The sequence below is a fragment of the Hyphomonas sp. L-53-1-40 genome, assembly GCF_000682775.1.
Classification (GTDB): Bacteria; Pseudomonadota; Alphaproteobacteria; order Caulobacterales; family Hyphomonadaceae; genus Hyphomonas.
This window is the reverse complement of the sequence record NZ_AWFI01000001.1, coordinates 455,120-685,805: the sequence shown is the minus strand read 5'-3', so window position 1 is coordinate 685,805 and position 230,686 is coordinate 455,120. Positions and strand designations below refer to the sequence as shown.

Annotated in this window: 198 protein-coding genes, 4 tRNA genes and 1 pseudogene (1 of these 203 only partly in view); 78 read left to right on the top strand and 125 right to left on the bottom strand. The window is 58.0% G+C overall.

Translation table 11 applies throughout. The features are described from left to right. Positions 1 to 30: 30 nt before the first annotated feature. Positions 31 to 870, bottom strand: coding sequence for a hypothetical protein (locus tag L53_RS03220; RefSeq protein WP_051607509.1), 840 nt, complete (start codon positions 868 to 870; stop codon positions 31 to 33). 48 nt (positions 871 to 918) lie between these two features. On the opposite strand from L53_RS03220, the gene L53_RS03215 reads away from it, so the two are divergent. After that, positions 919 to 1,836: a fatty acid desaturase family protein gene (locus L53_RS03215; protein ID WP_034811451.1), complete on the top strand. Its 918-nt coding sequence runs from the start codon at positions 919 to 921 to the stop codon at positions 1,834 to 1,836. 7 nt (positions 1,837 to 1,843) lie between these two features. On the opposite strand, the gene L53_RS03210 is transcribed toward L53_RS03215, so the two are convergent. After that, positions 1,844 to 3,787, bottom strand: a complete 1,944-nt coding sequence (locus tag L53_RS03210; protein WP_051607508.1) for a sialate O-acetylesterase — start codon at positions 3,785 to 3,787, stop codon at positions 1,844 to 1,846. A gap of 79 nt (positions 3,788 to 3,866) precedes the next feature. Further along, a complete protein-coding gene (gene mutY / locus L53_RS03205) occupies positions 3,867 to 4,916 on the bottom strand; it encodes an A/G-specific adenine glycosylase (RefSeq protein WP_034811449.1) in 1,050 nt (349 codons plus the stop codon). Between the two features lie 38 nt (positions 4,917 to 4,954). Between mutY and L53_RS16170 the strand changes: the two genes are divergently transcribed. The 10 genes from L53_RS16170 to L53_RS03155 all read left to right on the top strand — a co-directional run bounded on the left by L53_RS16170 (position 4,955) and on the right by L53_RS03155 (position 13,789). Next, positions 4,955 to 5,536: a DUF721 domain-containing protein gene (locus L53_RS16170; RefSeq protein ID WP_051607507.1), complete on the top strand. Its 582-nt coding sequence runs from the start codon at positions 4,955 to 4,957 to the stop codon at positions 5,534 to 5,536. A 28-nt stretch (positions 5,537 to 5,564) separates the two neighbouring features. After that, the gene (locus tag L53_RS03195) at positions 5,565 to 6,200 is read left to right on the top strand and encodes a thioredoxin domain-containing protein (RefSeq protein WP_034811447.1); all 636 of its coding nucleotides are present in this window, start codon (positions 5,565 to 5,567) and stop codon (positions 6,198 to 6,200) included. A 74-nt stretch (positions 6,201 to 6,274) separates the two neighbouring features. Beyond that, positions 6,275 to 6,946, top strand: a complete 672-nt coding sequence (locus L53_RS03190) for a thioredoxin domain-containing protein (RefSeq protein ID WP_198019722.1) — start codon at positions 6,275 to 6,277, stop codon at positions 6,944 to 6,946. Between the two features lie 18 nt (positions 6,947 to 6,964). Beyond that, positions 6,965 to 10,426, top strand: a complete 3,462-nt coding sequence (gene smc / locus L53_RS03185; RefSeq protein ID WP_034811445.1) for a chromosome segregation protein SMC — start codon at positions 6,965 to 6,967, stop codon at positions 10,424 to 10,426. Positions 10,427 to 10,575: 149 nt separating this feature from the next. Next, positions 10,576 to 10,932, top strand: coding sequence for an AtpZ/AtpI family protein (locus tag L53_RS03180; RefSeq protein ID WP_051607505.1), 357 nt, complete (start codon positions 10,576 to 10,578; stop codon positions 10,930 to 10,932). Further along, positions 10,929 to 11,711, top strand: a complete 783-nt coding sequence (locus L53_RS03175; RefSeq protein WP_034811443.1) for a F0F1 ATP synthase subunit A — start codon at positions 10,929 to 10,931, stop codon at positions 11,709 to 11,711. Before L53_RS03180 ends, L53_RS03175 begins: the two co-directional genes overlap by 4 nt. Before the next feature lie 116 nt (positions 11,712 to 11,827). Beyond that, positions 11,828 to 12,064, top strand: a complete 237-nt coding sequence (locus L53_RS03170; RefSeq protein ID WP_027838455.1) for a F0F1 ATP synthase subunit C — start codon at positions 11,828 to 11,830, stop codon at positions 12,062 to 12,064. 83 nt (positions 12,065 to 12,147) lie between these two features. After that, positions 12,148 to 12,687: an ATP synthase F0 subunit B gene (locus tag L53_RS03165; RefSeq protein ID WP_034811441.1), complete on the top strand. Its 540-nt coding sequence runs from the start codon at positions 12,148 to 12,150 to the stop codon at positions 12,685 to 12,687. Positions 12,688 to 12,700: 13 nt separating this feature from the next. Continuing rightward, complete coding sequence (locus L53_RS03160; protein ID WP_198019721.1) at positions 12,701 to 13,288, top strand: hypothetical protein; 588 nt, start codon at positions 12,701 to 12,703, stop codon at positions 13,286 to 13,288. Between the two features lie 123 nt (positions 13,289 to 13,411). After that, positions 13,412 to 13,789, top strand: a complete 378-nt coding sequence (locus L53_RS03155; RefSeq protein ID WP_034811439.1) for a hypothetical protein — start codon at positions 13,412 to 13,414, stop codon at positions 13,787 to 13,789. 74 nt (positions 13,790 to 13,863) lie between these two features. Here the strand turns inward: L53_RS03155 and L53_RS03150 are convergent, their stop codons facing one another. The 7 genes from L53_RS03150 to L53_RS03120 form a co-directional block, all read right to left on the bottom strand. After that, positions 13,864 to 15,636, bottom strand: a complete 1,773-nt coding sequence (locus L53_RS03150; RefSeq protein ID WP_034812073.1) for an ABC transporter ATP-binding protein — start codon at positions 15,634 to 15,636, stop codon at positions 13,864 to 13,866. Positions 15,637 to 15,640: 4 nt separating this feature from the next. After that, positions 15,641 to 16,765 carry an inositol monophosphatase family protein gene (locus L53_RS03145; protein ID WP_233347514.1) on the bottom strand — a complete coding sequence of 375 codons (1,125 nt, stop codon included), beginning with the start codon at positions 16,763 to 16,765 and terminating at the stop codon, positions 15,641 to 15,643. Then, a complete protein-coding gene (locus L53_RS03140) occupies positions 16,752 to 18,098 on the bottom strand; it encodes a TldD/PmbA family protein (RefSeq protein WP_034811437.1) in 1,347 nt (448 codons plus the stop codon). Before L53_RS03140 ends, L53_RS03145 begins: the two co-directional genes overlap by 14 nt. 44 nt (positions 18,099 to 18,142) lie before the next feature. Further along, positions 18,143 to 18,529, bottom strand: coding sequence for an MAPEG family protein (locus L53_RS03135; protein ID WP_034811435.1), 387 nt, complete (start codon positions 18,527 to 18,529; stop codon positions 18,143 to 18,145). An 83-nt stretch (positions 18,530 to 18,612) separates the two neighbouring features. Then, a complete protein-coding gene (locus L53_RS03130; RefSeq protein ID WP_034811433.1) occupies positions 18,613 to 18,888 on the bottom strand; it encodes a hypothetical protein in 276 nt (91 codons plus the stop codon). 120 nt (positions 18,889 to 19,008) lie between these two features. Beyond that, a complete protein-coding gene (locus L53_RS03125) occupies positions 19,009 to 19,320 on the bottom strand; it encodes a hypothetical protein (RefSeq protein WP_034811431.1) in 312 nt (103 codons plus the stop codon). A gap of 61 nt (positions 19,321 to 19,381) precedes the next feature. Continuing rightward, positions 19,382 to 20,095, bottom strand: a complete 714-nt coding sequence (locus L53_RS03120) for a beta-lactamase hydrolase domain-containing protein (protein WP_051607503.1) — start codon at positions 20,093 to 20,095, stop codon at positions 19,382 to 19,384. A gap of 154 nt (positions 20,096 to 20,249) precedes the next feature. Between L53_RS03120 and L53_RS03115 the strand changes: the two genes are divergently transcribed. The 3 genes from L53_RS03115 to L53_RS03105 are packed head-to-tail and all read left to right on the top strand — an operon-like array spanning position 20,250 to position 21,543. Then, positions 20,250 to 20,624, top strand: coding sequence for a DUF6249 domain-containing protein (locus tag L53_RS03115; RefSeq protein ID WP_034811429.1), 375 nt, complete (start codon positions 20,250 to 20,252; stop codon positions 20,622 to 20,624). Positions 20,625 to 20,655: 31 nt separating this feature from the next. Then, positions 20,656 to 21,183 carry an RNA polymerase sigma factor gene (locus L53_RS03110; RefSeq protein ID WP_034811427.1) on the top strand — a complete coding sequence of 176 codons (528 nt, stop codon included), beginning with the start codon at positions 20,656 to 20,658 and terminating at the stop codon, positions 21,181 to 21,183. 12 nt (positions 21,184 to 21,195) lie between these two features. Next, on the top strand, positions 21,196 to 21,543 hold the full coding sequence (locus L53_RS03105; RefSeq protein ID WP_156947796.1) for a hypothetical protein: 348 nt from the start codon (positions 21,196 to 21,198) through the stop codon (positions 21,541 to 21,543). Here the strand turns inward: L53_RS03105 and L53_RS03100 are convergent. Further along, the gene (locus L53_RS03100) at positions 21,540 to 22,124 is read right to left on the bottom strand and encodes a nucleoside triphosphate pyrophosphatase (protein WP_034811423.1); all 585 of its coding nucleotides are present in this window, start codon (positions 22,122 to 22,124) and stop codon (positions 21,540 to 21,542) included. The two genes, L53_RS03105 and L53_RS03100, sit on opposite strands and share 4 nt — an antisense overlap. 5 nt (positions 22,125 to 22,129) lie before the next feature. Beyond that, a complete protein-coding gene (infA, locus tag L53_RS03095; protein ID WP_011646371.1) occupies positions 22,130 to 22,348 on the bottom strand; it encodes a translation initiation factor IF-1 in 219 nt (72 codons plus the stop codon). A 236-nt stretch (positions 22,349 to 22,584) separates the two neighbouring features. Here infA and L53_RS03090 point away from each other — a divergent pair, with 236 nt between their 5' ends. The 5 genes from L53_RS03090 to L53_RS03070 all read left to right on the top strand — a co-directional run bounded on the left by L53_RS03090 (position 22,585) and on the right by L53_RS03070 (position 28,724). Then, positions 22,585 to 22,905 (top strand): helix-turn-helix transcriptional regulator, encoded by a 321-nt coding sequence (locus tag L53_RS03090; protein WP_233347512.1) that lies wholly within the window; start codon positions 22,585 to 22,587, stop codon positions 22,903 to 22,905. Positions 22,906 to 22,988: 83 nt separating this feature from the next. Then, complete coding sequence (locus L53_RS03085; protein WP_034811421.1) at positions 22,989 to 24,047, top strand: helix-turn-helix transcriptional regulator; 1,059 nt, start codon at positions 22,989 to 22,991, stop codon at positions 24,045 to 24,047. Between the two features lie 122 nt (positions 24,048 to 24,169). Next, the gene (locus L53_RS03080) at positions 24,170 to 26,452 is read left to right on the top strand and encodes a TonB-dependent receptor (RefSeq protein WP_034811419.1); all 2,283 of its coding nucleotides are present in this window, start codon (positions 24,170 to 24,172) and stop codon (positions 26,450 to 26,452) included. 104 nt (positions 26,453 to 26,556) lie between these two features. Beyond that, a complete protein-coding gene (locus L53_RS03075; RefSeq protein ID WP_034811417.1) occupies positions 26,557 to 27,852 on the top strand; it encodes an MFS transporter in 1,296 nt (431 codons plus the stop codon). Positions 27,853 to 27,860: 8 nt separating this feature from the next. After that, a complete protein-coding gene (locus L53_RS03070) occupies positions 27,861 to 28,724 on the top strand; it encodes an alpha/beta fold hydrolase (RefSeq protein WP_034811414.1) in 864 nt (287 codons plus the stop codon). Between the two features lie 19 nt (positions 28,725 to 28,743). Here the strand turns inward: L53_RS03070 and mdoH are convergent, their stop codons facing one another. The 6 genes from mdoH to L53_RS03045 form a co-directional block, all read right to left on the bottom strand. Then, positions 28,744 to 30,894 (bottom strand): glucans biosynthesis glucosyltransferase MdoH, encoded by a 2,151-nt coding sequence (mdoH, locus tag L53_RS03065; RefSeq protein ID WP_233347510.1) that lies wholly within the window; start codon positions 30,892 to 30,894, stop codon positions 28,744 to 28,746. Between the two features lie 38 nt (positions 30,895 to 30,932). Further along, positions 30,933 to 32,618, bottom strand: coding sequence for a glucan biosynthesis protein (locus L53_RS03060; RefSeq protein ID WP_051607501.1), 1,686 nt, complete (start codon positions 32,616 to 32,618; stop codon positions 30,933 to 30,935). A gap of 179 nt (positions 32,619 to 32,797) precedes the next feature. Then, positions 32,798 to 33,691, bottom strand: coding sequence for a 3-hydroxyisobutyrate dehydrogenase (mmsB, locus tag L53_RS03055; protein WP_034811412.1), 894 nt, complete (start codon positions 33,689 to 33,691; stop codon positions 32,798 to 32,800). A gap of 59 nt (positions 33,692 to 33,750) precedes the next feature. After that, a complete protein-coding gene (locus L53_RS03050) occupies positions 33,751 to 34,527 on the bottom strand; it encodes an enoyl-CoA hydratase-related protein (RefSeq protein ID WP_034812059.1) in 777 nt (258 codons plus the stop codon). Next, the gene (locus L53_RS16940) at positions 34,527 to 34,778 is read right to left on the bottom strand and encodes a hypothetical protein (RefSeq protein WP_156947795.1); all 252 of its coding nucleotides are present in this window, start codon (positions 34,776 to 34,778) and stop codon (positions 34,527 to 34,529) included. The genes L53_RS03050 and L53_RS16940 overlap by 1 nt, the downstream gene beginning before the upstream one ends. Before the next feature lie 4 nt (positions 34,779 to 34,782). Next, the gene (locus L53_RS03045) at positions 34,783 to 36,279 is read right to left on the bottom strand and encodes a CoA-acylating methylmalonate-semialdehyde dehydrogenase (RefSeq protein WP_034811403.1); all 1,497 of its coding nucleotides are present in this window, start codon (positions 36,277 to 36,279) and stop codon (positions 34,783 to 34,785) included. A gap of 101 nt (positions 36,280 to 36,380) precedes the next feature. Between L53_RS03045 and L53_RS03040 the strand changes: the two genes are divergently transcribed. Next, positions 36,381 to 37,274, top strand: coding sequence for a LysR family transcriptional regulator (locus L53_RS03040; RefSeq protein ID WP_034811401.1), 894 nt, complete (start codon positions 36,381 to 36,383; stop codon positions 37,272 to 37,274). 1 nt (position 37,275) lies between these two features. Here the strand turns inward: L53_RS03040 and L53_RS03035 are convergent, their stop codons facing one another. The 4 genes from L53_RS03035 to proC form a co-directional block, all read right to left on the bottom strand. Beyond that, positions 37,276 to 39,429: an alpha-glucuronidase family glycosyl hydrolase gene (locus tag L53_RS03035; protein ID WP_369794151.1), complete on the bottom strand. Its 2,154-nt coding sequence runs from the start codon at positions 39,427 to 39,429 to the stop codon at positions 37,276 to 37,278. Positions 39,430 to 39,570: 141 nt separating this feature from the next. Continuing rightward, positions 39,571 to 41,133 (bottom strand): sodium/proline symporter PutP, encoded by a 1,563-nt coding sequence (putP, locus tag L53_RS03030; RefSeq protein WP_034811400.1) that lies wholly within the window; start codon positions 41,131 to 41,133, stop codon positions 39,571 to 39,573. Between the two features lie 67 nt (positions 41,134 to 41,200). Continuing rightward, on the bottom strand, positions 41,201 to 42,454 hold the full coding sequence (locus tag L53_RS03025) for a glutamate-5-semialdehyde dehydrogenase (RefSeq protein WP_156947816.1): 1,254 nt from the start codon (positions 42,452 to 42,454) through the stop codon (positions 41,201 to 41,203). 40 nt (positions 42,455 to 42,494) lie between these two features. Continuing rightward, on the bottom strand, positions 42,495 to 43,274 hold the full coding sequence (gene proC, locus L53_RS03020) for a pyrroline-5-carboxylate reductase (protein ID WP_034811395.1): 780 nt from the start codon (positions 43,272 to 43,274) through the stop codon (positions 42,495 to 42,497). A gap of 245 nt (positions 43,275 to 43,519) precedes the next feature. On the opposite strand from proC, the gene proB (L53_RS03015) reads away from it, so the two are divergent. Then, entirely contained in the window at positions 43,520 to 44,683 is a 1,164-nt protein-coding gene (gene proB, locus L53_RS03015; RefSeq protein WP_034811392.1) for a glutamate 5-kinase, read from the top strand. Here proB (L53_RS03015) and L53_RS03010 read toward each other — a convergent pair whose 3' ends face one another. Continuing rightward, on the bottom strand, positions 44,684 to 45,160 hold the full coding sequence (locus L53_RS03010; protein ID WP_034811382.1) for a MarR family winged helix-turn-helix transcriptional regulator: 477 nt from the start codon (positions 45,158 to 45,160) through the stop codon (positions 44,684 to 44,686). It lies immediately after the preceding gene. Between the two features lie 131 nt (positions 45,161 to 45,291). Here L53_RS03010 and L53_RS03005 point away from each other — a divergent pair, with 131 nt between their 5' ends. Further along, entirely contained in the window at positions 45,292 to 46,077 is a 786-nt protein-coding gene (locus L53_RS03005) for an enoyl-CoA hydratase/isomerase family protein (protein ID WP_034811380.1), read from the top strand. A 5-nt stretch (positions 46,078 to 46,082) separates the two neighbouring features. On the opposite strand, the gene L53_RS03000 is transcribed toward L53_RS03005, so the two are convergent. From L53_RS03000 to L53_RS02990, 3 genes are read right to left on the bottom strand one after another with little or no spacing between them, the layout of a single operon-like run. After that, positions 46,083 to 47,429: an efflux transporter outer membrane subunit gene (locus tag L53_RS03000; protein ID WP_034811377.1), complete on the bottom strand. Its 1,347-nt coding sequence runs from the start codon at positions 47,427 to 47,429 to the stop codon at positions 46,083 to 46,085. Positions 47,430 to 47,431: 2 nt separating this feature from the next. After that, positions 47,432 to 49,369 carry a MacB family efflux pump subunit gene (locus L53_RS02995; protein ID WP_034811374.1) on the bottom strand — a complete coding sequence of 646 codons (1,938 nt, stop codon included), beginning with the start codon at positions 49,367 to 49,369 and terminating at the stop codon, positions 47,432 to 47,434. 11 nt (positions 49,370 to 49,380) lie between these two features. Further along, positions 49,381 to 50,682 carry an efflux RND transporter periplasmic adaptor subunit gene (locus L53_RS02990; protein WP_034811373.1) on the bottom strand — a complete coding sequence of 434 codons (1,302 nt, stop codon included), beginning with the start codon at positions 50,680 to 50,682 and terminating at the stop codon, positions 49,381 to 49,383. Positions 50,683 to 51,074: 392 nt separating this feature from the next. On the opposite strand from L53_RS02990, the gene L53_RS02985 reads away from it, so the two are divergent. Together L53_RS02985 and bamA are read left to right on the top strand one after the other, a co-directional pair. Beyond that, positions 51,075 to 54,542, top strand: coding sequence for an autotransporter outer membrane beta-barrel domain-containing protein (locus tag L53_RS02985; protein ID WP_034811371.1), 3,468 nt, complete (start codon positions 51,075 to 51,077; stop codon positions 54,540 to 54,542). Positions 54,543 to 54,581: 39 nt separating this feature from the next. Next, positions 54,582 to 57,179 carry an outer membrane protein assembly factor BamA gene (bamA, locus tag L53_RS02980; RefSeq protein ID WP_034811368.1) on the top strand — a complete coding sequence of 866 codons (2,598 nt, stop codon included), beginning with the start codon at positions 54,582 to 54,584 and terminating at the stop codon, positions 57,177 to 57,179. Between the two features lie 7 nt (positions 57,180 to 57,186). Here the strand turns inward: bamA and L53_RS02975 are convergent, their stop codons facing one another. Both L53_RS02975 and L53_RS02970 read right to left on the bottom strand, forming a co-directional pair. After that, on the bottom strand, positions 57,187 to 58,608 hold the full coding sequence (locus L53_RS02975) for a cell wall metabolism sensor histidine kinase WalK (RefSeq protein WP_051607498.1): 1,422 nt from the start codon (positions 58,606 to 58,608) through the stop codon (positions 57,187 to 57,189). Continuing rightward, positions 58,608 to 59,342 (bottom strand): response regulator, encoded by a 735-nt coding sequence (locus L53_RS02970; RefSeq protein WP_034811366.1) that lies wholly within the window; start codon positions 59,340 to 59,342, stop codon positions 58,608 to 58,610. The genes L53_RS02975 and L53_RS02970 overlap by 1 nt, the downstream gene beginning before the upstream one ends. Positions 59,343 to 59,887: 545 nt before the next feature. Here L53_RS02970 and L53_RS02965 point away from each other — a divergent pair. Both L53_RS02965 and L53_RS16165 read left to right on the top strand, forming a co-directional pair. Continuing rightward, on the top strand, positions 59,888 to 60,427 hold the full coding sequence (locus L53_RS02965; RefSeq protein WP_034811364.1) for a hypothetical protein: 540 nt from the start codon (positions 59,888 to 59,890) through the stop codon (positions 60,425 to 60,427). A 6-nt stretch (positions 60,428 to 60,433) separates the two neighbouring features. Further along, positions 60,434 to 61,126, top strand: a complete 693-nt coding sequence (locus L53_RS16165) for a hypothetical protein (protein WP_156947793.1) — start codon at positions 60,434 to 60,436, stop codon at positions 61,124 to 61,126. Positions 61,127 to 61,151: 25 nt separating this feature from the next. Here L53_RS16165 and L53_RS02955 read toward each other — a convergent pair whose 3' ends face one another. Further along, positions 61,152 to 61,760, bottom strand: coding sequence for a TetR/AcrR family transcriptional regulator (locus L53_RS02955; RefSeq protein ID WP_034811361.1), 609 nt, complete (start codon positions 61,758 to 61,760; stop codon positions 61,152 to 61,154). A gap of 119 nt (positions 61,761 to 61,879) precedes the next feature. Between L53_RS02955 and L53_RS02950 the strand changes: the two genes are divergently transcribed. The 4 genes from L53_RS02950 to ald all read left to right on the top strand — a co-directional run bounded on the left by L53_RS02950 (position 61,880) and on the right by ald (position 68,895). Continuing rightward, entirely contained in the window at positions 61,880 to 63,061 is a 1,182-nt protein-coding gene (locus tag L53_RS02950; RefSeq protein ID WP_034811359.1) for an efflux RND transporter periplasmic adaptor subunit, read from the top strand. 19 nt (positions 63,062 to 63,080) lie between these two features. Next, the gene (locus L53_RS02945; RefSeq protein WP_034811357.1) at positions 63,081 to 66,218 is read left to right on the top strand and encodes an efflux RND transporter permease subunit; all 3,138 of its coding nucleotides are present in this window, start codon (positions 63,081 to 63,083) and stop codon (positions 66,216 to 66,218) included. Next, positions 66,215 to 67,633: an efflux transporter outer membrane subunit gene (locus tag L53_RS02940; protein WP_034811355.1), complete on the top strand. Its 1,419-nt coding sequence runs from the start codon at positions 66,215 to 66,217 to the stop codon at positions 67,631 to 67,633. The genes L53_RS02945 and L53_RS02940 overlap by 4 nt, the downstream gene beginning before the upstream one ends. Before the next feature lie 146 nt (positions 67,634 to 67,779). After that, complete coding sequence (ald, locus tag L53_RS02935) at positions 67,780 to 68,895, top strand: alanine dehydrogenase (RefSeq protein ID WP_034811353.1); 1,116 nt, start codon at positions 67,780 to 67,782, stop codon at positions 68,893 to 68,895. A gap of 18 nt (positions 68,896 to 68,913) precedes the next feature. Here ald and L53_RS02930 read toward each other — a convergent pair whose 3' ends face one another. From L53_RS02930 to L53_RS02920, 3 genes are read right to left on the bottom strand one after another with little or no spacing between them, the layout of a single operon-like run. After that, positions 68,914 to 69,726, bottom strand: a complete 813-nt coding sequence (locus L53_RS02930; protein WP_051607496.1) for an aminotransferase class IV — start codon at positions 69,724 to 69,726, stop codon at positions 68,914 to 68,916. Beyond that, on the bottom strand, positions 69,726 to 70,307 hold the full coding sequence (locus L53_RS02925; RefSeq protein WP_034811350.1) for an aminodeoxychorismate/anthranilate synthase component II: 582 nt from the start codon (positions 70,305 to 70,307) through the stop codon (positions 69,726 to 69,728). The genes L53_RS02930 and L53_RS02925 overlap by 1 nt, the downstream gene beginning before the upstream one ends. Beyond that, positions 70,304 to 71,686, bottom strand: a complete 1,383-nt coding sequence (locus L53_RS02920) for an anthranilate synthase component I family protein (protein WP_051607495.1) — start codon at positions 71,684 to 71,686, stop codon at positions 70,304 to 70,306. Before L53_RS02920 ends, L53_RS02925 begins: the two co-directional genes overlap by 4 nt. A gap of 180 nt (positions 71,687 to 71,866) precedes the next feature. Between L53_RS02920 and L53_RS02915 the strand changes: the two genes are divergently transcribed. From L53_RS02915 to L53_RS02900, 4 genes are all read left to right on the top strand, one after another. Then, the gene (locus tag L53_RS02915) at positions 71,867 to 72,514 is read left to right on the top strand and encodes a PepSY-associated TM helix domain-containing protein (RefSeq protein WP_034811348.1); all 648 of its coding nucleotides are present in this window, start codon (positions 71,867 to 71,869) and stop codon (positions 72,512 to 72,514) included. Between the two features lie 256 nt (positions 72,515 to 72,770). After that, positions 72,771 to 73,445, top strand: a complete 675-nt coding sequence (locus L53_RS02910) for an ImuA family protein (protein ID WP_051607494.1) — start codon at positions 72,771 to 72,773, stop codon at positions 73,443 to 73,445. Next, positions 73,333 to 75,057, top strand: coding sequence for a DNA polymerase Y family protein (locus L53_RS02905; protein WP_233347506.1), 1,725 nt, complete (start codon positions 73,333 to 73,335; stop codon positions 75,055 to 75,057). The genes L53_RS02910 and L53_RS02905 overlap by 113 nt, the downstream gene beginning before the upstream one ends. After that, positions 75,054 to 78,308: an error-prone DNA polymerase gene (locus tag L53_RS02900; protein ID WP_034811344.1), complete on the top strand. Its 3,255-nt coding sequence runs from the start codon at positions 75,054 to 75,056 to the stop codon at positions 78,306 to 78,308. The genes L53_RS02905 and L53_RS02900 overlap by 4 nt, the downstream gene beginning before the upstream one ends. A gap of 18 nt (positions 78,309 to 78,326) precedes the next feature. On the opposite strand, the gene L53_RS02895 is transcribed toward L53_RS02900, so the two are convergent. The 6 genes from L53_RS02895 to L53_RS02870 form a co-directional block, all read right to left on the bottom strand. Beyond that, a complete protein-coding gene (locus L53_RS02895) occupies positions 78,327 to 79,814 on the bottom strand; it encodes a PepSY domain-containing protein (protein WP_051607493.1) in 1,488 nt (495 codons plus the stop codon). Positions 79,815 to 79,832: 18 nt separating this feature from the next. Then, positions 79,833 to 80,414 carry a hypothetical protein gene (locus L53_RS02890; RefSeq protein WP_034811342.1) on the bottom strand — a complete coding sequence of 194 codons (582 nt, stop codon included), beginning with the start codon at positions 80,412 to 80,414 and terminating at the stop codon, positions 79,833 to 79,835. A 12-nt stretch (positions 80,415 to 80,426) separates the two neighbouring features. Next, complete coding sequence (locus L53_RS02885) at positions 80,427 to 82,604, bottom strand: TonB-dependent siderophore receptor (RefSeq protein ID WP_051607492.1); 2,178 nt, start codon at positions 82,602 to 82,604, stop codon at positions 80,427 to 80,429. 191 nt (positions 82,605 to 82,795) lie between these two features. Further along, positions 82,796 to 83,923, bottom strand: a complete 1,128-nt coding sequence (locus tag L53_RS02880) for an Sb-PDE family phosphodiesterase (RefSeq protein ID WP_034811339.1) — start codon at positions 83,921 to 83,923, stop codon at positions 82,796 to 82,798. Between the two features lie 59 nt (positions 83,924 to 83,982). After that, the gene (locus L53_RS02875) at positions 83,983 to 85,515 is read right to left on the bottom strand and encodes an alkaline phosphatase (RefSeq protein WP_034811337.1); all 1,533 of its coding nucleotides are present in this window, start codon (positions 85,513 to 85,515) and stop codon (positions 83,983 to 83,985) included. 126 nt (positions 85,516 to 85,641) lie between these two features. Beyond that, entirely contained in the window at positions 85,642 to 88,311 is a 2,670-nt protein-coding gene (locus L53_RS02870; RefSeq protein ID WP_034811335.1) for a TonB-dependent siderophore receptor, read from the bottom strand. Between the two features lie 211 nt (positions 88,312 to 88,522). Between L53_RS02870 and L53_RS02865 the strand changes: the two genes are divergently transcribed. Continuing rightward, positions 88,523 to 89,299, top strand: coding sequence for an HAD-IIA family hydrolase (locus L53_RS02865; RefSeq protein WP_084332998.1), 777 nt, complete (start codon positions 88,523 to 88,525; stop codon positions 89,297 to 89,299). Here L53_RS02865 and L53_RS02860 read toward each other — a convergent pair. Then, complete coding sequence (locus L53_RS02860; protein ID WP_034811326.1) at positions 89,296 to 90,198, bottom strand: MurR/RpiR family transcriptional regulator; 903 nt, start codon at positions 90,196 to 90,198, stop codon at positions 89,296 to 89,298. The genes L53_RS02865 and L53_RS02860 overlap by 4 nt on opposite strands. 167 nt (positions 90,199 to 90,365) lie before the next feature. On the opposite strand from L53_RS02860, the gene L53_RS02855 reads away from it, so the two are divergent. From L53_RS02855 to L53_RS02825, 7 genes are all read left to right on the top strand, one after another. Then, on the top strand, positions 90,366 to 91,298 hold the full coding sequence (locus L53_RS02855; protein ID WP_034812034.1) for a phosphate/phosphite/phosphonate ABC transporter substrate-binding protein: 933 nt from the start codon (positions 90,366 to 90,368) through the stop codon (positions 91,296 to 91,298). Further along, a complete protein-coding gene (locus tag L53_RS02850; protein WP_369794149.1) occupies positions 91,298 to 92,116 on the top strand; it encodes a phosphonate ABC transporter ATP-binding protein in 819 nt (272 codons plus the stop codon). Before L53_RS02855 ends, L53_RS02850 begins: the two co-directional genes overlap by 1 nt. A gap of 1 nt (position 92,117) precedes the next feature. Further along, positions 92,118 to 93,131 carry a phosphonate ABC transporter, permease protein PhnE gene (gene phnE / locus L53_RS02845; protein WP_051607490.1) on the top strand — a complete coding sequence of 338 codons (1,014 nt, stop codon included), beginning with the start codon at positions 92,118 to 92,120 and terminating at the stop codon, positions 93,129 to 93,131. 320 nt (positions 93,132 to 93,451) lie between these two features. Then, entirely contained in the window at positions 93,452 to 94,051 is a 600-nt protein-coding gene (locus L53_RS02840; RefSeq protein ID WP_034811324.1) for an ANTAR domain-containing response regulator, read from the top strand. Between the two features lie 357 nt (positions 94,052 to 94,408). Further along, positions 94,409 to 97,030: a TonB-dependent siderophore receptor gene (locus L53_RS02835; protein WP_198019720.1), complete on the top strand. Its 2,622-nt coding sequence runs from the start codon at positions 94,409 to 94,411 to the stop codon at positions 97,028 to 97,030. Positions 97,031 to 97,142: 112 nt separating this feature from the next. Then, entirely contained in the window at positions 97,143 to 97,979 is an 837-nt protein-coding gene (locus tag L53_RS02830; RefSeq protein ID WP_034811319.1) for a sulfite exporter TauE/SafE family protein, read from the top strand. 60 nt (positions 97,980 to 98,039) lie between these two features. Beyond that, a complete protein-coding gene (locus L53_RS02825) occupies positions 98,040 to 99,185 on the top strand; it encodes a histidinol-phosphate transaminase (RefSeq protein ID WP_034812027.1) in 1,146 nt (381 codons plus the stop codon). Between the two features lie 163 nt (positions 99,186 to 99,348). On the opposite strand, the gene L53_RS02820 is transcribed toward L53_RS02825, so the two are convergent. The 15 genes from L53_RS02820 to L53_RS02750 all read right to left on the bottom strand — a co-directional run bounded on the left by L53_RS02820 (position 99,349) and on the right by L53_RS02750 (position 117,277). Then, a complete protein-coding gene (locus L53_RS02820) occupies positions 99,349 to 100,179 on the bottom strand; it encodes a TauD/TfdA family dioxygenase (protein WP_051607489.1) in 831 nt (276 codons plus the stop codon). An 89-nt stretch (positions 100,180 to 100,268) separates the two neighbouring features. Further along, positions 100,269 to 102,566: a TonB-dependent receptor gene (locus tag L53_RS02815; RefSeq protein WP_034811316.1), complete on the bottom strand. Its 2,298-nt coding sequence runs from the start codon at positions 102,564 to 102,566 to the stop codon at positions 100,269 to 100,271. 212 nt (positions 102,567 to 102,778) lie between these two features. Further along, entirely contained in the window at positions 102,779 to 104,014 is a 1,236-nt protein-coding gene (locus tag L53_RS02810) for a CynX/NimT family MFS transporter (protein ID WP_034811314.1), read from the bottom strand. A 167-nt stretch (positions 104,015 to 104,181) separates the two neighbouring features. Next, positions 104,182 to 104,859: a cysteine hydrolase family protein gene (locus L53_RS02805; protein WP_034811311.1), complete on the bottom strand. Its 678-nt coding sequence runs from the start codon at positions 104,857 to 104,859 to the stop codon at positions 104,182 to 104,184. Next, positions 104,860 to 105,978, bottom strand: a complete 1,119-nt coding sequence (locus L53_RS02800; protein WP_034811309.1) for an LLM class flavin-dependent oxidoreductase — start codon at positions 105,976 to 105,978, stop codon at positions 104,860 to 104,862. Positions 105,979 to 106,084: 106 nt separating this feature from the next. Continuing rightward, positions 106,085 to 106,405, bottom strand: coding sequence for a 2Fe-2S iron-sulfur cluster-binding protein (locus L53_RS02795; protein ID WP_034811307.1), 321 nt, complete (start codon positions 106,403 to 106,405; stop codon positions 106,085 to 106,087). A gap of 56 nt (positions 106,406 to 106,461) precedes the next feature. Further along, positions 106,462 to 107,541 (bottom strand): TauD/TfdA family dioxygenase, encoded by a 1,080-nt coding sequence (locus L53_RS02790; protein WP_034812023.1) that lies wholly within the window; start codon positions 107,539 to 107,541, stop codon positions 106,462 to 106,464. Between the two features lie 121 nt (positions 107,542 to 107,662). After that, entirely contained in the window at positions 107,663 to 108,496 is an 834-nt protein-coding gene (locus L53_RS02785; protein ID WP_034811304.1) for an oxidoreductase, read from the bottom strand. Beyond that, positions 108,493 to 109,425, bottom strand: a complete 933-nt coding sequence (locus L53_RS02780; protein ID WP_034811302.1) for a ribokinase — start codon at positions 109,423 to 109,425, stop codon at positions 108,493 to 108,495. The genes L53_RS02785 and L53_RS02780 overlap by 4 nt, the downstream gene beginning before the upstream one ends. Further along, positions 109,422 to 110,705: an MFS transporter gene (locus tag L53_RS02775; RefSeq protein WP_051607488.1), complete on the bottom strand. Its 1,284-nt coding sequence runs from the start codon at positions 110,703 to 110,705 to the stop codon at positions 109,422 to 109,424. Before L53_RS02775 ends, L53_RS02780 begins: the two co-directional genes overlap by 4 nt. A gap of 8 nt (positions 110,706 to 110,713) precedes the next feature. Next, entirely contained in the window at positions 110,714 to 111,205 is a 492-nt protein-coding gene (locus L53_RS02770) for a VOC family protein (RefSeq protein ID WP_034811299.1), read from the bottom strand. Between the two features lie 60 nt (positions 111,206 to 111,265). Next, the gene (locus L53_RS02765; protein ID WP_198019719.1) at positions 111,266 to 112,156 is read right to left on the bottom strand and encodes a helix-turn-helix domain-containing protein; all 891 of its coding nucleotides are present in this window, start codon (positions 112,154 to 112,156) and stop codon (positions 111,266 to 111,268) included. A gap of 161 nt (positions 112,157 to 112,317) precedes the next feature. After that, positions 112,318 to 113,523, bottom strand: a complete 1,206-nt coding sequence (locus L53_RS02760; RefSeq protein ID WP_034811297.1) for an aromatic ring-hydroxylating dioxygenase subunit alpha — start codon at positions 113,521 to 113,523, stop codon at positions 112,318 to 112,320. Positions 113,524 to 113,652: 129 nt separating this feature from the next. Further along, entirely contained in the window at positions 113,653 to 115,986 is a 2,334-nt protein-coding gene (locus L53_RS02755; protein WP_034811295.1) for an acetamidase/formamidase family protein, read from the bottom strand. Positions 115,987 to 116,185: 199 nt separating this feature from the next. Further along, entirely contained in the window at positions 116,186 to 117,277 is a 1,092-nt protein-coding gene (locus L53_RS02750) for an acetamidase/formamidase family protein (protein ID WP_034811293.1), read from the bottom strand. A 215-nt stretch (positions 117,278 to 117,492) separates the two neighbouring features. Between L53_RS02750 and L53_RS02745 the strand changes: the two genes are divergently transcribed. Further along, positions 117,493 to 118,314: a class III extradiol ring-cleavage dioxygenase gene (locus tag L53_RS02745; RefSeq protein ID WP_034811291.1), complete on the top strand. Its 822-nt coding sequence runs from the start codon at positions 117,493 to 117,495 to the stop codon at positions 118,312 to 118,314. On the opposite strand, the gene L53_RS02740 is transcribed toward L53_RS02745, so the two are convergent. The 11 genes from L53_RS02740 to L53_RS02690 form a co-directional block, all read right to left on the bottom strand. Then, positions 118,311 to 119,378, bottom strand: a complete 1,068-nt coding sequence (locus L53_RS02740) for a bile acid:sodium symporter family protein (protein WP_084333069.1) — start codon at positions 119,376 to 119,378, stop codon at positions 118,311 to 118,313. The genes L53_RS02745 and L53_RS02740 overlap by 4 nt on opposite strands. A gap of 62 nt (positions 119,379 to 119,440) precedes the next feature. Continuing rightward, the gene (locus tag L53_RS02735; RefSeq protein WP_084332996.1) at positions 119,441 to 120,787 is read right to left on the bottom strand and encodes a CynX/NimT family MFS transporter; all 1,347 of its coding nucleotides are present in this window, start codon (positions 120,785 to 120,787) and stop codon (positions 119,441 to 119,443) included. 3 nt (positions 120,788 to 120,790) lie between these two features. Next, positions 120,791 to 122,185 carry a peptidase M20 gene (locus L53_RS02730; RefSeq protein WP_034811289.1) on the bottom strand — a complete coding sequence of 465 codons (1,395 nt, stop codon included), beginning with the start codon at positions 122,183 to 122,185 and terminating at the stop codon, positions 120,791 to 120,793. Positions 122,186 to 122,358: 173 nt separating this feature from the next. Further along, positions 122,359 to 125,487: an efflux RND transporter permease subunit gene (locus tag L53_RS02725; protein WP_034811287.1), complete on the bottom strand. Its 3,129-nt coding sequence runs from the start codon at positions 125,485 to 125,487 to the stop codon at positions 122,359 to 122,361. 2 nt (positions 125,488 to 125,489) lie between these two features. Then, positions 125,490 to 126,593 (bottom strand): efflux RND transporter periplasmic adaptor subunit, encoded by a 1,104-nt coding sequence (locus L53_RS02720; protein WP_051607485.1) that lies wholly within the window; start codon positions 126,591 to 126,593, stop codon positions 125,490 to 125,492. 2 nt (positions 126,594 to 126,595) lie between these two features. Beyond that, positions 126,596 to 127,978 (bottom strand): efflux transporter outer membrane subunit, encoded by a 1,383-nt coding sequence (locus L53_RS02715; protein ID WP_198019718.1) that lies wholly within the window; start codon positions 127,976 to 127,978, stop codon positions 126,596 to 126,598. A 567-nt stretch (positions 127,979 to 128,545) separates the two neighbouring features. After that, positions 128,546 to 130,819: an EAL domain-containing protein gene (locus L53_RS02710; RefSeq protein ID WP_034811285.1), complete on the bottom strand. Its 2,274-nt coding sequence runs from the start codon at positions 130,817 to 130,819 to the stop codon at positions 128,546 to 128,548. 95 nt (positions 130,820 to 130,914) lie between these two features. After that, complete coding sequence (locus L53_RS02705) at positions 130,915 to 131,415, bottom strand: hypothetical protein (RefSeq protein ID WP_051607483.1); 501 nt, start codon at positions 131,413 to 131,415, stop codon at positions 130,915 to 130,917. A 136-nt stretch (positions 131,416 to 131,551) separates the two neighbouring features. Beyond that, positions 131,552 to 132,166 (bottom strand): TetR/AcrR family transcriptional regulator, encoded by a 615-nt coding sequence (locus tag L53_RS02700; protein WP_255341994.1) that lies wholly within the window; start codon positions 132,164 to 132,166, stop codon positions 131,552 to 131,554. A gap of 42 nt (positions 132,167 to 132,208) precedes the next feature. Further along, entirely contained in the window at positions 132,209 to 132,913 is a 705-nt protein-coding gene (locus L53_RS02695) for an IS6 family transposase (protein WP_034811281.1), read from the bottom strand. 64 nt (positions 132,914 to 132,977) lie between these two features. Further along, positions 132,978 to 133,067: transfer RNA gene (locus tag L53_RS02690), tRNA-Ser, on the bottom strand. A gap of 184 nt (positions 133,068 to 133,251) precedes the next feature. Here L53_RS02690 and L53_RS02685 point away from each other — a divergent pair. From L53_RS02685 to obgE, 4 genes are all read left to right on the top strand, one after another. Continuing rightward, entirely contained in the window at positions 133,252 to 133,902 is a 651-nt protein-coding gene (locus L53_RS02685) for a 50S ribosomal protein L21 (protein WP_034811278.1), read from the top strand. Positions 133,903 to 133,940: 38 nt separating this feature from the next. After that, positions 133,941 to 134,210, top strand: coding sequence for a 50S ribosomal protein L27 (rpmA, locus tag L53_RS02680; RefSeq protein WP_034811276.1), 270 nt, complete (start codon positions 133,941 to 133,943; stop codon positions 134,208 to 134,210). A 134-nt stretch (positions 134,211 to 134,344) separates the two neighbouring features. Further along, positions 134,345 to 134,860, top strand: a complete 516-nt coding sequence (locus tag L53_RS02675; protein WP_051607482.1) for a GNAT family N-acetyltransferase — start codon at positions 134,345 to 134,347, stop codon at positions 134,858 to 134,860. Positions 134,861 to 134,879: 19 nt separating this feature from the next. Continuing rightward, entirely contained in the window at positions 134,880 to 135,917 is a 1,038-nt protein-coding gene (obgE, locus tag L53_RS02670) for a GTPase ObgE (RefSeq protein WP_034811273.1), read from the top strand. Here the strand turns inward: obgE and L53_RS02665 are convergent. Then, positions 135,914 to 136,144: an MJ0042-type zinc finger domain-containing protein gene (locus L53_RS02665; RefSeq protein WP_034811271.1), complete on the bottom strand. Its 231-nt coding sequence runs from the start codon at positions 136,142 to 136,144 to the stop codon at positions 135,914 to 135,916. The genes obgE and L53_RS02665 overlap by 4 nt on opposite strands. 107 nt (positions 136,145 to 136,251) lie before the next feature. Here L53_RS02665 and proB (L53_RS02660) point away from each other — a divergent pair, with 107 nt between their 5' ends. The 3 genes from proB (L53_RS02660) to L53_RS02650 are packed head-to-tail and all read left to right on the top strand — an operon-like array spanning position 136,252 to position 139,311. Next, positions 136,252 to 137,370: a glutamate 5-kinase gene (gene proB / locus L53_RS02660; protein WP_034811269.1), complete on the top strand. Its 1,119-nt coding sequence runs from the start codon at positions 136,252 to 136,254 to the stop codon at positions 137,368 to 137,370. Between the two features lie 10 nt (positions 137,371 to 137,380). Then, positions 137,381 to 137,845, top strand: a complete 465-nt coding sequence (locus tag L53_RS02655) for an N-acetyltransferase (protein WP_034811266.1) — start codon at positions 137,381 to 137,383, stop codon at positions 137,843 to 137,845. After that, on the top strand, positions 137,842 to 139,311 hold the full coding sequence (locus tag L53_RS02650; RefSeq protein WP_034811264.1) for a RimK family protein: 1,470 nt from the start codon (positions 137,842 to 137,844) through the stop codon (positions 139,309 to 139,311). The genes L53_RS02655 and L53_RS02650 overlap by 4 nt, the downstream gene beginning before the upstream one ends. Before the next feature lie 3 nt (positions 139,312 to 139,314). Here the strand turns inward: L53_RS02650 and L53_RS02645 are convergent, their stop codons facing one another. Then, on the bottom strand, positions 139,315 to 141,138 hold the full coding sequence (locus tag L53_RS02645; protein ID WP_051607481.1) for a long-chain-acyl-CoA synthetase: 1,824 nt from the start codon (positions 141,136 to 141,138) through the stop codon (positions 139,315 to 139,317). A gap of 136 nt (positions 141,139 to 141,274) precedes the next feature. Between L53_RS02645 and L53_RS02640 the strand changes: the two genes are divergently transcribed. The 4 genes from L53_RS02640 (at position 141,275) to L53_RS02625 (ending at position 142,715) form a co-directional block, all read left to right on the top strand. Then, positions 141,275 to 142,150: an acyl-CoA thioesterase II gene (locus tag L53_RS02640; protein WP_034811262.1), complete on the top strand. Its 876-nt coding sequence runs from the start codon at positions 141,275 to 141,277 to the stop codon at positions 142,148 to 142,150. 54 nt (positions 142,151 to 142,204) lie between these two features. After that, positions 142,205 to 142,281: transfer RNA gene (locus L53_RS02635), tRNA-Pro, on the top strand. 27 nt (positions 142,282 to 142,308) lie between these two features. After that, positions 142,309 to 142,617, top strand: coding sequence for an ETC complex I subunit (locus L53_RS02630; protein ID WP_034811260.1), 309 nt, complete (start codon positions 142,309 to 142,311; stop codon positions 142,615 to 142,617). A 21-nt stretch (positions 142,618 to 142,638) separates the two neighbouring features. After that, a tRNA-Arg gene (locus L53_RS02625) sits at positions 142,639 to 142,715 on the top strand. 92 nt (positions 142,716 to 142,807) lie between these two features. On the opposite strand, the gene L53_RS02620 is transcribed toward L53_RS02625, so the two are convergent. The 8 genes from L53_RS02620 to L53_RS17505 form a co-directional block, all read right to left on the bottom strand. Next, positions 142,808 to 144,511, bottom strand: a complete 1,704-nt coding sequence (locus tag L53_RS02620) for a class I adenylate-forming enzyme family protein (protein WP_034811258.1) — start codon at positions 144,509 to 144,511, stop codon at positions 142,808 to 142,810. Between the two features lie 102 nt (positions 144,512 to 144,613). After that, positions 144,614 to 146,107 carry a DUF1593 domain-containing protein gene (locus L53_RS02615; protein WP_233347496.1) on the bottom strand — a complete coding sequence of 498 codons (1,494 nt, stop codon included), beginning with the start codon at positions 146,105 to 146,107 and terminating at the stop codon, positions 144,614 to 144,616. A gap of 92 nt (positions 146,108 to 146,199) precedes the next feature. Beyond that, positions 146,200 to 146,685, bottom strand: coding sequence for a UPF0262 family protein (locus L53_RS02610; RefSeq protein ID WP_034811256.1), 486 nt, complete (start codon positions 146,683 to 146,685; stop codon positions 146,200 to 146,202). Further along, positions 146,682 to 147,986 carry a histidinol dehydrogenase gene (gene hisD / locus L53_RS02605; RefSeq protein WP_034811254.1) on the bottom strand — a complete coding sequence of 435 codons (1,305 nt, stop codon included), beginning with the start codon at positions 147,984 to 147,986 and terminating at the stop codon, positions 146,682 to 146,684. Before hisD ends, L53_RS02610 begins: the two co-directional genes overlap by 4 nt. A 2-nt stretch (positions 147,987 to 147,988) precedes the next feature. Further along, positions 147,989 to 148,438 carry a DUF2948 family protein gene (locus L53_RS02600; RefSeq protein WP_034811252.1) on the bottom strand — a complete coding sequence of 150 codons (450 nt, stop codon included), beginning with the start codon at positions 148,436 to 148,438 and terminating at the stop codon, positions 147,989 to 147,991. A 20-nt stretch (positions 148,439 to 148,458) separates the two neighbouring features. Then, positions 148,459 to 149,739: a UDP-N-acetylglucosamine 1-carboxyvinyltransferase gene (murA, locus tag L53_RS02595; protein ID WP_034811249.1), complete on the bottom strand. Its 1,281-nt coding sequence runs from the start codon at positions 149,737 to 149,739 to the stop codon at positions 148,459 to 148,461. Positions 149,740 to 149,804: 65 nt separating this feature from the next. Further along, positions 149,805 to 151,010 carry a cytochrome P450 gene (locus tag L53_RS02590; protein ID WP_034811248.1) on the bottom strand — a complete coding sequence of 402 codons (1,206 nt, stop codon included), beginning with the start codon at positions 151,008 to 151,010 and terminating at the stop codon, positions 149,805 to 149,807. Next, complete coding sequence (locus tag L53_RS17505) at positions 151,007 to 151,141, bottom strand: hypothetical protein (RefSeq protein WP_255341990.1); 135 nt, start codon at positions 151,139 to 151,141, stop codon at positions 151,007 to 151,009. Before L53_RS17505 ends, L53_RS02590 begins: the two co-directional genes overlap by 4 nt. A 77-nt stretch (positions 151,142 to 151,218) precedes the next feature. Here L53_RS17505 and L53_RS02585 point away from each other — a divergent pair. Next, positions 151,219 to 151,293: transfer RNA gene (locus tag L53_RS02585), tRNA-Thr, on the top strand. 125 nt (positions 151,294 to 151,418) lie between these two features. Here L53_RS02585 and L53_RS02580 read toward each other — a convergent pair. Next, positions 151,419 to 154,409, bottom strand: coding sequence for a TonB-dependent receptor domain-containing protein (locus L53_RS02580; RefSeq protein ID WP_051607480.1), 2,991 nt, complete (start codon positions 154,407 to 154,409; stop codon positions 151,419 to 151,421). A gap of 300 nt (positions 154,410 to 154,709) precedes the next feature. Here L53_RS02580 and L53_RS02575 point away from each other — a divergent pair, with 300 nt between their 5' ends. Next, positions 154,710 to 156,728, top strand: coding sequence for a S9 family peptidase (locus L53_RS02575; RefSeq protein WP_034811246.1), 2,019 nt, complete (start codon positions 154,710 to 154,712; stop codon positions 156,726 to 156,728). 73 nt (positions 156,729 to 156,801) lie between these two features. Here L53_RS02575 and glpK read toward each other — a convergent pair whose 3' ends face one another. The 4 genes from glpK to L53_RS02555 form a co-directional block, all read right to left on the bottom strand. Beyond that, the gene (glpK, locus tag L53_RS02570; protein WP_034811244.1) at positions 156,802 to 158,283 is read right to left on the bottom strand and encodes a glycerol kinase GlpK; all 1,482 of its coding nucleotides are present in this window, start codon (positions 158,281 to 158,283) and stop codon (positions 156,802 to 156,804) included. A gap of 52 nt (positions 158,284 to 158,335) precedes the next feature. After that, the gene (locus tag L53_RS02565) at positions 158,336 to 158,803 is read right to left on the bottom strand and encodes a hypothetical protein (protein ID WP_034811242.1); all 468 of its coding nucleotides are present in this window, start codon (positions 158,801 to 158,803) and stop codon (positions 158,336 to 158,338) included. Next, on the bottom strand, positions 158,791 to 159,210 hold the full coding sequence (locus L53_RS16690) for a D-Ala-D-Ala carboxypeptidase family metallohydrolase (protein ID WP_084332992.1): 420 nt from the start codon (positions 159,208 to 159,210) through the stop codon (positions 158,791 to 158,793). Before L53_RS16690 ends, L53_RS02565 begins: the two co-directional genes overlap by 13 nt. A 122-nt stretch (positions 159,211 to 159,332) precedes the next feature. Next, entirely contained in the window at positions 159,333 to 160,328 is a 996-nt protein-coding gene (locus L53_RS02555; protein WP_034811240.1) for a nitronate monooxygenase family protein, read from the bottom strand. Positions 160,329 to 160,532: 204 nt separating this feature from the next. On the opposite strand from L53_RS02555, the gene L53_RS02550 reads away from it, so the two are divergent. Next, on the top strand, positions 160,533 to 161,651 hold the full coding sequence (locus tag L53_RS02550; RefSeq protein ID WP_051607565.1) for a glycoside hydrolase family 43 protein: 1,119 nt from the start codon (positions 160,533 to 160,535) through the stop codon (positions 161,649 to 161,651). Positions 161,652 to 161,745: 94 nt separating this feature from the next. Here L53_RS02550 and L53_RS02545 read toward each other — a convergent pair whose 3' ends face one another. Then, the gene (locus L53_RS02545; RefSeq protein ID WP_034811238.1) at positions 161,746 to 161,967 is read right to left on the bottom strand and encodes a hypothetical protein; all 222 of its coding nucleotides are present in this window, start codon (positions 161,965 to 161,967) and stop codon (positions 161,746 to 161,748) included. 125 nt (positions 161,968 to 162,092) lie between these two features. Between L53_RS02545 and L53_RS02540 the strand changes: the two genes are divergently transcribed. The 4 genes from L53_RS02540 (at position 162,093) to L53_RS02520 (ending at position 167,428) form a co-directional block, all read left to right on the top strand. Continuing rightward, positions 162,093 to 164,015, top strand: coding sequence for a methylmalonyl-CoA mutase family protein (locus tag L53_RS02540; protein WP_034811236.1), 1,923 nt, complete (start codon positions 162,093 to 162,095; stop codon positions 164,013 to 164,015). Then, complete coding sequence (gene scpA, locus L53_RS02535) at positions 164,012 to 166,171, top strand: methylmalonyl-CoA mutase (protein WP_034811234.1); 2,160 nt, start codon at positions 164,012 to 164,014, stop codon at positions 166,169 to 166,171. The genes L53_RS02540 and scpA overlap by 4 nt, the downstream gene beginning before the upstream one ends. 265 nt (positions 166,172 to 166,436) lie before the next feature. Beyond that, positions 166,437 to 167,051, top strand: a complete 615-nt coding sequence (locus tag L53_RS02525; RefSeq protein ID WP_034811229.1) for a bifunctional 2-polyprenyl-6-hydroxyphenol methylase/3-demethylubiquinol 3-O-methyltransferase UbiG — start codon at positions 166,437 to 166,439, stop codon at positions 167,049 to 167,051. Between the two features lie 56 nt (positions 167,052 to 167,107). Beyond that, positions 167,108 to 167,428, top strand: a complete 321-nt coding sequence (locus tag L53_RS02520; protein WP_034811227.1) for a YbjQ family protein — start codon at positions 167,108 to 167,110, stop codon at positions 167,426 to 167,428. Here L53_RS02520 and L53_RS02515 read toward each other — a convergent pair. From L53_RS02515 to L53_RS02470, 10 genes are all read right to left on the bottom strand, one after another. After that, the gene (locus L53_RS02515; protein WP_034811225.1) at positions 167,425 to 167,820 is read right to left on the bottom strand and encodes a GFA family protein; all 396 of its coding nucleotides are present in this window, start codon (positions 167,818 to 167,820) and stop codon (positions 167,425 to 167,427) included. The two genes, L53_RS02520 and L53_RS02515, sit on opposite strands and share 4 nt — an antisense overlap. A gap of 9 nt (positions 167,821 to 167,829) precedes the next feature. Beyond that, positions 167,830 to 169,278, bottom strand: a complete 1,449-nt coding sequence (locus L53_RS02510) for an amidase (RefSeq protein WP_034811223.1) — start codon at positions 169,276 to 169,278, stop codon at positions 167,830 to 167,832. Positions 169,279 to 169,331: 53 nt separating this feature from the next. Continuing rightward, positions 169,332 to 169,817, bottom strand: coding sequence for a periplasmic heavy metal sensor (locus tag L53_RS02505; protein WP_034811221.1), 486 nt, complete (start codon positions 169,815 to 169,817; stop codon positions 169,332 to 169,334). Then, positions 169,814 to 170,257 carry a hypothetical protein gene (locus L53_RS02500; protein ID WP_034811220.1) on the bottom strand — a complete coding sequence of 148 codons (444 nt, stop codon included), beginning with the start codon at positions 170,255 to 170,257 and terminating at the stop codon, positions 169,814 to 169,816. Before L53_RS02500 ends, L53_RS02505 begins: the two co-directional genes overlap by 4 nt. Further along, positions 170,254 to 170,796: an RNA polymerase sigma factor gene (locus L53_RS02495; protein WP_034811218.1), complete on the bottom strand. Its 543-nt coding sequence runs from the start codon at positions 170,794 to 170,796 to the stop codon at positions 170,254 to 170,256. The genes L53_RS02500 and L53_RS02495 overlap by 4 nt, the downstream gene beginning before the upstream one ends. 99 nt (positions 170,797 to 170,895) lie before the next feature. Beyond that, complete coding sequence (locus L53_RS02490; RefSeq protein ID WP_034811216.1) at positions 170,896 to 171,411, bottom strand: EF-hand domain-containing protein; 516 nt, start codon at positions 171,409 to 171,411, stop codon at positions 170,896 to 170,898. Between the two features lie 67 nt (positions 171,412 to 171,478). After that, on the bottom strand, positions 171,479 to 174,142 hold the full coding sequence (locus L53_RS02485; protein ID WP_051607478.1) for a bifunctional [glutamine synthetase] adenylyltransferase/[glutamine synthetase]-adenylyl-L-tyrosine phosphorylase: 2,664 nt from the start codon (positions 174,140 to 174,142) through the stop codon (positions 171,479 to 171,481). A gap of 7 nt (positions 174,143 to 174,149) precedes the next feature. Then, positions 174,150 to 175,550 carry a HAMP domain-containing sensor histidine kinase gene (locus L53_RS02480; protein ID WP_034811214.1) on the bottom strand — a complete coding sequence of 467 codons (1,401 nt, stop codon included), beginning with the start codon at positions 175,548 to 175,550 and terminating at the stop codon, positions 174,150 to 174,152. A 33-nt stretch (positions 175,551 to 175,583) separates the two neighbouring features. Beyond that, positions 175,584 to 176,255: a response regulator transcription factor gene (locus L53_RS02475; protein WP_034811982.1), complete on the bottom strand. Its 672-nt coding sequence runs from the start codon at positions 176,253 to 176,255 to the stop codon at positions 175,584 to 175,586. Positions 176,256 to 176,291: 36 nt separating this feature from the next. After that, positions 176,292 to 177,824, bottom strand: coding sequence for a Do family serine endopeptidase (locus tag L53_RS02470; protein WP_051607564.1), 1,533 nt, complete (start codon positions 177,822 to 177,824; stop codon positions 176,292 to 176,294). A gap of 645 nt (positions 177,825 to 178,469) precedes the next feature. Here L53_RS02470 and L53_RS02465 point away from each other — a divergent pair. Beyond that, positions 178,470 to 179,027 carry an A24 family peptidase gene (locus L53_RS02465; protein ID WP_198019717.1) on the top strand — a complete coding sequence of 186 codons (558 nt, stop codon included), beginning with the start codon at positions 178,470 to 178,472 and terminating at the stop codon, positions 179,025 to 179,027. On the opposite strand, the gene L53_RS02460 is transcribed toward L53_RS02465, so the two are convergent. Genes L53_RS02460 through L53_RS02450 form a run of 3 tightly spaced genes read right to left on the bottom strand, consistent with a single transcriptional unit; the run spans position 179,024 to position 181,742 of the window. Beyond that, positions 179,024 to 179,440 (bottom strand): cytochrome c-type biogenesis protein, encoded by a 417-nt coding sequence (locus L53_RS02460; RefSeq protein ID WP_034811212.1) that lies wholly within the window; start codon positions 179,438 to 179,440, stop codon positions 179,024 to 179,026. The two genes, L53_RS02465 and L53_RS02460, sit on opposite strands and share 4 nt — an antisense overlap. Beyond that, positions 179,437 to 181,320, bottom strand: a complete 1,884-nt coding sequence (locus L53_RS02455; RefSeq protein WP_034811210.1) for a heme lyase CcmF/NrfE family subunit — start codon at positions 181,318 to 181,320, stop codon at positions 179,437 to 179,439. Before L53_RS02455 ends, L53_RS02460 begins: the two co-directional genes overlap by 4 nt. After that, positions 181,317 to 181,742, bottom strand: a complete 426-nt coding sequence (locus tag L53_RS02450; RefSeq protein ID WP_034811208.1) for a cytochrome c maturation protein CcmE — start codon at positions 181,740 to 181,742, stop codon at positions 181,317 to 181,319. Before L53_RS02450 ends, L53_RS02455 begins: the two co-directional genes overlap by 4 nt. A 223-nt stretch (positions 181,743 to 181,965) precedes the next feature. On the opposite strand from L53_RS02450, the gene L53_RS02445 reads away from it, so the two are divergent. After that, positions 181,966 to 183,483: a serine hydrolase gene (locus tag L53_RS02445; protein WP_198019716.1), complete on the top strand. Its 1,518-nt coding sequence runs from the start codon at positions 181,966 to 181,968 to the stop codon at positions 183,481 to 183,483. Positions 183,484 to 183,488: 5 nt separating this feature from the next. Here the strand turns inward: L53_RS02445 and L53_RS02440 are convergent, their stop codons facing one another. From L53_RS02440 to L53_RS02410, 8 genes are all read right to left on the bottom strand, one after another. Next, positions 183,489 to 184,118 carry a hypothetical protein gene (locus L53_RS02440; protein WP_034811204.1) on the bottom strand — a complete coding sequence of 210 codons (630 nt, stop codon included), beginning with the start codon at positions 184,116 to 184,118 and terminating at the stop codon, positions 183,489 to 183,491. Beyond that, positions 184,115 to 185,548 (bottom strand): ATP-binding protein, encoded by a 1,434-nt coding sequence (locus tag L53_RS02435; protein WP_034811202.1) that lies wholly within the window; start codon positions 185,546 to 185,548, stop codon positions 184,115 to 184,117. Before L53_RS02435 ends, L53_RS02440 begins: the two co-directional genes overlap by 4 nt. Before the next feature lie 27 nt (positions 185,549 to 185,575). Beyond that, positions 185,576 to 186,259 (bottom strand): response regulator transcription factor, encoded by a 684-nt coding sequence (locus tag L53_RS02430; protein ID WP_034811199.1) that lies wholly within the window; start codon positions 186,257 to 186,259, stop codon positions 185,576 to 185,578. Positions 186,260 to 186,294: 35 nt separating this feature from the next. Then, positions 186,295 to 186,606, bottom strand: a complete 312-nt coding sequence (locus L53_RS02425) for a PepSY domain-containing protein (RefSeq protein WP_051607476.1) — start codon at positions 186,604 to 186,606, stop codon at positions 186,295 to 186,297. Between the two features lie 93 nt (positions 186,607 to 186,699). Beyond that, on the bottom strand, positions 186,700 to 186,954 hold the full coding sequence (locus tag L53_RS17105) for a response regulator transcription factor (protein WP_198019715.1): 255 nt from the start codon (positions 186,952 to 186,954) through the stop codon (positions 186,700 to 186,702). Positions 186,955 to 186,977: 23 nt separating this feature from the next. Beyond that, on the bottom strand, positions 186,978 to 187,439 hold the full coding sequence (locus tag L53_RS16155; RefSeq protein ID WP_051607474.1) for an autoinducer binding domain-containing protein: 462 nt from the start codon (positions 187,437 to 187,439) through the stop codon (positions 186,978 to 186,980). A gap of 72 nt (positions 187,440 to 187,511) precedes the next feature. Next, positions 187,512 to 188,276: a LuxR family transcriptional regulator gene (locus tag L53_RS02415; protein ID WP_034811197.1), complete on the bottom strand. Its 765-nt coding sequence runs from the start codon at positions 188,274 to 188,276 to the stop codon at positions 187,512 to 187,514. A gap of 145 nt (positions 188,277 to 188,421) precedes the next feature. Beyond that, a complete protein-coding gene (locus tag L53_RS02410; protein WP_034811195.1) occupies positions 188,422 to 189,582 on the bottom strand; it encodes a hypothetical protein in 1,161 nt (386 codons plus the stop codon). A 230-nt stretch (positions 189,583 to 189,812) separates the two neighbouring features. On the opposite strand from L53_RS02410, the gene L53_RS02405 reads away from it, so the two are divergent. After that, a complete protein-coding gene (locus tag L53_RS02405) occupies positions 189,813 to 192,257 on the top strand; it encodes an EAL domain-containing protein (RefSeq protein ID WP_034811193.1) in 2,445 nt (814 codons plus the stop codon). Here L53_RS02405 and L53_RS02400 read toward each other — a convergent pair. The 10 genes and pseudogenes from L53_RS02400 to L53_RS02355 form a co-directional block, all read right to left on the bottom strand. Further along, positions 192,254 to 193,135 (bottom strand): DnaJ C-terminal domain-containing protein, encoded by an 882-nt coding sequence (locus L53_RS02400; RefSeq protein ID WP_034811966.1) that lies wholly within the window; start codon positions 193,133 to 193,135, stop codon positions 192,254 to 192,256. The genes L53_RS02405 and L53_RS02400 overlap by 4 nt on opposite strands. A 136-nt stretch (positions 193,136 to 193,271) precedes the next feature. Continuing rightward, entirely contained in the window at positions 193,272 to 193,766 is a 495-nt protein-coding gene (locus L53_RS02395; protein WP_034811191.1) for a hypothetical protein, read from the bottom strand. Further along, positions 193,756 to 194,310 (bottom strand): annotated as a pseudogene (locus L53_RS02390) (hypothetical protein); the annotation flags it as partial. The gene L53_RS02395 and the pseudogene L53_RS02390, both read right to left, overlap by 11 nt. Positions 194,311 to 194,406: 96 nt before the next feature. Beyond that, complete coding sequence (locus L53_RS02385; protein ID WP_034811186.1) at positions 194,407 to 194,595, bottom strand: DUF3168 domain-containing protein; 189 nt, start codon at positions 194,593 to 194,595, stop codon at positions 194,407 to 194,409. Further along, positions 194,592 to 195,125 (bottom strand): hypothetical protein, encoded by a 534-nt coding sequence (locus tag L53_RS02380; protein WP_034811184.1) that lies wholly within the window; start codon positions 195,123 to 195,125, stop codon positions 194,592 to 194,594. Before L53_RS02380 ends, L53_RS02385 begins: the two co-directional genes overlap by 4 nt. Positions 195,126 to 195,316: 191 nt before the next feature. Further along, the gene (locus L53_RS02375) at positions 195,317 to 195,520 is read right to left on the bottom strand and encodes a hypothetical protein (RefSeq protein ID WP_034811182.1); all 204 of its coding nucleotides are present in this window, start codon (positions 195,518 to 195,520) and stop codon (positions 195,317 to 195,319) included. Positions 195,521 to 195,693: 173 nt separating this feature from the next. Then, positions 195,694 to 196,860, bottom strand: coding sequence for a phage major capsid protein (locus tag L53_RS02370; RefSeq protein ID WP_034811180.1), 1,167 nt, complete (start codon positions 196,858 to 196,860; stop codon positions 195,694 to 195,696). A gap of 134 nt (positions 196,861 to 196,994) precedes the next feature. Continuing rightward, a complete protein-coding gene (locus tag L53_RS02365; RefSeq protein ID WP_034811178.1) occupies positions 196,995 to 197,411 on the bottom strand; it encodes an HK97 family phage prohead protease in 417 nt (138 codons plus the stop codon). Next, positions 197,404 to 197,634, bottom strand: coding sequence for a hypothetical protein (locus tag L53_RS02360; RefSeq protein ID WP_034811176.1), 231 nt, complete (start codon positions 197,632 to 197,634; stop codon positions 197,404 to 197,406). The genes L53_RS02365 and L53_RS02360 overlap by 8 nt, the downstream gene beginning before the upstream one ends. Beyond that, complete coding sequence (locus L53_RS02355) at positions 197,631 to 198,764, bottom strand: phage portal protein (protein WP_034811174.1); 1,134 nt, start codon at positions 198,762 to 198,764, stop codon at positions 197,631 to 197,633. Before L53_RS02355 ends, L53_RS02360 begins: the two co-directional genes overlap by 4 nt. 217 nt (positions 198,765 to 198,981) lie before the next feature. Between L53_RS02355 and L53_RS02350 the strand changes: the two genes are divergently transcribed. Both L53_RS02350 and L53_RS02345 read left to right on the top strand, forming a co-directional pair. Then, positions 198,982 to 199,866 (top strand): ParA family protein, encoded by an 885-nt coding sequence (locus L53_RS02350; RefSeq protein ID WP_051607473.1) that lies wholly within the window; start codon positions 198,982 to 198,984, stop codon positions 199,864 to 199,866. Beyond that, positions 199,863 to 200,306, top strand: coding sequence for a hypothetical protein (locus L53_RS02345; RefSeq protein ID WP_034811172.1), 444 nt, complete (start codon positions 199,863 to 199,865; stop codon positions 200,304 to 200,306). The genes L53_RS02350 and L53_RS02345 overlap by 4 nt, the downstream gene beginning before the upstream one ends. A gap of 81 nt (positions 200,307 to 200,387) precedes the next feature. Here L53_RS02345 and L53_RS02340 read toward each other — a convergent pair whose 3' ends face one another. Both L53_RS02340 and L53_RS02335 read right to left on the bottom strand, forming a co-directional pair. Beyond that, positions 200,388 to 201,395, bottom strand: coding sequence for an FAD-dependent oxidoreductase (locus L53_RS02340; RefSeq protein ID WP_051607472.1), 1,008 nt, complete (start codon positions 201,393 to 201,395; stop codon positions 200,388 to 200,390). Positions 201,396 to 201,455: 60 nt separating this feature from the next. After that, entirely contained in the window at positions 201,456 to 202,526 is a 1,071-nt protein-coding gene (locus tag L53_RS02335; protein ID WP_233347492.1) for a terminase large subunit domain-containing protein, read from the bottom strand. Positions 202,527 to 203,481: 955 nt separating this feature from the next. Here L53_RS02335 and L53_RS02330 point away from each other — a divergent pair. The 5 genes from L53_RS02330 (at position 203,482) to L53_RS02305 (ending at position 211,286) form a co-directional block, all read left to right on the top strand. Further along, entirely contained in the window at positions 203,482 to 206,268 is a 2,787-nt protein-coding gene (locus L53_RS02330; RefSeq protein ID WP_034811170.1) for a TonB-dependent receptor, read from the top strand. Positions 206,269 to 206,451: 183 nt separating this feature from the next. Beyond that, positions 206,452 to 206,715 carry a hypothetical protein gene (locus L53_RS02325; RefSeq protein ID WP_034811168.1) on the top strand — a complete coding sequence of 88 codons (264 nt, stop codon included), beginning with the start codon at positions 206,452 to 206,454 and terminating at the stop codon, positions 206,713 to 206,715. Positions 206,716 to 206,891: 176 nt separating this feature from the next. Continuing rightward, positions 206,892 to 207,923: a phytase gene (locus L53_RS02320; RefSeq protein WP_034811161.1), complete on the top strand. Its 1,032-nt coding sequence runs from the start codon at positions 206,892 to 206,894 to the stop codon at positions 207,921 to 207,923. A 43-nt stretch (positions 207,924 to 207,966) separates the two neighbouring features. Further along, positions 207,967 to 209,634, top strand: coding sequence for a hypothetical protein (locus tag L53_RS02310; RefSeq protein ID WP_156947788.1), 1,668 nt, complete (start codon positions 207,967 to 207,969; stop codon positions 209,632 to 209,634). 20 nt (positions 209,635 to 209,654) lie between these two features. Continuing rightward, positions 209,655 to 211,286 carry a hypothetical protein gene (locus L53_RS02305; protein ID WP_034811154.1) on the top strand — a complete coding sequence of 544 codons (1,632 nt, stop codon included), beginning with the start codon at positions 209,655 to 209,657 and terminating at the stop codon, positions 211,284 to 211,286. Between the two features lie 76 nt (positions 211,287 to 211,362). Here the strand turns inward: L53_RS02305 and L53_RS02300 are convergent, their stop codons facing one another. Continuing rightward, positions 211,363 to 212,091, bottom strand: a complete 729-nt coding sequence (locus L53_RS02300) for an SDR family NAD(P)-dependent oxidoreductase (RefSeq protein WP_034811152.1) — start codon at positions 212,089 to 212,091, stop codon at positions 211,363 to 211,365. A 122-nt stretch (positions 212,092 to 212,213) separates the two neighbouring features. Between L53_RS02300 and L53_RS02295 the strand changes: the two genes are divergently transcribed. From L53_RS02295 to L53_RS02275, 5 genes are all read left to right on the top strand, one after another. After that, positions 212,214 to 212,693: a MarR family winged helix-turn-helix transcriptional regulator gene (locus tag L53_RS02295; RefSeq protein WP_051607471.1), complete on the top strand. Its 480-nt coding sequence runs from the start codon at positions 212,214 to 212,216 to the stop codon at positions 212,691 to 212,693. A gap of 885 nt (positions 212,694 to 213,578) precedes the next feature. Further along, positions 213,579 to 214,091: a hypothetical protein gene (locus tag L53_RS02290; RefSeq protein WP_034811150.1), complete on the top strand. Its 513-nt coding sequence runs from the start codon at positions 213,579 to 213,581 to the stop codon at positions 214,089 to 214,091. A gap of 90 nt (positions 214,092 to 214,181) precedes the next feature. Then, positions 214,182 to 214,937, top strand: a complete 756-nt coding sequence (locus tag L53_RS02285) for a molecular chaperone (RefSeq protein WP_034811148.1) — start codon at positions 214,182 to 214,184, stop codon at positions 214,935 to 214,937. A gap of 111 nt (positions 214,938 to 215,048) precedes the next feature. Continuing rightward, a complete protein-coding gene (locus L53_RS02280; protein ID WP_034811146.1) occupies positions 215,049 to 217,607 on the top strand; it encodes a fimbria/pilus outer membrane usher protein in 2,559 nt (852 codons plus the stop codon). Position 217,608: 1 nt separating this feature from the next. Next, positions 217,609 to 218,556 (top strand): hypothetical protein, encoded by a 948-nt coding sequence (locus L53_RS02275; RefSeq protein ID WP_034811144.1) that lies wholly within the window; start codon positions 217,609 to 217,611, stop codon positions 218,554 to 218,556. 19 nt (positions 218,557 to 218,575) lie between these two features. On the opposite strand, the gene L53_RS02270 is transcribed toward L53_RS02275, so the two are convergent. The 3 genes from L53_RS02270 to L53_RS02260 form a co-directional block, all read right to left on the bottom strand. After that, complete coding sequence (locus L53_RS02270; protein WP_034811141.1) at positions 218,576 to 219,037, bottom strand: nuclear transport factor 2 family protein; 462 nt, start codon at positions 219,035 to 219,037, stop codon at positions 218,576 to 218,578. A 68-nt stretch (positions 219,038 to 219,105) separates the two neighbouring features. Beyond that, complete coding sequence (locus L53_RS02265) at positions 219,106 to 219,591, bottom strand: YHS domain-containing (seleno)protein (RefSeq protein ID WP_034811139.1); 486 nt, start codon at positions 219,589 to 219,591, stop codon at positions 219,106 to 219,108. A 218-nt stretch (positions 219,592 to 219,809) separates the two neighbouring features. After that, positions 219,810 to 220,631, bottom strand: coding sequence for a cysteine hydrolase (locus tag L53_RS02260; protein WP_034811136.1), 822 nt, complete (start codon positions 220,629 to 220,631; stop codon positions 219,810 to 219,812). Between the two features lie 249 nt (positions 220,632 to 220,880). On the opposite strand from L53_RS02260, the gene L53_RS02255 reads away from it, so the two are divergent. Beyond that, positions 220,881 to 221,879, top strand: coding sequence for an AraC family transcriptional regulator (locus L53_RS02255; protein WP_034811134.1), 999 nt, complete (start codon positions 220,881 to 220,883; stop codon positions 221,877 to 221,879). A 234-nt stretch (positions 221,880 to 222,113) separates the two neighbouring features. Next, positions 222,114 to 222,737, top strand: a complete 624-nt coding sequence (locus L53_RS16150; protein WP_156947787.1) for a GIY-YIG nuclease family protein — start codon at positions 222,114 to 222,116, stop codon at positions 222,735 to 222,737. Here L53_RS16150 and L53_RS02245 read toward each other — a convergent pair. From L53_RS02245 to L53_RS02215, 7 genes are all read right to left on the bottom strand, one after another. After that, positions 222,734 to 225,403 (bottom strand): DEAD/DEAH box helicase, encoded by a 2,670-nt coding sequence (locus L53_RS02245; protein ID WP_034811132.1) that lies wholly within the window; start codon positions 225,401 to 225,403, stop codon positions 222,734 to 222,736. The two genes, L53_RS16150 and L53_RS02245, sit on opposite strands and share 4 nt — an antisense overlap. 3 nt (positions 225,404 to 225,406) lie before the next feature. Beyond that, on the bottom strand, positions 225,407 to 227,035 hold the full coding sequence (locus tag L53_RS02240) for a site-specific DNA-methyltransferase (RefSeq protein ID WP_034811130.1): 1,629 nt from the start codon (positions 227,033 to 227,035) through the stop codon (positions 225,407 to 225,409). 86 nt (positions 227,036 to 227,121) lie between these two features. After that, positions 227,122 to 228,237: a tyrosine-type recombinase/integrase gene (locus L53_RS02235; RefSeq protein WP_034811127.1), complete on the bottom strand. Its 1,116-nt coding sequence runs from the start codon at positions 228,235 to 228,237 to the stop codon at positions 227,122 to 227,124. A gap of 3 nt (positions 228,238 to 228,240) precedes the next feature. After that, complete coding sequence (locus tag L53_RS16145; RefSeq protein ID WP_051607469.1) at positions 228,241 to 228,717, bottom strand: helix-turn-helix domain-containing protein; 477 nt, start codon at positions 228,715 to 228,717, stop codon at positions 228,241 to 228,243. Beyond that, positions 228,707 to 228,910, bottom strand: a complete 204-nt coding sequence (locus tag L53_RS02225; RefSeq protein WP_034811125.1) for an AlpA family transcriptional regulator — start codon at positions 228,908 to 228,910, stop codon at positions 228,707 to 228,709. The genes L53_RS16145 and L53_RS02225 overlap by 11 nt, the downstream gene beginning before the upstream one ends. Before the next feature lie 99 nt (positions 228,911 to 229,009). Beyond that, a complete protein-coding gene (locus tag L53_RS02220; protein WP_034811123.1) occupies positions 229,010 to 230,026 on the bottom strand; it encodes a hypothetical protein in 1,017 nt (338 codons plus the stop codon). Between the two features lie 86 nt (positions 230,027 to 230,112). Next, on the bottom strand, positions 230,113 to 230,686 hold the end of the coding sequence (locus L53_RS02215; protein ID WP_034811120.1) for an integrase arm-type DNA-binding domain-containing protein. The gene runs 623 nt beyond the window's last position; the window shows 574 of its 1,197 coding nt (coding positions 624–1,197); the start codon falls outside the window, past its right edge; the stop codon is at positions 230,113 to 230,115.

The window sequence follows — 230,686 nt, the reverse complement described above, 5'->3', positions numbered from 1 at the left end:
GGGCGCGCCCGAACCAAAGCGGCGCAGACATCAGCCCCGCGACGCTTTTTCTATGGCATCATAATAGCGTTGCCAGCACGCTTGCCCGATCTGGTTGTATTCCAACATCTTGTCCGCCATCCGCAGGAACCCTTCCTGATCTCCGAGCGCCGGTGGCAGCAAAGGGTCGAAATTGATCGCCCGGATCACCGGCTGCCCGATCAGGAGGGTCTCGCGCGCTGCCTCATCCACGCTGCGCGCCGTCAAGCCAGCCAGACTGGTCTCCATGGCCTGGATCGCGCGCGCATAGGATTGCGACAACTCTTCCGGTGACCACAGGCGCGTCCAGTCAAACGCCCCCGCCATCGCGACCTGAGAGGCGCGGGTCAGAATGATACCGTCATCCGCGCCGATATCGATCAGACTGGTCCGATGCATGTCCAGTTCACTCGCCAGGTTGGCAGGACGAACCCAGAAACCTTCCTCCGTCTGCTGGTATCCGAACAGGGCCAACGCCCTCTCACGTGCCCGAAGCTGTTTGCGGTCACTCCGGCCAAGATGCTTGGTCAGCGCGACCAGCCAGTCGCCATTCCAGTCGACCACCCGGTCAGCCACGTTCTGCCATTGCTGCACACGTCGCTTGAGTGCCTGCGCTCTGGGGCCGGGAACATAGACACCACGTTCCGAGCTCTCCAGCAGATCATCCTTCATCAGGCGCGTCACAGCCACACGCAGGGTTGCCGCTTCGATCCCGAACAATGCCGCCGCATTGATAAGCCGGCCAATCGGCTGGGGCGCATCCGTCGTACTGCTCATCAAGGACAGGATAAGCGCGCGCGCTGACACGTCTTCAGACTTGAGAGGCTCAAAATAATACACGAATTGACTCATAATGAAATTTTATGTAACAAACCTTAAAGCACTGGATGGAGACCTGCCATGTCGAACACGATGAAGCTATCCGAAGCGCTGACAAAGGATGAGCTTCGCGAGTTGCGCAAGAAGTCTGACCTTCGCGCGCTGGCGACGCTGGTCTGGAATTGGGGGCTGATCTTTGCGGCTTTTGCGGTCGCCATCATCTGGCCAAATCCGCTGACGATCCTTGCAGGCATCCTCATTCTGGGCGGTCGCCAGCTCGGCTTGGGAATCATTAATCATGACTGCGCCCACCACGCCTTTTTCAAGAGTCAGAGGGTCGATGATTTCGTGGGCCACTGGATCGCGGGCGCGCCGATGAATATCTCTCTGCCCGCCTATCGCGCCTACCATTTGAAGCACCACAAATATGCGGGCACGCCAGACGATCCGGACATCATCTTTGTGAAGAACTACCCTGTCCCGAAGGACAGCCTGCGTCGAAAATTCGTGCGCGACCTGACCGGCCAGACCGGCCTGCGCGACACGCTGCGCAAAATCCGCAGCTTCAAACTATCGCGCAACTGGCCGTGGCTTACCTTCCATATCGCATTGGCCGGCACACTGACCGCTGTTGGCGCACCTTGGGCCTATCTCATGTGGTGGGCGGCAGAACTCTTCATCTATCCAGCCATCGTGCGCCTACGCCAGATCGGCGAGCATGGCACCGCAAAAGACCGGACCAGCCTCGACCCGCGCCTGAACACCGGCACCACGGTCGCCCCCTTCTGGCAGCGCGTGCTGATCGCCCCGAATGATGTGAACTATCATCTCGAGCATCACATGTTTGCATCAATTCCGCCTTACAGGCTGAAACGGCTCCACAAGCTGCTGTCATCGCGCGGCTATTACGAGACATTTGATTGCATCTCGCATGGCTATGACGATGTCATCCGCCGCGCTGTCCGCAATGATGCCCCAGAGATGGTGCCTGCCGAATAGGCTGGCACTATTCAACCGCGATCCAGAAAGGACCGGCCGGCATCCCCGCCCCGTCGAAGAGATTGCATAGGGGGGAATTGCCCTGACAATAGCGGACCTCGGACACCGCCTCATCTTCTGCCTGCACGACCACAGTTTCGCCATCGAGTTCGGCTGAAGCATAGCTGCACGCATACGCATCGCACAGCTCCATGCCAACAACACTCCCTGCACTGACCGTCACCAAGCCGTCTTCCGCACCCTCAAACGTAATGCGAATTGTGCTGCCGTCTCGCACGGCCCGACTCGCTACGGCGCCAGACGCGCCTGCATCCACCTCATCATAAACGAGAGACTTCATCACCCGCACGACCCGTTCAGCCACCGCGAGCTTGTTCGGCGGATGAATGTCCACCGGATCGCCCATATCAATCGTCACGGCGAGCCCCACACGATCATCCCTGGCGGCGACGCGGCGCATGGATTCACGGATCACGCCCCAGCCCGGCTTGCCTGCCTCTGTGGGAAACGCGCCATATCGCGGCAGTTGCACGACAGTTACCGGCAAGTCAGCTTCAAACTTTTCGCGCCAATCCTGCACCAGCAGGTCGAGCAGACTTTCATAGGCGACGCCATCCCCCGCATTGGATTCGCCCTGATACCAGATTGCCCCTTTCAGACGGATGCCTGCCAGCGGCGCAATCATCGCATTGTGCAACATCGTGTAACCCTTGATCGTGAACCAGGGCGCAGGCTTTGGAGCGCTAACGGCTGAATTCACTTTGCGATAGGCCCATCCTTCGGCCAGCGATAGGCTGGAGCCGTCCTTCAATTCCACGTGCAATTCAGAGTCCGGTCCGTTCATGCCGCCATCGCCGTAGTCATTGTGGACGTTGACCAGAATAGTGTTCTTGCCTGGCTTGAGGAGATCGGCTGAAACCTCGTACGCGCGCAATCCTCCCCAATGGAATGTCGTGCCAATTGCCGTGCCGTTCAGCCAGGTCATGTCGGTATCATCGACCGCGCCAATATGGATCGTCGCAGCCTGCTCTGCCTGCTGAGGAGTCAGATCAAAACTTACCTTGTGCCAGACCATACCGAGATGATCGGTGAGTTCCGGGTCTCCCCATTTCCGCCAGTCGCGCAGCGTGCCGGGCACGGGCTTCCACTCGCCTGCGTCTGTATCCTCCCACGGCGCAGTTCCTTCCGTCGCGGGGTCGTCCCGCCAGCTCTGCTGCCAGCGTTCTGAATAGATCTTCGCCGCCGCACCGCGGTCGGCCTTGTAGGTTTCCAGCAAGGCCACTTGTTCGGCATGTTCCGGCATTGCGCCGATGATCTTGCCATCAATCCAGGGCTCGATGCGTGAGCCGCCCCAGCTCGAATTGATCAGACCAACAGGAACATCATAGGCTTCTGACAATGCCCGCCCGGCATAGTAACAGACTGCCGAGAATCCCGCTGCGGTCTCCGGCGTCGTGACGGCCCAAGCGCTGTCGCCCGGCAAGTCCGCATTCGGAGCAAGCGAGAGATCCTTTTCGACTTGCAGCAGGCGAATATTGGAGTGGTTCGCAGCGGCGACTTCCCGTTCAGCATAGGTCACACGTGACAGTGGATATTCCATGTTCGACTGGCCGGAACACAAGAACACATCGCCCGCCAGCACATCCTCTAACGCCTGCACTGTATCACCTTCGACGGTGACGGAAATTTCATGTGATCCGCCTGCTGAAAGCTCGGGAAACTCGACCCACCATCGGCCGTCCCGGCCGGCACGAACAGGCGTGGACGCCGCGTCCAGCGAAACGATGAATTCCGCGCCGGGATCCGCCGTGCCGAACAGGCGCACCGGTGCATCGCGCTGGATCACCATATGGTCACCGAATACGCTGGCGAGCTTCGGCGCCTCTGCATGTGCGCCCAGTCCAATCAGGGCCAATGCCCCGCATGCCATCATCGTCTTGCTGGTAAACATGTCCTGTTCCGCCCTCTTGTATTTTGGCAGGAACTTTCCCGAAGGCGATGATATTGTCCAGTGTTAGCGGTAACTAAATTTATGCAACTGCCAGCCGGAACGCCTTGGCAAACACGCTCGGCAGGCCTTCGACCTCATCAACTTTGACCCACTGTCCATTGGCAACCTTCGGCTTGCGCGATGCCTCGGCGCGCATCACCCGAAAGCGAAACGCGAAATGCGTGAAAACATGGCGTACCTCGCCGACCTCCTCCCAGGCCGCTTCGGCAGGCGAAGGCGTTGGCGGAAAATCGCCCTCCACCCAATCGCCCGTCGGCAGCGCCAGCATCCCGCCGAGCAGGCCCTTGTCCGGGCGGCGCACCAGCAGCGCTTCCCCCTTCACGACCAACACATAGGCAATTCCAAACCGTACGGGCTTTGGCACTTTTGCGGGCTTGATCGGATAGCGTTCAGGCGCCCCTTCGGCCCGCGCTGCGCACAGGGACGACAGTGGACAGATCAGGCAGTTCGGCTTGGTCGGCGTGCACACGGTTGCGCCCAGATCCATCAGCGCTTCAGCAAATTCTCCCGGCCGGTCCTCCGGCACCAGCGCCCGCACTGTTTCGGCAATCACCTTCTTCTCAGCGGCCCATTCGCCTTTCAATGCCAGCAGGCGCGCGAACACGCGGTCGACATTACCATCCACCGCCGCCGCTTTCTGGTCAAAGGCAATCGCCGCGATCGCGCCAGCCGTATATGGCCCGATACCGGGCAGTTTGCGCAGCTCGGCCTCTGTTTCCGGAAAGCCTCCGCGTGCGGCGACTTCACGCGCACATTTCAGCAAATTCCGCGCTCGCGCATAATAGCCGAGGCCCGCCCACGCACTCATCACCTCTTCATCCTTTGCCGCCGCCAGCGCCTCAATGGTTGGCCAGCGCGTAAGGAAGGTATGAAAGTATGGGGTGCCATGCGGGATGGTCGTCTGCTGCATCATGATCTCGCAGAGCCAGACACGGTACGGGTCAGGCCGCTCGCCCACAGCCCGGTCTGCCGGCAGCGTGCGCCAGGGCAAGTCGCGTGCATGGCGTTCGAACCACGGCAGCAATTTGCCCGGCAGGCTGTTCAAATTTCTGTGCTTTGCCGGTGCCATGCCTTTTCCTCGCCCGAAAGCCGTGCAATCTCGTACGAATGGTCACGAGATCAACCCTTGATCCCATAGAGGAAGCACGCGCGCGCGTCCGCCTGCGCTACCAGCGCGCGACACGCACTTATTCCAACATGCGCCAGGTCGGGCTTGCCGCGGAACGGGTCGGGCGTAAATCCGGCGCCAAGAAACTGCCCCCCATTCAGGTACTCCGCCAGCGCTGGCGCGAGATCGCAGGCGAACAACTCTATAAATACTGCCGCCCGGAGCGGCTCAGCGGTGGCAAGGATGGTCGCGTGCTGACCCTGCTCGTCGTGCCGCAAGCCGCCCCGATGGTGCAGCACCAGTCCGAAACGCTGCGACAGCGCGTGTCAGTGTCCGCTGGCGGCGACATTACCGCCATCAAGATCAAGCAGGGATCGCTCGGCACAGAACCGCCCAAGACGCTGCGTCGCAAAACGCGTCCGCTCTCACTGAAAGAGCGCAAGGAACTTGAGGAATCGACCTCCGGAATCCAGAACGACAAGCTGCGCGCCGCAATTGTTGCACTCGGCGAGGCCATGTTAACCGCAGAAGATACGCCGCCCCCTGCCAAGCCTGGCAAGGATGGCGGCCTGCCATTCTGATCCCGCCCTGCCCGCAAGGAGCCCCGACATGCTGAAATCCATTATGACTGCCGTCACGGCTGCCGCCTTCCTGGCCATGCCTGCCCTTGCCGAAGACCTGTCTGTTGGCCACTCCAAGGGCTCAAAAGATGCACCGCTAACGATCATCGAATACGGGTCTCTCACATGCGGTGGGTGCAAATACTTCCACGACAAGATCCTGCCGCGCATCGAGGCTGACTATATCGAGACCGGCAAGGTCCGTTTCATCTTCCGTGAAGTCCTGCGCAACGATGTCGATACGGCTCTCGTGACCATGGCGCGCTGCGCTGGCCGGGACAAATTCTTCGAGGCAACCGGCACAATGTTTGCGCGTCAGCCTGATGTCATCAAGTCGGCGCAAGCTGGTACAGTGCTCGACACTTTCATCGAGATCGGCACGCCCTACGGCATTCGGGACGTCGACACGTTCAATGCCTGCTACACCGACATGAATGTCCGGCTCGACATGGCCGAAGTGCAGGAAAGCGCCGAGGCATATGAGCTGCGCGGCACGCCAACGCTGGTTATCAATGGCGAGGAAAAATACGTCGATGACGACTTCAAGTCGGCCGATGCGTTCGCCGCTTATCTCGACACACAGCTTGCCGCACTCTCCGATTCGACCGGTTCAGAGGCAAATTAGTTAACAGAACAGGTGGTTGCAGTTAATCAATTGGCAACCAAACCGACTCAATCCTTAACGCGAAGGTTATGATCATGAATTTCTTCTCACGACGCACTGCGCTTGCAGCGATTTCAGCGCTGGCCCTGGTCGCCTGTGGCGACACCGGTGCCGACACATCGCCTGCAGGTGGCAACGCCGTGACAGCTGGCAGCGAGCTTGGCCACGTCAAAGGGGCGGCAGACGCACCTGTCACCCTGATCGAATATGCCTCGCCCACCTGCCCAGCATGCAAATACTGGCATGATGACATCCAGCCAGTTGTCCAATCGGACTATATCGACTCCGGCAAGGTGAAACTCGTCTTCCGCGAATACCCACTCCACGCGCCGGATGTTCCTGCTTACCTCGTCGCCATGTGCGCGGGCGAAGACAAGTATTTCGACGTGCTGGACGAGCTGTTCGAATACCAGTCCGGCATCATCGAATCCGCGCAAAACGGCGTCCTGAAGGCCATGCTCCAGACTATCGGCCAGCGGCACGGCATTGAAACCGAAGCCGACTTCGATGCCTGCATGAACAATCGCGACCTGCGCCAGCAGATGGCGGACATCTACCAGACGTCCGAAAAGTTCGGCGTCACCGGCACACCGACCTTCATCATCAATGGTGAAGTGCATCAGTTCGCCAACATGAACTCCGCTGAGAAAGTCACAGCCGCGCTGGACGCCGCGCTTGAAGCTGCAGGCGTCTCCACAGACGAGTAGGCATATGGGGCAGCCAGTATGAAGATAACCGAACTCCGTATTGCTGGCTTCAAATCCTTTGTGGACCCTCAGGACGTGCCAATCGAACCCGGCCTGACCGGGATCGTCGGGCCAAATGGCTGTGGCAAGTCCAACCTGCTGGAAGCCCTTCGCTGGGCCATGGGCGCAAGCTCTGCACGTGCCATGCGCGGCGGGGAGATGGATGACCTCATCTTCTCCGGCGCAGATGGCCGTCCCGCCCGCGAGACCGCTGAAGTCACGCTCGTGCTGGACAATTCCAAGCGCACCGCGCCACCGGAATTCAACGCCTCCGACACACTGGAAGTCATTCGCCGCCTGAAGCGCGGCGCAGGCTCCACTTACAAACTGAACGGACGCACCGTACGCGGCAAGGACATCCAGCTTCTGTTCGCGGATGCTTCGACCGGCGCGAACTCCCCGGCTCTCGTGCGCCAGGGTCAGATTTCGGAACTGATCGGCTCCAAGCCGCAGAACCGCCGCCGCATCCTTGAGGAAGCCGCCGGCATTGCAGGCCTCAATTCTCGTCGTCACGAAGCCGAGCTGAAACTGAACGGCGCCGAGACCAATCTGGAGCGCCTGTCCGAAGTCTCCGCTGAGGTCGAGCGTCAACTGGCCAGCCTCAAACGTCAGGCCGCCAAGGCCCGCAAGTACAAGCGCCTGTCTGAGGAGATCCACGCCCTCGACGCCCTGATCGCGCATCTGCGCTGGCATGAGGCCAAGCTCGCCTGCGACACTGCCCGCACGCGATTGGACGAGGCCCGCCACGCGGTTGAGGAAAAGACACGCGAAGATGCGATGCGTGAACGCGAGCGCATTGAGGCCGGTGAAGGACTCAATCCTCTGCGCGAAGCTGAAAGCGTTGCCGCCGCCAAGCTCGGACAGGCCCGCATCACGCTGGCAAGGCTGGAAACCGAGCGCAAGGTCGCCGCCGAGACCCATGAACGCCTCGATGCCGAAGCGACCCGCCTGATGGAAGACATCGAGCGCGAGCAGGATCAGAAACTCGAAGCCGAAGACGCCCTCGCCCACGCAAAGTTTGAGCTGTCTTCGCTGCCGGTCCTGAACGAGGCCCAAAACGAGGAAATCGAGGCCGAGACCCGGAAGGCGCTTGAAGACGCCCGCACACGTCTCGCGGGCGCCGAGAAAGCAGCCGACGAAGCGCAGGAACGCCTGTCGGAAGTGCGTGCCCAGCGCCGCGCTTCGGAGGAAAACGCCTCCGCTCAGCGGCGTCGCCAGTCTCAGCTCAGCTCTGAAATCGACCGCCTGAAAGGCGAAATGGCCCGGATCGAAGATGCCGTGTCACTGGTCGGCCGCCTGCGCGATGCCAAGGCTGCCGAACAGGACGCTGAAGCCGCCCTGCAAAACGCCGAACGCGCCGTCGAAACCGCCGAGGCTACGCTCAATTCGACCCGTGAGGCGGAAACGTCCGCACAGGCACCCCGGGATGCGGCCCAGCAAGACGTGCGCGCGCTCGAGGCCGAAATTTCTGGTCTGCACAAGCTGCTTCGCAAGGCCGAAGGCCCGAAAGCTCCCCCAGTTGTCGAGCGCATTCGCACGCAGGATGGCTACGAGAAAGCCATTGCAGCCGCTCTGGGCGACGATATCGAAGCGCCAACTGATCGCTCTGCCGCAATGTATTGGGGCGGCGCGTCGCTGGCTTCGCAATCCCTGCCGCAGGGTGCCCGCCCGCTGACAGATGTGACCGAGGCTCCCGGCGAACTCGCGGCGCGGCTCGCCCAATGCGGCGTTGTAGACGTGGCCGATGGCGAGCGCCTGATGGCCCAGCTCCAGCCCGGCCAACGCCTGGTTTCCGTCGATGGGCATCTCTGGCGCTGGGATGGTTACATCCGCACACCAGATGCACCGGTCAGCGCAGCTGCACGTCTTGAACAACAGGCCCGGCTTGAAGCTGCCGAAGCTGAACTGCCCGCTCTGACCGCCACCTATGAGGCGCGTGAAGCAGACCTTGTAGCTGCCCGTGACGCCCGTCGGACGGCTGAGGTGAAACTCCGCGACCTGCGCCAGGCCATTGCCCCGGCCCAGCGCGCGCTCAGCGAGGCACGCAATCGCGTCTCACAGGAAGCACAAGCCTCCGAACGCGCAGCCATGAAGCGTGACACAAGCGGAGAAGCCCTCACCCGCGCCGAGGCCGACCTCGCCATCGTCAACGAAACGCTGGCCATGATTGCACCGGAAGGCCCGGCGGAAGATGAAGCTGCGCTCGAAACCCGGCTCGCCGAAGCGCGCACGATGGTGGCCGAAGCCCGCACCGCTGAGATCGAAGCGCGCGGCCGCCTGACAGACATTACACGCGGCCGCGAACAAGCTGCTGCGCGTCGCGATGGCCTTGAACGCGACATCAAGACATGGTCCGGCCGCATTACCGCGACCGAGGAGCGCGTCGCGCGCCTGATCGAGCGCCGCCAGTCTGCCGCTTCCGATGCCCTGGCCGCCAAGGCACGCCCCGAACAGCTGGCCGGTGAGATCGAGAACCGGAGCAATGAAGTCGAAGCGCTGGAAGCCGAACGCAAGCGCGTCGCAGACCAACTGGCCGAGAAAGAAGCCGCTATCCGCGAAGCCGAACAGGCCGCCCGCGCGGCCGCCAATGCCGCCTCGGAAGCCCGCGAGAACCTCGCCGGTTGGAAGGTGAAGCTCGAAAACGCCGAAGGCCGCCTCGAAGAATCGGTAGAGATCGCCCGCAATAATTTCCAGCGTACGCCGGAAGGCCTGCTGGCCATCGCCGAAGCGGGCCTCGAAGAAGAGACGATGGGCGAGTTCACGCCCCGCGATGCCGAGCGCCGCGCCGATGAACTCCGCCGCACGCGCGACCAGCTGGGCGGCGTGAACATGAACGCCGAGGAAGAAGCCGAAGAACTCGAAGAACGGCTCGGTTCGCAGGTCACCGAGAAGGAAGACCTCGTCGCTGCGATCGCCAAGCTGCGCCAAGGCGTCGATGCCCTGAACGCCGAAGGCCGCGAGCGCCTGCTGAAGGCATTCGAGCAGGTCAATGAACACTTCAAGGCGCTGTTCACGGCCCTGTTCCGCGGCGGCCAGGCTGAACTGCGCCTCGTCGATGCCGATGACCCGCTGCAAGCCGGGCTCGAAATCATGGCCCAGCCACCCGGCAAGAAGCTCGGCACGCTGAACCTGATGTCCGGCGGCGAACAGGCCTTGACGGCCGCCGCGCTGATCTTTGCGGTCTTTCTGTCCCGCCCCGCGCCGATCTGTGTGCTGGACGAGGTGGACGCGCCGCTCGATGACGCCAATGTCGACCGTTTCTGCAACATGCTGAACGAAATGCGCCAGCGCACCGATACGCGCTTCGTGGTGATTACCCACAATCCGGTCACGATGAGCCGGATGGACCGTCTTTTCGGCGTCACGATGCGGGAAAAAGGCGTTTCCAAGCTGGTTTCTGTGGACCTGCAGGCAGCCGAAGAGCTCGTTGCGGCGGAGTAGCGCACACCCACACTATAGAAATCCAATAGAATCAGACCTCTAGCTTTCTGCAATCGCGGTTGACTTGCCTGCCCCCAATACATAGTTTGCGCCGAAATCCGGGGGGCACCCCATCAGAAGGGATTCGCTTGCGCGAAGCTTAGCAAACCATGTCCAGTGAAGGCCCGAACGACCTCGGTGAACGTATCGCCCAGGCCCAGGCGGCCAGAGCAGCAAAGGATGCGGCAAAACGCAAGTTGGATGCAGATGATGGAAGTCTTTCGGCCGGGGCCTACGCCCTGCGATACGGCGCGGAGTTTGTCGCCTGCATCTTTGTCGGAGGCCTGATTGGTTTCTGGATTGACGCGTTCGCAGGAACAAAACCCTGGGGCCTGCTGATTGTCGGGACACTCGGCTTCGCAGCAGGTATACGAGCGATGATGCGCGCCTATCGGGAGCTGAATGCCCGGGCGCTAGGAAATTTATCGGAGCCTGAGGCTCCAACAGACGGGACCGGGAACGAATGAATTTCGCTCTGCAAAACACCGCGATTGATCCGATCCACCAGTTTCAGGTCAGCAAATGGCTCGACCTGAGCATTTTTGGTGTCGACATTTCCTTCACCAATGCTTCGGGCTTCATGCTGCTGGGCGTGGTGCTCTGCATCGCTTTCTTCGGCTATGCCGCCTCCAAGAAAGCTTTGGTACCGGGCCGTACGCAATCCATGGCCGAGATCGGCTATGGCTTCGTCGCCGACATGGTCCGCTCGACCGCTGGTGAAGAAGGCCTGCGCTTCTTCCCGTTCGTCTTCACGCTCTTCTTCTTCGTATTCTTTGCCAACATGATCGGCATGGTGCCTTACGCCTTCACCACAACCAGCCATCTGGTTGTCACCGGCGCACTGGCCATGCTCGTCATTTCCATCGTTATCGGCTTCGGCATCTGGAAAAACGGCCTCAGCTTCTTCAAGCTGTTCGCCCCATCGGGCGCCCCTTGGCCGATCTATTTCATCCTCGTGCCAATCGAGGTCATTTCCTTCCTGGCCCGTCCGGTCACACTGGCGCTGCGTCTGTTCGCCAACATGCTGGCCGGTCACATCATGCTGAAACTGTTTGCAACCTTTGCAGCCCAGCTCATCGGCGCGGCCCTGTCCGGCGCGGTGTTCATGGGTGTGGTTGGCATACTGGCCTTCGGTATGGGTATCGCGCTCAACGCACTCGAACTTCTTGTGGCAGGTCTTCAGGCCTATGTTTTCGCAATCCTGACCTGCGTTTACCTGAACGACGCACTGCACCCGTCACACTAAGGACTCTTCGCCAGTGCGGCCCCTGGGCACGCACTAAAAAACTTGACGCAGCCTAGCGAACACGCTTCACGGGCCGCAAATTATTGAAACCCTTGCATTCCAAACAGGAGACGACCATGGAAGGCGATATCGCACTCGGCCTCAAATATGTAGGCGCTGGCCTCGCAACTCTCGGCATGATCGGTGCCGCGATCGGTGTGGGCAACATCTTCAGCTCGTTCCTCGACGCTGCCATGCGCAACCCGTCCGCTGCTCCGCAGCAGACCGGTAACCTCTTCATCGGTATGGCCCTCGCAGAGGCACTCGGCATCCTGTCGTTCCTCGTGGCCGTCCTGATCCTGTTCGTGGTCTAAGCCACTTACACGCCAAGAACGGGCCGGCGGACTTGATAGACCACCGGCCCGATCCAGCCTGATGCTGCACTTGAGGTACTGAAATGCTGCTCGCCCTGCTTGCGGAAACTGCCCATCACCTACCGGATGACGCGCCGCCTCCGTTCCCGCCTTTTGAGGCGTGGCACATGCCGGGCCAGTTGTTCTGGCTCGCGATCCTTTTCGCGACCCTCTACTTCTCCCTCTCGCGCTTCATCCTGCCAAAGATGTCGGACACGATCGAAAAACGGTCTGACCGCATCGCCTCTGATCTTGATCAGGCAGCCAAGCTGAACGAGCAGGCCACCGAAGCCCAGCAGGCGCTCGAACTGCGCATTGCCCAGGCCAAGGCGAAAGCCCGCGAAACAGCGAACAAGGCAGCGGCCAAGATTGATGCCGAAATGACGGCTGAAACGGCTCGCGTCGACGCCGAGATCGAAAAGAAGCTGGACGCTGCCGAAGAGCGGATCTCCGCCCTGCGCGCAACGGCCATGCAGAATGTCGAACAGATCGCTGTAGACGCAGCTGACGCCATGACGGCTCGTTTCGGCCTCAAGGCCTCCGCGGCTGACCTCAAGAAAGCCGTTTCGACGGCTCTGAATTAAGAGAGACATGCAGATGACCCTTCGTCTTGCCCCTGCCCTCACCTTCTCTGCGCTGGTCGCATCGCCCGCCTTTGCCGCATCTGATGCGCATGGCGGTGGCGGCTTCATCGGCGGCTTCATGTATTCGCTGACCGATCCGGTTACGCACACCGCATTCCTGGCTTTCGCGGCCTTTCTGTTGATCGCATGGCGCATGGGCGCCCTGAAGACGATCCTCGGCGGCCTCGACAAGCGCGCAGACGACATCCGCAACGAGTTGGAAGAAGCCCAGAGCCTGCGCGAGCAGGCAGCTGAAGCCCTCGCCCTCGCTGAGCGTCGCCAGCAGGATGCAGACAAGGAAGCCGAAGCGATGATCGCCCAGGCCAAGGACGACGCCAAGCGGATCATGAAAGAGGCTCGCAAGGATATTGCAGACCGCCTCGCCCGCCGCGAAGCGCTGGCCGAAGCTCGCATCACCCGCGCCGAAGCCGAAGCGACCGAGGAAGTCCGCCGCGCCGCTGCAGACGCTGCCACGGTCGCTGCGAAACGCCTTCTGGCCGAAGACACTGCCGTGGACCAGTTCGAATCCGCTGCCCGCGAAATCGAAAAAGCCCTCGGCTAGACGGGGAAACCTTCCGGCCTCTCCCCGGCCCATATCTTTCAAGACCCCTGACCTGCTGTGCAGTTCAGGGGTTTTTTGTGTCTTCTATCCCACCGCCCTCTGCTCGACGGCACACTCTGGGGCATGGACACCCTGCTCGCTCCACTGGCTTCGCCGCTGCCTTCCTGTCTGGAACCCCACCGGTTCTGGATCTGGTTGCAGATGGTCGCTTGGCGTCTCTATGTGCGCGCCGTGAAAGGCAAGGGCATCCCGTTCATGACGGTCATCGATCCGCAGGGAACCGTATACCTGAAATGGATCGGACATCCTCCGCACGAATTCCCGCAAGCTCCCGAAGACCCGCTGGCCTTCACACCGTCAAAAGCCTTCCGCATCGCGCTTGGCGATCTGCCGTCGGCCCATCCGGGTGAGAGACGGCCTTTGATACCGCGTGCCTCGGACTGCTCATCACACATCGCGCCGAGCGCGCACATGGCCACCCTGCCCGCACCGGACACCTGACTGCCCGCCTCTGCCTGAAAACATATTGATCTATTCCAGCGCCCTCACAGGCGTCGCAGGCGCAGGTAGACCGCCTAGCTCAGCTGCAGCTCGACCAGGCGCTTATAGGCACCACTGGACGCCATCAGGGCCTCGTGCGTGCCTTCCTCCACTGCGCGGCCGTCTTCCATCACAATGATGCGGTCGGCCGCGCGAACTGTAGAAAGGCGATGCGCAATGATCAGCGTGGTGCGGCCTTTGGAGAACTCCGCGAGGGCCGCCTGCACTTTGGCTTCACTCTCGGCGTCGAGGGCCGATGTCGCCTCGTCCAGCAACAGGATCGGCGCACCGCGCAGGATCGCCCGGGCCAGGGCTACGCGTTGGCGTTGGCCACCGGAAAGGTTGCGGCCCATCTCACCCGCCGGCGACTGGTAGCCGTCCGGCATCGACATGATGAATTCATGCGCATTGGCCGCCTTGGCCGCCGCCTCGATCTCTGCATTGGTCGCGCCAAGACGCCCGAGCGCAATATTGTTCTGGATCGTATCGTCGAACAGCGCCGAATCCTGCGCCACCAGCCCGATATTGGCCCGCAATGTATCGCCCACAACGCGGCGGACATTCTTGCCATCCACGCTTACCGCGCCGGACTCAGCATCATAGAGGCGCATCAGCAGGTTGAAGACGGTCGACTTGCCCGCGCCCGACGGTCCGACAATCGCCACCGTCTCGCCCGGCGCTGCGACAAAGGACAATCCGTTCAATGCCCGCGTGCCATCCGGATAGGCAAAGCTGACCCCATCAAACACCACATGTCCATTGACCCGGTTCAGGCGCTCGGCATCTGGCGCGTCCGCAATATGAGTCGTCGCATCGACAATCTCAAATACGCGGTCGGCTGCTGCGCCGCCTTCCTGTGCCACAGCATTCAGTGTGCCGAGCGCGCGCAGTTCCGGCGACACGATGCCCAGCGCGGCGATGAAGCCGAGCAGATCGCCAAGGGTCATCGCCCCCTGCGACATGCGCCAGGCCGCAAAGCCGAGAATCCCGGCCAGCGCCGCGCCGCCCGCCACTTCAAGGATCGGGTCAACTGCCGCCCGGTCCGTCAGGACTTTCAGGAACAGTTTGGAACGCTCGACAAAACCCTGCCGCGCGCGGGACTTCTGGTACGGCTCAAGCCCGTAAGCCTTCACCACCCGCGCCGACTGAAAGCCTTCTGACAGGAGCGACGTCACCTGCCCGACCTGCTTCTGGGCCTGTTTGGAGCGTCTGCGGATGCGGTTGCCGAGGCCAATGACCGGTCCGAACGCAATCGGATACGCGACCAGCAACAGCAGGGTCAGCTGCCAGTCGATGACCAGCATCACACCGAACATGCCGATCACGGTGATCGTGCTCTTGGTGAAATTATTGGCAAAGCGCAGCGCCGCATCGCGGATCGCGTTCACATCATTGATGAAGCGCGAAACGAAGTCACCGGACGCATCCGCCGCCACACGCGCATAATCACCATCGGTCAGGGAATCGAACTGGCTCGATTGCACCGACACCAGCCCGCGCTGCACACCCGTATTGTTGAACAGGGTCATCAGGTAGAGCGAGAGCGCCCGCGCGCAGGACAGGGCCACAATCGCGCCACCGATCCACCAGATCCAGTCAGGACCGGACACGGGCACCTGCGCCTCATCTCCAAAACTCGCCTGCAGCCGGTCGCCCAGCATCTTCAGCACCAGCGAATAGCCCATGGCGCTGAGCGAGGTCAGCAGGGCCATGAGCGTGCCGGCGGCGAACCAGCCGATATGCTGGCGGAAATAGGCTGCAAACAGGCGCCTCAGGCTCCCCTTCTGTTTGGGGGCCTTAGCTGTCACCACCTCAGACGTGATGATGGTCTCCCGTTTCCGGGTCCAGCAACTTGTGGGCATGCAGGATGAAATAGCGGACTTCTGCATTGTCCACTGTGCGGTGGGCCGCATTTTTCCAGGCGTCGTAGGCGTCCTTGTAATTCGGGAAGGCGCCGACAAAGTCGACCTTGGAAAGGTCTTCGAATTCCACTTCTGCCACATCCTTCAGCTCGCCGCCGAACACGATGTGAAGAAGCTGTTTGGTCTCGCGGGTAGTATCGCCCATTTTGGCTGGCTCCGTAGTCGCTGGAGGCGCCGTTTTCGGCACCCTTTCCTGTGGGTCAGGTATATCCACAAATTCTGACCTGCGCACTAACAGAGGATGCAGGGCGTTTCCAGAAGCAATGACGCTCCTTTGTGCAGGTACTGCCCGGTTGAATATGAGTTTTTCGCCGCGATGTGTCGTGGCAACACCACCCGCTTCCTCGATCAGGATAGTGCCCGCAGCCAGATCCCAGTCCGCCTTCTGCCCCAGAACGAGCGTTGCGTCCCATTTTCCGGCCGCCACGAAGGCCATCCGCAGCAGGGTGGAGTTGGGCTTCGGCCGGGCGACGGTCACGGGCGGCCACGGCTCCGGCCAAGCTGGATGCTCCAGCATTGTCTCGGCCGCAATCAGGCGGCACCCTGCCTCGGTGGCGCACTCGCTGACCCGGATGGCAGCACCGTTCAGGAACGCCCCCTGCCCGCGATGCGCTTCGTAGAACTCATCCAGTTCCGGCGCATACAGCACGCCGCCCACCGAGACGCCCTCTTCGACAATGGCAAGCCCGATGCACCAATGCGGATCACCGCGAATATAGGCGCGGGTGCCGTCAATCGGGTCCACCACCCAGCAGCGGTCCTTCTGGCGCGCATTGGGATCGTCGAGCGTCTCTTCGGACAGCCAGCCATATTCCGGACGGAAACGTGTCAGCCGATCCGAGCAGAGCTGATTCACGGCCATATCGGCTTCGGTCACCGGACTGCCGCCGCTCTTTTGCCAGGTCTCTGCCGTTTGGCCGCCAAGCATGAAGGACTGCGCCAATTTCCCGGCTTCCTGCGCGAGTTCACGCAGGATTTTCATGTCTTCAAACAGGGTGCGGTCAGCTGCCCGCAAGACTCATATCCTCGATGAGAATGCTCGGTGCGTCCCGCGTTCCCCGGAACTCAAGGTCCGAGGCCGGGATGAGGCGGGCAAACATGGAGGGCAGGTCGCCCGCGATGGTGACTTCGGACACTGGATAGGCAATCTCGCCATCCTCGAACCAGAAGCCCGATACGCCGACCGAATAGTCGCCATTGTTCGGATTGATGGACGGCCCGAACATGTCGGTTACCAAAAGGCCCTTGCCCGCCCCCTTGACCAGTTCGCCGGGAGTCTTGTCTCCGGCCTTCAGGTAGAGGTTCGACGTGGTCACGCCGGGAGGATCGCCAAAGCCGAGCGCGGAAAAGCCGTTCGGCTCCATGCCCAGCTGGCGCGCCGAAGAGGAATTCAGCAGCCAACTGGTCAGTCGGCCATTATCGATCAGGTGAGTTTCCTGCACCGGCAGGCCTTCACCATCATGACTGCGCGAACCCATGCCCATCGGGCGGAATGGATCGTCGATGATGTGGATACCATCCGCGAAGACCTGCTCGCCCATCCGGTCTTTCAGGAAGCTGACGCCGCGCGCGACTGACGGGCCGGAAATGGCCCCCAAGAATGCCCCTATGAGACCCGCAGAGACCCGCCGATCATACAGGACCGCGGCTTTCTGCGTGTTCAGCTTGCGTGAGCCAAGACGCGAGATCGTCCGCTCACCTGCCGTGATTCCGATCTCGGCAGCCGTCGGGCGATCTTTCTTGAAGCGGACCGACCAGCTGTCATAGTCTCGCTCCATATGGCCATCGCGCTCTGCCACGGCAGCAAGGCCAAGGCTGGTCGACGTGCCTGTCTTGAACGCGGAAAAGCCATTGCTGGCCGCAACCCAGCGCGAGGAACGGTTCCACGACGCGCCACACCCGGCGACCGTCTTGATGCCTTCAATGCCCAAGGCGGCTGCTTCGGCTGTCAACGCTTCGGATTCGAGGATGTCGGCGGAGATTTCCGGTTCGCCGGTCAAATCCATGTCGAGATCGCCCGTCGCCAGCTTGTCCGCATCCGGCAAGCCGCAATATTTGTCTTCGGGCACAGCGCGCGCCATCGCCACGCAGCGTTCTGCGAGCGCCTTCAGCCCTTCCGGCGACAAATCCGCGCCGGATACGTGCGCCTGTCGCTTGCCATACAGGCAGCGCAAAGCGACCGAGCGCCCCTCTTCACGTTCAATGCTCTCCAGCGCGCCGTCGCGGACGGAAACGCTTACGCCTTCGCTCTCGCCAATCCGGGCGTCGGCAGCGTCTGCACCTTCCTTTCGGCAATGGTCCAGTAGTCCGGCAAGCAATTCGGCCGGCGGTATCTTGAAATCAGCCATTCTGGCTAGATGGACGCTGCGCTCGCCTCGCGCAACTGCGCAAATCAGGCGAAGGCGTGGTACAGGATCGCCAGCGCCGTCAGCACCATTGCAATCCAGCTGAGCAGGATGCCTCCGGCCCGCATGGCCATGATTGTCCCGCCAAGCCCGATGACATGCATCAATCGCCCGAGCGTGAAGACGCCACCTGCAACATGGATGGCCCAGGCCGGCAGTCCCATCAGCGCCAAAATGACAAGGCCGACCAGCATGGACGGGATGTATTCCGTGGCATTGCCGTGCACACGCGTACGCAATTCCAGCATCTCATTGCCGCCGGTCCCGACCGAGACTTTGGCCGACTGCCGCACGGACACGACCCGGAACGCCAGATAGATCAAGAGCAGCATGTTCACGGCGACATATACGCCGGCCACTTCAAGTGATGTCATTGTGGATTCCTCCCCATTTGAAAAAGGCCACCGACGCGAATCGATGGCCTGTTCTTATTCAATCGTGATTCTGATTGAGTCGCTCAGTCGTCGCGACGCGCATCAGGCAAGCGGTCGTTTATGTCATCGCGAATATCCAGCAATGTCACGATCAGGCCGCAGACGAGGCTGGCCGCGATCCATCCGCCCACTGTGAACACCGCAAAGTCGGCCACTTGAGCAATCGTATCGGTCAGACCAAGCAACTCGCCCGTAAATTCACCTCGATTGTAAAGGCCAAGCGCGATGCCCCCAACGATGATCGCAATGTATGCGACATAGACCATCGTGCGGAAGCTATTGATAATAAAGAACTTCATGAGATCCCCTTCCTATATTCCAAACTAATTCTATGCAGATTGGTGCCACCCGTCGCCCAATTACACGCGAGAAGCGAACTTCCCATGACCGGGCGACGTCGATTTTGCGACAGGCCCAGATTATTCATCGTCTGCCACCGCCAGTTCGCACGAAATCATTGCGGTCAGCGAAGATGCAAATTCGAGCTGGTCAGCCATGGTCAGGGATTCCACGAAATCCTCGACATCGCGCTTCTCGCGGCCGATCGCAGCGGCTGTGCGCCGAAACAGGTCCGGACTCAGCTTTTCTTCCATGGCGCCCGTGATACACGCGCAGGTCTCCGGACCTTCACCATCGGCGATGCAGGCCTCGGTCAACATTTCACGGTCGGATTTCTGGCTGCAGGCGGCAAGCATGGCCAAGCAAAGGCCGGTCAGGATCAGGACGCGCATTCTGGCAGCTCCGGTATCTGTTCGGCTCAGCCAAGCACGAAATTAACTAACAGGAAAGCAACTATTCCCGTTGCAGGATCTTGTCGACCTGGATGCCTTTTCCGAACTCGCGCAGGAAACTTTCCTTCACTTCCATCCGGTCATAGTCGTCTGAAACCCAGTCGAGAAAAGGTTTCCAGTCTTCAGGCGCGCGCCCGGCATTGTAATCGGCATAGGCTTGGAAAAACGCGTCCAGCATGCCGGTCTTGCCATGTTTGACGTGAAGGTATTTCAGCGACAGCTGCTCCACCGCTTGCTCGAACGGAACCTTTTCCCGCAACAGCTTGTAGAGCACGGACATCAGCCCCGCCCGATCTGCGCCCGACTTGCAATGCATGAGAGCCGGGTATTCGATCGATTCGAACAAGTCTTTCGCTGCGAACAACGCCTCTTTCGTCGGTGTGTCGCGGGAGAAGACCTGGAAATCGACCAGCGTGATTCCCGCTTTTTCGCAGGCCTCCTTCTCCAGAAGGTAATAGCCCTTGGTGCTTTCCCCGCGCAGGTTCAGGATGGTGCGAATGCCGAGCGTCTCGGCATATTCAACCACCTTCTTGGGCGAGGGCTGGTTGGCGCGCCACATCTCCGGCGAAATCTGGTGCAGGTTCGAGAACGCTGCCCGCAGAAACCCGTGGTCTCCCCAGACCAGTTCCCGGCGCGCGCGGGCACGACCCTGCGTCGTCGACAGGTCCGGCGCTATATGCGGCTTGCGATTCTTTTTCGATCTCAGCTTTACCATTGCCCCGCGATTAGCGGTCGGGCCCGCCATCGGCAAGCACAGGCGACACAAAGAAAAAGTCGGGTGCGCTGCATCCAAACACGCCTCTGCCGGCATCTACCCTACAAAGGCGCCGAACACGACGCCCCGGAACAAGCCTGAAGGAGCTTTTGAAATGAGCGAAGATATTGTTGTCCCCGTAGTCTTTTTTGGTGCCATTGCCGGGATTGTCTGGTTGGTTAGTCACTACAATTTCAAGAAACGCCTGACCCTGCATGAAACTGTGCGGCATGCGGTCGACAAGGGCCAGGACCTGACCGGCGAGACGATGGAAAAACTCGCCCTGATCACCGATCCGGTCCGCGCCGATTTGCGCCGGGGCGTCCTGTTCCTTGCCGTCGGAGTGGCCTTCGGCTTTCTCGGTGTGATGGTTGGCATGGAAGAAGGTGAAGCCGTCAAACCCATGATCGGCGTCGCATCCTTCCCTGTCCTCATCGGTCTGGCCTATCTTGGTCTCTGGGCAGCGAGTCGTCGTGGGCAACAGGGTTGAGCTGAGGCTGGTTGCCAAGGGAGGGCGCGACATGCGCAGCGATCCGGACCTGGCCGCAAGCGCCGCACGAGGCCATGAGGCAGACTTTGCCGAACTCGTGCGCCGCCATCAGGCCCGCGTGCGCGGCATGGCGCGGCGCCTGACCGGCTCGGCCAGCGACGGGGATGACATCGCGCAAGCGACGTTCCTGAAGGCCTGGCAGAAGATCGGTTCCTATGCCGGCGGAACCTTCTCGGCCTGGATCTGCACAATCTGCTGGCGCGAATATCTGCAAGCCCGCCGAAAGCAGAAGATCGAGATAGAGTTTGACGAAACGGCAGAGATCATTCCGTTCGAGCGCACCCAGTCCGATCAGGTCGGTGACCAGATGGACCTCAATCGGGCGCTGAATACCTTATCAGAAGCCCAGCGGGTCTGTGTGGTGCTGTGCGTCGCCTCAGGCCTGTCCCATCGCGAAGCGGCCGAGGCCACCGGCTGGCCGCTTGGCACGATAAAATCCCATGTAACGCGCGGCGTGGCCGCGCTCCGCAAACACCTTGAAAGCAGCCATGTGGCGTGATGGAGTACGATGATGCGTGACCAGGAAACCTATTCAGACCTGACCGATCTCTTCACGGCGGAAGACCGCGCGCTGGATCCGGCCCCGTTCGTGAATGACGTGATGGGCGGCATTCGCCGAAAATCCCTCTTTCGCAAACTGGTGCTGGGCGCCGTCGGTATGGTGGGTGCTGGCGTGGCGGCCGTGCAGTTACCAGGCTTGCTGACAGGTTGGAGCGGGCTGGATACGCTGGTCACCCAGACTGTTACCGATGCCCAGCAGGATGCCAGCCTGCTCGCGACGGCCGATCCGATATGGCTCATGGTAGGCGGCGTGGTCACGCTGAGCCTTCTGGCCATAACGGCCTGGGAGAAAGCCTAGGCCTTCAAGCGCCAGCCCATGCCTTCCAGCAGGGCTTTTGTCTCGTATAGCGGCAGGCCGACAATCGCGGTGTAGCTGCCGCTGATATGGGTGATGAAGGCGCCGGCCATGCCTTGAATGCCATAGCCGCCCGCCTTGCCCTGCCATTCGCCGCTGGCAATATAGGCAGCGATTTCCTGATCTGTCAGGCGCTTCACCTTCACCCGAGCAAGCACGGTACGGCTGCTCACGCGGCCATCGGGGGCTTTCACGGCGATACCGGTAAGACATTGGTGTGCCCGGCCTGAAAGAAGCCGCAGGAAGGCCTCGGCCTCTTCCGCATCGGCAGCTTTTTCGAGGTTTCTCTGGCCCAGCGAAACCACGGTATCCGCGGCCAGCACAAACCCAGCCTCCGGACAGGCCATGGCCTTCTCCCGCGCCAGCCTTTCGGCCAGCGCACGCGGAGATTCGTCCTTGCGACGGGATTCGTCGATGTCAGTGGGGCAGATCGCGTCCGGCACAATCCCGATCTGGGCGAGCAGGTCTCGCCGCCGGGGACTCGCACTGGCGAGGATCAGGGGAACATGCCCTGAGGACGCCATATCTCTTATTTGAAGCGGTAGGTGATACGACCCTTGGTCAGGTCGTAAGGGGTCATCTCAACCATGACCTTGTCCCCGGTCAGCACGCGGATGCGGTTCTTGCGCATCTTGCCAGCCGTGTGGGCAATGATTTCGTGGTCGTTCTCGAGTTTAACGCGGAACGTCGCGTTCGGCAGCAGTTCCACGACTGTGCCTTCGAATTCAATCAGTTCTTCCTTCGACATGCAGTCTCCAATAAAGGGCGGTCCATTGCGCCGCCGAAACGCATATAGGGGGCGCATAAAGGTTTGCACGGATTCCGGCAAGATTTGAAGTTCAGCAAAATGCCCCGTCATGCGGGCATTTTCAGCGTATTCCCGCCCGTCTCTTGCAGACGCGACCCTGTTTCGCACCATCTTAATGCTTATATTCGCATATTAGCTGATACGCCGCCCGCAACAATAACTACGAGCACATCCTGATGAAAGCCCAGCACAAACCCCAGACGAAGGATGCCTTTGACCTCATGTCGGAGCGCATTCACGAGGCCTCAGAAGTGCTGAAGGCCATGTCGAGTGATACGCGGTTGAAGATCATGTGCGCGCTGAATGAGGGCGAGCACCCTGTTCATCAGCTGGCCGACATGACCGGCCAATCGCATTCCGCTGTATCCCAGCATCTGGCAAAGCTGCGCGCGGCCGGTCTGGTTGAAAGCCGCCGGGATGCGCAGACGATCTATTATCGTTGTGCGGGCGGGATCGGCCGGGCGCTGGTCGACACGCTGTGCGCCTATTACCGCTAGGCCTGTTGCAGCAACGCCATATTTGAAAACATCCTTTTGAATCAGGATACGTTTTCGATACAGATTCCTGCTATAAGACCCGCATGTCGCAGTCACTGACCCGGGCGAGTTTCGAACTCCACCAGATTGAACCGATCCTGTCATGGGCCGGAACGTCGGGTGTGGACGTTGACGGCCTGCTGGATCGACTGGGCATCGATCCGGGCAAACGCACAAGCCAACCCGGCACGCAGATTGATCTGGTCGACTATTATCGCATCCAACGCGAGATCGCCCGGTCCTTCGACGACCTGACTGCGCAACTTTCTGAACGAAAGCTGCTCTACCAGACCGGCACATTTGTCGTGACGCAGATCCAGGCGGCCTCGACCCTGCAAGACGCAATCCGGAGCCTCGCTTCGCATTTCAACATGATGCATGGCGGGCGCTACAACTATGTCCGCCAGACCGACTCGATGCTGGCGCTGGTGGTGGATGATTCGACTTTCCCCTATCGCTTTCGCGATGATCGTGCGTTGACGCATTTCGTCGGCGACGCCTTGCTGATCAAGACTCATGCCCTGCTCGACAGCCTGACCGGCGGCGCCGCAGGCCGGGCGCTCAAACGGGTGAGCCTGCTCAGGAACCGGAATGATGCCGGCAATGGCCAGCTGCAATTCTGGCAGGTGCCCATCGGCTACGGTCATGCAGCCTATGAGCTGATCTATGATATCGACATAGCCTGCGAGACCATTCCCGCCACCCCGGAAGTCGATCTGACCGCTGACGGGATTTTCGCGCGCGTCATCCGCCATCTTGAAGCCATCGCGCCTTCTTCCGACTCGCGAAGCTATTCAGTACGCACAGCCGACCTGATCTCGGATGGACACGAAACCCAGCAAGCTGTCGCCCGGCATCTGGACGTGAGCGTTGCAACCTTGCGCCGCCGCCTGAGCGAAGAGCACACAAGTTTCCGGGACATCCTCCAGGAAAGCCGCGCCGAACGGGCCGGCCTGATGCTGGCACAAGGCACAAGCGTCACCCAAGTTGCGGAATTTCTTGGCTATTCCGATGTGCGCGCCTTCAATCGGGCGTTCAAGAAGATGCGCGGTGTTTCGCCTGCCGTCTATGCCAGGTCCAGCATGGAAACTGCTCAAGCCTGACGCGCCTGAGCGAAAATGTTCACTTGTGTTGAGCCCTCAGGTCATCGCCCAAGCGCGCATGTTCTGGATAAATCCCGTCAAATACAAAGAATCCTCGGGAGGAAAAATTGGGAAATCACAAAATGAATACGCTGAGATTCGGTCTCGTGTCGGCGCTGGCGCTGACCGCGGGCCAGTACGCTGCGCATGCGCAGGATGCGGATGATGAGGCCCCGGAAGAGGCCCGCACGCTCGGCCGGGTGACGGTTACCGCCCAACGCCGCGAAGAAGACCTGATCGATGTACCGCTATCCGTTTCTGCGTTCAGCGCTGACCAGCTGGAAGCCACCGGCGCGGTCGATATCACTTCCATCCAACGCTCGACCCCGAACGCAACGATCGAAGTGGCACGCGGCTCCAACTCCACCCTGATCGCCTTCATTCGCGGCGTCGGCCAGCAGGACCCGCTCTGGGGCTTCGAGCCCGGCGTCGGTCTCTACGTTGATGATGTCTACATTGCACGCCCACAAGGCGCGATCCTGGACATATTCGACATTGAACGGATCGAAGTTCTGCGCGGACCGCAAGGTACGCTCTATGGCCGCAATACGATTGGCGGAGCGATTAAATACGTCACCGCCAAGATGGACGACGAGCCGGACCTGAAAGCCAAGGTCAATGTCGGCTCCTACAGCCAGCTCGACACGATCGTATCCGGTTCGGTACCGCTCAGCGACACATTCAAGGTCGGCGGTGCCATCGCCAACTACCAACGCGACGGTTACGGGGAGAACCTCTTCACCGGTGCAGATCATTACGACAAGGACGTCCTCGCCTACCGCGTGAGCGCCGAATGGGCACCAACCGACTCACTGTTCTTCCGTTTTGCCTATGACAAATCTGAAGACAACTCCAACGCCAAGCATGGTCACCGCCTGATCCCGAGCGGTGACGGCACCCTGCCGGTCACGGACAATGTCTATGACACCCGCGCCGGTATCGGCGATGACAACTCTGTCGAAACCGAGGGCTACTCCTTCACGGGCGAGTGGGACGTCAATAACGAGATCACGCTGAAATCGGTCACGGCCTATCGTGAAGGCGCAACGGTTACGCCGATCGACTTCGACGCCCTGCCCGGTCAGGATTTCGATGTCCCGGCTTACTATAGTGACGACCAGTTCAGCCAGGAATTCCAGATGCTGTACAATGGCGACCGCCTGTCTGGCGTCGCAGGCATCTACTATCTTGATGGCAGTGCCGACGGTGCGTTCGATCTGTTGCTCAGCGCGTTGGGCCTGACGGTCTACCAGGCCGGCAAGCAGGACAAGGAAAACTTCTCCGTCTACGGTGATTTCACCTATGACCTGACTGACCAGTGGAGCGTGTCCCTCGGTGGTCGCTTCACCAAGGATGAAACCACTGCAGACGTGACGCGTGAGCTTTGGCTCGGCATGGGCTCCGGCTCGTTCGACCCGACCAATACCAGCTCAATCTTCTTCGTCACCCAGACCGGCTATGAAGGCCTGAACCGGGAAGACGAGGAGTTCACTCCGCGCATTTCGGTTTCCTACAAGCCAACGGACGACCTGAACATCTACGCAACCTACGCTCAGGGCTTCAAGGCAGGCGGCTTTGACCCGCGGGCCCGTGCTGACCTCGATACGCTGGGACTTTCACAGGAAGGTTTCGGACCGGAGAAGGTCGACAGTTATGAAATCGGTATCAAAGGCAGCTTCTTCGATGATCGCCTTTTGCTGAACACAGCCGTCTTCTTTGCTGAATATACCGATCAGCAGATCACAGTTCAGAGTGGCGCCGATTCCGACAATGACGGCGTGAACGACACGTTTGTTTCCTCGGTCTTTAATGCGGGCTCATCGGAATACACCGGCCTCGAACTTGAGGGCAGCTGGTTCATCAATGATGAGTTCACCCTGATGGGGAACCTCGGCTATATCGATGCTGAAATTCAGGAAATCCTGTCCGCCGGCACCAATATCGCCGACCAGTTCGTGACGCAGAATACACCGGAACTGCAGGGCCAGCTCTCGCTGAATTATATGCGCGACTTCGGGCCTGAATTTGGTGCGATCTCGATCACAGGATCGGCTTCCTATCGCGACGCCTATTATCTCTTCAACGTGGAGAACCCAGGCTTCGCTCCGGGCACGAACGTGCTGTTCCCGAATGGGGGTCCGGCGCTGGATCCGGACTCCTATACGTTGCTGGACCTCAGCTTCGTCTGGACATCGCCGTCCGAGCGCCTGCGTTTCGGTATCCACGGCCGGAACCTCACGGACGAGGAATACCGCGTCGCGGCCTACAACTTCGTGACGCCGAGCCAGCTTGGCTTCGACAGTGCGTATTCGGCCTTCTACGGCCCACCGCGCACGCTTACCGCCTCAATCTCGGTCGACTTCTAGTCAACCGAGCGGGCCGGCGACCTTTACCTCCGTAGGTCGCCGGTCCGTCCCTCCCAAACCTTGCAGATACCGGTAACCGCTTCGGCGTAGCCTGAAGGACAGCCATGACCGATCTCGCGGCCCCACCCTCTTCGACGTCCCGTAATGCATCTCGCGCCTATGTGCTGGCATTGCTTACGCTGGTCTACACATTCAACCATATCGACCGGCAGGTCCTCGTGATCCTGCTGGAGCCGATCAAGGCCGACCTGAAACTGGACGACGCTCAACTCGGCTTGCTGACAGGCCTCGCTTTTGCGGCTTTCTACGCAACCCTTGGCATTCCGATGGCAATGTGGGCCGACCGGGGCAATCGCCGCACCATCATTTCTCTGTCACTGGCCGTCTGGTCGGGTATGACCGCCATCTCCGGCCTCGCACAGAATTTCTGGCACTTGCTGGTCGCCCGCATGGGTGTTGGCGTGGGCGAAGCGGGCGGTACTCCACCTGCCACATCCATCATTTCTGATCTCTACGCGCCCCACGAACGCGCCACCGCGCTCGGCATCTATACGACGGGGATTGGCTTCGGCATCCTTGGCGGCTTCGCGCTGGGCGGTTTGGTGTATGAAGCGTTTGGCTGGCGCGCGGCATTCTTTATCGCGGGTATACCGGGCCTGATCCTGGCCCTGCTGGTTCGCTTCACACTGAAAGAGCCGAAACGCGGTGCCATTGAACAGCGCGTCGATGATGGCGAAGCGCCATCGATTGGCGAAACCCTGAAATTCATTTCAGGTCAGACCTCATTCCTGCTGTTGCTGTTAGGCTGTTGCCTCATTTGTGTCTCGGCGAACGCCTTCCTTGTCTTCACGTCCAGCCACCTCCAGCGCACATTCGATGTCGGCCCCGGGGATGTCTCCATCCCACTCGGCCTGTTGATTGGTGGCGTCGGCGGGGTCGGTGCAGTCGTCGTCGGCAAGATCTGTGACCGCATGTCTTCGAAGAATCTGGCCTGGCGCCCGTGGACAATTGCAGCCTGTGGCGCACTTGCCCTGCCATTCGCATGGATGTTCCTTCAGGCAGACAGCATCGGCCTTGCCTATGCGTGGAACGTGGTGCCCAGCTTTGTCGGCCTGATCTATGCCAGCGTTGCCTATACGGCCTCTCAGGAATTGGTGGGTTTGCGCATGCGCTCCTTCGCATCTGCCTTCATGCTGCTCTGCCTGACCCTGATTGGCATTGGCGGCGGCCCGACCTTTGCTGGTTGGCTCAGTGTTCAGTTCTCTGATGCGGGTTCGACAACCCCGCTGAAATCGGCGCTGGAGATCATCCTCCTGCTGAACGCTGCGAGCATCCTCTTCCTCGTCCTGTCGGGACGCTATTATGCCCGCGACGCTGCCCGCGCGGCCAAGCTGGTCTGAGCCCCGCCATGGAAAAACGGGATATCTACTACACTGCGCATGACGGACTGAAACTCTACGCCGCCGAGTATGGCCCACATGACAGCAACCTCACTGTGCTGTGCATGCACGGCCTGACCCGAAACCATAAGGATTTCGAGCCCATGATACGCGGCTTGGAATTACCCGCCCGGTACATCTCGGTCGATGTGCGCGGGCGCGGCCGGTCGGATCGCGACCCGAGTGGCGAGACCTATGCGCCACCAGTTTATGTACAAGACATGGCTGCGCTGATTGCGCACCTGAAACTGGACAATCTGATTCTGATCGGCACATCGATGGGAGGGCTGATGGCCATGCTGATGGCCAAGGCTTTCCCGGATAAAATCAAGAGCATCGTGATCAATGATGTCGGACCCGAAGTAAATCCCGCGGGCCTCAAACGCATAGCCGGCTATGCTGGCGGGAATGAAACATTCGACAATCTGGACGATGCCGCTACAGCAATTGGCCGAACACAGGCGAGCGTCTACCCGGACTATAACGCAGACGACTGGCTCGAATTTGCCAAGCGAACTTGCACGGTACGCGATGATGGGAAGATCATATTCGACTATGATCCGGTAATTGTGCGGGGCATGGGCAGTACGAAGCCGAGCTGGCGCGTCAACTTCGCGATGTGGCGTATCTACTCGGCGCTCAAGGCCATCCCGCTACTGATTGTTCGCGGTGAAACCTCGGATATCCTCACAGAAAAAACCGCGAACCGCATGCTGAAGCGGCATAAGGGCAGCCGATTGCTGACTGTGCCGGGGCGAGGCCATACGCCGTTCCTCAATGAGCCGGAGTCGCTACATGCGATCAGGAAGTTCATCTCAACAACGCTTAAGTGACACTTCCAAAATAGAGAAGTCAGGTGCCACTTCGCTGTCCTCCGCTGGAGGTTGTCGTACGCCCGCCTGCTCGCTCGCTGGACATCAGTCTTTCATAAGCAGAGACATCCCCGGCGACCCGCCCGGCAACGGCGAACCTGAAACTGATGCTTTCAAGATCCTGTGAGGAATTCAGGATAGCCATCAATTCAGCTTTGGATATGGCCTTGATATATTCTTCAAGCGTGAGCACGCGTGTTACACGCGCACGAGCGAGCGCCAGTGGTTCGTGAACCTCGTGTCGCTGCAAGGGCCAATATGGATCAATCAGCGGTCGCCGCTTCCGCTGGCTGACGCGATCACGCAATAGGGAAACCATGTCGGTCTTGGGCAGCGCTGAAAAAGCGCGTACTTCCGCCCAGGACAGGCCGACGCTGTCCGGCAGACGGACCTCGACAGGGCTGACCAGCAAACCTGCCTGACGTGCCCTCTGCCCCGCCGACTCTTTCGCGGTCCAATAGGATAATGGAGCCGCAAGGACCATGCCGACCGTTGCCGGAGCCAGCCATGCCGCATAGACGGGTGAGATTGCGGTAGCCGCCATCATCAGCGCCGCACCCAGCAGCGTGGCTGGAATATTATGGCGCAGCGTCGCAAGGAAGCTGTACCCGCCCTGCGCGCGTTCCTGCGGCGACCATCCGCTATCCTTGCCCCGGAAGACATTGATAACTGCGCCCGTTTGCGTCGCCATGAGAATCGGGGCGATCAGGACCGACAATGCCGTCTCCGTCAGAGCGCCAAGAATCGTCTTGCCGGCGCCCACGCTCCGACGCCACTCGCGCGACACCAGTCCGTAGACCAACCCATACATCTTGGGGGCGAACAACAGTCCCATCGTGACGAAGAAGAGGGTCAGCGCACGCTCAGAGTCGATCACCGGCCAGGTTGGGAAGAGCGATGCCTCATCCCCAAAATACGCGGGTTGCATGAAGCTGTTCTGGAGCGACAACAGCATACCAAGTGTGATGAAGATCAGCCAGAGCGGTGAGGCAAGGTAGGAAAAGATGCCCGTGATGAGGTGGAAGCGATTGGTCCAGCTGAGCCCGCCTGTTTTCAAGAGAACCGCCATGTGCTGCATATTGCCTTGGCACCAGCGTCGGTCGCGCTTGACCAGTTCAACAATAGTGGGCGGCCCCTGCTCATAGGATCCGCCGATTTCGGGGCGAATTTCCACATTCCAGCCAGCGCGGCGCAAGAACGCAGCCTCAACGAAGTCATGGCTCAGGATCGAGCCGCCAAAAGGCGCTTTACCTGGCATTTCCGGCAGTCCAGCAGCCTCGGCCAGAGCTGAAATTCTGATGATGGCGTTGTGTCCCCAGAAATTTCCTTCATTCTGCGCCCACCAGGCCATCCCACCCCCCAGGATCGGGCCGTAAAGCGCAGACGCAAATTGCTGACAACGTGCCAGCAGGGTGCGCCCACCGACAAGCTGAGGAATGGTCTGGATCAGCGCAGTATGAGGCGCGCGCTCCATCTCCTCCACGAGATGCACAATCGTGTCGCGCTCCATATAGCTGTCAGCGTCGAAAACAATCATATGGTCGTAGCGCCCACCCCACCGCATGACGAAATCGCGAATGTTACCGGATTTGCGATGGTGATTGATTGTGCGCCGACGATAGCGAACAGAAACATTGCCCCTGACCGTCTTCAACAATTCTGCATACGCCACCTCTTCGGCAAGCGCGATTTCGGGATCAGTCGTGTCGCTCAGGATGAAACACTCATAGAAACCCGGCGCATCTTCGAGCATCCGCGCCGTAGCGGACACAGTTGCGAAGACATCTTCAACCGCCTCATTGTAGATTGGAAACGTAAGGACGGTGCGCACGTTTCGGATACAGACGGGGTCGGCCGAGCGCGCCGCATGCCTTGGCGCCACGGCGCAGGCAAAGCCAATGGTTGCGTTCACGAAGGCAAAGCAAATCCAGCTGATATTGATTGCGAACACAAACAGCAGAACCCATTCCAGCAATGTCATTCCCGACACGGCCAGAACCTCGTACATCTCCCGCGTTGTCCAAAGGGTCAGAAGAACTGAAGCCCCCAGCACGAACAGCTTCCGCCAGACATGAGACGTTGTGCCAGCCCGCACACTGGCAATCCGTGACTGCAAGGGTTGATTGGGCATGGTAAGCGGAAACTCCGTCGGGCGCGGGCGAAGGTCCCTCATTTTGTGCTCCACCGATAAAGCCATGTCTCCGTCAGCGGGCGACCACCCCGCACCACAACCGCACGCAATTCCGCCATGTCCGCGCCTTCGGGATCGAGCTCGAAACTCATCCGGTAATTGTCACTGGAAGGATGGCGACGCATCACCGGATTGAGGATTTTTCCCGCTGATGTGCTGATCTCCAGTTCGGCATTCTCGAAGAATCCTTCCGGGACATCCTCGTAGTCGAGCACGAACATGCGCGCCTTGCCGCCTGGCTTACGGCCAGCACGCGTGTCCGACACGGACATGACTTCGGCCAGGGCACCCGGCCTGTGTCCCCAGTTCATCGTATAGGAAATCGTATGTGTGCCACCGGGTCGCCAACCGGATGCCGGGCGCCAGAATACGGCGATATTGTCATTGTACTCGTTCACCGTAGGAATCTCGACGAGCATCAACTGACCTTCGCCCCAGTCTCCATGTGGCTCCACCCAGACGTCCGGACGCTGATGATATGCGGCCTCAACATCCGAATAGTCATCAAATTTCCGATGCCGCTGCAGCAGGCCAAAGCCCATCGGCTGTGTTCCTGCCAGCACCGATACTTCCAGATCGGCGGGGTTCTGGAGAGGACGCCAAACCCATTCGCCGTTCGACATCTGGATCGCCAACCCCTCGGAGTCGTGCACGGCTGGGCGAAAATCATCGCCCTGCTTGATCACGTCATGTGGCGAAAAATAATACATGGAGGTCAGTGGTGACAGGCCGACACCATCGATTTCCTTTCGGGGGAAAAAAGTCGCCTCCACTTCGACTTGGGTGCGCGGACCCGCCGAAACCTCAAAGGCAAACGCGCCCGTTACGCTCGGGCTGTTCATGAGCGCATAAATGCTGACGCCCTGAGACGCAGGGTCTGGACGGACAACCCAGAACTCGCGAAACGCAGGAAATTCCTCCCCATCCGCAGATGCGGTTCCAATACCCAGCCCCCGCGCCGATGCGCCGTACACGCTGCCCGCTCCCAGTGCCCGGAAGAAACTAGCGCCCTTGAAGCTGAGCACTTCATCGAACTTCCCGGCCTTGTTGATGGGCGCCAGCAATCGCAAACCTGCGAAGCCGAGTGTTTCCCGCGTCTCCTCGGAAAGGGGCAAATCCTTGAAATCAAATGCGTCGGCAGAGTAATTATGGGGCGTGACTGTATCCCCGTCGATAATGTTAATGCGGACCTCTTGATCAAACAGGTAGCCACGAGGATCGAACGAGACACGCGATCCTGTCGCAGGGTCGGACCACCCCATGTCGCCAGCAACCGGAAGGATGCGTCGGTACTGATCATAGTTCAAACGCTTCGCATCATCCGGAAGGGGTCGAGATGGCTCATATGGCTCTGCGGCCAGCCGCCGGGCCTTCTGACGTATCTCAGGCAAGCCGAATGCGGCCTCGGTATTGGCATCCGCCATATCTTCGGGCTGAGGCCGCACCGGCACAGATGCCGGCTCGGGCTGGACACGTTCCAAGTTGTAGATAGATGAAGGTGCTGGCTGGCTCTTGGCTGGCGGCACCTGCTCGGATGGCTCTGATTCTGACGGGAGGATCGGCGCCTCATCTATTGCCACCGGAGCTGATGCATCATCGTCGGGAGAACACGCAGCGAGAATCATCGCGAGTGTGAACACACGAATATATTTCGGCCGAAACAAAAATTGCCTGCTCAAGTCTCACCTATTCGCCAGCTCGCGCCCCCATGATTCCCATCATGAATGCTGCAGCGCAATACATTCCGAGACGAATGAATGAGCGAGCCTGCGAATGGTTGCAAAATGGGCCGCCCGGTCCGGGATTGGTCGGATCGTGGGCGGCCCAACTTAGCTACTTGAGTCTAGTCTAGTCGTTGCTGGAGATCCTTCATGACACCTGAAAAATCGAGCCCGCCATGCCCTCTAGTGTCCAGATCCTGATAGATTTTTTCCGCCATTTCACCCAGCGTCACCTCTGCCCCCGCAGCTCTTGCTGCAGCCGCCGCCAGATGAAGATCTTTTAACATCATCGTGACCGCAAAACCGGGCTGATAGTCCCGGTTTGATGGGGCGGTAGGCACCGGTCCCGGCGCCGGGCAATAGCTCGTCATGCTCCAGCACTGGCCGGAGGCTGTGGAGGAGATATCGAAGAAGGTCTGCGCGTCGAGACCCAGCTTTTCCGCGAGATTGAACGCTTCGCATGTGCCGATCATGGAGATGCCGAGCAGCATATTGTTGGCGATCTTGGCCGCCTGGCCGTTCCCGCTGCCGCCCGCATGGAAGATGTTCTTGCCCATTGCGTCGAGGATCGGCTTGGCCTTGGCATAGGCTTCATCGGGGCCGCCCACCATGAAGGTCAGCGTACCGGCATCTGCCGCAGCCGTCCCGCCGGACACGGGTGCATCCGCCATCAGGAAGCCTGCCGCTTCGGCCTTGGACGCCGCTTCGCGGGCATGCTCAACAGCGATGGTGGAGCAATCGAGGAACAGCGTGCCCGTGGCCGCATGAGACGCCACGCCATCCTCGCCGAAATAAACCGCCAGGACATGCTTGCCAGCGGGCAGCATGGTGACCACGATTTCGGAGTCCTTCACCGCATCCGCGATTGTGGCCACAGCAATTGCCCCATGGCCTTTGGCGGCCTTCACCGCCTCGGCATTGAGGTCGAAGGCACGGACCTCATGGCCCGCCCTGCAGAGATTGGCACACATGCCCGAGCCCATGTTTCCGAGCCCGATAAATGCGATCTTTGTCATGCGATACTCCCTTGTCCCCGCGCTCTTGCGGCGCGGTGTTTATGCACTCCGGTGCAGGCTTATTTGTCCTTGAAGTCCGGCGCGCGCTTCTCTGTGAAGGCGGCCATGCCTTCCTTCTGGTCTGCGGTTCCAAACAGGCCCTGGAACAGGCGGCGTTCGAACTTTACGCCTTCAGCGGTGGAGACTTCCAGCGCGCGGCCGACCATTTCCTTGGCCGCCATGATGGACGGGATGGAGAAGCCCGCGATCTCCTTCGCCGCGCCCATGGCCGTATCCATCAACGCGTCATGCTCGACTACGCGAGAGACGAGGCCGATCCGGTCAGCCTCAGCGGCGTCGATCATGCGGCCGGTGAGCACCATGTCCATGGCTTTGGCTTTGCCGACGGCCTTGGTCAGGCGGATGGAACCGCCCATGCCGGGCGTGACGCCCAGCTTGATTTCCGGCTGGCCGAACTTCGCCTTGTCCGAGGCAATGATCATGTCGCACATCATCGCCAGCTCACAGCCGCCGCCGAGCGCGAAACCATTCACCGCCGCAATCACCGGCTTGCGGCATGCTGCGAAACGATCCCAGAGGCCGAAGAAGTCCTCGACATACATGTCGGAAAAACTTTGCGGCAGCATTTCCTTGATGTCGGCACCGGCAGCAAAGGCGCGGCCCTCGCCGGTCAGCACGCTGACGGCAATGTCCTTGTCGCGGTCAATGCGCGCAAAGACGTCGGCAACTTCTGCCATGACCTGTTGGTTCAGCGCATTGAGGCTGTCGGGCCGGTTGATCGTGACCAGCGCAATGCGGTTGGAATGTTCAAAAGTGATCGTGTCGTAAGTGCTCATCATTCAATCCAATCAGAAGCAGTGGGTTTCAGCTCGCATTCCATTCGGTGCGCTATCTGTTCAGGTGTTGGCGTATCGGCATACTCGCCCCGCAGGAAATGGGTACAAACACATTCTTCGGAAGCTTTCAGCCATAGCCCGCCGCCCCTTGCACAGCTATCGCGCTCCATCCATCCCAGCACAAACACGGCAAAGCCAGCGACTGCAGCGATGATACCTAATCGGAAAACTAGCGAGGCGGCTTTCTTCAAATCTCTATCCCATCGTCGGAATGATAAAGGCCTGATCGCCAATGTCGCCTTCGGGCCAGCGCTGGGTGACGGTCTTGATCTTTGTCCAGAAACGCACGCCTTCCGGGCCATGCTGGTTGGTATCGCCAAAGGCCGACCGCTTCCAGCCCCCAAACGTGTGATACGAGACCGGCACCGGGATCGGCACGTTCACACCTACCATGCCGACATTGACCTGCGCGGCAAACTCGCGCGCGGCGCGGCCATTCGAGGTAAAGATCGCAACACCGTTTCCGTATTGGTGATTGCTCGGCAGCGCGGCGGCCTCTTCCAGCGTCTCGGCGCGCACAACCTGCAACACCGGACCAAAAATCTCTTCCTTGTAGGATTGCATCGTAGGCTTCACATTGTCGAACAGGTTCGGGCCAATAAAATATCCGTTCTCATTGCCCTGCAACTGCAGGCCGCGACCGTCGAGCACAAGGTCTGCGCCCTCATCGACACCCATCTGGATGTAGCTTTCGACCTTGGCCTTTTGAGCGGCCGAAACGACCGGGCCATAATGCGCATCCGTATCGGTCGAGATGCCGACTTTCAGGTTGCGCGCGGCGTCCACCATGCGCTCCACGAACTCGTCGCCGGTCTTCTTGCCGACGGTGACGGCCACCGGCAGCGCCATGCAGCGTTCGCCCGCCGAGCCGTAGGCCGCGCCGACAATGTCCTTTACCGCCTGCTCCATGTTGCAGTCGGGCATGATGATGCCGTGGTTCTTTGCCCCGCCCATGGCCTGCACGCGTTTGCCGTGTGCTGTGCCAGTGGAATAGACATATTGTGCGATATCGGATGACCCGACAAAGCTGACGGCCTTGATGTCCGGGTGGGTGAGGATGGCGTCAACCGCCACCTTGTCTCCATTGACCACATTGAGCACGCCTTCCGGGGCGCCGGCCTCCAGAAACAGCTCGCCGAGGCGCATGGGCACGGAGGGGTCCTTCTCGGACGGCTTGAGGATGAAGGTGTTGCCACAGGCAATCGCCACGGCGGCCATCCAGCACGGGATCATGGCAGGGAAATTGAACGGCGTGATACCGGCCACCACGCCCAGAGGCTGGCGCATCGAGTAGACATCGATACCGGGGCCCGCGCCCTCGGTATACTCGCCCTTCTGCAAATGCGGGATGCCGCAGGCAAACTCGACAACATCAATGCCGCGCTGCACGTCACCGCGCGAATCCGCGACCACTTTGCCATGCTCGGCCGACAACAACTCGGCCAGCTCATCAATATTGGCTTCCAGCAGGCGCTTGAATTCGAACATGACCCGCGCGCGGCGCTGGGGGTTCATCATGGACCAGGCCGGGAACGCCTCGGACGCATTCATGATGGCCTGTGAAACTTCATTACTGGTCGCCAGCGCAACGCGAGCCTGAACCTCACCCGTATTGGGATTGTAGATGTCGCCGAACCGGCCCGACGTGCCGGTGACAGACTTTCCGCCGATGAAGTGGTGCACTTCGCGCATAACAAACTCCCTTTGATTTTGACCGGACCGTAACGCGCGTATAAATTCCGGTAAATGGACAATATCGCAGCTACGAGCTGCAAAATTGCAGGCAATGAGCGATGAATTGGGACGACCTCCGCCTCCTACTCGATGTGAGCCGCCATCCGCGTCTCGCGGATGTGGCCACACGTACCGGGCTCGACCCGACCACGATCAGTCGGCGCCTGCGGCGGCTGGAGACCGAGTTGGGCCTCGAATTGTTCGAGCGAACGCCCAAAGGCCATGTCCTGACGCCGGTCGGCCAGACCGTGGCTGACAAGGTGGAGGGGCTGGAGCATACGGCGTCAGAGATCGCCGCCCTGTCAGACAATGACGGCCCGCTCGCCGCCGGACGCGTCCGGCTCGGCGTGACCGAAGGACTCGGCAGTCTCCTGATTGCGCCCGCCATGGCCGACTTCGCCGCGCAGAATCCGCATATCGGGCTCGACATCATTGCCGTCTCCGGCTTTGTCAGCGTGCCAAAGCGCGAAGCCGACATGTCGATCATGCTGACACGGCCAAAGACAGGCCGCGTGAAGGTGCGCAAGATGTCTGACTATGTGCTGCAGATGTACGCCCACCCGGATTACCTCGCCCGCACGCGCCCGGTCGAACACGTCAGCGACCTCAGCGAGCATGATCTCATCGGCTATGTCGACGACCTCATTTACTCAACCCAGCTGCGTTATCACGAAGACATCGCCCCCGGCCTGACGCCGCGATTCTGCAGCCCGTCAATCGTGGCGCAGTGGCAGATGGCCCGTGAAGGCGCAGGGATTGCCGTACTGCCGCACTTCATCGCCGCCGGCGATCCGAACCTCGTTCATGTGTTGCCAGAGGAAGTCCGCATTGAGCGCGCCTTCTGGCTTGCGGTCCATGAAGATGTACACGGAACAACCCGTGTGCGCGCCGTCAGCAGCTTTCTGGATGATCTGTTCGCCACCTCAGCCGAACGGCTGACCGGCACCAGCTAGCCTATTCACCCTGCCCCGGCGCATTCGGGAATGACAGGCTCTTGTAATAAGCCAGGTCGTGCGCGGGCGGCTCTGTACCCTCAGGCAATGGCAGGCCGTTCACACTCTGCCAGTAGGCGATGGAGGCGTCACGCCACCAGATGGCTTCCTGATGCTGAATGCCGAGGAAAGCCGAGACCTGCGCGAACCGCTCGGCATCGATCTCGTTCTCCAGGCTCGCCCATTGCGCCTGCATCACCCCCACCGCGCTGACACCTCGGTCATAGCGGTTCACAAGTTCCTGCCAGAGCGTCTGGCCGTTCGAGAATTGGTAGTCCCACGGCACGCGATGGAACCAGAGCAGCAATTCATCCGGCACCGTGTCGAGACTCGCCCATTCCTGCGCCACCGGCCCGGCATACTGATCGACTGCGCCAGAGCCTGTTTCGGTCCGGTCAAAGCCGACCGCATCCTTTGTGGCCTTGTGATAATAATATGGGGTCCAGTCTGCCCGTCCGAGATCATCGACCCAAGGCGCGGGGCCATAATGGTGTCCGGTTCCCATGAGATGGGTGAGACCAAGCGGCGTCATATAGTTCACGACCGCCTCGCGTGAGCCCATCATCATGCCGGTAATTTCGTCGGCGACTTCTGGCGCACGGCTGAGAGTCTGTTCCACCCAATCGCGCGCGATGGCCTCAGAGGAGGCGTCAGGATCCCAGGCAAGTCGCCCGAAAGCGTACCAGTTCGCCTGATCGAAGACTGAGCCTGACCAGTTCCGATCACTGCCGATATTGGCAACACCTGCCATGCCGGTAAGCTCGTACTCATGCGCAGCGCCGTCGATCACCGAGGCAACGCTTGTGCCCTCACCCTGGGCGTGCGTATCGGCCGACAACACCTCTTCCCAGAGCGTGCCCAGATAAGCGAGATGGGTGGAGAAGCCGAGATATTCCTTGGTAATCTGGAGTTCCATCATCAGCGGCGTTTCCGGCATCGCGCCGAACAGTGGATGGAAGGGCTCGCGCGGCTGGAAGTCCAGCGGGCCGTTCTTGACCTGCACCAGAACATTGTCTGCAAACTGACCATCCAGAGGCACGAATTCGGTATAGGCCTGCTTCACGCGGTCTTCGGGTTCTTCGGCCGAATAGACGAAGGCGCGCCACATCACGATGCCTTCATGCGGGGCAAGCGCGGTGGCCAGCATGTTCGCGCCTTCGGCATGGCTGCGCTCATAATCCTGTGGGCCGGGCTGGCCTTCGGAGTTCGCTTTCACGAGGAAGCCGCCGAAATCCGGCACATGGGTATATATCTCGTCCACCTTGGCCTGCCACCAGGCCTGCACCTCGGCGTCGCGTGGATCGGCTGTGTCGAGCCCGCCCAGTTCCATCGGCGCAGAGAAGCGCGCGGTCAGATAGACCCTGATCCCATAGGGCCGGAAAACATCTGCGAGGGCTGCGACCTTCTTTAGGTATGGCGCGGTCAGCACGGTCGCATCAGCGTTCACATTGGTCAGCGAAACTCCATTGAGGCCGATGGATGCATTGGCTCGGGCATAGTCGGTGTATTTCGGGTCGAGATAGCCTGGCAGCCGGTGCCAGTCCCAGATCGACTGGCCCGCATAGCCACGCTCGACATGGCGATCCAGATTGTCCCAATGGTTGAGCAGGCGCAGCTTGGTCTTGGGACGTGAAATGATGTCGAGATCCGTGAGCGCCTCCCCGCGCGACATGCGCTGGAGATAGTCGAACGTGCCATAGAGGACGCCAAGGTCGGATTGTGCAGCGATCAGCGTTACGCGCTTCCCGTTCAGTTTCGTTGCCCGCAGGGCGAAGCCCTCGGCTCCGACGGTTTCAGTGGTTGGCAGGTCCGCCTCATCAATCGCGTCGGCGCAGTCCGCGCTGGCGAGGACGAGCGTCCGGCTGCGCAGCTTGTCCGTGGATTTGAGGGCAGTCCCCAGCAGGGACTCCGTGGCCCGGTCGATTTCGGCAAGCGCAGCCTGAAGCGTCTCCGACGGCTCAGCGCAGGCGGCCATCACATGGCGCGGCGCGTCGTCGGGCCGGGCCTCAAGCTGTTCATACCGAAGCCAGAGTTCGTAGCCATCCTCTGCGACAGCCGGCAACACGCCGAAACCAATTGAAACCGAAATGAACAGACTAGCGACGCGCTTCAGCAGATTCTTCACAACCCTTGACCCATTTATGTATCGAGAAGCGACAGCCGTGCGACCGCCGTCCCCGAATGTTTGCGTTATCATTATCTAACGCGACAGGCGGGATGTGTCACCGCCCCTCTTTGTCAGAGGAGCGGCACCAGATCAGGGGGCGTCGTTCATCACCTCGCTCATGTCATCAAACCCGGCGGCCACTTTCGGCTTCACCGAGCGGCCAATCACACTGACAAGATAGGCCGCGAGGCCTGACAGCAGGAAGCCGGGGATCATGGCATAGACAAGAGTTTCGAGCGGCACTGCACCGCCCTCAGCTGGCAGGAGCGGTACGTAGAGCCAGACCAGAACCGTAACCGCGCCAACAATCATACCAGCCAGCGCCCCATCACGCGTCAGATGGCGCCAGAACAGGCTAAGCAAAATGATCGGGCCAAAGGCCGAACCGAACCCGGCCCACGCATTTGATACTAGATCAAGAATGTTGCTGTTGGGATCGAAGGCGAGCGCGATGGCTACGAGGCTGACCACAACCGTCGCAATCCGGCCGATCATCACCAGCTCCGACTGCGAAGCCTCGCGCCGGAAGAAGGTCTTGTAGACATCTTCGGTGATCGAGCTGGAAGACACGAGCAGCTGCGAAGAGATCGTGCTCATGATCGCCGCGAGGATCGCCGCGAGCAGGAAGCCGGCGACGAGCGGATGGAAGATGATTTGCGAAAGCAGGATGAAGATGGCTTCAGAGTCGGTCAGCTGCGCGCCGAGGTCATGTTGCTGGACATAGGCAACGCCTACCGCACCGACAAACACGGCTCCGATGACAGTCACTAGCATCCAACTCATGCCGATAATGCGAGCCGTCTTGATGTCCTTGAGTGACCGGATGGCCATGAAACGCACAATAATGTGCGGCTGACCGAAATAGCCAAGCCCCCAAGCGAGGAGGGAAACGAGGCCCACTACGGTCATACTCTCGGGCCACATGTCGAAAAACTGACTACGCGCCGGACCAACAGCTCCACTGTCAGCATCCACATACGAAGGCGCGCTTGTGATCGCACTTTCCATGCCGCTCCACCCACCAATCACGAAGTATGCGATAACGGGCACGAGGATGAGCGCGATGAACATGATGCAGCCTTGCACGAAGTCCGTCAGGCTGACCGCCAGAAAGCCACCAACAACCGTATAGGCAAGCACTACGCCAGCGGTGACAAACAAGCCGAGCTGGTAGTTCAGGCCAAAGGCGGATTCAAATAGCTTGCCGCCCGCGACGATGCCGGAAGAAGTGTAGACGGTGAAGAAAACAATGATCACCAGCGCAGAGATTGTGCGCAAGGCGTGCGAGGAATCGTGAAAGCGCTTCTCGAAGAAGTCGGGAATGGTAATCGAGTCATCCGCCATCTCTGTATAGATACGCAAACGTGGCGCGACGAATCGATAATTCAGATACGCCCCGATTACCAAACCAACGGCAATCCAGGCTGCAGAAAAGCCGCTCACATAGATCGCACCGGGCAACCCCATCAACATCCAGCCACTCATATCAGAGGCCCCGGCAGACAAGGCACCGACAGCTGGGTGAAGATTGCGACCGCCAAGCATGTATTCGGACACGTCGCTGGTAGACGTTTTGTAGGCATAAAGTCCGATGGCCATCATCAGGACGAAATACGTCCCAAGCGATATCAATTCGGGAACGCTGATTGTCATATATTTCTCGCTGTCCTCGTAAAATTACGGAAAAGCGCGCCCCCCGTGGCCGCGCGTATCATTTAGATCAAGGCCGGGTCTGGCCGTTGCCATGTACCAGATATTTGAAACTGGTCAGTTGCTCCAATCCCACCGGCCCACGCGCGTGCATCTTGCCCGTTGCAATGCCAATCTCGGCACCCATGCCAAACTCCCCGCCATCGGAGAATTGGGTTGAAGCATTGTGCATTACGACGGCGCTGTCGATGGAGGTCATGAAACGGCGGGCTGCATCGGCATTTTCAGTCAGGATGGCATCCGTGTGACCGGAGGAGTGCTCGCTCACAAAGTTGATCGCTTCCTGAAGTCCACCGACGATCTTCACCGATGCAATCGGGTCGAGATATTCGGTCGACCAATCTTCGTCGGTCGCTTCGACAAGATCGGGCGCAATACGACGCGCCTCAACATCCCCGCGCAATTCGCAGCCTTCCATCGTTTTGACCAAGCGCGGAATGACAATTTCGGCGATCGCCCGATCCACCACGATGCTCTCTGTCGCACCGCAGACGCCGGTGCGGCGCAGTTTGGCATTGCGAACAACGTCGAGTGACTTCTCGATATCGGCATCAGCATGGATATAGCTGTGGCAGTTGCCGTCGAGGTGAAGCAGCGTCGGAACCTTGGCTTCGTCACGCACCAGCTCCACCAGACCGCGCCCGCCGCGCGGAATGACGAGGTCGACATAGTCCACGGCATGCAGCAGCGCAGTAACGGCGTTCCGGTCGGTGGTCTCCACCGTCTGAACGGCGCCTTTCGGCAGGCCAGCAGCTTCGAGCCCAGCCTGCATGCAGGCTACAATTTCAAGCGTTGAATTCTTGCTTTCGGAGCCGCCGCGCAGGATCACGGCATTGCCGGATTTCAGGCACAGCGCACTGGCATCGGCGCCGACATTCGGACGAGATTCGTAGATCATCCCGATTACACCAATTGGCACGGCCACGCGCTCAATGGTCAGGCCGTTGGGGCGTTCGGTGGTCGAAAGCAGCCGCCCGACAGGATCCGGCAGCTCGGCAATCTGTTCCAGGGCGCTTGCCATCGCCTCGACCCGTTCGTCGGTAAGACGCAGCCGGTCGATGAAGGAGTCCGGTCGGCTGTCGCCGACGCTGTCGACATCTTCCTTATTGGCGGCAAGAAGGTCCGCTTTTGCCTCACGCAATGCCTTGGCGGATGCGCGAAGGGCGTCATTTTTCTGCTCGGTCGTCGCCGTCAGCAGTGCCTTTGCGGCGCCGCGGGCATTTTGGCCCAGACCGGAAATATATGCGTTCAAACGGGAATCCAATGTGGTCACGTTTCGTCCTTCATGGTTCGTGTTCAGGTGCCTAGCGCAGCTCAATTGCGCGCTTGTAGGCCGCGTCGGTGGTGGCTTTCAGGAGATCCGACAACTTTCCGTCTCCATTCAGGGCCTTCAGACCGGCTTCCGTCGTGCCATTCTTGCTGGTGACGGAATTGCGGAGATTTTCCGGATTGTCGCCGGTTTCAAGGATCATGCGGATGGACCCATCCAGCGTGCCGAGCACAAGATCGCTGGCCTGTTCGTCACTGAAGCCAAGTTCCTTGGCTGCCTCGATATAGGCGCGGGCGATCTCGAAGACATAACCCGGACCACTGCCGGCGACGGCGGTTACCCGGTCAATCTGGTCTTCGTCATCTACCCAGACAGCTGTTCCTGCGGCCTGCATCAGGGTTTCGACAGTATCCCTTTGGTAGGCACTTGCCGCGCTGCTGGCGTAAAGGCCCGCCACCCCCGCCCCGATGGCAGATGGGAGGTTCGGCATGATCCGTATAATCGGATAGCCCGCCAGCGCAGTCTGCAGGCGCTGTACCGAACACCCCGCAGCGATCGACGCAACGGCCCCATCCGGATTGAGCACGTCCTTATAGGCCGGCAGTATCTCATCAACCATTTGCGGCTTGATCGCGACGATCAGTAGATCGAACTTCTCGTCTCCAAGGGCATTGATATCCTTGAATAGACGGGCACCTTCCACAGGTTGGTCCAAGAAAGGATCGATAATGGTGAACTCATCCTCCACCGCGCGCATCCACTGCGTCAGAAGCGCGCCGCCCATCTTTCCACATCCAACGAGAAGTACCTTCATGCTATACTATTCCTTTGCTCACCTGACCCGCGAGATAATGATATTTGTTTAGAATTCAAACCATCTATTACAGAAACTCAAGCTTTCGGCGGATGCCGCAAAATAGTCGAATTTCCCTGATTCGTGACTTTTCAGACTAGGTATTGAGACCTTGAAGAAAGTCTGAAGGTATTTTGTAAGCTAATTATTTGCATCGTAACCCAAACCTTCTTATGTCCGCCCCTAAGCAACCACCGGAGCCTAATTTGCCTTCCAAGAAACGCATCGTCGTGAAAATCGGATCGAGCCTACTTGCCAATCCAGACCTTCTCACACCGCGCTGGGCATTCATGCAACGGCTATTGGAAGACGTCACCAAATTACGGAATGACGGCTACGAAGTTGTCCTGTGTTCGTCAGGCGCGGTGGCGCTCGGTTTGAACATGTTGAACGAGAAGCCGGAAACCGCCGGGCTGCGCGACAAACAGGCCGCTGCTGCGTGTGGCATGCCCCTGCTGCTGAACGCCTACAAACAAGTTGCCCATGAGTTTGGATTCGATATCGCACAGGTGCTCGTCACCCTTCAGGACATGGAAGAGCGCAAGCGCTTCTTGAACACCAAGAACACTGTCCACCGCCTGTTGCAGGGCGATATTCTGCCAATCGTGAACGAAAATGACTCGATCACGACCGAAGAAATCCGCGTGGGCGACAATGACCGCCTCGCCGCAAAAGTCGCCCAGATGATCCAGGCGGACCATCTGGTGATCCTGACCTGCATTGACGGCCTCTACGACAAGAACCCTGAAGAGCCAGGCGCCAAACTGGTCGAAGAAGTCCATGATGTCAGCGAGTATATCGCGGTTACGGAAGGCACCAGCAGTCTCGGTAGCGGCGGTATGCTCACCAAGATGCAGGCGGCCAACATGGCACAGAATGCCGGATGCACGACCCTCATCGCGAATGGGGAACACGACGCGCCCGTGTCTTCGGTTCTCTATAATCAGCGCCCGCACACCAAATGCATCGCGCACACCAAACCAGCTTCAGCTTGGGCGACGTGGCTGACTGATCGCCTTCAGATTGCCGGCAGTATCGTGATCCGTGACGAGTTGGCAAACACGCTGGCCGACAGCCCAGAACATGTCCTGCATGAAGACATCAAGTCAATTCAGGGCCAGTACCTCAAGGGCGACGTGATCCACGTCTATGATGAAAGCGGCGCCGAGATCGCCCGCGGCATGACCAACTTCTCGTCAGAAGAAACCATGGTACTCGCGCGTCATCCGGAAATTTCACCGAAAGAACTGCTCGGTTACCAGACTGGTGGCACAGTCATCAGCCGCGAGAATCTGATTGTTCTGGAAGATCGCCACCTCCTCTGGGACAAGCCGGAAGAGGAAACAATGGTGGAAGTCTCCGAGAGCTGATCAGCCCTCTTTCTGCAAATCCCCAACCTCCAGGATTGGCGCCGCATCAAGGCTTCCCGCATTCATCATGGCAGCCAGCCGCTGCACCGATGAGATGAGCAGGCTCTGCTCCCACAACTCCAGCGAGTCAAAACGCTTCAGGAACCCTTCCTGAAGCGCTTCCGGCGCATCTTCGAGGCTTCTGCGACCAGTCTCCGTAATCGAGACATCCACGGCGCGGCGATCTGTTTCGTTCTTCTGTCGTTCGACAAGGCCCGCTGCCTCCAATCGATCGACGATGGAAGTGATCGTCGCCTGGGACAAATGCACTTCGCGGGCGATCTCCGATGGCTTGACCGATCCGGCACCGGACAAGGTTTGCAATACAATGAGTTGCGGCGCCGTGAGGCCGGTCGTTTTCGCCAATTGCTTGGAATTCAGGTCGATCGCACGCGTAATCTGTCGAATTGCGGTCAGGAGGTCTTTGCGGTGGGCCATGCCCGCACCTAAAGAGACACTCGGCGCTGCGTCAATTCCCACAACTGTTCAGAAGGCCGGCTCGGGGTGGCCGAACAGCCAATGCTCGCATACAGAAATTGTCCAACAGGACACATCTGAAGGATTTGAGCATGACTTCCCAACGCATCCGCATCGAGGTCAGTAATGGGATTGGCGAACTGATCCTGAACAAGCCCGAACGCCGCAACGCTCTGTCGAGTGATATGTGGGCAGCAATCCCCAGCATGGTGAAGCAGCTGGAGGCCGATCCTGAAGTCACATGCGTGATCATGCACGGCGGAACGGCAGGCGCATTCGCGGCGGGCGCAGACATTTCGGAGTTCGAAACGATCTATGCCACGCCCGAAAGCGCAAAGCGTTCGGCAAACCTGATTTCCGATGCGGTTACATGTCTCGCCCAATGCTCAAAGCCGATCATCGCTGCGATCAACGGCGCTTGCGTGGGTGGCGGCGTCGCACTTGCTCTGACGGCAGACATTCGCATCGCCAGTCCGGAGTCTAAGTTCGGCATACCTCCGGCGAAGCTGGGGCTTGTATATCCAGTGAACGATACGCGGCGCTTGATAGAAACCGTTGGTGTTCCGGCCGCCAAGGACATCTTGCTGACGGGTCGTTTGTTTGATTGTGACGAGGCCCATCGTATCGGTCTGGTTACGCATGTGGCAGAGCCTAAATCAGCCTTGAAATCGGCGCGAGAAACGGCGCGCCAGGTTTCAGCCAATTCTCTCTGGTCACATAGCGCGATGAAGCGCACCTTCGATGCGATCAAGATGGGCTGGCGAGACGATAGTCCTGAAGCGAAAGCCCTGTTCCTGGAAAGCTTCGAGAATGAGGACTTCCAGGAAGGTTACAGGGCCTTCCTCGCAAAGCGCCCGGCCAAATTCAGCTGGCGCTGAGGGGGTTAGAACCCGCCTCCCACTGAGACGTAGAGATCAATGGCCGCAGCCAACCGGTCCCGACGCGCCTCGAGGGCGCTTTGCGTTGCAGAATAATAGTTCTGTTGTGCAGACAAGAGACTCGTCAAATCGTCCGTGCCGACACGATATCGCAGTTCAGCGGAATCCAGTGCGCGGCGACTGGCAACGAGTGCAATCTGGAGCTGTTCTTCACGTTGGGCGCTGGTATTGATTGCAGACAGCGCAACATCAACATCGCGTAACGCGCTGAGAATGGCCTGCTCATAATTCGACAGCAACGCCTCCCTTCGCGCTTTGGCACTGTCGAGCTGAGCCTCCAGCGCTCCCCCAGAAAACACAGTCTGCGCAAGTGCCGCCGAAAGACTGGCGGTCGGATCAGACATAGAGGTCAGGAGTGTCGTCACGCCCGCGCCAAGATCGACACTTGGCAGCATGGCTGCTCTCGCAATATGCACATTGGCCTGCGCCGCCCGCAGATCCGCCTCGGCCTGCAGCAAGTCCGGGCGGCGCACCAGAAGCTCAGATGGCAAGCCTGCTTCCGGTACTGGCAAGCCAGTCTCGTAAAGATCTACATCGGACACTTCGAAACTTTGCGGCACCTGCCCTACAAGTATCGCAATCGCCGTCCGCAGAGAGAGTATCTGCTGCTCGATCTGCGGGAGTTGCGCACGCGAATTGGCCAATGCAGCTTCCTGGCTGGCAAAATCAAATCCGGAAATCTCGCCCGCATCGTACCTTACCTGCACGATTTCGAAGATACGCTCGGCAATTTCCAGATTGTCTTGCGCGACTTCAAACTGCTTACGCGCAACCTGAAGGTCGAAATAGTTCGCTGCCAGATCAGATGCAACACTCAGCTCAAGCGCTCTTTGCGCGAACTCAGCCGATTCAAGATTGGCACCTGCGGCATCTCGTGACGCTGCAACACTGCCAAACAGATCGAGCTGATAGCTGGCCGACAACCGGGCACTGCGAGAAAAATCACTGAAGTCGGAATCACTGTCGGTGGAAACTGACGCCCCAGCCGAAACAGATGGCAGGGCGCTGGAATCGGCAACACGCAACGCGGCGCGTGCAGAGGTGACATTGGCAAGTCCAGCTTCGAGTGATTTGTTCCGTGTGAGTGCGGTGCTGACCAATGCATTCAATGATTCATCGCCGAAAGTCGACCACCAGAGCCCTGTGGCCGACAATTCTGTTTCCGCCTGCATTGAGGTTTCATAGGACGCCGGAAGCTCAACCGAGGGCAGAGGCATATCGGACGATTGCGTCGTGGTACATCCGGCAAGGACGACAAGCAGACTGAAGGGAAGAAGAGGACGTCTGGTCATGATTACTCCGCCGCAAGGGCCCGGACCGGATCAAGCCGCGAGGCATTGCGCGCCGGCAGGAAGCCGAACACGAACCCGGTAAGGAAAGCTGTTGAAAAGGCGAGGATCGCCGGCATGGGCGTAACCGCGATGCTGGTGCCGAGATTGGCGAGGATTGCACAAATCGCAAAGCCCGAAAGAATACCGATCACACCGCCCAGCGCGCAGACCACGACGGCCTCCACAATGAATTGGACAAGAATATCAGACCGACGCGCACCCGTTGCCATGCGCACACCGATCTCGCGCGTGCGTTCTGATACGCTGACAAGCATGATGTTCATCACACCGATACCGCCGACGAGCAACGAAATAGAGGCTACCGCGCCTAGCAGGATCGAGAACGAATTCTGTGTCTCCTGAACGGACTCCAGGATCGATGCCGTATTTCGTATACGGAAATCCTGTGTGCCGTGGCGTTGAAGCAGCAGTTCGTTTGCTTCGGTTTCGGTTGTGGAAATAACGCCCGTGTCTTCCACGGCGATGGTTACACTCGACAGGTAGGAACTGCCGAACACGCGCATCATGCCGGTCGTGATGGGAATAAGCGCGATATCATCCTGATCACGGCCGAATGAGCTGGCACCTTCTTCCTCGAGTACGCCAGCGACCTCAAATGGTGCGCCCGCAAGGAAGACATACTCGCCGACGGCTTCCGAGACATTGTCAAACAATTCCCCCGCGGTCGTCGTGCCCAGCACAACCACACCTACGCGTCGGTCGACATCTTCAGCCGTGAAGAAGGAGCCGTATTCAATATTGCGAGTGTTCGCGAGCAACCAGTCTTCCGAAACCCCCTCCACGGAGCCACGATGATCATTACTTCCTCGTCGCAATGTTGCGGATCCGGACCGCGATGGCACCGCAGCCAGGACATTGTCCAATTCTCCCAATCTCTCAGCATCTACGAGTGAAAGGGTTGCGATGGCATCACCGCGCATTCGCGCGCCCCGGTCCCCCCCCGGCTGAACGAAGAGCAGGTTCGCGCCCATGTCCTCAAACCGCGCCATAACCTCGCGCTGGCTACCTTGCCCGACCGCCAGCATTGCGACCACCGCCGCAACGCCGATCACCACGCCCAGCAAGGTCAGTGCGGTGCGAAACAGGTTCGCGCGCAATGACCTGAAGGCCGTCTTGATGGATTCCGTAAGCTGAAGAAAGAAGGATGGGGAGGATTTCACGGCGCGTTGCTCAAACGACTCCAGAGACCGCTCTACTGAACCGGAATCGGAAATGATTTTGCCGTCGCGAATTTCAATCGTGCGGTCTGCGCGTTCAGCGACTTCCTGGTCATGGGTAATCAGGATGACTGTGCGGCCGGAGCGATGCAGCTCTTCCAGCAATTCCAGAAGTTCTTCACTCGTGCCGGAATCGAGCGCTCCCGTCGGCTCATCCGCAAGGATGACTTCGGCGTCATTCATCAGAGCTCGGGCAACAGCCACACGTTGCTGCTGTCCCCCGGACAATTGACCGGGGCGACTTTTCTCGCGCCCGCCAAGGCCAAGCCGACCGAGCAATTCCTGTGCGCGAGCCTTCCGTTCCGATTGGCGAATCCCGGCATAGACCGCAGGTATCTCCACGTTCTCCGATGCGCTGACATTGGCGAGGAGATTATAGCGCTGAAACACAAAGCCGAATGTCCGCCTGCGCAAGGAGGCCAGTGCATCGGCGTCCATCTCGGACACATCCTGCCCATGAATGCGGTAGGTTCCGGAGGTCGGGCGGTCGAGACAACCAAGCAAGTTCATCAAAGTCGACTTGCCGGAACCCGACTGTCCGACAATTGCAACGAACTCGCCTTCGCGAATGGTCAGGTCGACGCCATCAAGGGCGCGGACCTCTGCGTCACCCCGTCCGTAGACGCGCTTTATGTCCTGCAAATGTAGCAAGGGTTCTGACATGATTTGAAGTCCTAAACCGGGGGTGGACCCATAGGGCGCGGCCGGTCATTTCCGGCACGCTCGGTCGCCTGTTTCGGACGAATGCTCACTTGCCCGGTCACGACCTCATCACCCTCAGACAAGCCGAACAATATTTCGGCAATTGTACGCGTCTGAAGACCAACCAAAACAGGCTGAGGGACAGCTTCGCCATTCGCATCCATTTTCAGAACCATACCCATTTCTGCGTCGGGATATTGCGCGCGTGCCTCACGGATAGCCTGGCCTCTGCCGTCGCCAACACGATCACCGTGGGCGGCTTCGCCTTCAGGTCTCGCAGGCCGCCGAGCTTGTGCGCCCTCCGGGCGCTCGGGACGTGATTGCAAGGCCGTTACCGGGATCAGGACGGCATCTTCGGCTTGCCCCAGAATGAAGAAGACCTGAGCAGTCATATCACTTCGTAGAATTCCGTCGGGGTTCTCAATATCGAGCAGCGCCTTGTAGAGCACGACGTCATTGACAACTTCGGGCGTGGGAAGAACCTGACGAACTTCGGTTTGCCACTTGTGATCAGAATCGCCCAGCGTGGTGAACCAGGCTTGCTGCCCCTTTGATACGCGCAACACATCTGCTTCGGAGACATCGGCCTCCACCGTCATTATACCGAGATCCGCGATGGTCATGATGACGGGTGCGGTCTGGTTGGCATTGAGGGTCTGGCCCTCGGACGCACTGAGCGAAACGACTGTACCAGCCATCGGAGCGTAAATCTTTGTAAATTCCAGATTGGCTTCATCGGCACGGAGGCTGGAGGTCTGCTGCGCGATCTGCGCATTGATAGCGTCGAGCTTCCCTTCCGCGATCTCCAATTCCGATACCGTGGCCTCATAGTCAGCGCGCGCAATGGCATCGGCCTCAAACAGCATATTGGCGCGTTCAGACTCGGCCCTTGCAAGTTTCAGAGAAGCCACCTGTTGACGTTTCGAGGCATATAGCGAGTTTAACTGAGCTTGTTGGGCTTCGACCGTGTTCTGTGCAATCGTGGCATCGATCTGCGCAAGGAGTTGGCCCTTCTCGACCTCGTCGCCGACATCAACGAACAACTCTTCCAATTGACCCGAGACCTGTGCGCCAACCTCAACCATCTCCTTTGGCGCAAGAGTACCTGCTGCCGAGATCGTAACTTCAATATCACCCGTGCGTGCGGCTGATGTTTCATAAGTCGGCGTTGTGGAGTTCGCCAAGTTTGACTTCGCAAACCATACGGCACCGCCTGCTGCCAATACGACAATAATCGCGATGATCCAGCGGGATCGTTTCCCAAAAACTCTCATTCTTGTCTCTTTCCAGCAATTCTGGCTGTGAACATGTTCCCGGGTTAAACGACCCAAGTTTCAAATTCCGTCGCGAAGACCGGCATTTTATTGCACTTTCCAGCAAACCCGGCTCAAGCCCGCTCCTTCACCACAGCTTTGTCACCAGAATGTTGCAGATCATTTGCTTGCGCATGAATCCTGAAAGCGGAAGACGACAGCAATGTCCCGCCAATTATGTCAGGCTGACACACTCTCGCTGACAAGCCGCACATTTCGGCAAAGTTCAGACAAGACGCTCCCGTAACGCATTGGGACAGGACGATCTGGAGCGCGCCAACATGAACATTTTTTCATTAAATAACAATCCTTTAAGGATGCACGCTTCCGGTCCACAGGAATCCGCTCCTGAGGTGGTTGCACGTGGACTGATTATTGTTCTGGGTATGGCTTCGGCCCTCCCTGCATGGGCCGTCGAAATCGAGGAATCCACCGTCGCCCCCGTCGAGACCTCCACCGCGAATGACGGACAGCCCGACGACATTACAATCACTGAAGATGGGGAAATTGATCTCAGCGACCTGCCAGGTACCACCGCGATTACGGTCGACTCCGACAATACCATCACCAATGATGGCGAAATTCTCGCAGAAGACACCGACTACGTCACCGCTATTGCTGTCCGAACGGGTACGACGACAGGCATCACCCACACGGGTTCCATCGAATTGTCGGAAGACTATGACCGGGAAGACGAAGACGATGATGACGATGTGGACGGGCCACTCGCCATCGGGACGAACCGCGTGGGCATCGACGTCGAGAATGGTGGCACGATCACAGGTAATATCCTGCTCGATCATGGCTCCACGCTATACATAGAAGGCAATGATTCAGCGGGCGTACACATCGGATCCGCACTCGATGGCGATTACACGCAACAGGGCACAATTTCGGTTATCGGCGACAACGCCCTGGGTCTGAGCCTCGAAGATGACGTCGCCAGTGATGTATTGATCAGCGGCGCCATTACGGTTCAGGGTGAGAATGCATCAGCTGTCACAATTGATGGGAATGTTTCCGGCAATGTGACGATTGAGAGTTCAATCAGCTCGACCGGATTCACCAGCACCAGTTCTTCCAACTATATCGCGCCCGTCTATATCGATGACGATACTGACGCGGTGGAGAATCGCCGCGATGCAGACGACCTTTACGACAATGCGAACGGCGTCCGCATCACGGGCAGTCTGGGACAAGGCTTGCTGATCAATGGCGCGGTCGACGACTTCACATCCGAAGAGGATGAGGATGACGAGACGAAGGATACCGTCGACGATTTTGATGAGAATCGAACTGCTGGAAGAATCTACAGTTATGGTTCAGCCCCCGCGCTCGCCATCGAAGCCGAAGCTGGCGAGAATGTAGTCTTCTCGAGCGTCGTAGAAACCGTTCGCGATACCACCGATGATGATGACGACGATGACGTGGATGAAGTACTCGCCACGTTTTCTTTTGATCAGGGACTCATCAATCGCGGGACGATTTATGCCAGTGGCATGAATATCGGATTCGACGCGACGGCGCTCTCCATCTCCGGATCAGAAGACGGAACCGGAACGGTCACAATTGACGGCGGTATACTGAATTCCGGCACAATTCAAGGAACCGCCTACGAGGCTTCCGCCGTAGGCCTTCTGCTCGGCAATGGCACCACAATCGGCACTCTCGAAAACTCCGGATCCATCGCCGCAACGACCTATACGTTAACGGACGACACCGCCAAAGCGTTGTTCATTTCCAATGGAAGTACGCTGGAAGCGATCCTGAATAGTGGATCCATCACCGCTTCATCGAATGGCTATGGTGGCGCAGCAACGGCGATCACCGATGAAAGTGATACGCTAAGATACATAACCAATACCGGCGCGATATCAGGCCTACTCATTTCAGACGGACGGGAAGATTCGGAAACAGGATCGTCCATCGCCATTGACCTGTCCGCACAAACGGCCGGCGCAACCATCATCCAGTATCAGGAAACTCCCACTGAAGATGTGAACGGCGATGACGAAATCGATGAAGACGATGTGACCGAACCTACAATCTATGGCGACGTCCGGTTCGGAACCGGCGATGACATACTGCAGATTCTGGACGGGGGTCTGGCAGGCGACATCTACTTTGGTGCCGGCGCCGCAACTTTCGACCTATCTGATGCCGAGTTTCTGGGAGACACCTATTTCGAGGGCGACACACTCAACCTGCGTATTGAGGAGAGTGAGATCGAGGGAGATTTCGACTTCGGCTCTGCGAGTGGAACGATCGACTTCCTATCTTCAACGTTGCTCACGGGTAATCTGACGAGCGATGCTTACAGACTGGCCGCGACAATTTCAGATTCTGAAATTGTCCTGCTTGAAGACACGTCCTTGCAGCTTGCCTCCCTCTCCGTCACGGATGGCTCAACGCTTGAATTCGAAATTGATCCTCAGAACCTGCGGACCACAGCCTTTCTATCTGTTTCCGGAGCCGCAGCACTGGGCAGCGATACTTTGGTACGCCCAACACTTACGTCATTCATCGACGGTGATTTTGGGGTAACACTGATCGAAGCGGGTACACTGACATACGAAGAAGACACCGCTGAGTTGTCGACCGAAAATGTACCGTGGATATACAATGTATCGCTGGAGACAGAGACGTCTGATACAGATAAACTCAATCTGGACTTTCGCCTCAAGACTGCGGAGGAACTCAGTCTCGACACGAACCAGTCCCGCGCCCTCTCCGCTATACTCAACGTTGCCACGAATGACGATGATGTCGGATCTGCCATCACGCAGCTTTCGACCGAACATGACTTTCTTGAGGCCTACAATTTGCTACTGCCTCAGCGCACTGATGCCGCAACGCGCTATCTGGAATCCCAGTCGAACGCCGCTTTTGGCGCGCTGAGAAGCCATCTGGAGTTCACCCGTAGCTCCAGTGAATCCGGAAATGGTGTATGGGTGCAGGAGACCTATTCCCATGTCAGCTATGACGGGTCTGACGATGGGCCGGGATATGACGGCCGCGGCCTCGGCATCGCTCTAGGGTACGATCGCTCACTGCTAGGCATAGATGCAATAGGCATCATGGGGACGATGAGCGACGGCAAGTTCGAGGAAAAAACTGGCGGCGAGAATCCTGTGACCATGAAAAGCCTGGGGGTCGGGGTGTATGCGACGGAACAGATCGGGCGCGTAAATCTTCAGGCCGTTGGCCAGATCGCGAAGGTCGACCATTCCAGCTACAGAGAAATCGAGTTCGACGAGTATGTTTCAGAGGTCAGCGGCACGTGGGATGGGATGACCACCGCGGCTTCACTCCTGGCATCGACCGAATTCGGGTCCGGAGCGTTCAGGATGACGCCATCAATTGGTCTGGACTATTTCAAACTTGATCAGGACGGATATTCAGAAACGGCATCAAACGGATTGAACCTATGGGTCAGCGACGCCAGCACTGACCGTGTAACCGCTGATGCCGGACTCGGCTTTGCCTATGTCTGGCGGGGGGGCGCAGACTCGTCTCGCACGGGCCCGGCCTATACCAGTCACAACAACTCCAATCGCTACCAGCCGATGGTCCGGGCTGGTTTGGATATTGGTTATCGCTCCACGCTGTCTTCGACACCTTACGAGGTCGACGCTGGATTTGTCGGCTATGAGGACAGTTTTACACTTAGCGCGACCGAGGTGTTCGAAGATGCCGCCACGGTGGGACTCTCGCTGCTGGCTGGGTCCGAACTCCTGAAAATCCGGTTTGGCGTGGATGGTGAGTTTTCAGCCGACGCAACCGCCCTGACGGCTAACGCCGCCGTCAAACTCCGCTTCTGATCTCTCAGACACCATTTCTCTCTTCTGGATGCCGACTTCATGAGCCACAAAAACAAAACACTTGCGCTCTCCCTGATACTCTCTGCGCTCGCCGCTCCGCTGCAACCGACGGCGCTTGCGCAGGTGGGCGCAGAAGACAGCACAGGAAGTATCGAAGCCATCATTGTCAATGGCAATCAGCGGATCGAAGACCGAACCGTGATGTCCTACCTTCTTGTCGAACCTGGCTCACCTTTTGACGCGAACCGTATCGACTTGTCCCTCAAATCTCTCTTCGCAACCGGCCTCTTTGCTGATGCAAATTTTGACCGGGTCGGGAACCAACTCATCATCACGTTGGTCGAAAACCCAATTGTAAATCGGGTCATGATTGAAGGAAGCAAATCGCTCGGGGAAGAAAAGATCCGCGAAGAAATCCAGATATCGCCGCGCGGCGTATTCACCGCCGCTCGCGTGCAGGCAGACGTGCAGCGCGTGATGGAACTCTACCGCCAATCCGGCCGGTTCGCGGCGAAAGTAGCGCCCGAATATGTGCCGCTCGATCAGAACCGTGTGGATGTGGTCTTTTCGATAACAGAGGGACCTGTGTCTGGTGTACGAGCGATCAACTTCCTGGGAAATGAAACGTATTCAGACGACCGTCTTCGGTCGGAGATTGTCACCCGTCAATCACGTTGGTGGCAGTTCTTCTCATCAAACGACAATTACGACCCAGGTCGCTTGGAATATGACCGCGAATTGCTTCGTCAATTTTACCAGAACAAGGGGTATTACGACTTCCGCGTGGAGTCAGCCGTGGCAGAACTCACACCTGATCAGAAGGATTTCTACATTACCTACACAATCGACGAGGGCGAGATTTATCGCTTCGGCGAGATCAATGTGGAAACCGAGCTGGAAAAGCTCAACACGGACGCCTTGAAAGCGTCACTGGTAGCGCGATCCGGTGACCTGTTCCGCGGCGACACAATTGAAAACTCAATTGATGGCCTGACCTATGTCGCGGGGATCGGAGGTTACGCCTTTATTGATGTGCGCCCTGAAATCTCTGCCGATCTCGAAACGCATACAGTCAACGTGACTTTTCATATCAATGAAGGTCCACGCGTTTACATCAATCGCATCAATATTGTCGGTAATACCCAAACGCTCGATCGCGTGATCCGGCGGGAATTGCGCGTAACTGAAGGTGATGCCTTCAACCGCATCTTGCTGGATCGCTCGCGCAACCGCGCACGAGCCCTTGGCTACTTCAAGGACGTCGAAGTTACCGAGGTTCCCACTGCGGACCCTGACCAAATTGACGTGAATGTAAAAGTCACTGAGCAGCCCACTGGTGAGATGAGCTTCTCGGCTGGCTTCTCATCCTCAGAATCTTTCCTCGTAGATGTGAGCGTGGCACAGCGCAATGTGCTCGGGCGCGGGCAATCCGCGTCTGCCCGCCTGTCCACATCCAGCCTGCAGCAAATTGTGGACTTGCAGTATACGGAGCCACGTTTCCTCGACCGTGACATGTCCGCAGGTGTGAGTGCGTTTGCTACCCGACTCGATTATTCTGACACCGATCTTGGCGGCTACACGACTGAATCTGTAGGTGTCAGCGGGCAGCTAGGTTTTCCCTTGTCAGACCGGCTGCAACTTGGCTTGAAATATACGTTGCAAAACGACAAGATCGACGTCGTCGATCAGAGCATCGTGATTGACTCCGACAGCGGCGAGCGCCTGACAACCGAATACACTGTTGATGACAATGACACTCCGGGAGACACAAGCGATGACATCGTGGGTGTCGCCTACCTCACCGCTGATGACGTGCCGTTGCCGGATGGCTCGCTGATCGTGGATGTCTGCGACGCGCGCTATCTCAACAGGTACACGCTTTGCTCCAGTGAACGATCAGAGATTTCCTCAATCGTCGGGTACAATCTCCTTCTCGACATGAAGAATGATCCTATAGAGCCCACTGGTGGTTTCGACCTCATGTTTGGTCAAGACGTTGCAGGCCTCGGCGGAGACGTGAACTTCATTCGCACCAACGCTTCGATGAATATCTACCAGGGTATTGCGAAGGGCATAACAGCCAGTCTGCGTCTATCAGGTGGATATATCGAACCCTATGGCACCAGCGATGCCGAATCCGAATACGGACAGACCACCCCCCAAGGCGTGCGCATCAATAATCGCTTCTTCAAGGGCGGCAACAGCTTCCGCGGGTTCGACACGGCGGGTCTCGGGCCGCGCATTGTGCAGATTATCCAGAATGATGACGGCACAGAAACCGTAAAGCGTCTCAACGCGCTTGGCGGGAACGCATTCTATCAATCCAGCCTCGACATCTCGATGCCAAACTATCTGCCGGAAGAATACGGCATCAAGACGGGGCTGTTCCTGGAAGCGGGCGCGGTCGGCCTGTTGAGCGACATAGACAAGAGTGACCCGGTCGAGTTCACGGACACCTATGGCCGTGACGCTGTTCAGTTGATCGAAGATGACTTGTCGTTGCGTGCATCTACGGGCCTCAGCGTCTACTGGACCTCCCCTTTCGGCCCAATCCGCTTCGACTTCAGCCATATCCTCAAGAGCGAAGAGTATGACCGCACCGAATCCTTCCGTTTCAGCACCTCCACCCGGTTCTGACCACGTGTCAGCCAGCGGCCTTCAGGGGTAGGGTCAGCGTGACGAGCAGCCCCCCAGCAGGGGAGTTCGACAGTTCGATGTATCCACTATGGGCCTCAATCAGATTCTTCGCGATATGAAGTCCGAGCCCATGCCCACCGGTCTCGCGATTGCGTGACTGTTCCAATCGAACAAGAGGTTCGAATACACGCTCCAAAGCATCCTCCGGGATTCCCGGACCAGTGTCATGGATCGTCACAATAGCCTTGCTGGCTTGCTCACTGAGACAAACATGCGCCGTGTCTCCATAGCGCACCGCATTTTCAATCAAGTTGCGCAAGGCGCGTGTCAGTTCATCTGATCGACCCATGACAATCGGGCGTACATCGGTTTCATCGAACGAGACAGAGAGGCCCAGATCCCGCAAGTCTTCAATAAGGCTGTCGACCAACGAATACATGTCCAGCGGCTGGAAAGGCTCATCTGATTGGCCAGCCGTCGCCGCAGCAAGTGCGGCCTCAGTGATGCGCTCCAACTCCGCTAAAGCACGACTCATCCGCTCGCGCTCACTCGTATCTGACAGCATCTCGACTTTCAGTTTCAACGAGGTAATGGGTGTCCGCAAATCATGACCAATCGCTGCGAGCAGCTGGCGCTGGCCAGCCACCGTGGTCTCGAGGCGGCGGCCCATGCGATTGAAAGCTCGCAGCGATTCACGCACGTCATACGGGCCCTCTTCAACCAGTGGTGCGTGTTTGTAATCCGCCGCAAGTGTGTCGGCAGCCTTGGCCATCTGCCGCAACGGATTGATCGCATTCAAAGCCGCCCAGATGCCGATCCCTACCATGAATACGACCAGAACGATCACCGGCAACAGCCCCGGTCCTGACCCTTTGGTCGTGATGTTTACAGTTCGCAGATTTGCCCAGACACCGTCTGAGACCATTAGTGAGACTGCGGCTCGCTGCTGCGTACCGGGGTATGGGCGGCTCGAAGGTCTTGGGCCGCCTCCCGGTGGCGGCCTGGGAGCGCCTGACAGATTATCCGAGTATCGATCTGGTCGATTTGGACGGCCGCCAAAATCGTCCGGGCGATGATTGGGGATGCCGGTTAAGGAAATACCGATTGGTGTATTCGCGGCCAGCCCCAATCGCTCCAGCATCCGATCTGCCAAAACCCAATTAAATGGTTCAACATTCGGGAATTCGGAAAGCATGTATTCGTCCACGCTTAGCCGCTTCAGCTCCTGCTCGGAGAGTGTCTCGGGCCAACCGTCAGCCTGCAGCTCTTCCAAGGCGATCGCTGCCACATGAAGTGCCGTGCGCGGCTGCAATTTCTGTGAGGACATCTCGAACTGAACCAGAAGGTAAACCACGAGAAACGTCGATAGAAGTGCGGCGGACACCAGAATTACAATCCGTGCAAGAAGCGTATCAAACCTTGCCAGCATCACAGTTTCTTCACATCAGCTGCGAAAACATATCCTCCGCCCCAAACGGTCTGGACAATATCCGGGTTCTTGGGGTCCCGTTCGATCTTTTTCCGGAATCGACTCACCTGACTGTCGACACTGCGGTCGAACACATCTGCACCTTCGGCATGAGACAGTTCCACGATCCGCTCGCGCGACAGCACGATCTGTGGTCGGGCTATAAAGATCATCAATAATTGGAATTCGCCAGTGCTTAAGGAGACGATCACGCCATCATCGCGGGTCATTGTGCGTTTCGCCGTGTCAAGCGTCCAACGGTCAAACTCAAAATAGCGCGTTTTCTCAGGCGTCATTTCTCTTTCGCGACCATTCGCGCGCCGCAGGACAGACCGCACCCGCGCAAGCAGCTCACGCGGGTTGAATGGCTTGCAAACATAGTCATCTGCACCGACTTCCAAACCGACAATCCGGTCAATCTCATCTGTTCTCGCGCTGATGAAAACGATCGGAATTGCGGTAAGCCGAACGATCGAGCGACAAAGACTGATTCCGTCCTCGCCCGGCATCATTACGTCGAGCAGGATCAGGTCCGGTTCTTCGGAATGGATTGCCCGGCGCGCAGCAGGTGCATTCTCGGCCGTCGACACGCGATAGCCATTTTCCGTTAGATAAGATTTCAAATCTTCCCGAATATCGCGGTCATCATCAATGACAAGAATGTGTTCGGGTGTTGTGGTCTCTGGATCAGGCATCTCCACAGTCTCCTGAATATGTGTCGTCGATCTGATGATTACAAATAGGATAAACTTGTTGCCAAGGTGTGTCGTGACTGCAGTTAAACCGCGCTTCGAACGCCGCCGCAGCAGGTCACTCTGAATGGCGGATGTTGCAGCTGAAAACCCATACCTTTCAAGCCTGTAATGTCATGTTGCAGCCTGACATATATTGCCATCACTTTCCTCTTAACTGGCATATCCTCTCAACATGGCTGAGGCATCTTGTTCTCATCGACGCAGGGAAACTTCCCGGCACTTCGTCCCCAGAGACTGCATCAAGAGCGCCCAATATGTCTAACTCCACCCCCTTTTCCGTTCGCTCTGAAGAGAAAGTCTCGATCTCAAACACCGAAATCATCGCATCCACCAGGACAGTCCCCGTCCGCCCCTTGAACACCGAGCCTCCCTTTGGGTGCCAAGACCGATGCGATGAGAGGGAGGTGTCACACCCCCCCTACGTCTCACCCTGTGACACCTCCCTCACCCCCTCTTCCTCCCGTCGCAAACGACTGTCAGGAATAATGAAAGCCACCGTCCTGATGGTTGCTGGAATGTCCTTGGTGGCCGCATGCACATCCTCCCCGCGCAAGGGGCCAGGTGCCAGCGGTCGCGATGGCGGAGACCGCGCACGCCCGGCTCGGTCGCAAGGCCTGTCTGCCCCACCAGTGGCACTACTCTTCGTCAGCATGGACAGTAATCACGATCACTTCGTATCACACGAAGAAGTTGACAATGGTATTGATCTCGAATGGCGCGCCTTGGCTGGGCCCAATCCGGTACATCAATCTGCGGTGCAGATGTCAAATTGGGCAGCTGAGACCCTTGGCGACCTGAATGCGCTCCCCAGCCCTATTGCCTTCGACAGCAATCTTGATGGAGCCATCACGGCCTCAGAATTCCGAATACGGCTAATCGATACGTTCGATCGGATCGATAAAAACCAAGATGAGCTTCTATCACGCGCAGAACTTCTGACAGCGCCGCGCGCAGTCGATTCCAGCGAACCCACCATGCCGCAAGATAGCCAGCGCCGCGGACCTCCTCCCGGACGCCGGCAATAGTCCCAAGTGCCTATCACGAGACCCTCGGCACTTACCCGGACACCAGCCCTCCCGCCAGCGGCCAACAAGCCCGAAGCGTATCCGAAAGAGCAAGTGTTCCAGCCTGGCCCGAGCCTGGCAAGTCTGTGGGCCAGCGCAGGCCTTATTCGAACCGATATAACACGTGGCTTCAATGGCTTCTCAGGAGAGGCGTATGGCGCGCCTCTCGACTTGCACTTGCGCTTGCAGTCTCTATCGGAAGATCAACAGCCGCTTTCCCGTTATGCCATGTATGTCTGGCACGCCGACGCAGCTGGCGAGTACTCCGTCTTCAATCGCCCGGATACAAACTATCTACGTGGTATAGGGATCACAGGCCAACGAGGGCGCGTAAACTTTCGGACTGTGTACCCAGGCACTTATCGAGGACGTCCGCCACATATCCATTTCGAGGTCTATCGGAGCCTCGATACTCTGAGGTTGGGAGTGGCACCATTGATACGGTCCAGCATCCTGTTTCCCGACATGGTTTCCCGATCCGTCTATACTCGGGACCCGGCCTATGCCGATAGCTTAGACAAATATGCTGCGTTGAGATTCCAGCTCCCGGTGCTGGATCCAACCAGTGACACTCGCGCCGTCCAGCTGGCGAGTACGAGTGGCTCCAGCAACTCCACTCTCAGAGCGAGCTTGGACATATTCATCGATGCGGAAGAATGAACCGCGATATCGCTATGGTTTCGCTCTACTCTACAGGAAGGTCGTCACTTGCAAGAATCTTCGTGATGATCGGCTTCATCATTTCGATAAATTGCGGACGTTCATGCTCGGGATGCCTCAGCGTGCGGGCCGGGATGCCGCCAAACAAGGTAAACAACATCTCCGTCCGCAAAACAGGCGTTGTAATTCCGGCATTCTCCAAGACGCCACAAAACTCTTCCCGTATTTCACGATCATAGTTCTGCAAGATCTCCGCAACCGACGGATTTCTCTGCGCCTCGGCAAGTATCTCGAAATTCAAAACCGTGCGGAACGGGTCCTGATGCTTAATAATAATGTCGATGACGAGTGGAGCGATTTGATCTCGGATTTCAGCGCCGTCCAGATTGCGGAAGTCTTCCATTCTGTCTTTTTGGCGCAATAGTTCGCGCTCCACCACAGCCTCTATCAACAGGTCCTTAGACGCAAAGTAGTGATACAGATGGCCAACACTGATGCCACATTCTTTGGCAATCCCCGAAATACCCGCGCCATGGAATCCCTTCTCGACGAAGTGAATCTCAGCGCAGTCCAGAATTTCTGCAACGCGACTCTCTCGTTTAGCGGCCGTCTTCGATTTGCTCATAACTGTCATGCAGAAAAACACCTAAATTCCACTATGCCCTATCCTTGACATGCTGCACCGCAACACTAGATAGAGCGTTCATTCTAGAATTGTTATATGGAAGCCATTCGGCTCGTCAAGGAATCCTCATGGAAGTTCTAAGAAAAAGTATTTCGGCCGCGACCTTGTCCGTCGCCTTCCTGCTGACGGCCTGTGGTAACGAGGGCAGTACAGTAGAGGTTCCGCAACAGCCAGCGCCAGTTGTAAAGATCCTCACGACCGAACTGGTATCTGTCCCCAATGCCGTTGAGCTGACTGGACGCGCGCGGGCCCACGCCGAAGCCGAGATCCGCCCGCAAGTCACCGGCATCATTAAGGAGCGGCTGTTCAAGGAAGGCGACCTCGTCTCCCGCGGTCAGGCACTCTATCAGATTGATGCAGACGAGTACGCCGCCGACGTGAGAAGTGCCGAGGCCGCATTGGCCCGTGCACAGGCTTCTGCAAACGTGGCCAAGGAAACCGCCAACCGGTTCGCCGACCTCGCAAAGATCAACGCCGTCAGCCAGCAGGAGTATGACCAGGCTGCGGCCACGGCCCAGGAAGCCGAAGCGGATATCGCGCTTCAAAAGGCTGCTCTGGACCGCGCACGGATTGACCTTGCCCGTACCAGGATCTCTTCCCCCATCGCGGGGCGCATTGGACGATCATCCGTCACACAAGGCGCGCTGGTCACTCAGAACCAGACTGAATCACTCGCCAACGTTCTTCAAATCGATCCGATCTATGTAGACCTGACCGTCTCCAGCAATCGCGTACTCAACATGCGCCGCCAGATTGCCTCCGGGCGGGTTGCCTCCAACGGGATCGACACGGTACCAGTGAACATTATCCTCAGCGACGATACGACCTATCCACTGCAAGGTGAGCTCGAATTCAGCGAAATCAATGTCGACGAAAGTGCCGGCACAGTAGCGGTGCGCGCGCTCGTGCCAAATCCGGATGGCATCATCCTGCCGGGCATGTTCGTCCGCGCAAACTTCGTTGCTGGCATGTACGAAAATGTCATCACGCTCCCGCAATCGGTCGTCTCACGGACGCCCACGGGCGAAGCCTCCGTCATGGTTGTCAAAGATGACAATACAATCGAGCAGCGCGCCATCAAGGTAGAGCAATACAACGACAATTCATGGATTGTGCTGGACGGCTTGGAGGAAGGTGAAAAAATTGCCATCTCGAATCTGCAAAACTTGCGTTCAGGTGTGACAGTTGATCCGATCTCGAACGTAGAACAAATCTCCGCCGCCCGCGACTCGCGCAGCGAACTGAACTAGCGAAACCTGGACACTCGACATGGCTAAATTCTTCATTGACCGCCCGGTGTTCGCCTGGGTGATTGCAATCATTATCATGCTTGCGGGCGGTATGGCGCTCCGCGCGCTCCCAATCGCTCAGTATCCAGATATCGCTCCCACAACGGTCAGTATCTCAGCAAGCTATCCGGGTGCATCCGCTGAAGCGGTGGAAAATGCGGTCACGCAGATCATTGAGCAGCAACTTACCGGTCTGGATGGGCTAGACTATATCACGTCTTCGTCGAGTTCTGACGGGTCTATGTCGATCACGCTATCTTTCGAACCTGGCACCGATGCCGACATCGCTCAGGTTCAAACCCAGAACAAGATCTCGCTTGCAACCCCGCTTCTCCCGGAAGAAGTGCAGCGCCAGGGCGTGACCGTCAGCAAGGCAAGCGGCAGCTTCCTGCTGGTAACAGCGTTTTATTCTCCAAACAGCACACTCAGCCAGATCGACATCGGCGACTTTGTTCGCTCGACCGTCTATGACACAGTCAGCCGCATTGACGGTGTCGGCAGCGTTCAGGTGTTCGGATCGCAATATGCGATGCGTATCTGGCTACAGCCTGAAAAGCTTGCCCAATACCAGCTTACTCCATCCGACGTGACGCAAGCCATCCAGGCTCAGAACGCACAAGTCGCCACGGGCGCCCTTGGCGGAGCCCCTTCAGTGCCAGGCCAGGAAATCAACGTCACCGTGACGCTTCAATCCCTGTTGTCCACTCCAGAGCAATTCGAGAAGCTGCTGATCCGCACAACGCCTGCGGGTGGATCCGTCCGGCTGGAAGATGTCGCGCGGGTCGAACTCGGCGCCCAGGATTATTCAACCATCGCCCGCTTCAATGGCAAGCCGGCAACGGGTGTGGCAATCTCCTTGGCGACGGGCGCAAACGCGCTCGAAACAGCCGAGCGAGTCAAGGAAGCCGTCAGGAACATGTCGCCATCCTTTCCAGACGATCTGGAGTACCAGTTCCCCGTTGACTCAACACCCTTCATCGAAACCTCGATCCATGAAGTCCAAAAAACGCTGTACGAAGCGATTGTCCTCGTATTTGTGGTTATCCTGATCTTCCTGCAAAGCTTTCGCGCGTCGCTGATCCCGATCATTGCGGTTCCGGTTGTCTTGCTCGGCACGTTCGCCGTGCTCCTCCTGTTCGGCATGTCCATCAACACACTCACCATGTTCGCCATGGTGCTGGCCATTGGCCTACTCGTGGACGATGCCATCGTTGTGGTGGAGAATGTTGAACGGGTCATGCATGAAGATGGCCTCTCCCCCTATGACGCCACCGTGAAATCCATGCAGCAGATCACTGGAGCCCTGGTAGGTATTGCCGTGGTCCTATCCGCCGTCTTCGTGCCTATGGCCTTTTTCCCGGGGTCTGCCGGCATTATCTATCGCCAGTTCTCGGTTACGATCGTGTCCGCCATGGCGCTGTCCGTGCTAGTCGCGGTGGTATTGTCACCGGCCTTGTGCGCCACACTATTGAAGCCATCCTCCGGGAACGGAAAGTCATGGTATATGACCCCGGCGCGCGCATTCAATTCCGGCTTCGACAAACTCACCAATGCATATGAAGGCGCGGTCACACGGATCATTCGTCGCAGATGGATCATGCTCGGAACGTTTGCGGCGATCATCGCTGTTACCGGGCTGTTATTTGTGCGCCTGCCCACGGCGTTCCTGCCTGACGAGGACCAGGGCACATTGATGACAATTGTTCAATTGCCCGAAAGCGCAACACTCGAACGGACGGCCGCCGTAATGGATGATGTCCGGGAATATTACGCCGAGAGTGAGCAGGGAAATATCAAAGGCCTGTTCACCGTCGCTGGCTTCAGCGTGGTCGGTCAGGGCCAGAACAATGGCATGGCTTTCGCAGCCATGAATGATTGGTCTGAACGCCCAGGCGCGGAAAACTCCGTCCAGTCCATCGCAGGCCGCGCGTTCGGCGGGCTGTCCCAAATCGACGAAGCTCAAATTTTCCCGATTGTCCCACCGCCTATTCGGGAAATGGGCAACTCGAATGGCTTCGATCTCTATATCCAGAACACAGCTGGACTTACCCATGCTGAATTCGTGGATGCCCGCAACCAACTTCTTGGTATGGCATCTCAGGATCAGCGCCTGGTAGGTGTCCGTCCAAATGGCAGTGACGATGGCCCACAGTTCAAGATGAATCTCGACTACCAGAAAGCTCAAGCTCTGGGCGTGTCTGTTGCCGATGCCACAAGCGTCCTGTCCGTGGCCTTCGGGGGAAGCTATGTGAACGACTTCATCGATCGGGGCCGTATCAAGCGCGTCTATGTTCAGGGGGATGCGGAAGACCGCATGCAACCGGAAGACATTTCCAAGTGGCACGTGCGTACCTCGTCCGGCGAGATGACTCCGCTTGACGAGATCGTGTCCGGCGAATGGTCCTATGGTTCTCCTCAACTCCAACGATTTGGCGGCGTTCCTGCCATCAATATCCAGGGATCTCCTGCAGAGGGCGAAAGTTCCGGTGTAGCCATGCAGATCATGGAAGACATGGTCAGCCAGTTGCCTGGCAACATCTCTCTTGAATGGAGCGGGCTCAGCCGTCAGGAACGTCAAGCAGGCAACCAGGCAACGATGCTATACATCCTGTCTCTTCTGTTCGTGTTCCTCTGCCTCGCTGCCCTGTATGAAAGCTGGACAATTCCAGTATCGGTCCTGCTGGTCGCCCCACTTGGCGTTACTGGCGCTGTAACTGCGGCAAATCTCTTTGGTCTCGCTAATGACGTCTTCTTCCAGGTCGGCCTCTTGATGACTGTTGGTCTGGCCTCCAAGAACGCGATCCTGATCGTTGAGTTCGCGCGGACCCTCGAAGATCAAGGCAAGGATGTTGTCACGGCAACCATCGAAGCCGTACGACAGCGCATTCGTCCCGTCTTGATGACGTCGTTTGCTTTCGGCTTTGGTGTCTTGCCATTGGCCCTCAGTACCGGCGCAGGCTCAGAAAGCCGTAATGCAATGGGCTGGATCATGGTGGGCGGCGTTATAGCCGCCATGACCTTCAGCCTGCTGTTCGCCCCTCTCTTCTATGTTCTAGTTCGCCAGGTTACGACACGCCTGCGCGGTCAACGCCCTGCCGCATCCGGAGATCAAGCATGAGCCGTCAAAAATATCTCGCCTCCCCGCTCAGTGCGCTTGTCCTGACCGGCTGCGTCAATCTGGCGCCAGACTATGAGCGCCCGACAGCGCCCGTGCCCACCGAGCTTCCCGTTTCGGAGCCTTCGGTGAGTGGAGTTTCGACACTCACATGGCAAGACATCGTTCAGTCGGATGAGTTGCGTACACTGATCGATCTGTCGCTGGACCAGAACCGCGACCTGCGAACTGTCGCCGCGACTGTCGAGGTGGCACGTGCGAACCTCGTCACGTCCCGGTCAGGTTTCTGGCCTACCTTCACCGGGTCCGGTAGCGCGCAGATGGGCGACACCTTTCGGGATGACGCAACATATTCGTCTTCTTTCGGTGACAGCACTTCGGCGCAAATAGGGGTCTCTGCCTGGGAACTCGATTTCTTCGGGCGTATCCGGAACACCAATGACGCCGCCCTGCAGACCTATCTGGCGAGTGTCGAAGGCGAACGCGCCACCAAGATTTCCCTTGTGGCATCTGTCGCGGAAGCGTGGCTCCAACTCGCCGCAGACCAGGAATTGCTGAGACTGGCAGAACAGACGGCGAGCAGTCAGAATGAAAGCCTGGACCTCACACAGGCTCTGTTCGATGCAGGCACTGCCAGCGAAATTGACTTGCGTCGCGCGTCCGCGTCTGTTGCGTCAGCCCAGGCACAAGCGGCAGAATTCCGGGCAACTGTCCGCCGAGACCTGAATACCCTGCGCTATCTGGTGGGAACAGACTTGCCACCGTCCATTGAAGCGCACGTCGAACTGACCCCATCTCCCGTTGTGCTGGACCTGCCGGTTGGCCAAACTTCCTCAGTTCTGTTGCGCCGCCCGGATGTCATTCAGGCAGAACGCAATCTGTTGGCGGCCAATGCCGATATAGGCGCCGCGCGCGCTGCCTATTTCCCATCTGTCTCCCTGACAGGCGGCGCGGGCGTGGTCGGCGGCGACCTGGCGGACCTGTTTGAAGGCGACTATGCGACGGGCTGGACCTTCACCCCGAGCGTTTCGGTGCCCATCTTCGACTTCGGCACGAGACGCGGAAATCTGGACGCAGCCCGCGCGAATGCCGACGCGGCCCTCGCGACCTATGAAGGCACCATTCAGCAAGCGTTTCGCGAAGTTGCAAACGCCCTTGCCGTATCAGAGACTATCTCCAGCAGACTGGATGCTCTGGAACAGCTTGCAGACGATACAGGCGTCACGTTCTATCTGTCGCAGGAGCGCTTCAAATCGGGCCTTGATGATTATCTGACGGTGCTGGATGCCCAGCGTGAAAACTACAATGCTCAGCAACAGCTCATTCTCGCCAACCTGGATCGCGGCCTGAATAGTCTTGCTCTTTACCGCGCACTGGCGGTCTGGGATGCTTCACTGGAAGACAATGTGGTGGAATAAACCGGCAGACCCGCCCTCAAGACGAAATAAAATTTGAAAGAGAAACCGCGCATTGAAACAAGATGCGCGATTTCTCTGGACATGAAGGCATATTATATACGATATCCCCGAGAAATTAGGTTATATTACCCTCTGGGAGTCTCCGCATGCAGATTGGCGTTCCAAAAGAAATCAAAAACAATGAGTTCAGGGTCGGACTCACGCCGGAAAGCGTAAGCGAGTTCACCGCGCGCGGGCACAAAGTTTTGGTGGAAACCCAGGCGGGCATGGGCATCGGTGCGACTGACGATGCCTACCGCGCCGTTGGTGCCGAGATCGCAAATACCGCTGCAGACGTGTTCAGCACGTGCGAAATGATCATCAAGGTGAAAGAGCCGCTCGCACCAGAGCGCGCCCAACTTCGCCCTGGTCAGATTCTCTTCACCTATCTCCACCTGGCTCCCGATCCTGAGCAGACGCAGGATCTGATGGCATCCGGTGCGACGTGTATCGCCTATGAGACTGTGACCGACCGCACCGGTGGCCTGCCTCTGCTTAAACCCATGAGCCAGGTCGCGGGTCGTCTGGCCGTTCAAGCCGGTGCCTCAGCCCTCGAAAAAGCAAAAGGCGGCCGCGGTGTTCTGATTGGCGGCGTGCCGGGCGTACATGCCAGCCGGGTCGTGATCATTGGCGGCGGCGTGGTCGGCTTCAATGCGGCACAGATGGCCGTCGGCATGCATGCGGACGTTACCATTCTCGACCGTAATCCAGATGTACTCGAACGCCTCGCCACGCATTTCGAGGCGGGCGCCAACACAGTTTACTCAACCCGCGCAACGCTGGAACAGGAAATTGCCCAGGCCGATCTCGTAATCGGCGCGGTGCTCGTCCCCGGTTCTGCAGCGCCCAAACTCATCACCCGCCAAATGCTCTCCATCATGCAGCCCGGCGCAGTGATGGTGGATGTCGCGATCGACCAAGGCGGTTGTTTCGAAACGTCCCATCCGACCACGCATGATGCTCCAACTTATGTGGTCGATGACATTGTCCACTATTGCGTGGCGAACATGCCCGGCGCCGTAGCGCGCACGTCCACCTACGCGCTCAACAATGCGACCCTGCCCCATGCTTTGCGAATTGCCGACAAGAGATGGAAAGCCGCGCTCAAGTCAGACCCGCATTTGGCAGCAGGCCTCAATGTCTGGGATGGCAAAGTAACGTGCGAAGCTGTTGCGGAAAGTCTGGAACTAGAGCTAACGCCATTGGCGGAAGCCCTCGCCTAGCATTCCGGAAAAGCGGGGTCAGTTGGTAAGTAGTTCTGCTCGCAATTCGGCACAGCCCGCAGGCAAGTCAGTATTGAAAGTCCTGGTTTCAAACACTGAGACCGGTTGGAACAGGCGCAGACTGTTGGTTAGGAAAACCCTGTCTGCGGATCGAAGGTCACCAAGCGAGATGGACCGTTCCGAAACGGCGAAATCGCCGATACGTCCTTTTCCCAAAATCCAGTTCCGCACCACACCCGGCAGAGCACCATCCCCAACGGGCGGCGTAAAGATAGCTTCATCCATCTGCACGAACACATTCGCCACACTGGCGCAGGCAAGATGCCCATCAGGCGAGAAAAAGAATGCCTCATTAAAGCCAGCATGAATAGCCCCACGCAACGCTGCGATATTGTCTGTGTAGGATAAGGTCTTGTAGCGAGCGGTGATGGAAGTTGGATTGCGTTGGATTGTACTTTTATGCGCTCGCAAAGCCTCTGGCGTCAGACTCCCATCATATTCTGAAACACGCGCGATGAGGGTTGGCGAAGCCGCCATGTCATCCGCGAGCCCGCGGACCCCGGCGCCGCGTGTGACCGTGATACGCAATGCACCCGACACAGTGCCCTCAATCGCCGCATCCATCACACGGGTAACAGTCTTGCGCTCAAGTTCAATACCCAGCGCAGTGGCCCCTTCGGTAAGCCGGTCCAAGTGTGCATCGCGCAGAATGACGCGTCCATCGCTGACGAGCGACGTATCGAACACGCCATCTGCCAACAACAAGCCGCGGTCCCGAAGGTCAAACAGTTCCGACTGGTCAGACAAGGCAGACGGCTGAGACAAGATCATTACGGTTTCCAGTTCTTCGCGAGCTGTACAAAATTCCTGATCAGCTCAGCGCCATGCTCGGTAAGCACAGACTCTGGGTGAAACTGAACACTGAATAGCGGAAAGGATGTGTGTGACAGCGCCATAATGTCTCCCTCCGCAGATACCGCATCAATTTGAAATTGGTCCGGAAAATCATCAAATGTTGCCACGAGAGAATTGTACAGACTGACATCAAAAGCGCGGGGCAAGCCAGCAAACAAGGCTCCGCCCTGCACTGACAACGTCGTGGTGCGTCCATGGCGGGGAAAATTGGACCTGACAATCTTGCCCCCATAAACCTGCGCGATCGCCTGGTGCCCAAGACACACTCCGAGAACTGGCAGCTTCCCAGCGAAGTACTGAACTGCTTCCAAGCAGATCCCTGCCTCATTCGGTGTACATGGTCCCGGCGACAGGACGAGCGCTTGAGGCGCAAGATCGGTGATTTCATGGAGAGTAATCCGGTCACTATCAACGACCGTCACATCCGCGCCTTCGCATGTCAGATAGCGCGCGAGATTATGAACGAAACTGTCGCGATTGTTGAGCACGAGGATCATACCTTCTTCCCCACCCGGAACAGGGACGGCGCGATCCGCTCTGCTTTCAACTCTGACTCTGCTAGTTCGCCACCCGGGTCCGACATCAATGTGATCCCCCCGCCGGCTAATAGCGTGCTCTCTTTCGGCAAATGATCAATGGTACGGATCAGGATGTTGAAATCCAATGCACCATCAAAACCGACATAGCCAATAGCTCCGCAATACGCGCCACGAGGACGTTGCTCCAGTTCGTCAATGATTTCCATCGCGCGCAATTTCGGCGCGCCTGTGATGGATCCACCGGGAAACACTGCCTTGAACAGGTCAATGCCATCCTTGTCGTCCGACAAGTCGCCCTCAATGGTCGAGACGAGGTGATGAAGATTGGAGAATGTCTCCAAGCGGCAAAGCGATGTCACTTCAACCGATTCAGGTTCGCACACGATGGACAAATCATTCCGTAGAAGGTCAGTTATCATGATGTTCTCGGCGCGATCCTTCTCAGAGGCCAACAGGCCTGCCTGCGCCAGATCGTCCTCGATCAGGTCAGCCTCGCGTCTGACGGTTCCCTTGATCGGCTCCGCCACGACTCGCCCCGTAGCCGAAGCGGAGATCAAGCGCTCTGGCGATGCGCTTGCCAGAACACGCCCTTCAAAATGGCCGAACGCCGCGAAGGGCGCAGGCGTCCGCTCGCGCATCTGCAGATAGTTGGAAAAAGCCGACGACACGTCGCAATGCGATGCCACCCAATTCTGCGCAATGTTGGCCTGATAAATGTCGCCATCCAGAATATAATCCTGTGTACACTTTACGGCCGCAATGTAATCAATAGCCTGATCCGGGCGTGACCAGCCCAATGGCACGTCCACATCCGGGGCACGCCGCGTGTCGCCCAGACGGGTCAGCACCTCCGCAATCTTCGCATCTGCCAGCGCGTCATCCTCTTCTGCGTTCGCCGCCCTCAGCCCGGCCGACATGACCCAAGTCTTCTGACCCTCCAAATCGAATGCCAGCAACGTGTCATAAAGGTTGAGTTCGATCAGGTCAGAGCGCGGCACGTGCCGCGATTTGAATCGCTCAAGGAAGAGTGGCGCAGCATCATAGGAAACATAGCCCGCCGCGCCGCCTTGGAACGGGGGACCTTCCGCAATGCGCTGCCGTTCGGTGCTGCGTATCCAGGCCCTTACTTCGTCCGCCCTGTCTGCGAAGCCATCCTTACCGCGTGACAGCTCCTCCGCACGAACCTGCAAAGTCGCGATTGGTGCAATGCAGAGATATGACCAGCGTGATGAAGGGTGATCGGTATCCGCGCTATCGAGCCAGAGGGTTGCCGCATCGCCATAGAAAAGTGTGGCGGCCCGGACGGGATCACATGAGTCTAGAAGAGCGTAGCGCATTCAGATGCCTGGTCAGGAAACGTATACGTCTTGGCTAGACCAACAGGCCCGCAGCAAGTCAATTGCACACACGCATTGAGAATGACTTGCAGGCGCATATTCGCGCATGTTAGGAGGCGAAACTCCACCAGACCGCGCCCAACTTCAGACGGCGCACTACAGATAATGAGCCCTGACGGAATGAGCCTCTCCCAGACCGCCCCCGCGAAACGCGCCTCCTTGAAAATGTTCATCAAGCGTCAGGTGCGAACCGTTCACTGGATGTCTGGCGCGCTCTGTCTTGTCGGCATGATGCTGTTTGCGGCGACTGGCATTACGCTCAATCATGCCAGCGATCTTACCTCAAAGCCAAAAACCATCGAAGGCGAGAGCATCCTGCCAGGCGAGCTGGTCACGCTACTTGATGAACATGCGAAGACTGGCGCCGAGTCCAGCCTGCCCGCCGAGGTCGCGACCTATCTCAAATCTGAGACGAGCTTTGATACAACAGGCCGCCCGGTCGAATGGACCGATTTTGACGCGTATATCACCCTGCCCCGGCCCGGTGGAGATGCCTGGATCAGCATTGACCGTGAGACCGGCGAAGTCATGTTCGAAAAAACCAGTCGCGGCGCGGTCGCCTATCTCAACGACCTGCACAAGGGCCGAAATACTGGCTTCGCCTGGACATTGTTTCTCGACCTGTTCGCCATTGCAGTTGTCTTGTTCTGTGCGTCTGGGCTCTGGCTGTTGCAGATGCATTCCACGCGCCGCCCCAGCACATGGCCACTTACGATTGCGGGCTTTGCCTTGCCGATCCTGCTGCTTCTTGTTTTCACACATACCTGACGGCCGACACGAGGGCATTTGTCGCCAGCGTCAGCACTGTCCACAGATCTTTCTGCTACGGCTAGGCCAACCTCGTCCTGAATAATCCATTACAGGACAAGTCCGTCAGAAACCGCCACTGTACCTGTTGAAATCCTTTCTGCTCGACGGAGTCAGTTGACTCAACGCGATAAGAACAAATAATGAACAAATGGCATCAATCCCATCTTCCCTAAAGGACGCTTTTCATTGCTTCCCGCCTCAGCAGCAGCCGAGCATGCCTTTTCCACTGGGTCTGGGAGAGGCAGGTGTCCATGAGATCTGCGAGGCTTCACACGGGGATTTTCCGGCGATGACCGGCTTTGCGCTCGCGGCACGCGCACGTCGCAAGGGCCCTGTTATCTGGATCCGCCAGTCCAGCCTGAAACAGGCCCATGGTGTCCTCCTTCAGGCTGGCTGCCGAGAAGTCGCCCCAGACATGCCCCCAAACCTGAACATCACCCCCCGCAAGCCTGCAGAAGCTCTCTGGGCCACCGAAGAAGCCATCCGCTCCGGTGTGGCCTCACTGGTGATTGCAGAATTGGAGGATGCCAATTTCACCGCCTCGCGCCGGCTCGCGCTTGTATCCGGGCGGCATGGCACGCCGGTTATTCTGCTGATGCCCTATACGCGGGACGGCGCCACCGCTGCCAGTGCCCGATGGCGCCTTTCCCCGCGCCCCTCATCCCCTAACCGCTACGACACGCATGCCCCCGGAGCGCTCCGCTGGAAGGCTGTGCTCGAACGGTCCCGCCAGGCCCCACACATGGCAGGGCAATCATTTGATCTGGAGCTTGACGATGAAACGCTATCTTTGCGTGTGGTTTCCGGACTGGCCGCTGACCCGACTCCGGCGCGCTCGCCGCGCTCTCAGGACCGGATCGGCCCGCCCGGCCTCCGGCAAACCGCCTGACCCTCACCTGCCCTTTGCCCTGCTTGAAAACAGCACCAAGGGTCTGCGCATCGCCGCTGCCAATGACCCTGCCCGTCAGCTTGGCATAGCAGAAGGGTTGGCCTTCACCGATGCACGGGCCCGCGTGCCCAACCTTGTTACCGAGGACATGGACCCGGTCGCCGACACCCGCGCCCTGTCCGCACTCGGCGACTGGATGATCCGGTTTGCGCCGCTGATCGCGATCGATGGCACTGACGGCCTCATCCTGGAGACCACGGGGTGCGAACACCTCTATGGCGGCGAACTGGCCATGATGGAGGCACTATCCGGTCTGCTGGAGCGTAATGCCATCCCGCACCGGCTGGGCCTTGCCGGTACGCCGGGCGCAGCCTCCGCTCTCTCCCGGGCCGCGCCAGGCACCTGCCTGCAGGCAGGTGAAGAAGAGGCTGGCCTTGCTGAGCTTCCCGTCGCAGCCCTGCGCCTGTCGCCTGACGCTGAAACCCTGCTGCGCCGCTTCGGCCTCACGCGGATCGGCCAGCTTTACGGCATCGATCGAAAAGCTCTGGGACGGCGCTTCCAGTCAAGATCTGCCGCCGATGCGGTACTCTTAAGGCTCGACCAGGCCCTAGGCCTGCGCCATGAACCACTGGCGCCCCTGCGCCCCCTGCCGATCCGATCCGCTCGGTTGAACTGTCCAGAACCGATTGCCACCAACGAAGCCATCGAAATTGGCCTCGAACAATTGACGCAGAATCTTTGTAAGGCCCTCAGTGCGACCGGTCTCGGCGCGCGGCACTTTCTGCTCGTGGCATTCAAGTCTGACGGAACACGCTCCGAACTGGAAGTGAAGACCGCCCGCCCTGCGCGTGAGCCGAAACACATTCTCCGCCTGTTTCGTGAACGGATCGATTCGATTGACCCCGGCTTTGGTATCGACCTGCTTCTGCTCGAAGCCCATCGCACAGACAAGATGGAGACCAGCCCCATGGCGCTGTCGGGCGACCTCGCCTCGACGGACATGAACGTTGCCGCCCTGTCCGCGCTGGCCGACCGGATCATGGCCCGGCTGGGCGAACACACCGTAAGCCTTGTCCAACCACGAGAGAGTCATGTGCCGGAACGCGCCGAACGCCAAGTGCAGTTCACCGGCGATGTCCCGGCCCTTGCTATCCACAGCCCGGCTGCCGGACCGCGCCCCATTCGCCTCCTGTCCTCCCCGGAACGAGTCACAGTCATGGCCGAAGTGCCGGACGGCCCGCCTCTGCGCTTCATCTGGCGTCGCGTGCCGCGTACAGTGACGCGGGCCGACGGACCTGAACGGATCGCTCCGGAATGGTGGACCCATATTGCCACACCACAAGCCCCACCCGCACTGAGAGGCCAAGCCCGCTATTGGCTTACCCCCAAAATGGATCCGCGGGCCGATGCTGCCCAGATCGCGCATGTCCGCGCAGATCTCGAGGCCATGCTGGATGCCCCATCCGAGCCAGTAAAGCTACTGCCCCGCGCGCGGGACTATTACCGCGTCGAGGACGCGACCGGGCGGCGCTATTGGCTGTTCCGCGAAGGGCTTTACGGTGATGGACGTGGCGGGGCACCCGAATGGTATGTACACGGCCTCTTCGCATGACCGACTATGCCGAGCTCTCCCTTACGACGAATTTTTCTTTTTTGCACGGTGCCTCACATGCAGAAGAACTCGTCCTGGTCGCCAAACAATTGGGGCATGTCGCTATCGGTGTTGCAGACCATAATACGCTAGCCGGTGTCGTGCGTGCTCATATCGCGGCAAAAGAAGCCGACCTGCGTCTTCTCGTCGGTGCGCGCCTCGTGCCGACGGATGGTCCGGAAGTGATTTGCTACCCAAAAAGCCGGACAGCTTATGGACACCTTTCGCACCTTTTATCGGCCGGTAAATTGCAAGCGGAAAAAGGCGACTGCCTGATCACTCTGGAAGATATTCTTGCCCATGCCGAAGGACAGGTCTTCATTTTCCAGCCGCCGGATAAGCTGGGCACGACCTTTGCCGAAGTCCTGAAGCGGTTCGCGGCACGCGCGCCAGGCAACGTCTATGTGGCGGCCAGCTATGCTTATCATGGCCGTAATCGGGAACGGATTGCCCGCCTTGCCGATTTTTGCACCCGGCAGGATATCCCGATCGTAGCGACAAATGATGTGCTCTACCATACCCCGGAACGCCGCCCGCTGCAGGACGTGCTCACCTGCATCCGCATGCATTGCACAGTAGAACAAGCTGGCTACCGACTGGAGGCCAATGCTGAACGTCATTTGAAGTCACCGGATGAAATGGCTCGCCTTTTCAAAGGGTTCGAGCCAGCCTTGCGCCGAACCGTCGAGATCGCAGACCGCTGCGAATTCAGCCTCGATGAGCTTTCCTATGAGTATCCGGACGAACCTGTCCCGGTGGGAAAGACACCGCAGGAACACCTTCATGACCTCACCTGGAAAGGCGCGCGATGGCGCTACCCGGATGGCATTCCAGGTAAAGTCAGCGCCGCCCTCGACAAGGAGCTCGCCCTGATCGAGGAGCTGGATTATGCGCGCTATTTCCTGACCGTGAACGATATCGTGGCTTGGGCACGCAAGCAGGACATCCTGTGTCAGGGGCGTGGCTCCGCAGCGAATTCGGCCGTCTGCTATTGTATAGGAATTACAAATGTAGACCCGGCCCTGACCAGCCTCCTGTTCGAACGTTTCCTGTCAAAGGAACGCAAAGAGCCACCGGATATCGATGTCGACTTCGAACATGAGCGCCGCGAGGAAGTCATCCAGTATGTCTATCGTCGCTATGGTCGCCACAAAGCGGCCCTGACAGCAACAGTGATTTCCTATCGCCCCCGCTCGGCCGTGCGAGAGGTCTGCAAGGCGCTCGGCCTGACCGAAGACATCTCCGCCGCCCTCGCCGGAACGGTCTGGGGCAGTTGGGGCAGCGCCATCAATCCGGGTCAGATCCGCCAAGCCGGGCTCGACCCGGCCAATCCAATGATCCGCCGGGCCATTCTGCTCACCCAGCAGCTGATTGGTTTCCCGCGTCATCTGTCACAGCATGTCGGTGGCTTTGTGCTGACGCGCGGACCCTTGGTCGAGACAGTCCCCATCGGCAATGCCGCCATGGACGAGCGCACTTTCATTGAATGGGACAAGGACGATATCAATGCCCTCGGCATCATGAAGGTGGATATTCTGGCCCTCGGCATGCTGACCTGTATCCGGAAGGCATTTGACCTGCTTCAGCTGCACAAGGGACTGGAGTACACACTCGCCACCATCCCACAGGATGATGAGGCCACGTATGAGATGCTCTGCGAAGGTGACAGCCTCGGTGTATTTCAGGTGGAAAGCCGGGCACAGATGAACATGCTGCCGCGCCTGCGACCACGCACTTTCTATGACCTTGTGATCGAGGTCGCGATCGTCCGGCCCGGCCCCATTCAGGGGGATATGGTGCATCCCTATCTACGCCGCCGGAAAGGCCTTGAAACCGTAACCTATCCTGCACCATCACCTGAGCACGGACCGCCGGATGAACTCGAACGTATCCTCAGTCGCACGTTGGGCGTGCCCTTGTTTCAGGAGCAGGCGATGCAGATCGCCATGGATGCTGCAAAGTTCTCAGCCGATGAAGCCAACGGTCTGCGCCGGGCGATGGCCACTTTTCGCAAGATGGGGACGATTGGCAACTATCAGGACATGATGGTCGAGCGCATGATCGCGCGCGGCTATGATGCGATCTTCGCGGCACGATGCTTTGATCAGGTGAAGGGCTTCGGCGAGTATGGATTTCCAGAAAGCCATGCTGCTTCCTTTGCCCACCTTGTGTACATCTCGAGTTGGCTAAAAAGTCATCATCCGGATGTTTTCTGTGCAGCGCTGCTGAACAGCCAGCCTATGGGCTTCTATGCGCCCGCGCAGATTGTACGGGATGCACGCGAGCATGGCGTGGAAATCCGTCCCGTGGATGTGAACCTTTCGGACTGGAACAATACACTGGAACCAACGGACGGGACATATTGTGCTGTTCGTCTCGGTTTCAGACAGGTGGACGGTCTGCGCGAGGACGAGATGGAAGCCATGATGATTGCCCGGGGCAATGCCTACGACCGCCCGGAGGATATTCGCCGACGAGCAAGAGTCAGCCGCCGGTCGCTTGAACTGCTCGCCGCAGCGGATGCATTCGGCTCAATGCAGCTTAGCCGGCGCGAAGCCCTATGGAGCGTACGCGGCGAAACCAGCGGCAACACGCTGCCCCTGTTCGCCGCAGCTGATGCGGCAGAACAGGGAGCCGAACAAGTACCACGACTTCCCCTCATGCCGCGCTCAGAACAAGTCCTGCAGGATTACCAAACGACCCGCCTCTCATTGAAGGATCATCCGGTTTCCTTTCTGAGAGCGGGCTATAACAGGATGGGCGTCGTCTCAACGCAGGAGGCTTGCCATTTGCCAAATGGCGCACGGGTCCAAACGGCCGGTGTCGTACTGGTGCGTCAACGCCCAGGTTCGGCCAGCGGGGTCTGTTTCATCACGATTGAGGACGAGACCGGCATCGCCAATCTGGTTGTCTGGCCGAACGTGTTCGAACGCTTTCGGCCAGTCGTGATGGGTGCGCGTGTCTTGATGGTGAAGGGCCGCGTTCAAACCGCCGACAATGTCACCCACATCGTGGCGAACCAGTTGATAGACCGGACGGGAGACCTTGTTCAGCTGTCAGAAGATATTGGAGACGATCCGTTGAAAAGGGTTCTCGACCGCGCCGACGAGGTCATACGCCCAATTCCCGAACGCAAGGGCCCAACACAACGGACAAGCGGTCAACACCCCCGCAATATACGAGTGATCCCGCGAAGCAGGGATTTTCATTGAAGTCAGGCATAGTTTGCCTCAGCCAGCCTGAACAGTCGTCGCTGGCTCTGCACTAAACCGCTTGGACCAAAGCGCCTTCGCAACAAAAGCTCCCCCTGTGGCAAGCAGAGCCACGGAGATAGTCACCATGTAGGCATTAGTCCAATCCATGTCGCCGCGCAGCAGGTGAACCAGAGATGCAGAGAGCAAGGCCGCGCCAAAGATTGCGCGGAACATAAGGCCCGCCGACGCTGCACTCATCCATGCAGTTGCAACACCTGAAAACACGATTGATCCAAGCCAGAACATCGCGATGAGCCAACCGCCACTGACACCCAGAAGACTAACCGTCAGCGTAATCGGGAACATGGCCATACTGCCCCAGATCCAACCACTCCACATCGCTTCCAGACGCGGTGCCGCACGCCCCTTCTCGCGGCGCTTGAGGAAATAGATGTTCAAGCCGGTGGCAACGACAATGCAGAGCATGATGCCCAACACGAAATAGATCGACTTCATCAGCGCGCCGCCGAAATCACCGAAATGAAGCCGATACATCGACATGGCGATCTGTTGACCAACCGGCCCGTCGGAATTGTGCCCGGTCGCCAGCAACTCGCCATCCGTCGAGTAGGTGTAGGTTTCACCATAGATCAGGCGATTGGTCTCGTCGCCATAGATCTCGATGTGCTGACTTTTGGTTCCAGGCTCATGAATGATCACGATGAAAGGGTTTGCGCCAGGTATATCGCGATCGAGATTGACGAGCGCCGTATCCACGCCGGTAATGGGTGCAGGCGTAGCGTCAGCTTCAAGGACTTCACCGCCGAAGATCGCCTCACTAAGCTTCTTCGTGTCGCCACCAAAATTGGTCTGCGCAAAAACGAACGCCACGACACCGAACAGTCCGATCATCGCGCCAGTTCCCGCCACAGCAACGAGGAACGGCGTGGTCCAGACGCTGAGACGATTATGAAGGTCGGCCTGAGCCAGCCGCGCCTGACCTGTGCGGCGAAATCGGAAAGCATCCCGGAAGATACGCGGATGTGCAAGCAATCCCGAGACTGCCATAGACACGAGCATGACACCGAAGATGGCAACAATGATGATGCCGAAACTGTGCGGCATGGTGAGATAGTAATGGAGTTCAATAAGGAAATCGTTCCAAGGCGCCTCCAGCTGGCGCACGAATTCACCGGACTTATTCAACACGAATATGCCATTGTCCCCACCAGCCACAAACCGGGGCCAGTTTTCCCGCGGAGGATACATGTAGAGATGTGTCGTTTCGGGATCGCGCTTGAGCACTTCCTCGGCAGTCGCTTGCATCACGGATGGAGAAACTTCGTGCACCGTCGGAGTGCCCGCTTGCTCCCACCATTCCAGCTCGTCCTCGAACACGGCAATTGTGCCACTCACACAGATGACAAACAGCAAAGCGCTGATTACCAGCCCCATGACAGAGTGCGCCGACAGGGCGGAATCAACACGTTCACTTGAAGATTTTGGCCAGAGGGATTTTGCCATAGGAAGAGTCTCGACAAGCTAAATGAGAGCGGCGCAGAGCACGGCCGCCAAGGCGACCATCACATAGACGCTGCGACGTAATTTGCGTTTTTCCATGAGCACCAACGTGCTCAATACGGCCCACAGGGATAAGCTGACGAGGAAGGCCACCACCACAGCATTCGTCGGATTGCCTATTTCCGGTTTGGTAAGGCGCAGGAGCGCCCCTCCAGCATAGAGCGAGATCGCACCTGCTGCCGGCCCAGCCAGCAGAAACATCCAAATTCCGGAACCGATGTCGGCTGTCATCTGCAAGGTCGACCGGCGTGCGTTATCAGGTACCTCGCGGTTTCGGACAGGCGCTTGCAGGCCATTGGTTCCGCGCAGCCCCGGCAGAGTGATCGCGCCCGCCACGATCAGCATCAGGAGTGAGGCGACCTGTGCGACACCTCGATCAAAATTGACAACAAACCATACGACAAGACTTGCGGCCACCAGCGCCCATCCCAGCACCAGAAGGACGGGGCGCCCCGGCTTGCGCCACACTGCGAAGAGCAGCGCAAGACCGAACAAGCCTCCAACCGCGGCAAGGATCGCCAAGATATAGTCAGCATGGCTCATATAGCGCCCGCCTTAGAATTTGTAGCGCAGGCTGGCAACGACCGTCCGGCGCTGGCCAGGGAAACAATCTCCCCGCGTCAGGCAGCCCGTAAGATAGTCTTCGTCGGTCAGATTGCGTGCATTGACCTGAAAATCCCATGTGTCCCATTCGTAACCGACCATCAGGTCGCCCAGCGTATAGTCTGGTGTCACGTAGCGGACGGTTCCGTTCTCCGAAACGGTCTCGCCCACATAGCGGATACCTGCGCCCGATTTGAACCCGGACCAACGGCCGTCTGGACGCCATGTGCTCCAAAAAGATGCCTGCGTTTCTGGTGCAGCAGCCAACTGGAATCCGTTCGGGTCTTCCGCATCCAGCGTGGAAATTGATGCTTGCAGATAGACTTCATCAATCTGAACGTGGCTCTCGAACTCGAAGCCTTTCAGCTTGCCAACGCCTTCCTGTTGCGAAGCGGCGCCCGGCAGGGAGTTCGGGTTGGACAAATTCGAGATTTCAATGTCGAAATAGTTGACCGTGATCAATCCCGGGAAGGCTTCCGGCTCATACTTGATACCTACTTCGTACTGACGGGCTTCCTGAGGTTTGAGCGGATTGTTGGTTAGCGTATCAGTCCCGACAACGGTCTCGAAGGATTCCGAATAGCTGGCATATGGCGCAAAGCCGTTGTCGAAGTGATAGAGCACGCCGACGCTGGTCGATATCGCGTCGTCATCCTGCACAGCCGTACCGCTGTCATTCTCGACACTATCGCTGCGCACGCCCAGCGTGAAACGCCAGTTTTCGTAAGATATCTGGTCGGAAAGATAGATGCCGAAGTCTTCGACGTTTGAAGCGGGTGTGTCACTGTAGATCGCGTCAAATGCCGCCTGGTCCGGATAGTTTCCATAAACCGGGTTCGCCAGGTCGAGAACATATCGGAAGTCACCAGCCAGAACCCCGCCGCCAAAGTAATATGCGGAGTCACTATCAGTTTCGACATCTTGATACTGGATCCCGGCAAGGACATGGTGATCGAACTTTCCGGTGGCAAATTCAGCGCGGAGTCGCAAGTCACCTGCCATCTGGTCGAAGGTATTGTCACCTTGATAGAATGTGCGGGGCACCGTCGTGTCGGTGAACGTCAGTCCCTGCAGGTCTGCCGCAGCCTGCAAGGCAGGTGTGGCATCGAGAATCTGGTTCAGATAGCGCGGACCGTAGAAGACCGGCCAAGCTTGTTGATAGTCGGCCTCGCCGGACCGCCAAAGCGCCGTGCCTTCCAGCTTGAATACATCATTGATGCGATGTTCACCCAACAAGGTAATTTGCTGCGAGTCCGTATTATAACGGTTGAAGCCAGGCTCACCGGCATAGACATTGGTGTCCAGGTAACCGCCTGAAGAACTGAGCGGATTGAGCGTACCTTGGACCGGAATGAACTGGGCGGCTGCATCGCTATCGGTGTCCTGAAGAAGTCCGATTACTGTAAACTTGGTATCTGTGGTCGGCAGCCAGCTGAGTGATGGCATGAAAACCGTCGTCGTCTCATCAACCTGATCAATCTGCGTACCTGTGTCGCGATAGAGCCCAACCAGACGATAGAGCAGCTTACCATCTGAACCTGCGACTGGCCCGGTTACGTCACCGGCAATCTGATAGTGATCATTGTTTCCCACTTGTGCCGCAATCTCGCCGCCAAAGTCTTCCAAAGGCGTTTTCGACACGTAGTTAACGATACCGCCCGGTGACCCCTGACCATAGAGTACCGAAGCTGGACCTTTGAGCACTTCCACTTGCTCAATCGTGTATACGTCGGCACGAGTGGAGTTGTAGCTACCGAAAAGTTCCTGAATGGAATCACGATAACGCGGAATGCTTAGACCACGGGAGAATGGGAAATCACCGCGGGTTGAGAAACCATATGGCTCGGCAGTCACACCCGCCACGTAGGTCAGCGTATCGACCAACCGCAAGGCACCCTTGTCTATGAACATGTCGGAGGTTTCAACGGAGAGCGAGCGTGCTGTCTCGACGATAGGAGTTTCATTCTTGGTGGCACCGAAAGATCCGGTCGTACCGGTCACGATCACCGTTTCCTGACGACTCTCTTCGGCCGTGTCCGTGTCAGAAGACTGCGCCCAGACTGGAGCGGCAGACGCCACACCTATAAGAAGCGCAACAGTACTGACAGCGCTGGCCCGCGATACTCGCATCTAATTCACCCCTTGGATTAGCATTTATGAGAATGTGTCTCAATATTAATTGCCGACTAGGGGAAATGTTATTGCAAGTCAATTGCATCTTTGGATTTGAGGTGAGCTTTGCCGCCATGACGAGGAGAGCGCACATCCCATCGGGATTTGCGCTCTCCAAGAATATGCAAATTTCAGGAACGATCCTGGGGCTATTGGGTGGGGATTACTGTCACAAGACGTGTCGTCAAAGCCTTGCGAAAGCCAATCTGGGCATTCAGCACATCAACGGTCAGAACCATCTGGCCTTTACCGGTTTTGGTGCGCACAGCGACCGCCGTCTCCCCATCGCGTTTTACGTTCAGCACATCGCCGGTGTTCTGGAAGGTTTCCTCTCCTTGATTAAGCAGAGTGAAATTTACCGGACAAGCATTGACAATTTTGGCGGAGATTACTGTGTAGTCACGTAGGGCGGGCTCAGCCTCAAGGGTCAGACAGGCATCAACAACTGCCTTCACATGCTCTTCCCGGCCGAGCAGGTCATCATAAGACCAAGCCACTGTGCGGCCTTCAAACAAGGCCCGTTTGAAGGCCGCTTCGCTACGATCCGACGCCAATACGAGCGTCATCGGGCGATGCCCACCGGTTCCTGCGTCGTGGGTCCAGTCTACTAAGCCATGAATGTCGGACGTGCCCATCACGGTCAGATTATTGTCTAGAGCAATCTGGAGCGCATGTTCGGAATGCCCATCCAACGTGCCATTCACAACCTCAATGCCCTGAAGCAGGCCTTCCGCGATCAGATCCTTGTGATAGTCACTGAGACGCGCAATCCCATCCGACACATGCGGCAGCCAGTTCGGGTGGTTCAAGAACACAAAGGCCCCTTGGGCCCTCGCCGCTTCCATGGCCTGCTTTGGTTCTTCTGTCAGAAGCGCGTTCGCATCATTCAGGAAGATGGCGTTGATGTGCCCATAGGGCATATCGCGAGTGACCTCGGCGCCGTTGATAATCATCAGGTCGAACTCGGAATCTGCACGCACGCCCTCGGCAATCTCATAAGATCTGTTCCGGTCAGGGTGCGGTATGTCGGCCTTGTGTGGCTGATGCTCCAAATGCTCAGTTACCGCCAGAACTTCCAGCCCGTCCAGATGGGCCTCCTTGACCCTGATGGATGGCCAGACTTCGCCATCCGAAAACACCGAATGAGTGTGCAGATCAGCAGCCAGAACGACGCTGCCATCCTTCGCGTCAGGAAACTCCACCGCGCGTTCACGCGCAACCGCGACTGAAACATAGAGTGCCGTACACGTAGCAATCAGGAAAATCTTTGAAAACATGGTCTTGGTCCTTCAGGGGAATTGGCATCTGGCTTGACTGATGCCGGGTTCGGGAAGCGTTAGATGTCTTTGGTTCGCATTTCCGTATCGGTGAAGACGGGTGAGTTGGCTCGTCCAGCATCCTCAACGACGCGAAACTCGGCATGACAATTGGCAGATGTAAACGTGGCACGCAGATAGCCCCGTTGCTGCCCATTCAAATGGGAAACGTGGGGGTTCGCGCTCCGCATGACCTCCATATCCCGCGCCCAGGGGCATCCTGAGGAAATGGGACCACCCACGAGCTCATGGCCGATGCGCTTCGATGTCGGGTCAAAGGGCTTTTCATACAGAGTCGATGCCATAGCGGTGTGCCAATCCCCTGTAAGGAAAACTGGGTTCGACACATCATTTGCCAAAACGGAGGAAAGCCGGTTGCGCGCAGCCGGATAACCGTCCCAGCTATCCAAATTGGTGACCGGACCGTCAGGCGGCGCGTTGTAGCGATAAGGGGTGAACCAGGTTTGCGTTGCGATGACATTGAAAGCGGAGTTGGACTGTCTGAGCTCACGGCTCAACCAAGCCTCCTGTCCTGCACCCAACATGGTGCGAGCCGGATCTGCCGCATCTGAACAAAGCGGCTTGCGGCCATCGCCACATGGCTGGTCCGACCGGAACTGACGCGTATCCAGCAAATGTATCTGAGCAGGGCCGAACACATACTTGTTGTAGAGCTTCAGCGCAGGCCTCATATCTCGCAGAGTGGGCGGCTCTTCGATCGGCATATGCTCATAATAGGCCTTGAAAGCTGCATATTTACGAACCTGGAATTCGAGCCGCGTCTGCTTTTCCGGGTCCTGAGGCGTGTTTGAGGCCCAGTTATTGTCGACCTCGTGATCATCCATCGCGACGATCCAGGGCGCAATAGCGTGTGCCGCCTGAAGGTGTGGATCGGAACGGTAGAGCGCATAACGATTTCGATAGTCCCATAAGGTGGTAATTTCGTCGCTATTGTGCTGGCGCACGGTCTCAAACAAACGCCGCTCCCCGCCCCCCACATCGCGCAGCCGCGCGCCAAGCGGACTGATGGCGCCCTCATAGATATAATCTCCGGTATGAAGCACGCAGTCAGGCACCCACTCCGCAAGATCACGATAGGCTGCGTAGTGGCCGGACTCGTAGTGCTGGCAATACGCCAGCGCGATCCTGGCTGAGTCGTTATCAGGACTTGAGGTTCGTGTCCGCCCGACAGGACTTTCCTCATCGCCATAATAAAATTGATAGAAATACTCCCGACCCGGCCGCAAGCCTTCGATACGCACATGCACCGAATGTGCCTTTTCTTCGGATGTGGTGGCGATGCCATCCATCAACGTCTTTCGCATTTCCTCATCAGTGCACACACGATATCGCACTTGCGCCACGCCCGACGGCATACCGCCGCCTTGCAGCGGATTGGGGGCCAGTCGCGTCCACAAAATCACACTGCTGGGCCGGGGCGATCCTGATGCGACCCCCAACGTGAAGTGCTGCTTGCCGTTTTGAGCGTTTGCCAGTTTAGGCACCCAAAGAGCAGCGCCAGAAGACGCCAGAAACAATCGACGAGAAAACATTGAGAGTCCTTCCATCCACACGCGAAGAGGGGTGGCTGCCGACATGTGGGACAGACGCCGGCAGCCTTTAATCATCCAATCGGGGCGAGCCTGCCCCTGTTCACACAGGGTCAGACCATCGGATGACTAGAACGAGTACTCGTACTGGATCCAGAACGAACGCGGTTTGCCGTTCCACCCATACTGGCGGTAGTATGCACTGTCGTTCGGGCCCACTTCTCCGCGCACCACGGCACGGTCCCGGCTATAGCCCGAGCCACCGGAAGCTCGCTCGTAATATTCTTCATCCAGCAAGTTCACGCCGCGAATGAGGAAACGGTGCTGTTTCTCCTCGCCAAGGAAATACTGAACAGATCCATTGAGGACGAAATAGTCACCGAAGTTCAGATCTTCGACGACTCGGTTTCCGTTCTCATCCACCATGCGCGCCAGGCTGGTGCCCGCATATGCCCATTCCGGCCCTTGCAGGCGCGGGTTCAGTGCAAATGTCCAGCGGTCTGTTGGCGTGTAGGTGATGAGGCCGGACAGCGTCCACTCCGGACGTTCTGAAGATTGGCGATACTCCGCGCTTCCAGCCTTCCCCGGCACGACAAAGCCAAGGTCGGTAGTGGAGCCATCCAGGCGCGCCATCGTTCCAAAGACTGGGTTCGGCTCCAGCGACTCCATATCAGTATAGCTGAAGTCTGCCTGCCACTGATCAAAGTCGAAGGCGACGTCAATCGTAAAGCCTTCAATATCCTGCTGACGCAGCGCGTTCACCGCAACTGTTTCGCCAGGATCATTCAGGCCGGCTGCAGCCGTGGCGCAGAACTCGCTCGGCGGAATGATGTTCCGACGGTTCTGTTCAATCGCTGCGGTGTCATTGTTCAGATTGTTGAACAATGGGTTTGCAACATCATTGGCATATTCATAACAAACCGCACCAATAGCCCTGCTGGAGAAAAGATTTTCGATTTCTGTTTCAAAGTACCCGATCTCGACATTGTAGGTTCCGCCAAAAATGTCACCATCGATACCGGCCCCGACGTTAAACGCGCTGACTTCCTGTGGTTCCAGACCAGGGTTGATGTTCGCGCCCGATCCGAATGCGCCGATTTCGTCGATCTTCGGCAGACTGTACGACGTGCCGCCAGACCCCCGCGCATAGATACCGTATCCCAAGTTTTGACGAAGCCCGACTTTCCAGATCGACTGATCATCGAAATTGTCGTTGAAGTCCTGACGAGCGGCAAATGACCCACTGAAACCATCCAGCACTGGCAGGGAGAGCCTCAGGTCCCCGTAGACACCCGTACTCGTGAGCTTGACATCCTTGACGCCGAATGAGTCGTCAGAATTGTCTTTATAGGTAGTATTCTGGAGACCTGCGACGAGTTCGATATACTCATTGACCGTAAAAGTGGCCCGTGCATTCAGACCGTAATCGACATAACCAGACTCCCTCTGATCAGTCGTCCCGAAGCCTTTCGTCAGACCACCATCGCCGAAGCTGGCGGTAGATTGCACGACATATCCAATGGGTGCACCGATTGGGAATGGATTCTGGTGCGTTCCGTAAGGCTGGCCGAAGTACGGGCTGTCTGGATCCTGATTGATATAGAAATTGCTACCGCCATTCAAACGATCATCAGATGCGCCGCCGGCGCTCCCGACCGGATTCGTGACACAACCTGCAGCCAGACCGGGAATACCCGCTGCAAAGCTCTCAAATTCAGTTGCCGTAGAGAAGCTCGAAATACCCTGACCGGCCGCAATGGTCTGAATATCATCCGGTAGATCAGAAAGACGGGGGATCTGGCAGATACGGGCATCAATCTCGTTATTCTTGAGCTGAGGGTCCTGATAGTGCGCCTCGATATTCAGCTTGAGCTTGTCATTGAAGCGATGCTTGAATTCTCCGGTGTAAATCGGGAACTCTGTGAAGTTCGGCTGAAATATAGTGCTTTGCGGGAAGGAGTCTCTGAAATCGATCGTCGTGTACGAAGCACCGAGCAGAAGCTCTGTCTCAGGTGCAATATCCCACAAATATTTGATGCCCAGACTATTGAAGCTGTATGGGAATTCGTGACGTCCGCCGAGCGCAAGCACATTGTCGCCATAGGCTTCCTCGTCGAAGAGTTCGTGCGCATCCGTCTCGTAGGAGCGGCCATAGACCAGCACGGAGTGTTTACCTGCCTTGTCCAGTGGGAACGACATGTTGCCATAATACTCGCGGGTTTTGAACGAACCGGCATAGACACCGAATTCGCCCTTCTGCGTGCCGTCGGGGCGCTTCGTTTTCACGCTCACGACACCCAGGCCACCATTGGATCCAAAATAGAGACTGTTGCCACCACGATAAACTTCGACGCCGTCAATCATGCGGGGATCAATGGCTGTCGCGGGCCATAAGTCTTCCAACGGAGATGAGCGATCGAAGAATGGGACGCCATCGACCAGCAACAAGGTATCGCGATCAGTACCGCCATCAATGCGGATGGTGAACTCGCCTTCGTCCGGCGAATAGCCAATATTCGCACCGCGGATCAGGCCAGAGGCCAATTCGCCAAAGTTCGTGAACCCGCCCGTTTCAATTTCTTCCGAACTGATCAACTGCACTTGCGTGCCGTATTCAGCGAAGTCCACGGCGATGTCGGATGCGGACGCATCGACAGTCTGGCCTTCGACACGAATGGTTTCAAGGCGGCGGGAATCTTCCGTGCTGGCTCCCTGCTGAGCCAAAGCAGCCGGGATCGCCGCACTTGCCATCAGGACGCTCAAACCGAATTTCAAACTTCTGTTCTTATCAAGTCTCATCGCTGGTCTCTCCATCTAACCCCAACACCCGCCAACCATCAGCGGGCTGTGGCCGAGCGCGATTGACGCCGCTTGCCACGAGGCTGCTCTAGAGGTCGAACGCGACACTTAGATGAAGATTTGAAAAACATTGCGTGAATGATATTTACTTCGATCCCAATTTGTAATTGAGAATTACTCAATAATAGATTGTCCTTCAACGGAGTGGAATATGCCTTACGCGTTCGCTACGCCGCGATCTGAAGAAATAGCCAACATGGGCCGGTCGGCCAAAGGGTTTCTCGTAGACTGGGATGGCTGCTGCGCACTCGGCAACACTCTGGTGCCCGAGGCTGCAGATTTTCTGCGCGCCAATCAAACACGCACCGCGATTGTCTCGAACAACTCCACATGCACACCGGACGACTTCTTGCACATACTGGCCTGCAACGAAATTCAGCTGGACCGCAACCAAGTGGTTCTCGCTGGAATGGAAGCGCTCAGACGCGCAACCGGCTTTGCTGGCGCAAAGGTCATGGTGCTCGGTGATCCGCACATGCGCGGAACCGCCAAGAAGATGGGGATCGACCTGACTCAGGAAGCCGCAGACGTGGTCGTACTGCTCCGCGATGTACGGTTCACCTATCGCCGTCTGGAACGCGCGGTAAACTCCCTGCACAACGGCGCCCACCTTATCGTGGCCAACCCCGACCAGACCCATCCTGGGAAAGACGGTGGAATCAAACCCGAAACGGGCGCCCTGTTGGCAGCCATCAGAGCGTGTGTGGAACTGGAAGAAACGAAAATCGACGTCGTGGGAAAGCCCTCCCCACATCTGTTCCAGATGGGATGCCAGGCGCTTGACCTGCCAGCGGATCAGGTTGTGATGCTGGGCGACAACCCAGCGACGGACCTCGCTGGCGCAAACGCACTGGGAATCAAGGCGATCTTGACCTCAGCAAAGTCACCAGATGTGTTTGAGATACTGCTAAAAGACGCAACAGGCTAGAAACGCTTTAGCGACAACACATCGAAGGTTTTGCGGAGCGTTTCGGTCGCTCGGTCATAATCGGCCAGCGCGAGTGCTGCAATCAGTGCATCCAGCACACATAGCTGGGCGATCCGGCTAGTCATAGCCTCGGTCCGGAACTTGGTTTCCCGAGCCATGGTGAAGAGTTTCACATCCGCGTAGGCCTGCAACGGCGAACTCGAAAAATTGGTCACGATGATTGTCTTCGCGCCCGCATCCTTGGCCAACCTGGTTGCAGCAAGTGTCTCATGCGTTGCACCAGAGTGCGAAATGGTCAGCACCGCTACATCGGGACCCGTTTGCGACGCGCTGATGGCCTGAACATGACTGTCCACGACGACCCGCGCATCAAGACCTATTCGTAGCATCCGATATTGTGCATCCTCCGCAATAGGCGCGGACGAGCCTACTCCGTAGATTTCAACCCGCTTGGCTGCCCGAATAATATCCACCGCCGCAGATACGGCGTCGGCGTCCAAAATCGAGAGCGTGTCCTTCAGCGCCTGAACCCCTGCATGGAAGGTCTTGCGACACACAGTCGGCGTATCATCGGTCGGCTGGAGATCCTCATGAATGAATTGAACCGGCTGCACCACCTCTTGGGCGAGGCTGAGCTTCAGTTGCTGGAAACCGGAAAGGTCCAACTGGCGGCAAAAATTGATGACACTTCCATCACTGGCACCGGTTGCCTCAGCCAGCTCAGTAACCGACATCCCCACCACTTGTCGGGGATTGGCAAGAACGAAGTCCGCAATCGAACGCGTACTCGGCCCAAGCGAGGGATGGCGCACCCGGATGCGCGTCATGACATTGTCTACGATCGCAACATCAGACCGTCGTTTCGGCGCCACTTTCCGCTTTGCTTTGCTCTCAGACATACACGCCCCTCTGGATTTCATACTCTTAGAATTGAATTCTACTCAATTATTATCAAGGATATATGAATTGCGTAACACCAATGTCACAAGCCAATGCTACGTCTCTCACTATCGATGCTGCGGCGCACCAAGCTCAGACGCAGCGAGGTGATATTGGGAACTCGGATATGCGCATTCTGTCGATCATAGTGTTTCTCCTGCTAACCGCCATGTTCGCTTTCACAGCACACACTCAGGAGGTCGGCAGCCCGCAAAAGCCGCTCCGCGTCATGCTTATCCCCGCAGATGGCGGTACGGAAGACGGCACAAAAGCCGATTTTCAACCACTGTTTGATGCCATTACGCGGTCCAGTGACCTGCACTTTACCGTCAGTACCGGGCAAAGCTATGCCTCCGTAATAGAAGCCATGTGCGCTGGCCTGACAGATGTCGTTTGGTATGGCCCGGCCTCCTATATAGAAGCGCGAGACCGCGGGTGCGCTCAGTTGCTGGCCGTCGAAGAACGTAATGGTGCATCCACTTACTATGCTGGCCTGTTCATCGCGGCAGATTCTGACGCAAGTTCTGTATTTGACCTTTCGGGAGGGTCGCTCGCACTGGGGTCAAGTCACTCCGCCAGCAGCTTTGCGTATCCGCTTGTTATGTTGAGAGACGAAGGGCTCGATCCGCTAAAGGATCTATCAGCCTTGCGGATCACGGGAAGCCACACCAACAGCCTGTTGGCATTGAAGAACGGGTTGGTAGATGCCGCAGGCGCGTCTTTTGTGTCTTTCGAGCGCGCGGTGAACCAAGGCAGTCTGGATCCACGCGCATTTCGGGTGCTCGCCAAATCGCAACCAATTCCGAATCCCCCCATAGCGATGAACACTGCATTGCCAGCGGACATCAAAGCAAAGCTCAAGCGCGCCATGGCAAATGTACATGAGGCTGAAGGCATTGGTCCGGCCGCCATTCGGGGATACGGCGGCAAGCGTGTGGATCGCTATAATACCGAAGCCGGTGAAGCTTTGTTTGATAGCGTGATCTCCGCGACATCATTTCTGGATGATGACTATATGGCCGCGATCCTGCGCAAGGCCGACGCAGCCCAACGCGGCTGATGTCTTTTCACCACGGCACAATTTTCAATATGACAGACAAACCCACTTCCGCCTCCACCGTCCCGACGCTGGAAATCTCCAATGTGTTCAAATCGTACAAAGACGGTCCGAGAATTCTCGATGATTTTTCGTTGGACCTGAGGCCTGGTTGCTTCTGCGTTCTACTTGGATCATCCGGATCGGGAAAATCTACTTTGCTGAGGGTCATTGTTGAGCTAACGTCTGTAGACTCCGGTGACATTCGGCTTCACGGAGTGCGCCTCACAAAAAAGCAACGACGTCGTGTCGGGATGGTGCATCAGGACTTTGGCCTGACCGACAGATTGACGACAGCGCAAAACGTGATGTCGGGCAGCCTTACGGCACTTTCCTGGTGGCGTATCGCGTTTCAATTTTACCCCCACTTGATTCAACAAAAAGCCTGCGCTCTGCTTTCGCGTGTCGGCTTGTCGGAAGACCATGCCAATCGGCGTACTGGCCAACTGTCTGGCGGCCAGAAACAACGCGTGGGCATTGCGCGCGCATTGATGTGCGATCCGAGTCTCATTCTCGCCGATGAGCCCGTCGCCAGCCTTGATCCCAGATCGTCTGCGGATGTAATGGACCTGCTGAAGAGCGCGGCTCAGGAACGTGATGCAGCCGTGCTCTGCTCGCTCCATCAAATCGATCTTGCTCGCGAATATGCGGACCGAATTATCGGTCTCAACAATGGCACTATCGTATTCGATGGCCCGCCAGCTGCTCTCACCCACGATGCGATTCGGGCAATTTTTGAATTCGACGAAACTTCATCCGCTCTGCGGAGGGAGGTCGCGTGACATGATGGATACTGCGCACGACTCTCAACCTCACACCTGGCATCTGAAACAGCCTTTCGGGTGGAAATCACTACTTGTATTGTTCCTCATCATCAGTGCCGCCAGCATCTCCGCAGAGCGTATGCAATTGGATCGGATGGTCAGTCAGATCGGCGATTTTGCGCTTGAGACGATCGGTCTGCGCGAAAGTTCACAAATCAGCAGGGGAATGGAGAGTGTGACTCGCGACATGTTCCCTATAGCCATCTCAGACCGTCGCCCCACAGACCTGATGGATAGACTGGATGAATCTAGATTGCCCTTCTTGGCGCACATTGAGACGGTAGAAATTGAAACAACCGAGCTTGATCCGGACACATTGCAAATGACCACGAAAGTGTCCGAGCGGCAGTTTCTCGTCGAACCGATCGGGTATCTTCTCTTCGTGCTCGGCAAGATGGTGGAGACAATCGAAATTGCGATCTGGGCCAGTCTGATTGCCATACTGGTAAGCCTGCCGCTGGCGTGGCTATGCTCCAGTAATTACTCACCACATCCCCTCATCTACGGCGTGGCGCGATCACTCGTGTCCCTGCTTCGCTCAATTCCCGAACTGATCAGCGCACTGTTCCTCGTGCTTGCTTTTGGGTTCGGCCCGATCGCGGGTATACTGGCTCTGTCATTTCACAGCATAGGCTTTCTGGGAAAATTCTACGCCGAAGATATTGAAGCGGCAAACAAGAGTCCTCAACAAGCGCTGAAGGCCACCGGAGCCAGCGATTTTGCTATCCTCAGGATCGCCGTCCTCCCCCAAGTTCTGCCGAGTTATACAGGCCTCTCCCTTTACATTCTCGACCGAAATATACGCATGGCCACGGTGATCGGCCTTGTAGGTGCAGGGGGCATCGGACAGGAATTGAAAGGCCGGTTCGACATGTTCCAGTATGATCGGGTCGGGACTATGTTGCTGGTTATCTTTTTGACCGTAATGGCGCTCGACCTCATCTCCGCCCGCTTTCGAAAACGGCTTGTCTGAGCAAGCCTCTTGGAGGGAAACCGAGCTCGTCGACGCAAGCGCAAAACAGCGAAGTATACCCTGCGATTCGGCTGCGCACGCGCTGGAGTTCTAGGGCAAGCCCATTCATGGTCGCTGCGTCGCATCACGAGTCTGTGCTGTCATACTTCTAGGATACGCAGCATCAAAACACCTACCTCAGGACATCAAACAACAGGCAGACTTGTCCTTTTCTTGCTCAAAGGCACGAAAAATGCAGCCAGTATTGCTATTCAAACTAAGAGATTTGGAAAAAAAGTCCCTTTCTATCATGTGAGACTAGGAGGGAGACTATATTGAACATGCCGGACCGAGCCGATTTATCAGCACTGTCTGTGCTTGTTGTCGCCAACGCACAGGACGACGTCGCAAATATACTGGAGGGTTTGCCAGAAAGCCTCACGATAAGATTGGTTGATGAATTCTCGTTCGCGGGCATATCGGCCGAACTTGAGGGAATCAGGCCCGACCTGCTAATTCTTTCGTCAGAGTCGGCACGCCCCGAGCAGATATCGATCAGCGAGCGTCTGGCTGCATCAACTCAGCTTCCAATCCTCTGGTTCGTCGAGCGTGACGAGGAAAACCTTGCGCCGCAGGCTATTCGGGGTGGCGTGACGTCGTTCGTGGTAGACGGGCTCAATGCCTCACGAATAAATCCCCTGATCACAATCGCGCTGGAACGGCACAAACTCGTATCGACGCTACAGGGTGAATTGCAGAAATCAAAAGACAACCTGGCTGCGCGCAAGACTGTGGAACGCGCAAAAGGCCTTCTGATGCAAACCCGCGGCATGAGCGAGCAGGAGGCCTATCAGTCACTCCGGTCCACGGCCATGCGCCAAGGAAAATCTCTGAAAAGCGTCTGCGATGCCGTGATCTCACTGTCGGACCTGCTGCCTTGATATGACGATGCCAGCCTGGCTGACGTGAACCAGCCTCACTGCTCGAAGTTTCACCTAAGCTGAGCGAGGGTGCGTGAAAATCTGGCAAACTGTGTTCATTCATCATCGCAGAATACGTTCCGCTACCCAGCTTTTTTATGACCTGAAAAGCTTCTCTTCAAGCCCAAAGGCGGGCTTCAGTTCTGAAGGCACAAGGGGGTGTCTTCTGCAGCAGATAGCTGCCTTGGCCCAAAGGCGGGCCTCTCAAAACCGACTCGATCACCAGCGCTTTTGCTGTGCCTTGGTGTTCGATTTCCAGTCCGTCCTTAGGCGGTCAAATCATATTCGTCGTGCGGCGAATAGAGGGGTCAATACATTATGAAAGTATCCAAACTGCGAACACAACTACTGTCGTGTGCCTTCGCCACAGTCAGCCTTTCCATGATCACAGCGGCGCAAGCCCAAGAGGGAGAGACAGATGATGTCTCGGTTCAGGAAGCGGTCACGGTAACGGGGTCTCGCGGAAAACCTCGCTCCATCCAGGACTCGCCTGTCCCAATTGATGTTCTAAGTGAAGATGAACTCAGCGCGGTGCCGTTCACGGACACGAATGATGTTCTGAAAACACTCATTCCATCCTATTCCCTTACTCGCCAGCCAATTTCTGATGGTAGTTCTTTTGTCCGCCCCGCTGAAATGCGTGGCTTGCCAACAGACAAGACGCTTGTGCTGGTGAACTCGAAACGGCGCCATCGCGCCGCACTCGTGACCATTGGTGGATCTGGAACGCAAGGCCCGGACGTGGCCACCATTCCGGCTTCTGCCCTCAAAAGCATCGAAGTCCTCCGGGATGGCGCCGCGGCGCAATACGGGTCGGATGCTATTGCTGGAGTCATCAACTTCCTGCTCAAAGACAATTCGGAAGGTGGTTCGGTCAGCGTCGATGTCGGCCAGTATTATGAAGGTGATGGCTTCCAATACACGGTATCGGGCAATTACGGCTTCGATCTGGGTGGGAAAGGTTTCCTCAGCGTTTCCGGTGAAGTCAGCAAGGCGGACGCGACCAGTCGAAGCGAACAGTATTGTGAGTCCTGGTTCTGTCTCGACCCGAGCAATCCGGACTTCGATCCCACAGCCGGTTACGCGGCCAGCCTCACGCCCGAGTTCATCGAAGGCGTCCCGTCTGCGTCACTTGGTGACTTCGGCGCCGTTCAACCCTGGGGCCAACCCAACAGCGAAGCCGTTCGGCTATTTTACAACTCCGCCTACACGATCAACGACACAGCCGAACTCTATTCCTTCGGCAACTATTCCAGCAGCAAATCAGATGGCGGCTTCTTCTATCGCTATCCCGGTAACGGCACGATTGAAGACTTGCGACTTGAAGATGGATCAATTTATTCGCCGCTGGAGATTTTCCCGGGTGGTTTCACCCCGCGATTCTTCGGTGATGTAACTGACTATTCCTTCGTTGGTGGCTTGCGAGGCCTCATTGCCGGGTTCGACTATGACCTTAGCGCGCGCTACGGACATAACGAGATCGAGTACACGCTGGCAAATACAATCAACCCGTCCATGGGCCCCGACACGCCGACCGTGTTCCGTCCTGGCGACCTGATCAACGAAGAGGCACAACTTCAGGCTGACTTCTCAAAAGAATTCGAAGTCGGGCTTGCGAGCCCGCTCCTATTCGCAGTGGGCCTTAGCTATCTGGACGAAGCCTATGAACTGGTGGAAGGTGACAAGGCGTCTTATGAAGATGGTCCGTTTGCCGGTGCAGACCCGTTCGGCTTCTGCGATTCCATGGCTCCGACTGCGGCCGGTGTGGCGGTCATGGCTGCAGGATCCACGCTCGACTGCTCCGATCCGGATGATCCCGTATACCAGGTCGTCGGTGTAGGATCGAATGGCTTTCCTGGTTATTCACCCGCCTTTTCAGAAGACTATACGCGGGACTCTCATTCGGTCTATGCGGATCTGAGTGCGGATGTCACTGAGAAACTCTTCTTGCAAGGCGCTCTGCGCTACGAAAGCTATTCAGACTTTGATGCTGAAACCGTCTGGAAAATTGCTGGCCGCTACGAGATCAATGACATCCTGGCGCTTCGCAGTTCGATCGGCACCGGTTTCCGCGCGCCGACGCCGGGACAGCAGGGTACCACTAACGTCTCTACCCGACTGCCCAATGGCTTCCCGGTAGCGACTGGTCTTTTCCCGGCCAGTGGACCAGTAGCGCAGGCACTGGGAGCGACACCTCTCGAACCTGAGACATCCACAAACTACACACTCGGCATGACCTCGAACTTCGAGAATATGAGTTTGACAGTCGACTTCTACCAGATCGACTTGGCTGATCGGGTCAATGCAATCTCCACTCAGGACGTTTCAAGCGATCCGGCTTCAGGGACAGCCTATGACAACTATCTCGCGCTCGTCGCTGCCGGTGTCACCGGTGCTGAGTCGATTGGCGGCGTGTTCTATTTCACCAATGCTTTCGACACGACCACATCTGGCGTCGACATCGTGGCAACATACACCATGCCATGGGCGAATGGCCAAAACACAAGCTTCACTGGATCGGTCAACTATAACAAGACTGAATTTGACAGCGACGTGGACGCACTCTTCAATGACGAGAGCCAATTCGACTTCCTGAATGGCACACCCAACTGGCGGGGCGTGTTCACCGTACTCCACCAGGCTGGTCCGATCAGTCTCCTTGGTCGCGCCAACTATTATGGTGGATATGAAAATGCGGCCTCATCCACCCTCGCCGATATCCAGGAATGGGACGGAGAAATCCTGTTTGATTTCGAAGCATCCTATGAAGTCGACGATGCTCTCACCCTCTCCGCTGGTGTCAGAAACGCATTCGACAACTATCCAGATGCAGGCGATGCGGCGATTGGCGAAACCTGCTGTGGACGGATCTATCGATCTGACTCCGTCGTCGACTGGCAAGGTGGCTACTACTACGTCAAGGCATCAGCGACATTCTGATGTTTATCAACCGAGCCACCGTACAGGTTAACTTGGAGTTGGGGGGCGCTCCCGGGCGCCCCCCACACCTACTTCATCATCGAAACTCATTCTTTTCAGAACTGGACCTTGAATGCTGGGACTTGAATACGATCCATTGCAATTGGCACAGTTAATCAGTGTTTTGATGATCGCCGGTTTGATCGCCGGCTTTGTCGCAGGATTATTTGGAATTGGCGGCGGGTTCGTCGTGGTACCTGCTTTGCTTCTGGTTTTCAGCTTCTTCGGCGTAGATGGCGAAGTGCTGACACATGTGGCCATCGGCACATCGCTGGCCACCATTATTGTTACCTCATCCCGATCGGTTCACGCCCACAACAAACGGGGTGCTGTCGACCTTCAAATAATAAAGGACTGGGCACCCTGGCTGCTCGTCGGCGTCATCGGTGGCATCATTCTGGCCCAATTCATGGATGGCAGATCTTTGAAGTGGGTTTTCTCGATTGGTGTTTTTCTGATGGGCCTGCACTTCATCATGCCCGTTCTGAAGGATGTAAAACTGTCTAACGAAATGCCCAAAGGGGTAGCTTTAGCCGGGCTTGCTTCCTTTCTTGGAGGTTTCTCGGCTCTGTTAGGCATAGGTGGCGGAACGATTGCCATACTTACCATGACCATGTGTGGCCGCCCCATACACCAGGCTGTCGGGACAGCCTCCGGGTTTGGCGTGATCATCGCAGTCCCCGGCGCAATCGGATTTGCGCTTCTGGGGTTAGGCGCCAGCCAGCTACCCGTTGGCTCTTTTGGATATGTGAATATTCTAGCTGTCGTTGCCATCACGGCAATGTCGTTCATTACCGCGCCACTCGGCGCGCGGGCTGCCCACGCATTGAACGGGCCCGCCTTGAAGCGAGTGTTCGGAGTATACTTGGTTGCAACATCCGCAATCGTTCTATGGAATTCGTTCACCTGATACGGGGTGAAGCAAAAGCAAACACGTTGAGTTAAAAGTGAAATCAGGAAGGAAATGAAAATGGCATTTGACGTATCGAGACGGTTCTTGATGGCGGGCGGACTCGCCACGGCGAGCCTTGCCGGTTGCGCAACCACAGCAGCCGAAACACAAGGCGCCTTTCCCGCGACTGCAACGCCGGACCCGTATCTGCTGGGGCCCAAGGAAGGAGTGGCACTGCTCTCCCGCAACGAGAACCCATACGGCCCCTCCAAGGCCGCATTGAAGATGGTAGAGTACGCAGCCAACAAGGGCGCGTACTACACCTCGCCTGAGGCCATTCAGATGCTTGCACAGCTCATCGCGGACAAGAATGGTGTTACACCTGAGCAAGTCGTTCTGACCACCGGATCCGGCGAGGTGCTCAGCGCTATCGCGATGATCTACGGCAAGACGGGCCCAATTGTCGCCCCCCGTCTTTTCTGGGATACGACTGCTCTGTATGCCGTCAACCAAGGCGTCGGAAGCATCGATCGGGTGCCACTTGCAGCCGATATGAGCGTGGACCTCGCGGCGATCGAGGCGAAAGTCACATCAGAAACAGGCATCGTCCAGCTGTGTAATCCCAACAATCCTACGGGTATGGTGTCAGACGCGGCAACGCTGAAATCGGCCGTGAAGCGCATGGCTGCAAAAACGACGGTTCTGGTCGACGAAGCCTATATGGAGCTCGCCGACGATCCCGAAGGCAATACCTGTATCGGGCTGATTGATGAGGGCCACGATGTCATTGTGACACGCACCTTCTCGAAGATTTTTGGCATGGCTGGCTTGCGCATGGGATATTCAATTTCATCCGCAGAAACGGCGGAGAAAATCAGAGGTGTCGTGATGTCATGGTCTCCCTGCACTTCTTATGCTGCCGCTATAGGTGCCTACCAGGATGAGGCGTTCATAGCCTATTCGAAACAGAAAATTGTCGAAGCTCGTGAGATGGTGAACATGACCATCGATACGCTCGGTCTTGAGCGGCTACCGTCCCAAACCAATTTCGTTTACTTCAAGTCTGGCAAGGAAGCGAACGATATTCAAAAAGCCATGGCGGCAAAACTCATATCCGTTCGCGGACAGTATATGGACTACAATGAATGGACGCGAGTTTCGATGGGAAAGATCGAAGATGTAGAACGGTTCTGCAAAGCTCTTCCTGAAGTGGTCGGAGCGTAGCTGGTCCGACTCGCACACGTCAATCCACATCAGACCCGGCAGGGAACCTATTGGCCCCTGCTGGGTCTGGACTGTGTGTTGTAGACCGAGACGCATCGAGCAGCTTCACGGTAGTTTTGAACCGTCGTCATAATTAACTCGCACTACCGCGATGAGTCAGAGGTCAAACAGTTGCAGCAACTGTCTCCAGTTTTCGATTTTGAAGTGTGCCGCTGAATGGTTTGTCGCCGGCTATTGTCACCCTGTAACCGGACCGAACCTCTGGAAAATAATCCCACACCGCCAGATGCTGAACGGCACGATTGTCCCAGAAAGCGATCGAGTGTGGTTGCCACTGAAACCGAACCTGAAAGTTCGGGTTCTTGACATGGTCAAACAGAAACTTGAGAAGCGCGTCACTTTCCTCTGAAGGAATTCCCTCGATCCGGGTCGTGTAAGACGAATTGACGAAAATACACTTCTTTCCGGTGACAGGGTGGGTGCGGATAACCGGATGCGTCGCAACCGGGTACCTCGTATCATAGTCCTTGAACAGAGCATGATAAACCGGATTGGCATCATGTACCGCTTCAAGCCCTTCGAGATAGGCCTTCATCCGATCAGACAGCGCATCATAGGCCTTGTACATGCTGGAGAACATTGTGTCTCCGCCCGTTTCCGGGATCGTATGCAAGTAGAGAATGCTTCCCAGCGGCGGCGCCTCATCAGCGCTTAAGTCAGAATGCCACCCTTCACCGGCAACATATTTGGAATCCGCATCCGCATGAATGGCGACGATCTCCGGGTGCCCGTCAATCCCTGCAACGGCCGAATGGATAGCCAACGGCCCAAATAGCCGCCCCAGATCCTTATGGGCATCATGGCTGATGGGCTGGTCCCGGAAAAATATCACCTGAAACCGGGCCAGCGCATCGCGTAGTTCATCAGCCTGAGCCGGTGACAAGGGCTTCGTCAGGTTTATGCCCTCAAGTTCTGCGCCAAGATAGGGTGTCATCCGTTTGGCCTTAAAACTACTATAGTCCTTGTCACCTTCAAAGTCTGACACGTCAGTTACCTTTCGTTTCGATTAGCATAGTGTCTGGATCAAAATTCGAAGCCAAACGTAACGAGCAGCTGGCGCGGTGGCACATACTCATTACTAACCGTTCCACTAGAGTATGGATCCACAAACCGGCCAGACACGCCTTCCTCATCTGCGATGTTTGTCACCGAAGCAGAAACGTACCACGGACCTTCATCAGGCTTGTATTGGAAATAGGCATTCCAGAGGCTGTAGGAAGATACATCGTCGGCTCCGTCCGTATTAAAGATACGAGCTTCGTATTCACCCACATACACATTCTCGATCCGAGACGTGAGCTCTCCATGATCGCCAATCGGCTGGAACCATGCGGCATACAGATTATAGGTCAAGTCAGCCAGATTTGGTGGCGTGTTGCCATTGACTTGTACCGCAGCGGATTGGCGCGCCAGGAACCAATCGAATGTCCAAGGGTAAATCGTACCGGTCGCCTCGGCCGACGCAGCAGCGATATCCGCCAAACGACGATCCAACGCCTCATAGTCCGCTGTAACTTCGCCGTCCAGCAAAGCCATATTACCACCAAGCATCAGCTGGTCATCAAATGCCAGATAGCTACCTTCGAGTTCCAGACCATAAGTCTCCGCCTCAGGAATATTCCCGATGCCACCCGAATACGGGATCGGATCCTCTTCAATGAACTGCATGTTTTCATACTGGTTGAAGAAGATGGAAGCGTTCAGTGTCGCGCGCCCCTCCAGGAAAGTATTCTTCGAACCGAACTCAATCGCCTCGACGACTTCCTCATCATAGGTCGTTGACACGGTCAGTGCACCAGAGGAGCCTCCGTTCAGGCCACCCGGCTTGTACCCTCGCGACCAACTCGCATACAGCATGGAGTCTTCGGAAAGATCATAGTCCAGCCCGACTTTCCCAGTCCAAGTCTGGGTATCGAAAGAGCTCTGAGTAGGAGTTGAGTAATAGGAAGCGCCTTCGCCCTCATATTTATCATCATTGTAGCGAGCGCCGATGGTGGCGTTCAGATTTGTCATGATTGGCACCGTCGCCTGAAAGAATGGGGCGATGGATTCCCGGTTCACCGAGGAGATGTTTTCATAAGCCAGATTACCCGGGATTGCCGATTGAGGCGTATCCTTCGGAAGCACAAGTAGGGGCGGAATGGAGGTGACCCCCAACTCACGATACTCGACCACGTATTGAGCGGAATCTGTGTTGGAGTAAAAAACACCCGCGATCCAATCAATTGGGGCCTCCGGCAGTGAGCTGATCGTCAACTCTTCCATGAAGGTCTCGGCATCTGTCGCCCAAGTCGCAACATGGTCATATCCACCATATGTCGCAATATCCAACCGATCAGCATCGAATGACTGGTCGTGCGTCAGATCTTGATAGCTTGTCACCGACTTGAGTGTCGCGAACGGCAGTTCGTAAGCGACGTTCAACGTCGCCAGCTCTGAACGCAGTTTGAACTTGGCAGGGAAGTCCTGAGTTAGCTCTCGAATGTCGGGGTTTGGGTCCTCGAGATTCTTCAAGGCACCGCCATTATGCTTGTCATTGTAGAGCGTATAGGAAAGCGTCGTGGACAGCTTGTCTGTCGGCTCCCAAAGCCCCGCAATGCGATAGTGCTCATTGTCGGCATCATCGAGCTCATATCCGCCATCTACGCTGGTGGCAGTCGCATAGCCATCATGGGACGTTTGCTGAATGGAGCCGCGAATAGCTGCCGTTTCACCGATGGGGACGTTGTAAGACGCAAATCCTTGGACGTAATTGTAGTCGCCGAGCGTTGCCTTGAAGGTGCCCTTGTACTCATCAAGGGTCGGCTGCTTGGTGATAATGTTGATCGATCCGCCCGTTGAGCTCTGCCCGAACACGGTGCCTTGCGGACCTCTCAGAACCTCAATGCGGTCAACGTCGAAAAAGCCCATATTCAACGCGATTGAATTCGGCAGGAACGCACCATCTACGTGAAAGGAGACGCCCGGAATGGTTGCAAAGTTTTCTGGCGTCTGCTGGCCCACTCCCCGGATTGTCACGATGCGCTCGGACCCACCACTCTTGGTGATCATCAGGCCAGGCACATAGCCATTCAATTGGCTGGGGTCCGTAATGCCAGCCTGGTCAAGAATATCACTCGTGATCGCGCTCAATGCGATTGGCGCATCCTGGAGAGTAGTTTCGCGCTTTTCTCCGTAAACGGTTATTTGGTTCATATTACGAACCGAATCGTCATCACCAGCAGCATCGTCCGCAAACGCGCTTCCACCCTGAATAAAGGCCAAACTCATTGCCGCACATGCGACGCTATACTTCAAAATGACTTTTTTGTTCCGACCCATGACATTATCCCTCAAGCTGCAGAAATCACAGAATTTGCGATACCCTACGCTATGTCCGGGTTTTGGGTCTGACTTGATTTCCAGCGCCAAAATAATTGAAAACTCTTTAAAATTGGCACTTAACACCTATTCTCTACACCCACAAACGCCGCCCACCACCTCGCTGGACAGGCCGTGCAAAATGATCGAACAATGGTTATTCTTGCCGCATTCTAAACCGGTCGAGTGAGCACCTGAGAAGGTTTCAACATTCCAGGGTCGCGAAGAACCTGTATAATCAAAGCCAGCACACCAAGGGCCACCGCGAACGCAAAGAAGACGGGCGCGAACGAGCCGATTTTGTCAGCTGCCACGCCAGCTGCCAACGGGCCAAAGGCAGCAATAGACGATATCTGGTGAGCCGCGCCTAGCAATTGTGCACCAATTACACGCCCAAAGCAGTCCACAAGCAGGACCATGGTTGCGACAACAGTGATACCCCAGCCAGCGCCAAACATTAGTGATGACACCAAAACAAGGGCCGGGTTGGTCGCGATAGCAAACATGATGACCCCGACAGCCTGCAGCGCCATACTCAATGCCAACATGTGGCGGGACGAGAAGCGCTCGCAGAGCGGACCTGCCAGTCCTTTGAACGCGAGCGACACGAACGCCATGAAGCTGAGCCCCAAGGCCCCGACAGCCGGAGACAGGCCAAGGAGCTTCAAGTGGCTCACCGCGATGGAATGCACCGTCGTAACGCAGGCGAGATTGAACGTGATGGCGGCCGCGATAACCAGAAACAGAGGCCGTCCGATAGCCACTCTCCAGGATGGAATGGCCCCGTCGACTTCCTTTGCATCGTCGCCCCCGCGCGAGTTGTCAGTCGTCGCCGTGCCCCCGGATACGCCTCGGCGCTCTGTGATGAATGCTCCACCAATAAGGATGAGAACGCCGCAGATGACAGCCAGCAGCATCCAATTGAAACGCCAATTTGTCCATTCCATCATGTAGTGGCTGAGGCTGGGACCCAGAATATCTCCAATTCCACCCAGCATGAGATAGAGACCAATCATGCGGCCGGTATGCTCGGGAAACCATTCACCGATGAGCCAGACGGCCGTGACGTTCCCGGCCAGCGAGAATCCGGCACCCGCAAGGCACATTGCCGCGAAGAACATGCCAAGCCCCTGGCTGGCGCTGGCCAGCCCGAATCCCAAAGCAACGCAGAAAAACCCGAGACAGAAGGTCAGGCGCGCGCCAATCCGTTGCAACAGGATGGCTGGCAGGAAGCTGGTCAAGCCCACGGCCAGCCCTAAAATCGTGAAACTCAAACCTGCGGATGTGTAGGACCAACCCAGATCATCCGCCATGACGAATAAAACCACTCCGAGAGAAGCAAATGTACTCGCATTCAAGACAAAAAATCCGACAACGATAACCGCAAAGATTATCCATTTTCGATACATGTCCGCTTCCCTTCACAAAAGGGACGAGACGCCGGTCAGATACAGCCTGATACCGCACGCCCGCCACGACCTTACGATCGCACATGTTGGCGGCGCATTATTGACGGCATGCGAACTGATTTTTTGATCTTCGAACAGAATGCGAAATTGCCTCGACAGCTTCCTCGTCAGGCTTTGTCCGAAGCGCTGCTCCAAGCAGAAAGCACTGACTCAGTATCTGCCAGCAAAGCGCAGTTCTTTTCGAGCGCCAACAACCCCCCGGTGTGCAGCGCATCTTCATAAGCTGCGCATGCGTCAGACACCACAATCACATTGAAGTTCCGATGGAAGGCCGAGCGCGCGGTCTGGTCAACACAGCAATCAGTCGTCACACCCGCGACCAAAACTGTGTCGATTCCACGCGCGCGCAACTGTTCTTCGAGATCCGTCCCATAAAAGCCGTCAAACAGGACTTTCTCGATCTCGATGTCTCCGTCCTCAGGGAATAATCGATAATAGTCCGAACCTGGCTCGTCTGCGCGGCAGATTGCATGCTGGCCAGGACGTCCGCGCCGAGCATACAGATTCTTGAGGGCGGTAGAATCTGTTTCCTCCCGTGTGACCACTCGGACGAAAGCTATGGCAGCCCCTTGCGTCTTCGCTGTAGCGCGCACTATCTCCATCTTGTCGATGGCAGAGTTGATACCGGACATGTCGACGCCCGCCATTCCGATCACGCCATCTGGCGATACGAAGTCAACCTGCACATCAATCAACAAGAGAGCTGTTCGCGCTGGCTCAATGATCTCCTTCAAGAGGGTTGGGTCGACATGCGGCAGCGCCTCAACAGAAAGCGGCGACGTCATCTAAGCTGCCCCGGCAAGCGCAGGAAACTTGGCCCGCAATTTGGGCATGACGTGTTCTGCAAACAAAGGCATGGCAGAAATATAGTCCGGGAAGATCAGCATGAGCCCATCGATTCCCGAAACTTCCAGCAACTCACCAATTTTTTCGATAACAGTGTCTGGCGAGCCAGCCACATGAGGCGCCATAAAGGATGAGCGTGCCTTTTTCACGAAGGCATTCTCCTCGCCAATCTCTGCATCGAGAAAGCCGTAAGCGCGCATCATTCCGCGCAGGGCTTCTTCATCCAAGCCTTCGCGATAATGCAGGGCGGTCGCCTCGGCTTCCGCTTCGGTCTCGCCCAGCACGATGGTCTGCATGGCATATGTGCGGATATAACGCCCCATATCAGCAGCGATGCCCTTTACCTTGTTACTCGACTGCGCCAGCTTTTCAGGCACATCACCGGAGAGAAAAATGGCGTCCATTTCATTGGCGCTGAAGCGCATGCCCACTTCCGACGAACCGGCACAAACCAAGAAAGGCTTGGTCGATGGCTTGGGGTCGGACACACAATCCTCCAATTGAAAATAATCCCCCTGCATCGTCACCGACGGCTGGGTCCAAAGGGCTTTGATCGCCTGAATCCATTCCTTGGCGAGATCGTACCGGGCGTCGTGATCGACACCTTCCGGCCACATACCCATTTGCGAGAACTCGCCCTTGTAGGCACCGGTCACCACATTCAGGCCGGCCCGTCCTTTGGTGACCTGATCCAGCGTTGCAATCATCTTGGCCACGGTGCCCGGATTCTGCAGAATGGTATGAACCGTTGTCCAGACCTTTACCCGCTCAGTCACCTCCGCAAGTGCAGCCATCGTCACCGTCGCATCAAGCGTAGAATTCCAGTGCTCGGTTTCACCACCGTAGCCGCGATACTTCGCCATAGACATGATGAAGTCATATCCATACTTCTCGGCTAGGACCGCCACCTGGCGGTTGTAGGCATACGACCCATCAAGCTCTGGCTTGTTCTTCGACAAAATCCATCCGCCATTCGCAATCGGCATGAAGATACCAAGATCCTTGCCTCCAGCATCGGACGGCAGATCGAATTTTGTTGGCACCAGTTGCTGAGACATGCTTCACTTCCCTCATTTCCTGACTGGAATATCACCCGACATTTACCCAGCATTCTTGACTATTCGCGCCTCAACTATTGATCGGCTCGCTTCAGAGCGCATTTGCTCAATCTTCTTCCGGCGCCACTTCCACTCGCAAACCTGCCAAGGCCTCGGTGATGATGATCTGGCAAGATAGCCGCGATTGCGGGCGTGCATTATCTGAAAAGTCCAGCAATTCTCGCTCGGATTCCGAAGCGGCACCGGCAAGCTCGCCATATTCTTCCGCCACATACACGTGACAGGTCGCGCACGCGCATGCTCCTCCGCAAATCGCAGCAATGTCCTCTACGCCCGAATTGGTGATGGCTTCCATCACACTATGTCCAGCGGTTGCGTCGATGATCGCTTCTTCTCCGGATCTTTTGACGATGCGTAGTTGCGGCATTCAGGTCATCCTCTGTTTTTAACGGCTACGCGCGGCGTTCCGATTGCTCGGATACCTCAGGATATCATTCGTGGAACAGCGGCGTCCGCAATCTTGAATTTCCCCGCATTGTCATCGTCTGCACCCTCGCGCGGCTTTTCGCGAACCTGGACAACTCCATTCTTTCCAAATCCTTCGACGACAGGTCGTCCTGCATCCCGGCTCAGCCAGAGCCTTAACAGGTGACGCTTGCGTTGTGGTTCCGGGAAGTCGAAGAATTCGGTTCGAGAATGTAGCGCGCCATAGTTAGAGAGCCACTGAATATCACCGGGCCGGAAATCCATCTCGATGGCCATGCCAGGTTCATATGTGATCTCGTCAAACAGCTCCAGCACCTCTTTCTGCGCGTCGCTCAATTGCGGGACGCCGGGATAATCCTGAGCCGTCAGAATGTACAATGAGCCTGCATACATGCTGAACACACCTTCTTCGATGCTAATGATCGGCGAAGTATAAGTGTTCGCTGGCGCATTGTGGTCTTGCCTGCGCCAGTCCCAATGGAAAGGCTCAAGCAAAAGCGGCGCAAGGTCCGGTCGGCGTCGCAAAATCTCGTTATAAATTTCGGCGCCCGAAACGAGGCAGGATGCCCCCCCGGCTTTTGCAGGCCTCAAGCACATCAGGGCCACGACATCCGAGCTGTCGGAGTGAAAGACCAGCTTGTCACGCACCTTGGACGATAGCGCTGTTGGGTCATCCATCGTTTTGTCGGATGTTGCGTAAATGTGATCCAGCAGGTCGCCCATCTCGTTCTGTCGGATCGGATCGCCCATATGCAGTCCGAGAATATAATAGATCGCTGACGAAAGTGCGTCCGAGTAGAGATGTGTTCTCAATCCACGAACCAGCACAAACCCGCGGCCTGTATCTACATCCCGCCCCCATTCCGCGATCGCGTCGGCACAGGTCTTCAGCGGATATTCGGAGGCTTGAACGAACCGCAGGTCTGGGTCGTCTTCGACCAACTTTGAACCCAGCTCCTCGAGCTCTTTGATCTGCACTGGAGACAAATGGTAGATCCAATCTTCGCCTGCCTTGATCTGGTCGCCCCTCCACGCAGCGGCGCTGGTGACAGGCTCACATATTTCCATCGTGCTCATGATGATCTCCAAACTCGGTTTACAAGGTTTTGCATCGTGGAGATGCTAGAATGGAAGGGTGACGCGGTCTTGCCCGGTGTCACACAAATTCTTTCCGACAATAATGAAGGCATCGGAATTCTCACATGCTGTCTGCTGAGACGGCCAGACTGACATTTTTGAACGCTTCGATGCCATCACTCAATTTCGCCAAATGGCCTGTAGCGTACTTGTAGGCATCACTCCCAAGAACGAGCAGCGTAGGTGGAATATCCATTTCGGTCATCTCGCATATGGCGTGGGCAATCTTCGTGGGGGAACTCGGTTCCTTTCCTTTGCCTTCCGTCAGAACCTCATGAGCCAAATGCGCCGTGCCATCATAGTCCGATATACTCGGCGGGGCCGAATCCAGCGATCCACCTGAAAATTCGGTGCGCATGCCACCCGGCGCCACATTGGTCACATGGATACCCAGGGGCTGCACCTCATCAGCGAGTGTCTGCCCAATGCACTCCATAGCATATTTGCTGGCTCCATATATTCCAGTGCCGGCCCAAGGTGCCAGACCACTCACCGACGTGATGTTGATGATATGACCGCTTCGATGTTGGCGCATGCCCGGCAGCACCGCCTGGATCATGGCAACCGCGCCGAGCACGTTGACCTCAAACAAAGCCTTGATCTTGTCCAGCGGCGTCTCCTCGATCGCACCGGTGAGCCCATAGCCCGCATTGTTCACGAGTACGTCGATTTGGCCAAAACGCTTCTCGACCTCGTTGATCGTTTCACGGATGTCGTCAAAGTGTGTGACGTCCAGAAAAATCGGCACGGCAAGTTGCGGATCAGTCTCCGCGAAGACTTGCGCATCGCGTTCGGACCGCACAGTGCCGACAACCCGATCTCCGCGTTGCAGGACCGTCTCGGCAAGGTCTTTTCCCAAACCTTTTCCCACGCCTGTTATTAGCCAGGTTTTCATCCTGATACCTCCGCTGCGGTCATTTCAAAAATCGCAAGCTCAACGTCTTCCAGACTTGGCATTGATGCAGCTGCGCCGTTCTTTTCCACAGACAAGGACGCTGCAACCGAGGCGAAGTAGATCGCTTGATCAAGTTCAGCTCCCGTTGCCAATCGCGCACAGAGCGCGCCGCAAAAGCAATCGCCCGACCCCGTTGTGTCGCGAACCTTTGTGAGGCGAGCCGGTGTGAAGTCGAGTCCGTTCCGGGTGATGGCCAAAGCACCAGCAGCACCACAGGTGAGAATAATGACCTGGTTTTCGTGAGCAATAAGTTCTCTCGCAAGCATTGTAATATCCTCGACATCTTCTGGCAGAACCTCTCTTCCAGCGTAGAAGGCCAACTCGGATTCATTCAGAACAAGGATGTCTGTCAGCGCGAAAAGGGAATTCCGGGCTTCAGCCACGGCTGGGGCGGCGTTTAGTACTGTAATTGTTCCCCGGTCCCGGTGTGTCCGGAAAAAGTCCACGGTCGAAGCGATAGGCGTTTCCAGTTGGGCAAGCGCAACCCGGCTTGGCTCAACCGGATCTGCCGTTAGGCTTAAACGGTCATTTGCGCCAGCATGTACGATGATAAGATTTTCGCCGGCCTGATCAACGCATACATAGGCGCGTCCACTCGCTTCACCGGAAATGACTTCCACGTCTGCAGGCGTCACCGCGTGTGCGGCCAATTGCGCAGTAAGCCATTCGCCATCCTCGTCGTCGCCCACACACGCGCGAAACCGCAAATCGGCACCCGTTCGGGCGGCGCTCACCGCTTGGTTGGCGCCCTTGCCGCCAAGATACCGCTCAGATTGTATCGCGTGCACAGTTTCGCCCGGTCGCGGAAGGTCATGCACTCGCAAAACTACGTCCAGATTCACGCTTCCAAGAATGTCCAGCTTGCTCATGACGCAGATGCCTCCAGTGATGCGGAGGGTCGCTGTATCTCAAACGCCGGCAACAGGAGGATGAGCGCGGCCCCGATGGCCAACAAAACAGACAGCACCCACACTGACGCCTCGTAACTGCCCGTGACATCGAACCCCACATCCATAAGGACTGGTGCGCCACCCTGAAATATAATGACCACGGAGTAGTACACGCCGATGATGATACCGAAGGCTTTGAGACCAAAGTATCGAGACACAAAATAGGACAGACATCCGAACTCTGCGCCAAGCCCAACTCCCATCAAGGCCGCGCCGAAATATATCACCACCATAGACTGGCTGAACTGAAAGCATAGAAGGCCCAGTATCGCGGCCGCGAACATGGGTACCGCGACAATTGGCGTGTAGAATTTATCGAGCAGATATCCCGTCACCACCTGCCATCCCGCTGTGACCAGCGCGAAGATGCTGATTGCAAGTGTGGCCTGCTGGATAACGATACCTCGATCCATGAGCATCGGAACCACATGGGTAAAGATGGCCGTCATACAGCCCGCTCCGAGTGCGACTGCAGCCATCAAAATCCAGAATGTCCGAGTTGAAGTTGCCTCTGCGAGATTGACGCCGGGCAGAGGAGCCGCAGGAATGTCCGGCACATCAAGCTGTCGCTCGCGGAGTTTGATTTCCTCGACCCTCCCAGGCGCATCCCTTAGCAAGGCGAGAAGCGTTGGGAAGCCCAGGCAGAATACGATCAAACCGATTCCGATATATGCGCCGCGCCACCCGAACTGGACCAGCATAAGACCAGCCGCGATGGGCATGAAAGTTGACCCGATGCCGTTTCCGAATCCCGCGGCTACGCCGAGCATCAGCCCCCGCTTCTCATCGAACCATTCGGATATGACTTTGGAATAGGCTGGTGTGGATGGGATTGCACCAGTCGCTCCTACGATGGCGAACAACAAGTAGAATTGGACCACTGAACCATCGGCCAGAGCCAAACCCGCAATCGCCGGAGCGAAAAGTGCGTTTCCGACAAGAATAACTCGGCGAGATCCCCAACGATCCGACAGCCGACCAGCCAAGGGATAGATGATGGCGGACATCACCGCAGTGAGAAGCAGCACGCCTGATACGACTGCCCGCGGCCATCCGAATTCTGTTGAAATAGGAATCAGGAACAGGCTGAAGACGGCACTGATGGCGGGAGTGGTGCTGACAATGTTGCCGACAGTTGCAGCTATAACTACACCTGCCCGGCTACCACTTCCCGGTTTCCCGGCCACATCCGCTCCCATCACTTGGGTCACTCGCTCGTATAGCCTTCCGGAATGACTGGATCGACGCCACCCTTCCTCCACAGGATGATTTCATTCCCCCAAGGATCGCGGAATGCGTCATTGAAACCGTTAAACTCTTTCCAGTAATGGTTCCGCCACAGAACTTCCGCTCCATGCTCAACGGCGGCGGTCATGATCCTGTCGACAGAGTCGTCTTCGCTTACCAGAACCCATAGACGCGACGATCTCGCAAATGGAGACAAGGTCCTCGGATCCACGCCAGCGGGGTTGGGATTCGGGCGCAAGTTTGCGACATCCCCAATGCCCATATGCAGATTTCCGATCTCGCTGTCAGATCCGTCGGGATTTTTGAAGTTTCCGCCCGGCACCATGCGGCAAAACTGGCCATCCATTCGAACATCGTCTTCCCAGCCCATGACAGCTGCATAGAATTTTCCGGCCTTGACCGGATCGTCAGACATGAGGTCGACGAAAATCAGAGTGTTCGGAGAAGTCATATATAATCCCTATACTTACTTTCATGCGCCCTTCCGGGACGCCATATGCTGAAGCCAAACTTAAAGGCGTTCTTTCGAGAGCTCTTGATACTGCCCCCACAATTTGTTGACCTTCATTTCATCCTCGATCTGGTTCGCCAGACCGGAGCGGCGATGCTCTCGTGGCGACAGCCCGAAATGGTCACGGAAACTCCGGCTGAAATGTGCCGAACTGCTGAAACCCCAGCGGTATGCAACTTCCGAAATGGATTCCTGCGCATGCAGCGGGCTGATTAGATCGGCATGACAGCGCTCCAGTCGCCTCTTCTTGAGGTAGCCGCTAAAGCTCCGGTTATCGGCGGCAAACAGACGCTGCAGATACCGTGGCGAAACGCCGACTTCGTCTGCCGCTTTTGCGATTGTCAGGTCGGGATCCCATATTAGTGTTTCCAGCGACTGTTGGATTCTGTGCAGGTGGGCAGCGCGCGCACCTTCCGCACCACCCAAAGAGCGTTTTCCGGCAACACCAAGCAGTTTGCTGGATAACATCTCGATCAGGGAAAGCTCGACCGGTCGCAGATCTTGCGTGGATATATCTCCAATCTCATCAGCCAATATGTGAAGTATGCTGATCAGCATACGTCCAACTCCAGAATTCCCGTCGAGCGTACCAGCTTGATAATGGGTCGGTGCAATCAATCGTCCGCCCAGCGCCACTGCTGGAATTCGGACGAATAGTATCGCGTTGTTTTCACTCACTTCCAGACGGGAGTCATGACGTGTCGCGCCAAAGACGATCATCTTGTTGTCAACATTCACCGAGAATTTGTCTGTGCTGAACCTTGCATCCCCCTTCAACAGAACGAGTACCCAGAGGCCCTCGCCCTGCTCAAGTTCCCGACCATCAATCACCTGACGACCAGACTCAATCCAGGCGAACTGCAGACCCATGGTGGACGTCTGAATAATCATCTGTCCATCAACGGGCTGGCCACCCGGATCAGACACAAAGGGTAACCGCAATCTGCGCATTGCATTCGCCCATGCTGCATTTCTATCAGCTGGCGGGACCGACCGTGTGTTGAATCTCCAAGTGGTAGGATGCTCGGGCGGCCTCACGTGATCGGCCTACTCTACTCTGCCGCGATGTTGGCATCATCCGTCGGCTCGGCACGGCGGTTCCACTCCGAAACATACCGGTCAACGAGCCATTCATTGAATTGCGCTTGCGCTCCTTCCTGCCAGGAATAGCGCCCCCGTTTGGCAAAGCGCGACCGCAGTCCAAGCTGGACCATTTCGTCAACATGCCAATCCTGAGCAATGATATGGGATGTCGAATTCATGATCATCTCCATCTTGTGCTCATAGGCTTCGTCCTCCATGGCCCCAGGCGCAACAAGCACGCCCGTGTCCATATAATGCGTTTCCGGGCTGTCAGGGCGAATGATCAGATAGATCACCATGTCGCTTGTCATCACGAGCGATAGGCTCGGTGGAATGTTCGCAAACGTCATCCGCTGGCGCGCCTCATCAGAGAGGCCGGGGAAGACGGGCAGCACAGCCTTCTGGGTCGGATTGAAACTCGCATCCGGATGGAGCGTACCATTGAACCTCAGATAACCTGCCGCTCCCTCCGGTGCGTCCGGAAAGCTTGCACGCTCGGAAGGTACAAAGTCATGCAGTGGTCCATGATGTAGCCGGCTGGCGTGGTAACCGTCATTATTATTCTCGAACATGACCTTCCAATTCCACATCAGGCGCGGCGCCGGATCCGGGCGCGGACCTTCAGCACTGGCAAGGTCATACCCCCTGATTGCCTCCTGCACGTGGACCAACCTGGGTGCCAGTGGCGCTGCATGCTGATCAAAATTGATGAAGATGAAACCTTCCCAGACCTCAACCTTGAAGTTCGGGAGCCCATTCGCCTTGCGATCAAATTCGCACGTCTTGTTCATTGCAGGGGCACCCACAAGGTCGCCGTCAAGCGAATAGCTCCAATGGTGATAGGGACATACAAACCCACGCGCATTCCCGCTACCCTCGGCCACGAGCATGGCGCGGTGCTGGCATACGGATGACATCGCCTTCAACTCGCCCTTGCGATTCCGCGCAACAACGATCGGTTCATTCACGGTCGAAGTCGTGAAATAGTCACCGGGCTCCGAAACCCATTCTTCCCGACCAACACACAGCCAATCGTGCGTGAAGAGCGCCTCTTTCTCGAATTCGTAGAAATTGGCGTCTGTGTAGCATTCGGGCGGCAATGTTTCAGCGTCCAGCACGTCCTGCTTGGATGTCGCCAGGGACTGGATGAATTGCTCAGTGATGGTGATCGGCATTGTCCGGTCCTTCCTGCTTCTGTCAGTCTCAATTTGTCATCCACAGCGCGCACATTCTTGTCTCTGCGCGCACAACATGTTTCTCGGCGGCCTTTTTAAGGGAAACAGCGCGAGAACATCGCGCTCGGATCACGCAGTGAACAGTTCTTTCCGGATGATCGCGTGAACGCCCCAATTTCCGTTGACGACTTGTGTGATACCGAAGTCGACACCAACAGAGAGCAGCGAGATCGCCTCATCTTCGTCGAGGTCGCAAGCCGTCATCAGAAACCGTCGCGCTTTGCGGAAGGCATCCCTCATCGCGAGGTCAATCGAGGACTTCTTATAGATATCGCTTTGCGCCGAAGAACCGAGCTCCTTCAGATAATTCGGATGGCTGAATCCGAAGATCACCCATGCATCGGAAGTTTCCAACAACGGATAATCAAGATCGCGGATATGCCCCATCTTCTCGCTCGCACGATGCAGGATCGGCTGTATCAAAGCAGTCATCGAACACTCGATCGCCGTACCGCAGAGTTCTGAGTCACCTTGCGATGCGTGCGGGTCGCCAAGCGAAAGAAGCGCACCAGGCACACCAACAGGCAGGAACAGGCTGGATCCCGGAGCAATTCGCCAATTGTCGAGATTTCCGCCAAAATTTCCTGGCGGGATCGAATCCACGAGTTTCGTCTGCGGCGGTGCCAGCCCGATTACCCCGAAATGAGGACGAACCGGTATTTCGATGTTCCGCAATACATCATAGTTCTTTTCGATCGTGCTGGTGTCCACTGGGAGGCCGGGATAATCATACAACTCATGCACAACCCCGAAGGGATCAGTCTGAGGGGTCCAGCGATAGTTATATACCGCGCGTGCGCACGAGCGCCCCATCTCACTTTCGACTTCGTAAATCGTGATCACTTCCCGCTGTTTCGGCTCGGTCAGCAGGTCATTGTACTGAAATCCCCAATACGCGGCCGCGTTGCTCCCGAAAGACTGCCCAGAATACTTTGGGTTGGCACTCGTTCTCGGCTTCAGTTCCAGAATACGGATTTCAACAATGTCATTGGGTTCTGCGCCGGCAATCTCGATTGGACCAGTACAGATGTGGACGCCAAACCCCTCGCCTGCCCCGCGGCCCGTCGACGAAGATGAGTCGAGTGCGCCAGCGCCCCGACGATTGACGGTTTTGCCCTCCGCAGTCCAGTGATAGATGTCCTCAACAGCCTGATCACCCTTCACCATGCGATCGTGATCGTCATTGGCGTGATGCGTTAGTGTCTCCACCGTCACATAATCACCGGATTCCACCGTAAGGACTGGTTTGAGCGAGCTGCTGAAATGGCCCCAATGGATCGTATCGGGTGTAACCGGCAGATAATGGTGTCGTGCGCCCCGTTTTACGGGCACCGGTGCGACAGCAGCTCTCTCAGCAGACTCATCATCGGCATCGCGATAGTCATCCGCTTCGTCAGGCTCTTCAGGCTCTATAACCTGATCCTTCGCCGTAGGAGGCCGCCCGCGCTGCAGTACTTCGGATTCGAATTCGTCGCCCGGCGGCATCCGGCGATATTCCCGCGGGCTCATACCGTACTGTTCGCGAAATGCCCGGCTGAATGACGCACTGTCATTGAAGCCCCATTGGAACAGGATATCCGAAATCGATCTCTGCGCGTGCAAAGGGCTTCTGAGATCCAGGCGGCATCTCTCCAATCGCCGCAATTTTACAAAATGTCCGAAGCTGTCTCCCACGGATTCAAACAGCTTTTGCAGATAACGCGGGGAAATATTGTGTTCTTTGGCGACCTGATGGAGATTCAACTCTGGATCGCTCAATCTCATCTCGATGGTTTGGAATATCCGCTCCAGCAGAGCTGCGCGCACGCCAGCAGCGCCGCCCAGTTCCTTGGTTGAGGCCTCGCTCATCAAGGCTGTCGAGATGAACTCTGGCAGCGCAACCTCAGTCGGACGCATCTGATCGTCATCAACATCCGTGATCGTATCCGCAACAGAGCGCAGCAGGCCTGACAGCATGCGGCCAACTCCAGCTTCCGATACCAAATTCGAAATGTCCGCTTGCGGCTTGGACCTTATCCTCAACGCTGGATGAGAGACCGGGATCTGTACCATCAAAAACCGGTTGTCTCGCTTGAAGTCGAGCGACACGTCCAGATCACCGACCCCGTACACAACATCGCCCTCGGAGACTTCAATCGTCGTGGTGTCAGTCTTGGCGACGAGATCGCCCTCCAACAGCATTATCAGCCAGAACTGGGATGGGCCTTGCGATAGATCGAGCCTTATCCGGTGCTGGGTTGAGGTGATCCTGACAAATGTGAAATCCTGGGCGCTGCGAAAGCTTACAAGTTCTCCGTAGAGCTCACCCTCATGCGCAAGCAACTCCATCGAAAATCGCTGTAGCGCGAAGTGCCAGGCATCCTTTCTCTGCTCTTTTGGATACGCGTTGGTTGTAAACTGCACAGTTTGGCTCCGATCGGATTATGGCACCCAGCCATCAACATCCTTGATCCTCAGTTTGCCGTACCGTCGGTCAACGCATCCCGCCCATGCCGATCCGGTTGATGACTGCGACTGCCTAAAAGTCGAGCAGTCCTGATCAAGCCTCGCCTGAATACTGCGTTCACCTGGATAAAATCTTCATAAATCAATGACGTCCAATCTAGTCGATGTCTTTGACAACGCCTTTTTCTGGGAAGATGCCACGGTCAATCTTGACGTGAATTCCTTGCGTGCCGTCTACGACTTGGGTCACCCCAAAATCAGTCGCAACGCTCATGAGAGAGTAGGCATCATTTCTACTAAGCTCCTGATGTTCTGTAAGCAGATGAAGCATGTCCAGTGAGGCATTCTTCATGGCTTGGTTCAGGTCTTCGTCAAACCCATGGACAATCCAGTGATCCGGGGTTTCAAGAAGCGGCGAAGGAAACTTGAAGTCCTTGCGGAGCACGATCTGGAACAGCACGTCGAGTGAAGCTTCGATTGCCGTGCCGCTGATCTCACCGTCGCCTTGGCTGACATGGGGATCGCCGATCGAAAACAGCCCGCCCTTTACTTGCACAGGATAGTACATCGTGGCGCCGGCTCCGATGCGCCAGTTGTCAATATTTCCGCCATGCAGGCCTGGGGGAATTGTGCTGACACGCTCGTCAATGGCGGGCGCGACACCCGCAGTTCCCAAATGCGGCCTTGCCGGCACGCGGACGCCAACCAAAGCAGGTTCGCGGTCACACTCAGGACAATGCGTAATGGTCCCGGGGATCAGATACTTGCCTTCGAAATCATAGGCGTAGAGTGCGTGAGCCGTGTTCGCATTCGGATCAAGCTCATAGATCGTCACTCGTTCCTTCTCATCAAACTCCTGATAGAGGTGGCCCCAGTTCGCTGCGAGGTTGGATCCGTAATTGCAGCGTGGAACCATACGAAAATAGCGCACTTCCAGCATGTCACCTGGTTCGGCCCCCTCTACATAGATCGGACCGGTCATGATGTGGACACCCGGCGCACGATCTTCGGGTTGAACGCCCTCCCAGATTGCCTTGACGGTTTCATCCATCATCAACTCCGGAGCATCCCCGGCATGGTGCGTGATCGCTTCAGCCTGGATGAGATCCCCACTTTTAACGCGGAGCGCTGGCTTGATATTGGGGTGGAAGTATCCCCAGTGCACGGTTTCCGGTGTCGCTTTCAAATGGTGCAGATTTTCCGGCTGAACCTTGATCTTGCTTGTTCGTGTCTCTTCCACCAACGCCATAACTTACTCCTTGAACCAAATCGCCTACCGATCGGATCAGAGTTCAAGCCCGCTATTTGGTCTTGTTCATATGCGCCCAACTAGTTGCGGCACTGATTTCGGGCTCACACATGATTGTCCCCGGCGCGGACAAGTTTGCGGACGCGAGAAAGCAAGACACCCGGCAGCCACATACACTAAAGACACCATATATCGATCAGCATCGGGAATAGAAAATGACTGCTTCCTCCACGAAAATGCCCACCCTGTTCATTCCACATGGAGGTGGCCCATGCTTTTTCATGGACTGGACGCTGATGGGCGGACCGGCCGATACGTGGGACAAGACAGCCGAATGGCTGAAAAGCATACCATCCAGCCTGCCCGAGAAACCAAAAGCCCTTTTGGTTGTGTCAGCCCATTGGGAGGAGCAGGAGTTCACCGTCTCCACGGCCGCCTCGCCAGACATGATCTACGACTATTCCGGGTTTCCGGCTCACACTTATGAGCTCAACTATCCTGCTCCGGGCGCACCGGATCTCGCAAATCGCGTTCAGGAATTGATGGTGGAGCAAGGCCTTGGTGCGCCGTTGAAAAGTTCCCGGGGCTATGATCATGGCGTGTTCGTGCCGCTACTGGTTGCATTCCCTGATGCCGATATTCCGATATTGACCCTGTCACTCACCCGCGACCTCTCTCCGGAAAAACATCTGAAGGTCGGCAAGGCAATCAGCCAATTGAGAGAAGAAGGCGTCCTTATCATTGGCAGCGGCATGAGCTATCACAACATGCGAGCGTTCCGGACGCCCATGGCCACCGCACCGTCTGCTGAATTCGACACCTGGCTGACAGATGTACTCGAAACCCGCGATCTTGACGAACGCTGGGCCAAGCTTAGCCGATGGCTGGACGCACCTCAGGGCCGGAACTCGCATCCTCGTGAAGAGCACTTGCTTCCACTCATGGTCGCAGCTGGCGCGGGCCATGACGAGACAGGCCGCAAAGTCTTTTCAGACAATGTCATGAACTCGACCGTATCGGCGTTTCAGTTCGGCTAGGCGCTCGCGTCGCCGAGCACCTCTGTCTCATCGGGTATTTCAGTCCGCTCGCCATAGCTTCGCGCGATCATGGCGCATACGATCAACTGCATCTGATGGAATATCATCAAGGGCAGTATGATGACGCCAACTTGCGCTGGAGCAAACAATGCCGCAGCCATCGGCACACCGCTTGCGAGACTCTTCTTCGATCCGCACATGACCAAGGTGATCTCGTCCGCCTTGTTCAGCCTGGCCACTTGCGCCGTCTTGCGCGTCAGGAACAATACCACTGAGAGCACCAGTGCGCTCAGGAAGAGGATCGTAACAATATCAAATCCCGATACGCGCAACCAAATTCCATCTACGACGGCCGCGCTGAATGCAGTGTAGACAACAAGCAGGATCGCGCCACGATCGAGCTTTGAAAGAACGCCCTTGTTCCGGTCAATCCATGCGCCGATGAGGGGCCTGCTGAGATGGCCGACAAGGAAGGGGGCAAGCAGGGTCAATATGATGGACTGCATCACCCCCAACAGATCTCCCCCACCCGACTGAAGCTCAGACCGCATCAGGAGGCCCGCCAGAAGCGGCGTGATGAACACACCAAGCATATTCGACAGTGATGCCGTGCAAACTGCTGCTGCTACATTCCCTCTGGCCATGGAGGTGAATGCGATTGAGGACTGCACTGTGGAGGGTAATATAGTGAGGAATAGGAAACCCATCTTGACTGTAGGGCTCAGCAGAGAATTAGGCAGTGTGCTCACCAGAAGACCGAGCGCCGGAAACAATAGAAAGGTGCTCATCAGAACGAGCGTGTGGAGTCTCCAGGCACCAATACCTCCGAGGATGGCTGCGCGAGACAGCTTTGCACCGTGCATGAAGAACAACAGGAAAATGGCAACTTTGGTCAGCCACTCGAAGCCGACCGCTGCATCTCCACGACATGGCAAAATGCTCGCCGTAACCACCACGGACAGCAGCACAAGTGCGTACGGATCTGGCTTCAGCCACTTCGTCCAGGGTGTTTTAGACGAAGCTGCCTTCTGGCCTGGCAAATTGGGTGCGCGATCTGACGGCATGGCAGACTCCATCGGAGGAAATCGAAATTGAGACTTGATCGAAGCTGGTCAGGTTATTGAGATTACTCAGCCATCTGCCCGTACTTGATGTCGGCGTCGCCAACTGGGTCGCCTTCAGTGGAGGACAGATCCTCGGGATATGGCGGCTTCATGAAAAGCACGACCATGAAGACGCCGGCTGATAGAACCGACAGCAATATGAAGATGAGCGAGAAGCTTCCCGAAACGTCGCGGATCACGCCTCCGATCAGAGGTCCGAGCGCCGAGATCGCGCCGGTAACACACATGGCGGAGAACAGTTCGAGATTGTACTTGCGACCAAAGTAGTTGAGCAGCAGCACCGTGCACGCGAGTTGCGTCGTGCCAAAACCAATACCTGTTCCCACCGCGTAGAACAGCAGCATGACATGATCTGTTGTGAGTGCGAGCACAGCGCAACCAATCATCGTCGCAAACAACGCAAAGCTCACAAGATGCTTGGGATCGAAGATATCCCCCAGAACACCGGAAAATGCCCGGATCAAAACCGCGATCAACGCCTCGATGCTCAACATGCCTCCGGCAACAGTCTCGGAAACACCGCGCTCAATCAAATGGCCCACCGAGAGGCTGGTTACCGTCACCAGGCACATCATGTTCAGGCAATATGCGGCGGCAAGAATCTTGAACTGCGTCGTCCGCATCGCAGCCTTGGTCGTCCAGTCCACAGTCGTCCGGTAAATATGGCGACTGCTCCGTGTCGGGGGCAGTTCGACTTGGTCAGGCATGACGGTCGGTGCCGCCGCTTCAGCCTGTGCTGCGACGAGTTCCTCACGTGCGGGCCGAGTGAATCTGCGCTCCAAACCAACGATGATCGCGCACAAAACGGCCGCAGCCAGTAGGGCGATTGCCTGATATTCCCAATAATTCCGCCACGTCTGACCTTCAAGAGCCAATACGCCAAGTACCATCAATGGCCCGACCACCGTCCCTATTCCGCTGATCGTAGCCGCCACGCCGAGCGCGGTCGATTGCCGCTGGAACAGTCGGCTCACGAGGAAGGTTGTCGGGATGGACGCCATCATGGGGTAGGCCAAACCGCAGATTGCTGCCGCAATATAGTACTGGGGCAGGCTCTCCACCCCATGCAGAAGGTACAAACCGATGCAGGCCAGAACACCACCAATCAGGATTGTGTTCCGCACCCCCACCCGGCGGATGAGAAATGGCGGCACAGATGACGCGACGCCGGTAACTGCACCGAGCACCGTAAATCCAAACCCAGCCTGCGCCCAGCTCCACTCCAGATCCATCACCATAAATGGGAGGACCACGCCAAGTGAAGAATATGTCGCCGCGGCCAGCAAAAGCTCAAGCGAACTCATTGCCAGCAATTGGCTGCCTGCCTTGAAAGGAATTCTTGCACTCATGGGTCAGGATACTCCAGCGGACGAAAATGGGTTGTCGCCATAGACATCGGAACCGCTCAGCGGCTTTTTGTTTTCGGATGTGGGCGCACGCCCACAAATCGACAACGCGGTCAGCGCATAGATCAAAGTGCTTTTAACCATATCCTCTGGCGTCGGACGCCAGCGTGGAAAGCCGGTTGTGACGGCGGGAATGCGGTTCATGTTGAAGACGTTGTGGTCGCGCCACATGCTCGAATAAACAGGATGCGCCAGCTTCAGAGGCTCGCCCAGTGTATGCCGGGTCGCAGCATCAACGGCCGAAACGAGCGGGGACACGCGTTCTTCATCCGCAGCAAATCCGTGCCGGACCACGACTGGCTCCAGGCCGAACTCACCTATGCCTTGGCGTCTCAAATGACTCTCAAGGCTTCTATGGACCTGCCCGATTTCTACATGCGGCGGCAAACCGACTTCAAGATAGAGTGAGCAAATTTCCGTTCCGGCCCCGAACGCATATGGAACGCCACCACGGACAGAGGAGATTTGCGTCTTGGGTTTGGCCACACCGCCAGACGACGTGTAGATGTTCTCCTGCTCATAAGTGCGCCCCCAGTCCAAAATCGACTGGATGGTGTCACCGAGACGATAGATCGGGTTGGGGTGATCAGCGGCCTTTTCTGGGCTTTCGAGAAGTGGTGTGAATACGCCTTCGCCAAATAGCTGGATGCGGAATACGGCATAACCGCATGCAACCCACGTCAATCCGAAGTCACACCCCTCGGCCGCGATCGCATAATCGGGTGACACACCGCCATGATAGAACACGTAGTGCGTGCCGATTTCCTTGCCCATATACTGTACGCCGCGAGCCTCCTCGATCGGCTCAGGACCGATCTCGCCGGGAGATGCGGTAAGGTACAGCCGTCCCGACAGATCAATACCGCAGGATTTCAGCGCCTTTGCGGCCATAAGGAAGCACACCATCGGCCCGCGATCATTCGAGATTGGGTAGCCGTGGAATGCCCCATCCTGTAGCCAGCACTGGTTCCATTCCGGGTTCGCCAGCGTTTCAGGACGGAACTTGTGGGCGTCCAGATCCGCATTCCAGGTCGGACTTTCAGTATCAAGGTGCGCAGTGTAGAGCAGGCTCTTTCCGTCACCCTTGCCGCCATAAGTAGCGATAACGTTCGGCCGTTCAGGCGTTGCGCCAACTTTTCGCGGTGCAAAACCTTCTGTTTGCAACCAATCAAACACAAACTCTGCAGCTGATGCCTCGCTCATGGATGGGCTATCAACGTTCCCAAGAGCAAGTGCGGTCTGGGTTAGCTCTTCGATATCAATAGCTGCGGATAGTGCGGCGCACTCTTCTTCGCTGACCACGTAGTTTACGGGCGGAAGATTGTCGAATGTTTCACTCAAGGCCGGCCCAACTGTTCATGATTTGCTTTCGAATTGCCACTAGCTGAGCATTCAAGGGAGCATTCTTGCGCCTCACAAGTCTTGATTACCGCCGCACGGATTGTTGCAGCAGACACGCAAGAAAAGCGAGCACTGGCTATGATGCTTGAGCGCCGAGCGACAACAGGCAAAGTCTACTCTGCTGGAATGGCGGCCCGGTCCGCCCCCTGGCTCTCCAACTCCAGCTTGCGCGCAACATCTCCTGGAGACCCGGACCCTCGAGCGATCAGAGCATAGGCTGTCGGCACGAACAACACGGTCACCAGCGCAGCGGCGATCACTCCAAACAGGATCAGGATACCAATCGCTGATCGGGTTTCGGCGCCTGCACCGCTGGACAGGATAAGTGGGAGAGCACCGGCAGCTGTGGTCAAACTCGTCATCACGATTGGCCTGAAGCGCGCGAGCGATGCTTCCTTGATGGCTTCGTAAAAGGGGCGGCCTTCGTCGCGCAACTGGTTCGCGAACTCCACGATCAGAATGCCGTTCTTCGCTGCAAGGCCAATCAACATAATCAAGCCTATCTGCGTGTAGATGTTCAGCGAATTTCCGGTCAGCCAGATACCAAGCATCCCTCCAGCCAATGTCGCAGGCACGCACAGCATGATGATGACCGGGTGGCGGTAGCTCTCAAATTGCGCTGCAAGCACAAGGAACACGATCACCAAACCCGTGATGAATACGAATATGAGGGACTGGCCAGACGTCTTGAAGTCGAGCGACTGCCCTTTGAAGTCCAATGTGGCCTCTTGCGGCAACACTTCACGAGCCTTGGCCTGCATGGCGTCGAGCGCAGTGCCCAGCGATGCACCATCCGCCAACCCCGCCTCGATCGTGATTGCGCGCACGCGATTATACCGGTTCAAAGTCGGGCTATCCGCAATCGGACGAATTGTGACCAGATTGGAGAGGGGGATCAATTCACCTGACCGTGTGGATCGCACATAGATATTCTGAACATCGTTGGGCGTATTTTGCTCAGACCTCAGACCTTCCAGGATGACATCATATTCTTCGCCATCATCGATATAGGTCGTAACGCGTCGCGAGCCCAGCATGGTTTGAAGCGTGACGCCAATATCGGTCACCGTCACACCAAGATCAGCCGCGCGATCATAGTCGACCTGAACCCTGTATTGCGGTTGGGTTTCCTTGTAATCCCAGTCAATATCAACCAATCCGGGATTGTCATCTTCTAACGCAGTGACCAACAGGTCTCGCCATTCGGTCAACAGTTCGTAGGACGGTCCACCAAGGACAAACTGAACAGGCTTGCCAGTGCCACCACCAAGTCCCTGCCGCATGATTGCGAAAGCTCTAATGCCCGGCAGGTTGGATAACTTGCCGTTCACTTCCGCTATGATTTCGTCCGCCGGACGCCGCCTGGACCAGTCATCCAACACCACAACCACGAAGCCCTGATTGAATGACGAACTGCCAAATCCAGGCGCCCGCAGCAACAAGCGGCTCACCTCACCACTCTCTGCATATGGGATCAATCGCCGCTCAATTTCGTCCATATAGCGTTCCATATACTCAAAGGACGCGCCTTCAGGACCCCGTATACTGACGAAAAATGCCCCGCGGTCTTCGACCGGAACATACTCCTGCTCAATCGTTTGCGAAAGGCTGTATGCCCCCGCAAACAAGGCAACAAGTACGAGGCCGACCGCTATCGGCCTCATGATCAATCGATCCAGTACCCAGCCATATCCCGTTCGAAGGCGACCGAATGCGCCGTCTATCGCGTTCGGGACAACCGCAAGCCACCCTCCACTCCTCTCACGCTTCAGGAGTTTAGAGGCGAGCATGGGCGCCAAGGTCAGAGCCAGGATGCTGGAGAATGCAACGGCTGCAGCCATCGTCAGGGCGAACTCGGTGAATAGCCGCCCGACATCGCCTTGCATGAAGGTGATCGGCACGAAGACCGCGATCAGGACGAGGGTTGTGGCCACAACCGCAAAACCAACCTGTCGGGTACCGCGAAACGCGGCAACCAGCGGCGTCTCGCCTTCTTCTTCCATGCGGCGAACGATGTTCTCCAGCACAACAATGGCATCATCCACGACCAGTCCGATTGCGAGAACAAGCGCCAGCAGTGTCAGCAAGTTGACTGACAGGCCCAGTGCGTAGAGCACAATGAAAGTGGCGATGATCGAGACCGGAACAGTGATTGCCGGGATAATGGTTGCCCTGACGCTGCCGAGAAACATGAATATCACCAGGGTCACCAGCGCCACTGCGATGGCAAGCGTGGTGTAAACTTCTCGAATCGAAGCGTCGATAAAGACTGAACTGTCGAAACTACGCGCGATCACCATGCCTTCTGGAAGCGTCTCATTCAGCCGGTCAGCAAGTTCCCGCGCTCCAGCCGCAACCTCGACTGTATTCGCAGTCGACTGCTTGATGATGCCCAGCCCCACCATTGGAACGCCGTTGCCTCTGAACATGTTGCGGTCCTCGACCGTCCCACGCTCAACCCGTGCCACGTCTCCCAGTCGCACCAAATATCCGTCTTCGCCTTCAGCGATCACAAGCGCAGAGAACTCTTCCGGCGTCTTGAAAGTGCGATCAATTCGGACCGTGAAAGTGCGCTTTTCCGATTCAAGACTGCCGGCGGGCGCTTCGATATTCTCACTTCGCAACGCTTGCTCGATCTCGGCTACGGTCAGATTGCGTGCCGCCAAGGCTCTACGATCTATCCAGACGCGAAGGGCATAGTCTCTGGAGCCACCAACTCGTACGCGTGCCACCCCATCCAGGGCGGAGAACCGGTCGACAAGATAGCGCTGAGCATAATCTGACAATTCCGGCGTAGTCATTGCCTCGCTGGCAAGGTTCAGCCAGATAATGACATCATCATTGGAGTCGGCTTTTTCGACCTCTGGCGGGTCGGTATCCTCAGGAAGATTGTCCAGCACACCAGAAATCCGGTCGCGGATATCGTTCGCGGCCACATCAATGTCCTGGTCTATGCCAAACTCCACGCTTATACGCGAGCGGCCATCGCTCGAATTGGAATCGATGTAGCGAATGCCCTCAACACCAGCGATGCGATCTTCGATAATTTGGGTGATCCGTGTTTCTACAACACTGGCAGACGCCCCTGGATAGTTCGTATCGATGGAGACGATTGGCGCATCGATGTCAGGGTATTCTCTCAGGGGCAACCGATCGAACGCTACCATGCCAAAAATTACGAGTATAAGCGCAAGCACCGACGCGAATACGGGCCGCTTGATCGAGGTATCCGACAGCAACATCGTCAGCGACCTGTAGAAGCAGGAGACCCGGCTGCACCCCCGCTACGATTCTTGCCGCTGATGGCCTTGGGAAGGAGCATTGACTGGTCCTGAATTTCCACGGCGGCACCCTCGCGAACACGGATGATACCTTCGGTAATCACGTCGTCGCCAGCCGTTAGACCTGACATCACTTCCACATACCCCGCCTGGCGTAGCCCGAGTTCGACTTCCTTACGCCGCGCGATGAGTTGTCCACCTTCGTTTTCAACGACGAATACAAATGTGCGCGGCCCTACCGGCTGTATTGCTTCTTCAGGTACAGCTAGAGCTTGTCGTGGATCCGCCACCAAGGTTACCTGCACAAACATGCCAGAGATCAGCAGACGCTCCGGGTTGGGCAAAGTGGCACGCACACGAACGGAACGCGTCACAGGATCAATTGCGTTGTCAATTGACGCAATCACTCCATTGAAAGTTTCCCCGGGAAGATCCGCTGTTCTTGCTTCAATTTCCGTACCTTTGGCCAAGGTTCTCAAGAACGTCGACGGCACGGAAAAGTCCAGATTCATTTCGCTGTCATCTATCAGCCGCGCAACGATATCCCCTGGCTGAACATATGATCCAACACTGACCATCCGGAAGCCTAGCACGCCATCAAAAGGAGCAACGAGAACGCGATCCTGTTGGCGAGATTGCACCGCACGCAACTGTGCCGCAGCGCTATCAAGATTACGATTTGCCTGATCGAGTTCTGACTGGGATACAGCCTGCTGATCTGCCAGGCGAGCGAGCCGTTCCTGCTGGCGCCGCGCTTCATCGAGCGTTGCTTCAGCAGCTTCTACAAGTGCTGCCTGTTCGCGCTGCGCAAGCGAGAGCAAGGTCTTGCCCTGCTTCACGCGATCACCATCGTCGAAATAAATCGCCCGTACTCGGTCAGCCGCATTCAGGGTCAGATCGACTTGCTCGTTGGGTTCTAGCGTGCCCAACGCCTCAATCCTCATCGCAAAACTGCGTTCTTGTACCGGCTCAACGAAGACACTCGCGGGACCACCCCGCTGCGCCTGAGCTGGTAGCGACGATACAAACACGACAGCTAAAATGAAAAGCAGGTTTCTGGTAAACATATCTATTCCAACGCGATTGCGGGTTCTGTCCCATATTCATTCGGCATTTCTATACCTCCCAATGCTCGATACGCGGCAATCGCCCGGCTAGATGACTGAAGTCGGCTTTCAGCCAACTGATCTTCCGCCGTCAACAATGTTCGCTGCGCTTCCAGCACATCCAGATAATCGTCGAGACCTTCTTCGAACCGTAGACGCGCAAGTTCTATCGCCCGCTGCGCTGATGCCGCCGCTCTCTTTAGATCGTCGCGGCGCTTCAACTCATTCGTGTATTCCGAGAGAGCGGACTCAACTTCGCTCAAAGCATTCAACACGGTCTGTTCATATTGCGCAATCGCCGCGTCTGTTCGTGCGTCGGTCGCATCTATGTTTGCCCGCACTCGCCTGAGATCAGGCCACGCCCAACTTATCGAAGGGCCAACGCCAAATCCAAAGCTCGTCAAATCGCCGATATCATTGGCATCATCAAACAGCGCCAGAACGTTCGCATTGACGGTTATCGTCGGAAACAAGTCCGCACGTGCAGCGTCGCCCAATGCTAGTTGGCGCGCGATCACCACTTCTGCGCTGCGAATATCCGGACGACGGCGGACCAGATCTTCAACCGACCCTGCCATGATCGCGCCGCGGTGCTCTGGAATATCACCCTCGCTGGTCACCAATTCCATCACGAGGCTCGATCGTGAATTTGCCGGCTGTCCAGTCAACGCGGCGAGCGCGCTCTTGGCCGATTCTATCGCCGCTTCGTAGCGGGGAAGCGACGCGAGCGTTGTACGGTACTGAGCCTCGGCTCGCTCCATATCCAGACGGGTTGCCCGACCATTATCCAGAAGCGTTTGTAACAGGTCCAATCCTTCGGATTGGGTGTCGGCATTCTTGCGCGCAACCGCAAGTCGTCTTTGCGCACCGCGCAATTGCACATAATTCAGAGCCGTCTCACTGGCGACGATCACCGCAACATCTCGGCGAGCCTGCCGAGCCGCTTCGACATCAAATTCTGCGGCGGCGATTTGGGCTTCAATCCGACCGAATGCATCGTACTCCCAACTCGCTGCAAGCGCTCCCTGAACTGAGGCAGTCACATCTTGGCCTGGCTGAGCGGACCGCCCCACATCTCCATCAAGCGACGTAGATATGGAATAACTGCGATCAAGCCGAGCTCCAGATGCAATCGCTTCAGCAACTCTCACATTTGCAGCTGCTTGTTCGAGAGACTTGTTTGCGGATAAGGCCTGCGCGATGAGGCTATCGAGTACCGGATCTCGAAATTGTTTCCACCACTCCAGCTCAAGGCTCAAATTGGCATCGTCTGCCAGATAGGTTCCCTGAACCGGCACATCCGGCATCGTCGGACCATCAGGCGCAGTAACGCACCCCGCCAGCATTATGGCAGCGGCACCTATGGACGCGTGACAAGAGACGTACCTCATAGGGCTCATGTACCCTAACTGACCTTAGTATCCAGTTACAATCGGGCGCCAAACTCCTCACATCTTCGTTAGCTCCGAATATCGGGCAGTATTCGTCATGTATGCTCAGACAAGTCAGGCCTGTCTCGATTAGCCCGCAAGACCATCTCCAATGTTCGCCCGTTCGCTTACCCGGCTGTCGAGCCATGGTTTCCAGCACCGAATCTCTCATCCGCTCGCTGCTGGTGATTTGCTCTGGTGTTCTCACAGAGTCCAAATACAAAAAACCACCGAACGACTGACCTCACACAGGGCTGCCGTTTGGTGGCGATGTTTGCACCAGCTGTGCTGGTAAGCGCTTATTTTAAAAGCACTTCTACCCCTATGGGCGCTTTCCGAAAATCCAGTCCCAGATGTCGCGCTGTGTTGGTTTTGTTTGCTTCTGCATGATGTAACCTTTGACATGTTAAAGAGCAGTCCATCTGCCCCAGACGTCAAAGGTTAACTGAATTTTGCAAATTTCAAAGTAATTTTATGGAAATGTTAAGCTTGCGCTACAGCTCGCACACTACTTGAGCTTTCAAGAATAGACAGGATTTCTTGGGAACCGACAGGATGGCCGATAAGATACCCCTGCGCCAGATTGCAATCCAATCTGCGAAGAATTGCCAGTGTATCCGGATCTTCCACACCCTCAGCGACAACATTCATTCCCAGTGACTGGGCAACGCTGATGGTAGACTGAATCAAGAGTTGGCTACGCTCATTGTGCCGAAGTGTACTGATGAGCGTTCGATCAAGTTTGACCTCGTTGGCCGGCACCTTCAGCAGATAAGTAAGCGTGGACATGCCAGCTCCGTAATCATCAATGGATATGCCAAAGCCGGCGTCTCTCAGCCGTTTCATAGCATCCTGAGCTCCGGAATTGTTGAGTAGTTGCTCGTTTTCAGTGATCTCAAGCATGATGCTGCTAGCCTTGACCGCATACACTCGGAGGGCCGCGTGCAGCTTGAACTCAAATTCGGCGCTACCGATGAGACTGGGCGAGATGTTCACAGCGATGCTGAATCCGGGATCAACCTTCTGAGCGTCACGCAGAAAATGAAATGACGACTGAATGACATATTGCGTGAGTTGATCGATGCGTTTCCCCCGTTCAGCCATCTGGACGAATTCGGCTGGTGAGATGACACCCATTTCTGGGTGGGTCCAGCGTACCAATACCTCAGCGCTCGATATCCTTCCGGAAGCGATATTCAGCTGGGGTTGAAGTGCTATGTCGATCTCGCGGTTACGAAGCGCCTCATCCATTTCGAACAGAACCCGGCTCTGCCATCGCAGCGCGTCTTGGGCATCCTGATCGTGCACTTTGTACGTTCTTCGTTGGCGCGCGGCAGCCTGAGCAGCAGATTCCGCCGTTTTCAGCCGCGATGCCAAAGACGCAGAGGCGATGCGTTCAACACCAAAGGCGACTTGAACTATCAGTGTTCTCTCTCCAACGATAACTCCCTTGTTGAGGTGGTTCGCTGCGGTTTCGAACAACTCTTCCATCGTTGCTTCGTCAAACTCGCTTTGCAGCCAATAGAATTGGCCGAGGTCACCTTGATACACAGCCCCTGAACTCGGCAAGGCATTCGCTATCGTATTGGCGGTGATCCCCTCCTGCTCAGGTGTGAGGCCAGTCGAAATAGCCGCGTAGTTTGTAACCACTGCTGCGACCATCACACGCTCGTCTCGGCCGACATGAGCGCTCAGGCACTGCGCACTGGGAAGATGAGAGAGGTTGTGCGTGAACGCCTTGTTTGCAGTTTCCCGCTTTTTTAGGCGCATCCAAGCGATCAATGTCCCGAACGAAATCATTCCGATCGCATGGCCGCTACTTGTGCGAATGGAAAACATGTCCATGACAATGGGAAAGACAACCATGCATGCCAGCGCGACTGGCGCCCAACGCAGCGCAATGGAGCCAAAGCGTCGACTGAGCATCAAGCCCACTACGCCTACTGAAAATATCCAAGCCGGAAGAAATCCAGCGTTCAGAGGACGCTCTTCGCCAAGAGTCATCGCCGCCATCAATATGACTTCTGCCAGCGAGCCATTTCCTTGTGAGGGCATCAAATAGGGATGGTTGTCACCTTGACTGGCTTGCGCCACGACAAGGCGCTTCCCTCGGACAAGCGCCGGGTCGAAGTCAGGCGCCAGCACAGTGCTCAAATCAAGCCGTTGAAATGCCTCAATGTCAAAAGCATAGTCAATTTCGAATGAGGCGCCGATCTTGTCAATTTTGTCGGAGAGCCTACTCTCCGGAGACTGCAGGAAAACATTGCCGTAAGTGGCACCAAAAGACCCGAATTCGACTCCCCCCCAGTATCGTTTGAAATAGTTTGACGACGTTAGGTGGTCTCGTATTGTCTCTGATGGAATGTCCAGCTCTAGATTTGGAGCGGCGGACACTGACACAGTATTCGTGGGCTGTTCCAGCGCCCTTGTCAGCAAGGGAAATTGAGATGTCGATGTGAAAACGGGTTCGACAATGACAGCCGACTCCACATCAAGCGCATTCAGAAATGACACAAGCTCACTGGTGAACATATCCGACCAGGTATCGCCTGCCGCGACGTGTTCGAATCCATCATTTACTTCGAGAATGACAAACCGGTCGTCAACCGCCGGAGATCGGAGCCCGTTTGATATTCCGTTGAACACCAAATCCAATGGGGAGAACAGATTCACCAGGCCAGCAAAGCCGAAAAACAACGCGGCAATCACAAACGTGCGTGCACGTCGTGGGGCAGCTGGTGGTCCATAATCTTGCATGTCTGACACCTGTAGTGGAATCTACAGTTATCAGCGCGTAGTTTAGATCTGTAAAAGCGCAGCCATCGAAATCACCCTTCCGCATTCAACAATTGTTAAAGGGATACGGAGGCCCTCTGAAGTCCGGAACGACAAGGCCTCAAAAGGCTCAGCAACATCGTCCCGTAGTCATCTTCAGGCACACCCAGGACCGCCATGATCACACGTAACGGGTACTGGAGTGCCACCTCTTTGGCAAAGTCAGTCACGCCACCGGCGCCGGCAAGCGCTTTAATGCCAGTCTCAACTGACGCCTCAATCCGGCTCTGCAGGTTGCCGAGATTTTTAGGCATGAACCAGGCTTGGGTGAGCAGCCTTAGTTTCTGATGCTCCGGCGCGTCATATGTAACCAGAAAGCGAATGCGATTGAGCGAGCCATCTGGCGTTTCGCTCCGTACTCTGTCCTCTTGGTCGCGAGTCAAAATCGTAAGACGCGGCTCGTTCAGAAAGTCCTTTGTTCGGCGTTCAACATCAAAAATATCAGCATGCTTGGTCACATGCCATAAATTTGGATGGGTTTCGGTTTCGCAAAAATGGACCGGGTCCTGATCCCGCATCTGGGTGAACAGATCATGGATGGCTGCATTGTCCGCTCAACTGGCATTGTGATAAAGAAAAGAAGCGTCCATTGTCGTATGTTTCCCTATTTAGGGCCCTCGGAAAGGCTTGGTCTTTGGGCTCTCGATTTGCGGCTCATTCCATTTCCAGCATGCAGGTAACCGTGGCTGCGAAATGCGCGAGTGTTGATTTGTCGTTCCATGTTGAGTGAGCACGGCTCTTGTCATCCAGCCTTGCCTCACGCGCGCTGAGCACACCACCAAGATAGGCTTCCAGGAAGATAAAGCGCTGGTTTTGTATAGTCCGACTTTCTGATGGCATCAGCACGCGTAGATGTTTCAGGCAGCGCTGATAACCTGAGTTCCAACGGTCTCCCAAAGCGTCATTGAACAGGGTCCTGTGCGACATTGTAAGCATACGGAGAAATCGGTTGTATGTGTCTGTTTCGCCAGGTGCGGCCAAATTGACGGCCGGGTAAATCAGAATGTCGACGATCTGAGAAATGCTTGCCGGGCCTCCCCCCTCTTCCAGAGCATCAAGTTGCTCGTTTCTCCGGGCGTCAATAACTTTAGCGCTATCCACGATAAGCTCGCGGATCAACGCCTCCTTGGAGCCGAAGTGATACCCGACAGCAGCAGGGTTCTTTTGGCCAGCCGCCTTGGCGATGTCACGTACAGTAACGCCGTCAATACCACGATTGGCGAAGAGGCGCTGTGCCTCGGCCTTGAGCCGCTCAACGGGTGCTGTCAGACAAACTCGAACCAGTCTCCGTTTTTCGCGAACGAGCAGGCCTTAGGCAGCGACTAGCTCGCGCCATTCGAGAAGAGCGGCGTCGCGTAGAGATTTGAACCTGGCCCTGCTCTCGATATTCCTTTGATGATTGAAGTGGTTGTGCACCAACGAATGGATTGAGACGAATTTTTGCAAACTTCGCATACGCCGGAAACGAGACATGGCGCGTTCTCTTCGTCGGAATGGCAAGTGTGAGTTTTCGGCGCGATTGTTCAGGTGCCGGCCGGTCTCTTGGCGCCCCTCGCTCCCGATCACCTTCATCGCCGCCCGATATGATGGACATTTGTCCGTCACCACGATTTTCGGATTGCCGTAGCGCCTCATGGCTTTTCTCATAAATTTCAATGCGGAAGCCTTATCCCGAGTTTTCGTGACGAAGGACTCCAGAACCTCACCCTCGTGATCGACCGCTCGCCAAAGGTAATGAGTCTGACCACGGATCTTCACAAAGACCTCGTCCAGGTGCCATTGCCACTGCGGACTATGCTTCATGCCCTCCGATCGACGCTTGCGGATCTTGTGCGCGAAATAAGTGCCGAAGCGGTCCACCCAGTGACGAACCGTCTCGTGGCAAATCTCGATCCCGCACTCGTGAAGCAGGTCTTCGACATTCCGCAAAGACAGCGGGAATCGGACATACATCATGACCGCAAGCTGGATGATTTCGGGGGACGTCTTGAAGTAGCGGAACGGGTTCTTGCTCATATACCGAGGTCAAACGCCAGATATGCTCACCTCAAGCCCGGTTCCTTTGACAATACCGTCTGGCTGGCGGAGAGAGAGGGATTCGAACCCTCGGAACCCTTGCGAGTTCACTAGTTTTCGAGACTAGCCTATTCAACCACTCTAGCACCTCTCCGCGGAGCCTGTGGACGGCTGCCTGCACTATATAATATGCGCGCCACATGCAAGCACCTGAAATCGCCTGAAGATGACATTTGACAGCGCGCCCTGATTGGTGTTTACCCGCCGCTTCGAGCGCGGAACCGGCAACGGCTTCGCGCGCAATTCATTTCGCTTACCATTCCGGAAGGACGAGACCCATGTTCGCGGTCATCAAAACAGGCGGCAAGCAGTATAAAGTCGCGGAAGGTGATACGATCACCGTCGAAAAGCTGGATACTGAAGCCGGTAAGGACGTAACCTTTGAAACCGTGCTCATGCTGGGCAATGGCGACGACGTAACTGTTGGCGCTCCCCTGGTTGACGGTGCAAGCGTGTTCGGTGAAGTCGAGGAGCAAACGCGCGGTGACAAAGTCATCATTCGCAAGAAGCGCCAGCGCCAGACCTATCGCCGTACGCAAGGCCACCGCCAGCACCTGACGGTCGTCAAGATCACTGGCATCAGCACCGACGGCAAGAAGCCAGCCAAGAAAGCCGCGCCAAAGAAGGCCGCCGCTCCAAAGGCCGAGACCCCCGCCGCCGAAGCTGCTGCACCCGCAGCCAAGCCGGAAGTCGATTCCCGCGGTCGTATCGCCAATCTCGAAGGCAAGCCGGACAATCTGAAAAAGATTTCAGGCGTCGGCCCGGTTCTCGAGAAAAAGCTCCACGAAGCTGGCATCTACTTCTTCTGGCAGGTCGCTGCCCTGAAAGAAGAGCAGATCACTGAGCTGGAAGAAGAAATGAGCTTCCCAGGCCGCATCACTCGCGATGAGTGGATCAAGCAGGCCGAAGAATTCGCCAAGGACGCATAAGGGCGCTATAAGCCCTTTATAGAGGATCGGAGCAAAGCATGGCTCATAAGAAATCAGGTGGTTCGTCCCGTAACGGCCGCGACTCAAACCCGAAATATCTTGGCGTCAAGAAATTTGGCGGCGAGCATGTCATTCCGGGCAACATCATCGTGCGCCAGCGCGGTACGCAGAAATACCCAGGCAAGGGCGTCGGCATTGGCCGCGACCACACCCTGTTTGCGCTTTCCGAAGGCAAGGTTGAGTTCACGCGCAAGACGGGCGGCCGTCTCTACGTGAACATTGTACCGGTTGCGGAAGCAGCAGAATAAGCGGCTGACAGCGCGGCCGCGGGATACGTGGCCGGATCGCTTCAGACGATCAGTTTCCAAGGGGAGGCAGGCCACTGCCTCCCCTTTATTATGTCCTCCCCTGCCCGCTTGGTCCTCATGGAGGGAGTTACGGCATGAGTACGCAAATCACGACCGACCGGCTGGTCCTGCGCCCGGTGGAGGCCAGCGACGCGGCACGGATCGCCGATCTGGTCAATGATCCGAAAGTTTACCGCATGGTGGCGCGCATTCCCGCGAACCAGACGGTGGCTCAGACGCTTGCCTGGATTGCCGGTCACACTGCAGGGCGTGAAGAGAATACCAAACACCCCTATGCGATTGTCGAGAACGGGGAATTGGTAGGCGTGACCAGCGCGCATCGCGACAGCACCTGGTTGCCCTTCGAGATCGGATACTGGCTCTCGCCGGACCGCTGGGGCAATGGTCTCATGACAGAGGCCACCGAGGCGCTTGTGGGCTGGCTGAAGCAGCGCGGCGAACGCGGCTTTGTGTCAGGCTATCTGGATGATAATCCGGCCTCGGGCCGCGTTCTGGAAAAACTGGCCTTCATGAAGGCAGATCGGATCAAGGTCTTCTGCCTTGGTCGCGGAGAGATGGTAGGCCACGTCAATATGGCGCGGATCGACTGAAACACGTAAGAGTACAGACATGAAATTTCTCGATCAGGCCAAAGTGTTCATCAAGTCCGGCGGTGGCGGCGCGGGCTGCGTCTCATTTCGCCGTGAGAAATACGTCGAGTATGGCGGTCCGAACGGCGGCGATGGCGGACGCGGCGGCGATGTCTGGGCGGAAGCTGTTGAGGGGCTGAATACGCTAATCGATTACCGCTACCAGCAACATTACAAAGCCAAGCGTGGCGGCCACGGCATGGGCAAGGAGCGCACCGGCGCGGGCGGCGATGACGTCGTGCTGAAACTGCCTGTGGGTACCCAGATATTCGAAGATGATCAGGAAACCCTGATTGCGGACCTCACAGAGGTCGGCCAGCGCGTCCTGCTCGCCGTTGGCGGTAATGGCGGCTGGGGCAATACACGGTTCAAGTCTTCAACCAATCAGGCACCACGCCGCGCCAACCCCGGTGAAGACGGCGAGGAACGCTGGATCTGGCTACGCCTGAAACTGATCGCGGATGCAGGCCTGCTGGGTCTGCCGAATGCCGGCAAATCTACCTTCCTGAGCGTTGTAACCGCCGCGACGCCCAAAATTGCCGACTATCCCTTCACGACGCTGAACCCCGGACTTGGCGTGGTCGATCTGGGGCCTGGCAGCCGGTTTGTGCTGGCGGACATTCCCGGCCTGATTGAAGGTGCTGCGGACGGTGCTGGACTCGGCCATCGCTTCCTTGGCCATGTCGAGCGCTGCAAGGTGTTGCTGCACCTGATCGATTGCACGCAGGACGATGTGGCGGGCGCCTACATGACGATTCGCAACGAGCTGGAGGCCTACAGCCCTGAACTGGCCCAGAGGCCGGAAGTGGTCGCGTTGAACAAGATCGACGCGCTGCTACCTGAGCAGGTCGAGGAGCAGCTCGCAAAACTGAAGACCGTATATGACGGCGACCCGCTGCTGATCTCTGGGGTGACCCGTGTTGGCGTGAAAAAAGCCCTTTCGGAGATCTCTCGCCACCTCGGACTCATAGCTGAGGAAGAGAATGCTGGCGAAGACGCCGACTGGACGCCGCTTTAGTGGTGATGATGCGGCTCGGTATTGTATCGTCCGCACTTGCCGCACTTCACGACCACGCCGTGCGCATCATGGTGCGCTACGTTGACCAGCAGCTTGGTCTTGCACGATCCACAGCGATAGGTCTCGTCACCGCCACCTTCGCGGGCGGGCGAGCCAGCAGTGTGTTCCACCACATCGGCGCCTTCGGCCTGGGCAGGGGTCAGCAGGATCATGTCGAATTGGGGCATTTCAGAAAACCTCGTCTTTTCAACTGTCGTGACGGTCAATCGCCCGGCTTGTCAACGGCTTCATTTTCGCTTTCGGCATTTGCCGCCGCAGTGTATCGCTCCGCCAGATGACTGAAACGCCTTTTGCTTCTGCCAAGCGTATCGTGGTGAAGACCGGCTCTGCCCTTGTCGCAGAGCACGGCCAACCGCGCCATGCCTGGCTGGAGAAACTCGCATTCGATATTGTTTCACTGCGTTCCAGAGGGTTTCAAATCATTCTCGTTTCGTCCGGCGCGGTTGCATTGGGTCGCAAAAGTCTTGGCAATTCTGTTTCAAACCGTCTCGACCAGAAACAGGCCGCCGCCGCGATCGGCCAGCTGCGCTTGATGTCTGCCATCGGCCAAGCCTTCGAGCCGCATGATGTCACCATCGGCCAGGCACTGCTGACGCTTGGCGATACCGAAAATCGCCGGCGCTGGCTGAACGCACGCGCAACCCTCGAGACCTTGCTGGAATCAGGCGTGGTGCCGGTCATCAATGAGAATGACACGGTGGCGACTGACGAGATTCGCTATGGCGACAATGACCGGCTGGCCGCGCGCGTCGCCCAGATGATGGGCGCGGATGTGCTGGTGCTCCTGTCGGATATTGACGGCCTCTACACGGCGGATCCGCGCACCCACCCGGAGGCAACGCATATTCCCCGCCTCGACCAGCTGACCGCCGAACATGACGCGATGGCGACCGGCGCGAACGCTGATGCCGGTGTCGGCTCTGGCGGCATGGCAACCAAGCTCGCCGCCGCGCGAATTGCGCATGCGGCCGGCTGCTCCACGCTGATCACGCTCGGCAATCGGGACCATCCCCTGCTTGCCATCGAAGACGGCGCGCGCGCGACGCTGATTTCCGCCGCCACCACGCCCGCCAATGCCCGTGCAGCCTGGCTGTCAGGTCATTTGACACCCGAAGGCTCAATCGAACTGGACGAAGGCGCGGCCAAGGCCCTGCGCAGTGGGGCGAGCCTGCTGGCCGTGGGGATCACCGCCGTCACGGGCACTTTCGAGCGCGGGGCCGCCGTCGCCTTGAACGCGCCCTCCGGCCAGATGGTCGGCAAGGGCGTCACCGCCTACAGTTCGGGCGAGATCGCCCGCGTCATCGGCCGCCATAGCGAAGAGGTCGAGGCGATCCTCGGCTATCGCGGCCGCCCGGCCATCGTCCATCGTGACGACATGGTTCTGCTCCGCTAGCCCCGCCCCGATGCACGACATTCGCGCCGCCACCCTGGACGACATCGCAGCGCTGACAGACCTGGAGCTTGCCTTTCCGGAGGAAGACCGGTTTTCGCGACGCACGTGGCGGCGCTTGCTGAGCGGGAATTCGGCAATCCTCGTATCCGACGGAAAGGATGGCCTGACCGGTGCAGCTGTCCTCCTGTTCCGCCGCAACAGCAAAGCCGCGCGACTCTATTCCCTGTCCGTCGCAGAAGCTGCGCGCGGCACCGGGCTTTCCGACCTTTTCCTTGAAAAATGCGAAGACATTTCAAAGCAGCGAAGCTGCGATACACTCAGGCTCGAAGTGCGCGAAACAAATAGCCGCGCAAAGCGTCTTTACGAACGCCATGGTTATCGCGTAATGGCGCGCGCCGCAGGCTATTATCCCGATGGAGAAGCCGCACTTAGATTAGAGAAGCCGCTGGGCGGCGTCTCGAGAGAGGATCAATGACCGATTGGGTCGTACTCGTAGAATCCGCCAACGACATCTCTCAGGCTGAGACGCCTCACAAGGTGCTGAAGGTATCAGACTATATCACCAAGCCGGCGCTGTTTTCCGGGCGACGGCCCTACATCCTGAATCTCTGCCGGTCCTATGGTTACCAGTCAGAAGGCTATTACGCCTCGCTGCTGGCCGAAGCGCGCGGGCACCGGGTCAGCCCCAGCGTCCAGACCATGGTGGAACTATCGGCCAAGGGACTCTACAGGCACGCCCTGCCCGATCTGGGCGAACGCCTGCGCGAAGCCCGCGCCAAGGGCGCGCCGGAGATCGAGCGTCTCTTCGTTGCCTTTTCCAAGCCGGAAACGCCAGGTTATGAGCGTCTTGCCCGCGAGGTCTCCGACTGGTTCCGCGTGCCGGCGCTTGAAGTCGAACTGGACCCGAAATCTCCGCACGGCATTGGCCGTGTCCGGATGGTGCCACCTCACAAGCTGAAAGGCGAACGCCGGGACTTCTTCCTTGAGGCAATGCAGGCTTACACAAGCGGGCGCATCAGCGAGCCGAAGTCCAAAGCCCCCGCCAAATGGGCGCTGGCCGTGCTGGTCGATCCGCATGAGAAGACCGCGCCGTCAAAGCCGTCTTCGATCAAGCGCCTCGCAGATGTCGCTGCCAAGATGGGCGTTGAGGTTGAGACAATCGAACCATCGGACCTGACCAGTCTTGCCGAGTTTGACGCCCTGTTCATCCGCGCCACGACCCAGATTGATAACTACACCTACAAATTCGCCCGCCGCGCCGAACAGGAAGGCATGCCCGTCATTGACGACACGCAATCCATGATCCGGTGCACCAACAAGGTCTTCCTCAAGGAGATACTCGAGAAGGCTGGCTTGCCTATTCCACACACGCTCATTCTCGATGAGAAGTCTGACCTTGCTGCCGTGTTCGAGACCTTGGGCAATCCCGTCGTGCTGAAGACGCCAGACGGTTCCTTTGGTACCAATATGGTCAAGGCTCGCTCTCTCGAGGAACTCCGCGCAGGCGCAAAGCAGATGTTCAAGGACACGGCCCTGATCATTGCTCAGGAATTCATTCCGACGAAGTTCGATTGGCGTATCGGGGTCCTCAATGGCGAACCGCTCTATGCCTGCCAATACCGTATGGCACGCGGCCACTGGCAAATTGTGAAACATGGTCCGGACGGCAAGACGAGCGAGGGAGGCTTCACCACCTTCCCAGTCGAGGATGCACCGCCCGAGGTGGTGGATGCGGCGGTGCGCGGCGCGCGCCTGATCGGCGATGGCCTCTACGGCGTCGACCTGAAGGAAACCGACCAGGGCGTCGTGATCATCGAGATCAACGACAACCCGTCAATTGACCATGATGTGGAAGGCGCCATCCTGAAAGACGAGCTGTGGCGGCGGATCATTTCCTGGTTTTCCACGCGGCTCGAAGAGCGCATGGGCCGGGTCGCCTGAGACCTAGAAGCGGAACGCGCCGGAGATCAGTGAGTCATACCGGTCCTGCGTGAACGGCACATATTGGCGCCGGTCGGGATGGTACATCCAGATCGGGTCATCCACCATGTCCGGATTGTAGCCCTCTTTCATCAGTTCCACTTTGCGATACTTCATCGTGCCGGTCGTGTCGGGCTCGCGCTGGATACGAATAAAAATCGGGATGGCGTAGGATGGAAGATTGGCTGACAGTTCATAGTGCAGGCTTTCGAAATCGACATCGCCATTCAGCGTAACCGCCGCCATGCCAGCCTTGCCTTCCGTCCCCGGAATTTCCACACCATAGACGTTGGATGTTTCGATTCCCTTCGAACGGATCATTGCGTCACTGACTTCGCTGGTGGAAACGTTTTCGCCCTTCCAACGGAACGTGTCGCCGATCCGGTCCACGAAGAATACATAGCCATTTTCGCACTTGCGCATCAAATCCCCCGTCCGGAACCATTTGTCTCCGGGTTCGAACACGTCTCGGAGAATTTTCTTCTCCGTCGCTTTTGGGTCCTGGTATCCAGCAAACTCGAATTCGTTTTCAGTAATGCGCCCCAGCATCTCACCGGCTTCGTTCGGCTCGGCCCGAATGACAAAGCCATCGTCACCGCGGACTACATCTTCCGTTTCGAGATCATACTTCACGAACTCGACATGATCGAACCGGGCCTTGAGCCATTTCGGAATGCGGCCAACCGCGCCGACCGTGCCGTCGATACTCATCAAATTCACATTGCCATCTGTCGCGCCATAGAACTCAACCAGATTTGTGATGTTGAACCGCTCACGGAACTCCGTCCAGATTTCCGGGCGCATCCCGTTGCCAAAGCCAGTCTGCAGGCGATGGGCACGTTCTTTCGGATGAACGGGTTGGTTCAGGAGATAGCGGCACAATTCGCCGATATAGACAATGGAGGTTGCGCCCTCATCGGCGACATCATCCCAGAATGCGCTCGCCGAAAATTTGCGGCGCAGAATTATACTCGCCCCCGTCATCATGGCCTGCCCGACGCCGCAGACTCCGCCAGTGGCGTGATACAACGGCAAAGTCAGATAAACGCGATCGCGCGGGCCTGTGTAGCAAGGCGCAATGAAGGTGCGCATCATGATCTGGAGACGGGAATTGGTAATGCGGGTCGCCTTGGGCAACCCCGTCGTACCCGAGGTGAAGATATACAGGCACATGTCTTTACCACGCAGATGCGCGCGCAAATCACGTGATGGGCGCTCTGCTGACAGGTTTGGCAACATGGCCGCAAGATCTTCGCCGTGCTCGCCGCCCATTGTCCAAACTTTTGGCGCAGATTCCATCTCGGCGGCGACCTTGCTGACGGATCGATCCCGACGCGGGCCTGCAATAATGTGCGCGGCTTCGGAAATGGTCAGGCAGTGTTTGAGCGGATCGCCATCAAGATGCGTATTCACCAGAGCCGTGATGACGCCGACCTTTGCCAGCCCAGCCCAGATCGCGACGTATTCCGGGCAATTCTCCATGCAAAGCGCGACGCGGTCGCCCGCTTCCAGGCCGTGCGCCAGCGCCCAATGGGCAATCCGGTTCGCCGTGGCATCGAATTCGGCATATGTGGTGAGCTTGCCTTCGAACCGAAACGCAATGTTCCCGGCATGCTTGTCGACACTCTCCTCGAAATCGTCCGCAACGAGTTGCCGGGAGTCCGGCGTAACGTCGCCGATCAGCTTGTGCATCCGGATCGCCATGCGTAAAAAATCGAGATCACGCTTCATTTGCGAGAAGGAATCGCGGAACGGGACGGCGGCAGGAAGAGCGGAGGGATTAACCATGATACCTGCCAATACCGGAATATGGTGAACATGTTGTGACCAGAGAAAGGTGGATTGGACAGGAATCGCGCACTTGCACAGTTTGCATCCACGAATGCCTCTGCTAGCTGCTGATCACACGATTTGGAGACCACGCATGACCGACCCTGTTGGAGACCTTCTGTCCCTGCTCGATATCGAGCGCCTGGAACTGGACCTGTTCCGCGGCCAGAGCCCGGATGAGCGCGCCAGCCAGCGGGTTTTCGGTGGTCAGGTCATCGCTCAGTCGCTGGTGGCGGCCTACCGCACCGTGCCGGAAGACCGGACATGCCACTCGCTCCATGCCTATTTCATCCGTCCCGGCGATCCGAAAGTGCCGATCATCTATCAGGTTGACCATTCCCGTGATGGCGGCAGCTTCACGACGCGGCGCGTGGTGGCGATCCAGCACGGAAAACAGATTTTCAACATGGCGGCGAGCTTCCAGACCGACGAGGAGAGCTGGGAACACCAGCACAAGATGCCGGAAGTGGACGGCCCCGACGGCCTGAAGGATCTTCGCGAACGCCGCCTGGAAATCGCCGACCGCCTGCCCGAGGCCCTGCGCGAAGATTTTGCGCGGGAACGCGACATCGAAATCCGTGATGTGGCGCCTCTGGACCTGATCCATCCCGAAATCGCAGACGATCACCACAATATCTGGTTCCGGGTCAGCCGCCCCATCGACGTACCGCCGGCGCTGCACCATTGCCTGTTGGCCTATGCCTCCGACATGGCTCTGCTCAGCTCCAGCTATCGCCCGCACGGCATTACCTGGCTGAACCACAAGGAATTGATGTCGGCCAGCCTGGATCACGCGATGTGGCTGCATGGACCCATCAAATTCGATGAATGGCACCTCTACTCCATGGACAGCCCATTTGCCGGCAAAGGGCGTGGATTCAATCGCGGAATGATCTTCAATATGGCCGGAGACCTCGTGGCAAGCGTTGCGCAAGAGGGTCTGGTGCGACGCTTGCGCACAAAAGACTGAATTCACAGCCGAAAGGGGCTTGCGCCGTAGCGCGACCCCATTATTACGGGAGTCCGGAGCGTAGCGCAGCCTGGTAGCGCATCTGGTTTGGGACCAGAGGGTCGGAGGTTCGAATCCTCTCGCTCCGACCATTCACTTTCTTAGCGGTGAGGTTCATCATGCAAGCGCGTATCTACAAGCCCGCCAAAAGCGCGATGACCTCCGGCAGAGGCAAGACCAAAGCCTGGATTCTCGAATTCGTGAACAATGACGCCAAGCGCTCGGCAGACCCCCTCATGGGCTGGACCAGCATTGACGACACGTCCGGACAGATCCGCCTTTCCTTCGAGACGCAGGAACAGGCAATCGAGTATGCCAAGAGCAAGGGTCTGACATTCACGGTTACGCCATCTGAAGAGCGGAAACGGCTTGTAAAGTCCTATAGCGCTAATTTCGACGCCAATCGCAAGCAGCCTTGGACTCACTAGGATGCCCGCCGGCAACAATCCGGCCCCGTAGCTCAGCTGGATAGAGCACCCGACTTCTAATCGGACGGTCGCAGGTTCGAATCCTGCCGGGGTCGCCATTCCTGGCGCGCGGCAGAATGGCTTTCCCTAAAATGAAACAAGCCCACCAGAGGCTGGAGGGCTTGCTCAAAATAATCGCTACTGTCAGGCGCTAGTTCGCCGCTGCGCTATCCAGTTCCTTGGTCAGCTGTTCTTTCAGGTCGCGCTTGATGAACTTGCCGCTGGCATTACGCGGCAGTGCGGTGAGGAACCAGACATAACGTGGCACCTTGTGCTTCGCCATGATGCCCGCGCAATGCTCACGAAGCGTGACGGCAGCCAGGTCTTCGCCCGGTTTCAACACGACGGCCACGCCGACCTCTTCGCCCAACCGGTCATCCGGTACGCCGAAGACGCTGCACTCTGCCACGGACGGGTGACGATAGATCGCCGCCTCGACCTCGGCGCAATAGACGTTCTCGCCGCCGCGCAGCACCATGTCTTTCTTGCGGTCCACAATAAAGATGAAACCATGCTCGTCGATCCGGGCAATGTCGCCGGTGTGCAACCACCCATCGGTAATCGATTCTGCCGTCGCCTCAGGCCGGTTGATATAGCCTTTGATGACCGAAGAGCCGCGCACCCACAGCTCGCCAACTTCGCCCTGCGCGACGGTCTCACCAAGATCATTGACGCACTTGGCCTCGAAATTGGGCATGGCCGGGCCAGCGCTGTCGGGCTTGTCGATGAAGAAGTCCGCCGCAACAGATGTAATGATGCCGCAGGTTTCGGTCATGCCGTAACCGGTATTCGGCCGAGCGGTTGCCACCGTGGAGTCGATCTTCTGAACAAGGTCTGGCGGCAATTGCGCACCACCGCCGCCCAGCGTTGCCAGGCTGGACGTGTCTGTCTTTTCGAAGTCCGGATGGTTGATCAGTTCGCGGGCCATGATGGGGACACCGCTCATCGCCGTGACCTTCTCGGTCTCAACCAGTTTCAATGCCTCGCCCGCGTCCCAGCGATACATCAGCACGATCTTGCCGCCCGCAGCGGTAATGAGATACGCGGCGCAATTGTTCGCCGTGACATGGAAGAGCGGCGTCGTGATCAGGCCAACCGGAACCGGCGCTTCTTCAGGTGGCATTTCCCCCGTGGCGCGCGCGGTCGCGAGCTGGGTGGAAGCCCCCGCAAATGCCATGTTCAGCAAGTTGGACACACAGCCCCGATGGGTCAGCTGTGCGCCTTTCGGGAAACCGGTCGTGCCGGATGTATAGAAGATGCACGCATCCGCGTCGGGGTCGACACTGACGTCCGGCAATGCGCCGCCATGGGCCAACACGTCTGACCATTGGATGACAGGCGATGGCGCATCCGGCGCGCGTACACCGACGATCTTCATCTTGTCGGCCGCGCCGGAAATGGCGAGCACCCGCTCCAGCCGCTCTGAGTCCGCAAACAGGATCTTGGGTTCGGAGTCCTTTAGCGCGTATTCCATTTCCTCAGGTGTCCACCAGGCATTCATGCCAACCACGGCAATTCCAACCGAGACACAGGCCCAATATAGCAGCATCCATTCAGGATAGTTGCGCATGGCGATCGCCACACGGTCGCCGGGCTTTACGCCTTGGTCAAACATCCAAGCGGCGGCCGACGCCACATCGCGATGTGCATCCGCATAAGTCCAACGCTCATCCTGGTAGACCAGATAGTCGCGTTCGGGGAATTGGAGCGTCGACATCCAGACTTCCCGCACACTGGGCGGGGCGTTCTTGTAGACGCGGAGCCGGTTGCCCAGAACTTCGGCCTCGACGATCTCGAATTCGCCGCCGGGGCCTGTCAGTTCTTCCCGTGCTTTCAGGAGTTCGGTGTAGTGCATGTTTCCTCCGGATCGTTTTGTCCGATCATACACGGTGTCGCTACGTCACAAAGACCGGACGCTGGGGCAAGCCTTGCCCGTTTTACCTGAACTTTCCTCAGCTTAGGGCTCGATTGTGACAATCACCCGTTCATAGCGTGTCAGCGATGGCGTTCCCTTATCGGTGACTTTCACGATGAAGTGCGCAGTTTCCGTCTGTTCCACTTCCGGCAACTGGAACCAGATATCGAAATCATTGACGGCGTGCCCCATGTCTATGGGCGCCTCCAACGTCCCCGCTTCGGCATAATTGAACCAGTGATAGCTGAGGCTGTCGCCATCCGGATCATACGTACCAGACGCATCCAGTCCGATATGCTCTCCGGACTTCGCGGTGAGCTGGCGCGCATGAGCCAGTTTCACGACCGGCGGATGGTTCGCATCTTCATAGGATGAAATGGTCCAGTCCATGCGCGCAGCAAAGTCACGCTGGAGGTCGCTTCTCCACCGCAGCAACGTGACATGATTGTCGTGATAGGTTTCCTCTGCAGGGCCAATCGCCCGACCATCCTTCTGCGCCACCCAGGGCGTGTAGGTGTCGGTCGCATTCGTCCAGATCGGGCGCGGTTCCGGGTCCAGCGGCACACCGCCCGAACCAAGCTTTCCGGGACCGACACCGATCTCATCCGCACTCGGCGTATAGAGTTCGTACCGACCACCCCAGCCGCCCCAGTCCGGACGGTCCGGCACGTTGAGCCCGTTCGGGATCAGGGAGAGATAGGCAGGTGTATCGCCTTCCATACCCCAGACCACGTCCGGATAGCGCGCGCCAAGCGGGCCATGATCTTGCTGGATGTTTTCGGCGATCCACTGATTGGAAATATGGTCCTCGAAGCCGGGAAAGCCACGCGTTATAGCGGTCCAGGTGGAGCGGCCATACTCGCCCGGGCTGACAATGTAAAACAGGCTCGGAAACTCGCGGCGCATCCAGATGCCGCTATCGTCCTGATCTGAAATTGTATAGACACGGAGTTTCGAGATCAGGCGTGCAGCCTCTGTCTCGCTATTCGCTTCGCGGACATCATGCAGCGCCTGGGCCAGCGTGTTCGCTCCACCCCAGACGGAGATCCATAGTGGCCGGTCATCCTCGACTTCCAGCAGGCGAATGATGGCGTCGGACCCTTCGGTCGACTGGCCAGCCCCCACACTTTCCATTCCGTAGCCGGGCTGGCCACTCATCACGAGGTCCTGCAGCTCTGATTCCGCCGGATAATCCGGCGCGTGCTGGCTGAGCGTATCGTAGACCTCGCCATACTTTCCAAGTGTCGTGCGGATGGAATCGGGCCGAATATCCTTTTTCTTCCAGATAGATGTGGTCGCCACCAGCGCCTCGATGTCGATCTCATTGGAATAGAGCAGGAGACGGATCAGCGATTGCGTATCGTCCGGGTCGGCTTCCATATCCGTCAGGATCACGACGCGGTGCTTTTCCAGCGCCACTGGCACCTGTTCAGCCACCAATTCGTCGGCGGGCATAACTTGCCCCATGGCACTGCACGCACTAGGCGCAATTGCTGACACGAGCCCCGCGAACCCAATCAGAATCCGTTTCGCCATGACTTTCCTCCGCTTCTTTATGATAGCGGTATCATTGCGTGAGCGATCTTGTGTGGCAAGTGGATACGCTTCGGTGACTTTGAATTATTTCCTTAGCCCGCTGCGCGCGTTTGGCCGGCATGGAGGGCGCAGATCAGCGTGAATAGCCGCCGCGACGTGGAGAAGTCGACTTCGACCTTGCCTTCGAGGCGTTCGGCAAGAAGCTCTGAACCCTCATTATGTATGCCACGCCGCGCCATATCGATGGCTTCGATCTGGTGCGGCGACTGGGTTCGGATCGCATCATAATAGCTGTCGCAGATCATGAAATAGTCACGGATCACGCCCCGGAACGGCCCGAGTGAAAGGATGAAAGTGTGCACCTCCTCGCCTGCCTCGGTACGAATGGCAAAGACGAGCCGACGCTCGGCTTTGGACAGGTTCAGTTGATACGGCCCCCTGTCCTGACCGATCACCTTGAAGGAATTGCTTTCCAACAGATCAAAAATGGCAACGCGGCGCTCATGCTCGGCGTCCGGGCCCGATGCGCCCAGGGTCTCATCGTCGATATCGACGCCGATGAGCCGATCATTGCTCACCCGTCCGTACCCTGATTGGACCGAATGGAGATGGAGCGCGCATGGGCGGGTAAGCGCTCTGCCTCGGCGAGGCGCAAGGCGGCGGGCGCAATCGCGGCAAACCCCTCAGGCCCCACACGCTGAACACTCATGCGCTTCAGAAAATCATACAGGCCAAGGCCTGACGAGAAGCGCGCAGCGCGGCTGGTTGGCAGGACATGATTGGATCCGGTGACGTAATCTCCAAGCGCCTCGGGCGTGTAGTGACCAAGAAAGACTGCACCGGCATGACGGATCAACGGCAACAAGGCGTCCGGGTCTTCGATGGCGAGTTCCAGATGCTCGGCCGCAATCCGGTTGGCGATGGAGGCTGCAGCAGGCAAATCAGGTGCGACAACAATTGCACCATTATTCGTCCAGCTTTCGCGCGCACGCTCGCCAGTTGGCAGGGTTTTCAACTGGTTTTCCACAGCCGTTTCCACAGAATCCCCCACAGCCTGATCCACAACAATGAGGATCGACTGGCTGCTGGGATCATGCTCGGCCTGAGACAGCAGGTCGGCGGCAATCCAGTCCGGGTTTGCCGTATGGTCTGCGATAACCAAAATCTCAGAGGGGCCAGCAATCGTGTCGATGCCGACGCGGCCAAATACCTGGCGCTTGGCCTCTGCGACGAAAGCATTACCGGGGCCGACAATCTTATCGACCGGGGGCATGTTTGATGTGCCAAAAGCCAGCGCGGCCACAGCCTGAGCGCCGCCAATCGGGTAGAACTCCTCGACGCCGGCTTTCAGCGCAGCATATGCCACCGCGGGCGACAGCTCCCCCTGAGGCGCGGGCGCAACCATGACGATGCGCTCAACGCCGGCGATCTTGGCCGGCACGACATTCATCAGAACCGAAGAGGGGTAACTCGCGCGGCCGCCCGGCACATAGACGCCGACGCTTTCCAGCGCCGTCCAGCGCCAGCCGAGTTCTACTCCCGCTGAGTCGGTAAAACTGTGGTCTGCGGGCCGCTGCTCCGCATGATAAGTGGCGATCCGATCATGCGCAAAATCGATGGCTTCGCGCAAATCAGCCGGGCATTGCGCGGCCAGGCTGTGCAGGTTCACATTGTCGGATGTCAGCATCGATGGGTCCAGTTGCAGACCGTCAAACCTGGCCGTGTATTCGGCCACGGCCTCGCCGCCGCGTGCCTGCACATCCTTCAGGATGCCCGTTACGGTATTCGCAACGTCTTCACCCGTGCCGCGTTCCTGCTCCAAGAACTGGGCGAATTCACCATTGAAGGCGTCGTTTGAGGCAAAAAACCTGCGGACCATGTCTATCTCCGGCGCCGCTCGTGGCTGGGAAGGCGGCGCGTCGGCCACACATAGTCACTGTCCAGCAAGGTTGCATCCAGAACTTCAACCTCAAGGACGATTTCTCCGTCGCCTGCGAAGATCAGCGTGATCTTTCCACCCGGCGGCTCATCTGCCGGGGTGAAGGTCACCTGCAACAGCGACAGGATCATTTCCGGGTCTGTCTTGGTGATAGCGCGGGTCTTCGCGCCCAGCACGCCATCGAAGGCCAGCAGCGACCGCACACGCTGGCCGTCGCCGCGTTTCGCGCCCGCTTCCCAGCGAAAGCGGTTTATTTCCAGCGCAAACCGGTTGTGGCGGGACTCATATTTCAGGTTTCCCGCTTTCACGACACTGTCCTGAATGGCGGCGGAAATGACTTCCAGATCCTCGGCCGTTTCGGCGAGGAGACGAAGTGGTTTGTGATCAGCCATCAGTGCCCCTTGAGCAATTCCTAGTCTTCGTCCTCGGATCGGCGTTCAATGCTAGCGCCACAGGCGTTAAGTTTCGCTTCCAGCCGCTCAAATCCACGATCGAGGTGGTAGATACGGTTCACCACAGTCTCCCCCTCTGCGGCAAGCCCTGCAATCACTAGAGAGACCGATGCGCGCAAATCTGTCGCCATGACTGGCGCTGCGGTCAGCTGAGGCACACCTTTCACGACCGCCTCCTGCCCACGCACTGTGATGTCTGCGCCAAGACGCGAGAGTTCCGGTGCGTGCATGAAACGGTTCTCGAAAATCGTTTCGCGAATGATGCTGGTACCGTCCGCGAGGCTCATCAGGGCCATGAACTGAGCCTGAAGGTCAGTCGGGAAGCCTGGATGCGGCTGGGTCGATACGCTGACGGATTTGAGCCGCGAGCCATTCCGTATGATGCGCAGAGTGGCCGCGGCCTCGTCGGCCTCGACCGTGACGCCAGCCTCTCTCAGCTTGCCAATCATTGCGCCAAGGGCCGCCACCGGTGCGCCCTCAAGCGTGACATCGCCACCGGCCGCTGCAGCCGCCATGGCATATGTGCCCGCCTCAATCCTGTCCGGCATGACGGAATGCGTCGTGCCGCTCAGTTTCTCGACGCCTTCGATGCGAATTTTGGATGTGCCAGCGCCGGTGATCTTCGCGCCCATGGAATTCAGGCAAACCGCAAGGTCTTCAATCTCGGGCTCGCGTGCGGCGTTCTCCAGAACGGTCTCGCCCTGCGCAAGCGTCGCAGTCAGCATGGCATGCTCGGTCGCACCAACGCTCGGCATGGCAAAATTAACGTGCGCGCCCTTCAGGCCATGAATGGCGGCGGCCTTCACATACCCCTGCTCCACACGCAGATCCGCGCCCATCGCTTCCAGGGCCTGCAAGTGCAGATCGACCGGCCGGGCACCAATCGCACAGCCACCCGGCAGCGAGACTGTTGCATGGCCAGAACGCGCAATCAGAGGCCCCAACACGTTGAAACTCGCCCGCATCTTGCGGACCTGATCATATGGCGCGATCGTGCTTTTCAGTTCGGCACCGTTCAAATGACAGGTCGAATCGCCCTTTGGCCAATAGACTTCAACGCCCAGCGTTTCCAGCAATTGCGCGAGGAAGCGCGTATCAGCCAAATTCGGCATATTGGTGAGCGTGATGGGTTCGTCAGTCAGCAAGCATGCGACCATCAGCTTCAGAGCGGAGTTCTTCGCGCCGGAAACCGGAATGCGGCCATTCAGATGAGCGCCGCCCTTGATGTGCAATTTATCCATGGATTGCCCTTATACAGCGCTTCGCGGCTTTGGAAGGGCCTGAATGTGGCAAGGCTGCACAGACTTTATCCAAATATTACCGGCAGTTGCTTAAGCCCCCGCAAGCCGGAGCGCGGAATCCACTTCAGCCGTTCCGGCTCAACGCCCAGGGCGAGGCCCGGCCAGCCGTCCAGAAGACAATCGAGCGCCGCCTGTGCTTCGGCGCGTGCCAAGTGCAGGCCGAGGCAGATATGCGGCCCGCCACCCCAGCCAAGATGGCGATTTGGCCTGCGGGTCAGGTCCAGGTTTCGAGGGCCCTCAAACACACGCTGATCAATATTGGCCGCCGCAAGCAAGGCAACAAGGCGTTCGCCGCGTTTCATTGACAAGCCGTGGAACTCCAGATCCTCGCGTGCATGCCGCGGCTTGGTCATCTGCACCGGCGCGCAGTAGCGCAAGAGCTCATCCACGGCGATGCCGCGCGCATCGTCATCCATGCCCCGATACTGATCCGCTGCGTCCGGCTCGGTCAGCAGCGTGTAGACAGCTGACGAGATCAGGTGCTTCGTCGTCTCATGTCCGGCGATGAAGAGGACAAACACCATGGCAACCAACTCGTCATTGCTCATGCGGTCGCCATCGGCTTCAGCATGGACGAGCTCGGTGACGAGGCCTGGCCCGGGTTCATGCCGGACGCGCTCGAATTCCTCCGCCAGCATTCTCTGAACCGCGCCAAGCTTCATCAGGCCGCGCAGCACATTGAATATGTTCGCTGTCGCGGTCAGGCCATGCAGGACAGAATCAAGCTTGTTTCGAATCTCACCCGAGAACCCCAGCAGGTCATAGATCACCAATAATGGCAGCTGTCGGCACAGCCCCTCAACCAGATCCGCTTCGCCTGCTTCAACCATCTCCGCCACCAGCCGATCACAGGTTTCGCGAATACGCGGCTTCAATGCGTCGATCGAGACGCGCCGGAAGGGCTGGTCGACCAGACGCCGCAAGCGCAGATGGTCAGGGTCATCCAGCGACAGCAGATTGTTGGACAGCGTCTTCAGGGATTTGGGCAGAAATCTGAGGCCGAACGGTGAATCAAACCCGGCGTTTCGCGCGTCCACCGCAAAACGATCCGAATCCTTGAGGAATTCCAGACATTCAGCATGTCCCAGTACCAGCGTGCACTTGCCGAGGAAGGGCAGTTTCTGCCGAACGAACAGGCTCTCTTCCCTGGCCGCAGCGAGAAAGCCGTGCGGCCCACGCAGATAAGCCTGAGAGTTGAGCGGCAGGCTCATTTCTTCTCTGTATCCGGCTCAGCCGGGGGCGCCTTTGCCTTGCGCGTAGCCGCCTTGCGGCGTCGCAAATTCGCCCGCAGAGCCTCGGCCCGGCGTGCGGCATTATCCTGTCCTGTTACCTTGTCTTTCATATGAGGTGCTTTTCGCAGCAAAACGGCCTTTTCATGTCAGTCTGCATAAGCTAAAGCCCGCTTTCCATTCCTGCAATGCCGCGGTAGCTCAGTGGTAGAGCGCATCATTGGTAATGATGAGGCCGGGAGTTCAATTCTCCCTCGCGGCACCAGGAATTTCCCGACAATCAGCGACACTGAGCGCGCGTCTTCCGGCGCGCGCGGGCTGTTTGTCCATCGCATTCAGCCTCAAGACCATATGGTCCGCCCTTTCGCAATATTGGACTTGTCTTCGACCCTAGAAGGTCTTGGACACGCTCACGAAGGCACGGCGACCGCGGAGGTCGTAGGCCGTTGCGCTGAGCGGCGTGTTGCCTGCGCTGGTCGTGATGATGTCAGACACTTGCGGTGGCGCTTCGTCGAAGATGTTGCGGATACCGCCAGTGATCGTCCATGTGTCGCCTGTCCAGCGGACAGAAGCACCATGTTCGAACTGAGCTTCGGTGAAGACCTTGTACTGTCCATCGAGACCAAAATAGGCCGCTGGCTCGTTCAGGTCGTCGTCGAAGTTGCGGTTGTTGTCCTGACGGCCAATGAAGGTCGTGAACCAGGAATAGGTCCAGTCTCCACGGTCCAGACGGACGTTCGCATCACCTACGACACTCGGATAACCGATTGTGCCGTTGAAGTCGTTGTCTTCCACACCCGTGACGAAGTCCGAACCGAAGACGTTGATGTAACGCTCCAGAGCCCAGTTCATCGAGGTTTCGACAGTCAGCGTACCGAAGTTGAAGTCTTCTTCGTAGCGAACTTCAAGGTCGATGCCGCGCTGCTGCTGGGAGTCAACGTTCAGGGTAAGGGCCTGAATGTTGTCGAGCTGGAACGGCGTCAGCGACGTCGCAGAGTCACGCTCGAACAGGTTACAGAAATCGTTCGGGAAGGTCGTTGTTGCATAACAACCCCCGACGATCTGAGCACCGCTCAGGCTGGTGATCTGGTCCTGAATTTCAACTTCGTAGTAGTCGATCGCGATGTTCAGGTTGGCGAAAGTTGGCGTCAGGATGATACCCGCGGTGAAGGTTTCACCGGATTCGGATTCAAGCTGATCGCCCCCACCTGAGGTCGTGATCAGAGCAGAACCGCCAAGACCGCCTGTGAAGTCGTCAGGAATACCTGCCGCGGCACAGTTGGTACGGATGTTCTGGTTATTGGTATCGCCCCAGTTGATACATGGGTCGATGGAGGTCTGCGACAGGAAACCGGTCTGGTCCTGAAGGAACAGTTCGAACAGCGCTGGTGCGCGGTAAGACGTACCAAAGCTCGAACGGGCCCGAAGGATCGGGTTAACCTGCCAGTTCAGACCGACCTTGTAGATCGAGTCGGAACCACCGATGTCGTATTCGAAGCCACGCACAGAACCGTTGAACGTGACGTCTTCAGCAAAAGGCTGACCTTTGAAGATCGGCACTTCGACTTCAGCGAACAGTTCGGTGACAGTGTTCTCGCCGCGGGTCGGGCCTGCGGTCGAAGAACCCCAGATGTCGCCGCTTTGGGTCAGTTCACCTGGCGTGTCATCGATGCTGAATTCGCGATACTCAGCGCCGATACCAAGGCCGATTGGACCAGCTGGCAGTTCGAACAGCTCACCCGCGACGACCGCGGTCAATGTGGTCTGCTCATAGACCGTTTCACCAGACTGGTAGCCACCGATGGCCGCAACCAGGTCGTTTACAGCAGCACCGCTGAGGATATCGGGATCCAGCAGGTTGATGCTTGGAGGACCGACAAGATTCGGCACGCCGTCATTGTCGTAGTCGACGCCGTCAAAGTTCCAGTCACCCGACTGGGAGATCAGGATCTCGCTGCCTTCATAGGTACCTTCGCCGCGCGAATAGGTGCCGTCGATTTTCCAGGACCATGCGTCGAGAACGCCCGGAGCAAAGCCGCCGGAGAACGACGTGCTGCCGTAGAAGTAGTCGACTTCAACCTTATCGGTCGTCGGGAATGGTGCCACGATCTGGACCAGCGAATTCATGTCATTCGAATAGGTCGGATCAGCGATGTAGCCATACTGCGGCAGAACACCAAACGGCGTTTGCGAAGAGCCAACGATCGGGAAGAACTGGCGCCAACCTTCGATGTCCGTCGTACGACGGCTGAAGAGAAGTTCCGTATCCCATTCGACACCGGCAAAGGTCACATCGGCAGAGCCGAACAGAGAAATGTTCTCGTTGCGCGGGATGAAGTCCGAGTTGTCCAGGAAGGCCGCATCGAGAATGTCTTCATAGTATGGCTGGCCGCTGGCCAGATAGCCCGTACCGACGCGTGGGCGGTAACCCGGGATCGAACCACCGAAAGCCGTCGTGCCGGTCACACCGTCCGGGGAAGGCACGAGACGCTCACTTGAGAACAGGTCGATGGCTGTATTGTGGTACAGGTTGTTACAGTTGTTGCGCGGGTCTGTCGCCGTAGCCGAATAGTTCAGACGGTCAAGCAGGCCACCGGTCTGCGGGTCACGCACGAGATCGCGTGGGCAGGACAGGTAATCGCGCTGGCTGGCGTCGAGCTCTTCGGAGAGACGATACTCAGCCGACAGGGTGAATGCCGCATTGTCGCCAAGCTCAAAACCCCATGCCGCGCTGGCGGAATACTGCTCGCCACCTTCTTCGAAGGGCTGCGTGACATTGAAGTTCAGTTCCAGGTCATCCACGGAATCACGTGTGATGATGTTGACCACGCCGCAAACAGCGTCCGAACCATAGATGGTCGAAGCACCGTCTTTGAGGATCTCAACACGGGAGATGATGGACTGTGGAACGACGTTCAGGTCGAGTGCGGAAACTGCGCCGCGCGTACCTGAAGCGCCTGGGCGCTTACCGTCGACCAGAACCAGCGTACGCGTGTCACCACAACCGCGAAGGTCGAGCGTTTGCGTACCGACACCACCATTGGTGACGAAGTTCTGGAATGTGTTGTTCAGCTGGGTCGAGCCCGATGCGAGCGAAGAGCCCTGCAAAAGCGCGGCCGTATCGACCAGGCCTTCGAGCGTTGCGACTTCGGCCGTGATCACCTGAATCGGCGAAGACGAAGAGAACGAATCGCGAGCCAGCAGGGAGCCGGTAACCACGATCTTCTCTTGGCGGGACTCATCCTGAGGAGCCTCGTCAATGATTTCCAGAACGTCTTCAGATTCTGCATCTGCGTCCTGGGCTTGAGCCGCGCCGGAAATGACAAGTGCGCCTACAGCGACACTGCCGAAAACCGACCGACGGAACAGTCGTTTGTTCATCAGTATTTCCCCTGAAATATGTTTTTGCTCACCTATTAGCCCGGTGTTTTCCACCCAGCACCCGCATTTACAGCAGGCCTTGCCGCTACGTTGAACGTCGGTTTTGGAAGTGACAAGATTTCATGACACAAATTTCACCCACGAGGCACTTTCTGCCACCAAACTGTGTTGTTTGGGACACAATCTTGCCACGCTCCCAGAAGTTGCGGACGTGTTCTTGTCGCATAAGTGCATGACCGTGCTTGACGCTCCTCGCCCCGACTTAAATAGTAAACATAACCAATTCGGAGGAATACATTGATGCGCTATCGCATTTTGGCGGCTGGAATGATCAGTGCGCTTGCGGGATCATTGGCCGCACAGGCTGAACCGGTGACCGCAGAAGACTTCGCAAAATTCCCGTCAGTTTCCAGTGTCTCCATGTCACTTGAGGGTGACATGCTGGTTGGCGTGATTGCTGATCCCTCGAAGGATGGCGATGCGCGCGCAGCAGCCTATTGGGACCTGTCTGGCGAGATTGACACCACCAAGCCGCTCGTCCCTTCGAACATCACGCCATCCAGCGGGAAGACCAAATTCTACGGCGCAAGCGCGCTGAAGAACAAGAAGTCTCTCTGGTTCACGGTCCAGCCCTATATCGGCGCCCTTGAGGGTTGTGGCGAAGGCAAGACAACCGGCTCGACCAAGAAATACCTTCAAAAGGTCTATATGGGGAACGAGCGCATCAAGAAGATTGATGACCTCCCGGATGGCCGCGCTGAAATTGGCGCAAACAAGATGTTGCTCCGCTGTTTCGAACTGGAAGGCGATACCGGCATTGCCTCACTGCTTCCGCTCGATCCAACCAAGATCGTCCTTCGCCGTACCTCCACGAAGAACGGAACAAGCTATTTCGAACATGATCTTTCGAATGGCCGCGAGAAATTCCTCTTCAAGGCAAGCGATACGCAGCAAATTGAAGTCAGCACCCGAACCGGTGAGCCTGTTGCACGGACGGAACTCGAATATGAAGGTGGTGCCTGGCGCCAATATATCAGCTTGCTGGATAATGACGGCAATTTCCGGATAGAAGAGCCACTGACGACCGAAATTGCCAATCGCTTCAATATGGAAGTGCTCGGCAAGCAGAACGATACCGAAAACTACTTTGTCGCGACCGACAAGTTCGACGACAAGGTCGCGATCTATCTGTATGATGCGTCCACAGACTCCTTCAGTGACGATCCCGTATTCGCACATCCCGAGTTCAACGCCTCGGGCATGATCTTCTCTGATCGCGCGCAGGACTTCGGTGCCATTCTTGGATTTACCTACAGCGGCCCTGTTCAGGAAACCTATTGGCTCGATCCTGAGATGAAGAGCATTCAGGATGGTCTGGATGCGGCCTTCCCGGGCAAGAATGTGGCTATCAGCGACTATACGGCAGATCGCAATCGCGTCCTCTTTGCGGTCAGCGCCGCCGACATGCCGCCCGCTTACTTCCTGCTGGTCGACAAGTCCAAGGTCGCCGTCATCGGATCCCAGCGTCCGTGGATCGACGTAGAGGATCTCGGCAAGTCGAAGTTCGTCTACTATTCTGCACGCGACGGCCTGCAGATCCCTGCGATCATCACCCTGCCCGCTGGCTATGAAGAAGGCCAGAAGGCCAAAGGCGCAATCATCGTGCCGCACGGTGGTCCCTGGGCCCGTGATAGCGCCGGGTTTGATTCGTCAGGCTGGACGCAATACTTCGCGAGCCGCGGATACATCATCATGCAGCCGCAATATCGCGGAAGTGATGGCTGGGGCCGTGCACTCTGGCGCGCTGGCGACGGCGAATGGGGCCAGAAGATGCAGGACGACAAGGATGATGGCGCAGCCTGGCTGGTCGAGAATGGTTATGTCGATGCCGACAAGATCGCCATTCATGGCTATTCCTATGGCGGGTTTGCAGCATTTGCCGCGTCCGTTCGTCCGAACAGCCCTTACCAGTGCGCCATTGCTGGGGCCGGCGTTTCGAACCTTGCCAAGCTCGGCAATGAATGGGGCGACAATCGCATCCAGCGCATTGTTCAGGGTGACACCGTCAAGGGCATGGACCCGATGAAGAACACGGACAAGATCAACATCCCTATCCTGATCTATCATGGTGACTACGATGTCCGCGTGCCGATCTTCCACAGCCGCGACTTCTACAATGCCATCAAGGACAAGCAGCCTGACAGCAAGTTTCTTGTCATGAAGCAGATGGGTCACCAGAGCGCCAAATGGTTGCCTGAGCACAAGGAACAGGTTCTGGAAGAAATCGAGACCTTCCTGACCAATACCTGCGGCATGTAAGTGATCGCAAACGACAAATGAGAAAAGGGCGGACTTCGTGTCCGCCCTTTTTTTGTTTTCGCTTGATAGACGCTCAGGCCAGCGTCTTGCGAAGCGCCGTCGCCCAGCCGCGTCGCAAACGGGCCGAAGCGGTCTTTTCCATTTTCGGTTCGAACCGGGTGCCGGGCACAGTGCGGTTGGCCCACGCGTCGGCAGCCAACCATCCAAGCTGCATAGCCGCCAGAGCTGCGGCCCCAAGCGCCGTCATCTCGCGATAGTCAGGGCGCAGGATCGGACGCTCGCAAATGTCGGCCGTGAACTGCATCAACCAGTCATTCGCCACCATGCCCCCATCGACGCGCAGTTCCTTGATCGCAACGCCATCGGCTTCAAAAGCATCGAGCAAGTCACGCGTCTGATAGGCGACCGATTCCAGCCCCGCCCGCACCAGATGTTCGGCCTTGGTGGCGCGGGTAATGCCGCTGATCGTGCCGCGCGCATCGGCCGCCCAATGCGGAGCGCCAAGCCCGGTAAAGGCCGGGACGATATAGACCCCGCCATTGCCACTGAGCGCCGCCGCCACGTCCGCACTTTCGGCCGCATCCTCGATCAGGCGCAAATCGTCACGCAGCCATTGCACTATGGTTCCGGCATTGAAGATTGAGCCCTCCAGGGCCATCGCACCCCTGCCCGCCACTTCATAGCCGACCGTGCCCAACAAGCGATTTGCCGACTGCGGACGAATAGTACCGCAGTTAGCCACGAGAAACGCCCCGGTGCCATAAGTGATCTTGGCGGTACCGGGCTCCAGGCAAGCTTGTCCCACAAGCGCGGATTGCTGATCGCCCGCCGCGGACAGGATCGGCAGCGCCTTGCCGAAGAGGCTTTCCTCGCTGGTGCCGAAATCATCAGCATTCTGCCGAATCTGCGGCAACATGCTCATCGGCACACCCAGCGTGGCGCACATCTTGTCGCTCCATCCGCCAGCATCTCCGAGCCCAAGCCGATAAAGCAATGTTCGCGACGCGTTGGTGACATCGGTGACGTGCGAATTGCCTCCGGTCAGTTTCCAGATCAGGAAGCTTTCTACGGTTCCGAAAGCCAGTTCGCCTGCTTCGGCGCGGGCTCGGGCACCCTCCACATTGTCGAGCACCCATCCAATTTTGGTGCCGGAAAAATAGGGATCGATCAGCAGACCGGTCTCGTCCTGAACGGTCGCTTCATGACCCGCCTTGCGCAAAGCCTCGCACGTCTCGGCCGTACGACGGTCCTGCCAGATGATTGCTGGCGCGATGGGTTTGCCAGTTACGCGATCCCAGACCAGCGTCGTCTCTCGCTGGTTGGTGATACCGATCCCCGCAATGCGGTCCACACCGCCCGCTTCGGCGATCGCTTTACGGCAGACATCCACCGTCTTGTCCCAGATCTCCTCGCCGTCCTGCTCGACCCAACCATCATTCGGATAGGACAGCGGCACTTCCTGTTGTGCGAGCGCGACCTCATTCAGATCGCGATCAAAAACAATCGCTCGTGTGGAAGTGGTGCCATCATCAATGACGAGAATATAGTCGCCCATGTCGCCTGCCCTTCAATGTTTCCGGCAGGATGGACCGGCGCGATGCGGAACGTCAACGCGCCGTGCGCTGCGCCCCGCGATCCCCGAACCACCAGAGGGTCGCTGCCGTTGCGGCAAAGGTGGCGGTTTCCACAATCTTGACCTGTTCGGCCTCCGGCGAAGCCACGAACACCAGCCAGGTGATAAGCCAGAGCAAGAGTGTCAGCACGGGCCGGGTCAGCGCGCGCACCGCATTCACCCAAGCATAGCTGTCGCCAATCGCGGCCTCGGCCTGAAGAGAGGCGGCAAGCCCCGCCCAACTGCCACTCGTCTCGGCCAGCTGCTCCGCCGCCGCGTGCTCCTCGCGCTGGGCCTGTCTGTGCAAGGCGATCAGCTGCGCTTCGTTCTGCCAGCGTGCCCGCTCATGCGCCTGTAATTGGCGTTGCTCAAAATATCCTGCTGCCCGGCCGATCACCGTACCGAGCAGGCCGAAGACGCCGCCCCCGGCCGCGCTGGCCGCCAGTCCAACTATGTCTGCCATAGCGCACGGCTCCCCTTGTAATACCACTGTGCCGGACGGGCCCTCCGGTCGAGATGAAGGAAATTCCGGCCAAGTCCGATCCCGTTGAAACCAAGCGATTCGGCTGCCGCCAGCAGTGCAAACCGGTCATGGCCATCCAGCGCGATATCGACCGCGATCTGCTTGTGCATGGAATGCTCAGCGCCACCCATTTTGGCATTCCAGCGGCGACAGCGGTGGCCCGAATTGATGACCAGCGGACGATCGACCGCCCCCCGCAATTTTTCCAGCGCATCGAGAAACGCCGGATCGTGCCAGTACGCACCATCGCAGAACTGGCCTCTGCATTTGCAGGCAAGTTCTCGCGGCGAAAAATGCGGCCAGCGCCAGCCAGTCGTATCAAACAGGGAGACAGAGCGTATCAACATGCCCCAAAGGCTGACATGCTCACGACCCTGTCGGATTCAGATCGCCACGCAAAAGAAAATGCCCCCGAAGTCACTGAGACTTCAGGGGCATTCTGACATTTTCAGTCGGGGAGACGCCGAGCTTACTCCGCCGCGACAGGCGCTACTCCAAAGGCCTGGCGCTTGGCGAGCGCTGCGCGGGCCTCGTCATATTCCCGCACCAGCTTGTCCACGAACTCCTGAGTGGACATGCGCTTGTCAATTGCGCCGATGCCCTGACCACAGCCCCAGATGTCTTTCCACGCCTTGGCTTCCTGATTGCCGCCGGAGCCGAAATTCATCGCGCTCGGGTCGCTTTCCGGCAGATCATTCGGGTCAAGCCCGGCCTTGGCGATGGATGGCGCGAGATAATTTCCGTGAACGCCGGTGAACAGGTTGGAATAGACAATATCTCCCGCCTTGGAGTCGACAATCATGTCCTTGTAGCCGTCGACCGCATTGGCCTCGTCACACGAGATGAAGGCCGAGCCGATATAGCCAAGGTCAGCGCCAAGCGCCTGCGCCGCCGCGACCGCGCCGCCATTGGCGATAGAGCCTGACAGGGCCAGCGGGCCATCAAAGAACTGGCGGATCTCCTGGATCAGCGCGAAGGGCGAAAGCGTGCCGGCATGGCCGCCCGCGCCGGTGCACACCGCGATCAGGCCATCTGCGCCTTTTTCCAACGCCTTGTGCGCGAAGACGACATTGATGATGTCGTGCAGCACAATGCCGCCATAGGAGTGGATCGCGTCATTCACTTCCTGACGCGCGCCGAGCGAGGTGATCACGATCGGCACCTTGTGCTTCACGCACATCTCCACATCATGATCGAGACGGTTGTTCGTCTTGTGGACGATCTGGTTGACGGCGAAGGGTGCGGCCTTGCGGTCCGGGTTCTTCTCGTCCCATTCAGCCAATTCCGTGGTGATCCGGTCCAGCCACTCGTCCAGCACCGGGCCGGGCCGCGCGTTCAGCGCCGGGAAGCTGCCGACGACGCCGGCCTTGCACTGGGCGATCACAAGCTCCGGGTTGGAGATGATGAAAAGCGGCGATCCGATAACCGGGATGCGCAAATTCTGGAGAATGGGGGGTAGTGCCATGAGAAATTACCTCAAACGGAAAGGGATGCAGTTTACGTAAACGGAAACTAGCGTTTGATCCATGTTGGGCAAGGCGTGACGTTGCGGACACCTCTTGCCCAAAGCTGTGGTTCGGGCCAGACTGGCGAACATCCAAGACAGTTTCAAAAAAAATATCCGAGGGAGAAAACGGAATGCGAAAAAACAGGCTTCGCTGCCGCGACTCTGGCTGCCTGCTCTGGCGATGCGCCAACGACGAGCACCGAAACAGAAGTCGCCGCACCGCCGGTCGAAACCGTGGAGGCAGGTTCGACGGAGTCAAAGTACCTGAATGAGCCGCTGGTCAGCGAGATCTTCACCGCAGACCCGAGCGTCCATGTCTGGGATGATGGCCGCATCTATGTGTATCCGAGCCATGATTATGATGCGGGCATCCCCGAAGACGATCTCGGCAGCCAGTATGCGATGCGTGACTATATCGTCCTTTCCATGGACGAAGTCGGCGGCGAGGTGACCATTCATGACGTCGCGCTGGATGTCGACGATGTGGCCTGGGCCGCCCAGCAGATGTGGGCCCCGGACGCAGCCCACAAGGATGGCAAATACTATCTCTATTTCCCGGCCAAGGATGCCGATGGCGTCTTCCATATTGGCGCAGCTGTCTCCGCCAGTCCTACCGGGCCATTCACCGCAGAGCCCGAGCCAATCGAAGGCTCCTACTCCATGGATCCGACCGTCTATGAGGACACGGACGGCGAATACTACATGTATTTTGGCGGCATCTGGGGCGGGCAACTGCAACGCTGGGCGACCGGCAAGTACAATGCCGACCCGAACCTTAACACGGATCTGGTCAATGATGACCCACTGACCAGTGACGATGAAGCCGGCCAGCCTGACGATGTCGCGCTAATGCCGAAGATCGCCAAAATGGGCGAGGACATGGTTTCCTTTGCCGAAGCGCCGAAGGATGTGATGATCCTCGACGAGCATGGCGATCCGATCAAAGCCAAGGATCATGACCGCCGATTCTTCGAAGCCGCCTGGATGAACAAGATCGGCGACACCTACTACTTGTCCTATTCAACGGGCGATACTCACCTGATCGTATACGCGACGGGCGACAACCCGTACGGCCCGTTCACCTATCAGGGCGTGATCAACCAACCCGTGGAAGGCTGGACCAACCATCACTCGATCTTCGAGCACAATGGCAAATACTATCTTGCCTATCATGACGTTCAGCTGTCGGGGAAAAGCCATCTCCGCAATGTAAAGATCGCAGAGCTGACCCTGAATGAGGACGGCACATTTGACCCTGTCGACCCAATGCCGGGCGAGTAACCGCGTCCAACCTCCTCAATGAAAAGCCGGTGCGGATTGCCCTGCACCGGCTTTTTGTTGGCGCGGAAAGAATTTCCGGCTGGCCAGGGATCCCTCAACCCCGGACCAGCCGGCCCTGCATCATGGCCAGCCAGCTTTGCTGGCGATGAAGCATGGATACGATGTCTTCTGAGTCGCCGTCCTCGATGAGACGATCCATCCAGAAGCCGAGAATACGTGTGTGCGTTTCCATCCAGTCTCTCAACGCTTCGTGGCGCATCCCCTCAGGCATTTCTGTCTGGGCAGTGGCTGGAAACCTCAAGAGTTCGGCGGACATGACTCACTCCTCATTTGCGAATTGTTCTCATTCTCATACTTTGTGTTACCAGAGTCAAGCGACCAAACGACCCTGACGTTCAGTCAGCAGTTCACAAGCCCCCCGGTTCAGACTAAATCCCCGTCATGGCAGACGATCTCCTTCCCCTGAGCAGCGGGTTTCCCGACGCGACCGAAGCCGAATGGCTCGCAAGCGTCGACAAGGTCCTTAAGGGCCGCGGTATTGAATCCATCACACGCAAGACCGTGGATGGCCTGGCAATTCACCCGCTTTACCGGGAAAGCGACTTTGATTCCGCGACCGACCCGCTCGGCACGCCGGGCAAGGCACCCTATCTGCGCGGGGCCACGGCGGCGCCCGACCGGTTCATGCCCTGGGATATCCGGCAAGCCTTTGCCCACCCATCGCCCGCAGCAACCCATGAAGAACTGCTGCGGGATCTTGAGCGCGGCGTCATGTCCGTCGAACTCAAACTCGACTGCACGGGCGAACACGGCATCCAGATCACGACACTGGACGATCTGCGCACCGCGCTGAAAGGCCTGCGTGCCGACATCGCCACAATATCGCTGGATCATGGCGGTGGCTCCGGTGTCACGGCGGCAACGCTACTCGGCCTGTGGGGACAGGAGCAGAACTCTCCTGCAAACCTCAAATTCGATTTCAATATGGACCCGCTCGGTTCCCTTGCGCGGACGGGAAAGCTGTCCGGCGGCCTGAACGCTGCCTTTGCGCGCCTGTCGGCGGCCGCCACCGCTCTTGGTGAGGCCTATCCCGAAGCGGGCCTGATCCGCATCGATGCGCGCATGGTTCATGAGGCCGGCGGATCCGACGCGCAGGAACTGGCCGCGCTGATCGCCAGCGCCGTGGACACGCTGCGCCGGCTCGACAACCGCACGGACATTTCCGCGCTCATTCCGCGCATGAGTTTCGCGCTGTCCCTTGATGGCAATTATGGCCTCGGTGTTGCGAAGCTGCGCGCGGCAAGGCGTCTCTGGGCACGCATTCTGGATGCAATGGATCAGCAAGCCGTTCCGATGCGTCTTCAGGCCGTTTCATCGGGTCGCATGCTGACGCGCTATGATGCGTGGACCAACATGCTGCGCAATACGGCGGCAGCCTTTGCAGGAGCCATCGGCGGCGCAGACATCCTGACCATCCGCCCCTTCAACGAGGCGCTCGGCATTCCGGAAGAGCTGGGCCGGCGCATCGCGCGCAACACCCAGATCATCGCCATGGAAGAAAGCCAGCTTGGCCGCGTGGCCGACCCGACCGGCGGCGCTTGGTTCACAGAGACCTTCGCCGACGACCTTGCCGAAGCCGCGTGGAAAGAGTTCCAGACCATAGAAGCCGAAGGCGGCTATGCCGAGACGCTGGTTTCCGGCGCATTTCAGAAACGTATCGCAGATGTGCGCCAGGCGCGCGCCAAGGACATTGCCAAACGCAAGGTGCCGATCACGGGCGTCAGCGAGTTCCCGCTGCTCGACGAAATCGCCGCGCCGATCGCGGACGCGCCTTCCGTTACGCCAAAGGATGGCGTTTCCACTGAAGGCTTCGTTCATTTCGTGAAAGTGGACCTGCCGGCCGATGAGGCCGACGCCACCGCCGAAGCCCTGCCGCGCATTCGTCTTGCGGAAGACTATGAAGTCCTGCGCGATGCGGCGAGCGCTGCGCCCAAGCGCCCGACCATTTTCCTTGCCACGCTCGGCCCGATTGCCGAGCACAATGCGCGCGCGGATTTCGCGCGTAACCTATTCGCCGCTGGCGGCCTTGAGGCCGCCCAGCCGCCTGTCCCACCAAAATCGGTCTCCGAAGCGGTCGCCGCCTTCAAGGCCTCCGGCACGCGGATCGCCTGTATCTGTGGCGCGGATGCCCGCTATGAGGACGAAGCCGCTGAAACCGCCAAGGCCCTGAAAGCGGCTGGCGCAGACCATGTCTGGCTCGCCGGCAAGTTCGAGGGCGACGGCATCGATTCCAACATCTTCATGGGCTGCGATGTGCTGCACACGCTGAAACTTGCCCACGCAACCCTGGGAGTGGCCCAATGACCAATTTCCCCGACTTCACGAAACTCGATCTCGGCACACCGGACGCCAAGGCGAAATCGCCTGAGCTGGGCGAAGCTTGGGAAACGCCCGAAGGCGTCGACGTCAAATCAGCCTATACAGCGGACGACACCAAGGGCCTCGACTTCCTTGACGATTATCCGGGCCTTGCCCCGTTTGGTCGCGGGCCTTACCCGACCATGTACACGAACCAGCCCTGGACGGTTCGTCAGTATGCGGGATTCTCCACCGCAGAAGACTCCAACGCCTTTTACCGCCGCAACCTTGCCGCTGGGCAAAAGGGCCTCTCGGTCGCGTTCGACCTGGCGACGCATCGCGGCTATGATTCCGATCATGTCCGCGTCTCCGGCGATGTCGGCATGGCGGGCGTTGCCATCGACTCCATCTATGACATGCGCACCCTCTTCTCCGGCATTCCGCTGGACAAGATGTCGGTGTCCATGACGATGAATGGCGCCGTGCTGCCGATCCTCGCGCTTTACATTGCCGCCGCCGAAGAACAGGGCGTGACGCCAGACAAGCTGGCCGGGACGATCCAAAACGACATCCTCAAAGAGTTCATGGTACGGAACACCTATATCTATCCGCCCAAGCCCTCGATGCGGATCATTTCGGACATCTTCGCCTACACGTCGCAGAACATGCCGAAATACAATTCCATCTCGATTTCCGGCTATCACATGCAGGAAGCGGGCGCCTCGGCAGACCTTGAACTGGCCTACACGCTCGCCGACGGTATCGAATATATCCGCGCGGGCGTCGCCGCCGGGCTGGACGTCGATGCCTTCGCGCCGCGCTTGTCCTTCTTCTGGGCCATCGGCATGAACACGTTCATGGAAGTCGCCAAGATGCGGGCGGCGCGCCTGCTCTGGGCGAAGCTGGTGAAGGAAGAGTTCAATCCGAAGAACCCGAAATCCCTCAGCCTGCGGACGCATTCGCAGACCTCCGGCTGGTCGCTGACCGCGCAGGACGTCTACAACAATGTCATCCGCACCTGCCTTGAGGCCATCGCGGCCACAGGCGGCCAGACCCAATCACTGCACACGAACAGCTTCGACGAGGCGCTCGCCCTGCCAACCGACTTCTCCGCCCGGATCAGCCGCAACACGCAGCTCTTCCTTCAACAGGAGGGCGGCGCCTGCCAGACGATCGATATGTGGGGCGGCTCCTACTATGTCGAACGCCTGACGCACGACCTTGCCGAAAAAGCCCTCGCCCATATCGCCGAAGTCGAGAAGATGGGCGGCATGGCCAAGGCCATCGAGGAGGGCCTGCCCAAACTGCGCATTGAGGAAGCCGCCGCAAATACGCAGGCGCGCATCGACAGCGGCACGCAGACTGTGGTCGGTGTGAACAAGTTCCTGCTGGACGAAGACGAAGACGTGCCTGTGCTGAAGGTGGACAATGCCGCCGTGCGCCGCATGCAGCTGGACAAGCTGGCACGCCTGAAATCCGAACGCGACGAGGCCGAAGTCACTGCCAAGCTCGACGCGATTGCCAAGGCCGCCGCTGGTACCGAAGGCAATTTGCTCGCGCTGGCTGTGGATGCCGCCCGCGCCAAGGCGACTGTGGGCGAGATTTCCGAAGCCGTTGAGCGCAGCCAGGGCCGCCATCAGGCCGTTATCCGCTCCATCAAGGGCGTCTATGGCGGCGGCGTGAAGGGCGACGACAAGGCCGAGGCCGCTGCCACGCTCGCCTCCGAGTTCGAAAAGAAACATGGTCGCAGGCCGAAGGTCTACATCGCCAAGATGGGTCAGGACGGGCATGACCGTGGACAGAAGGTGGTCGCGTCCGCGCTGATGGACCTTGGCTGGGATGTCGAGATCGGCCCGCTCTTCCAGACACCGGAAGAGGCCGCCGCGGACGCCCGGAAAGCCGGGGTCGACATTGTCGCCGCCTCCTCGCTCGCGGCGGGTCATTTGACGCTTGTGCCGGAACTGAAACGCGCGCTCGGCAATGAAGGCGCGGCGCACACGCAGATCATTGTGGGCGGCGTGATCCCGCCACAGGATTTCGATGCGCTCTACGCCGCTGGCGCTTCTGCCATCTTCCCACCGGGCACGGTCATCGCCGACAGTGCCATCCGCATGCTGGAAGTGCTGGACGGAGACGACGGCTCCAAGACAGCGGCGGAATAGGAATTGGACCGGAAGCCAACAGCCGCTGAGGAAATTCTGGCGGAACTCGCTTCCTTCACATGCGTCCTGATTTTTCTGGCTGTTGCCAATGCTGGCCTGTTCGCACTTTTACGTCCATTGAATGACAGCCTGGCATGGTTGTCGCTCCCATTCTTATGGGGTGGACTGTTGGCGCAGAAGTTTGCCGTGGCACCCCGCCCTTCGATCATCGGATTGTGGGCTAGGCCAATCAAAATGATTTTCCTGAATGGGAGATCAACCTGATATGGCATCCCACCCTTCCACAGCAGGCTATGCCGAGGAGGCGCCCGACCTGTTCGTCCGCTACGAACTACGCGACCCGGCGGCGGTGCATGCGCCGTGGGCGGAGTTCCTGCCCAAGCCGCCTGCCCGCATTTTGGACATTGGCGCAGGCACGGGACGGGATGCGGCCTGGTTCGCACGCACGGGCCATTCCGTGCTCGCGGTCGAGCCTGTCGACGCCCTGCGCACCGGCGCAGCCAAGCTTCATCCTGAGTCCGGCATCATTTGGCTGGATGACGCCTTGCCCGACCTGACCGCCACCCGCGCACGCGGAGAGACTTTTGACATGATCCTGATGCATGCTGTCTGGATGCATCTGACCGAAGAAGAACGCGACACCGGCATGGCGCATGTTGCCAACCTGCTGACTCCCGGCGGGCGCCTGTTCATGAGCCAACGCCACGGACCGATCCCGGAAGGCCGATGCATGTTCGACATTTCCGGTGAGGAGACAATCGCCCTCGCCGCCCCGCTCGGCCTGGCAAATCTGTTCCACGAGCGCACCGGCTCGATCCAGGCTGAAAACATGGCGCGCGGCATCGAGTGGACCAAGCTGGTTTTCGAAAAGACCTCTTGAAAGCAGTGATCGCCCAACCCAATTATTATTGATAATCAATAATAATGGAGCAAGACATGATCGTATCTACCACGCCGACCCTGCAGGGCCATGAGATTACGGAATATCGCGGCATTGTCTGCGGGGAAGTCGTAATCGGCGCACATCTCGGCAAGGACATTCTTGCCAGCTTCACCAATCTCGTTGGCGGCCGGTCCAATGCCTATGAGAGCACGCTGCGGGAAACCCGCGACGGCGCCATGGACGAGATGATCGAGGAAGCCCGCAAGCTCGGCGCGAATGCGATTGTTGGCGCAAAATTCGACTACACGGTCATCGGTCAGAATGGCTCCATGATGATGGTCGCCGTCTCCGGCCCCGCCGTTACGGCTGGCTAGTCCTTCGACTTTTGGGCCAATGCTGCGGCATTGGCCTCCCAATTCTGACCATCGAACGCATTCACCGTCACGTCCAGCGCCTGCCAATTATCGATACACCGCCATGTCACGGCAAATCCATCCTGATTTGAGCGGGGCACATAGAAGCTCTTGATCCCGCAGGTCCTGCAGAAACGGTGCTTGGCGCCGCCCGTGTTGAATGTGTATTCAGTGAGGACGTCTGCCCCCTGAAGAAGACGGAACCGGCTGGCCGGGACGATGACGTGAATATTGCCACTCATCGCGCAGATCGAGCAGTTGCAATCCTCGACCTCGAAAGCCGCCGGCAGGTCCACCTCAAACCGCACTGCGCCGCAATGGCATCCGCCCTGATGTGTCGTGAACTCGCTCATCTGACTGCTCTACCCAACCCATACAGGTGGGAAACGGTCGACCCAAGGGTCGGCGCGCTCCAACTGTCCGGCGAGGGAGTACAGCAATTCTTCGCTGCCACAGCGCCCGCCAAACATCATGCCAAGCGGCAGCCCCTGCGGCGCAGTTTCGGTCGGGTCGGTCCAGTGCAATGGCACAGACATGGCCGGTGCGCCGATCTGGTTGAACAATGGACAGAGCGGCGCAAAAGTCGACACGGCTGCATTCATTTGCTCGGGGGAGGCCGTCAGTGCGAGCACACCCAATTTCTCTGGCGGGCGGAACAGGGTCGGCGTCAGGATCAGGTCGAACTTCTGATCATCTAGGAAGCGCTCAAAAGTGATGGCCGCCGAATTGAACAAATTATTCGCGCGCGCCAGCTCCAGCATGGGTACGGTCCGACCCAGATTGGCCATCGCAAACGTAATCGGCTCCAGCTCGTCCTCGCGCACGTCACGGCCGAGCATCACCGAGCGCGCATCAATTGCGGCGGCGACATTCGCGGAGATGGTGAACAGCGCCGCCTTGCCGAGCTCCTCCCCATTCAATACAGGCGCGGCTTCAACCACTGTGTGGCCGAGGCTTTCCAGCAGATGCCCCGTTGCCTTCAGACCCTCGGCTGCTTCGGGGCTCAATTCGGTGCCATTCGGCGCGGTACGCCAAAGTGCGATCTTCAGCGGCACAGGGTCTCGCGACACGGCCTCCAGGAAGGAGCCCTCCGGAGCTGGTGCCACATAGCGGCTGCCGGTCTCGCGGCCATGTGAGGCGTCCAGCAAGGCCGCATTGTCACGCACCGTGCGGCTGACCGCGTGAACCGTAGACATACCGTTCCAGCCTTCAGTCTGAAGAGGCCCCATCGGCGTGCGCCCGCGCGACGGCTTCATGCCAAACAGACCGGTGCAGGCGGCTGGAATGCGGATTGAGCCCCCACCATCACTCGCTTGCGCCAATGGCACGACGCCTGCCGCAACAGCCGCCGACGCCCCGCCCGACGAGCCACCCGATGTGCGCGTCACGTCCCACGGATTGCGCGTCTGGCCATAGAGCGTGGACTCGGTGGTTGTGGTCAGGCCGAATTCGGGACTGGTCGTCTGGCCGAACATGACGAGCCCCGCCCTGCGATAACGTTCCGTCAGCACCGAATCCTGCGACGAGACATGCCCCTTCCAGCTGACTGACCCATTGGTCAGAGGCGCGCCATCGATCATCACGGCGAGATCCTTGGTGATGAAAGGCACGCCGGCAAACGGCCCGTCAGCTGGCAAATCTGCCAGCTGGGCTTCGGCAAGGTCGGGATAAAGGCTGGAAAAGCAATTCAGTTCAGACTGCGCGGCATGGGCCCGCGACACTGCCTCGTCCAGCAATTCTTTTGAAGAGACTTCACCGGCGCGGACCAGTTCGGCCAACCCCATCGCATCAAACGCCGCATATTCCTTCATCCTGCCCTCCTGTTTCAAGGCAGTCTGGAGCGCCCGCGGTCAGAAGAAAACCCCTAGTCTTTGGGCGGGCGTGAATTCCGGCGATTGCGCCGGTCCCGTTCCGGCCCACGGGCCAACATGTCGGCCATGGCACGGCGCTGCTCTGGGGGAAGCGCTTCGAGCCGGGCAATCATCGCCTTATGCGTGGCCGCATGAACCGACCCCTCCGCCGCGCGCAGATCGGCAAATGCCGCGCGGACGGCCTCTGCATCGAAAGGATCCGCTTTCAGCGCGTCTGCCAATTGCGCACGCACCGCATTGCGCGCATCGCGTTCTGTTCGGGATTCGCGATAGGATTCCCGCATCAGGCCAAACATAGCCCGGCGTGTTTCAGTATCTATGTCTTGGGTCAACTGGGGCCGCTCTTCACGATGGCCACGATCAGGTATCTGGCGCACCAGCATGCCAACAACCAGCCCCAACAGGAGCAGGTTGAACAACAGGGAAATCGTCATCCAGAAAGAAATTCGGCGCGGCGCTCGGGCCGGGGTCTCATTCATTGCGTCGCCTCATCTTCCAGTACCAGTGTGTACGTATCAAATCCAAGCGCAGCATAAACTGCCGCTTCGGCCTGCTCGTCTTGCGTCGTGATCGGTTGGGCTACGCTCATACCGGCGAACACACCGACCGTCAGCGATGCCAACGCGCCTGCGGGAATCCAGACCGGCAACTTCCAGCCGGATTTGCGTGCAGGGGCCGCCTTTGGCGCAGACGCAATCAAGGCGTCGCGCAAACTCTCAGAGGTCACAACATCCGGGACCTCACCCAAAAGGGCATCAATCTCGCGGGCAGCGGCAATTGCACCAGAAAAATGTTCTGGATGCGCCGTCATGCGCGCACGGGCAGCCGCCCGCTCTTCCTCGGGAAACATGTGGGGATCGGCACCATAGGTCTCGATCAGGGCCAGGATCCGGTCGTCTGAAATCAATTGTCCGCTCATGATGCGGCCCTCTCCAACAGGCTGGCGCGAAGCGTGCGTCGTGCACGTGCCAGCAAACTTTCCAGTGCCTCCACGCTGACATCCATGATGTCTGCGGCTTCGGCTTGAGAATGTCCCTGCAGGGCGCATAGCGTCAATGCTGCGGCCTGGCGTTCCGGCAAGTGGGAGATTGCATCTTCCACCGCACGGACCCGCTGGGACTGATCCAGCAATTCTGCCGGGGTCATGGCCGGATCAGTGCGCTCCGGCAGGTGTTCCATGGTCACTTCACGGCGCTTGCGCAGCCGATCGTAACAGAGATTCAGGGCAACCCGGTGCAGCCAGGTTGAGAATTTCGCACGCGGTTCCCATCCCGGCAGCGCCTTCCAGGCGCGGAGGAAGGTTTCCTGTGTCACGTCTTCAGCCTCTGAAGGGTCGCCGAGCATGCGCGTTGCCAAGGCAAGGACGCCGCTGCTGTAGCGGTCGACAAGGCTGGAGACAGCAGCGGGGTCGCCCGCTGCTGCTCGTGTGATCCGGTCGAGGTCTGAACTGAAAGCCAAGGCAGAGGACTTAACCGAAAACGGGCCGGAAGAACATCGTCATATCGCGGTAAATCACGTTGATACATCTCTGGCTTCCGGCCCATCGGGAGGTCGTCCTTATTCAGGCTGCGGGCCGTCGCCGCGCTTGTGCTTACCGCCGCGACGATCTTTCATCTTCGACTTCATGGCGTCCATTTCTTCCTTGGTCACAATGCCATCGCCATCGGCATCGACCTTGTCAAAGCCGGGACGTTCCTTGCTGGCAAACTCCTCGGCGCTGATCGTGCCGTTACCGTCAGTGTCCAGCTTCGCGAACATCTTGGCTTTGCGTTCCGCCATGCGCTCAGCGCGCTTGGCTTCGTGATGCGCATCCAGTTCGGCTTGCGTCACGGCGCCATCGCCATTGGCGTCAACCTCTGCAAATCTCGCAGCGCGGTGCGCATCGATTTCTGCCTTGGAGAGGTCTCCATCGCCATTGGTGTCGATTTCAGCAATCATGGCTTCCATATTGCCGCGTTGGCCATGATGTCCCTTGCCGCGATGACCGTCGCCCGGTTGGGCAATGGCGATCATTGGCAGGGCCAGGGCCGCAATGGCGGCGATCGAAGCGGTTGCAATCGTAGTACGTTTCATTGAGAAAACTCCGTTTGTTTTACTCACCCATCGCGTATTGAACGGGTTGGCCCGGAGTTTCCGTCGCTCAAAGCTGAAGTTTTTTCACCGCCAGCATGTGAACCTTTGATTTCACTGAAGATATTTCCGCCTCAAGTGCATCGAAGGTCTCCATATCTACCGACCGACAAAGCCTGTCCTTCAAGCCTTCCGGTATGTGCCCGCCCGCCATTTCGCTGCCGAGCGCCAATCTGTGAACCTGCTGGAGCGATTGAAGAAAGGTGACTCCCTCTTCAAGTAACGTCCTTTCCGCCTCCGGCAGGGACGAGCAGGAAATCGCCTCGCGCGTATTGGAACGGATCGCATCCGGTTCGCCACGCAACAGCATATCGCGCTGAACGACAAACTCGGCATCGACCAATCCGCCCTCGGCAGTTTTCAGGTCCCAAAGGCCTGTCCCCGGCTTCTCGCGATAGAGCCTCTGGCGCATGTTCGCCACGTCCTGCGAGATCGTACCATCCGTCTTGCCCGCGCGCGCGACGATAGCTTCGCAGGCGATCTTCATGATGCGATAGCAGAGCGCCTCGTCGCCCGTGACCGGTCGCAGGCGCGTAAGCGCCATATGCTCCCAGGTCCAGGCATCATGATTTTGGTAGCGCTCGAAAGCCGGCACGCTGACCGCAACGGGTCCGGCGCCGCCGGAAGGCCGCAATCGCATGTCGACTTCGTAGAGATCCCCCTCAGCTGTGGGAGCCGTCAAGGCCGTGATCAGGCGCTGCGTAAATCGCGTGTACCAGGTCTGCGCCACCATCGGGTCTGCGTCGTAGATCACGATAATGTCGAGATCGGACCCGGCCGTCAGTTCCCGCCCGCCCAGCTTGCCCATGGCGAAGATGGCCCAACTGCCCGGTCGCGGGCCATAGCGATCTTCGGTTTCACGCTCAGCGGCACTGGCCATTTCCTGAATGGTCTCATCGGCAAGGTCTGACCAGTGCGCCCCGGCATCGCGCGCATTGATCAGGCCATGCAACAAGCGGTGCCCGATCAGGAAATTCTGTTCCCGGTGGTAGCGTCGCCACGCATCCAGCGCGCCATCGAAACTGACCGAGTCGTCAATCACCGGACGTGGCGGTTCCTGACGACTGACCAAGGCTTCCAACAGGTCTGGGCGGCGTGACAGAATCTGCGCGAGGCGCGGCGCGAGCGCGAGCGTGGATACAAGATCATCCAGCAGGGTCTGTTCTGCCAACAGCATGGACAGCGTCTGCACGCCAGAGGACATCCCTTCGAAGAAACGCGAGAACCAGCGAAACGCCTCGTCGGGCTCACCCGTCTTGCCCATCGCTTCCAGCATGCTTGGCAGCAAGGCCGTCAACAGTTCCCGGCCCCGCGCCGTGCGCGTTGCTGGCACGCGCCCCCGATGCCAGGACCGGATCGACTCAATAGCCGCGCTTGGGTTGCTGAAGCCCAGCGAAGCAAGCGTTTCAATCGTCCCCGGATCATCATCAACACCCGTGAAGACAAGATTGCCCAGCGGACTGGCGTCCAGTGCCCGGTCTTCATGAGCAAACAAACCGTCATAGTGCGCCTGAACGCAGCGGCGTGTGGCCTGCAAGTCCCGGTCGAATGAGGCAAGATCGGCATAGCCGCAAAGCATGGCCACGTCCTTGCGGTCATCTTCGCCCGCCGGGACGGTATGGGTCTGCTCGTCGCGGCGCATCTGGACCCTGTGCTCCAGATTGCGCAAGGCGAGATAGGCCGTCTCCAATTCCTCGGCCGTGTTGCGTTCGACCACACCTGCACCCGTTAGCGCGGCGAGCGCCCCGAGCGTGGAATTATCGCGCAGTTCCGACTGTCGCCCACCAAGGATCAATTGTTGCGTCTGGGCAAAGAATTCGATCTCGCGAATGCCGCCCGGCCCCAGCTTCACGTCCGGCGAGACGGTCTCGAAATCGGCGCGCCCCACTTTGCTGTTGATCATCCGCTTGATGGCCTGGATGTCGCCAATCGCCCAATAGTCGAGATTACGGCGCCAGACAAAAGGTTGCAGGATTTTCAGGAAACGGTCCGCACTCGCATGGTCTCCGGCGGTCGGACGCGCCTTGATCCAGACCATCCGCTCCCAGTTCTGACCCACACTTTCATAGTAAAGGTCCGCCATCTTCGTTGAGACCGCCAGGGGCGTCGACGACGGATCGGGCCGCAATCGAAGGTCGGTTCGGAACACATAACCGTCACCCGTCGCTTCCTGCATCATGCGGACGAGGTCCCGTGCGATACGCTGTGCGGTCTCCCCGGCGGAAAAGTCACCGTCCATGAACACACCCGGCTCATAGAACACGCAGATATCGATATCGCTTGAATAGTTCAGCTCATACGCGCCCATCTTGCCAAGGGCGACCGCGAAGATGCCCGCGCCGCCAAGCTCCCGTTTGGCGAGAGACGCACGCAATACTGCTTCAAGGCACTCTTCGGCAAACTCGCTGAGCGCGCGCGTCACACCCATCACCGGCAACACGCCGGCCAGGTCTTCTGCTGCGACCGATAGATGCAGTTGCGCCTTGGCCTTGCGCATCGTTGCCATGACATCGGCTTCGGGCAAATCGGCTGGAATATCCCTGACGGCCTGCAAGGCATCGCGCCAATGCCCGCGCACGCCCGTCTCATGCAGGCGCCGCAAATAGGGCGCCGCTGGCAGAGCCCGCTCCAGCGCGGCTTCGGCGGTATCTGCGATTGGCAGGATCGTCAGCATACGGGCATCACACTCTCGGCAGTCGCAGCGTGGCCTTCAGACCCGGCATGTCCGGATCGCCGCCCGCATCACTCAGGATCAAACTGCCGCCATGCATGTCTGCCACGGAATCGACGAGCGCGAGACCAAGGCCGGATCCAGGCTGGGTACGCGCCGAATCCATACGCTGGAAGCGCTGTACGACCAGTTCGCGCGACCCTTCCGGCACACCGGGCCCGGAATCCACCACAGTCATATCGACAGTGCCATTCGGGCCGCGCGTAATGGAGAATGTGATGGCACCGCCTTCGGGCGTGTACTTCACGGCATTGTCGAGCAAGTTCGACAAGGCCTGACCCACAAGGTCACGATCCGCAAGAATGGTGAGGTTGCGAGAAATCTGGCTCTTGAAGGAAAGTCCCGCTTCCTCGCAGGCCGGGTCGAAGAGTTCGGCCAGTTCTTCGCCGAGTTCCGACACGTCCATCCGTACACGCTCGCCTTCCGCGCCCGCTTCCAACCGCGCAAGGCGGAGGATTGCGTTGAACGTGCCGAGCACCCGGTCCACCTCCTCGACCGTCACTTCCAGAGTAGCCTCGGCGCTTTCGCGTGACATCGGTTCGGACAGGGCGATCTCCAGTCGATTGCGAAGGCGCGAGAGCGGCGAGCGCAGGTCATGCGCAATTGCGTTCCCTGTATGGCGCGTGGAATCCACCAGCTTCTCGATCTGGTCGAGCATGGCATTCAGCCGGGACGCCAGCCGGTCGAACTCGTCGCCAGATCCGCGCACGGGTGCGCGCCTGCCTAATTCCCCGCCCATCACGGCCTCGGCCGTCCGCGCGAGTTCATCTGCCCGTCGCGCGGCTCCGCGCGAAATCAGGATTCCCCCCAGCAATGAGAAGACCAACCCGATGGGAGCGGCAATGAAGATTGCGCGCTGTATGCGCCCCACAATCGCCGTCTGCTGTTCGGTGTCAAATGCCACCAGCAAAGCACCACCATTGTCACGCAGGCGCACGATACGACCTGCTGCCTGCCGCAGGATCTCGGTTCCGTCCGGCTCCTGCTGGCGGAACTCGAAATAAACGGTCTGCACGTCTGCTGCTGGCGGCGCCGTCGGCATCCGCCCGAAATGGCCCGCAATCTTTCGGCCCGAAGAGTCTTCAAGATAGTAGAAATATGTAGAGCCGGTGCGCGTCATCCGCTCCAGAACGGACTGGCTGAGACGCTCCATTCCGCCTGTGAAATAGGCGTTTCCAAGCTGCTCGAATTCGAGATCCATCCGCCGCTCGCTCTCCGTGCGGATATAGTAGACCGTCGAATAATAGAGATAGACCAGCAACGCAGCCGAAAACGCCGCAAACATGGCGCTGTAGATCAGCGCCAGTTTGAACGTCGTCGTCTTCAGAAAGGTCGGCAGTGCGAGTCTCATGTGGTGCTAGGTGCCAGTCGCCTGCCCGGGCGTCTAGCCCTGCAGGCGATACCCTGCCCCGCGCACCGTATGCAGAAGTGGCTCTTCGAATTCCTTGTCGATCTTCGCGCGCAGGCGCGAGATGTGGACGTCGATCACATTGGTCTGGGGGTCGAAATTATAATCCCACACCTTCTCCAGCAACATGGTACGCGTCACGACCTGTCCGGCATGGCGCATAAGATATTCCAGCAGACGGAACTCGCGCGGCTGGAGGTCGATCTTCTGCCCGGCCCGCGTCACTTTGCGGGTCAGCAGATTCATTTCAAGATCACCGGCTTTCAGGACCGTCACCTGTTGCTCCACCGGCAGGCGACGGCCGAGTGCCTCGACCCGTGCAGCAAGTTCGGCCGGAGCAAATGGCTTGGCGAGATAGTCATCCGCGCCAACCTTCAGCCCCTGCACCCGATTTTGGACATCGCCCAGAGCTGACAGGAAGAGGGTCGGCGTCTTGCCGCCCGCTTCCCGGTATTCCTTGACCAAGGTCAGGCCATCTTTTTCCGGCAGCATCCGGTCTACGACAAGCGCGTCGAACTCAGACGCCCGCGCCATGGCCAGGCCGCTATCACCATCGGTTGCCATGTCGACGCGGTGGCCCGCCTCGACCAGAACCTTCTCGATGAAGCTGGCCATTTCGATGTCATCTTCAATTACGAGAACATGCATGGTGTCTTCCTGAACCGTATCAAGCATCGGAATCTCCTATTCGGCGTCCGACAGGTCAATGGTGCGATAATTCGTGATCTGGCCAATACGGACTGCGATCAGAATTTTCGTGCGCTTGGCGTTCTTGGCGTCGGTAATTGCCTTGCGGAAGGCTTCGACGGATGTGGCCGGCTTGTTGTTCACTTCCAGGATGACCATGCCTTCCTGAATACCAGCCTCTTCCATGACGCCGTCCTTGGTGATGCCCGACACAAGCAGGCCATTTTCGCCGGCACGCAAGCCAAGACGGGTGCGCAATTCGTCGTCCATCTTCTCGAACGTCGCGCCAACTTCCTTCACTTCCTTGCCGGTATCCGGCGCCGTCGTGGCTGACGAAGAAAGCGCCGGTTCGACGATCGCATTCGGATTGCTCGGACGCTCGCCAACGGTGACATTTAGGGTCTGCTTCTTGCCGCCGCGAATAATCTCGAACTTGTTCTGCGTATTGGCGATCAGTTTGCCGACTAGCCGCGTCGTCGATGTTGCATCGGTGACCTTGTCGCCATTGACGGACAGGATGATGTCGCCACGTGCGAGGCCGCCTTTTTCTGCCGGGCTGCCATTGGTGACATCGGCAATGATTGCACCTTTGGCATCCTTGATGCCTTGGGCCTCGGCCATGTCATCTGTCAGGTCCTGGATGGCAACACCCAGCCAGCCGCGTGAGACCTTGCCGTCCTTGATCAGGGACTTGGTCACTTCACTGGCGAGCTCTGCCGGAATCGCAAAGCCGATCCCGACAGAACCGCCCGTCGGCGAAAAGATCGCCGTGTTCACACCAATCACATTGCCATTGAGGTCAAAGGTGGGGCCACCGGAATTGCCCCGGTTGATGGAGGCATCGATCTGGAGGAAATCTGTATAGGGGCTGTCCGGGCCAATCTCGCGGCCATCGGCTGACAAGATGCCCGCAGTGGCAGTGCCACCAAGTCCGAATGGATTGCCAAGCGCGACCACCCAGTCGCCCTTGCGCATAGTGTGGGAGTCGCCAAAGCTGACGAAGCGATACTCACCCGGCTCTGTGACACGCAGCACAGCGAGATCCGTTTGCGCATCGGTGCCGACCAGTTCGGCATCGAGCTCCGTACCGTCCTTCAGAACGACTTGAATGGCGGTGGCACCATCAACGACGTGATTGTTGGTGACAATGTAGCCGTCCTTGGAGATGAAGAAACCCGAACCAAGCGAACGACCCTCGCGCGTTTCAGGTTCTTCTTCCTCTTCCTGACGGCGCTGTTCCATGAACTCATCCAGGCCAGGCATGCCGCGGAATTGTTCGAAGAATTCCTGCATGTCAGCCATACGGCCGACTTCGCGCTCGGTGGTGACGTTGACGCTGACCACGGCAGGCTCAACTTGTTCGATCAAATCGGCAAAACTGAGCGGTGCGCCCCGTGGCGCTTCAATCTGGATCGGCTGGGCACCCGCCTCCGGGCTGAAGATCTGTGGGGCGAGGGAGAAAGAGCCTACCATCGCCACGCCCACCAGCGCAGCTACCATGGCCTGTCTCGATATGCCGATTGTCTTCATTCCTGTCTCCAAGTCACTGAAAAATTTGCCTGTATTGGGCATGTGGGCCAGCATAAGCCTGCCACAAGCATTGTGGTCATTAAAAGACAGTAAGGCGATTTTCGCGCGTCTGTAAGGGAATCGTCCCGGAAATATCTCGGATTGACGCGACTTCGTAAGGTCGACATGCGCCAACAGTGTGAATCTGAAGGTAACTCTACAGAAACCTGTTTTTTAATGAAGTTTACGCAAGGCGGATCAAAAGGCCCTTGTAAGCCACGAATTTTGCGCTCATTCTAATCGCGGAACAAGGCAATGGGGCTTTGAGCGAAGATCAGGACACCCTCTCAACCGGCACATCGTGCCAGGCTGAGTGTTGGGTTGCCTGCTACTCTTTACGCAAGCGCCCCTACCCCTTGCCGGCGTCGCACAGGCCCTGTTTCAGGTTCTGCGGCATTCGCCTCCGGAGGCAATGTGTCCCTGCCAGGACGTCATCTCCGGGCCATTGCAGTCGTCAAGCGCGTCCCCACCCAGCTGACGAATGTTATGGAGCGGCGTCGGCATCCTTTCCCACAGTCTCACATACAGGCTTCGACAAGCATTGATTTCTGGCCAAGCGAATGGTCTTCAACCAGATGCCCTCTGGTGGGGCAGAAGGACGAGCAGTTGCATAATAAGCTGACAATCATTCTGACCGGATTGGCCGGGTGCGCTCTACTGGCAAGCGGCATCTGCTTCGCGCCGCCCGGCACAGTGGTATTGACCCTCTGCCTCGGCGTCCTTCTGCTTGGACTCAGCGTCATTGATATTCGCACGCTAACACTTCCGGATGCCCTGACGGCCTCAACGGTCCTGCTCGGCATCCTGATGGTCTGGCTGACCCGGCCTGAAGCGTGGCGCGCGCACCTGATCGGCGGACTGGTCGGCTATGGCATTCTGGTGATGGTGGAACTCGGCTATCGCCACTTGCGTGGCAAAGACGGACTCGGACGGGGTGACGCCAAACTGCTCGGCGCGCTTGGCGTATGGACTGGTTGGGCGGGCCTTGCCCCCATTATGCTCGTCGCGTCGGCCTCCGCACTGGTGGGCGTGATCGGACTGTCGGCGCTCGGAATCCGCAAGGTCGATGCCGATACGCCCATTCCATTCGGGCCGTTCATCGCGCTGGGCGGATGGGTTGTCTGGCTTGGCGGACGTTTCTTCCTGCCAACCGGACTCTACTAGGCGTCTTCCGGTTCGACCGGGTCCACCTGCGCCCTGCGCGAGCGCGCAATCGCGACGCCAATGAACGCGCCAAACAGCAATAGCAGGAACGGACCACCCCATAGTAGCCAGCCCGCTACACCGTCCGCCTTCGGACGGAACAGGACGAACTCGCCATACCGGTCCTCGAACCAGCCGCGCACTTCTTCGTCGCTCGCGCCATCCTCGATCATCACGCGTACCCGCGCGCGCATGTCTTCGGCAATTGGCGCGGCGGACTGGGAAATCGGTTCATTCTCGCAGGCGACACAGCGCAGCTCGCGCATCAGAGATTGCGCGCGGGCCTCCTGTTGCGGGTCATCGAGCGCAACATCTTCGGCCACGGCGAACCCGGCAAGCACCAGACTGATCAGGATCACAACGAGCTGTTTCATGCTTTGCGCCTTGGCCACAGGCTGAAGGCACCGCCCAATGCCATCAGGATCACGCCGAAATATAACAGGTCAATCATCGGATTATAGTAGACTCGGAACACCCAGCGGGGCGCGCCGTCCACCATGCGCTGCTCGCCCAGCGCTGCATAGAGATCGCCGGTGCCCGTCTTGTGAATCGCAGTTTCCGTGGTCGGCATTTGTGCCGCCGGATAATACCGTTTCATGGGCGTCATGATCGCCTTGGCGCTGCCGCGCGTCGCGGTCAGTTGCGCCCGGTCGGCATACCAGTTCGGGCCTTCGATTGCGCGCACCTGATCAAGGGTCAGCGTCCAGCCCGCCACCGTGCCTGATCCGCCTTCTGCCAGCGCCACCGTCGTCTCATACCGTCCCGTGGTCTCGACCACCGCACCAATCACAAACAGGCCGAGGCCCATATGGGCCAGCGTCATGCCCCAGACGCGCGGCGGCAGGCGGAAGATCCGCCCCGGCGTGATCGCCCGGCGCTTCAATTCCCACAGTGCGCCAATCACCAGCCACGCACCTAGCGCGAGGCCAAGTGCTGCGCCGATGGAAATGTCCCAAAGGCCGACCCCCAAGGCGAGGAAGACCAGCGCCAGCGCGCCGCCAGCGATCGCCCATTTGGACCAGTTCTTCAAATCCGCCTTGCCCCACGCCCAAGCCTGAACTACCGGCAATATGAGCAGCAGCAGTGCCAGCATCGGCGTAAACGTCAGATTGAAGTAGGGCTCGCCAACAGAAATCGTCCGGCCGGCTGCCTCCGCCATCAGCGGAAAAAGCGTACCGAGTAACACAGTCAACGCCGCCACGATCAAAACGATATTGTTCGCCATCAGCGCGCCTTCGCGGCTGAGCAACATCCACGGCTTGCCGCCCGACAGTTTCGGTGCCCGCATGGCAAACAGCACCAGCGCAAAGCCGCCATAGGTCAGCAGGCCGAACAGCAAGAGCATGCCCCGCTCCGGGTCCACGGCGAAGGCGTGCACAGACGTGAGGATGCCCGAGCGCACGAGGAATGCGCCCATGATCGAGAACAAGAAGGCCAGCACCGCCAGCAGCGCCGACCAGGCCCCGAAGCCCTCGCGCTTCTCTGTCACGACAACCGAATGCAACAGCGCAGCCCCGATCAGCCACGGCATCAGCGAAGCATTTTCCACCGGGTCCCAGAACCACCAGCCACCCCAGCCAAGCTCGTAATAGGCCCAGTAGGAGCCGAGCGCGATGCCGAGCGTAAGCGGAATGAAAGCAGCCAACGACCAGCGCCGCGCCTCCTTCGCCCAGACAGAATCGACCCGCGCTTCCATCAGGCCAGCCGCCGCCAGCGCAAACACAAAGGAATATCCGACATAGCCAAGATACAGCATGGGCGGATGAATGCTGAGCGCCGGATCCTGCAAGAGCGGGTTCAGCCCTGCGCCCTGAAACGGAGCCGGATCCAGCCGCAGGAAGGGCGACGACGCAAACAACAAATAGGCCAGTGCGCCGACCGCCAGCAGGCCCTGAATGCCGAGCGCGCGCGCCTCGAACAGGTCGCGCCCGGTGCGCATCCACAGCGCGCCTGCCGCGCCAAAGCCAAGCGTGACAAGACACCAGAGCGCCATCGAACCTTCATGGTTCCCCCAGGCGCCAGCGATCTTGTAGATCATCGGCTTCAACGTGTGCGAATTGTTGGCCACCAGCGCGACCGAGAAATCAGACCGGGCAAAGGCCACGACCAGCGTTACAAAAGACAGGATCATCACCGCGAAACCGGCATAAGCGGCAAGCCCCGCCATCCGCCGTTGGCCCATCAGGCCGAACATGCCCTGCGCCAGCGCCGCTGCCAGCGCCAAGAAGGCCGCAAAATGGCCGAGTTCGATCATCCGGCCACGTCCAGCGGCTTCAGTTCCCGCGGCTGGTAGTTTTCATCATGCTTGGCGAGGATCTGTCGCGCAGTGAACGCGCCCTCTGGCCCAAACTGGCCGGTCGCCACCACGCCCTGTCCTTCGCGGAACAGGTCTGGCGCGATGCCGGTATAGCTGACACGAATCGTGTGGGGGCTGTTGTCGATGACGGTGAAAATCATGGTCGCGCCATCTTCGGAATAGGCCAGTGATCCCGGTTCGACCCATCCGCCAACCTTCACAACCTTGCCGTCTTCCGGTTGGCCTTTCTCGGCCAGAATTTCCGGCGTGTAAAACAGGTTGGCATTCTCGCGCAAGGCAAAGAAAGCCAGCACCGCCGCCGCCAGGAGCAGCAGCGCCGCAATGCCAAAAGTATATAGTCGTCGTGTCCGTGCGCGCATGAAGGGTCTTATAAGGGCAGTTGTGCCGCGTGGGGAGTGCGGCGAAAGCAACCCGATTTCAAGGACCGGCAAAGCATCCTGTCAGGCAGTCCGGTAAATTGCAGCCCAAAAGCAGTTTTCAAATTCTACAAGCTTGCCCACAGTCACAAAACGCAGCCTCATAGTTGGAAAACTTCGTGTCGGGGAAACAAGGAAAGCCACCATGATAAAACGTATTCACGCCGTGAATGCAGCCGCATTTTGCATTTTTGTTTCCGCTTGCGCGGCTCCCTCGATCACTGAAGGTGGTGACATCGCGGAGGTTGATACCCCGTGGCAGGCTGAAACTGTCAACTGGGACCAGACAACAGATGACATCAACCGGCTGGTTGAGCGCTACAACGCACCTTCGGCGGCGGTGGCAGTTATCTCTGATGGGGAGATTGTTTATGCGCAGAGTTTCGGTCTGCAGGAAATTGAAACCCACACTCCGGCAAGCCTCGAGACAATGTACGCGGTGGGGTCAATTTCGAAGACGTTCACGAGCGCGCTGATCGGGACACTGGAAAACGAAGGCAAACTCGCTCTCACCGATCATCCGTCCAGACATGTACATGATCTGCAGTTCCGCTCGGAAGAGCTTTCAGCCAATCTCAGCGTGGCCAACCTGCTGTCACAAACATCCGGGCTGCCTAGACTCGATGGCTCTTACGTATTCTTTCCGGAAAAGGATCAGGTAGATCTGGCACCACGGTTCCTCCATTTCGGTGCGTCTTGTCGGGTGGGCGATTGCTGGTCTTACAACAACATGAATTTCATCATGCTGGATATGATCGCCGAAAGCGTCACCGGACAATCGAAAAGCCAGATGCTCATGGACAGACTTCTGGTGGGTGCCGGGATGAAAAGCACAGTCAGTTCGACCGAAGCATTTTCCAGATCTGCCAACGCCGCCACCGGGTACACCAAGGCCGGAGATGATATGAGACCCGCCGCAACGGAGTATCTGTTCGGAGAACAAGTGTACGCAACGGCATCAGACATGGCCCGCTGGCTAAATCTCTGGATGACCGAAGGGGGCGGTATTATTCCGGCTGACTATGTTCAGCGTGCCATATCCATGCAGGCGATTGAGAATGGCAGCGCTCCCAGCAAGGATGAACCCGGCGCATATCTATTTGGGTACGGCTACGGGTGGAGCGTTAAGTCGGTGGAGGGCAATTTTGTCGTACACCATGGCGGCAATGAAAATGGTTTCTCGGCTCAGATTCTGTTCGTTCCGGCATCTGGCATCGGCGTCGTCACGCTGACCAATCAACAAGACTCCATCCTGCCTTACGTCGTCAATGACCTGCTATTGCGCCGAAACCTGTCCCTTCCAGAAACCGGTGTTGACGAATATCCGGTCGTGGTCGGTACGTCAGCGCCGCTTCTGTCAGACACCACAGCGAAACTGAACCTGAATAGGGATGCGCCGTTCCCGCTGGAGCTCACGACGCTACCGGGCAGATATAGCGCACCCGGTTATGGTACGATCGAAATCCGATTGGATGACGACGTTCTCAAACTGCGTACTCCCGCTGCCGATTTTGTGCTCTCACATCGTGAGGGTACGGTATTCAGTCTGGGTACCACCGAGTCCGTTCCGATGGGAATCAATCTCGATTTTTTTGAAGTCACCTTTGAGGAAGATTCTCTTTCGATGAATCTGGCCAGCGAACCCGTCGTGTTCGAGAAATCTGATGCCCAGATTGTGAGATGATCTCGCTATTGCGTGTCAGCAGGTTCAGGTGCCTCAGGACGCGGCTCTGAGGCAGCATCACCAATGCCCAGCGCTTCGATCATCGGCGCGAACCGTTCGCGGCGCGGATCATCTTCCGGCAGGCGGGAATAGATATAGCGCATGGCCTGTTCGGCCTTTTCCTGATCGCCTGCCTGCGACGCACCCATGGCCGCCCACATACCCGCGCGCACCTGGGTTTCATCGAGTTCATAGGCCTTGGCGAACAGGCGCGTGGCCTCTGGCGAGACCGCGCCATTGTTCAGCTCGACCAGCGCATCGCCAAGCGCCAGCAAGGCTGGCATGAATTCATTGTCCCGCCGCAAGGCAGACTGGTAGGCCCTTGCGGCATCCGACGTGCGTCCCTGCGCGCGCAGGATTTCACCAATGAAATAGTGTGGCTGGGGATCTTCAGGGCGTTCCACCACGGTCGCCTCAAGACGCGACAGGGTTTCAGCCTGGGTCAGCGCGCCCGGATCGGTGCGGATTTTCTCCATCAGGCCAGCCTGCCGGTCTTTCATCGGCAAATCGCCCATACCGGGTTTGCCAACCAGCAGATATCCACCAATCGCCACCGCCAGACAAAGTGCGAGGATGATACCGTTCCGACGTGTCATGATTTTGGAAACTTCAACACGGCCTTCAGGCCACCCATGCCGGAATCCCCCAGATCGAGACTGCCGCGATGCAGTTCGGCCAGTTCCTTGACGATAGACAGGCCCAGCCCGGTGCCGGGGGTGGTCTCATCGAGGCGTACGCCACGTTTCAGGGCGCCTGCCCGTTCTTCCTGCGTCAGGCCCTTGCCGTCATCCTCTACCTCTATGGTCAGCGCGTCTGCCCCATCGCGAACCCGCACCATCACTTCGCTCCGGGCCCATTTGCAGGCGTTTTCCATCAGATTGCCGACCATTTCTTCCAGATCTTGTTTCTCTCCCCGGAACACGGCCCCGACCCCGCCGTCAACGGACACGTTGACGCCCCTGGCATCATAGAGTCGGTTCAGCATGCGTGCGATGCCATCGATCACAGGGCGCAATTCAGTCCGTGCGCCCAATGTCTGCGCCCGCGCCACCATCTGCGCGCGCTTCAGGTAATGCTCGACATTGGTCTGCATGTTTTCCGACTGGCGACGCACCACATCATCCAGCAAAGTATCACCGGTCGCCTCATTGCGCAGCACGGCCAGCGGCGTCTTCAGGGCATGGGCAAGGTTACCGACATGCGTCCGCGCGCGCTCGACCACCTGCCGGTTATGCTCCAGCAGCTTGTTCAATTCATCGGCGAGCGGGCGCACTTCGGCCGGATAATCCTCAGACAGTTTCTGCCGCGTGCCTTCACGCACCTCAGCGACATCATCCCCGATACGCCGCAACGGACGCAGCGAGAACGATATGCCCGCGACCATCGCCGCGAACACACCGCCGAACAGGGCAATCATCGTGCCCAGCAACAAATTCCGGAAGCGCGTTGCCGCCGCATCATTGGCCGCGCGGTCAGCCGCCGCCACCAGAACAAGCGGCGTGTCACGATTGGCGATCAGGATCGCACGAGACGCCACGCGCACATGCTGTCCGGCCGGACCAACAAGGTCAAAGTCCCCGAACTGCGTCATGCCGGGATTGGCCAGCGTCCGATCCAGTTGACCGTCGCTGAGGGGAACGGGCTCGTCCCAGAGGCTGCGCGAGCGAATGTCTCCCGCGATGTCGCCTTCGGAGCTGACCCCCACAATGGCCCAGTAGCGCCCGGAATATTGCGTGCGAAAACGCACATCCCCGAGAAAGAATTCGCGCTGGGAATCCGTGACCTGGCCGTCTTCGAGAAACGCCCCTTCCCGAGTCATCTCGCGGGTCAGGCCAACAAGATTCTGTTCCAGATCCTCTTCCAGCAAGCTGAGCGTCTGCGCGCGATAGACCGCTGACAAGGCGAGCGCGCCTCCAACCAGCACGACCAGGCCCCACACCGCCGCCGCCAGCATGATCCGCCGCGCCAATGACAAGCGCGTCCAGCGGTCCAGCAGGGTCGGGTTTGAAGGGGCGCTGTCGCTCATGGTCCGGGCTCCGGCGCGGGGCGGGTCTTATCCGGCGACGCGGGTTTCAGCGTCCGGCACGACCAGACGGTAACCAAGGCCCCGCTCGGTCTGAATGCGATCTTGGCCGATCTTCCGGCGCAGGCGACCGATAAAGACCTCGATCGTGTTCGAGTCGCGGTCAAAATCCTGATCATAGATATGCTCGACCAGTTCCGTGCGCGGCACGACGCGGCCCATATGATGCATCAGGTAAGACAGAACGCGATATTCATGCGCGGTCAGTTTCACAGGTTCGCCATTCACACTGGCACGGGCGGCGCGCGTATCGACCACCAGCTTGCCAGCCTCCAGCGTCGCGGCAGAGTGACCGGCGGCGCGGCGCAACAGGGCGCGCAAGCGCGCCAGCAACTCTTCGGTAATGAACGGCTTGGTGAGGTAATCGTCAGCGCCGGCATCAAAGCCAGCCACCTTCTCGCTCCACGAATCGCGGGCGGTCAGAATCAGGACCGGGAAGGATTTTCCGTCCGCACGCCATTTCTTCAGAACGCTGACGCCGTCCATCTTCGGCAGGCCGAGGTCCAGGATCACCGCATCGTAGGGTTCGGTGTCGCCCAGAAAATGGCCGTCCTCGCCATCTGCGGCAAGGTCCACAGCATAGCCTGACTGTGAGAGCACATCGGCCAACTGGCGGCGCAAGTCTGAATCATCTTCAACTACCAGGATACGCATCTACACGTCCCTCCGATCTAGTAAGCAATGTCGGGTCAAGCACCCTGACGGTCAAGGACTGCGCCCGTGCGGGCGTCCACCGTAAAGCGCATCTTGCGGCCATCCCCCGTCATCCAGTCGATCTTGTATTGCGGCTTGCCGCCGTTATCGAAGAGGTCTGCACCGAGTTGATAGCCGCCATATTGCCGCTTCAGGCTCTGGAAAATCTGGCTGAGGGGAACGGTTTTGCCCTGCCGCACCGAATCGCGCGCCTGGCCAGGCGACCATTGGTTACGCCAGTCCTGAGCGGTCGCCGGAGGCGTCACCACAAGGCCCAAGGCCAGAAGAAGGGCAGAAATCCGTTTCATACCATGGCTGTATAGGCATCAGGCTCTGAATACCAAGTGAACATATGCCGTCGGATTCGTTCAGGCTGCGATTGGTGCCAACAGGATGGGCGATCAAGCACGTTTCGAACGCGCACGACGCTGTTGCGCGGCTGCCTCAACATTCGGGTCTGACGCGATCACGAGCCCGCGCATCACCCCCTTCATCACGGCGGAGGTTCGGTCGAATACGTCCAGCTTGGCAAAGATCCGCTTCACATAGGTGCCAACGGTCTCCTGGCTGAGGTCCAGCATGTCCGCGATGCCCGCATTGCTGCGGCCTTGCGCCATCCAGTGCAGCACGTCGAGTTCGCGGCTAGAGAGGTTCATGTCATATTGCAGCTCAGCCGACATCAGCTGGCAATAACGCAGATAGGCGGTCTCGGCGCCAATCTGGAAAAGCGACAGATCAACTCCGTCCAGATCATCTTCTCCGGATTCACGCGCGCCGCCGACCCGTAAGTGGCGACGCATATGCCCTTCGCCATGTCCCATTTGGACAAGTCTGAAAGGTATCGGGTTTCCCGCTCATTCAGCACGACATCGCTTGGCAAGTCATGCCAGTGAAAGGCCGTTCCGATCCGCACCGAAATGTCTGGCAGAGGGTCGTCCATATGGCGAGCGTCGCGATAGGCGGTTTCCCACTCTTCCGGAAAGCCCGCATTGGTCAGCCCGCGGCCCACCGAGCGATCATGACCAACCGGGGATAGACATAAAAGCCGCGGCACACCCATCTCGCCAAAGGCCGAGACGGCCGCTTCACGCAGGTCCTGCAACGACCGCGCCTCTATCAGGCCCTTCAATTTGTTGAGCACGCCACTGCCTCCCCGGACTCGAGGAGGATTGTGAGGTCTCGCGCGATATTTTCAAGCAGAATAGTAGAAATACTATCCATCTCTTCGGCGTTTCGCTCTCATCTGGTCGGCGACAAGTTCAGAAATCGGGTCGGACACGATGACCATTCCCTGACGGACCCCCTTCATCACGGCCGAGGTACGGTCGAACACTTCCAGCTTGGCGAAGATACGCTTTACATATGTATTGACCGTATCCTGACGGATTCCGAGTACATCAGCGATGGCGCCATTACTGCGTCCCTGCGCCATCCAGTAGAGGACGTCCTGCTCGCGGCCGGAAAGCTGGACCGGAATTTCCGGGTCCATGGTTACCAACTGGCAATACCGCATGAATGACGACATGCCCACAAACTGAAAGAACTCGCGGTCGATGCTCTCGACTTCCGGTCCGTCAGGATCCGTGCTGGCCGCGATCAAACCCACTCTCGACACATTGCCATATTGGAGCATGCAGACTCCCTGGCCCATCTGCATCTCTCTCAGGAACTCCATATAGGCGAGTTCATTCTCGGAGAGTGACACCGATGATGGCAGGCGGTGCCAGTATAGTGGTCCTCCGATCCGGGACGCGGCGTCCGGAATCGGGTCGTGAACCTGCCAGTTCAATTCGTATGATTTCTCCCATGCTTCAGGAAACCCGAAGCTCGCCGTGTTTCGGGTCAGGGACCGGTCACTTCCAATAGGCCCCTGAAAATAGACCCGGGTCAGCCCTATCTCGCGCAAGGCGACAACAGATCTGTCAAATATGTCTTCGACCGTGCGTGATCGAACTATATGGCGTAGATGGCCCACCATTGGTCCAATCCCATTTTTCGAATGGGAAGATAGTCCAAACCCGCTCTACGGCAATCATATTCGCCCGCTTTAGGGTTGAATATTGATGGGCCTGCAGCCTCGCTCGCGAGACGATGGCCTCAGCTCTGTAACACCCACGACAGACCTAGCCGCCAAGCAGCAGCAGCGTCGTCGCGTCGGAACTGATACCCGCCTGCAAGGCATAGAGGTGATCCAGCAAATTCAGGGTTTCCTTGGCATCATGGCACCGGTCATCGACATAAAACCAATAGTCACGATACTCGACCGCAATCGTCGCACTAGCTGGGCGCGCCTCCGCCGATTGCACGGCAAACAGGCCGCCATTCACATCATGCCAGCCTCCCGGTGCCCGACATGGGTCGTCCGAATATTCCGAGACAGGTTGCGAGGCACGGGCGATGTCTCGGTGCGCCTCGGGAACGTGAACCGATTGCGACAGCGCCGACAACACGCCGAGCAGAGATCGCCCGCGCGCCGCATAATCGCCAAGGGAATTCCCCCGCGTGGATATCTCCGTGATGTAGCGGTCACCGGGAATCACGCTGACATCCGATACCCAATAGCGACGAAAGAAATCGGCAAGTTGCTGGCCAAGTTCGGAGGTCCGATTCCATTTGAGGATCACGCGCGGCTTGCCGTCTCCATCGGTTTCCGATGTGTCCGCATCCACGACCTGCACCATCAATTGCCCCCGTTCCTGAAGCGAACGCATCAGCGCGGCCAGTTCGCGAAAGCGCGCATTATCCGGCATGACGGGCGGGGTTGGCCCGGCGGCTGCCCGCGCATTCTCCAGATCACCGATCCGGGAGACGCAACACAACATCAATCGTTCAACGCTCCAACCCGACTGGCTCATCAGGAAGATGGTTGCCGGCGGCAATGGCTGCAGGATCTGTTGGGCATAGTCCGACCCCCTCAACGCCGAATACGCGATCGAGGGCTGGCTACTCATATTGGTCCCGACATTTCCGTTCAGAACTTCATCCAGATCCTGCCCGCCCAGCGCCAGCGCTGACGCCAACATGCCATTGATCTGGGTATTTTCGGTCGTGGTGATCCGCTCAGCGTCAACAAAGGTGACAGGATCATTGTATCGCAGACGAACAATGTTCATCAGCAATTGTTCCTGCCGGGCATCTGAAATGGCCGAAGAATAGGCAAGCATGTCGGATTCAATGGGAGAAACCGGCCGGTTCGGATGGGCGCACGCAGCCAGAACAGCCAGGCTGGCGAGCGCAAGCTTCACATTTTGACGGCGCCTCACATTTTTCCGGCGGTAGGTCATTAACATTTCTCCCCGATATATTTACGTACACATTTCCAGCACCCGCCAAGAACTGCGCCCCTCACCTGAAACTGTAGTGAAGATTACAGAAGTAACGTTTTCGACGAGTTACCGCAATTTGCTCACATTCTCCAAACCCCGCAGAGCGGCCCCGGATTGGCACAGTAGGATTTGTTTTTTGGTAACGTAATCATCCGCATGAAAATCCCGTAAAAGGATTTTACTCTCAGATGTACGAAGTGTTGAACTGCATAACGACGGAGCACGACTGGAAGCATGTGCTTGCATCCTTGTTCGTCTTGGCATTCAGCAATTGTTGTTCCCTGATCATCTACTATCGCAGCCAGGCTGCACTGTTGACCCGCAACAAGATCCTGTGGGCGATTGCCGCCGGCACGGTTGTGGGCCTCGGAGTCTGGGCCACCCATTTCATCGCGCTGCTCGGTTACAAACCCGGCTTCGAAATCGTCTTCGATGCCGGTCGCACAATTGTGTCCGCCCTTATCTCTATCGCTGGCTTCGTCACCACCGCGTTGTTGCTGCGCCTGAATGCGGATGGCACGCTTCGTCTGGCATGCGCAGGCATCGCGACCGCCGCCGTCGCCGGAATGCACTTCTATGGCATGTCGGCGCTGAGCGCCTCTGCTGTCATCGAGTACGATACACTGACCATCACAGCCGCGATGGTGCTCGGCTTTCTGGGCTATGCTGGCACCTATTTGCTCGGCGCGAACCCGAAGGTCCGCTGGAGCACGGCGATCGCCACAGTCACCAGCGTTCTGGCAGTCATCTCTATTCACTTTGTCAGCGCATCCGGCACAACCCTGATCCCGATCAGGGGCCTGAGTACGCCGATAGTTGCCCTTCACACCACCGGCCTCAGCGCAATCATCGCCGTCGCCATGCTGGTCGTGGTGGTCCTCTCCGCCCTTGCGGCCGGCCTCGATAGTAATTTCCAGCGACTTCGCCACAAGGAACAACGCAAATTGTCCGTGCTGGCTGATTCAAGCAGCGAAGGTCTCTTCATGGTGTCAGCTGATGGTCTCGTCCTTCAGACCAACATGGCCGCACGGATCATGTTCAGCGACCGCTTGAGCGACCTCGAAGACCTGAAGGATCTGGGCCATCTGGCGGATGTAGATCGATTGCCAAAGCTGTCGGGTCGCTCTGTTCAGGACCTTTTCCAGATTGAAGACGAGACCTTCTCCCTGAAGGAAAACCGGGATTATGGCGAACGCCGCATCCGGTTTGCAGATGGCCGTGAGATGATCGCCACGATCTCCAGTCGGCGCACTGAGGATACGAACGAAGATTTCGTCTTCTTTGCGGTTCATGACATGACCCAGCGCATCCGCGCCGAAGCCCGTGTGCGCGCACTCGCTTACCGTGACACTCTGACAGGCCTGCCCAACCGGGTCGCCTTCAATATGGCGCTTGAATCGTCGGTCAGCAAAGACGCTGAGCATCGCAAGAACCTGGCCGTCATGATCATTGATCTGGACGAGTTCAAGGAAGTCAACGATCAGTACGGCCACGGCGCTGGAGACACGCTCCTCAAGGCGATGGGCCGCCGCATTTCCAACGAGCTGTCTGACAAGGACATGGTGGCTCGTCTCGGGGGGGATGAATTTGCCGTTCTGGTGCGCGGCCGATCCACACCCGAAGAGGTTACCCGGGTTGCGAACAACATACTGGCCGCCATTTCCGAACCACTGGCCATGGGCAAGCGAACGCTGAACTGCGGCGGCAGTATCGGCATCGCAATCGTCCCACAACGCGCGACCAGCCCTGCCCGCATCCTCACCTTTGCCGACCGCGCGCTTTACTCCGCCAAGGCTGACGGACGCGGCTGCGTACGGTTCTATGATGCCATTCTGCACAAACGCCAGATCGAAAAGCGCAATCTCGAACGCGCGCTCCACAAGGCGATAGAGAATGACGAATTCGTGCTGCACTTCCAGCCGAAAGTCAGCGCATCCTCGCGTGCCATTGTCGGCCGGGAAGCGCTGATCCGCTGGAATCGACCGAATGTCGGCCTGATCGGCCCGGATGAGTTCATTCCCCTGGCAGAGCAGAGCATGCTGATCAATGATATCGGACGTTGGACCATCTTCGCTGCATGTTCTGCAGCCAGCCAATGGTCGGGCAAGGAGACGGTGGCCGTAAATCTGTCTGCCCGCCAGTTGCTCGATCCGGACTTGGTCGACCATGTTCGCACCGCACTCGAACAGACCGGACTTGATCCAGAGCGCTTTGAGTTGGAGATCACGGAAACCGCAATCATCCACAACACCCAGCTCGCCACCAGCATCCTGCTTGATCTGAAAGCGCTCGGCATCAAGATTTCTCTGGATGATTTCGGGACCGGCTATTCGTCAATGAGCTATATTCAGGAATTCCCGTTCGACCGGATCAAGATCGACCGGTCCTTCGTGACGTCCATGAATGCCAACGTAAAATCCCGCGCCATTGTCGAGGCGATCATCCACCTTGCCCATTCGCTGGACATTCCGGTCGTGGCCGAAGGTGTTGAAACCGAAGACCAGGCCGAAGCGCTGGCCCTGCTGGCATGCGAGGAATTGCAGGGCTACCTGATTGCCGCTCCCGCCCCATTCGAGGACATGGTTGCCCGCGTGCTGGCCGACAATCCGATTTTCGAGATCGAGGTCGCCTAGCGCCCTTCAGCCCAGGCTTTCAGCCCGTCATCTTTCGGATCATCCAGCACGATTTCAAGTCGAGCGTAGAGATTGCCCGGCGTGGATGTCTGCACACCCTTGCCGCGCAAACGCAATTGAGAGCCGGTATTGGAGCCCGCAGGAACTTTCAAAGTCACCGGGCCGGACGGTGTCTTCACCTCGACACTGCCGCCGAGCACCGCGATCTTGAGATCAATCGGTACTGACATGCGCAGATCCTTGCCATCGCGTTCCCAGACGCTGCTGGGCTTCACTTCAACCTCCAGCAAGGCGTCTCCGGGCGGTCCGCCATTGGGCGATGCCTGCCCCTGACTTTTCAGACGTAGCGTCTGCCCAGATTCAATGCCTGCCGGAATATTCACATCCAGCGCTGTATTGTCGGCCATGGTCATGCGCCGCCGCGCGCCCGTGACTGAATCCGCAAAGTCGATCGTCACGCGATAGCGTACATCACGGCCCTTGACCGGCCCGCTGCGACGCGACCGGCCGCCACCGCCGAACATGCCAGAGAGGATATCCTCGAACGGGTCGCCCTGTGCGCCGCCAAACGGATTGCCACCGCCGCGTGTTTCCCAGCGCTGTCCCCCGCCGCCGGGCCCGCCGCCCGGATAGCCGCCGCCAAAGCCGGTCGGATTGCCGTCTCCGTCAATCTCGCCGCGGTCGAACTTGGCTCTCTTTTCCTTGTCGCCAAGAATGTCCCATGCCTGCGAGACCTGCTTGAAAGCTTCCAGCTTTTTGGGATCGTCCGGATTCTGGTCCGGATGCAAATCCTTCGCCTTCCGGCGATGCGCCTTCTTGATTTCGGCCTCGCTGGCCGAGCGGTCAACGCCGAGCACTTTATAGGGATCGAGGGCCAAGGGCGGAAAATCCTTCCAGTCACGAATCTGATATCCGATCACAGTTAGGATGTCCGGAACCGTAATGAAACCCGGATATTACCTTACCGGATCGACCCGCGCCGCAATGCATCCCGGTTTGGCAGCTAGCAACTCGTCAAATGACGGTCCAAAAGCCCGTCCGCCCATCCGGTCCGATCTCAGCCACCCGCGCCGCATTTGCGCCCTCTACCCAGTCTGCAAAGGGCGCCTCCACCACAGTTTGCGCGCCAAATCCCGCCCCCATATCGAATGCGACGGCAAACCGGCCAACATTCTCCGCCTCCGGCATGGCCCAGCTTTCTGGAACATCCGATCCGCGCCGGGTCCAGCTGAGCTGGCCATCCTGCACCCGCAGGTGCGTCACTGGCCAGGGCAAGCCCGCACGGTCCTCGAACATGGCCGTCTGTGGGATATCATCCGCCCTGGCCTGCCAGACCAGCTCCGCCCCATAGGCCTCCCCGCCAAGGCGTGCCCGCGCCACCGCCGCATCCAGCATAACCAACCGCGCGCCAATCGCTGCGTCGCCGGGCACACTCCCTCGCTGCCCCCGCAACAGCCTGGTCAGACGCCATGTGTCCGGCGCGATCAGGTCAGCTCGTTCAAACTGCACACATTCCCACCCCGTCGCCGTCTCCAGCAGCGCGGCGTTGCTGCCCGACAGGACACGATCTTCCGGCAGGCTCGCAAACTCTCCGCCCGGACAATACACATCCAGCGCATTTGCGCGGTCCCACCGCCCCACCGGCCCCGCGCCGCACGCTTCCCGCCGGCCGGTCCAGTCGCACCGCCTCGCTCAGCGCGTCGTCGGCCAGACCGGCAGACACGACCACCTCACCTGGCCACGGATCGGCCCATGCCGCCGCCAGCGGCCCAACGCCTTCGCCAAGCTCCGGCAGGCTCGGCGCATCCATGACGACAAGGTCCGCAGCCGGCGGCGCGCTGCCCGTCTCGCCAGCCCGCACGCGCGGCACCGCAGCAACCTCCTCCCGGCAGGTCAGCGCCCGCACGCCGCCCCGGTCGACTACATCCGTGACACGCCAGACCTGCCCGCCCTCAACGCGCAACCCATCCCCCGGCTCCAATGCGAGCGCCGAGAGTGACACCGCACAGGTCGTCGTCTCCCCGCTCGCTGCCGATGCCAGCAGCGCGGCTGCAACAGCTTCCGCCCGACGGCCACGTCCTGCACCAGCCTTGCATCACCGCCGTTAATTCGCGCCTCCGCCATGCCCGGCTGATAGTCCGCCTCCAGATCAACATGCGTCAGCCTGAGCCGCCCCGGCGGGGGTCACTTCATGGCGCTCCAATTGGGCATAGGGGAAGATCGGCGCATCGCTTTCGGCGTCGAACACGCGTGCCGGATTGCCGAACACGGATTGCACGCCTGCATCTGCGCGCAGCAAATCCATCAGCGCGCTTTCGATGGCGGCCTCGGCGCTCATAGTCTCCGCTCCCGCCGCGCGGCGAGGATGTCGCGGACCTCGTCCGGCAGGGCCTCGCCCCTCTCGCGCCGATAGGCTGCCAGCACCAGCCGCTTCAGCGCCTGCACCAGATCCTCCGGCACATCCGCCGCCGCGCCGAAGCCAGTGACAAAGGTCACATCCGCATTTCCGCCCGGCGGAATGGATGGCAGCGCCACCAGCCGCCCGCCGCTGAGCGCGAACCGCGCGGTGTAGAGTTGTGCTGCACCGTCTGCATCGACGGTCTCGACCGAGACCAGCGCCGAGGCCGGCCCGGGCACCAGCCGCATGCCGGTCCGCGTCACGCCCGATGGCCAGCGGTCGAACCACCGCTTCACCGTGCGCGTGAGGAGCGCCAAGCCCGTCTCGGCCTCCAGCCGCGCCCGCGCCGACGCGATCAGGCCTGTGACGAGCTCATCCTCGCCCGCATGGCCGATGCGGAGATAGTCCTTCGCCGCGCCGAGAGACAAAGCCTCCCCGTCCGGCGGTGAGATCACCGTCAGATTGTTCATCTCTTACCCTTTGTTTTTATGGGCTTATTCGCCGTACACTCTGGATATACAGCCTTCATGGGAGCTTGAACCACATCGAATCAATGGAGTGATGTGATGAAGATTGCCAAGAAACTGCGTGAATGGATGGACTGGCTTCGAATACTACTTGGACTGCTGCTGCTGAGCTTGGAACTCATGCAAAAGCTACCCTAAACCATCCCCTCCAGCTTCCCGATCAGCGCGCCGCCAATGGGCAGGGCAACGCTGCGGACGAGTTCATTGTCGATCTCGGTCTCGGTGGAATTGATCAGGGTCGAGAGCGCCTCGGCAATCTTGGTCGTGAATTCCTCCTGCTGCGGGCCGGTCAACAAAGCGGCCTGGCGGATGAGGGTGGTGAGAATGGATTCGAACATGTCTGGTTTCCTTCGATTGGATTGAGATTGAATATTCAGGGGCGCGTCACCCCCGACGGGCCACGCCCGTCTGGGGGCCCCGCTCCCGAACGCGCTCCATGTTTGCGAGGCAGCCTCCGGAGATGGGTCCCCAGACCGCTCCGCGGTCGGGGATGACGCAGGTAAGCGACGCGCTAAAACACCATCACTTTCGCAGCGTCGAAATTCTGCACGCCGCCGCCAACGCGCTTGGTCGTGTAGAACAGCACGAAGGGCTTGGCGGAATATGGATCGCGCAACACACGCGCGCCCTGCCGGTCGGCGATCAGGTAGAAGCGCCGGAAATCCCCGAAGGCGATGGCCGCATTGCCCGTGCCGATATCCGGCATGTCCTCGGCCTCGGTCACCGGATAGCCCATGATCGTGGCGGGCTCGCCACCCGTGCCGGGCTGCCAGATATAGCGCCCGTCCACATCCTTCAGCTTGCGGACGGATGCCACGGTGCGCCGGTTCATCACGAAACGGCCATTGGCGCGGAACTGCGCTTTCGGTGTGTAAATCAAATCGATCAGCTGGTCAGCCGCATCGGCGGCGGTAAAGTCCCCGGCCACCGAGCCCACCTTGCCCCAGACATGGCTCGCCTCGGCAACAATATCATAGTCGAGAAAGCCCTTCGGCTTGCCGTCGCCATCGCCGCTGATGAAGGCAGCTGATTCCTGCGCCGCAAAGGCGGCTTCCACCTCATCGGCCAGCCAGGCATCTATATCGGCATAGGAATCTTCCAGCAGGGTCTGCGTCGCCGCCGGCATGGCGTAAAGCTCGCCCGCCGGGAATTCGAGCAGCGACAGCCCAGATTGCGCCGTCTCCGTCCGCGCAACCTGTTCGCCGACCCAGCTCGCCGCCGCGCCAAGCCCGACCGGCTTCTTGTAGACGCCCGCAGAGGTCTGCCGCACGGTCGCGATCTGGCGCATCGGGCTCGCGGCCAGCAGGCGCGACTCGATCAGTCGGTCCAGTTCCGGCGGCGCAATATAGCCGCCCTGCTCATCCGTACCGGTGTTCAGCGCCTTCACATCCAGCCGCGACAGCCCGCTATCATCGCCGCTGCGCAAATAACGTCCCCAGGCCGCGCTGCGCGCATCCTCGTCGGCGGTCTTCCCCTCGCCTGCCTCCGGCCGGGCCATTTTCAGGCTCAGCGCTTCGAGCCGCCGATCAATGCGCGACAGCCGCTCATCCGTCAGCGGATCGCTTGCACCCTTGGCTTCGATCTCGGCCAGCCGGGCATCATTCGCCTCGGTATAGGCGGCAAAGGCGGCCATCAGTTCGGCATCGCCGCCGCCCGCCATCTTGGTTTCCTTGGTCATGTTGTCTCCATTCCTCTCAAATTCATCATCCTTCGACGTCGCTCAGGATGAGTTCCGTACTTTCAAAGCGCTCATGCTGAGCGAAGCCTGCCCCAGCGATGGCCGGGGTCGAAGCACGCGCGCGGGCTTCCCAGTCACGCCGCTTTTGCCTCCGCCCCCAGCAGGGAAAACCGCGCCCGTGCCTGCATCGGACTGGTCACGAGGGAAACTTCGACGAGGTCCACCTCGACCAGTTCCCGCCCATCCGGGCGCCGTGCGTTCCAGAGGCGTGGGCGAAACCCGATGGAGAGGCCGCTGAGCCCCTGCGCCACCAGCGACCGCGCCGCGACACCTTCGACGAGACCGCGCACATAGAGCCCCCGCCCATCCTCGATCATCCGCACCCAGCGTCCGGCCATGGCGCCGGGCCTGTGCTGCAACAGCATGGGCAGTTGCGTGCCCCGCTGCAGGCTGCGGGCAAAGGCGCCCGCCCGCACGACATCTCCGCTCGCATCCGGCACACCGAACAGCGAGGCATAGCCTTCGATCAGGAGGGGCGTATCCCTATTCATCCGCGCCCTCCAATCGCCGCTCGATCCGGTCCAGCTGGCTTTCCATCCGGTCCACGCCCTCCTCGACACGCGCCAGCCGCTCGACCACGCCGCGACGGTCGCGCACCGTGTCTTCCAGCGTTGAAATCCGCTCCGCTGCCGCGCCCGCCCAGACCAGCGCCCCGCCGGTCTGCACCAGCACGGCGACGAGGAATCCGATCGTCACTTTCCGGTCGAGCTTCATGGCTGCAACCCCGCAAGCTTTCGCTTCTCTTCGCCTGTCGCAAAGCTCGCGCCCTCGAGGCGCGCCCAGAGCGCATCGCGCTCGGCCGATAGGGCGGGCACGCGATCAATGTCCGCGCGAACCTCGACTTCCGCGCCGAACGGCACATCCAGCCAGGCCGACAGCGCCGCAGCCATCTTCTGCACCAGCGGCAATACGGTCATCCGCCAGAAAGCGAGGTTTGCTTCCTTGTAGTTTGAATACGTATTATCTCCCGGAATGCCGATCAGCATGGGCGGCACGCCCAGCGCCAGCGCGATCTCCCGCGCCGCGCCATGCCGCGCCTGAAGGAAATCCATCTCTGCCGGCGAGAGCGACATCGGCCGCCAGTCCAGCCCGCCCTCCAGCAATAGCGGCCGCCCCGCATTCGCCGCGCCGGAATACATGCCTTCCAGTTCGGCCTTCAGCGCGTCGAACTGGTCCGGCGGCATCCGCCCATGCCCGCCATAGACCAGCGCGCCGGAGGGTTTGGCCGAATTGTCGATCAGGGCCTTGGCCCAGTCGGCGCTCGCATTGTGCAGGTCCAGCGCCCGCCTTGCGGCGCCAAGCGGCGGAAGCCCCATCGTGTCACTGACCGGGTTGAACAGTTTCAGGTGCAGCACGGGGCTCCAGCCGGTCTCGGCATCGCGCCGGATCAGTCGCTCGCCATGACGCTCACGCACGGCCCAAGCCTCGACCCATCCGCGCGCATCCGCAACCGGCCGCATGGCGGACGGGGCCAGCGCATAAAGCGCCGACACTCCCGCCCCGTCCGCCGCCTCCAGTCGCACCCCTTCCAGGAACGCATTCCCGGTCAACTGGAGCTGGGAATAGGCCGTCTCGAACAATTCTGTCGCAATGCCGTCCGGCTGGGGCCGTCGCAACAGGCGACTCGCGCCCTCATGCGCCGTGACCAGCGGCACCGCAGCCGCCGCCTCCGCCACCATGCGGACCGCCCGATAGGCAATGGCATTGGCCAGATATCCGTCCCGCGTCAGGGCCGCGCCGTCCCGGCTGCCCCAACGGGCCTCACCTACCTCGGATAGCGCAACCAGAGGGGGCGCGGATTTCGCCTCGCGCGGGCGACGGTTGAAGGGCCAGATCGGGTTCATGAGGGGCGCTGCTCCATTTGCGTTGATGAGCAGAAATTAAATCCTCGCCACCCCCATCGGATTCAGCTTGGAAAAGTCGCGAAAAATCAGTCCGCTATGGCGAAATAGTTGAGGATTAACCGGTCACTATCCCTGTATTTTCTTGGCCCGCAGCCATAGCCAGACGGGCGCAAATCTGCTCTTTCGCCATTCGATCAGGGGCAAAGGAGCTTACAGAATGTCGGCACGTGTCATTTCCGTCGCCAACTCCAAGGGCGGCGTTGGCAAAACCACTACTTGTGTCAGTCTGGCAGAAGCTTTTGCGGCCAATGGCTTTCGCACACTGGTGGTGGACCTGGATACACAGGCCAATGCGTCCCTGCTGGTCTACGGTCATGAAGGCGACGAGCACCTCTTTCAGGCCATCAATGATTACGTCACGATTTCCGACTGGCTGCTGGAGAATTTCTTCGCTGGCGAGCACAAGCGCCTGTCGGAATTCATCGTCACCGACGCGTCTGATGTCAGCTATAATGGCAAGCCGCTCGAACTGGACCTGATCCCGTCCTCGCCGCGCCTGCGCAAGACCGAGCGCGAGCTGATCTATGAGCTTACCGCCAAGGGCTATTCCATGGAAGCGCTGCAGGGCCAGGTTGGCCGCCGCATGCGCGATGATTTCGAGAAGCTGAAGGCCGATTATGACGTCATCATCTGCGACTGCCCTCCCGGCATTTCGGTGATGACCGAAACCGTCCTCGCCGCCAGCCACCTGATCATTGTACCAACCATTCCGGACTTTATGTCCACACTCGGCCTCGACCTGTTCACGGGCGATATCATGCGAAACCTCCGCAATCGCGATATCGAGAACCTGCCCTGCGTGCTCGCCACCCGCTATGATGGCACGCCGCACCAGCAAGTCGTGCTGAATGCCATGCGCGAGGCCGCCAGCGCCAAGGAAACCGAGTTCGACATGTTCGACACGGTCATCCCGATGAAGCAGGGCTTTGCCACCAACCCGATCGAGCTTGGCCCGGAGCCGACGCTGCAGGCCAAATGGCCCGGTGACGCGCTCGGCATCATCGAGAGCCTGCTCAAGGAAGTACGAGAGAAAATTCAATGAGCGACACCGCCACTCCCCGCAGCGCCGTAGCGCTGGAATCCCTGCTCAACCAACGCGATCGCTTTGCCAAGCTGGGCGAGAAGGATTTTGCGGCGGCGACAATGCTGCTGGTAAAAAAGCTGATGATCTCCGCTGGCCAGACCACGGACGACATGAAGCACCTGCGCGATACCGTCGGGGCCGACCTGTTCGAAACCACGCTGAAATCGCTGACCGCCCACCAGGCCCGCCAGTTGGCGCGCCGCATGGACCGATCTGTCCCGGACCTTGAAGTCTCGACGGCTGGTGCCGCCTGCGCCTGGATCCGCGGCTTGATGAACGGCACCAATCCGCTGCCGACCGAACCCGCCAAGGCCGCCGAAGACGCGAGCGCGGACGACACGCCCCCCGCCCCCAAGAACGCCTATTTCGGCCGGAAAGCCTTCCGCACCGGGGGCTAGGCCCCAACCCCACCCGCAAACAGGCGCCGGTTCGCGGCGAGGATCGCGGCGGTGTCGGCATCGCTCGGTTCCAGCGACCAGTTATGGTGCTGGAAAGTTCCGCCCAGCAAACATGTAGGCCGAGCCGCCAGTGATGATATTGTAGTCGATCTCGGCCTGCGGCTCGAGGATGACCAGCTGGCCGCGCACCGGATGGATTTCGGTATCACCAAACAGTTTGCCCGCGCCAAGCCCGGTACAGTTGAACACAACCGCCTCATCCAGCGCCGCCACCTGCGCCGCATCCTGAAACTCGCGCACAATGATCCGTCCACCCCGTTCCCTGATATCCTCTTCCAGCTTGCGCAGATAATGCGGCGTATCCACCATCATCGTGTCGAAGCTGCGTGCATGCGCGGTCGTGAAGGGCAATTCGCCCGGCGCATAGTCGACAACATTGATGGCAAACTCCTCCATCGGGTGGCCCGCCCGCGCCGGATGGTTGGTCACGGGCCGGTCAGACAAGACATAGTTCACTTCCCAACTGATGCCGTACTCCGGCCCTGTCAGTAACTGGAACCGCCGGAAAGAATGACGCGCCGCCGCGACATGCCGGTCCATGTATCCGGGGGCGATGGCCGCACTGTCATACACCGAAGCCGGCCACCACTGCCCGCCTGCGATGTTGGAGGTCGTGTTCGGGCTCAGCGCCTTGGCATAGAGCGTCACCTTCGCCCCGCGTTCCAGCAACAACATCGCCGTCGACAGGCCCAGCGCCCCCGCGCCCAGCACGGCATATTCCGCCACATCCGGATCAAACCCTTCCTCCACGGCCAGCTGCGCCGAGCCCCAGGACAGGGTGATCCCGCCGCCGCCATGTCCGTAATTGTGGACCACCGTCGTCTCGCCCAGCATCTCCCGCTCCACGCGGAAACCGGACGCCCGATAGGGCCTCAGCCCCACGTCCACGCGCACGATCCGGTCCGCAGACACGCGCACCGGCGGCACAGGCTTCATCACCATGCCCGGCGTCTGCGGAACACTTGCACATCCGGCCACTGCAGCCGTCAGTCCGGTGGCGGTAAAGGCCCGGCGTGTCATCTGGCTCATCTGAAATCCCTCGCTTTCGACCCGCACCTTCGATCACGGGTCTGGCAAGATCAAGGCAGATCACAAGACCCGTACCCAAGGCCCACTGCCCTGCTGCAAAAGTGCCCAGATGGCCCAGACCAGCGCATCCACCCGGTCAGGCGATCCGCGAAACCCTTCCGCGCCGAACTGGCACATCTGATCTTCCAGTGTCGGCAACAGGCCGACATGCGCGACACGGCGTTGCTCATACAGCGTCGCCACCGGCGCGGCCCGTGCGCGCTTGCCCAGCCGCGCATGCACCAGACGCACCGGCACATCCGCCCCGGCGCTTTCCAGCACCTGCCGCACCATCTCCCCGCCCTGATTGGACTCGGCAATGATCTCTCGCGCGCCAACCTCGCGGCACACCGCCACCGCCCGCCTTGCCCAGTCGAGCGGCTTCAGGCCCGGCGCCGACGCATCGGCCAGCACATAGGCGACCCCGTCGCGCACGCCCGCCGCAATAATCCCGCAGGCATCCGCCGCAGGCCCGCTCGTTGCGGGCGGGTCCACAGCCACGATCACATCTTCCAGCATGGGCGGCGCGCTCACCCGTGCCGCATCAATCATCTGTCGGCGGAACAGCGCGCCTTCGGCATCTTCCAGCAATTCGCCATGAATCTCCTGCCGGGCCAGCGCGCTATTGCCATAGGCCGCCTGCATGGCCGCCACGAACCCATCTGACAGATTCTCCGCATTCTCGGCCATGCTGGCCTGACGCACCAATGTCCCCGGCCCGGTGAGCAGCCCCTTGAAGAAATCCGTCGGTCGCGGCGTGGTCGTCGCCATCACGCGCGGCTCCGCCCCCAGCCTCAGCCCCATTTGCAACGTGTCCCACACGGCCTGCCCGCGCATCCAGGCCGCGATCTCATCACACCAGGCCACATCAAATTGCGGCCCGCGCAAACTGTCCGGATCTTCGGCAGAGAACACATGCGCTTCCGCCCCATTGTCAAAGCTCAGGATACGCCGGCTGGGTGAGTAGTGCGGGCGGCGGCACTTCAGCGGCTCGATCCATTTCAGCCCGCTCGGCCCATCGATCATCACTTCGCGCACATCGTGCAGGGCTGGCCCCACCAGCGCCGCCCGGTGACACCGCCCGTGAATCATCGACCAGCGGAGCCATTCGGCCCCCGCCCGCGTCTTCCCAGCGCCGCGTCCGCCCATGAACACGAAGCTCCGCCATCCGCCCGGCGGCGGCACCTGTATATCGCGGGCGTGCAGAATCCACGGATTCTGGCTGACCAGGCTGCACTCCCATTCCGCCAGCGTGCTCCAGTCGTTGCTCTGCGCCGCCTGACGCGCCCTTTGTTTGAAATCCGGCAGCAAGGGCGTCCAGCCGGCATTGTTCAGCGGCTGGGGAGAGTTCGTCTTCGGCGTCTTCGCCCGCTTCGTCTTCGTCGGCACGTCCGGCAATCCGCACATCCTCATCCCCTTCCCAAGTCGCCACCGCCATTTCCATCCGCCGAATTTCCGCCGCCAGCCGCATGATCAGGCCACTCAGCCCGCGTAACTCCTCCGGCGTCACATCCGCCGCCATCATGCGGTCCACCGCCTTGTCGTGTGCCTCGCTCAGCGACAGGCGCTGGCGCTCCAGCGGCATCTCCGGAGCGTCGAGCCCATTGTCCCGGATCACACGCCAGACGGTGCTGGCGCCCCGGCCAACCTGCGTTGCGATCTCCGCCATGCTCCGCCCCAGCAGGCGCTGGAGCCGGACCTGCCGGATTAGGCGTTGGCGATGGGGCTGTCGGGTCATGCGGGCCTCCTGCGGTGAGAGGGGCAGTGTCGCATGGGTGCGAACCCCATCGAATTCAGGCTCCGAAAACCCTCTAGATTTCGGTATGATTCGCTCGCTCTACCTGAGCGCGACTCCAATAAGTGTTGCAGGAAAAGCACGAATTTTTCCCCGCATGGCAGGCCTTTGCCTCTGTTTCCTGAGAATTCCGGGTGCGTCACAAAAACATTACGCATCTGTCATCCAGACGTAACTCTGGCGTGGGACGGGGCCGCAGTTTTCGAAGCGTAGACTTCTTAATACGGATTCCCAGAGCAAGGACGACCTCCCATGACCTTTACCTCCCGCAAGCTTCTCCTGCTTGGAGCTGCCACTGCCGTGCTGGCGCAGGCTGCCGCTGCCGACGTCCTGCAAGGGACCGTCACCGACGCCACCGGCGAAGCCGGCCTGCAGGGCGCACTCGTTACCCTCGAAGGGCTGGACCGTACCGCCTCGTCCGACCGCTTCGGCAAGTATCGCTTCGGCAACGTCCCGGCTGGTGAATACACGATCAGCATCTCGTATGTCGGTGCAGACACGCTCGTCGATACAGTCACCGTGTCCGGCGACACGGATTTCAGCATCCAGCTCGGCAGTGACGTTCGCTATCTCGACAACATCCTGGTCGTGGGCTCCACCGCTGCCCAGGCTGGCGCGATCAACCAGCAGCGCGCCTCCGACGCCATCATCAGCGTCATCGACTCCGATGGCCTCGGCAACTTCCCTGACACGACGGTGGCAGATTCGCTATCCCGTGTGGCCGGCCTGTCCATTGAGAATGACCAGGGCGAAGGCCGCTACGTCTCGATCCGCGGCATCAACTCTGACCTGATCTCAGCCACCATCAACGGCGTGCGCACGCCATCTCCGGAAGATCGCCGCGGCGTCCTTCTGGATGGTGTACCATCTGACCTTCTGGACGGTATCGAAGTCCAGAAATCCCTGACCCCGGATGTCGACGCTGACACAATCGGCGGCGTCATCAACCTCAAGACCATTTCGGCGTTCGACCGCGACGGCCAGTTCATCCGCGCCAAAGTCGAGGGTTCCTATAACGAGATCACGGAAGAAATTTCGCCAAAGGCCACGCTGACCTATTCCAACGTCTTCGGTGAAAAGCTGGGCGTTGCCGCCTCGCTGAACTATCAGAAGCTCGGCATCGTGGCACACAATAACGAAATCGGCGAATGGGGCTTTGATGACGACCTGAACGCCTATGTTCCGAATGACGACTACGAAATGCGTTGGTACGATCTGACCCGCGAACGCGTCGGTCTCGTCTTCAATGTCGACTACCGCATGACCGAGAATACAGAGCTCTACCTGCGTACACTGTTCAACCAGTACACAGATGACGAAGTCCGCAACAAGTTCGAGTTCCGCGACCTGGCCGAAGAAGGCGTCAGTATCGATGGCAACAATTACAATTTCAACTTCGCTGAAGTCGACGCCGAAGTTCGCCAGAGAGAAGAAACCCGCAATATCCAGACTTACGCACTCGGCGGCAAAACCTATGCCGGCAGCTGGACGGTCGACTACGAAGTCTCCTACGCCTATGCCGAAGAAGACGATTCCAACAACCACGACGTGGCGTTCCGCTCCGACGACATGGACGGCGACAGCATCATTGTCTGGGACAATTCTGACCCGAAAAAGCCGCGCCTCACCGGAACCGGCGTGGACTTCGTCTACGACCCATCCAGCTACGAGATGGATGCCTTCGAACAGGAAGCCACTGTCAATGAAGACACTGAATGGGCCTACAAGCTCGACCTGACGAATGATTCCTCCATTGGCAGCACGCCAGTGACCTGGAAAATGGGTGTGAAAATTCGCGACCGTGAAAAAGTACGTGACCAGAACCTGATGATCTGGGAACGCGACGACGTTCTGATGTCAGATTATATCAACGCGAACGCCTTGGTTGATGGCTGGCGCATGAACAATCCGATGTACGAATGGCCAAATGCCGGTCTGACGAGCGCCCTGCGCAACACGTTCACGGATGATGAACTGGATGAAGACGGTACGAATTTCGACAGCTTGTCAGAAGACTACACGATTGAGGAAATGATCATTGCCGGTTACGGCATGGGAACGTTCCAGCTCGACGATCTGACCGTCGTTGCTGGCGTGCGTATCGAAGCCACAGACGTTTCGGCAACCGGCAACATCTTCTTCGAGGGTGACGATCCTGAGAACGTCGCCATTCGCAAGTATGACGACGATTACACGCACGTCCTGCCAAGTGTGAACCTGAAATATGCCTTCTCCGACAATCTGATCGGTCGCGCCGCTTACTATGCGTCCATCGTACGTCCGGCCTTCGGTGAAATGCGTCCGACCATCGCCCTGAATGATGATCGCGACGAAGCCGAAATCGGGAACCCGGCCCTTGACCCGTATGAAGCGGACAATTTCGATCTCTCGATAGAATACTACCCAACCAAGCTCTCAGTCCTGTCGGCCGGCGTGTTCTACAAGGACATCTCAGACCCGATCTTCGGTGCAAACTACGACATCGGCGACGTACCCGGATCGGTCGACCTGTCCTTGCTGCCTGACACGGTTGAAGAAGTCTTCACCTACGTCAACGGCGACAACGCCACGGTGCAGGGCATCGAGTTCAACTACGTCCAGCAGCTCGATTTTATTGGCGACTTCTGGGAAGGCTTCCTGGTGTCCGCAAATGTGACGATCGCCGAATCCGAAGCATCTGTGCCGGATGAGGAAGACCCGCTCCTGACCCGCGATGTTCCGCTGCTCAAGCAGAACGACCTGATCTGGAATGCGTCGATCGGCTACGACAAAGGCCCATGGGACCTGCGCATTTCCGCAAACTTCCGTGACGATTATCTGGACGAACTCTTCGGTGCAAACCTCGACCGCTATACCGGCGATCATCTCAGCATCGAAGCGTCGGCCAAGTATGACGTGAACGACAATTTCCAAGTGTATGTGGAAGGCAAGAACATCACTGACGAACCGGAATTCTACTATTTCGGGGCAGAGAGCCGCCTGTCGCAATATGACGAATATGGTGCCCGCTACGTTATCGGTGCCCGCCTGACGTACTAGGCTCGGTTGACGAACCTTACCAAAAGCCGGGCGGGGAGCGATCCTCGCCCGGTTTTGCATGAAGGCATGGCACCCAGCCAAAACCCTGTGCATCTGCAATCGTTTGGGTACATTTTCCTTACATAAGGGGGTGCACCCGGTGTTTTTCCTGCTAGAAGGATACAATTAGCGGGAGAATCTTTCATGAAAGCACCAATTCTGGCCCTGGCCGCCCTGATCGCGGTATCCGGCTGCGCCCTCAAGAAGAAAGAGGGCTACTCGGTCGCCGATGGGGGCGAAAATCCAGACATGGTCTGTGAACGCGTGCCGGTTCCCGGCAAAGTATATCCAGGCAAGATCTGCATGACCAAGGAACAATGGGCTCGCCACGAAGCGGCCGGTCGTGACGCAGCGTCAGAAACGCAACGCCGCGCCCTGTCATCCCCAGCACCTGGCGGTGGCGGCTAAACGCTTTCGAATGCCTTGAACTCCGGAGAAAGCAGGCCCATTGGCCTGCTTTTTTCATGTCCGACAGTCTCGGAACATGGCACATTTGTGAAAACTCGCCCGCGCGCCTTGATCTTGTGCCGGACGCAGGGAATACCGGCCCGAACCCTGTTTATCCCAGCCCCTGAGGAGTGTTCATGAAACGCTGTATTCCCCTCGCCGCCCTGCTTCTGTCTGCCTGCGCCACAGAGCCCGCCCAACAGATTTACGCCATCGACACAGCGCCTATTCCGGCCGCCGTCGAAACGGCGCCCATGACAGGCACAGGCGACAAGGCGGACGACCCGGCTGTCTGGGTGAATGTTGCAAACCCGGCTCACAGCCTGGTCCTCGGCACCAACAAGGATGAAGGCCTCCATGTCTACAATCTCGCTGGCGAAGAGCTTCAATTCCTTGATGTCGGCCGCGTCAACAATGTCGACTTGCGCGGCGATGTCGCCGTCGCCTCGAATGACGAAACCAATTCCATCAGCTGGTTCGCCATCGACCCTGCCACCGCCACGATCGGCCATGTTGGCGACACGCCAACGCAGAAAGACGAGCCCTATGGCATTTGTGCCGGTCAGGTCGGCACCACCTATTACGCAATGCCCACCTATAAGGACGGCATGGCCCAGGTCTGGTCTGTGCAGACCGACAAGATGAGCGAAGGCCCTGAGCTGGTCGCTGAAATCCAGGTTGGCCAGTTCGGCCAGCTACAACTGGAAGGCTGCGTATTCGACGAAGCCAATGGGCAAGTCTTTCTCGGTGAGGAAGAGCACGGCATCTGGAAGCTCGATCTGAATGACTGGTCTGCCGCCCCGGTCAGCGTCGACACGATCGCCGCACAGAATGGTCTGGTCGCCGATGTTGAAGGCATGGACATCTGGGCCGGTGCAGATGGCGCAGGTTACCTTGTCGCGTCGTCCCAGGCCGCAGACCGGTTCGTCGTTTATAACCTGAAAGCGCCCCATGCGCCGCGCGGCGTCTTCACGGTCACCGCCAATGCCGATGGCAGCATCGACGCTGTAACGCACACGGACGGTCTGGATGTCAGCTCCGCGGCGTTGCCAGGGTTCCCGAAAGGCATTCTCGTCGTTCAGGATGACGGCAATCCGGCTTCCGGCGTCGACCAGAACTTCAAGCTGGTCGACTGGTCCCTGATCGAATCCGCCCTCGGCCTCGACTAAGCCTGAGCGTTACTCCAGAGTCACGAAAGCCCGCCCTCCGTCTTTGGAGGGCGGGCTTTTTATTTCGGGCCCAGAACGATTCGACATAACCATAGGTTTATGGTACCTAACCATAGGTAGTGGGTCTACTTCAAACTCGGCTGGGGGGCCGATAATGAAAAACATCAGCACAGCTATCGCAATCACACTCATGCTCTTCATGACCGCTTGCATATCGAAGGGGCCGCTGCGCACATATCCAGGCGCGATATATGAGTTTAGTGACGATCAGTCCACGCGCATTGAGATAGATATAAACCGAGTTCTATTCAACGAGATCTGCGTCCCCAAGAAGGATCGTCTTGGAACGCCCTTCGAAATTCCTGACGAGTGCTTCAAAGTTGAAGGCGGCCTCCTTCCAGGCGACACTGAAGAACAGAAGCGCGCTAAGGTCGAGGACACCAACACCCCCAGCACGCTCGAATTTCAGACATGGAACACAGACGGAAATCAAGTATTTTCAAGCCTTATTATGGCGCTGGAACATCTGCCAGACGACCGAAAGCTTGCGATACGGAATGCGACAGCCAACCAGCTGATTTTCGCCTCAGAACATGCTTGCCGCAATTACCTTTTCACCCTCGTCGGTGTCCAAACCAATACGCGATTTGGAACGGAAATGTTTGCTGGCATAGCATCGACTGCGGCCAGCCTTACAGATGCAACGGATCCATCAAATCTCTACTCCGCTCTGAGTGCACTCTCGATCATGGGCAGCGCCTCGCTGGACCGAAACTATTTTGCCAATCAGGCCGTGGAAGTGATCCGTCTGGCGATAGACAAAAATCGCACCGAAAAGCGCAATGCGCTAAGGAAAAAACTGGTATCAACGTATGCCGAGTATCCGTTTGGAATCGCGATGGCTGATATTGTTCAGTTCCACTCCTCATGCAGCTTGATGGAGGGGTTGGCCGATACCAAGGAGGCCATCATAGATCGTGAGACGGCAATCCGGGGGGCACGAAACATTGCCGCGCGGCTGAATGATACGGGTGCCGATGGCCGTCAAATCGTTGCTGCACTCACGGGACTTGAAGAGAGCCATTTCGGCCTTCCCAGCGACGAACCGGGTGCAATTGCGTCATCGGCCATTGAGGACGGAGTCTCACAGGCGGAGATTCTTCTCATCACGATTCTCAAGCCGGGCGATGTCGATGAAGCATCCAAAGTCGATGCCGTCGAGAAGCTTGCGACGGGCTATTGCGCATCACCAGAAGGACTTTCCAGCCAAGTCTCCTGCGAGCTCTCCAAGCCTCTGGATTCCGCATGGTTCTCGGCGGCGAAAGCCCTGCTGAAGGCGGCGCCCGCAGGGGAAACTGCCGATCAAAAGAAAGCCCGCCTAGAGGCAAACAGCCAGGCATTTTCTGCCGAGTTGCAGAAGGCCCTAGAGGCGAAAAAGCAAGAGATGACGGCGCGCCGTCACCTTGCAGCAACCTTCTTGCGCATACTCGCAACGCCCACACTCAGCCAGCAAAGTTTTGATGAGCTTCAGATCACCGACACCTTTTTGTTTGACGATCAGCTGTCACCCGACCCCGCCGTCGCGATGGCCCAGTTGGCCTTGCGAAATCAACCGGGCCCGAACCCTCCGAACACTGATGTAAAGCAGATCCAGCCAGCCGCTACGCGAGCCCTGGAAGTATTCAACGCGGCAATACGTTCGAAGCAGTAATCCTCCGAAGGGATTTCACTATGCGACTGATACAATTTCTGACCATTGTGGCACTCTTGTCATGCCTGCCAGCCTGCCTCACGGCCTACCGCGCTCCCACCGCAACCATGTCATCCTGCGAAGATTATGACAGATATCTCTACAGCAAGTACCCAGATCAAAAGAGCTTGATTCAGTCCGGTCCCCTCGCCGACGAAGATGATGCCAATCCTGGTGCCGAGGATAAGTTCGGCCTGGAGGACCGCAACAAAAAATGGACACCACATCCAAAAGAAGAGCATCTTTCACACATCGACCCGATAATTGTACGCTACAGTGAAGGCGGCGATCTCGTCTCCCGGTGTGACTATAGCCGGGTGCTACATGCGCTGATCAACACCAATGACAAGAAACGCGTTGTCTTCGTCTACATACATGGATGGCGAAACGATTCCGGGAAAGAGAATAACAAGGCTTACAACTACGGGAAGTTTCCCACCCAACAAGAAACGGGCGGCAAGGACCTCCACAAATTCCGCGAGTTTTTGCGCGAGCGGCAAAGAATGGAACGCGAGCGCACAGATAAAGACCCAGCGGTGGTCATAGGTGTTTTCGTTAGCTGGAAGGGGCGCTCAGGTATCCCATATCTGGATTATTGGAGCCGGCGTTCCGGTGCTGACAAGTTGGCCCGGAGCGCGCAAGTGGCTCGGCTGTTTGGAGCAATGGAGAACATTATCGGACAGGAGTGTCCGGCTAGCTCAGAGATGTGCAATGATCCAAGCACAAAGACCGGGACCAAACGATCCGATACCAAGCTCATATACATGAGCCACAGTATGGGCGCACGGGTTCTCTATGGTGCGATGGCCCCAAGGTTTACCTACAATGTCCAACGTGCCTACCCGATCGATAAGACAGCACCGTATGCGGCTATTCCAAGAGGACCCGATCTCGTGCTGATGATCAGCCCTGCACTCGAGGCGGCGTCATACAAATCGATCGACGAGTTTCGATATTCTGACCGGAGATTCGTTGAGTCTCATTTGCCCCAAATGCTTGTTATCCAGTCGGAAGGCGACTGGGCAACTAGGTCCGCCTTCGCGATTGCCGAATCCTTTGGCCGCCTTAACGATCCCTATCAAAGCGCACAAAGACGTCGCACTATAGGTCATTCCCCACAGTTTGTTACGCATAAGCTCGTCAAATTAGACAGCCCATGTATCGGAGAAACAAAGAAGGTAACGCTTACAGGATCCTTCTGTCACGGCAGGGTGAAACTCATCTATTGCCCAAAACCAAACACCAGCACAAAGGATGTTCCGCCTGCAAAGAGAAAGCGAGAGAATCATGTGCTTGTTTCTACTCAGGCCAAAGAGACGGATAATTCGGAGCCATTCGAATTTGACACAGAATGCGTTGATGTACCGGAAGTCATCAGACCCAAGAAAGTAGTAGACAGGAAATTGCGACCATCTCCATTCTTTGTTGTACAGGTAGAAAAAGACGTTCTATCGGCACACGGATTTTTCCTGGACGCAGAGGCGAATAGCAGAGCGGGAAAAGCAGACGGCGACGGGTTTTTGCCGTGGCTGCACGAATATATCACCAAATTCGAGGCTGAACTGGAAAGGGGAGACGAGAAGGCGGGGCTCGCGAGAACGCAGACCCAGTAGCGCGTATTCGTCTCGGATGTTCGATCCGCATGGGTCGGCGGCAACCAATCAACTCGCATCCGCCGTTTGACACATACTACCATGTCTCCCCATAGGGACGGATTTCCTGTTCGAAGGTCCAGGCTGTTTCCGGTTGTTGGAACAATTGCCAATAGGCATCCGCAATGGCTTCGGGTGGCATCAGGCCCGACGGATTGTTCGACCCACCTGCCTGCCTGATCCGTTCGCGCACCCATTCGGTATCGACGCCAGCGTCAATGATGAGATGCGCCACATGGATATGTTGTGGCCACAACTCCCGCGCCATGGATTCGGCAACGGCGCGCAATCCGAACTTGGCCGCGGCAAAGGCGGCGTAGCCATTCCCCCCGCGTCGCCCTGCGGTTGCACCGGTAAAGAAGATCTTGCCCTCTCCACGCTCAAGCATCAGCCGCGCAGATTCGCGCCCCGTCACGAAGCCGGCGAAGCAGGCCATCTCCCAGACCTTGCGGAACACGCGATCCGTCGTCTCAAGTATGGGAAAATTTACATTGGCCCCCACATTGAAAATGGTAAGGGCGAGCGGTGCCAACGCGTCCGCTTCGGCAAGGAAAGCGGTGACATCTTCTGGTTCGCGCGCATCCAGAGATCGGGCCGAGATCCTGCCACCGGCCGCCTCGATCTCGGCGACCAGAGGCTCAAGCTTGTCGCCATTGCGCCGCCCTGCCACGACCAAATACCCCTCAGATGCGAATTTTTTCGCAATCGCCGAGCCAATGTAATCGCCCGCCCCCACAATCGCGACGCTTTTGTCCAAATGCGCCATGTCACGCCTCCTTCTTGACGTCTGGTATTCTTGATCAATTTGTGTGTATATGCACACTTAATGGCGTCGCGGTAAATCCCCCAATCATCGACGACCTAGAAAATCAGTGCAGGACATGCGTCATGCTGACGGACAAGACAGACAAGATCCCGCTGTTGGAAGACCTCCGCCACAGCCCTCACGTGTGCATGGCCGAGGCGGCCCGCGCCGCAAATCGCGCGCTTGCCCGTCATTACGGTGCCTATCTGGACGGAGCCGGCATCGCTCCCGGACAGGCCTCTCTTTTGATGCAGCTCTACTATCTGCAAGATACCTCCGTCGCCGATTTCGCAGCGCGCATGCGCACCGAGCGCACAACCATGGTCAGAAACATCGCGGCGCTTGAACGCACAGGCCAGGTCGAAACCTTCACGCCAGAGGGCTTGCGCGCCCGACATGTCCGCTTGACCGAACAGGGGCGTTCCCTGCTAGCCGACATCGTCACCCGATGGAATGATGCCCAGACAGCGCTCATGAAAAAGGTTGGAACGGCGCAATGGGACGCCCTGATCAGCGCGCTGAACATGCTTGGAAACATAGATACTCACAATACAAACGATTGAGGCAGAGTTCAGACAATGCACTAGACGTGCACTGGCCGCTCGATTGTCGTCCAGCAATCGCACTTAGACCCCGGAAAGCAACCAAACCAATCTGTCGCGAATGCTGAATTTGCCATTCTGCGGCTCTGGCGAAAAAAACTTTCGATCAAACGATTGAACAAAAAAATTCGTGCGCCCGGGGAATCGCGAATGATCAAGCTGACAGGCTATCCTGGGGCAGCGGTAGCGCAAACATCACGGAGCGCCAGGCTGAACCATTGCGTTTCACATTTTGAAGTGGCCCCAACCTGCTGATTTCCTTGCAGGGGTCATTTCCTCTGGCCCCAACTACTCACATGACTGAGAACTTCCTGCTCGCGCGCAATGCGATACAAAAAATCTGCACACGATCTTTTGAACTGCTCAGTCGAGGTCCGCAAAACTCGCTCTCAAGGCGTCTCCTCCACGCGCAATCCTTCGATTTTAATAATTCTGAGGTTGAGAAGCCCGGAGAGGGCGGTTAATATTCGTTTAACCTTCGATAGTATTCAAAAATGAAGGGTAAGTTCGGGGACGCATCTTCTTGCATGCCAAATGCCGGAAGCATGAAACGAACTTGATGAGCGTAGAAACGGCAAGGGATCGGAGAGAAGAAATCTCGGGGACATCAAAAATTTAGAACCTGGCTGAGACCAGTTCGACCATATCGCGAAATTTGAGATCACTAACGGATCTGCCTTCCGGATCCGGAGTGTGGTCACGGGACACGTGTGCCCCGTGACCTGAATCGGCGGAAATCCGCCTTTCCTGCCCACTCACGTGGGATGAACTGCCCTGCCAATAGTGGCGCGGCAGAACACCCTGGCTATGGCTTGCACCCATGCCAGGAAAATCGAGGGTACCACAATGAAGCGTACACTTACAGCTATTGCGGCAGTTGCCGTACTCGCCGGCACGGCTGCCGCTCAGGACTCCGAGAGCCTGGTCATCAACCTGTCTGGCGAAGTTGAAAGCAATTGCGAACTCATTCCTGAGGGTTCGGCTTCCTACAATGTAGACATGCTGGATTCTGGCGACCAGGGCTTCCTGGCGATCGCCTATTCCTGTAACTCGCCTTACACGGTGACGTTGCAGTCCGCCAATGGCGGCATGGAGCACCAGGAAAGCTCTGGCGCCGTCAACATCGATTATGATGTCGACACCCGTTTCTGGATCTTCCCTACCGGAAGCTACAACTCCCAGGCTGACCTGTCCGGTGCTGGCGCGACGATCGTCACCGACAATGACTGGCAAAACATCCTGACCAATGGCGGAAGCCGCAACGGCAATCTCGACCTGTCGTTCGACTCCGTGGCGGAATATGCCGTGGCTGGTACGTACGAAGATACGCTGACCATCACGCTGGCTGCCAACTACTAAGTCAGAGTCTTCAGCGTCAGGCGGTGTCTGGTCTTTCCAGGCATCGCCTGGCCACTTTTTGTCACCGTAGATTGTCTGAGGACGGAAAACATGTTTTTTCGATCACTATTCGTATTCGCCGCCTGTATCGCTGCCGCAGTTTCGGCGCCAGCCGCCGCCTATGAATTTGCCCCGATCGTGGCGCAGTTTTCTCCCACCGGATCAGGCGCCGCAAAGACCTTTGTTGTTCGGAACACACATAAGGAGCCCATCGCGCTCCAGATCGAGGTCTACAGCCGGTCTGCCGACGAGATGGGCAATGAAACGCGCGAAATCGACTATGATGATTTCATCGTCACCCCGCCTCAAATGGTCCTGGCACCCGGGCAAAGCCAATCCATACGGGTTCAGTGGGTCGGAGATTCCAATCCGGACACAGAACTCGCCTACCGCCTCGTCGTCGAACAATTGCCTATACCCTATAAGGGTGACGGCAGCACACCGGAGGGCGTCTCCGTCGATGTGAAGCTCGGCTTCCGATATGAGGCCGCGCTGTACGTCGTGCCGGCCTCCGGCGCACCTGACGCCCGAATTTCATATGGTGAGATTGTGAAATCCGAAACCGGCGAAAATTTGCTCCGCCTGACCGTGGAAAACATTGGCCAGCGCCGCGCCATTCTTCAGCGCCCGGTCGTGACGCTACAGACCGGAGGTCAGACTATAGAGCTTTCCGACGAGGCTGCTGAAGCCCTCAACAATCGCAACATCATTGCCGGAACGCAGGCCGTTATCGACCTGCCCGTTGCGGACTCGCTATCCCCTGGGCCTGTATCTGCGTCGCTCAAAACAGACTATTTCCGCAACTGATTGGTTTCGTGAAGGGTGACCAAGTCAATTTCCTCCAAGGCGAGCCGCCACCCCGCCTCCCGCTGCGGCCCGGTGTGCAGACCGAAACACTCCAAACCCTTCCAGCAGCTCATGCTGTTCGCGGCGTCTGCGACAGCGTTCAAACTGACCGGCTTTGCGGCCCATGCGGACACACCCGGTCAGGATTCCGGAAACCCTGAAAGTCGGGAATTGTCAAAAGATGCGTCGCCCGACGAAATATTTGGCGCGCTATTTGGTGCCAAGGCGCAAAGCACGGTCAGCCTGCCCTACCCGGTTGTCATTTCCGGACTGAACAAGGGCGATGTTGTGATGGCGCCCAGCACGGTTCCGGGCGAGACCCGCATAGACCGCAGGCCGCTGATTGATCTCCTGCTGCCCTTCCTGATTGATGAGAAGCAACTTGAATTTCTGGAGGCCTTTTCGACACGCGATGAGATCACGACTGCCGACCTCCACAGTCTTGGCCTGGTAGCGGAATTCAATCATGCCAACCTGTATCTAGAGATAGAAGTTCCTATTGAAATGCGTGCGGTCGTGCTCGTGCCGGTTCAGCCCCGTTTCAAGGTAAACAATCTGGATACGGTCGAACAGGCAAGCACGAGCGCCGTCGTCAACATCGCGGCGGGCTCACAATATGTCCACGCCAGCCAATATGCGCCGACCGGGTTTGCCGCCACCCAGGTGAATATGGGCATCGCAGTCAACGCGCTCGGCCTCGTACTCGAAACGGGCGCCCGCTACAGCGATACATCAGAGACAGGGCTCGTCAGAAATGATACGCGCCTGACCAAGGATTTCGTCAACAAGCGTATTCGTCTTGAAGCGGGTGACCTGTCGGTTCCAACATCGGGCCTGCAGGGCAATCCCGATATTCTCGGGATTGCCGGGTTCCGCAGTTTCGGGCTGCAGCCCTACAAGGAATATCGCACGAACCCGTCGCAACAATTCGAACTGCAGCGCTCAGCCCGCGTACTCGTCTACATCAATGGCCAGTATATTCGCGATTTTCGTTTGCAGCCGGGCCGGTACAATCTGACCGATCTGCCGCTGCAAAGCGCGGCCGGCAATGATGTGGTGCTCGAGATCGAATATGACAGTGGTGACGTCGACCGCGTCGTCTTTTCAGCTTTTTATGATTTTAGCCTGCTGAAGAAAGGCACGACCGATTTCGCCTTCAGCATTGGCCCGACATCCGAGCTCAATGAGGGCGAGCGCGAATATGACATGGATAATCCCGCCGCCAGCGGATTCTATCGCAAGGGCTGGACCGACCGGTTCACCTCCGGCCTCAATTTCCAGGCGGACACACATCTCGTCAATCTCGGCGCAGAAGCTTTCTATTCGACAGGCATCGGCACGTTCGGCCTGCTGACCAGTTATAGCGACCATGATGACGGAAAGGGCAGCGCGCTGACCGGCCTGTATCGCTGGAACGATACCGACATGGCCCACCAGACCCGGTTTGATCTTCAGGTCCGGTACCAGGAAGAAGACTTCATGGCACTGGGCGGATCCCGAACGCTCTACCGATATGATATCTCCGCGCGCGCCTCCCGCACGCTCACGCCTACCACGCGCATCCAAATGGGCACTCGGTTCAGCCAGCGTCATGATACCAGCGAGTTTGAACAGTCCCATTCCCTGAATATGACATGGGCCACCCGCTACGGCACATTCGGGACGGCTGTGCGCTATGAGGATGCGCCGGGCCGCACCGGATGGTCGGGCGGGCTGTCCTTCAATGTGCGCCTCGGCGACGGCTTTGCCCAAGTCTATCATGATACCCGAACGCCCTCGACCCGCGCGGGCTACACGTCGCGACAGGATCGCAGCGTCGGCAGTTTTGGATGGGACACGACCTACACGCATCAAAGCAATTCAGACGAATTGCGGGCCGGCGGATCATATGTCGGAAACCGGTTTGAAGCACGCATTGAGCAGGTTCTGGGCGCCGCAACACCGCAAGACGATTTCGGCTCCGAGAATACGACCGAGCTTGCCTTCGGGTCGGCGATCGTCTTCGCGGACGGCGCAGTGGCCATGTCGCGACCGGTCTATGACAGTTTCGCGATCTTTTCCAAGAATGATGCAGTGAAAGGCTTTGACATTGCTGTCGACCCGCTAGGCTCGGTCTTCGACACGCGGCCTGCCTATGCCGCACATTCTTCCGCGATAGGCCCGGCGGTCGTCCCGGATCTGAACTCATATTACTTACGCACAATTGAGGTTGATGCCCCGGACGCCCCTGCCGGCACCTCGCTGGGGGGCCAGGCCCTGACATTCCTGCCGAGCTATCGGGCCGGCTATGTCGTGAAGATCGGCGATGATCGGAACGTGGCGGTGATGTCGGTGCTGGTCGATGAGCTGGGCGAGCCTATCTCGTTTGCGGCCGGCTATGCGATCACCAGTGATGGAACACGTCACCAGATGTTCACCAATCGCGGCGGCCGCTTCTATATTGATGGCCTGCAGCATGGAGAGACGGTGACGCTGGAGTTTGACTCGCCCGAAGGGGCGACCGCGAGTTTCAGCGTACCCGAAGGCGAAATTGGCGTCATACGCCTGCCCAAACCGGTACAAATCAAGACCCGCAAGACCACAGCGCCCTATGACGTGACGGTGCACGTGATGAACAAGGAGGGCGCGTGACATGTTGCTCGCAAGACTTTGGCTGGCCATAATGGCCCTCACCCTCGCAAACGCCGCCTCGGCGCAGGACGATATCGCCCAGTCACCTGCCAGTATGGCCGTGCCGGGCGAGCCATCGACCACTGACCCCTGCCAGCTGCGCCCGGTTCCGACACGGGCCATTCACTATCGCGGCGCCCGTAGTCGCGGCTATGAAAGCGCCAGCGACCGGATCCATTCGGAGCTTGCCACAATCGCAATTGAGCATGGGGGAGATGGGTGCACCTATATCGTCCGTATCGAGCCGGATGGCGGGCCGGGACAAGCGCAAATGCATTCCGGACCGAACGCACTCGCCTTCCAGATCGACCATGCCGGACGCGACAGCGTACAGGCTGGCAATGTCGTGGAAATACAGGGGTCCATTCCGCGGGGACAGCGCCAGCGCCAGGCGCAATTCCAGATCTCGTTGCCACCGGGCCAACTTGTTCCGGCCGGTCAATATACAGGCCGCGTCATGGTCTCCCTGTATGACAGCCGGGATGGCGGACAGGAGCTGGTCACGCGGCAATCGGTAGAAGTGGTCACCCGCGTCGCGCCGAGCGTCACTGCCTCATTTGGCAGCGATGCGCGTGGCGGTTTGCGGTCAACCACGCTCGATTTCGGTCCCATGAGGAAGGGATTGGAGAAGTCGGTCGATTTCGCTGTGGACGCCAACACGCTCTACTCCATCTATCTTCTGTCACAGAATGGTGGAGAGCTGCGTCACGAGTTCACGTCCACGGGCATCGCCTATGACTTGCGGATTGATGGCAAGCTGGTGGCGCCTGCGCCGGGAGCCGAAACCGCGCTGGTCAAAGGCGCCACCAGCTCGCAACACCGACTGGGCATTCTGATCCGCCCCGACACGACCCACGCCCCGGCCGGCAAGTACACCGACCGCCTGACACTGGTGATCGCCGGGGATTAGGGCGGCCTCGGCGCCTACCCTACAGCCCCAACTCGCTGAGACCGGGATAATCGTCGGGACGACGGCCCATCAGCCAGCGGAGCTTTCTTTCACCTACCGAGATGGGCAGGTTATTGATGCTGGCATGCCGTCGTTGCATCAAGCCAGACTCGTTGAACTCCCAATTCTCGTTGCCATATGCCCGATACCATTGACCGGTCCGGTCGTGAAATTCATACGCATATCGCACAGCAATCCGGTCATCCGAAAAGGCGAACAACTCCTTGATCAATCGATACTGGATCTCTCGCCGCCACTTGGCAGTCAAGAAGCTGACGATTTCGGCGCGACCATTGATGAAGAGGTCACGATTTCGCCAGACGCTATCCTCGGTATAGGCCAGCGACACTTTCTCGGGGTCCTGCCCGTTCCACGCGTCTTCGGCGAGGCGGACTTTCTCGGTGGCCGCTTGCAATGTGAAAGGAGGTGAAGGGGGACGCATATTGGACTCCTGCAATATCTGGAGGGAGAAATGCGACCGGACGCACCGCCCGGCCGCCAATGAAAGGATCAGAGATCGCCAACAGCCTTGTGCTGGATGGATGGCCAGGTCTTTTCAGCGCGTTTGAGAATTTGCACCTCGTCTTTTTTGTACTTTTCAAAGACGTCTGCGTTCACGAACAGGTAGAGCTTGCCGTCAACAATGTCTGCATAGTGAGGATCGCCGTCGAACTTCTTGCCGAGGGCAACAGCATAGGCGCAGAAGCCACCATATTGTGGGGCAAAGCGAGCCGGATCAGTCTTGAATTTACGAGCCGATTCCGCAGACGCGAAATAGTAGGCGACGCCATCTTCAACGACCGTATACGCAGCGTCGCCTTCGGCGACTGCGTTATAGGTTGTCAGGGCGACAGCGTCGACGCCGTGCAGGCCTAGGGGAACGCCCGCTGTCGTTACGCCGTTCGACACATTGTATTCGTCTTCTGCGAAAGCGGGCATAGAGGCCGACATCGCAATCGCGATGGCCATTCCGGTGAGATAAAGTTTCTTGGTCATGTCAGATATCCTTGAGGGGTGAATGCCAGTCATCTGGCGGAACAGGCCGATGGTTCAGGGGCTGCGCGAAGGAGTACGCATTTTCGGGCGGCGGAAGGCCTGTAAATATCCGCCGACGAAACAAGAGGGCGCCCGGCTGATGGGTGTGGGTGGGTGAGTTCAACTGGGCGCCAAGGGAGCCATCCGGGGAGAGGGCGCAGGAAAGATGGCTCCGAAGCCTATTTCTTGTAGGCGGACCTGATCGCCTTCACCGTGTTGGCGGTATTATCAACGGCACTGGCAATCATTCGAAAATTGGTGAGGGATGCGTTATAACCATTGTAATGCTCTGTGATGGCTCCGGCCGTTGCATCAGTCACAACCATGACCTCGAAACCTGATTCGATCAGGCTACGCATGTGGGACTCCGTGCACAGATTTGATGACATTCCTGCAAGAATGACCTTGTTGATGCCGGCTTTACGCAGTTGGAGCGCAAGGTCATTGCTATCCGGGCCATAGACTTTGTGCGGGCTGGTCACCACCGTCTCACCATTCTCGATATAGGGCTTGTACTGGTCCAGCCAGTCAGCACCAGACCCTTCGAATCCTTCAAGGTTCAAGGCGGATGGACGGTCGAACATGCCGATGGAGTGCATCAAGGTCTCGAGCGTGCCCTCGAAGAGCCACTCATGATCGTGCTCATAATAGTAATGCGGCGAGACGAATACGGGCATGCCGGTTTCCTCGGCAATCTTGAACAAATCGCCGATATTTTCGACCGTGCCGTTCTCCGTGATGCTTTGCCCGACCACGCCCCAAGTGACGCCGTCAGGAGACAGGAAATCATTCTGCGGATCAGTGACAACGATGGCTGTACCATCCGTGGTCACTACAAATCCTGGCATGGGCAAGCCATCATTGACCGGCGGCATCTTGGCCGACGCCGGGCGGGCGCCTTGGCTCTCGGCTTCGGCTGCAACGCCGATCAGGGCAATGACAGCCGTGGCCGTCGCGATGAACTTGAGAAGCGCTTGTGGCGCACTGGGTGAATTCAACATGGGTCTTTTTCCTCGCGGCTGTTGGGTCTGGTGGTCCAGTTTGCCAGCCCGGCGGGGAGATACTCCCGGTCTGGAGCGTCACCCTGAGCTGATCTGTACTCATCGTATGAGGGGCAACGATGAGCGTATTGACCGGTCGCGACATCCTGTTGACTGGACGCGACAATCCCTTTGGCGCAATGTGAAAGCGTGAGGTGCGATGGGGATCGCGCCCTTGGGGGGAAGGCCAGAGCGGGGAGCGCGAGGGAGATGGCAACAGTTTCAACCGTCTTCGTATTGAGGATCATTGAGCGGCTCAGCGACCGGATGGACCGGGACATGCTGTGCCGTGTGGCCGGACTCGACCCGTCGCCATCGGCCAGCCCCCCGCCCGCCATGATCAACGCCGCCGATTATTACAGCCTGCTGGAAACCATCGCCGAGACCGAGACACCGGATATCCGCTTCCTGCTCGGCGTCAGCATGTCGGCCACCTGCTCCGATTTCGGCGCTGTGGGCCTGGCTTGGAAATCGGCACCGACGCTGCGCCAGTCCTTCCTGCGGATGGACCGCCATGCGCGCGCCTACAACACGGCCTCGACGTTCAAACTGTATGACAAGGGCGACACATTCTGGTGGACGCACCGGCGGCCAGACACGCCGCGCCTCGGCCTGGACCTGTCGAGCGAGGGCGCGCTGGCCACCTATGTCACGCTGTGCCGGGAGGCGACCGGCCCGAATTCAAAACCGGGCGCGGTACAGTTCTGCCACCCGGAACCGGCCGGCTCGCGTGAGCTACTGGAGGCACACTTTCGCTGTCCGATCACTTTCGGGGCGGACATTGACGCACTGAGGCTCGACAAGCCGAACCTGGTCGGCGACGAAAGCATCTGGAAATTCCTGAGCGCCCAGGCCGAGGGAATGCTGCCGGCCGAGTCCGGGGATCGCCAGCTGGACCGGCAGGTCGTGCTGCAGATTGCCGATGTGCTGACCGATGGCACTCCATCGCTGGCGCAAGTTGCCTCGGATCTCGGCATGAGTGCCCGGACGCTGCAGCGCCGGCTGTCGGACCAGGGGCTGACCTTCCAGGCCCTGGTGGACCAGGCGCGGCGCGAGACGGCCGAGCGCTTTCTCGCCAACACGCGCTATTCCATTGCGGAAGTGGCTTTCCTGACAGGGTTTTCCGAACAGAGCGCCTTCACCCGCGCCTTCAAGCGCTGGGCGGGCCAGACCCCCGGGACCTATCGCGACCTGACCGCCGCCCCCTGACCCCACAAAAAAGGCCGCCCCACAGGACGGCCAACCGAAATACCTGGTGCCAGAAGAGGCATCAAATATAATTCACAAAACATTGTAATTATTATATATTATTTTTTCTTGCCGAATTGATACCCCCAAATATACCCCCATGCTCACACCGTTGTTCGGTATAGGGTTAACCGTAGGTATCAAAATGCTAACGAATTGGAGCGATCCTCGGTAAAATTCGAAAGCGAGGATCTCATGGCGAAACTGAGTGAGGCACAAATTCAATTTCTTAAGGCGCACAAGATCGATCCGTCGCTTCTGTACGATGCAAGCGGCCAATCAAGCTCAGATTGGCGAGGCGCAATGAAAAAGATCGGCAAGAAGTTCGCGTTCGGAACTTCACCTTGCGGCGCTGAAGGGCACACTCTTCGCAGCCGTCATGGGCATTGCATACAATGTGATCCTTCCCGTATCGCCTATGCACTTCGCTTCTCAAAGCCGGGACACGTTTACATTCTTGGCTCCCTTACCGGAAAACTTATCAAGATCGGGGTCACGACAGAACTTGCTTCTCGAGTCGCTAATGTGGTTTCGATGCAATATGGAAATGCGTCAGACTGGCAGCCGCTCGCTGTGACAGAAAAGATCAACGGGGCCGGCAAAATCGAGGCCGCCGCTCACAATATTCTGGAAGCGCACCGCGTCACGGGAAAGTCTTGCCGGGCGGGAGAAACTCACATCACTTACGAACTCTATTCATGCGACTACAACAACGCAAAAAGCGCGTTAGAATCTGCCGTGCCGGAAGGCACAAAGATTTTCACGAAGGCATCGCAGCCAGTCTTGAGCGCTTTCAAAGGTTTGGAAAGGGCGGCCTAACGGGTGTCGGATTGCTCTAGTTCAATCACGCGCCGGATCTCGTCAAAGTCCTTGGCCCTCGGCATGGCAAAGAGGCACCGCCCATTGCTTGCATCAGCCCATAGCTCGCCAATTCTAAGCTTGTCGCGGGATTCCTCCATAAGATGCGCACCCTTGTATTCGACGGCCAGTATTCGGCCATCGGTCAAGAGCGCGACGAAGTCAGGATAGAACTTGCCGCTTGGCAACTGGAGCCAGAATGCGTTCGGCTTCCGATCCACGTTGCGCACCCAATAGCGAACGTCCTTGTGATTATCGAGATATTGAGCACACTGGAACTCTTCGCCGGCTTCCTTGAGGTCACCAATTTCCTGAAAATAGTGCTTCTGGAACTTATGCCCGCCGCGATAAGGCTGGTTGTAGGCGTAGCTCTGCGCATCGAATACGATTGCTTTGTCAGCTGCGGTTTCGAACTTCTGGGCATCAGCTGCAAACAGGGCGTCATAACTCCCGGCTTCGCGTTCCTTGCGCAGCTTGTCGATTTCTTCCTTCAAGGCCCGCCGGATCTCGGCGCGATAGCGTGCCAGCTCATCTAGAGCATAATTCTTTCGCTGCATCAGCCCTTCGAGTGCGTTGCTGATGAACACCTTGGCGGCGGGTTTGGTTACGTCAGGGTGCGGTATACCCTGATCAATCCAGTTCACGAGGCGCGGCAATGTCCACGCGGGCTCATGCACCAGCATGGAAAGCTGTTCCTGAACGTCGCCGACAAACGCAACGGTCATCCGGCCTTCATTGCTTGTGTCGATCAGCCCAACGGTTGAGGCGTCCTTGATCCTGTATCGATCAACGAAGTTTGCCGGGTCGCAGTCGGCGAGGTTCCAGGGCAGGTCCAAGAAATGGTCCCGGCTCAAAAGCTCTAGCTCGCCTTGGCGGTAAATGCACAGTTGCGGCACAATGAAAGGCAGCTTGTCACCTTGGGGAAGTTCGCTCGCCTGTATGCGGTTACTGCGAATAAACAGGCTCTCAACGGCTCTCTCTGCGCCGGGCACTTTGTTGAAGGTCATCAGCATTGTGTTGCGCTGATCTCTGGAGACCACACCAGTGACCTTCAATTTTCGGCTTTCGGGGTCAAACTCCACCTTGTTTCTTATGGATGGCGGCAGCTTCTGAATAGCGTTTACCACGTCCGCTGGCTTGGAATCGGGCGTATGTGGAATTGCGTCTGACTCGTGCTGATAGTCGCCGCGTTCCTCCGAGAATTGGAATCCACTGTGCGCCTTCACAAGCTCTTCAGCTTCCAGTCGGTCAAACCCTGCGCCGACGACAAGCCCGTCTTTCAAATTGCCCGCCGTGTCGTTGAAGTTTTTCGACGCGACAAATGCATAGGCACGGTTCAACGTATCGCGGGTCTTGCGCCGCGCCTGTGGCATTCTCAGAACACGGCCAAGAATCTGCTCAACCGCAGTTGCCGATTTCAGTTCGCCGACAGAGCAAAGCACGTAGGCGAACGGGCAATCCCATCCCTCGCGCAGCGCCTGAATTGTAATGACGTAGCGCACATCGCAAGACGGGTCAGCCACATCGTCCAGACTATCCAGTTCCTTGTAACCGCCGCCATGCAACGCAATTTGTTCGCGTGGAATACGCATCTTCTCAGTCAAGTATTCTGTGACCTTGTCGATGGTCAGGCGATCGGGGTCGGTCTTTGATTTCGATTGCGCCTGGAACAGAATAATTGGCCGAATATACTCGCCGGTCTCGGCCTGCTCTTTCTTCGCCTCACTTTCCAGCGCTTCACGGCAATCATAGGCCTGCCCAATGACCTTTTTCCAATCGGCATCCGTTTGCAGACGGATTGGCAGCTTAATCATTTCCGCTGCTTTAAGCTCCGCCGCCGATACGTGATACAGCACGTTGGATGGATAAAGATTCTTGGCCGGGTCGATCTTAGTCTGCGGAGTCGCCGTCATTTCCAAGATGAGTGATGGATCAAAACGGCTTAACGTATCAAACGAAAGTGCGGTCTGGTTGTTGTGCGCTTCGTCAACGATGATCATGGGGCGGTGCAGTTTCAGTACGTTGGCGAGTGAGGCAACTGGGCGGTGTGTTCCGTCCACTTTCTCCAGTCTGGCGATCTGCTCTTCATTCAAGCCGCTGAAGTGATCCATCAGCGCGCCTGCATCCTGATATACTTTGCGGCCATCGGTTTCTTCGACGCGGAAGGCTTGCAGGGTGGAAACAATGATACAGGCCCCGCCACTGGCATCGGGCCGGGACAGGGAGAGGGCTTCCTCTACCGTGAGTACTGTCAGGTTTCGGCCGAAATCGGCGACAAGTGCGGCACGGTAGGGATGATCCAGATCGCGCAATGCATCCAGGGTTTGATTCAGGATGGCTTTTGAGGGCACCAGCCAAAGCACCATAGGGCTATCTGTATGAAGATAGGCTTTTGCCGCAACACCAATTGAGTGCGCCGCCACGATGGTCTTCCCGCCCCCAGTGGGAATGCGGATGCACACATAGGGTGCGTCTTCATTTAGAAAGGGCGCTGGCGTGTAGAGCATGTTCGCGGCGCTTATGAAGGCCGTGCGCGCACCCATCGTGGGCACGTCTTCCAGATAGCCTCGCAAGGCGTCAAGAGCGTCTTGTTGATAGCTGCGCAGTTCGAAGTTTACCGCCGCCATGCGCTATACTCCGTATATCTGGTAGGGAATTTGTTTGAATACAGCTCCGGCGCTCTTCAGACGGTCCTTGGATACTGTACACCCTTCAGCATAGATCACGCGCTGGCCTTCAAAAGGCTCCGGCGGCGCGGGTAGAGCATCAAGCCTGTCAGGCGTCAGCACATTGCCCGCCGCCTCGCGTGGTGTCTCCGCGTGGGCCGCGTCGAACAGTAAATAAACAGCGCGATCCTGAAATACGCCCAGAAAATCGCCTTTGGCCTTTTGCGGTATCGGTACGCCGGTTTCAGAAAAGAAGATGTGCGCGGCGAGATCTGGAAAAGTCACTTCCGTAGCCACGTCGCCAAACTCGTCAAACAGCGGCGTACCCATTCGGCAGAAACGGAAGCCGCCACCGAGACCTTCCACCGGCTTGGCCGGGTCATCGCCCTTGTCGTAGCCCTTGATAACTCGGCGCAGACGTTCAGCCGTCACATTACGCGCAATAGTGTCATCCATTTCCACAAGAATGAATTTGCGGTTGCCGCCATCTCGCTTGTTTTGCTCCAGAATAGCATGCCCGGTTGTGCCGGAACCGGCGAATGAATCCATGATAATATCTTCCGGCCCGGCACCGATCTTCAGCACCCGTTCGATCAGCCTAGTTGGCTTCGGCGTAATGAAGACGGACTGGCTGTCGTCAAACTTTACCGCTTCAAGTAGCTGCTTCTTGCCCTCTTGAGTGTTGCCCACATCTTTGTGAAACCACAGCGTTTGCGGAACAACGCCTTGTTTTACCTCGGACAAAAAGCGCTTCAGCCTCGGGACATTGTCGCCGCGCTCACCCCACCATAAGCGACCGTCTCGGTCCAGCTCAGCGAAGCGATCTTTCGATATGCGCCAATACATTCCAGTAGGTGGCCCTTCTATTACCCGTCCCGATGGTGTTGTTATCGGGTAAGTGCCTTCGCTGTAGTAGTTCCGTGCCGAAAGGTCGCCAGAGGTCCAAGGGCCGCGCGGGTCGTTGTCTACATTGCTGTATCGGGAATCTTGCTCTGCGCTTCGGTCGAGAAGATTCAGTTCGCAGCGTGATATGTTGCGCGCGTACACATAAACGTATTCGTGGTCATCGGAGAAAAAGCGGGCAGAGTTCTTGGGTGAAAAGACCTTTTGCCATATGGCACAGGCAAGAAAATTTGATGCGCCAAATATCTCGTCCATCAGGAAACGCAAGGGACCTGAAGCGTTGTCATCCATAGATATGAAAATCACGCCGTCTTCGCGCAGAAAGTCCCGCAATAACCTCATGCGCGGGTACATCATGCAAAGCCATTTATCATGACGTGACAGGTCTTCCGCTTCCTTGCCTACGACATTGCCCAGCCAAGCCTTGATCTCGGGCGAGTTCACATTGTCATTGTAAACCCACCCCTCGTTTCCGGTGTTGTAGGGCGGGTCGATGTAGATGCATTTCACCTTTCCCGCATAATACGGCAACAGGGCGCGCAAGGCCTCCAGATTGTCGCCCTGCACCAGCAGATTGCCCGCATCGGGATCGCCCGCTGATAGCTCACTATCGCAATGCACCAGACGGTAAGGCACCTCGCGGTGATGATTTACAACCGCCTGTTTCCCGATCCAGTCCAGTGTTGGCATATCTGCCCCTATTGATTCGATTCCCGGCTTTTGTAGTGCCGCAAAGGATCTCCAGCCGCAACGGCTCCCTATTCCAAATTCACAGACTAGGATTTGTGGCGACGCACCTGTTCCTCCATCCAGGCAACCATCTCAGGCGGCAAATTTCCGGTTTCTTCGTGAGTGACAAATCGTTCTTCGTTAGCAGCGAGCCGCTCCATGATCTCTGATGTTCGCCAATCTGTGACCTTTCCGTAGCTATTCAGGCTGGTGGCAAGGTCTTCATGGCCCAGATTCTGGCTCCAGGCTTTCAGGGCCTCCGGGTCCAGTTGCTTCCGAAAGGCGAGTTGCATCAGCGTTTTGCGGACACTGTGCGGGTTGGCATAGGGTAAGCCTGCTGCTTCGAAGCGTTCGCGGAAGATGCGGCGGATTCCGGCCGCGTCGCTCCAATAGTCGCGAGTCAGGCCGATGGGCGCGAATACCCCCTCTTCATTCAGCCCGGTCTTGGTTTTCGGAAAGAGCGGGTCCGTGTCCGCAAACAACAGCTCAGCACGAAGGCAGCGGATCCATTCAGCGACGATCTCTTCCGCCTCGCCGCCGACCGGGAAGAAATAGGTCGTCATCGTCTTGGCGTTCTTGGTCTTCACCTGGCGCGCATCCTGAAACACTTCACGGCGCTCCGGACTCACCTTGCCTAGAGGCAGGGACGCAATCGCCGCGTCGCGCATGCCAGTCAAAAAGGTGAAGGCAATCACAGCGCGGTCGCGTTTCTGGATCGCGGTCTCATGCGGCGCAGCGTCGATGACATGATGGATCTGCTCAACGCTTGGCACATTCTGTTTCCGCTCGGCGGTGGCAATTCTCCGATCATTGGCTGTCACGTTGAAATACTCGCAATCCGAATGGCTGATGCGGCTCTTGTAACCCTGCTGATCGGCCAGCCATTTGAAGAACGACTTCACTGCCATTAGCCGCGAACGGATTGTGGACTTCGCGAGTGGCTGGCCGGTGCGGACATTGATCGCCGCCTTCAGGTCTCGCTGGAACTTCTGTGGCTGTTCAATGTGAAACGCGGCAAAGTCCTTGCCATTCGTAGACTTTTCGAATGCAGAAATGGCGGCGGCGACTTGGTCAGCTGTGGCGGGCGTCATGCCTTTGGCGGTCTCCAGCCATTGCAGGTATTTGCGCTTTATACGGGCGTTCTTCGCTTGTGCCTTTTTCATCTTTCACACCTCCGTCTTGCAGTGATCATTCACGCAGGGCTGATTGGTCTCACCTAGGTGTTTGAAGCGATGCGTGCCTGACAGGCTGACAAGGGCAGATAGACGCGAAACCTGTTGCCAGCTGACGCGCTTGTGCATGACTGTCGTGCACGTCTCGCACAGCATACGCACCATCGCCGTTTTACCACTTGCCCCGATCAATTCTGCTTCGGAAAACGCGGCACGCTTCGGCGCGCGACATTTCATGCAGTAGCACTGATCGAGATGGCACTTGTGCTTCCGTGAGCGCCGCTTTCGAAGGTAAGCCGATAGCTCGTCACCCAGGATCAATATGGGTTTGCAATTATCGATTGCTGGCAAGTCGCCCGACGCGATCCAGCGCCGCACAGTCACCTTCGCCACTCCCAACGCGCGCGCCGCCTCGTCTACTGAATAACTGCGATGGATACGGATTGCGCGCCAGTTCAGCCTACGCGCCATTTTCGATCAGCTCGCGTATGTCTTCCACACGCCAGACCGTGACACGTGCGCCCAACTTGAGCGGCTTGGGAAACCGCCCGTCTTTCACGCCCGCCCACCAGGTCGATTTGCTGACAGGAATTGGGCCGACTGGGGCCAGAATATCCTTCAGGCGCAAAAACCCCGTCTTGGGTAGTTCAGTGACGTCTCGCATCGATTCTCTCCGTTCGTTTCGATGCGAGGAAGCTTGCACAGGTCCAGTATATGCTGGGGGAACAGGCGCTAGTACCTGCCTATAGCGTGGGCAATAAGCCTATTTCCCTAGCTCCTTCTCGGCTGTCTCCACTGAGTTTATAAGGTGTCCGCGCACAGTCTTTCTCGACATTTGCAATCCTGCCAGCTCAAGATCGTTCAGGATCTTGGTGACGGCTGGCCATTCCTCCTGTGTCACGTCGAGATGGTATTTCTTCAGCGCTATCGCATAGACAATCTTGTGCAGGCTTTTCAGCACGCGTGGATCGGGACTGTCGCTTTCTTCACTCGTAGTTTCATCAAGACTGGATACCCTCAAAGCAAGTTCAGCCTGCCTGAGTTGATCCTGCAATTCCGCTATCAGCCCGCCAGAAGCTGTCTGCAGACTCTCGTACGAAACTGCCCATTTTCGGTTCTCTTGATGCAGCGCGTCGATTTCTTCCCGCAACTGTTCCACTTGGCCTGTCAGAGTTTGGCTTTGCGCTTTCCAATCGATGATCTCATTTCCGAAAGCTTCAAGCGCCTGTATGAGTCCCGGCGGAAAGTCCAAATGTAATTGGTTGAGCCAAACCAGATACTCTGCGGGTATGGCTACTTCAGCCAGTTGGCCAATTGAAATCCAGTTCCAGGCAATTTCCAGGCGACCTATGTATTCCTTTCCCAAATCCGAACGTAACGCTTCACTGCCTGCGGATTTCAAAGCTTCTAATGACAGCACATCCGGCGAACGCCCCATAGACAAAGCGATACACTGCTCAATTGTCCAAGTCAGGTTGCGAGCCCATCGCCCATAGTCTGCAAACGCGGCAGGCGCATTAAAGAACAGCCCTGCGTCAATCTCTTCTCGGTGCCGTTTCCGGTCAGCAATTCGAAACTCTATTCGCTCGGAAAATCGCTGTTCCAGTATGTCGTCCGTCAGCTGTTCCAGCTGATTACGAAACTCCAAAATGTGATCACCCTCACTTTCCCAATGTATCGAGAAAGCACCATTCAACAGGTCTTCGGACGAATAGTAGGAAAACTGGTCCAGCGTCAGCCAGTTGATCTTGGCGTGACGGCTAAAATAGTAGTGTTGCATATGTGTCTCGTAACGCTCCCGCCGCCATTCCAGCCCAACCGTACGATACGAGTTTTTGTAATGCGAGAGGGTACGAAGAAAACCTGTTAGTGGGCTCCAGCCACCATTGCAGCGATCTCGTCCGCCCACCAGTTCGCCATCTTCACGCGATCTTCCCAATAGAGCGCGCGGTGATAGGCCCGCCTAACCTGATCGGCTCCAATATGGGCAAGCTCGGCTTCGATGGCGTCCTTGTCCCATAGTCCGCATTCATTCAGCAGAGTGGACGCGCTGGCTCGGAAGCCGTGAGACGTATGTTGATCTTTCTCAAACCCCATTCGCCGCAAAGCTTGATTGAGCGTGTTTTCACTGATCGGCTTGTCGCGGGCAATGGAAGACGGAAAGACGCGATAGTTGCTTCCGGTTTCGCGCCGAAGATCCTGCAATATCTGAATAGCCATCGGCGCGAGGGGTTTGACGTGTTCGCGGCGCATCTTGGTGCGGCTGGCTGGGATGGTCCAAGTTGCCGCCTCCAGATCGAACTCGTCCCAGAGCGCCAGACGCAACTCACCAGGCCGGGTATATAGCAAGGCCATGAGCTTCAGCGCCGCGCGGGTAGACGGTGCCCCGCCCTCATAGTCCCAAACCGCCTGCACCACTTCTGCAAACTCGTCTTGGGTT

Coding starts and splice junctions, on each gene's coding strand:
- L53_RS03220 (WP_051607509.1), bottom strand. CDS start 870: ATGAGTCAATTCGTGTATTATTTTGAGCCTCTCAAGTCTGAAGACGTG.
- L53_RS03215 (WP_034811451.1), top strand. CDS start 919: ATGTCGAACACGATGAAGCTATCCGAAGCGCTGACAAAGGATGAGCTT.
- L53_RS03210 (WP_051607508.1), bottom strand. CDS start 3,787: ATGTTTACCAGCAAGACGATGATGGCATGCGGGGCATTGGCCCTGATT.
- mutY (WP_034811449.1), bottom strand. CDS start 4,916: ATGGCACCGGCAAAGCACAGAAATTTGAACAGCCTGCCGGGCAAATTG.
- L53_RS16170 (WP_051607507.1), top strand. CDS start 4,955: ATGGTCACGAGATCAACCCTTGATCCCATAGAGGAAGCACGCGCGCGC.
- L53_RS03195 (WP_034811447.1), top strand. CDS start 5,565: ATGCTGAAATCCATTATGACTGCCGTCACGGCTGCCGCCTTCCTGGCC.
- L53_RS03190 (WP_198019722.1), top strand. CDS start 6,275: ATGAATTTCTTCTCACGACGCACTGCGCTTGCAGCGATTTCAGCGCTG.
- smc (WP_034811445.1), top strand. CDS start 6,965: ATGAAGATAACCGAACTCCGTATTGCTGGCTTCAAATCCTTTGTGGAC.
- L53_RS03180 (WP_051607505.1), top strand. CDS start 10,576: ATGTCCAGTGAAGGCCCGAACGACCTCGGTGAACGTATCGCCCAGGCC.
- L53_RS03175 (WP_034811443.1), top strand. CDS start 10,929: ATGAATTTCGCTCTGCAAAACACCGCGATTGATCCGATCCACCAGTTT.
- L53_RS03170 (WP_027838455.1), top strand. CDS start 11,828: ATGGAAGGCGATATCGCACTCGGCCTCAAATATGTAGGCGCTGGCCTC.
- L53_RS03165 (WP_034811441.1), top strand. CDS start 12,148: ATGCTGCTCGCCCTGCTTGCGGAAACTGCCCATCACCTACCGGATGAC.
- L53_RS03160 (WP_198019721.1), top strand. CDS start 12,701: ATGACCCTTCGTCTTGCCCCTGCCCTCACCTTCTCTGCGCTGGTCGCA.
- L53_RS03155 (WP_034811439.1), top strand. CDS start 13,412: ATGGACACCCTGCTCGCTCCACTGGCTTCGCCGCTGCCTTCCTGTCTG.
- L53_RS03140 (WP_034811437.1), bottom strand. CDS start 18,098: ATGGCTGATTTCAAGATACCGCCGGCCGAATTGCTTGCCGGACTACTG.
- L53_RS03135 (WP_034811435.1), bottom strand. CDS start 18,529: ATGACATCACTTGAAGTGGCCGGCGTATATGTCGCCGTGAACATGCTG.
- L53_RS03130 (WP_034811433.1), bottom strand. CDS start 18,888: ATGAAGTTCTTTATTATCAATAGCTTCCGCACGATGGTCTATGTCGCA.
- L53_RS03125 (WP_034811431.1), bottom strand. CDS start 19,320: ATGCGCGTCCTGATCCTGACCGGCCTTTGCTTGGCCATGCTTGCCGCC.
- L53_RS03120 (WP_051607503.1), bottom strand. CDS start 20,095: ATGGTAAAGCTGAGATCGAAAAAGAATCGCAAGCCGCATATAGCGCCG.
- L53_RS03115 (WP_034811429.1), top strand. CDS start 20,250: ATGAGCGAAGATATTGTTGTCCCCGTAGTCTTTTTTGGTGCCATTGCC.
- L53_RS03110 (WP_034811427.1), top strand. CDS start 20,656: ATGCGCAGCGATCCGGACCTGGCCGCAAGCGCCGCACGAGGCCATGAG.
- L53_RS03105 (WP_156947796.1), top strand. CDS start 21,196: ATGCGTGACCAGGAAACCTATTCAGACCTGACCGATCTCTTCACGGCG.
- L53_RS03100 (WP_034811423.1), bottom strand. CDS start 22,124: ATGGCGTCCTCAGGGCATGTTCCCCTGATCCTCGCCAGTGCGAGTCCC.
- infA (WP_011646371.1), bottom strand. CDS start 22,348: ATGTCGAAGGAAGAACTGATTGAATTCGAAGGCACAGTCGTGGAACTG.
- L53_RS03090 (WP_233347512.1), top strand. CDS start 22,585: ATGAAAGCCCAGCACAAACCCCAGACGAAGGATGCCTTTGACCTCATG.
- L53_RS03085 (WP_034811421.1), top strand. CDS start 22,989: ATGTCGCAGTCACTGACCCGGGCGAGTTTCGAACTCCACCAGATTGAA.
- L53_RS03080 (WP_034811419.1), top strand. CDS start 24,170: ATGAATACGCTGAGATTCGGTCTCGTGTCGGCGCTGGCGCTGACCGCG.
- L53_RS03075 (WP_034811417.1), top strand. CDS start 26,557: ATGACCGATCTCGCGGCCCCACCCTCTTCGACGTCCCGTAATGCATCT.
- L53_RS03070 (WP_034811414.1), top strand. CDS start 27,861: ATGGAAAAACGGGATATCTACTACACTGCGCATGACGGACTGAAACTC.
- mdoH (WP_233347510.1), bottom strand. CDS start 30,894: ATGCCCAATCAACCCTTGCAGTCACGGATTGCCAGTGTGCGGGCTGGC.
- mmsB (WP_034811412.1), bottom strand. CDS start 33,691: ATGACAAAGATCGCATTTATCGGGCTCGGAAACATGGGCTCGGGCATG.
- L53_RS03050 (WP_034812059.1), bottom strand. CDS start 34,527: ATGAGCACTTACGACACGATCACTTTTGAACATTCCAACCGCATTGCG.
- L53_RS03045 (WP_034811403.1), bottom strand. CDS start 36,279: ATGCGCGAAGTGCACCACTTCATCGGCGGAAAGTCTGTCACCGGCACG.
- L53_RS03040 (WP_034811401.1), top strand. CDS start 36,381: ATGAATTGGGACGACCTCCGCCTCCTACTCGATGTGAGCCGCCATCCG.
- putP (WP_034811400.1), bottom strand. CDS start 41,133: ATGACAATCAGCGTTCCCGAATTGATATCGCTTGGGACGTATTTCGTC.
- proC (WP_034811395.1), bottom strand. CDS start 43,274: ATGAAGGTACTTCTCGTTGGATGTGGAAAGATGGGCGGCGCGCTTCTG.
- L53_RS03010 (WP_034811382.1), bottom strand. CDS start 45,160: ATGGCCCACCGCAAAGACCTCCTGACCGCAATTCGACAGATTACGCGT.
- L53_RS03005 (WP_034811380.1), top strand. CDS start 45,292: ATGACTTCCCAACGCATCCGCATCGAGGTCAGTAATGGGATTGGCGAA.
- L53_RS03000 (WP_034811377.1), bottom strand. CDS start 47,429: ATGACCAGACGTCCTCTTCTTCCCTTCAGTCTGCTTGTCGTCCTTGCC.
- L53_RS02995 (WP_034811374.1), bottom strand. CDS start 49,369: ATGTCAGAACCCTTGCTACATTTGCAGGACATAAAGCGCGTCTACGGA.
- L53_RS02990 (WP_034811373.1), bottom strand. CDS start 50,682: ATGAGAGTTTTTGGGAAACGATCCCGCTGGATCATCGCGATTATTGTC.
- bamA (WP_034811368.1), top strand. CDS start 54,582: ATGAGCCACAAAAACAAAACACTTGCGCTCTCCCTGATACTCTCTGCG.
- L53_RS02975 (WP_051607498.1), bottom strand. CDS start 58,608: ATGCTGGCAAGGTTTGATACGCTTCTTGCACGGATTGTAATTCTGGTG.
- L53_RS02970 (WP_034811366.1), bottom strand. CDS start 59,342: ATGCCTGATCCAGAGACCACAACACCCGAACACATTCTTGTCATTGAT.
- L53_RS02965 (WP_034811364.1), top strand. CDS start 59,888: ATGAAAGCCACCGTCCTGATGGTTGCTGGAATGTCCTTGGTGGCCGCA.
- L53_RS02955 (WP_034811361.1), bottom strand. CDS start 61,760: ATGACAGTTATGAGCAAATCGAAGACGGCCGCTAAACGAGAGAGTCGC.
- L53_RS02950 (WP_034811359.1), top strand. CDS start 61,880: ATGGAAGTTCTAAGAAAAAGTATTTCGGCCGCGACCTTGTCCGTCGCC.
- L53_RS02945 (WP_034811357.1), top strand. CDS start 63,081: ATGGCTAAATTCTTCATTGACCGCCCGGTGTTCGCCTGGGTGATTGCA.
- L53_RS02940 (WP_034811355.1), top strand. CDS start 66,215: ATGAGCCGTCAAAAATATCTCGCCTCCCCGCTCAGTGCGCTTGTCCTG.
- ald (WP_034811353.1), top strand. CDS start 67,780: ATGCAGATTGGCGTTCCAAAAGAAATCAAAAACAATGAGTTCAGGGTC.
- L53_RS02930 (WP_051607496.1), bottom strand. CDS start 69,726: ATGATCTTGTCTCAGCCGTCTGCCTTGTCTGACCAGTCGGAACTGTTT.
- L53_RS02925 (WP_034811350.1), bottom strand. CDS start 70,307: ATGATCCTCGTGCTCAACAATCGCGACAGTTTCGTTCATAATCTCGCG.
- L53_RS02920 (WP_051607495.1), bottom strand. CDS start 71,686: ATGCGCTACGCTCTTCTAGACTCATGTGATCCCGTCCGGGCCGCCACA.
- L53_RS02915 (WP_034811348.1), top strand. CDS start 71,867: ATGAGCCTCTCCCAGACCGCCCCCGCGAAACGCGCCTCCTTGAAAATG.
- L53_RS02910 (WP_051607494.1), top strand. CDS start 72,771: ATGCCTTTTCCACTGGGTCTGGGAGAGGCAGGTGTCCATGAGATCTGC.
- L53_RS02905 (WP_233347506.1), top strand. CDS start 73,333: ATGAAACGCTATCTTTGCGTGTGGTTTCCGGACTGGCCGCTGACCCGA.
- L53_RS02900 (WP_034811344.1), top strand. CDS start 75,054: ATGACCGACTATGCCGAGCTCTCCCTTACGACGAATTTTTCTTTTTTG.
- L53_RS02895 (WP_051607493.1), bottom strand. CDS start 79,814: ATGGCAAAATCCCTCTGGCCAAAATCTTCAAGTGAACGTGTTGATTCC.
- L53_RS02890 (WP_034811342.1), bottom strand. CDS start 80,414: ATGAGCCATGCTGACTATATCTTGGCGATCCTTGCCGCGGTTGGAGGC.
- L53_RS02885 (WP_051607492.1), bottom strand. CDS start 82,604: ATGCGAGTATCGCGGGCCAGCGCTGTCAGTACTGTTGCGCTTCTTATA.
- L53_RS02880 (WP_034811339.1), bottom strand. CDS start 83,923: ATGTTTTCAAAGATTTTCCTGATTGCTACGTGTACGGCACTCTATGTT.
- L53_RS02875 (WP_034811337.1), bottom strand. CDS start 85,515: ATGTTTTCTCGTCGATTGTTTCTGGCGTCTTCTGGCGCTGCTCTTTGG.
- L53_RS02870 (WP_034811335.1), bottom strand. CDS start 88,311: ATGAGACTTGATAAGAACAGAAGTTTGAAATTCGGTTTGAGCGTCCTG.
- L53_RS02865 (WP_084332998.1), top strand. CDS start 88,523: ATGCCTTACGCGTTCGCTACGCCGCGATCTGAAGAAATAGCCAACATG.
- L53_RS02860 (WP_034811326.1), bottom strand. CDS start 90,198: ATGTCTGAGAGCAAAGCAAAGCGGAAAGTGGCGCCGAAACGACGGTCT.
- L53_RS02855 (WP_034812034.1), top strand. CDS start 90,366: ATGCGCATTCTGTCGATCATAGTGTTTCTCCTGCTAACCGCCATGTTC.
- L53_RS02850 (WP_369794149.1), top strand. CDS start 91,298: ATGTCTTTTCACCACGGCACAATTTTCAATATGACAGACAAACCCACT.
- phnE (WP_051607490.1), top strand. CDS start 92,118: ATGATGGATACTGCGCACGACTCTCAACCTCACACCTGGCATCTGAAA.
- L53_RS02840 (WP_034811324.1), top strand. CDS start 93,452: ATGCCGGACCGAGCCGATTTATCAGCACTGTCTGTGCTTGTTGTCGCC.
- L53_RS02835 (WP_198019720.1), top strand. CDS start 94,409: ATGAAAGTATCCAAACTGCGAACACAACTACTGTCGTGTGCCTTCGCC.
- L53_RS02830 (WP_034811319.1), top strand. CDS start 97,143: ATGCTGGGACTTGAATACGATCCATTGCAATTGGCACAGTTAATCAGT.
- L53_RS02825 (WP_034812027.1), top strand. CDS start 98,040: ATGGCATTTGACGTATCGAGACGGTTCTTGATGGCGGGCGGACTCGCC.
- L53_RS02820 (WP_051607489.1), bottom strand. CDS start 100,179: ATGACACCCTATCTTGGCGCAGAACTTGAGGGCATAAACCTGACGAAG.
- L53_RS02815 (WP_034811316.1), bottom strand. CDS start 102,566: ATGGGTCGGAACAAAAAAGTCATTTTGAAGTATAGCGTCGCATGTGCG.
- L53_RS02810 (WP_034811314.1), bottom strand. CDS start 104,014: ATGTATCGAAAATGGATAATCTTTGCGGTTATCGTTGTCGGATTTTTT.
- L53_RS02805 (WP_034811311.1), bottom strand. CDS start 104,859: ATGACGTCGCCGCTTTCTGTTGAGGCGCTGCCGCATGTCGACCCAACC.
- L53_RS02800 (WP_034811309.1), bottom strand. CDS start 105,978: ATGTCTCAGCAACTGGTGCCAACAAAATTCGATCTGCCGTCCGATGCT.
- L53_RS02795 (WP_034811307.1), bottom strand. CDS start 106,405: ATGCCGCAACTACGCATCGTCAAAAGATCCGGAGAAGAAGCGATCATC.
- L53_RS02790 (WP_034812023.1), bottom strand. CDS start 107,541: ATGAGCACGATGGAAATATGTGAGCCTGTCACCAGCGCCGCTGCGTGG.
- L53_RS02785 (WP_034811304.1), bottom strand. CDS start 108,496: ATGAAAACCTGGCTAATAACAGGCGTGGGAAAAGGTTTGGGAAAAGAC.
- L53_RS02780 (WP_034811302.1), bottom strand. CDS start 109,425: ATGAGCAAGCTGGACATTCTTGGAAGCGTGAATCTGGACGTAGTTTTG.
- L53_RS02775 (WP_051607488.1), bottom strand. CDS start 110,705: ATGGGAGCGGATGTGGCCGGGAAACCGGGAAGTGGTAGCCGGGCAGGT.
- L53_RS02770 (WP_034811299.1), bottom strand. CDS start 111,205: ATGACTTCTCCGAACACTCTGATTTTCGTCGACCTCATGTCTGACGAT.
- L53_RS02765 (WP_198019719.1), bottom strand. CDS start 112,156: ATGATTATTCAGACGTCCACCATGGGTCTGCAGTTCGCCTGGATTGAG.
- L53_RS02760 (WP_034811297.1), bottom strand. CDS start 113,523: ATGCCGATCACCATCACTGAGCAATTCATCCAGTCCCTGGCGACATCC.
- L53_RS02750 (WP_034811293.1), bottom strand. CDS start 117,277: ATGGCGTTGGTGGAAGAGACACGAACAAGCAAGATCAAGGTTCAGCCG.
- L53_RS02745 (WP_034811291.1), top strand. CDS start 117,493: ATGACTGCTTCCTCCACGAAAATGCCCACCCTGTTCATTCCACATGGA.
- L53_RS02740 (WP_084333069.1), bottom strand. CDS start 119,378: ATGCCGTCAGATCGCGCACCCAATTTGCCAGGCCAGAAGGCAGCTTCG.
- L53_RS02735 (WP_084332996.1), bottom strand. CDS start 120,787: ATGAGTGCAAGAATTCCTTTCAAGGCAGGCAGCCAATTGCTGGCAATG.
- L53_RS02725 (WP_034811287.1), bottom strand. CDS start 125,487: ATGTTGCTGTCGGATACCTCGATCAAGCGGCCCGTATTCGCGTCGGTG.
- L53_RS02720 (WP_051607485.1), bottom strand. CDS start 126,593: ATGTTTACCAGAAACCTGCTTTTCATTTTAGCTGTCGTGTTTGTATCG.
- L53_RS02715 (WP_198019718.1), bottom strand. CDS start 127,978: ATGCTGGCGGGGTGCGTTACTGCGCCTGATGGTCCGACGATGCCGGAT.
- L53_RS02710 (WP_034811285.1), bottom strand. CDS start 130,819: ATGCAAGATTATGGACCACCAGCTGCCCCACGACGTGCACGCACGTTT.
- L53_RS02705 (WP_051607483.1), bottom strand. CDS start 131,415: ATGCGGGATCAGGACCCGGTCCATTTTTGCGAAACCGAAACCCATCCA.
- L53_RS02695 (WP_034811281.1), bottom strand. CDS start 132,913: ATGAGCAAGAACCCGTTCCGCTACTTCAAGACGTCCCCCGAAATCATC.
- L53_RS02685 (WP_034811278.1), top strand. CDS start 133,252: ATGTTCGCGGTCATCAAAACAGGCGGCAAGCAGTATAAAGTCGCGGAA.
- rpmA (WP_034811276.1), top strand. CDS start 133,941: ATGGCTCATAAGAAATCAGGTGGTTCGTCCCGTAACGGCCGCGACTCA.
- L53_RS02675 (WP_051607482.1), top strand. CDS start 134,345: ATGAGTACGCAAATCACGACCGACCGGCTGGTCCTGCGCCCGGTGGAG.
- obgE (WP_034811273.1), top strand. CDS start 134,880: ATGAAATTTCTCGATCAGGCCAAAGTGTTCATCAAGTCCGGCGGTGGC.
- L53_RS02665 (WP_034811271.1), bottom strand. CDS start 136,144: ATGCCCCAATTCGACATGATCCTGCTGACCCCTGCCCAGGCCGAAGGC.
- proB (WP_034811269.1), top strand. CDS start 136,252: ATGACTGAAACGCCTTTTGCTTCTGCCAAGCGTATCGTGGTGAAGACC.
- L53_RS02655 (WP_034811266.1), top strand. CDS start 137,381: ATGCACGACATTCGCGCCGCCACCCTGGACGACATCGCAGCGCTGACA.
- L53_RS02650 (WP_034811264.1), top strand. CDS start 137,842: ATGACCGATTGGGTCGTACTCGTAGAATCCGCCAACGACATCTCTCAG.
- L53_RS02645 (WP_051607481.1), bottom strand. CDS start 141,138: ATGGTTAATCCCTCCGCTCTTCCTGCCGCCGTCCCGTTCCGCGATTCC.
- L53_RS02640 (WP_034811262.1), top strand. CDS start 141,275: ATGACCGACCCTGTTGGAGACCTTCTGTCCCTGCTCGATATCGAGCGC.
- L53_RS02630 (WP_034811260.1), top strand. CDS start 142,309: ATGCAAGCGCGTATCTACAAGCCCGCCAAAAGCGCGATGACCTCCGGC.
- L53_RS02620 (WP_034811258.1), bottom strand. CDS start 144,511: ATGCACTACACCGAACTCCTGAAAGCACGGGAAGAACTGACAGGCCCC.
- L53_RS02615 (WP_233347496.1), bottom strand. CDS start 146,107: ATGGCGAAACGGATTCTGATTGGGTTCGCGGGGCTCGTGTCAGCAATT.
- hisD (WP_034811254.1), bottom strand. CDS start 147,986: ATGGTCCGCAGGTTTTTTGCCTCAAACGACGCCTTCAATGGTGAATTC.
- L53_RS02600 (WP_034811252.1), bottom strand. CDS start 148,438: ATGGCTGATCACAAACCACTTCGTCTCCTCGCCGAAACGGCCGAGGAT.
- murA (WP_034811249.1), bottom strand. CDS start 149,739: ATGGATAAATTGCACATCAAGGGCGGCGCTCATCTGAATGGCCGCATT.
- L53_RS02590 (WP_034811248.1), bottom strand. CDS start 151,010: ATGAGCCTGCCGCTCAACTCTCAGGCTTATCTGCGTGGGCCGCACGGC.
- L53_RS17505 (WP_255341990.1), bottom strand. CDS start 151,141: ATGAAAGACAAGGTAACAGGACAGGATAATGCCGCACGCCGGGCCGAG.
- L53_RS02580 (WP_051607480.1), bottom strand. CDS start 154,409: ATGAACAAACGACTGTTCCGTCGGTCGGTTTTCGGCAGTGTCGCTGTA.
- L53_RS02575 (WP_034811246.1), top strand. CDS start 154,710: ATGCGCTATCGCATTTTGGCGGCTGGAATGATCAGTGCGCTTGCGGGA.
- glpK (WP_034811244.1), bottom strand. CDS start 158,283: ATGGGCGACTATATTCTCGTCATTGATGATGGCACCACTTCCACACGA.
- L53_RS02565 (WP_034811242.1), bottom strand. CDS start 158,803: ATGGCAGACATAGTTGGACTGGCGGCCAGCGCGGCCGGGGGCGGCGTC.
- L53_RS16690 (WP_084332992.1), bottom strand. CDS start 159,210: ATGTTGATACGCTCTGTCTCCCTGTTTGATACGACTGGCTGGCGCTGG.
- L53_RS02555 (WP_034811240.1), bottom strand. CDS start 160,328: ATGGCACTACCCCCCATTCTCCAGAATTTGCGCATCCCGGTTATCGGA.
- L53_RS02545 (WP_034811238.1), bottom strand. CDS start 161,967: ATGTCCGCCGAACTCTTGAGGTTTCCAGCCACTGCCCAGACAGAAATG.
- L53_RS02540 (WP_034811236.1), top strand. CDS start 162,093: ATGGCAGACGATCTCCTTCCCCTGAGCAGCGGGTTTCCCGACGCGACC.
- scpA (WP_034811234.1), top strand. CDS start 164,012: ATGACCAATTTCCCCGACTTCACGAAACTCGATCTCGGCACACCGGAC.
- L53_RS02525 (WP_034811229.1), top strand. CDS start 166,437: ATGGCATCCCACCCTTCCACAGCAGGCTATGCCGAGGAGGCGCCCGAC.
- L53_RS02520 (WP_034811227.1), top strand. CDS start 167,108: ATGATCGTATCTACCACGCCGACCCTGCAGGGCCATGAGATTACGGAA.
- L53_RS02515 (WP_034811225.1), bottom strand. CDS start 167,820: ATGAGCGAGTTCACGACACATCAGGGCGGATGCCATTGCGGCGCAGTG.
- L53_RS02510 (WP_034811223.1), bottom strand. CDS start 169,278: ATGAAGGAATATGCGGCGTTTGATGCGATGGGGTTGGCCGAACTGGTC.
- L53_RS02505 (WP_034811221.1), bottom strand. CDS start 169,817: ATGAATGAGACCCCGGCCCGAGCGCCGCGCCGAATTTCTTTCTGGATG.
- L53_RS02500 (WP_034811220.1), bottom strand. CDS start 170,257: ATGAGCGGACAATTGATTTCAGACGACCGGATCCTGGCCCTGATCGAG.
- L53_RS02490 (WP_034811216.1), bottom strand. CDS start 171,411: ATGAAACGTACTACGATTGCAACCGCTTCGATCGCCGCCATTGCGGCC.
- L53_RS02485 (WP_051607478.1), bottom strand. CDS start 174,142: ATGCTGACGATCCTGCCAATCGCAGATACCGCCGAAGCCGCGCTGGAG.
- L53_RS02480 (WP_034811214.1), bottom strand. CDS start 175,550: ATGAGACTCGCACTGCCGACCTTTCTGAAGACGACGACGTTCAAACTG.
- L53_RS02475 (WP_034811982.1), bottom strand. CDS start 176,255: ATGCATGTTCTCGTAATTGAAGATGACATCGAAATGGCCAGCTTCATC.
- L53_RS02470 (WP_051607564.1), bottom strand. CDS start 177,824: ATGAAGACAATCGGCATATCGAGACAGGCCATGGTAGCTGCGCTGGTG.
- L53_RS02460 (WP_034811212.1), bottom strand. CDS start 179,440: ATGAAACAGCTCGTTGTGATCCTGATCAGTCTGGTGCTTGCCGGGTTC.
- L53_RS02455 (WP_034811210.1), bottom strand. CDS start 181,320: ATGATCGAACTCGGCCATTTTGCGGCCTTCTTGGCGCTGGCAGCGGCG.
- L53_RS02450 (WP_034811208.1), bottom strand. CDS start 181,742: ATGCGCGCACGGACACGACGACTATATACTTTTGGCATTGCGGCGCTG.
- L53_RS02440 (WP_034811204.1), bottom strand. CDS start 184,118: ATGACACGTCGGAACGGTATCATCCTCGCACTTTGTCTGGCGGTGGCG.
- L53_RS02435 (WP_034811202.1), bottom strand. CDS start 185,548: ATGAGCGACAGCGCCCCTTCAAACCCGACCCTGCTGGACCGCTGGACG.
- L53_RS02430 (WP_034811199.1), bottom strand. CDS start 186,259: ATGCGTATCCTGGTAGTTGAAGATGATTCAGACTTGCGCCGCCAGTTG.
- L53_RS02425 (WP_051607476.1), bottom strand. CDS start 186,606: ATGAAACGGATTTCTGCCCTTCTTCTGGCCTTGGGCCTTGTGGTGACG.
- L53_RS17105 (WP_198019715.1), bottom strand. CDS start 186,954: ATGAACCTCTCTAGCCGCGAACTCGACGTGCTGCACTGGATGGCGCAA.
- L53_RS02415 (WP_034811197.1), bottom strand. CDS start 188,276: ATGGTGGGCCATCTACGCCATATAGTTCGATCACGCACGGTCGAAGAC.
- L53_RS02410 (WP_034811195.1), bottom strand. CDS start 189,582: ATGACCTACCGCCGGAAAAATGTGAGGCGCCGTCAAAATGTGAAGCTT.
- L53_RS02405 (WP_034811193.1), top strand. CDS start 189,813: ATGTACGAAGTGTTGAACTGCATAACGACGGAGCACGACTGGAAGCAT.
- L53_RS02385 (WP_034811186.1), bottom strand. CDS start 194,595: ATGAGCGCCGAGGCCGCCATCGAAAGCGCGCTGATGGATTTGCTGCGC.
- L53_RS02380 (WP_034811184.1), bottom strand. CDS start 195,125: ATGAACAATCTGACGGTGATCTCACCGCCGGACGGGGAGGCTTTGTCT.
- L53_RS02375 (WP_034811182.1), bottom strand. CDS start 195,520: ATGTTCGAATCCATTCTCACCACCCTCATCCGCCAGGCCGCTTTGTTG.
- L53_RS02370 (WP_034811180.1), bottom strand. CDS start 196,860: ATGACCAAGGAAACCAAGATGGCGGGCGGCGGCGATGCCGAACTGATG.
- L53_RS02365 (WP_034811178.1), bottom strand. CDS start 197,411: ATGAATAGGGATACGCCCCTCCTGATCGAAGGCTATGCCTCGCTGTTC.
- L53_RS02360 (WP_034811176.1), bottom strand. CDS start 197,634: ATGAAGCTCGACCGGAAAGTGACGATCGGATTCCTCGTCGCCGTGCTG.
- L53_RS02355 (WP_034811174.1), bottom strand. CDS start 198,764: ATGAACCCGATCTGGCCCTTCAACCGTCGCCCGCGCGAGGCGAAATCC.
- L53_RS02350 (WP_051607473.1), top strand. CDS start 198,982: ATGTCGGCACGTGTCATTTCCGTCGCCAACTCCAAGGGCGGCGTTGGC.
- L53_RS02345 (WP_034811172.1), top strand. CDS start 199,863: ATGAGCGACACCGCCACTCCCCGCAGCGCCGTAGCGCTGGAATCCCTG.
- L53_RS02340 (WP_051607472.1), bottom strand. CDS start 201,395: ATGAGCCAGATGACACGCCGGGCCTTTACCGCCACCGGACTGACGGCT.
- L53_RS02335 (WP_233347492.1), bottom strand. CDS start 202,526: ATGATTCACGGGCGGTGTCACCGGGCGGCGCTGGTGGGGCCAGCCCTG.
- L53_RS02330 (WP_034811170.1), top strand. CDS start 203,482: ATGACCTTTACCTCCCGCAAGCTTCTCCTGCTTGGAGCTGCCACTGCC.
- L53_RS02325 (WP_034811168.1), top strand. CDS start 206,452: ATGAAAGCACCAATTCTGGCCCTGGCCGCCCTGATCGCGGTATCCGGC.
- L53_RS02320 (WP_034811161.1), top strand. CDS start 206,892: ATGAAACGCTGTATTCCCCTCGCCGCCCTGCTTCTGTCTGCCTGCGCC.
- L53_RS02305 (WP_034811154.1), top strand. CDS start 209,655: ATGCGACTGATACAATTTCTGACCATTGTGGCACTCTTGTCATGCCTG.
- L53_RS02300 (WP_034811152.1), bottom strand. CDS start 212,091: ATGGCGCATTTGGACAAAAGCGTCGCGATTGTGGGGGCGGGCGATTAC.
- L53_RS02295 (WP_051607471.1), top strand. CDS start 212,214: ATGCTGACGGACAAGACAGACAAGATCCCGCTGTTGGAAGACCTCCGC.
- L53_RS02290 (WP_034811150.1), top strand. CDS start 213,579: ATGAAGCGTACACTTACAGCTATTGCGGCAGTTGCCGTACTCGCCGGC.
- L53_RS02285 (WP_034811148.1), top strand. CDS start 214,182: ATGTTTTTTCGATCACTATTCGTATTCGCCGCCTGTATCGCTGCCGCA.
- L53_RS02280 (WP_034811146.1), top strand. CDS start 215,049: ATGCTGTTCGCGGCGTCTGCGACAGCGTTCAAACTGACCGGCTTTGCG.
- L53_RS02275 (WP_034811144.1), top strand. CDS start 217,609: ATGTTGCTCGCAAGACTTTGGCTGGCCATAATGGCCCTCACCCTCGCA.
- L53_RS02270 (WP_034811141.1), bottom strand. CDS start 219,037: ATGCGTCCCCCTTCACCTCCTTTCACATTGCAAGCGGCCACCGAGAAA.
- L53_RS02265 (WP_034811139.1), bottom strand. CDS start 219,591: ATGACCAAGAAACTTTATCTCACCGGAATGGCCATCGCGATTGCGATG.
- L53_RS02260 (WP_034811136.1), bottom strand. CDS start 220,631: ATGTTGAATTCACCCAGTGCGCCACAAGCGCTTCTCAAGTTCATCGCG.
- L53_RS02255 (WP_034811134.1), top strand. CDS start 220,881: ATGGCAACAGTTTCAACCGTCTTCGTATTGAGGATCATTGAGCGGCTC.
- L53_RS16150 (WP_156947787.1), top strand. CDS start 222,114: ATGGCGAAACTGAGTGAGGCACAAATTCAATTTCTTAAGGCGCACAAG.
- L53_RS02245 (WP_034811132.1), bottom strand. CDS start 225,403: ATGGCGGCGGTAAACTTCGAACTGCGCAGCTATCAACAAGACGCTCTT.
- L53_RS02240 (WP_034811130.1), bottom strand. CDS start 227,035: ATGCCAACACTGGACTGGATCGGGAAACAGGCGGTTGTAAATCATCAC.
- L53_RS02235 (WP_034811127.1), bottom strand. CDS start 228,237: ATGAAAAAGGCACAAGCGAAGAACGCCCGTATAAAGCGCAAATACCTG.
- L53_RS16145 (WP_051607469.1), bottom strand. CDS start 228,717: ATGGCGCGTAGGCTGAACTGGCGCGCAATCCGTATCCATCGCAGTTAT.
- L53_RS02225 (WP_034811125.1), bottom strand. CDS start 228,910: ATGCGAGACGTCACTGAACTACCCAAGACGGGGTTTTTGCGCCTGAAG.
- L53_RS02220 (WP_034811123.1), bottom strand. CDS start 230,026: ATGCAACACTACTATTTTAGCCGTCACGCCAAGATCAACTGGCTGACG.